Consider the following 229,605-nt stretch of genomic DNA (forward strand, 5'->3'; position numbering starts at 1 on the left):
ATTGGTCTCGCTTTGCTTAGTTTAAGCATCACTTGGGGCGCTCACGCCGATGAAAAGCGCTACATTTCCGACGATCTGATCACTTATATCCACAGTGGTCCGGGTAACCAATATCGTATCGTTGGCACGCTAAATGCCGGTGACGAAGTCACCCTGCGTAGCGTCAACGACAGCACAAAATACGGCGAAATCATTGACTCTAAAGGTAAAACCGCCTGGATCCCTCTGGACCAGTTGAGCAATGTGCCAAGCATCCGCACCCGCGTTCCTGATTTAGAGCAGCAGGTGAAAACCCTGACTGACAAGCTGACCAACATTGATTCCAGCTGGAACCAGCGCACGGCTGAAATGCAGCAAAAAGTTTCGTCGAGCGATGGCATCATTAATGGCCTGAAGAAAGAGAATCAGGACCTGAAAAATCAGCTGATTGTGGCGCAGAAGAAAGTGAGCGCGGTAAATGTTCAGCTTGACGACAAACAGCGTACTATCATTTTACAATGGTTCATGTATGGCGGCGGCGTCGCCGGTGTTGGCCTGCTGTTGGGCTTAATCCTGCCGCATCTGGTGCCTCGCCGTAAGAAAAATGATCGCTGGATGAGCTGAGTCACATAATGGAAATCTATCTGGTCGGCGGCGCAGTCCGAGACAGTTTGTTAAACCTGCCGGTTACCGAGCACGACTGGGTAGTCGTTGGCGCCACGCCGGAATATATGCTTGCTGAAGGATATCAGCAGGTTGGCAAGGACTTTCCCGTGTTCTTGCATCCGGTGACTCATGATGAATACGCGCTGGCTCGCACGGAAAGAAAATCTGGCAGCGGCTATAACGGTTTTACCTGTTACGCCGCGCCAGATGTCACATTAGAGCAGGACTTGATGCGTCGCGACCTGACCATCAACGCCATCGCCAAAAGTGCCGAAGGTGAACTCTTCGACCCTTACCACGGCCAGCGCGATATCGAAAATCGCCTGCTGCGCCACGTTTCTGATGCCTTTGGTGAAGACCCGCTGCGCGTTTTGCGCGTGGCGCGGTTTGCCGCGCGCTTTGCCCATCTTGGTTTCAGCGTCGCGCCAGAAACCCAGCAACTGATGCAGCAAATGGCAGATTCCGGCGAGCTTGAAGCCCTGACGGCCGAGCGCGTGTGGAAAGAGACGGAAAAGGCGCTGCAGACGCAGGACCCGCAAGTTTTCTTCCAAGTGCTGCGTGACTGTGGCGCGCTGAAGGTACTGTTCCCAGAGGTTGACGCGCTGTTTGGCGTGCCCGCACCGGAGAAATGGCATCCGGAAATCGATACCGGCATTCATACCCTGATGACCCTGAAAATTGCCGCAGAGCTGACACCGGATGTTGATATTCGCTTCTCCGCACTCTGCCATGACTTGGGCAAAGGGCTGACCAATCCGGAATACTGGCCGCATCACCACGGCCACGGCCCGGCGGGCGTTAAACTGGTGGAAAATCTTTGCCAGCGGCTCCGAGTGCCAACCCATATTCGCGATCTGGCGAAGCTGGTCGCTGAATTCCATGACCTGATCCACACGGTCAATAAATTGCGTCCAGAAACGATTCTAAAGCTGTTCGACACTATTGATGTTTGGCGCAAGCCACAGCGGCTCGAGCAGATGATTTTCACCAGCGAGGCTGATGCTCGCGGGCGAACCGGTTTCGAGCAGAACCCTTATCCACAGGGCGATTATCTTCGCGGGGCCTACGCAGCGGCGCTCACCGTGTCGATTAAAGACATCGTAGATTCAGGTTTAGAAGGGTTGGCAATCAAAGAAGAGTTGAAGAAACAGCGCATTCGCGCCATCGCCGACTGGAAAGCGCTGCAAGATCCCGCCGAATAATTTCCTCATTTAAAGTAAAAAACCGCAGGACTCATGTTCCTGCGGTTTGCATTTCTACACCAGAAAAACGGATTTTTTAGGCGATAAAAACAGTGTATGCCACGAAAGCCACCACAAAACGGTAGATGGCGAAGGGAATAAACGAGAAGCGTTTGATCACCGACAGGAAGGTTTTGATCGCGATTAACGCCACCAAGAAGGCCACCACAAAGCCCGTAGCGAACATTGGCAAATCTGCCATGCTCAGGAAGGTGTAGCTCTTATAGAGGTCCAGCACGGTAGCGCCCAGCATCATCGGCACGGCCAGCAGGAAAGAGAACTCCGAGGCCGCATAGCGGCTCACCCCACTCAGCATCCCGCCGCCAATGGTCGCGCCAGAACGCGAGAACCCCGGCCATAGCGCTAAGCACTGGCAAACACCAATCATCAGCGCCTGACGGTAAGTCATATCATCCACGCCTTCGGCACGCGGCTTCTTCGGCTTGAGCAGCTCTGCGGCTATAAGCCACACCCCGCCGACCACCAATGCATAGATAACGTTTTTCGGCTCAAACAGGGCTTTAATCTGCGAGTGGAAAATCAACCCAATGGCCGTGGCGGGCAGCATGCCCAGTATAATGTGGCCCAGATTGAGTCGCCCTGTTCCTGTGCCTTCGTGCACAGGCGGCTTGCCAAAATGAATCCCAATCATGCCGAACAGTCGGCGCCAGAACATCACGACCACCGCCATGATCGAGCCAAGCTGGATAATGACTTCAAATGACTTTGCTGTATCGCCGGTAAAACCTAATAGGTTGCCGACGATGATCATATGTCCGGTTGAAGAGACCGGTAAAAATTCTGTTAACCCTTCGACAACACCCAAAATTGCTGCGACCAGCAATGAATGACTTTCAACAACCATTTAGTATCCAACTTATTACAGAGGGAGAAGTAGCGACATCGAAACGGATATCGCTGAAAAAAAGAATGTCTTTAATCGCCTTATTTCTAGCGCTTTTTTATGACAAAAATTCGCGCGATGAGTTGCAGGCAGCAATATTTAAATTAGAAATTTAGCCGCGCACGCCGCGTTCAATAATCACCCCAACGTTAGTCGCTTCCGCCACAGCGCCCGGCTTGCTTAGCTTAATGCGTACCCACGGCGAGTTGAAGCGAGATAATAATAGGCTGGCGACCTCTTCCGCGACGCGCTCGACCAGCGCGAAATTCTGCGTTGAAACGTGCTGAATGACGGCTTCGCTTACATCGGCGTAGCTCAGGCAGTCATTAACATCGTCGCTGGCAGCGGCCTGACGGTTGTCCCATGCCATTTCGATATCGAACACTAGCTTCTGCTTAATGGTCTGTTCCCAGTCATAAGCGCCAATGGTGGTGATTACATTCAGTTGCTCAATAAATACGATATCCATCACGCGTTTCTCTGTTTTTGGGTCAGCCGGATACCACTTCCGGCGGAAAATGCGTATTATCCATGGATGTTGCGATTAAAACGACCCCTATTAGACGGAACTGCGTTATGAGTGCTACCGCGCTTGGCATGATTATTTTCGCCTATCTCTGCGGCTCGATTTCCAGTGCAATTCTGGTCTGTCGGGTAGCGGGATTACCCGATCCACGCACACAGGGTTCCGGCAATCCGGGGGCCACTAACGTCTTGCGAATTGGTGGCCGCGCCGCCGCCGCGTCGGTGCTCATCTTCGACGTGTTAAAAGGCATGCTGCCGGTTTGGCTGGCTTACCGCCTCGACGTCTCCCCGGTTTATCTTGGCATTACCGCCATCGCCGCCTGTCTCGGTCACATCTATCCGGTCTTTTTCCGTTTTCAGGGTGGCAAAGGCGTAGCGACAGCCTTCGGTGCTATCGCGCCCATCGGCTTTGACCTTACAGGTTTGATGGCCGGCACCTGGCTGCTCACCGTCCTGCTGAGCGGCTACTCGTCACTCGGCGCCATCATCAGCGCGCTGATTGCGCCATTCTATGTCTGGTGGTTCAAGCCACAGTTCACCTTCCCAGTCGCCATGCTCTCCTGCCTGATTCTGTTGCGTCACCACGACAACATCCAGCGTCTGTGGCGTGGGCAAGAGGGCAAAATCTGGGATAAGTTGAAGCAGAAACGTGCAGCTAAAAAAGCCGCGCAAGAAGCCGCCAAGCAAGCTGAAAAAGACCAATAAACTCAGATTTTAGACACAAAAAAAAGACCTCAAGAGGTCGTTTTTTTATTGCCGCAGCCATTCAAATCAGAGCCTGACTGAATGGCTGCGAGGCAAGGCGCAAGAAGGGGAGAAAGCGCAGCATACATAAGTATGTGAGCATTTCGAGCCGCCGCAGCAACACAGCCGCAGCCCCATTCAGACTGGCGGCAAATCAGCCAAAGGCCAGCGCGGGCGCACAGACACGCTCAGATCCTGCGTCGCGCCAGTTTGCAAACGCACCATGCCAGCATAAGCAATCATCGCGCCATTATCGGTACAGAATTCAGGACGCGCGTAAAACACTTCACCACCGCGCTTGGTCATCATCTCACCTAATTTGGCGCGCAGCGTGCGGTTAGCACTGACGCCTCCCGCCATAACCAGGCGTTTAAAGCCGGTGTGATCCAGCGCGCGCTTGCATTTGATTGCCAGCGTATCCACCACGGCATCTTCGAAAGCCCGTGCAATATCAGCGTGAGTTTGTGGCGAGTCATCATTAGCGCGCACGGTGTTCGCTGCAAAGGTCTTCAAACCTGAGAAGCTAAAATCCAGCCCCGGACGGTCGGTCATCGGGCGCGGGAAAGTAAAGCGCCCTTCAGTCCCCTGCTGCGCCATCTTCGACAGCATCGGGCCACCGGGGTAGTCCAGACCCAGCAATTTCGCGGTCTTATCGAATGCTTCGCCAGCGGCATCATCAATAGACTCACCCAGCAACTCGTACTTACCAATGCCGGTGACGCTAATTAATTGAGTGTGGCCGCCGGAAACCAGCAAAGCAACAAACGGGAAATCTGGCGGGTTGTCTTCCAGCATAGGTGCCAGCAGATGCCCTTCCATATGGTGAACCGGCACGGCTGGAACATCCCAGGCAAAGGCCAGAGAGCGGCCAATGGTGGCACCCACTAATAGCGCGCCAACCAGACCCGGACCCGCGGTATAAGCCACGCCGTCGATGTCTTTGGCCGTCAGCCCGGCTTCTTTCAAAGCTTCCTGAATGAGAGGAATCGTTTTGCGCACGTGGTCACGCGACGCCAGTTCAGGCACCACGCCGCCGTAGTCAGCATGCAGTTTTACCTGACTATACAATTGGTTGGCTAACAAGCCCGCTTCGCTGTCATAGATAGCGATGCCGGTTTCATCGCAGGACGTTTCTATACCAAGTACTCGCATCACGTTTTCCATCTTATTCTCGGGCTAACTCGCGGCGCGCAGTTTAGCACACAACGCCGCGTCAGCGCTGTTTCTCAGAAGCAAATCCACTGCTTTTGCCAATTAATGTCGAGCAATTTAAGTTGATTGGTATATAATCGCCGGCCGACGCAAAAGCGAGCGCACTTTTGGAAATAGATGGGTTGGGAGGCGCTGCTTCAATTTGCCGTTATGCTTTACAACGCAGCGCAAGTTGGAGTAAAATTCCGCACCATTTTGAAATGTGCTGGTACAAACCAGCAAACAAACCGATTTTATCGAGGTGAGAGGCACATGCCTGTAATTAAAGTACGTGAAAACGAGCCGTTCGACGTAGCTCTGCGTCGCTTCAAACGTTCCTGCGAAAAAGCGGGTGTTCTGGCAGAAGTTCGTCGTCGTGAGTTCTATGAAAAACCGACTACCGAACGTAAACGCGCTAAAGCATCTGCAGTAAAACGCCACGCCAAGAAACTGGCTCGCGAAAACGCACGCCGCACTCGTCTGTATTAATCTTCGGGGGCAACCCCACCGTGTATTTGCTCTCGCAAAAGCACACAGATCGATGAGTAGTTGCATACGCATGCCGTGCTTTCCGAAAGGAATGCGCGGCTTGTTCTCGTTTATAGGCTAGTGAGTAAGGGGCTTATGGCTGGGAGAATTCCACGCGTATTTATCAATGACTTACTGGCTCGTGTCGACATCGTGGACCTTATCGATGCTCGCGTAAAGCTGAAGAAACAGGGTAAGAATTACCACGCGTGCTGCCCTTTCCACCATGAGAAAACACCCTCATTTACCGTAAACGGCGATAAGCAGTTTTATCACTGTTTCGGCTGTGGAGCCCACGGCAACGCCGTCGACTTCCTGATGAACTACGACAGGCTTGAGTTTGTCGAAAGTATCGAGGAATTGGCGACAATGCAGGGTTTGGAAGTGCCGTATGAAGCGGGCACCGGTCCAAGCCAGATGGAGCGCCATCAGCGTCAGAGCCTCTACCAGTTGATGGAGCCGCTTGCCGACTTCTATCAGCAATCACTTAAACAACCCGTTGGCGCACCTGCCAGAGAATACCTTTCTCAGCGCGGATTAAGTGAAGATGTTATCGCTCATTTTGCCATAGGTTTCGCGCCTCCTGGCTGGGACAACGCCTTCAAGCGTTTTGGCAAAAATGCCGATGACAAAGCCTCATTAATTGATGCGGGTATGTTGGTCACCAATGACAACGGACGCAGTTATGACCGTTTTCGCGAACGCGTCATGTTCCCCATCCGCGATAAGCGCGGCCGGGTTATTGCGTTTGGTGGCAGGGTATTAGGCGAGGGTACGCCAAAATATCTGAACTCCCCCGAAACCGAGATTTTCCATAAAGGCCGCCAGTTGTATGGCCTTTATGAAGCACAGCTGAAACATCCGACACCTTTACGCTTATTGGTTGTCGAAGGTTATATGGACGTCGTGGCGCTGGCGCAGTTTGGCATCGATTATGCCGTTGCATCCTTAGGCACCTCGACCACCGCCGACCACATTCAGCTGATGTTCCGCGCCACGGATAACGTGGTGTGTTGCTATGACGGCGACAGAGCCGGTCGCGAAGCAGCATGGCGTGCGTTAGAAACAGCGCTGCCCTACTTGAGCGACGGCCGCCAGTTACGCTTTATGTTTTTACCCGACGGCGAAGATCCAGACACGCTGGTGCGTAAAGAAGGTAAAGAAGCCTTCGAACAACGGATGGAGCAGGCGCTGCCGCTCTCAACCTTCTTGTTTGAATCGCTGATGCCGCAGGTCGATTTGAGCAGCCCCGACGGGCGCACCAAGTTGAGCATGCTGGCGCTACCTTTGATTCGCCAGGTACCCGGCGAGACGCTGCGCATGTATTTGCGCCAGCAGCTAGGCAATAAGCTTGGTATTTTGGACGACAGCCAGCTCGAAAAACTGGTTCCTAAGCAGGTCGATAGTGGCAATACCTATCAGGCGCCCCAGCTAAAACGCACAACCATGCGTATACTTATTGGGTTACTGGTACAAAATCCACAACTGGCTACACTTATACCCTCGCTGCAAGGATTGGAGCGAGCGAAGCAACCGGGACTGGATCTGTTTAGCGAGTTAGTAACCACTTGCTTAGCCCAGCCGGGCCTGACTACCGGCCAGTTGCTTGAGTTGTACCGAGACAATAAGTTCTACCAGCAGCTTGAAACTCTGGCTACATGGAACCATATGATCGTTGAGGATATGGTCGAAGAAGAGTTTCGCGCCACGCTGGCCAGCCTCTATGACTCGATCTTAGAGCAGCGGCTTGAAGAATTAATCGCTAAAGCCAGAACCCACGGGCTCAGCCCGGAAGAACGTGCCGAAGTTAGCTCGTTAAATCAGGTTTTAGCGAGGAAAAATTGAACGGCTTAAGTGCCGATATATAGTGGGACAGAGTCCCGCACGATGCCGCCATCGCGGGCCGCGGCAACAAGTAAACGCCCCGATACCCTAACGGGTAAACGTTATTGTTGGCGGTTTCGCTGACCAACACCAACCCAAATACTCTGAAGTGTGGATACCGTCTTATGGAGCAAAACCCGCAGTCACAGCTTAAGCTACTTGTCACCCGTGGTAAGGAGCAAGGCTATCTGACCTATGCTGAGGTCAATGACCATCTGCCGGAAGATATCGTCGACTCCGACCAGATCGAAGACATCATCCAGATGATTAACGACATGGGCATCCAGGTTCTTGAAGAAGCTCCTGACGCCGATGACTTAATGCTGGCCGAAAACCGTCCTGATACTGACGAAGATGCAGCCGAAGCTGCTGCTCAGGTGCTTTCCAGCGTTGAATCTGAAATTGGACGTACCACTGACCCCGTGCGCATGTACATGCGTGAAATGGGTACCGTTGAACTGTTGACCCGTGAAGGCGAAATCGACATCGCTAAGCGTATCGAAGACGGTATCAACCAGGTCCAGTGCTCCGTTGCCGAATACCCAGAAGCCATCACTTACCTGCTCGAACAGTACGATCGCGTTGAAGCGGGCGAAGCGCGTCTGTCTGATCTGATCACTGGTTTCGTTGATCCGAACGCAGAAGAAGAGATCGCGCCGACTGCCACTCACGTTGGTTCTGAACTGACGACTGAAGAGCAAAACGACGACGACGAAGACGAAGATGAAGACGACGACGCTGAAGACGACAACAGCATCGACCCAGAACTGGCGCGCCAGAAGTTCACCGAGCTGCGTGAGCAGCACGAAGCCACGCGTGCTGTCATCAAGAAAAACGGCCGTAATCACAAAAGCGCCGCAGAAGAAATTCTGAAACTGTCCGACGTCTTCAAACAGTTCCGTTTAGTACCAAAACAGTTCGACTTCCTGGTTAACAGCATGCGTTCCATGATGGATCGCGTCCGTGCTCAGGAACGTTTCATCATGAAAGTCTGTGTTGAACAGTGCAAAATGCCGAAGAAAAACTTCGTCAACCTGTTCGCCGGCAACGAAACCAGCCAAACCTGGTTTGATGCCGCTCTGGCTATGGGCAAACCATGGTCTGAGAAGCTGAAAGAAGTGACCGAAGAAGTGCAACGCGGCCTGATGAAACTGCGTCAAATCGAAGAAGAAACCGGCCTGACCATCGAGCAGGTTAAAGATATCAACCGTCGTATGTCCATCGGCGAAGCGAAAGCGCGTCGTGCGAAGAAAGAGATGGTTGAAGCAAACTTACGTCTGGTTATTTCTATCGCCAAGAAATACACCAACCGTGGTCTGCAGTTCCTTGATCTGATTCAGGAAGGTAACATCGGCCTGATGAAAGCCGTTGATAAGTTTGAATATCGCCGTGGTTATAAGTTCTCAACTTATGCGACCTGGTGGATCCGTCAGGCTATCACCCGCTCCATCGCCGACCAGGCGCGTACCATCCGTATTCCGGTGCATATGATTGAGACTATCAACAAACTCAACCGTATTTCACGCCAGATGCTGCAAGAGATGGGCCGCGAGCCGACGCCGGAAGAGTTGGCTGAACGTATGCTGATGCCGGAAGACAAAATCCGTAAAGTGCTGAAAATCGCTAAAGAGCCTATCTCCATGGAAACGCCAATCGGCGACGATGAAGATTCGCATCTGGGTGATTTCATCGAGGATACCACCCTCGAGCTGCCACTGGATTCGGCAACCTCAGAAAGCCTGCGTTCTGCAACGCACGACGTTCTGGCCGGTCTGACCGCGCGTGAAGCTAAAGTGCTACGCATGCGTTTCGGTATCGATATGAACACCGACCACACGCTGGAAGAAGTGGGTAAACAGTTCGACGTTACCCGCGAACGTATCCGTCAGATCGAAGCTAAGGCTCTGCGCAAACTGCGTCACCCAAGCCGTTCTGAAGTGCTGCGCAGCTTCCTCGACGACTAATCGTTAGATTAAACGTCATTAAAAAGCCCCGCGATGGTGATGCCGTCGCGGGGCTTTTGCTTTTCAGCCAGCTCAATCTGTTACGCGTTTAGCGCGTCATACAGCTCGCGGTAAGACGCCGTCAGCTCATCCAGCGTCGCGCGATTCAACCCGCTTGGGTTCGGCAACACCCAGACTTCCGTCTTACCGATTTTTATCTCCTGACGTCCCCAGCTTACTTTGCTGATACCAAACGCCTTACTGAACGCCTGCTTGCCCAACACGGCCAGGGCACGCGGCTGATAGCGTTCAATCTTAGCCGTCAGCGCCGCCCCGCCCTCGCGCAGCTCATCGCGCACCAGCTCGGTAGCCTCCACTGTCGGGCGCTCAACCAGCATGGTGATGCCACACCGCGTGTCCAGCAGGTGCTGCTCCTCTTCCGGCTTCAGCAAACGCTCGGTGAACCCCGCCTGATGGATAACTTTCCAAAAGCGATTATTAGAGTTAGCGAAATGGAAACCGTGATGCGCAGTCGAAAGGCCGGGGTTGATCCCACAGAAAACCACGCGCAAATCCTCGGCAATAATATCGGTAATCATAATGCATCCCTAAGACGTATTTACCTGAGTTATCGCAAAAAAACGCTTGAATGACAACAGTCTACAATTGCACATAAAACGCGCATACAAACAGAACACCAGTAGACCTGTAACAGCAACTTACCGTATAATCCCGCCCCAAGGCCCCTTAGCTCAGTTGGTTAGAGCACGCGACTCATAATCGCTTGGTCGCTGGTTCAAGTCCAGCAGGGGCCACCAAATAAAACAAGGAGTTAGATGAGGAATCGTCTGACTCCTTTTTCGTTTTATACGAATTGGGTCAGGTAATGGGTCAGGTAAGGAATTACCTCCCCTCCTTCTTCATCCCGCTGCCAGCATCTCCGGATAGTGCGTCGCCACGATATCATTCATTTTTTCTGTCAGGTCGCACCGCTTAAACGTGATGTGCCCGGTTCCTTTCTGGAAATAACGTATACTGAATAAATTATCTTCGTAAACATCCTTCGAAGGGTTATCCCGGATATGATCCATCAGTCGGGTAGTAATATCACCACGATTATCAGGGATCGGTTTACCATCCAGCAGAAACAGCATTCGTTCCAGGTCTGCGAGTTGATCACGTCGCCATCCCCAGTTAAGACTAAATCCCCAGCGGTTATGCGTCACCAGATTGTTAATAATGATCTTCTTCCCAAAACTACAGGGACTATTGGTTTTATAATCCCATGACAGCCCTTTGAAGACATTGATGATACCGCGTTCAAAGACATCCCTTTTATTAAGATGTAACTGCTTAAAGGTACTGAGGATATTGGCTTCGCTGATGGCAGGAAGGTCACCCTCCTCCAGGGTTTTATGCAACTGGTCACGAGCCTGGGCATCCATCAACGCCATCATGCCAGACTTCAGCATCAAGTCGCGCCAGATACTGCGGTCTATATTACGCGTAATGGCGGGCATTGCTTTCTCAGATGGCTCGGTTAGCCAGCTGTCATAGCGGTGCCCGGATTTCATGGCCCAGTCCTGTGCCGTTCCCCCGCCCACTTCTGAAGTAAGGCGGGATACCGCATCAAGCTGCTGTATCAGTTGCTCAATCTGAACCAGTGCCGCATCACGCCCTGACACAGTCCGTTCAATATTAGTTAAGAGGATAAGTTCACTGTGATCCGTTAATACATCGGGTTCTGTTTGCATCGTTAATCATCCATAAAAGCAAACGCGCCTGCCAATAGTGGCTGGCGCATTATGCGATCAATATAAAAAGGGGAAGGTTTGGAGATAAAAATCAGGAATAAGACTCGAAGAATTCAGGTGTTGATTAGGCTGGTTGCGCGTCTGGCTCTGAGGATGTCGATAGCGGTGAGAAATGGAGTCTGATCCTGCCAGGTAAATCCTTTTCGGTCAGTGCGAATCAGCTCATATCTCTCTACCAGAAAGTTAATGGCATCCATCAGTGTGATACCAGCATCAATATGTTCCTGAATCACGGATTCATTAATAAAGGGAGTGTCGTCCAGTCGCAGACCATAGTGCTGGTCTAACAGGCGAGTCAGCAACATTTGCCAGACAGCCACGGGTGGCGGACATGGCTTCGCCACCCGCGGGTTTATTGCAGGATGAGTTTTCATTTTTTCTCTCGTTTGAATTAAAGGGGTTTAGTTTTGGGCGGGATAAATAACGATATAAACATAGCCATATGAACCGAGCCAGCCAGCCTTACAGAAGTCCATTTTCAGCAAAGGACGCTATGTGCCTGCCACCCACGATGAAGTGGTCAAGGACACGGACATCAACTAATCCGAGGGCCTGAATCAGGCGCTGGGTAATGACCTTATCTGACTGGCTGGGCGCGATATCACCAGAAGGATGGTTATGGGCAAGGATCACCGCTGCGGCATTAAAATAGAGTGCGCGTTTTACCACCTCACGAGGGTGAACTTCTGTACTGCTGATGGAGCCGGTAAATAAGGTTTCCCAGGCAAGCAGTTGATTCTGATGGTTGAGATACAACACCATAAACTCTTCCCGCTCACATCCGGCCATTCTCAGACACAGCCAGTCACGGACTGCACTTGTTGAAGTGAAAGCGACTCCCGGTTGATGTAAATAGTGACTGAGTAATTCAAAGGCTTTATCAACAGTACGCTGCACATGTAGGGGCAGTGATGGGGAAGAAAAATCGACTGTGTTTTCCATAAATAGGTCCTCAATCGAGGAGTGGTCAATAGAGAGTGATTGTCAGGGGGTCGGGATGTGAATCTGCCTGACTCAGTCATCGGTATTCATTGGCCTAGTTCAGGAAATGTATTGAGTTGCCCGTGTAGCCTTTAAGACTGGCTGAGTGTGATGATGAGGCTGAGATATATCCAGGCCCTGAAAAAGAAAACCCCTGCCACATCAGTGACAGGGTAAATCAGTGTTCGAAGATTATTGTGCTTCCTGATAGCGGATGTCCTTGCACTCATTTATACCATCAAGCTCTTTACGGATATTCTCCGCTGATGGACTGAAGCTCCCGACCTTGTCATCATTGATGTAGATATCAAACTTCGATGCCTGACTCAGGGCTTCAATAAAAGAAAACCAGGCATTATCGGCACCTCGCCAGCCAAGAGAGGAAGGGACTGGATACTGACTGTCTCCTGTCACCAAGGTAATGGTCTTATCCTCTTCATGTGAGTTAGCCCCCTTGCCTCCAGGAAGCGTGATATACACGCTATGCTGAAGGTTATCCTCCTCATCCGGATTCGTAGTACAGCTTACATTCAGAACCGTCTTTTCCGGGCTGGTGATAATGTACTCCGTCACGCCCATGGCAAAATTATTAGTCCACATGTTAGGTATCGCACTGGCAGGCGCTGCACAGAGCATCATGCTGGTTGCCAGTATTACTGGTATCAGTCTCATTGGTATCTCCATATTGGTGAGTCAGAAATTATCTATATCTAAATTGCGTCAATTAGCCCCTCGTTATTTGAGGTATGAATAAGCATAAGTGACGCGGTATTTTTGCCGAAACGATATTCAGTCTGTACAGACTGAATAAATATGATATCGCTGAACAGGTATTCTCACGCCGTCTGATGATAAATGTCGAAATATTTATCCGGTCAGACGGACCTTCTAGTTTGTCTTATCTTTTGTCCATTTTGGACGATTGCCATTAGAAAACGATTTAGACAGCGACCAGTACTCGATCGGGAAACGCTTGACGAGCTCGCCGTTAAGGCGAACATCAATGGTGCGATACTGGCCGTTATTCATGGTTCCTTTGCTGAAATAGGCGTTGCTACTGCAGGTTCCCGTATCGTACTGATTCCAGCCTTTTTCTGGTTTAGCCACAACATAAAAATCCCCTAATGCACAACCGTTGGTGGATTTACGGTTCACAATCGCAACCCGGTTAGTGGCTGCAAGAACAATAGAACAGGTACTGTTTTTTCCGCCACAGACATCCCATAGCACGCGTCCCTTAGGATCTTTGAATGACCAGATAGTATCAGGCGGTATATCACTACGGGCGAGGGAAGGAAGGCTAAACCCCAGTCCTGAACTCAGAGCAAGAACAGCAATCATTTTTTTCATGGTTATATTCTCAGATAAGTAAAAGTTGTATTTCTTCCTGTCAGCGACTTTACCTGACAGAAAAAACTGTTTAAGAGCAAACACCTGAGTCAGCAGATACTGTAGATAGCCTGCTGACGGTAGTGTTTCGTAAAAACAACAATCTCTCCTTATGGTCGCAGTCTACTCAGCACAATGATGGCTGCTGGTATCGGCATGACATGTGAGGGATAGCGCATCACGGACGGAATCGAAATGCGGCAGTGCCTGGATAAAGTCAGGCCGGGTTGAAAGCAGGCTGAAATCCTTGTGTGGAATAAAGGTGGCTCTCAGGACTGTCACGGTATGGATATTTTCTAGCGGGTAAACCGCAATACGGCCCTGTAACTCACCCACCAGATACCAGTGACCATACAGTGAAATAAGCCGGTATGGAGCCAGCCCTTCGCAACGCATCCCCTCTGCCAGCAATATGACTCGCTGACGGGTTGAGATAGCACTGACCAGACGATAAAAAGTGAGTGAGCCTGAGGGAGGAATTGCATTTGCTGGCTGCCATACCAGGCAGGGCATGTCATCGGCATTCAGCAGAGCACCGGCCAGCCTTCTGTCGAAACCGGGGAAAGCATCAGCCAGCCCCGTACGGTGAGCAAAGGTCAGTACATCAAATTCCCCCTGGGCCCCGCTATTTCCTGAGCGCAAACGACAATGTCCCTGGTGATACTCCAGGTCGAGGTACATCAGACGTTCATGAAAATCCCGCCTTAAGGTACGAACGGACACGCCAAACTCAGCAGCAAGTTTGGTGACGCTCAGAGTTTCACCGGTGACAAGACGACAGATGATAAGTGACAGCCTGACAGCCAGCCGGTCATGGCGACGTTCTGCCTGTGTCATGGGAGGGACTCCATTCAGATTAACTGACTGAAAATTTAAGTGATTACTTTAAAGAAGGTGCCGGACAGGGTATGGACATCATGAAAACTATTTTTTCTTTTTGCGGAAGTGAGAGATGGTGTGCCTTAAGGAGGTATTAGCTGGATTTAGCATCAGCGAAGATAAGCGTATGTGGACAGGTTATGTCCCCCGTAAACAATCCATTAACAAGTTTCGAGAAAAGATATTTTCGGCTTTTATGCAATCTGCTCCATCAGCGTTTCCGCTATCACCCAGAGCGCCCGGTTAAGTTTCACATCGCCATCAATACCACGCACAGCCCGAGTATGAGTACGTTTCCCCGTGATATTACGCCCGGACAGCCCGCCTTTAATCAGGTTCTCCTGAATACGCTGATACGTGGTCCACAAATCATTGCTCTCGTCCTGCCAGCGCCGGGGCGCAAGTACCTGAGATGCCGTCACAGGCTGGTGGTCCTCACCGAAACGATAGGTCAGTGCAGCCTGAGCCAGCGCCTGCTGTGCCGGTGGGGGCAACATCAGGGATTGCATGGCATCCCGTTTCTCCTCAACGCGGTCAAAAATCCCCAGCACCTCATAGGCCCCTTCAATCACCTGACTCACCACATCTCCCTTATGCGGTACCCGTACCTCACCAAAGGTTTCACCACAGACAAGCCCGTTCTGGCACACCGCCCGGAATAATCCCGGCAGCATCTGATAGGAGCTGGAGCCGTCATGGGAGTTGAGCAGAATGATTTCAGGGACCTGTTTCCCGGTAATTTGCCCCGCCCGACGCAGGCGTAACATATGCTTGGTATGCTCACGACGCCCGGGGTCTCGTACCCGGGTCTGACAGGCAAAGAACGGCTGAAAACCTTCCTTCTGCAGACTGTCGAGCAGCGATATGGTTGGAATGTAGGTATAACGTTCACTCCGGGACTGATGTTTATCCTCACAGAAGACACTGGGCACCACGCGAAATAACTCCTCATGGGTTAAGGGGCGGTCACGACGGATAAGGTTTGCTGCGCCAAAGCGCGAAGCCAGACGGGTCATATTCAGTTCCTTTATTTTGAAAATAAATAAAATCAGGCCCCGTCGCATTCAGCGACGGGGCCTGAAGAGAGGAGCGTTACATCTTCAGAAGAAAAAATCCCACAGAGAGCGGGCAACACGGACGACAATATCCCGTATCGCCTGGATGACATTTCGGGTGGGAGCGGATACCGCAGATGAGCGGGCAACGGTATCAAGCATATCGCCCACAGTTCGTCCAAATCGCTCCCGGGCCTGCCCTCTGATATTTTCCGTACGTAACGACTTATGCAGCCGGGAGGTCACAGGGCTGGTGGCTTTATCCGGCAGGCACGCCATCATCACCGAGACCATCGCGGCAATTCCCCAGCGGGTTCGCGCTGAGACGGCACAAAGCGGATGGATGGGCGCAAAGCGCTGGCGGATATCCTCCAGCTTCAGGCTCAGATTATGCCTCTGCGGTACCGAAGGACTATCGAATGCAGATGCTCCCTGCGGGAGCGGTTCAAACCGGTCTACCTGACTGACCACAAACAAGACTTTGTCCCGGTACGGGCCAATCACCTCCCGATAGAATTTCTCATCAACCGACAATGCCCGGTCGTCAGCCTTGATAACCCACAGAACCAAATCCATCTCCGGCAGCAGAGACTGATAGAGTTCCGCATACTGACGGTCTCTGACCTCGCTTTCCCCCGCACCGGGTAAATCGATTATCATCAGACTGTGCTTATCTGCTTTAAGCCGAAAGCGTAAAGCATCACGTGTACAGGCCAGAACATCACTGACCGGTGAGACCTCGCCACTGAACAAGGCATTACACAGGGACGACTTCCCGGCCCCGGATTTTCCGGCGATACCGATTACGGGTTCGTAATCAGTGAGACTCTGCAGGCGTTCAAGAATACGGTTACGAATAGCAGGAGGCAGACCGGATAGCGCACGCTCTATCGCTGCCGGAATAGGTAATTCATGCATGATTCTATTTCCTCTGAACATGAAAAAGACTAACTAGAAAGTCAGTCTTTGAAGAACATCATGCAAATGAAATATATCTGAATTTTTTTAAAATAAAGGAAAAAATCTTACACTCTACGGTTCATTCTTGTCATATTCATGTTCAGTTATGGTGACTCCTATTTTTAGTACTACCGCCAGTGAAAGTCAGTTTTTATCTTGCATAGATAACAGGGGGATATCCTGAAGGATCCTCATAAAATTCAGTAAACCAATATCATATCGGTATATCGTTGCCGTAATTTCTTCAAACCTGAGCCTAGCAATAGGGTTTTCAATATTAGCGGAGCATACCTAAATATATTCTCGCCAACTTTAATAGCGAAATAACTCGCCTGTATTTCACTATATTTGTCTGATATTTATGATGTATCCTTCCTTTTTCAAGGCTGAAACCACTTAACCACATAATAATACTGACTAAAGCCGCGATCAGGCTAAACACCGCGACCCGCTCAACTGAATGGTTAGCTCTAAGCCTTAACCCGAATCCTCAGTGAGGATTTTTTCATCCTGAAAATTTTGCTCGATTTGCATTCTGCGGCTGTATAACTTCATCACCTGTTTAGGGGAAAATTCTGTGCTATTTGTAAAAATAAACCAGGGTGATTTTCCCACTGTATGGGCTTTAGTTGTCACCGATGGCCTGGGCGCTCTTTCCTTTGAACGTTTGAATTTACGGCCTTTAGGCTTACTTTTATAAAGATAAAAATGGCCTTCATGTTGTGCTTTTTTACTTCGCCCCAGCAGACCTTCACCCAGATAAGTTGCTGTTGTTGATGTCTTTATGCCTGAATTAATTACCTTTTCCCATCCATCACCAACATTGTAATAGTGATTACCCAGCACCCGACAAATATAAGTCCAGCCACGAGAACTGACCTGTTGAAACCACCACCCCTGAAAACCGGCATCGGTAATAACAATGACATGAGTTTCGGGTGTAAAGCACTCAGCAAGCGACTCAAGAAAATATTCATGCACCTCAGGATTCGCCGTCTGCGATGACGGAACGACATAACTCATCAATGGTAAAGAGCGACCATCACATGCCAGGCTCGCCTGCAGGAGTTGGAAACGCGAGGCATGATAAGCGCTCCAGTCAATGAGTATCACAGCACGGGACATTCCCTGCGTGATTTTCTGCGTAACACGCTGAAAAATTATGGAAATCTCATTTTATAAATGAGTATTCCCCAGCAGTCTATCTACACGCTTTATTTTGTTTTTAACCGATGCCGTTCCGGTTAAATGACGTCCAATACTGGTAAGCGTAAGAGATGCACCATTTATTACAGCACTGGTTGCCTCAATCAGTGCTTTTTGACGATAAAGATGCAGAGGCTCCAGTATATTTTTAAAAAAATTTCGGCATAATGAACGCGCAGACATAGTGGTGATTTCCTTGAAATTGTTATTACAATCAATTAGATCGCAACATACTATGCATGTCTCCTTTTCTGTGGATTTGTCAGGGGATATCCCCCCTGTTATCTATACAAGACAAAAAATTACTGGAGATCCTCAATGGGGGGCACTAAAAATAGGGAAGTCTACAAAATCACAGTCATCATGATTTTACAAACATAATAAAATAAATAATTAAATAATATTAATAGGTAATTCCTATCTTAATGAGATAGTAAACCATTGCATATGATGTAAAAATGTTAATGGATGTCACAACCTATTTTCGGAAAAATAAATGAACAAAATATACAAATTAGTCTGGAATGTGGCCCATGGAGAATGGGTTGTTTGCTCAGAACTGGGTCGCAAGACAAAATTAGGCTCATTGCGTAGTTCATTGATTATTGGTGCTTTACTCTTATCTCAAAATGCAATTTCAGCCGAGTGTAGCACGAATGCTAACGGCACGATCACTGTAAATAATTCGATCAATACTGCGGGATGTAGCGTTGAATCTATAGGCAGTGAAATAGGCAATACTAGTATTTGGAATACCGGTATCCTGCAATATAGTCAGGGAGTCAACCGAAACATCACTATTTTAAATGACTTAAGTTTTACGATAAAAGGCAGTGCGGGGATTGCAGTTGGTGGTACTAGCCCAGCCTATGTTTCTACTTTTGATGCTTCAAATAAGACAATAGATCTTACTATAGCTAATCTTGATACTAATGCCGCTAAACCGGAAGGTGATAATATAGCGAAGGTAGGGGTTGGTTCATCACATGGGGCTACTGTAAAAATAGGAACAATGAACCTAACGATGCTGTCTTTACCAAACGGGACATCATATAGCGAGAGATTTGAACATTACGGAGTGGTAGCCGGATCAAGCGTAAATGCGGGTGAACAAGAGAACTTCAATGGAATGTATTCACGTGCGCTATTTGATAACTTAGATATCAATATGGCCTCTACGAACAATACGGGGTTTTTAGCTAGTTCGTATCCATTGGTCGTTGGTATCAGGGCTATTCAAGGCGCATCTCGTAACTCGGGGAACGGTGCCGCAGGATATGTGAGTGTATCCGATACACTTAATCTCAATATTAAGAATGGCAAGAATGATGCTATTGGGATTTACATATCAGGTTCGGAAATTAATAACGTCACCCCTCAGGTACACCTCCATGACAGTAATATAAAGATAGTTAGTAGCTCATCTCGCGCTAATGCCATACGGTTAGGTAAAAGTGCTGCGATAGGTACCGGAGAGGGGCAGTTATACTCCAGCGGTAAAATGTTCCTGGATACAACCGAAGCACCTAATGATGCCAGTATTGATATCATCTGGCAGGGTGCTTTATTAGATGCTAATGAAAATACATCCCGTACTGAAATAAAATCAGGCAAAGAGGCTATAACTATTAGCGGTAATGCCAGTCAGGCTACAGCTAAAACAATCACTAATTTTAACAATCTCATCGTGAATAAGACAGGTAACAATGGTTCCGATCTTATTAATGTTGCCGGTGGGCAGAATTTATACCAGTTGAGTGTGAGAGGGGAAGATAGCAATCTCATTTCTAATAACGGAAAGGATGCCTATATTCTGGATGTGGCTGGTTCAGCCTCCAGCGCAAGTAACGTTCTTTTCAATTTTTCTCAAGGGAGAATGCAAGGTCTGATCAATACATCTAATGCATCAAAATTGGATGTTAATATTGCAGACGATGCGACTTGGCAATTAGAAAAAAATGCCAGTAGTACTACCGCTAGTTTCACTACCTTGAATCTTAACAATTCGTCCCTGATCGCACATGACGTTAACAATGGGAATTCGACGGGAAATAATAGTATTTCCTCATTTACTCTCAAGGGTAATGTGCTGGCGAAGAACTCTGAAATAGATATGGCCAATGGGGTAGCTGGGGACCATCTAACCATCGACGGGAATTTCACTACTGGTGGTAATACATGGCTGATGGACTCGTACCTTACTGGAGAAGGAGTAAGTACCAATAATGGAGGGGATGGTAAATCTTATACGGATACTGTCACAATCACTGGTGATACTATTGACCGTGGTTATGATTATGTATGGATTAACAACCTTAACATGAACAAGCCAACAGGCCAGGAATCACTTGAACTTATAAAGGTCAATGGTCAATCAGATGGCGAGTTTCTGCTGCAGCGCAGGGTTGTAAAAGGGAATTATGAGTACCTGCTGAATAAACATAGCGATGATGGGGCTTGGTACCTGGAAAGCTTCGCAATGAAAGGTGAAACCGGGGCAACAGGTGAAACCGGGGCAACAGGTGAAACCGGGGCTACGGGTGAAACCGGGGCTACGGGTGAAACCGGGGCAACAGGTGAAACCGGGGCTACGGGTGAAACCGGGGCAACAGGTGAAACCGGGGCTACGGGTGAAACCGGGGCAACAGGTGAAACCGGGGCAACAGGTGAAACCGGGGCTACGGGTGAAACCGGGGCAACAGGTGAAACCGGGGCTACGGGTGAAACCGGGGCTACGGGTGAAACCGGGGCTACGGGTGAAACCGGGGCTACGGGTGAAACCGGGGCAACAGGTGAAACCGGTGCTACGGGCGGAACTGGCGGCCATACCCCTGTATTACGGCCAGAGAGTGCAAGCTATGCCGCGAATGCCTGGAGTGCTAATCATATGTTTAATATGACGTTGCATGATCGTATTGGTGAAAGTGGATTAGTGAAAACCACTGCTGAAGATGAATTAGCCTCGTCGCTATGGATTCGCTCAACTGGGAAACGGACAGAAAGTAATAGTTCTGGTCAATTAGATACTCGAATTTATGACACTACTATTGAATTAGGTGGCGATATTGCGCGTTGGGATACTAATCAACAACGATATCATTTGGGTCTGATGGCTGGGTACGGTAATAGTAATAATAAGACAACCTCTTCAGTGACGGATTATCAATCGAAAGGGAAACTTTCAGGCTATAGCGTTGGTATGTATCTCACTTGGTTCGAGAATGCCCTTGATAATTCAGGATGGTATACCGACAGTTGGTTACGCTGGAATGACTTTAATGCCAGTGTCTCGGGAGATCAGTTATCTAAAGAGGACTATAAGCTTCGTGGCATTACTGGTTCTCTTGAATCTGGTTATGCATGGCGTGTAGCTGGCAATGATAAAACCAGTTTCTGGCTGACTCCACAGGCCCAGGTTACCTATTTAGGTGTTACCTCAAATGATTTCACTGAAAAAACAGGTACTAATATTAAAGGAAACAAAGATGCGGTTGAATCTCGTCTGGGTGTACGGGCCAGTACTACGACCCATACAAGCGGGACCTTCATTCAGCCGTATGTTGAGCTTAACTACAGGAACTTAAACCGTTTACAAAGTCCAAATCTTGATGGACAACGTGCAGCGGCTATAGGTGGTAAAAATTCGTTCGAAACGAAAGCAGGGGTTGAAACAACAATTAGCGATAATACCAGACTTTGGGCTAATGTTTCCTATGTAACAGGAAATAAGGATTTCAATTCATATCAAGGGATGATTGGTATTAACGTTAAGTTTTAATTAACTATGGTAAGGGAAAGGAATCCCTTGCCACATTCTGAAAAAATTTGAATATAATTTTGTCATCTGAATAATTAAATTCTTTCTGATGGAGGAGCGGATTCAGCAATATTTGATTGTTCATAGAAAAGCAAATTTTCACAATCGTAAACCGGAAAAACTATAATAAACTACACGTTATACATAGTGTGTACAATTTTTCGACGTAGATTGATGTCTATCACATTATTGAGAATTTCGCTGAGAGTTATTTTTAACATTGGTTGTCATTGAGACCGCATATTTTTGAGGTAAAAATGTCTCCATTACAGATTTTAATTTTGACGCAGGATTCATATCTGAAGATTGGCTTATCTTTCTTGATAAAAGAACTAATTGGGCAAGTTCCAGTTCGTATTAGTGACGGTGTCGATCTCTTCGACGAGCAACTGTTTGGAATGTGTGATTGCTTTATAATTAATGATAGAGTGACATGGGATATACTTAACCATCCTTTAATAAAGAAATACGAAAATTGTAGAGAAAGAAATAGAATAATTATTCTTTCTGCTGAGATAAATGAATTCAAAAAATCTTTGGAACATATTCTTTTAAATTCAATGAGGCAAAAAATTTTTTTTAATAATATGAAGGGATCACATAATATAAAAAAATTAACTGCAAAAGAATGTGGTATTCTTTCATCTTTAATTTCAGGCAAAAAAATAATAACGATAGCCAAAGACTTTAATTGCTCGACTAAAACCGTTTATGCACATAAATATCATATATTGGAAAAGCTCGGATTTAGCTCAATAAACCATCTTATCCTTTTTTTAAATAATACTGAAAAATTACAAAAATATAGGAAAGCCCCTACAATGAAGGACATAAATAATGTTTAATAATCGGTTTCAGTCAACTGATTTTATTATTATATGGATTTCTAATCTTGGTGATATCGCTGCAGCATTTGGACCAGAGACCCATCTGCAATGTATATCAGTGGTACGGCAAAGGTTAATAGACGGCGGATTGCCAGCTGTTGCTATAGAGTTGCAGGATGAGGTTGTTACTATAGATCTATCTATGCTGCCAACAAATGTGTTATCCGAAGTTACCCATGTAGAAAACTACTCTACCGATCGACAGGAGGATAAACTTGCACAATTTCTTTTCGCTATTGTCGGTGCAGAGTGCATTGATACAATTCAAGGCCAAGTTTATCTACGCGTTGAAGTTAAATTTCTACGGATCAATGGTACACAATACGGATTTACGGATCGTAGTTCATTCCTTGCTGAGCAATCCACGCGACGACCAGCACTAGTACCAGGAATATTGACTGCTTGGTGTCAACGTTTTCGTTCCGATATGAAACACGCCGCTAATCTATTGAATGGGCTACGTAACGGATCGTTAATACTTGTATTCCAGCCGATTGTTCATTTTATTAATGGGGAAACTGTATGTATATATAGCGAAGCTCTATTACGTCATATTGCAGAACCTACATATGCTCCAGAAGATGCTATAAATGCACTAGAAAGACTGAAACTCATTTCTCACCTTGACTATAGTGTAGTCAGTACCATTCTTCAACTCTTGCGCTATCAGCCTAATCAACATATTGCGGCTAATATCTCTGCGGTATCACTAAATAATAACGCGTTTTGGCATCATCTGATAGAACAGCTAGAAGAAATGCCAGATATAGCGAGCCGCCTGATCCTCGAGATTACGGAAACTGCAGAGATTAGTAAAATTAGCGACGCAATAAGACTATTGGGACTCCTTAAAAAGACAGGAGTTCGCATTGCTTTAGACGATGTTGGCACAGGGATGACTACGCTGGAGTTTATAGCGATAGCCCATGCTGATATCATTAAAATTGATCGTTCCGTATTGCAACGTTCTTCAATATCTTGCTCCGGTGTAGAGAGCTCTGAACTAGCAAACCTCGTATGTCTGTGCAAGAACTATGCAGGTTTGGTTGTAGTTGAGGGGATAGAAACATCTGAACAATTAAATCAAGCAATTGGTCCTGCGCGTGCTAATGGTGTTCAGGGATATTTAATCAGTCGGCCAGAAGTTCAGGCTGGATGGATGAAAACGGCTCCATGCCATGTCGTGGATGTTTATAATCAGTTTTTATCATCCCAACTTGAGGTGATTTTAAGAAATTAAAGACGCTGTACACGATTTTTCAGTGCGACATGAGGCTGTTCCTGTGATTGTTTCAGCCAGTATGCAGTAAGACGTGCGAAGAAACCTGCTGTCTTATCAGCAGTTCCCTACCCGACTGTGTGTTGAGAACAATTTCAGGGTACAAACTGTCGGGGACAACGTAGCCACGGATTATCCGTAAGAGTGAATCGTGAGGTTCAATCTGAAACTGTCCCCCGCAGGTTGTGAAGGGTAATTCCTCTATTTTTAGCGGAGGCGATAAGTAGAATCAGTTCATGTAATGAATATTCTGCATCGGTGTAAAACCATTCAGTGCCATGTTCGGTCGTTCGTGATTATAGAACCATTGCCATTTTGTCGCATAGTCCTGCAATTCATTCAATGATGAAAACAGGCTCTGTCCCAGCCAGTCATAGCGTATTGTCCGGTTATAACGCTCAATATAGGCATTCTGCTAAGGTTTGCCCGGCTGAATAAAATTGAGTCGAATATCTTGCTTTTCAGCCCATGTTATCAGTGTATTACCTATATACTCTAGACTATTATCACAACGAATTGAAGCCGGTTTTCCTTTCCATTTAATGAGCTGCTCCAGCGTTCTTATGACAAGGATAGCTGGCAGGGAAAAATCAACCTCAATAGCAAGGCTTCACGATTGAAGTCATCAATCACATTGGGTAAACGGACAGCCTGGAACAAGAGTTCCGACTTCAGCTTGTTTAAGAATGGCGATGATCTGACTGTCAGTAAAACGTGATCGTTGAGCTTAGCTGCCCTTCGGGTCATAGAAATCCTTTTTAAATCAAGTTAGTAGAAAATTATACTTATGAACATACCGATTTTTCGAGGGGATTTCCGGGAGGGGGTCAAAAAGCTCTTCATACGGATATTGGATAGGGAACAAATAAGACTCAGCATATGCTCTGATGCAAGGGAAAAATAGATACTTAGTTGTCATTAATAATGTATAAAAAAATGATAAATGATCTTGACCCTCCATCTCCGAACAGCTTTTGTATCTTAAGTTAACGATGTCCGCTGCCGCCGGTATTCCCTCGGGGAGTGATATCCCAGCGCGCTGTGCGGGTGGTTTTCATTGTAATGCGTGAACGCTACTGCAAGGTTTCGCAGTGCTGTTCTCACATCCGGTTTTGGCATGAACGCGATATAGTCTTCTTTCATCGTTTTCACGAACCGTTCGGCCATGCCATTACTCTGCGGGCTGCTCACCGCTGTTGTGCAGGGCTCCAGATTCAGCTCTCTCGCGAACCTCCGCGTTTCATACGCGGTATACGCTGAACCGTTATCCGTCAGCCACTGCACCGCTGTGTCGGGCAACCTGTCGCCGAAGCGCTTTTCCACCGACCTCAGCATCACATCCTGCACGGTCGAACTGTCATAGCCTCCCGTGCTTGCTGCCCAGTCTATGGCCTCACGGTCGCAGCAGTCCAGCGCGAACGTTACCCGCAGTTTTTCGCCGTTGTCGCAGCCGAACTCGAAGCCATCTGAACACCAGCGCATATCGCTTTCTGCCACCGCTATCTTGCCCTTATGTTCACGCTTCGGTCGCTCTGGTTTGTGATGCAACAACAACAGGTTATGCTCGCTCATTATCCTGTAAAGCCGTTTGGCATTCACAGGTGGCTGTCCCTCTGTGCGACGTTGCTTGCGCAGGATGCCCCACACGCGTCGATAACCATAACTCGGCATATCGCTGATAATGTTGAGGATAGCCGACAGTATTTCTGCGTCTGCTTCTTCATTACGCCGGTTACAGCGCCTGTCCTGCCAGTCGGCAGAACGGTTAATCCGCAGTGACAGTTGCGCACGCGACACGCCCATGGTCCGGCTGACCATGGCTATTCCCCGTCCTTTGGCAACAAGGGCGCGTGCGCTATCCATTTTCGCGACTGACCGTACTCCACGGCTTCTTTCAGGATCTCAACTTCCATCGTTTTCTTGCCCAGAAGGCGCTGAAGCTCCCGGACCTGCTTCAGAGCAGCAGTAAGCTCAGAAGCAGGAACGACTTCCTCTCCAGCCGCAACGGCGGTGAGGCTGCCTTCCTGATATTGCTTCTTCCACTTAAACAGCAGGCTGGGCTGGATACCATGCAGGCGGGCGACATGGGAGACATTCATACCCGGCTCCATCGTCTGCTGGATAATGGCGATCTTCTCCTGAGGAGTTTTACGTTTACGGACTTCTTGCCCTAACAGGATCCCGGTCATCTCAAAATTGGCGTTAGTGTTAGACATATATTCAAGCCTATCTCTTATCTGGAGATACAGCTACTGTCCGGTGTTTCAGGGGGCTACATCATAAAAAAATGATAAATATCAATCTATTATTAGATATTTATATGTTTTTTAGATCATAAATAATACAAAAAAACAGTACGCAGTGTATGATTCTTAGACTATATTTTGATCTAATTAAAAATAATTCTAATATTGTTGTGGGTAAGGAAACTAACTATGCACCAATTAGACATAAATGATAAATATGAAAAGATTGCTATTCTGCGTGATGAGATGAAGAAAAAAACTTCAGGGGTAATGGTAGTTGAGGGTGGGGAGGTTGGTGTCGCAAGGATATCAAACGTTGGTGTTGGAGTCGACTCTTTCTCATTTTATTGCGAAGATAGTTTTATAATAAATGAAGTCATTGAACTTAAACTGTATAGTGATATAGGTCAAATAAACATTTTATCCAAGAGCATAGGAAGATATGGTGCCCAAGGGGAATATATGGAAGCCAGCATACCTATCAAAATGATTATTACTCAACGCCGTAAAGAACGGCGATTTACCCTGAGAAAAATTGACAATTTCTATTGCTATGGTAAGTTCAGAAACGGTGAGAGCTATAGATATGATATCTCTGATATATCATTGGGGGGATGCGCTCTAATAAGTTTTCAACCAAATATGCGATTTTTAGTTGATGGAGGTATCCTGAAAAATTCAGTAATTTCCCTCCCAAAGAAGGTAAGCTTGAATATCTCATTAAGGATAGCATCTATTTCATATAACACTATCATACATGACGATAAAATAATTAATTTCGTAACTAAAATATCTTGCGAGTTTCTTTTTCAAAATGACTATCAACGTAATACCATAAATCAGGTAATATTAGACTTAACCAATAATATCCGGAAGGGACATAATAGATACTATTAGTTGAGCCTATCCGTAATTTTGTGTAACTGTCACTGTATTAAAGGTGACGGCTCAGACGGTCACTAAACTCGATTATAAAACGACTCATTGCCAGTCGCCAGTTCTGGATCGGCATATTCCATGATCCTACCCAGCAATAGTGGATACGCAATTAAGTGAGTAAACTCTCAACCAGAGGTGACTCATGACAAAACTAGCATCAACAAATAAAAAGCCCCGCAAACAGCACACGTCTGAATACCGCAACGAAGCCCTAAAGCTTGCGGAACGCATTGGCGTCGCTGCTGTCCGCCAAGCTCAGTCTTTATGAATTGCAGCTCTATACCTAGCGTAGTAAGCAACAGCAACAAATGACCTCTTCAGAACGTGAAAGTGAGGTGGCCGCAAAAAATGTCCGGTTAAAGCGACAGCTGGCGGAACAAGCTGAGGAACTGGCTATCCTCCAAAAGGCAGCGACATACTTCGCGAAGCCTGAAATGGTAATTCCTCTATTTTTAGCGGAGGCGATAAGTAGAATCAGTTCATGTAATGAATATGCTGCATCGGTGTAAAACCATTCAGTGCCATGTTCGGTCGTTCGTGATTATAGAACCATTGCCATTTTGTCGCATAGTCCTGCAATTCATTCAATGATGAAAACAGGCTCTGTCCCAGCCAGTCATAGCGTATTGTCCGGTTATAACGCTCAATATAGGCATTCTGCTAAGGTTTGCCCGGCTGAATAAAATTGAGTCGAATATCTTGCTTTTCAGCCCATGTTATCAGTGTATTACCTATATACTCTAGACTATTATCACAACGAATTGAAGCCGGTTTTCCTTTCCATTTAATGAGCTGCTCCAGCGTTCTTATGACAAGGATAGCTGGCAGGGAAAAATCAACCTCAATAGCAAGGCTTCACGATTGAAGTCATCAATCACATTGGGTAAACGGACAGCCTGGAACAAGAGTTCCGACTTCAGCTTATTTAAGAATGGCGATGATCTGACTGTCAGTAAAACGTGATCGTTGAGCTTAGCTGCCCTTCGGGTCATAGAAATCCTTTTTAAATCAAGTTAGTAGAAAATTATACTTATGAACACACCGATTTTTCGAGGGGATTACCGATATCGATTTGAATCCCAAAATCGGCGCAAACTGGCAGAAAAAGGGAGAGCAAAAAGTTATTCCTACACCAGGAAAAAATGAAAAGCATTACCTTGCCGGGATCCTTTATGCCGGAACTGGACGAGTGGATTATGTCAGTGGGGCAAGTAAAAACTCAGATTTATTTATAAGGATGTTAAGTCATTTAAAAAGCACATATCGAAGTGCAAAAACGATCACGCTGATCGTGGACAACTACATCATTCTCAAGAATAAAAAGACGCTGAAGTGGCTGAAGGAAAATGCTAAATTTATTATTATTTATCAGCCAGTTTACTCCCCGTGAGTGAACAAAATAGAGTTGCTTTGGCTGCCGTTACACGAAACGGTAACGCGTAACCACCGTTGCCGGACAATGTGGCAATTACTGAAAAACGTCCGGCAATTTATGAAAGCCACATCACCTTTTCCCGGCAATAATCATAGGGTAAAAAAAGTGGAGCGTTAATAGGCGCAGTTATTTAGTATGCTAATTTTTTATTCAGGGAAAGCTCGTTTCACTTACCATTCGATACCCTCAAATTAAAAATTTAGAGCGATAGGAGACAATTTTGACACTGAGAAATTACCTCAACCCCTTAGACACTATTTTTAGTTGATTTTTTTATGATATCCTGATCAACAACTGTTATAAGTGAACGGGATATCAAAAAATTAATAATCTCCGTAGCCTTCGATGTGGCAGATGGATTTGTGCCAAATGTCAGTAGTTCACGTGCTGAATGGTAAGCGATCGGATATAAACCTATTTCAATTGCGTTGACCATTATCTCATAATCAATCCAGTTATCGTATATCACATTATCAAGGAAGAGAAAGTTACCTATTGGTTTTTTTATTTCCTTAGCCATTTTAGCGAACCTAAATGCCAAGTTATTTTTCCCAAGTGAACGATATATTCTTGCCAAATGGTATAAACTTTCTGCCCTGAGGGGATTTTCTTCAAAGGCCTCTAGTAAAAAAGGGATAGCATCTGAAATTCTCCCTGAACGCTCATGAATAAGGCCAATTCTAAGCAGACTAAAATACCGTTCTTCTGTGAAGCCGGACAACTTCAGGCGCAGTAGATACCATTCAATAGATCTACTATACAACTCAGACCTGTTTTTCTCATCCTGCACTGCAGCATCATGGTATGACTGTGCGCAATAAAAAGCATATCTGGGCATTAAATCTTGTTCTTTACACTGATGATATGCTGTTGCTAATATCTCTGCATCGCGATGATACTTTCTACATGTATTGTTACGCGATCCAGTACGCCCTGAAATGATGAAATGGTCGCTATTAATAGTTCCGGTATCATGGTATTTATCTTCAAGATACTCATGTAACACACCACGCCATTTGAATGATAATCCGTTGCGGACGAGTAGTTTCCTGTAATAAGTGACAGAATGTGTTTCATTACTCATTTTCAGGAAATAACTATGATGGGTTAGATTAGATGTATCAACTGTTCCCTCAATTCTGTCGTCTGCGTCGAAAAAGAGTATATAGTCAGACATGCCATCGCATCGGTTTAGTGCCAAGTTTCGGTTATGTGAAAAATCAATCCATTGATCGTGATATAATTTACCAGGTACCTTCCTTTGCGCAAAAAACTCCCTAATCAGTTTGGGAGTATTATCTGATGAACCAGTGTCACAAATGACCCACGATGAAATCGGTATTTTATCTAAAATATTAGAAAGGGTCTTTTTTATAATGTGCGATTCATCTCGCACAATCATGTTAAGGCAGATTGTGACCACAACTGTTCCTTTTTTGGAATCCGGGAGTGTGATTATATACCAATTATCTCTAATGAGGTTGAGATATATATGTTATCGACAGGGTTTATCTATTTATTTTATCAAGTTACACATTGTTTCTTTAAAAATTACCTGAATAGAATCTAAATAGATTATATGGACATCGACCCAATGCAAGTAGAGCTGCCCTTTCCCTTACAATGTAATTACATGATCTTACCCGCCAATAGTGGACACGCGACTAAGTGAGTAAACTCTCTACCAGAGGTCGATCACATGACAAAATCCGTATCAACCAGTAAGAAGCCACGTAAGCAACATACGCCTGAATTTAGCAACGAAGCCCTAAAGCTTGCGGAACGCATTGGCGTCGCTGCTGTCCGCCAAGCTCAGTCTTTATGAATTGCAGCTCTATACCTAGCGTAGTAAGCAACAGCAACAAATGACCTCTTCAGAACGTGAAAGTGAGGTGGCCGCAAAAAATGTCCGGTTAAAGCGACAGCTGGCGGAACAAGCTTAGGAACTGGCTATCCTCCAAAAGGCAGCGACATACTTCGCGAAGCGCCTTAAATGAAGTATGTCTTTATTGAAAAACATCAGGCTGAGTTCAGCATCAAAACTATGTGTCGCGTCCTCCGGGTGGCCCGCAGCGGCTGGTATGTCTGGTGTAGTGGATCACAAAATCAGGACACTGGAATAACCTGTTTCCATTTTTCCTCATGCAAACATGGGGGTAAACCGCCGTTGTTGGTGTGAGGTCGATATGCATTGTAGTAACCATTTATCCATTGGTTTATATCGCTCACTGCATGACTAAAATAACCATACCCCCCTTTCGGGATCCATTCGCTTTTAAGGCTGCGAAAGACCCTTTCCATAGGGGAATTATCCAGGCAGTTCCCTCTGCGGCTCATGCTTTGTATTACGCCATAGTGCCAGAGCAACTTTCTGTATTTGTTGCTTTTATATTGAACGCCTTGATCTGAATGGAACAGTAGACACCCATTATGTGATCGTGTTTCCAGCGCATTACGCAAGGCTCTACATACCAGAGCTGCATCAGCGGTTAATGAAAGTGCTGAACCGATAATTCGGCGTGAATATAAATCAACGACAAGCGCCAGATAGCACCATTTTCCCTGCAGGCGAATAAAACTGATATTGTAAGTATCCCTGTTTTAGTTCCAGACACTTTTTGAGGTTTCCGGTTTTTGACCTCCTCCCAATATCCGTACCAGGCTAAACTAGAGATCCGGACCTTTTGACCTCCTCCCAATATCCGTACCAGGCTAAACTAGAGATCCGGACCTTTTGACCTCCTCCCAATATCCGTACCAGGCTAAACTAGAGATCCGGACCTTTTTGATGACTTCGGGCAAATTCTGCCGGAGTCAGATTATTTAACGAAGAATGTGGGCGAAAGTGATTATATTCCTGCCGCCAGCATTCAATTTTCTCTTGAGCATCTTCCAAAGAAAGGAACCAGTGTACGTTCAGACATTCATCCCTCAGGCTGCCATTAAATGACTCTATAAAGGCATTATCCGTAGGCTTTCCGGGCCGTGAGAAGTCCATCGTCACCTGATTTTCATAGGCCCAACGGTCCATCGATTTAGAGATAAACTCGCTGCCGTTGTCTGTCTGCAGCCTTTGCGGAACACGCCCCCACGACAGCTTCAACCGCTCCAGAACAGCCACAACATTCTCGCCCCGTAACCCCTGACCGACTTCGATCGCCAGACATTCCCGACTAAAATTATCGACTATAGTTAGCGCCCTGATCCGACGCCCGTTGAACAGGTTATCAGCAACGAAATCCATGCTCCAGCACTGATCTGCAACAAGCACCTGAGGCCGTCCTTTCCGGTGTCTGGCGGTCACATGCCGGCGTGGGCGTTTCGAACGCAGGTTGAGCCCCTCAAGGCAGTAAATACGGTGTGTTTTCTTATGGTTAACCAGCCAGCCCTCACGGCGCAAAAGAATATGAATGCGCTGGCAGCCATAACGGATACGCGTTTCTGCAATTTCCCGTATCCGTTGGGTAATAGCCCTGTCGTCACGATGACTACAGTAATGATAAACCGTGCGACTCTGCATTATCAGACGGCATCCTCTGCGTACACCGATACGGTAGGCCGCCAGCAGATATTCAACTGCTTCCCGCTTCTGCGGCGGCCTCAGAACTTTTTTCGAATGACATCCTGCAGCATCTCCTTGTCCAGACTCAGATCGGCGACGAGACGTTTGAGGCGCTGATTCTCTTCCTCAAGCTGGCGAAGACGGCGTAATTCCGTGACGCCCATGCCGCCAAATTTCTTCTTCCAATTGTAAAATGTCGCCTCAGAAATCCCCATCTTTCTGCAGACTTCCTCGACACGAGTGCCGGTTTCAGCCTGTTTGAGTGCAAAAGCAATTTGTTCCTCGGTATAACGCGTCTTTTTCATAACGAATGACCTCTTTTTGGACGGAAAAGAAGGGCCAAAACTCTACTTTACAACGGTACTGAAAGAAGGGAAGAGATCATTTTCAGCCATTAACCGGTATTCTTCCGGCGTCAGGTTATTCAGGGACTCATGGGGTCGTTCACTGTTATATTCCATCAGCCAGTGCTCTGTAATTTCCCGCGCTTCATCCAGCGTTCTGAACAGATAAAAGTCCAGAACTTCTGTACGGTATGTCCGGTTAAAGCGCTCAATAAACGCATTCTGCGTCGGTTTTCCGGGTTTGATAAATTCCAGCATGACGCCATGTTCCTCTGCCCATTGCGCCAGAGCAACTGAGACAAGTTCGGGTCCATTATCCATCCTCATTTTCAGTGTATAGCCCCGGTTCGCCACTATCCTGTCCAGCACCCGGACAACCCGCTGTGCCGGGATATTCAGGTCAATTTCAATTTTCAGCGCTTCGCGGTTAAAATCATCCACGACATTGAAGGTTCTGAATCGTCTGCCACAGACTAATGCATCATGCATAAAATCAATCGACCAGCACTGGTTGAGTGCCTCAGGTATTGCCAGTGGTGCCGGATTCCGTACCGGCAGACGTTGTTTCCCTTTACGGCGAAAATTCAGTTTTAACAGACAGTAAATTCGGTGAATGCGTTTATGATCCCAGGCGTGACCTTGTCGGCGAATGACCTGGAAAAGTTTCTTAAAACCGTATCGCGGATAACGTTCGGCCGCTTCAGTCAGGGCCTGAACCACGGGCTCATCACGCCGGGTATCGGGCTGATAGAAAAACACCGTCCTGCTCAGTGATAACATCCTGCATGCCTGACGTATGCTCATTGCAAACTGAGAAATCAGATAGCTGGCGAGCTCACGTTTTATCACTGGTTTTAAAGCTTTTTTTCAATAACATCTTTCAGTGCACGGCATTCCAGGCTTAGATCAGCAAACATCTGTTTAAGACGTCGATTTTCATCTTCCAGATCTTTGATTTTCTTGATATCGGCAGCCTCCATTCCGCCATATTTTGCCTTCCAGTTATAATAGCTGACCTCTGAAATAGCGGCCTCACGGCAGACATCCCTGACCGTCCGTCCGGCTTCGACGGACTTCAAAACAGCGATTATCTGATGTTCAGTGAATCGGGCTTTACGCATGGTGATCTCCTCCAAGGATATATTCAGTATGTCGGAAGATCTCTAAAAGTGAATGGCTCTTTTTGCAAGGATACTTACACTGAGACCTCTCTACTCTCATGTAAGCCAGTCCTTGCTGTGAGTTCAACGGGTCGATGCAACGCTATCATTAATCAAGGGGGACATTGCCAACTTAAATGCTGCAATCATCAATAAGGAACTTAGCTCTCAGATAATGACATACCCGTAGCTACTAGCCCCAAAATGTATGCCCTGCTCTCTAAGAGCTGCTACAACCTGCTACATGTAGCAGGTTGTAGCAGGGTACCGAGATACATTATTGAATTTTTATCGGGAAGCATGTCAATTAACAGGCCAATCCACCTAAGCGTACACACTGGCTTGTGCCAAAGTTACGGTAACCGCCATAGTTATCCTTGGTTCTCGTTTTGGCCAAATAAGCTAATCGAACGAGAAAGTCCCAGTAGACAGGGCTACGCTCTAAGGCATCGTTCCTGCTAAACCTATAAACGGGATTGGGTGGGAATTCAGCTAATGTTGCATAATCATCGTGATGAAGCCCTATAGCACTGCACCAGGCTTTCTGTATGCGGGTAGCCATGTTATCAGCATCCCGCTCTTGGTAATTCCCCAAATACGTATAGACATCTCTGTTGAACAATAGCACCAAATGGTAATGGGGATGTTCACCAGTATCCCGTTCTCTGCACCACCCATAAGATGGTAATGTCGGGTTACCCGGTCTCATGGACCTATGGTGATCTGCCCGCAACTGGCTTTTCAGTGACTCAGAGAAACGAGTAATGGCCTGTACATTATCTCGTTGGAAGCATAATGGTAAATCAGGTTCTCCCGGCACATGAGACTGAGCGAATCTTAGGTCAGTGCGAATAGCGAATATCCGATTATGCTGCTCAAGCATATCGTAGACCATCTTAAGTAATGCGTTGAGAATATCTGGATTAATAGGTGAACTATACATACTGAATGCTATCGCTACTAATTCATCTATCTCTTCACTACTAAGTGAATATTGTGATTTCATAATAATCCTTAACTTTGTAAATATTGATTATTAGATAACGGGTAGCCCTCACGCTACCCATGTGATGTTGGATATAATCCCTGTATGGGAGTTACTATTTATGAATACTGCGATATAACTGGAACATTGACGGAGGTATATTACATATACCAATAAAACTACATATTCGATCCCCCTCTATTAATTTAGCAAAGCCACAGCCTTACTGATTTTAATAACTAACATCTGCAAAAAAAATAATAAATTCACTCTGAAGTTATTCAACCCGAGGTAGTTTATTCATCGTAATTGATCCCGAGTCAGCGATGGGAACACCTAGAGCTTCAGCCAACTTTAAAGGACTTATTGTTGAACCAATGACTTTAATGTAATTAACACCTCCACTTTGGAATAATTGTACCATTCCATCATTCTCAAGTTTATCTAACGCTGGATTCAGTTTTTCCGAACATCTGACTGAATAAGGGCCTTTTTTAATAATATGATTCCTTCTAAAATCATAAGATCCGTTATTAATAATGTTTTCATCAAAGTATCGCATCAATTTTTCAGCATCTGTAGGTTCTCGGGTTGCTTCAATTTTAGTGATAGAATGGTTCAATAACCATTGGCTTATTTGTGATGCAGACTTAAATGTCTCCTCAGTAATTATTGGTGAATCAGGCGTAATAAACATTTGTATTACACCTGCTATTCTCGAGGTCTGTTCCATTATCCTTGCACCAAAATCATCATAATTCTGAAGACTTCCTCCTCTTTTCATGAGTTGCCGGATTATTTTACTTTGTCTCTTCCATGCTTCATCTGCATCTTCAGAAAAAGTAATACAAATTCGGTTATTATTTTTTTCTCTGCGATTTATACCGTCTTGCAAATGCTTGGTAATAATAGAAAAAAAATTATCAAGTACTGATATATCAGGCCATGATTCATAATCAGGAATACTAATTAGCTCAGGGCATTGCTCTAGATCAATTAATGATAAACGAGCTGAATAGCCTGAGTTCCGAGCATTTTTCCCCAATTTATGCTGAGACTCATTAAATAAATCAGGCTGCAGTAACAACAAGATACTGAAGCGAACATCATCAACATCGTAGCTATCACGAGATGCTCTACTATCTGCAATTCTACCTTCACCCCAAAGAGAGTTGAGAGAGGAGCTATTGCGAAACAAGTTACTGTCAAAAAATAAACCTCCAGCTTCATCGGAGCTAAGCATTAATGATGGTGACCTAAGCGTTAATTCCTTTTTAAGTCCCTCAATGGTTGTGTCGTTAATAATCAGGCGTTTGTGTACTGGTTTAATTGGTTTTCTTCTTAGGCATTCCTCAAGTGTATTATACGCTTCAGTTATATTAATCTGTTGGCGAATAGCTTTGCTAAATTGCTTTTTTAGCTCTTTAGATTCAGTCTCCCAAGAAGCTAGTTTTAATAGATAAAGTTTTTCTTGTACTAAAAAATCATTCTTCAGTTTTTTTTCTAGTTGATATATCGGTTCCATCAACATTTTAAATACGGTTGATTTTCTACTGCCGGACTTTGCAAGAGTCAGAAGATAAAGTGATGTAAAGGTTTTCCCATTTTTCAGTTGAACATCAAATTTATCCTGACAGGAGAATGCCATTACCCCGAGCAATACTGTTAAAATAATCTCTGCAGCAGCTCCAGTTTTATAATGTATATAACTTATTAATTGTTGCGCGAAAGTGGGTAGTGTCTGAAATCTCAAACAGAGATCTTCATTCTGCTTAGATTTTTTATTTTTAAACATACATATCATCACCTTTCTATTTTCAGAACAAAATAAATGCTAATGTAGGGAAATCAATTATTTTTTATTTATCCAGTACAAAAGATCGCTGAGCAACCAACCACATGATTTAGCCCCCAGTGATTTACGACGAGGAAACTTACCAGCTTTTTCAAGTTTCCATGCCGTGGACCGAGAAATAGTAGTGATATACTTACGCTCTTTTTCCCGTACTAAACGGTCGCCTTTTTCACCGTAAACATGCAGGATTTTCAGCCGTTGTTCAGGGGTTGGAATGATAGATGTTGTACTCATACTGCCTCCTTTGTTTCAGTGGATGTATCATGTCGCAGATGAGTAACTCAATGGAAGAAGCAGACACCTTATTAAGGTGCCAACGCTTATCACGGGGCTTAATGCGGTTGTAGTAAGACTCAGATTAACTAGTTCTGTTGATTATTTTTCATCCGAAATATGGATGTTTCATCATTTTGATTGTTCATTAACAACAAGAGACTGGCTATCAATCTTCATTCTCAATACGTTTTATCCAGTTAGCAATAGTATCATCATTGAATGAAACGTTAACTCCCTGTTTTTTAGCCGTTATACTAAGCATTCCAGCTATTTTTGAAAAATTAACCTCACCATTACCATCAAGATAATGTTCTTTCAACATGACATATAAAGCCACTCTTTCTGCCCTTGAAATACGAGTTTTTTTTTCTTTTTTCTCATCAGGTATACTTTCTTTACTTTGTAGCGACAATTCATTTGAATCAAAAAAAATTTCTGATTTGTCCCGATAAATTTTATCGGGGAATATCAAATAATCCCAATCGTTTCTACCATATACAGCAATCGCACCTGCAACATTATTATTCTGTTTGAAAGTATCCATATCCACCAGAACATAATGGTCGTCAGCAAAACGGGTTACTGACGTAGCTTTTATACGCCAATAACCATGAGCATAGCCATTATAGGTATAACGGCACATCCCAAGCCCTCCTTCAATAATTCGGGTATCTATTTCTGCATCCTTTACTGGGTAAAATTGCCTAATTTTAAACTCTGGCATTTTTTCATGTTGATAGTAATCCATGCCAAATTTTATTTTCTTTTGCCAGTATTTCAGAAGAGATTGACCTCCACCAAGATATCTAACGATTCGGCACGGCAAGGCATCCAACCGGATGTAGAGTGAAACCTTATGATCAAACCAGTCATGAAGAATATTGTCTGGTGTTACATGACACTTTTCATATGCCATAGATAAAGGATAAAAATTTAATTGCTTTTGTGTCATAAGAATAGATTTCCTGCATGATGTTTATCTACATTTACTATACGGATTTTATTCATTGATTTATATAAATTAAATAGTGATTAACCTATATCTTGCAAGTATTCTCGTTACCATCTAAAATCTGCGGGATAGCTCAAAGGAATGCTACACCATGAAAAAAAAACAGATTACAAAAACTCAAATCTATCGTGCCGTTGCCAGCTCAACAGCTATCGAAACTGGCGTTTCTGTGCAAAAAATTGAGCAGCAACTCAAAAAGAATCAGGAACGAGCGAAAGCCGTTGGCCTCGCCCGTTAATCTGGCAATATATCGCTCACCAGCTGCATCATAGGGCTGTAGTTCCCTGAGACACCCGCTTGTATTGCCTTAAAGTAAAACGCCTTGTGTTCATCCCACAAGCTGTAATCCAGTAAACCCTTTCCCGCCAGAACCGACAATACATCGCAAAGTAGTCTCGACAGACGCCCGTTACCTTCTCTGAATGGGTGGTTCAAAATAAACTCCACATGGCATTCAGCCAGATAACGAACCAACTCCGGACGAGTTAGGAATTTGAGTTCACCAGACCTGGAGAGAAACTGCTTCTCGAAACCATCAAGAAGAAGCGGGATCCTGTCGGCAGCGGCAAACTGAAAACCATCTTTAGTCAGATTGGCATTGCGTAACCTCCCAGCCCAGTCATACACATTCCCCAGCCACTGGCGATGCCAGCAACTGATATGCTCAAATGCCAATGCAGCAGGCGGCTGGCCTTCGATAAATAGCTGTTCATACAGCATCAGCAGCAAGCCCGATTCCAGCGCCTCCATTTCCTCTTCATCAGTGATCTCTAACTTATTAGCCAGCACCAAATCTCCAGAGCCTGGCTGATATAGCTCTTCTGCCGAATTAAGCTCATACTTTGCCAATCCCTTACCTCCTCCCAAACAGGCTGACGACGTTACTCTCCGTCTGTTGCTGATAGTGGTTAATCCTATCTTCCCAAGTCTCAAGCGCCCTGCGCTTTTCAGTCAGATAATCATAACGGTCATAGTGTTTCGAGCTGACGTCATTCAAAGCGTGATTCTGGATACGGTCGCGGATCTCTTTGCTAATCCCAGCCTCCCCCATTAGCGTTTTACAAGTGCGACGTAAATCTCGCGCCGTGAAAACTTTAAACTCGAGATTAAAGGCCCGAAAATACATGATGGAACGCGCCAGACTATCGGTACGCACCGGGCGCTCATTGTTGGTCGATAGAGGAAAAATATAGGGACTGCTGCTTTCCTTCGTCAGCTCTTTCACTGAGTCTAATTCTAGTAGTGCCGATTCAGTCAACGGGATCAGGTGTTCACGCTTGTTTTTCGACACATCAGCTATGACCAGTAACGTCTTTTGCTGCCAGTCAATTGCACTCCACTGGCTGGCAATCATTTCAAATGGTCGCTGCCCGCCAGCATAAACACAGAAGCGGATTAGGTGCTGCATCAGCGGCCCAACGTTAGTTGCCTGAGCGAACTGCTCCATGACAAAACGTAGCTCTTCCAGCGTTAACCATGTATCACCCACTTTCTCCGCCGAGGACTGCTTCGGTATGGCCGATACCGGATTAACTTCAAGCCCGAATGTAATACCCACGCTGGTATTCATCGGATCGTTATCGGCTTTAAGCCCGTAGTTAAATGCCGCCATCAAGTAGGAACGAATGCGGTTTGCATGGACAACGGCATCACGTTGGATAATGCCTGAGAGGATGGTTTTGATCTGCAAAGGTGTTACATCCTTCGCTTTGGTCTCACGAGGAATAACCGTATAGCACTCTTTTTCAAGACGTTTCAGGACGTCAGCCCAAGTCCGCTTATTGTCGAGCTTCATCTTATTAACGTAGCCATGCACCAGTTCTTCAAACGATCCCTGAGAACGATGGATCTGCATAATGTGCTGCGCGGCCAGACGCTGTTGCTCAAGCTCTTGCTGGGGCTCTTTTCCTTCAACAAGCCAAGCTCCGTATTTTTTCGCCAGCTCATTGGCCGTCACCAGTTTCATCTCAGGCCAGATGCCCAATTGAATGAACTTTTCTTTCTTGCCTTTCTCAACGTAGTAACGGAAATAAAAAATCTTGCTACCTGAAGGCTGAACTTTGACACCAAGCCTGCCGGTACCACGTTGAGCGCTATTGCTCCATTCGTAGTACGACATACTTTTTGTCTTTAATCCACGGATAGCTGTCTCGGTAAGATTAGCGGCCATGAGGTTACCTTTCTGAAAATAATCGTTACCTGACCCAGTGCCCATTTTGGGTCAGGTAATGGGTCAGGTAACGATAGTACAATGGGGAGATGAGAGAACCAATCAGAAACGAAAATAATTTCATAACCAATTGATTATAGACAATTAAAAACACAAACAGAGTCAATGGCGAACAATTAAAAACAAGCTAATTTTATGACTCATAATCGCTTGGTCACTGGTTCAAGTCCAGTAGGGGCCACCAAATTTTAGCTTTAAATTCAGCAAGTTAAGCCACTTCCAACGGAGTGGCTTTTTTATTGGCTAAATATTACTTGCGATGAAATGGCGATAGAAAATTCACACCTCCCGCTCAGACATCATCTACATTTTAGTTCCGATTAAAACGGGATGGGTTTTCTGAGAAAAAGCCATAACGGACAACTACGAAAGTATGTAACAGAGAAGATAATGCGAGTCGTATTAGCACTGCTAAATTATGTCTATCAATCGGAGCACGTTTGTTAGAATCAGAAGAACAGAGCAAAAGTCAGGTTAGGAAACACAACGTCACTTGCACGAAGATCAAAGGCCGTAAAAAATAGAATCATCCTATCGGTGAAGAATTTGATGACTCTTTGCCAGAAGTTAAAAAAAGAGAGATTGTTCAAAGATTACTAAGCCGTTTCCATACCACTCTTAAGCGTACCGATATTGAGTTACCCACAGGCCAGTTGACACACGTGGTGCGCCACACTTTCGCCTCTCACTTTTTATTAATGGCGATAACGTACTAATTTTGCAAAGATTGCTTGGACCTACAGATATCAAAATGACAATGCGATATTCTCACTTTGCGGCGGGACATCTTGAAGAAGCATTGAGGCACAATCCTCTAACAAGTACTAACTGATATGACAATACTCTATGGATAAAATTACAAATTTTGAATCGTTCTTAAGAAAAATGTTTGATTTACTTCTATTTGGAGAAGGCGACAAAACAATGAAAATTGAAAATACTTTGAAATTAAATATGTAAGTTCGCACAATGGGATGTTTATACGTGTTAAAAACGTTAACTGGATACAAACTTCTGGACACAAAAAATGAGGTAATTAAATGGCAATGAATCCAATTATTAAAGCACAGCTTAAGACTTTTAAAGAAATGAACCCTAATGAAAATATGAACGAATCTGACCTCTTTGAGGTCATGTCAATATTTGCATTGGAAAATGGCATTCTTGGAGAGAATATAGATCCTTTCAAAGCCCATCTTAAGGGTTCAGAGTTTGGTATTGACGGTGTCGCCATTTCCATTCAAGGAGCACTTTGTACTGATGTGGACGAATCAGCAGAAATCCTATCAACAGGTAGGAATCACACATCAGAGTTTCATTTCTTTCAGTCGAAGACATCAGATAGCCTAGACTATGGCGATATCTCAAAATTTCTCGATGCCGTACATGACTTTTTTACTACTCAAACCTTAGTAAAAGGTCCGCAATTAGAGAGTCTTGTTGAAGTAAAAGATCAAATTTATGCTACGGCGACTAAAGTGAGTCCATCTCTGAGGTGTTACTATTGCACAACAGGTACCGGTGAGGTTTCGGGTGTTATTCAACAATTAATTGATATGAATAAAACCAGATTAAGTGAATTAAATATCTTTAACGATATTCACATTGAATGTATCGGTGCGAAAGTTATTCAAAATGGATTCCGCTCTGCTACCAATTCATCATCGGCAAAACTAACCTTCCAAAAAGCTATAACCTTGCCAAGCCACGATAAAGTTGATGAGGCTTATATAGGATATGTTCCTGCATCAGAGATATTAGCAATAGCACTTGGAGAACCAGACCAAGAGGGGATTAGACATATAAATAGAGCACTATTTTACGACAATGTCAGAGACTTTAACCCAGATTCAGAAATAAACAAGTCGATTATTTCTGAGTTAGAGCTAGGGGATGATTCCTCATTTATTTTCAAAAACAATGGAATTACAGTCGTTTCTAAAAGCATAGACCGTAAAGGTGATATTTTTACTCTTGAAGATTATCAAATCGTAAATGGATGCCAAACAACTAATATACTGGCATATATTAAAAGCAAAGCTGAAGGTATTTCAGTCCCACTAAGATTAATTGGTTGTAGCGATACTGACTTTATTTCAAGCGTAATCATTGGCACAAACCGCCAAAACGAAGTTAGGGAAGATCAGTTCTGGGCAATGCGTCCCTTCATGAAGGATTTAGAAGAATATTGCGCTTCACAAAGCAGTGACGCCAAAATTTATATTGAAAGGCGAGATAACCAGTATCGAGAAATTTTAATTGAACGAACACGTATTCTTCGTCCTTCCGATTTGATGAAAGTTTCCGCTGCTATGTTCTTTTATCAGCCAAATCGCGCCGCACGAGACCATAGGGGTATACGAAAAGAATTCTCAAGCCGAATTTTTTCAGAAGGTCACAATGTTGAACTTTATCATATGGCTGCGCTTGCATTATATAAGTTTGACTATCTGGTGCGCACGGCAAAAGTTGACAGGTCGCGAGTTATTTATCGTTTCTATGCCTTATATGCTCTAGTAAGAAAACATTGGGAAACGCCAAATATTCTAGATGCGCCTCCAAAAAGCCAGAAAAAAGTTAAAGATGCTATTCTGGTTATTTTGAATGATAATGATATATTTGCAACTCACATTGAGGAAGTAGCGAATCATCTCGAAAAAATAATATCTGAGTCAGAAATAAGTACTCGTGAAAAAATTCGAGACTACATTAGAACGGAAAGTGTAGTAGATGCGTTTACTCGTAGACTATTTCCTAAGAAGAGTTAATATCTGAAGTGAGAAGTTTTTATTGTGGAACACAAATCTTGTAGAGAATAGTTTGTTTATTAAATAATGTGTAGAACCTGGAAATGCTTGTCATTTCCGGGTTATTTTGTTCATTGCTCAGTTTCTCTGACATTGTTACTCAAGTAGAGTACTAATTTTTTCACCCATACCAAGATGAGTAAAGATCCGCTCAGGCACAGAGTTGGCAGTCGTACCATAGCGCATGCCCCCAATAAATGGCGATAAAGTGGCGACTTAATCGGTGTATAACGGCAAACCAAGGCAATCTCTGACAGGTTATTCCATTAATTATATGATTTCATTAGAGATGCGTTGATACTCATAATCGCTTGGTCACTGGTTCAAGTCCAGTAGGGGCCACCAAATTCGATTTAAATTCAAATATTTAAGCCACCTTGTCGGGTGGCTTTTTATTTCTAAATTAAAAAGCCCCAGCGGTTGCTGAGGCTTTTAATGAATCAGGAAGAGTTACTTAGTTTCACTTAATGCTTTGAGCGCCGCTTTCGCCAAAAAGTTACTGCGACTCGCATACGCTGGATGTTGACTGACGAAAGTGTCGATTCTGTTGATGAGCAAGTGAGGCAGCGTCACGTTTATACGCTCACTTTTCCCCATGAACTTAGTCACATCGACTTCAACAAAGATCCAAGCGCCGCCCTGATAGTTTTCGTTGAACTCCGGATCGGCGCTCATTGCCTTATTGGTTAAGCCAGTGCTTTCTGGTATGCCCTTGCCATCATCAGCCAAAAATTCAAAATGGGCCTCAAGCGCTGACTTTGCATCCTGCGCCGCTTCTTCCAGCGTATCTCCAGCGAAGTAGCAACCGGGCACATCAGGAAATGACCCGCTAGCTGAACCGTCTGGATCTGCATGTATATAAGCTGCATAGAACATCGTGTTTCTCCTGTGCGAAAAGGAGCGCCCTTGCGAGCGCCTCCCCGATTACTTAAGTTTCGCATCCTTCATAATTTGCCTAAGTGTCCCGAGCTTTATGTCTTTACGAGGATGCGGAACTGTTATCAGTACTGCAAAATCAGGGTGCTTGAACTGGTGGTGACTTCCATTGATGCGTTCAAGCGTCCAACCATTTGCTTCTAACTTTTTTATCAGTTCCGAACTTTTCACCCTTCCTCCCTTTCGTGACCTGATGAAAAAATCATACACATAACACACACTAAAGGCAATTTATTGGTGTGTATTGTGTGTATGGATCATTTATCACTCAGTGGCGCTAACACTTCTCGGTTACCGTTATGCCCAGATGTGCTAACAATTCCCTGCATCTCCATTTGCTCTATTATTCGAGCAGCTCGGTTATAACCTATACGAAATTGCCGCTGCACACCTGAAATAGACGCCCTTCTTTGTTCGATAACAAATGCAACAGCCCGATCGAATAAGGGATCAAGCTCCTCATCGCCATCTATTTCAAACACAGTTCCTGAGTTATCCCTTCCTAAAGCATTTATATATGCTGGCCTGCCCCAAGCTTTCCAATATTGAACAACAGCATGTATATCTTGTTCTCTCACATATGCACCGTGTATTCGCATAGGTGTTGAGGTATTAAAGGGGATATAGAGTAAATCACCCGCACCTAATAAAAGCTCTGCGCCGCCTTGATCTAATATACTGTTCGAATCGCCCCGGCTTCTTACAGTCAGCGCAATGCGTGAAGGTATATTCGCTTTAATCGAACTCGCCATTACCGCTGCCGAAGGCAATGTATTCACTAAAATGAGATGAATACCGGCGATAGAGGCTTTGCGAACCAACGAGTCGAGAAGACCGTTCGCAGATTCATCATTCGCTGCTGTTAGCTCAGAAAAATTATCCACGACAACGACAATATAAGTTTCTTTAGCTAGGTATGGCTGAGGTTTATCACTATGTGGTAGCCAGTAGGGATCGGGAATGGGCCGAGCTAAAGCATCAGCATGCTCGATACGCAGGTTATAATCCGCGAGGTTGCGAACACCAAGCGCAGCCATAAGTTTGTAGCGACGATCCATCTCACTATGACACCAACGCAATGCATCAGTGGCGTAACGCATATCGCTGATAACGCTGGTGAGCAAATGGGGAATTCCTTCATAGAAGGATAAATCCAGCATCTTCGGGTCGATCAAAATAAAGCGCAGCGTCTCCAGCGTATGCTTATATAACAGGCTCATTATCAGACTATCTAGAAATACCGATTTCCCCGCCCCCGTCATCCCTCCAATCAATAAATGCGGCATAGTTGTAAGGTCGGTAATCACGGGTTGGCCGAGACTATTTTGGCCCAAGGCGACAGCCAAAGGTGCAGCATTTTCAATAAACTCGGAACTATCTAAAACCTCCCGCAAATACACGGCCTGCCGGTATTTATTGCGAAGTTCTATTCCAATATATGGCTTACCGGGAATAGAACGCAGGACTCGCAGGCTCTCTGCTGAAAGCCTACGCGTTAAATCATCCTGCAAAACCGTAACCCGATTGACCGAAATGCCAGCAGCCAAATGTAATTCGAAAAGGGTGAAAACCGGGCCTTGAGAAAAACCACAAACTTGGGCTTCGACATTATGCTCCGCCAAGAAAGATTCAATCATTCTGGCTATTACTACTTGCTCCGAATCATCAACTTGAGTGTGACCGGGTGGAGGAGGCGTCAGAAGATCCAATGGCGGCAGTAGTGTCGTCGTCTGTTTTTGCATAGATCCCTCTAAATACCGTACATCAGATGGTGATTCTTAAACCTTATCCTATAGAAGTAACATAAATGATCCACCCATTAGAAAATGTTACCATTCGCGCGCTAAATGATTCGTATAACGTAAAGGGACATTCTGATGAAAAAAATTCTGGGCTTTGCTCTGATGACATGCACATTCATGGCTAGCGCCGCTTTCGTGAACCCGATGAAATTCGATGGTTCAGAAGCGCAGAAGAAAGAGGTCATTGAGTACATTCAGGCGAGAGTGAAGAAGGAATATTGCGACGGGCAGTTGGATATGTGCCAGGACTCTATGCTGCGCATGATGGAGAAGAAAAACCTGTCTGATTTCAAAGCGCTGACTGAAGCGAAAGACAAAAAGATCATGGATAAAGTAATCAAAGATTACTGCAAAGGTCCTGTGGATATGTGTAACTACACCACCATCAAAATGATGTATGACCAAAACGAGAAAGCCAGCAAAGAGAAACTCGCCTGGTAAGCTTGGTCATTGTTTAAGTCAAAGCCAGCCCCAAAACTGGCTTTGACTCCTGCCTCACACCAATCCTAACGCCCGATCCATCGACCACTTCCCTGCTCCGCGCGAGACAACCATCAGCAGCAATCCGCCCCAAATCAGGTGGGTTGGCCATGCGTCGGGATAGACAAAGATCTCAATAATCAGTGTCATAAACAGCAGGCCGCTGGCGGCGAAGCGGGAGAGTAGGCCAAGGACCAGCAGCACCGGGAAGGTGTGCTCGGCGAAGGTCGCCAGATGCGCGGCAATGTCATAGGGGATCAGCGGCAAGGCGTATTCGGTTTTAAACAGCTCATAGGTCGAAGGCTTAAGGGTCATAAAACCCGTCACTTTGGTGCGCCCAGAAAGGAAGAACACCGCTGCGATACCCACTCGGGCGACCAGCAGCAGCAGGTTGTCGCTAACCAGACGCTGCACGCCGCGCCACGTGGCATTCCACAATCCGCGCAAGCCCTGCTCAGCAGAAGCCTGAGTATTCAAAAATATGTCTGTCGTTTTCATTATTACCTCTACGAATTAATGCGCGATCGCGGCAAAAACGCCGAGATGCAGTAAGCGCGTGAAAAAAGGGCCAATGTCTAATGCCGGCTCTGTAAGTAATGCCCGTTCGCTCGCCGCGTTCAGGCTCGCGCCATCGCGGCAGGCGGTGAGGAATGCCGCGCCGCCACGGCTTATCGGTTCGGCCTCGATGCTCTGTTGGCGCATCACCAAGAGCGCGCCCTCGCCGCGCCACTGGATGTTCTCCGGCGGCGCAGTTTGGAAACGGTTGAAATGCCACAGGGTGAAGACCGGCAGGCTCGGGTGCCAATGCCAGCGCACCGCGCTGCGAAGAGTTAAAACCCTTTCGCCAACCCACTCTGGCGACAACCCGGCCAATGCCTGCACCTCCAAGGCCGCTGTCTTTTTGTCGCAAAACACCTCCAGCCACAGCCAGTCGAGCCGCGCCACGTCAGCCAGATAGCCCAGTTCGGCGGCGGGCCGGTAGGTGGCAATAAATGCCGGGAAAAACTCGCCGTAGCGAATCAGCATCCCTTCCCGTGGCGGCTCCACCAGCGCGTACTGCCGCGCCATCTCGCGGAAGAAATGCTCCCCGGTCAGGCTGGCGACGCTGGGAAAATTGGCCTGAAGCGCGTCGATGCAGCCTTTCAGCACGCTGTTGCGATAGACCGAGAAACCCGGCTGCTGCTGTAAATGCGCCAGCTCGGCGCTGTTCTCGTCATACAGGGCGCGGATAAAAGCCTGATGGTATCGGGCCAGTTCGTCGTTCATCGCCAGCCTCCGTAGGTGTGAAGAATGTCTCGTGCTCGCTGCTGCTCCTGCAATAACACGGCGAACTCGGGCAGTTTGTCGTCACGTTCAATCAGCGTGGGGCGCGCGCCGATGCGCTGAATAAGTCGTTGATAAAGCCCCCAAACGTCGTCGGACACCGGGCTGTCGTGGCTGTCGATCAGCAAGCTGCTGCCGCCTTCGTCGCTGCTGAATCCGGCCAGATGAATCTCGGTAACACTGTCTGCCGGAAAACCATCGAGCCACGCGCCGGCGTCAAACCCCAGGTTGTGGGCGCTGAGCCACACATTGTTGATGTCCAGCAGCAGCCCGCACCCCGTGGTACAGCTCACTTCATGCAGAAACGCGATGTCATCCCACTCGTGCTCCGGCATATGCAGGTAGTGCGTTGGGTTCTCTAGCGAAATCTGCCTGCCCAGCGCGTCCTGCACCCGGTCGATATTGTCGATTAACCGGCGCATCACCTGCGTGGTGCGCGGCACCGGCAGCAGGTCCGGGTAGTAAGCGCCGTCCCACTGTGACCAGGCCAAATGCTCGGAAACCAAGGCCGGTTTAACCTCGTCCACCAGCACTTTTAGGCGAGAGAGCAGCGCGGCGTCCGGCGGGGCGTCGGCGGCCAGAGAGAGCGAAACGCCATGCAGGGAAATCGCGTGCTGCTGGCGAATCGCCTCCAGCCACTCCCTGCGCGGGCCACCGGCCATGAGATAATTTTCACTGTGGACTTCAAACCAAACGTCCGCCGGACTGTTAAGCGCCTGCTGGTAATGCTCCGGCTTCAGCCCAAGCCCGGCACCCAGTTGAGTTATTGTCGTCATGGTGGTGGCCCTCTTGGCTTAGCCTTCGGTCAGTGAACCGTGGCCTTTTGGCGTCTGGATGGAGGTGCAGGTGCCTTGCGGAACCATCTTGTAGGCGTCTTTCTGGTAATCGATTTTGGAAGTCCCGGCGCAGGTGGTGCCCGCCCCGGCCTTGCAGTCGTTATCTGCCGCTTTTGCGACACCAAAACAGCGCTCTAAATTAGGGCCCGTGGCTTCAGCAGCTAAAGAGGCAGCGCTAAAAGAGATCAGAGATAAGGCAATAGCGGACATAGCAATACGTTTCATATAAAGCTCCAGAAAGTTGAGAGTTAAATTAAATAAATGATTACAGACACAGCATTAACACAGTGAGAATATTTAATGTGGCATTACCTCCTTATTAAATTAAGCCTTAGCTTCGGCCAATAACGCATTAATGACTTTTTCTTGCTGTTGATAATTACCCTCCCCGAAGTTCTCGTAACGTAATTGCCCTTTGGCATCGAAATAATAATGCGCAGGCCAATATTGATTACCGAAGGCATTCCAGATGGCGTAATTATTATCAACGGCGACCGGGTACTTAATATTCCATTTATTCAGCGCTTGTTTTACGGCATCGATATTCTTTTCCCACGGATATTCCGGGGTGTGAATGCCAATCACCACCAGCCCCTGCGATTGATATTTCTCCGCCCATTCGCGGACGTGAGGAATACTGTGCTGGCAGTTAATGCAGTCGAAGGTCCAGAAGTCGATCAGCACCACTTTGCCTTTTAACTGCTCTGGCGTCAGTGCCGGGGAGTTCAGCCAGGTTATAGCGCCATTGAGAGACGGCATCTGGCTGGACGGCGCCTGAATATCAACGGGTTGCAGAACGACTCTCTTGGCCGGCGAAGGCTTAAGTGTCAGCAGATGCTGCTCTAACTGCTGGCCGACGGCGCTATTGGTATCCAGCAAGCTGGTAGCCCCCGAGGCGATAAACACTACCGACGCCAACATCATCACCCCGGCCATCTGGCGAAAACGTACGGTGATCGCCATTTTAGCTCGCAGCTTGGCTAAGAGTTTGTCGCCGCAAAACCACAGCACGGCCAGCATCGTCGCGCAGCCGCTGCCGTAGGCCAGCAGCAGTAATCCACTCTGCCCGGAGGCTCCGTTGAGCATGGTGGTACTGAGAATGGCCCCCAGAATCGGCCCCGCGCAGGGTGCCCACAACAACCCGACTGCCCCACCGGCTAGCAGAGCGCTGGTCACCCCCCGCTGCTGGCGGCTGCGGCTATCAAGCAGGGAGCCAAGGCGCACCGCGGGCTGCGCAATCTTCTGGGCAAAACGCTCAGAGATAAGCGAAAGTGCCGTGATAGCCAATAACCCCAGCGCCAGCCAGCGGCCATATTTGCTGGCATGCACTACCCACTCGCTGCTTGCCGTTGCCAGCAAAGCCACCAGCGTGAAGGTCAGCACCATGCCGATTAGCAGGGCGGCGAAATGGCGTTTATTGCTGCCCGCTCCGGCAAATAACAGCGGGATCACCGGCAGCGTGCACGGGCTTAATAAAGTGAGCATTCCGCCCAGATAAGCAATCAGAATTGACATGAGAACTCCCTGACGACGGGCTAGTTACCCGAAGTGATATTCACCGCTTTGAAAATGGTGCGGGCGACGTTTTTTGGGTCATACAGCATCGGGACGTGGCTTACCGGCAGCTCGGTCACGCGGGCGTGGATTTTCTTCGCCATCGCGCGCTCCAAGTCGGGGTTGATCATCCGATCTTTGCTGCCGACCAAGAACCAGCTGGGCTTGGTTTCCCACGCGGCTTTAGTGACTTTTTCATCAAAGCTTGAGGCGCGGATTGGCACCTGAGTTATGCCCACGATGTTCTGCGCCTCGGGCGTGGCGTCCTGTGCAAAGTCACTGGCGATGGCGCTGGCTGGCAGGCTGAGGAAGCCGTCAGCCCCTTTCACTATTTTTGCGCTGCCCGGAGGTGCCGGGAAGCTTTTCACCAGATCGGCGGTGGACTGCCCGGCGGACGGCGCGAAGGCATTGATGTACACTAAGGCTTTGACGCGTGGGTTATTACCGGCCTGGGTGATGACCGTGCCGCCCCACGAGTGGCCGACCAGAATCACGTCGCCCTTGGCGCGGGCAATAGCGCGTTCGGTCACTTCGACATCCTCTTTCAGCGAGGTCAGCGGGATTTGCGCGGTGATAATTTCGTAATGGCGCGACTGTAGAACAGGGATCACCTGCTCCCAGCTGGCGGTGCCGTCGGCGAAAGCGCCGTGGACCAGAACAATGGTGTGAACCTGCTCCGCGTGGGCGGAAAAGCCGGTCATCAGACCGGCGACGGTCATGGCCAAAAACGTTTTGTGTAGCGGCTTCATCATTTTCTCCTGAAATATCAGACCAAGGGACATAGGCGGGATGATTTTCCCGACGTAACAAGAGTAAAGTTGTTATGTATCTGGCATGTTTCGGTCTGGTAGCGGATTCTTATGTCTATGTATCTGGATGACGTAATAAATAATGAGATACACAATTAACGGTATATTTCGGCCACGCCGTAATAACTGTTATTCCCCCCGGCGGCGATAATGCGATACGCGCTGGCTCCGGCTTTATCGGCTTTCATGGAGAGGTTTTCATTTAATTCAGATAATGAAAGCGCATTACTGCTGCTGTCAGAAACGGTGCCAATTTTCACCAAGCCCTGTGTATTATTGACTTCTTTTGCGGCATAGGCAGGCGTGGCGGCAGCGGCGGTAATAAGCAAAGAGAGTGGCAGAATAACGGTGCGGAAGAGTTTCATAATAAGCCTCATAATATATCGATTAAGTTAAGTTTATTTCCGCCGGACCTTGTCTCGGCGGATGACTTATTTAAACGGATAAATGTATGTGGGCTGTTTCAATTAACGCGAGATTTGTTTTTCTGTATAGCGCCGGGCGGCGCTGATACATAAGAAAACAATTATTCAGTTAGGGAGAGATGAATTATGACCTGCAAACCCTGTGGCTGGCGATTGGCCAATTGTAGCTTGCCCTTCAACTGATTGACCAACTGCTGGGCGATAGCCAAACCCAACCCGGTGCCGCCGGTATCGCGATTGCGCGAGCTTTCGACCCGATAGAAAGGTTGCAACACGGACTCCAGCTCCTCCGGCGGGATCCCCGGCCCATTGTCGGCAATGACGATCTCCGCCGTCCCACTCTCACTCAGACTGAGCCGCAGCTCGGCGCTGCCGGCAAACTTCAGCGCGTTATCAATTAGGTTGGTCAGAATACGCCGCAGCGCCTGCGGGTGAGTCACCAGCGCCACGGGCTGCCAGGCGGGGATGAAAGCGACGTTTTTCCCCACGTCGAGATAGTCGCACACCAGACTATCGATAAAGGCATTGAGGTCGATTCGGCTGAACTTCTCTTCAAGATTTTCTGACGCGCGGGCATAGGCAATCCCTTCGCGCACCAGATGGGTCATCTCCTCGAGATCTAACAGCAGCTTGTCGCGCAGCTCGGGCTGGTCGGCCATTTCGGCACGCAATTTCATGCGGGTTATCGGCGTCTGCAAATCGTGAGAAATGGCCGCCAGAATTTGCGCCCGCTCCTTCAGATAGCCTTTGATTCTGGCCTGCATGGCGTTAAAAGCCCGCGCGGCGTAGCGCACTTCGGCAGGCCCGCTCTCCGCCATGGTGCTGGCTGACAGCGAAGTTGGGTCGAGGGACTCTATCGCCTTGGTGAACACGGTCAGTGGCCGCACCGCCTGACGCACGGCGAACCACGAACAAATCAGCAACAAGGCCAGCTGCACGCAGAGTACAAAGGGCAGCCAGTTGGCGATGGGCGTCGGGCGCGGCGTGATGTCGATGGTCAGCGGCTGGCCGTCTTTCAGGGTGAGGTGCGCCTGTAGCTGCTCATGCTTGCCCGGAATAGCATTGATCGACAGGTGATAATTGGCTCCCAGCGCCTGCTCCAGCGACTCGGCGGTATCCTGCGAACGCCACGTCGTCGGGTATTCGCCGGGCTGACCGGCGCTGAGCAAATAGTGGTAGTTTCCGCGCCCGAGCATGCTCAGCCAGGCCGGGCGCTCGGCGGCGGGCAGCCGGTCGAGAATAGCGACGCTGGTCGCCACGTCATATTCGAGATTACCCAGCATCACCGAGCGGGCGCTGCTAATGCGCTCATACATCAATAAGCTCAGCGTCAGGGCGTTCGCCAGCAGCAGGCCGAGCAGCACGATAATCAGCAGACGGGAAAGCAGAGAACGCGGCCACCAGGTCATTCGCGGGCCTCTTTGATCACCACTGGCATGGAGAAAACGTAGCCTTCGCTGCGCATGGTTTTGATGTAGGCCGGCTCGCGGGCGTCATCGTTGAGCCGCAGACGCAGGCGGCTGACCAGCAAATCGATTGAGCGCTCGAACAACTCGGCGTCGCGGCCTTGAGTCAGATTCAACAGTTGGTCGCGGTTTAGCACCCGCTGGGGATGGTCGAGAAAGACCCGCAGCAGCCGATATTCCGCGCCGCTGAGCGCCACAATAGTGCCGTCGGCATCCACCAAATGGCGCGCCGACGTGTCTAAATCCCACACGCCAAAGGAGAGCAACCGCCCTGCTTCGGTCACTTGCAGATTCGGCGGCAACATGCGCGCCCGGCGCAAAATCGCCTTGATGCGCGCCAGCAGCTCGCGGGCGACAAAAGGCTTCACCAAATAGTCGTCCGCGCCCATCTCCAACCCCAAAATCCGATCAGTTTCTTCATGGCGGGCCGTCAGCATCAGGACCGGAATGGTGCGATGCTTGCCGCTGCTCAGCTCGCGGCACAGCACCAAACCGTCGTCACCGGGCATCATGATATCCAGCACAATCAGGTCCACCGGCTGGGTTTCCAGCAAGGCGCGCATCTGCTTGCCGTTGGCCGCCACGCTGGTGCGCAACCCGGCTTTTTGCAGGTAATCGGCGATAAGGTCACGAATATCGCGGTCATCATCCACGATCAGAATATGGTCAATATGATCCACGGAAAGGTCCATTAGCATCAGGAGGGGATGAACAGATTGTATCCTATTATTTCGGTCTAAAAAGTCGGCTTTGTACCACAGTGTATCTGTATGGCCGGGGGATACATGGCGAGAGGTGAAAGAGGGAAAGTGAAATAATAAAAAAGCCGCTCGGACGTTTTCGAGGCGGCGGAGCGGCTTTTTATGGACGAATCGGGGAAGTTACTTCAGCCCCATGCTCGCGCGAAGTTCGGTTTTGGCGGCGTCGAATTCAGTCTGGAACTCTGGCTGCTCGGCCATTTTCTGGGCGATCAGCGCAGCACCGGTGCGGCTCATGACGGTATCAGAACGGTAATGGAAACCTGCAACCAGGCGGTTCTCGGCATAGCCTGCAGCGCGGGTGAACAGCTCGTTGCGCTTTTCCGGCACCATATCGGCCAGCACGGTCGCCATCAGATAGCCGACGGTGGAGTGGCCGGACGGCCATGATCCAGACTTAGATTTTTTCAGCAGCGGGTGGATCTGCTCATCCACCATGTACGGGCGCGAACGGTTGAAGAACTTCTTGGCGGAGTCATCCACCACGTCTTCCGTCGCGACGACACGGTCAAACAGCGCGGCCACTTTTGGCAATTTTTCAGCGGTGAATTCAGGGCCCATCACATCGGCGAAGCGCCAGACGTTTTCCTGCGCGTCGGCAATCGCCGCCTTCTCCTGCTCCGGCGTACGGCTGGCCTGAATCGCCAACAGCTCTTTGATTTCAGCCTTGGTTTGCGCCGAGTCATCCGCCGGAGGAGCTGGCAGATATTTACTCAGATCAACCTCTTTGCTGGTGACAAACGGCTTAGCTTCTTCAGCGGCCTGAGAAGTAAATGCAGCGCCGGAAAGGGTTAAAAACAGTAATGCGACGAGGGACTTACGCAAGGGAGAGCTCCTGAGTTTTTTTTCGAATAGCAGGAGAGTAAAGAGCGGATATGACAGCAATATGACAGCCATGCCCGCGCGCGTTGCGAGGCATGGCTGGGGAATTACGCCAGCAGGGTTCTGACGAAATCTTCGATCTCTTTGTTCTGGCCGTTTTCAAACAGGCATTTCTGGAAGCGCGGGCCGCTTACCGCCGTTTTCACCAGATCTTTATCAATGGCGCGCAGGGTGTCGAGATAGTTCTCTTTCACCACGGCAGCTTTGACCTGATTGAGAATCCCGGCGTTACGCACCTGAGGCTCTTTGCGATCAGCCGGGTAGCCCTGACCTCTTTCACCCGAGAAGGCTTTCTCGAAAATAAAGCGCACGTTCAGCTCGGCGCCCCAGCCATAGCCTTTGGCGAAAGGCAGAGACAGCGCGTTACCGTTATTGATTTGGGCAAACAGGTAGGCATCCGCTGGGTCGATACAGTAACCGCAGGCCACGCCAGGGTGGATATTCAGCGACATCAGCGCGCCCTGCCCGGTGCCGCAGCCGGTGACCACAAAGTCCACCGCCTTGGCATTCAGCAAGATGCTGGCCATGATACCGAGATGAATATAGGTCAGGTGATGATCCTGCTCGTCGCTCATGCCGACGTTGTAAACCGAGTAAGACTTCTCGTCCGCCACGGTTTTCAGCTCTTTCAGGACCGACGCATTTTTCGCGGCCTGACTGTTTTCCATCATCAGTGCAATTTTCATTTCTTCATCCCTTTCAATTATTGAACCGTCATTTCATTTTAATGAAAAAATAGTTTTATGCTTGAAAGAATGACCACTGGCGTGACTGAATTCACAGAATCAGCCCAATAAGCCGAGCTTGCCGGTGAGTTTTCTTACCACTTTCTTGTTACCTGCCAGCGCGATGCCCAGCAGTTGCAGCGAATCCGTCGGCACCTGAGTGACCGCCTGACGAAATGCCGCGTAGTCGGTGGTTTGCTGGCCTTCGACCGGGAAAATCACTCCGTCCATCTCATCATCGTTGAGCAGCGTTTGGTGCAGCTGCGACAGGGTTTGGCTATCCGCCACCAGCACGCTAATCCCAATCGGAATGAGCCCCGGATGCACTCGCGCATCGGCATCAATCAGCGGCTCCCCCACCAGCCCCGGATGGCGCTGGCCGAGAGTCAACGCCAGCACCGCCGCGGCATTGGCGGCATGTCCGGCACTCAGTTCACTATTGATTACCACCACGCAGCGTTCCGGTAGTGAAGAAGATGGGGATAAAGGAGATACAGGGGCATTCATAGAAACAAACTCCGATTTTGCACAGTGAAAACCGGAGCATAGCCCGCCAGAAAAACTCAATCTGGAAGATTTGTGCACAGCCGCCTATAACGCGCTGGCGTCAGCTGATATGCGCGGCGGAACCAGCGGCCGAGGTGGCTTTGGTCGGCGAAACCGAGGTCGGTGGCGACTCTTACCGGCGAGTGCCCGGCGGCGAGCCAGTGGCGGGCGCGGGTCAGTTTTAGCTGAATCAGGTAGGCGTGAGGCGGCAAGCCGAAAGCGGCCTTGAAGGCGCGAGTGACGATGAAACGGCTTTCGCCGAGGGCGGCGGCCAGTTGATCCAGCCCAATATCTTCCTGCATATGGGCGTGAAGGAAGTCCCGTGCGCGATGGGCCAGAGAGACATCGGTTCCCTCGCCGTCGGCCTTCAGCCGCCAGGTCAGATGCCCACCCAGCGCATTGAGCATGCTATCCAGCGTCGACTCGCGAACAATGCGCAGATCGTTGCTGTGCAAGGCGTCGAAGGCGCTGGAAACCGCCTGGGCCAGTTGCACATCCTGCGCCAGAGTGCGCTCAAAACTGGGGTCGCCGCCGGGGATGAAATCCTCCCGACGCGAGGCCAGTTCGCGACTGAGCCACTGCGGGTCGAGGTAGAGCATGTGATAGGTGAAACCGTCGGGTGCCACCGCGTCGCCGTCGTGGATCTCGCCGGGTTCGAGCATAAAGACCTTGCCGGGCAGGCTTTGGTGTTTTTGCCGACGGCAGCTGAACTGCTGCACGCCCTGCCGCGTTACGCCAATTAAATAGCTGTCGTGCCAATGCGGATCGTAGGCGTGGCCTTCAAAATGCGCCTGAATGGTTTCGATGCCGCTCTCTTTATCTTTCGATAAATCGACCCAGTTTTTTGGCGCCATGGCCCTGCTCCGCTGTCTAAATTAACAACAGAGTAACAAAATGGCAGGAGGAAGAGAAAGGATGTTCAGCTCCCCCAAAACGGAGGAGCTGAAGCGTCAGCGGGGATTAATGCTTAACGCTGTCGATAAAGGTTTTACGGGCGGTTTTCGAACCCAAACGCTCGGCTTCGTCCAGCAGTTTCAGTGCTTTATCCACATCACCGGCTTTCACCGCTTTCTTAATCGCATTGTTAAAGTAGGCTTCTGAATCAGACAGCATTGGCTCGGCCGGTTTGGCTGGTGCAGTAGGTTCGGTGCGAACCGGTGCTGGCGCAGCTTGCTGACCAACGATAATCGGCGTTGGAGCCGGAGTCGCAGAGCTGGTGCTGGTATTCACGTTATCGAGAATCTGACCAATCATGATGTTGCCCGACTTCTGCTCGGCGCGAACTTTAATGCTCAGCGTGCCAGTTGGCGTGTGGCGAGCAATCGGGTCTGGAATATCCGGGATGGCGTTACCCACGCCAGCGGCATAGGCCTTGGCCGGGTTGGTCATCTGGGTAGTGGTCGCCAGGTCCTGCTTGGTGGTGTAAACCAACAGGTAAATCTGTTTCTGACCCAGCGCTGGCGTCAGTTTCAAAGTGCCTTCCAGACGATCGCTGGAGACAATGCCCGGTTTCTCATACGGGAAGTAGCTTGATGGGTAATAGGCCGCCGGGCGCATTTGTTCGTCCAGCACTAAGACGTTCGGCACATATACCGTTTTGCCGGTTGCGATGCTGGTGACGGTAATTTCCAGAGAACCACGGTCCGCAGGAACAGCAAATGCCCCTACCGCGCCCTGAATATTACCCTGATTGATTTGTGCGCTAGAAGCCGACAGCGTCACATCCTGCGTCACCGGAGGAACCAGTGGCGTCCACGACAATTTCTGTAAGGTCTGAGCGGAGATCACCGGCGCAACCGCTGTGTCAGTTTGCGCAGCATAAACACCTGCGGGGGTCATCGACAACAGGCTCAATGACAGACACAGTGACAGCAGATTCTTTTTCATCGTTATTTCCTTTTGAATCACCATGAAGGCTGGCGAAAGGATCGCCAGCCAGCACATCTTGTTTTTTGTGGCCCAACCCTGCCACCGAACCTTCTAAATCATTCGTGTTGTGGCAAGGCGGCAACCAAGCTCATCCCCAGGAGCGTAGACAACTACGTGACTGGGGTGAGCGCGGGCAGCCAACGCGGCCACAGCGCGAAGGATGACGAAGGTTTTACCACCAGATTTCCATTTGTGCGCCGAACGTAACTTCACTGTCCTTACCACGGCTGAAAGTATTGGTGCTGGTGTCGCTCATGGCCAGACCGTTGTTCAGACCGCGGTCGGTGTCGTAGCCCCATTTTTCGTTCCAGTCGGCGTAGGTGGCGAAGACACGAATTGCCGGACGTGACCAGATGCTGTCGCCAGCCTGCCATTGTTGCGCCAGGGTGACTTTGTATTGGCCGTTGTTCTGGCTGGTACGTTGGGATTTGACGTTGTCGTAGCCCACTTCCAGCAAGGTACTCATGATTGGCGTCCATTTATACATCGGGCGCACACCCACGGTGTACCAGGTTGTACCGTTATTGTTATCGCGATCAACATCTTGGTACATCGCGACATACATCAGACCCCAAGTATCGTTGAAGTCGATGGCACCGTGGTCGAGCACGCGCCACATGTTGCCGTTGTTGTTTACGCTGCCGCCGCTGGAGTGGCCGCTCGCCCCGTTAGTACCCGGATCGGTCATGGAGTCGGTGGCGTATTGCAGGACGAATTTGTTGTAGCCGTTGTAGATGCTCTGCGTGTGTTCAGCAGTCAGCATTACGCCGTCTTTCGTGGCGTCGTCAGCCAGAGAGAAACCGTCACGTGGGTTAGCACGGCCGTAGTCAACACCCAGCTCTAACACGCCGCCTGGGTTAGTGTTCAGGCCCGCTACGCGCACGTCGAACACGTCGTTAGAGGTTGGAACTTCGTTGCGCTGGTCAGCGATGTAGCCGTAAGAACCGCCGCTTTCGGTGTTACGGGTGGCTGCCAGAGACAACTTACCAAAGCCCAAGTCGATGTCTTCGATACCTGCACCAGGACCAGAAATATCCCAGTAGTAGAAGTCAATCATGTGTACGTCATGACGTTGGTAGAAACGCTTACCGGCCCAGATAGTAGAACCCGGCAGCCAGTCAATCAGGTTTTTACCCAGCACGTTAGCTTCACGCACGGCAGGGCTGGTCGATTCGGAGTCATTTCTCTGGTCTACGGCGTAACCGATGTTGCTGTTGAAGTAGAAGCTCTTATCCCCTTCCTTCCACACTTCCTGTCCAAGACGTAACTCGGCATAGGTTTCACATTCGTTACCCAGACGATATTTGCTGTCAGCACCGGTCGCTTTAAAACATTGTTGTTCGCCGCCGCTGCCAGTCCAGCCAATGCCCGAACGCGCATAACCGGTGAAGTCTACTGCCATCGCTTGTGTAGAAAAAATACCCGCCGCGACTGCCAGCGGCAGAGAGTATTTACGCAAAGTCATCATCATTGTTCTCCTGTAGGGGGATCGCGTGCTTTAAACGCCGGGCTCTGGGTGTAGCCGTCGGCACGCAGTCCCGTCCTCGCGGAACAAGTGACAGCGATGAGGCGGCAAGCCTATTGCGAATGTTGCACCTTCTTCTACCAACACCACGTCGTTCTGGCGGTACACCAGGTTTTGACGGATAGCCGGGATCTGGATGTGAATCTGGGTTTCGTTGCCGAGCTGCTCGACCACCTGCACCACGCCGGACAGCGTCACTTCTGCGATATCGCTCGGTAAGAGGTGTTCAGGACGGATCCCCAGAGACAGATTGCTGCCGACCGTGACCTCTTTGCCCTCAACCGGCAGCCATACGCGCTGGCGGTCTGGCAGTTCAATCTGCACACGTTCGGCTTCAACGCCGGTGACTTTCACCGGCAGGAAATTCATTTTTGGCGAGCCAATAAACCCGGCCACAAAGCGATTTGCCGGATAGTGGTACAGGGCCAGAGGCTTGCCGATTTGCGCCACGCGACCGGCGTCGAGCACCACGATTTTGTCGGCCAATGTCATGGCTTCGACCTGATCGTGGGTGACGTAAATCATGGTGCGTTTCAAACGCTTATGCAGACGGGAGATCTCAATACGCATCTGGACGCGCAGCGCGGCGTCGAGGTTCGACAGCGGCTCATCGAGCAGGAAAACCGTCGGCTCGGCCACCAGCGTGCGGCCAATGGCGACGCGTTGACGCTGGCCGCCGGAGAGCGCCTTCGGGCGGCGATCCAGCAGGTGAGCCAGTTGCAGCACTTCTGAAACCTGATTCACCCGCTGGGTAATTTCGGCTTTTTTGGTGCCCGCCAGCTTCAGGCCGAAGGACATGTTTTCGGCCACGGAGAGGTGCGGGTAGAGCGCGTAGGACTGAAACACCATGCCGATGCCACGCTCGGCGGGCGGCACGTCGTTCATGCGTTTCTCGCCAATCAGCAAGTCGCCGGAGGTAATATCTTCCAGGCCCGCAATCATGCGTAACAGCGTAGATTTGCCACAGCCAGACGGCCCGACAAAAACCACGAACTCACCTTCGGCAATCTCAATATTCACGTCTTTTGAGATGACCGTGTCGCCAAAGGCTTTGTAGAGGTTACGAAGTGATACGCCCGCCATAGCCGACTCCTGAACAGACTTGCTGGAGTCTCCTGCTCACCGCGCGGTCAATCATTTATTCGCCGCGTAAGCAAGGAAACTGAATGTCAGGCAGAGTGCGGGAACGATACCTTTTCGTAATCATCCGTAACAAAGATTTTCGTGGGGGAGGAGGAAGGAGGATGAGGCTATTGCGCAAACGGCTGAAAGTTCACACTAAAGATCAAATTCGTGATCTTGATGGCAAATTGCCACCCATAATTTTGAGTTATACCCCACAGAATGCGCGGCAGTGTTAAGTGGATCACACAACCAGAGAGGGGGGCGTAGAGAGGGGGATGATGAAGCTATGTTGAGTTATCGCCGACACTGGTCCGGCAAGCTTATCTGGCTACCTCAAACCGACTTTTACGACATTAACGTCACCTTCAGACGGAATAAAAATCGCCTCTCTACGCTCGTTAAAGGATTAGATGATGAATAAGACAGTCACACGAACTCTCGCAGTATCTGCCCTGGCAACGCTTTTCATGTCGTCCTCCGCGTTTGCCAAAATCGAAGAAGGCAAGTTGGTCATCTGGATCAACGGAGACAAGGGCTATAACGGCCTGGCCGAAGTAGGTAAGAAGTTTGAGAAGGACACCGGCATCAAAGTGCTGGTTGAGCACCCAGACAAACTGGAAGAGAAGTATCCGCAGGTGGCTGCCACCGGCGACGGCCCGGACATTATCTTCTGGGCCCATGACCGATTTGGCGGCTACGCCCAGTCCGGCTTGCTGGCGGAAATCAGCCCGGATCAGGCGTTCAAAGATAAACTCTTCCCGTTTACCTGGGACGCGGTCACCTTCAACGGCAAGCTGATCGGCTACCCGGTTTCAGTGGAAGCGCTGTCGCTTATTTATAATAAAGACATCATCAAGCAGGCGCCGAAGACTTGGGAAGAGATCCCCGCGCTGGACAAAGAGCTGCGCGCCAAAGGCAAAAGCGCCATCATGTGGAACCTGCAAGAGCCCTACTTCACATGGCCAATTATCGCCGCCGACGGCGGTTACGCGTACAAATACGAAAACGGCAAATACAACATCAAAGACACCGGCGTGAATAACGCGGGTTCGCAGGCTGGCCTGCAATTCATCATCGACATGGTGAAGAACAAAAATATTAATGCCGACACTGATTACTCCATCGCCGAAGCCGCGTTTAACAAGGGCCAGACCGCGATGACCATTGATGGCCCTTGGGCATGGTCAAACATCGATAAAAGTAAAATCAACTACGGCGTGACGCTGCTGCCAACCTTCCAGGGCAAACCGTCGAAGCCGTTCGTCGGGGTATTAACCGCGGGTATTAATGCCGCTAGCCCGAATAAAGAGCTGGCCAAAGAGTTTCTGGAAAACTACCTGCTGACCGATGACGGCTTGGCGGCAGTGAATAAAGACAAGCCGCTGGGCGCCGTGGCGCTGAAGTCCTATCAGGAAAAACTGGAGCAAGATCCGCGCATTGCCGCCACCATGGCGAACTCGAAAACCGGCGAAATCATGCCGAATATCCCGCAGATGAGTAACTTCTGGTATGCCGAACGCAGCGCGATCATCAATGCTATCAATGGTCGTCAAACCGTCGAGCAGGCGCTGAAAGAAGCTGAAACCCGCGTCACCAAGTAATCTGACGCCTGAGCTAAAGTGAGTCGTAACCCGCCGGGGTGAAGCTTCGCCCCGGCGTAACAAGGGATGTGCTATGCAAGAAAGCGGAATGTCAGCCAGAAAAAAAGGGCGCATCGGCAGTGGCGTGAAATGGCTGGTGGTCAGTTTGCTCGCCCTGTTTACCGGCTACCTGATTGTCCTGATGTACGCGCAGGGCGAGATGCTGTTTGCCATGCTAACGCTGCTGCTTTCCAGCGTCGGCTTATATATTTATGCCAACCGCCGCGCCTACTCGTGGCGCTATATTTATCCCGGCCTCGCCGGTATGTCGCTGTTCGTGCTGTTCCCGCTAGTTTGTACCATTTTCATCGCCTTCACCAACTACAGCAGCACCAACCAACTGACCTTTGAACGGGCGCAGTCGGTATTAATGGACCGCCAGTTTCAGGCTGATAAAGCCTACCCGTTCGCCTTATTCCCCGCCGACGCCGACCAGTGGCGCTTGGCCCTGACCTCGCCTGACAGTGGCGAAATATTAGTGTCCGCCCCCTTTGCTTTTAATCCGGCGACGCAGCAAACCTTAACGCTCTCTCCGCAGGCCATGCCCGAGGGGGAAAAAGCCGGGCTGCGCGTCGTCACCCAAAACCGTCAGGCGCTGGGGCAATTGACCGCCAAACTGCCTAGTGGCGAAAGCCTGAAGATGAGCTCGCTGCGCCAGTTTTCCGGCAGCCAGCCTCTGTACCAGCGCGCTGAAGATGGCAAACAGCTGACCAACGTGCAGAGCGGCGTGGTGTATCGCCCGAATATGCAAACTGGCTTCTATCAGGCGGTGAATGCCCAAGGCGAGTGGCAGGCGGAGAAGCTCAGTCCCGGCTTTACGGTGAATATCGGCTGGGCCAACTTCCTGCGCGTACTGCACGACGACGGCATCCAGAAGCCGTTCCTGTCTATCTTCGTCTGGACCATTATCTTCTCGCTGCTGACGGTGATTTTCACCACCGCCGTGGGCATGGTGCTGGCCTGCGTGGTGCAGTGGGAGGAGCTGAAAGGCAAGGCCATTTATCGGCTGCTGTTTATTCTGCCGTATGCCGTGCCGGCTTTTATTTCCATCTTGATTTTCAAAGGGTTGTTTAACCAAAGCTTCGGTGAAATCAACCTGATGCTCAGTAGCCTGTTTGGCATCAAGCCAGCGTGGTTTAGTGACCCGCTGACCGCCAAGACCATGATTATTATCGTCAATACGTGGCTGGGTTATCCCTACATTATGATTTTGTGCATGGGGCTGCTGAAGGCCATTCCTGATGACCTGTATGAAGCCTCGGCGATGGACGGCGCGACGCCGATGCAGAACTTCTTCCGTATCACTTTCCCTTTGCTTATCAAGCCGCTGGCACCGCTGATGCTAGCGAGCTTTGCCTTTAACTTTAACAACTTCGTGCTGATCCAGCTGTTGACCAACGGCGGCCCGAATATGATTGGCACCACTACCCCGGCCGGGCATACCGACCTGCTGGTCAGTTACACCTATCGCATCGCCTTTGAGGGCGGCGGAGGCCAAGATTTCGGGCTGGCGGCGGCGATTGCCACGCTGATTTTCCTGTTGGTGGGTGCGCTGGCGTTGATAAACCTGAAAGCTTCCCGCATGAAATTCGACTAGTCGACAAGGAGAGAGACAAATGCCCATGGTTAAACCTAAGTCGCAAAAACTCCGGCTGCTGGTCACTCACGTGTTGCTGCTGTGCTTTGTGGCGCTGATCTTGTTCCCGCTGCTGATGGTATTTGCGATTTCGCTACGGCCCGGCAACTTCGCCACCGGCAGCATCATTCCTGAGCAAATATCCTGGGATCACTGGAAGCTGGCGCTGGGTATGGCGGTAACCAACAGCGACGGCAGCGTCACGCCGCCGCCCTTCCCGGTGATGCTGTGGTTGTGGAACTCCATCAAGATTGCGGTGATCACCGCGATCGGCATTGTGGCGCTCTCCACCACCTGCGCCTATGCCTTCGCGCGCATGCGCTTTCGCGGTAAAAGCACGCTGCTGAAAGGCATGCTGATTTTCCAAATGTTCCCGGCGGTGCTCTCTCTGGTGGCGCTCTACGCCCTGTTCGACCGCCTCGGCCAGTATGTGCCTTTCCTCGGGTTGAATACCCACGGCGGGGTGATTTTCGCCTATATGGGCGGCATCGCGCTGCACGTCTGGACCATTAAGGGTTACTTCGAAACCATTGATAATTCACTGGAAGAAGCCGCCTCGCTCGACGGCGCGACGCCTTGGCAGGCTTTCCGGCTGGTGCTGTTGCCGCTGTCGGTGCCGATTCTGGCGGTGGTGTTTATTCTGTCGTTTATCGCCGCGATCACCGAAGTGCCGGTGGCGTCTCTGCTGCTGCGCGACGTCAATAGCTACACGCTGGCGGTCGGCATGCAGCAATATCTCAACCCGCAAAACTACCTGTGGGGCGACTTTGCCGCGGCGGCAATTCTGTCTGCGATACCTATCACGGCGGTGTTCCTGATTGCACAACGCTGGCTGGTGGGAGGATTAACGGCGGGCGGGGTGAAGGGCTAGTTTACTGCAATGCGCTTGGTGTTATTTGGCTGTACTTCTCAACAACCTCTGTGTCTGAACTATTGGCGACTTGCGAAAGTCGCCTTTTTTCATCTGGTTTAGAAGCCGTTACGCGAAGTAGAACCACGCGGTTTCAATCAGGCCATTTTCAATTTCAAACACCGCGACGCTTTCGATGGGCTGCTCATTAATGCCGTGAATGCGTTCGTGGTCAAACACCTTATTGCCCAGCACCGAACGGGATATTAATTCAGCCCGCAGCTTCGGGTTATTAAAGCGGTGATTAGCATAAAACTCACGTAACTGCTGCTTGCCGACGGTCGAAGGCTCGGTGGCAGGCATACGGAACCCTTTGAAAGTTTCACTGAAACAGGCGACGAACTTTTCTAAGTCGTGCTCGTTATAGGCATAAAACTGCTGTTCAACAGGCAATAAAGGTGAAGACATATCAACTCCGGAATTGAATAAAAATTCTTATTATTTGAATGGAAATTCAATATCAATTGATGCAGTCAATATGTCAATCACGAGGTTTTAAATCCCACAGGCCTCTGACCGTGTTCATCAAGCTGGCCGTGCCGCTGGCGACCGACAACCCGCGAATACCTTCATCGCCGAAGTTGACCACGGTTTCCAGCCCGGCCTCTTGGCACAGCACCGCGCCTCCGGCGATATCCCACAGGGTGGTGCGGCGCTGTAGATGGCCGTCAATCACCCCTTTGGCGGCAAACACCATGCCCACGGTGGTGCAGCGATAACACTGCACCGACCAATCGGCGGCGCGCAGCCCTTGGTAGAAGTTGGCGGCGTCATCGAGGCGGTCGTCGGAACTGTCGCCGAGGGAGAGGATCTGCACGTCGCCAAAACGGTTGTCGCGGGTAAAAGGCTCGCCGTTGAGGAAGATGCCTTTGCCGCTTTGTGCCGCAAACTGTTCATTGAGCACCGGCAGCGCCACCACGCCAATCACCGGCTTCTTGCCTTCCACCAGCCCCAGCGACACGCCCCACAGCGGCGAACCGCGCAGGAAATTCGAGGTGCCGTCGATTGGATCGATAACCCAGCAGGCCGCGTCGGTCAGCGTGCCGCCAAGCTCTTCGCCAATAATGGCATCTTGCGGGAAATGCTCGGCCAGCTGCGCGCGGATAAATTGCTCCACGGCGACATCGGCCTGTGAGACAAAATCCTGCACTTTTTTGCTACTGACCTGAATCTCATCCCGGCGGTTGAAGTAGTTTAGCGCCAGCTCGGCGGCCTGCGCGGCAATCTGGCTGGCCTTGGCCAGACGTGGTGACATGTCTTGGTTAATCATCGTTGTCCCTGAATTTCATCCCGTTTTGCTTGAGCAAAAATAAAATTGGCCACAGCATGCCCTCTGATTGATGAACAAAATATGACAATCTGCCGTTAGAGCGTCAAACGATGGGTCACATTGGGGTCATCCGTCACCGGCACAAACCCCAAACTGCGGTAGAAGGCGTGGGCGCTCTCCGGGGCGTGAGTATTGAGCAGGTCGAAGTAGTCTGGCGCATCGGCCAGCAGGTGAGTCATCAGCAACTGGCCGACGCCCTGCCGCCTTAGCTCGCGGGTCACAAACAGATGGCGCACCCGGCCAATGCGCGGCGAGTTGGCAAAGGGGTCGATATTGCGCCCGCAGATGCCCACCAGTTGGCGCTCATCGCTGCCCTGCTGCAATAAAAATGCCCCGTTGAGCATCTCCCCCTTTAGGGCAAAACGGTTGGCGCCAGAGCGCCAGTTGTCGCGCAGGCGCACCAGCATGCGTTGCCCCTCGCGCTGACTTTCGGCGCAGAGAGCATCAAATCCCGTCGTAGAAGGGTCAACCGACGCAATGATTAACATAGGTTCTCCGATGAGTGTCGAAAGACTTACCAATATAGCGCCTCTGGCCCTCTGCGCGTTGCTAGATTTTTTTTGCTTTCCGTTGCTCTGCTCTTTCTGTTTCATCTCCCCACTTTTGGTCATATTTTGTTAAGCCGCTCCGTTATATAATCCATTTCACAACGAACCAGAGGATCATAACGTGCGCGCTTTCCGTTCAATTTTGCTGCTTGGCCTTGCGCTGAGCTTTGCACCACTTTCATCATGGGCTTCCCGCCAGATTACCGACCAGTTAGGCCGTCAGGTGACGATTCCCGATAAAGTCGATCGCGTCGTCGTGTTGCAACACCAGACGCTCAACCTGCTGGTGCAGCTTGATGCCACGGACGAGATCGTCGGCGTGCTCAATAACTGGAAAAAACAGCTGGGCGATGGCTATGAGCGTCTGGCCCCGTCACTTGATAGCAAGGCGCAGGTCGGCGACCTGACCAGTGTGAATCTGGAAAGCCTAGTGGCGCTGCACCCGCAGGTGGTGTTCGTCACCAACTACGCGCCGCAGGAGATGATTGACCAGATTAGCCATACCGGCATCGCAGTGGTGGCGATTTCCCTGCGCGAAGATGCCAAGGATCAGGCGGGAAAACTCAATCCGACCCTCGACAATGAGGATCAGGCTTACGATAACGGGCTTAAGCAAGGCATCCGACTGATTGGCGAAGTTGTGAACCGCCAAAAACAGGCCGCGGCATTGATCGACTATACTTTTTCTCAGCGTCAGATTGTTAGCCAGCGTTTGAAAGACATTCCTGCCGATAGGCGTATACGCACTTACATGGCCAATCCTGAATTAACCACCTACGGCTCGGGCAAATATACCGGGCTGATGATGGCCCATGCCGGTGCGATGAATGTCGCCGCCGCGACGGTGAAAGGCTTCAAGCAGGTGGCGCTGGAACAGGTGATCGCGTGGGATCCGCAGGTGATCTTCGTGCAAGATCGCTATCCGGAAGTGGTGGATCAAATTAATAACGATCCGCAATGGCAGGCCATCGACGCCGTGAAGAACCATCGAGTGTATTTGATGCCTGAGTACGCCAAAGCCTGGGGTTACCCAATGCCCGAAGCGCTGGCGATTGGCGAACTGTGGATGGCGAAAAAGCTTTATCCACAAAAGTTTACCGACATCAATATGCAGAAACAGGCAGATGACTATTATCAGCGTTTCTACCGTACGAGCTATGTCAGTCAAGCCGAGCAGAAAGGGAGCCAGCCTCGCCCCTGATGCCATCACGGTGAGGCGATAAAATAATAAAGGAGAATAAGAGATGGCAAATTCAATCAACGTGTTGGCGGCGGGCAGTCTGCGTCTGGTGTGGGAGCAGCTGACGCAAGCTTTTACCGAAGCCACCGGCACGAAAGTAAAAACCGAATTTGGACCCGCCGGGCTATTGCGCCAGCGCATTGAGCAGGGGGAGAAAGCCGATCTCTTCGCCTCCGCCAACACTGCTCATCCGCTGGCCATCCAGCAGCAGGGCCGCGCGCTGGAAGTGAATACCTTCTGCGGCAACAGCCTCTGTCTGGTGGCGCGTGATACGCCAGAGCTGGACGGCCTGAATTGGCTGACCGTGCTTCTCGACTCTCGTTTTCGCCTCGCCACCTCGACGCCGCAGAGCGACCCGTCGGGGGATTACACCTTGCAGATGTTCGAAGAGATTGAGCGCCGCCATCCGGGTTCTGGCGAGGGGTTGCGTAATAAAGCGCTAAGACTGGTTGGCGGCCCCAACAGCGCCGTGGTACCCAAAGGCAAATTGGCGTCAGAATGGCTGATTTGCAGCGGGCAGACCGACCTGTTCATTGGCTACACCAGCTATGCCAGATTGCTGCGTGAAAACGATAAACTGCGGGTGTTTAACATTCCGGCGGATTACAACGTGCGGGCCAACTACGCGCTGGCGATCTGTACGGAGAAGGCCAAGCCGCTGGCGGAATTTATTCTGTCTGACCAAGGCCAGCACCTGCTACAGAATGCCGGTTTTTGCGGGCGGGACTCGGTGATGCGGGAATAACCGGGGAACTGTTTTAAGCTTGGTCGAAGCGATGTCGTCGGGCGCGAAGTGGGTTCTCTGCTTGCGCCCTTCTTATTGCAATCTTGCTAGATCAATCGTTGAAATCACGTTCCTTCAGCGCACGCTGGCGATCGTAATATTCATCTTCTGCGGCGATAATTTCATCCAGCAGCGAATCCACATCGGCTTTCGAAGTGTCTTCCACAAAGTGACCCGTCAGCACGCTTTCCGGCGTCAGTTTGCCGTCTTCATACAGCGCCCAAATCTCTTTGGCGAAGCGCGTCTCCAGCAACTGCGGCGCGAACTGCCCGTAGTAGCTGCGCATGTTATTCACGTCGCGCTCGAACATAGATTCGGCGTGGTTGTTGGCCGAGGCGTCGACGGCCTGCGGTAAGTCGATAATCACCGGCCCGTTGGCGTCCATCAGCACGTTGAACTCTGACAAGTCGCCGTGAACGATACCGGCACAGAGCATGCGCACGATATTGCGGATCATGGTGTCGTGGTCAGCCACCGCCTCTTCTGGCGTAAGCATCACGTCACTCAGGCGCGGCGCCACCAGCCCTTCGGCATCGGTGATCAGCTCCATCAGCAGCACGCCGTCGAGACAGATGTAAGGCTGTGGCACGCGCACCCCGGCGTTAGCGAGGCGGAAAAGCGCGTCAACTTCGGCGGTCTGCCAGGTTTCTTCCTGCTGCTTGCGACCGAACTTCGAGCCTTTTTGCATCGCACGCGCACTGCGGCTGTTGCGAACCTTACGCCCTTCCTGATACTGCACCGCCTGCTTAAAACTACGCTGGGTGGCTTCCTTGTAAACCTTGGCGCAACGGATCTCTTCACCGCAAAGTACAGTGTAAACGTCGGCTTCTTTGCCGCTTTTCAGTCGACGGACCACATCGTCTATCAGGCCGTCATCCACCAGAGGTTGGATTCTATTTGGGATTTTCATGCAGCCTTGTACCTTATTTACTCGCGCGAGGGAATCACCAGCGCAATATTCCCTTCGTGAACTTTGATGAGAGAGCGGCCTGCGGCTCACTTCCCCCATTTCGTAATGCATACTGTAACACTCCGCCGCAAACAACACCTGACTACGACGGGGGATTTCCGTCAGTTTATCTTAGTGATCACTTCCTGCACAAACTGATGCTTATGCCAGCTAAGGGCAATGCGCTCATCAAAGAACCTGACAGAAAAGATAAGCTGGAAGGGTTTGTTTATTTACCCCACCCTGCTATTTATTAAGCATTAATAAACATTCATTATTTCCATCTGTAAAAATGCGTGTAAATTAATATCAAAAATATATTGGGAATGATAAACCCCATTATTTACCCCCGCACTTCGTTTAACTATCGTTTATTTATCACCCGCGTTGGTATACATATCGTTTATTATGAGAGTGGTACTGTGCCGGAACTTTCTCGTTATAGGTAACAGTCATGCCAAATATTTTAATTACCGGCGCATCAGGTTTCGTGGGTGGCGCAGTGGTTGAACATATTATTCGTCACGTCGCTATGGATAACCTTCAATTACTTTTATTAGTCAGGGCTGACGATAATCTGGCTGGCCGTAAACGTATTATTAGTAATCTGCAAAAATTCGATTTAACCGAACAACAGCTTTCCGTTATCACCGAAGACTCTATTTTGATTGGCGACCTCGGCGAACCTGAAGGTTTTATTAACGATCCGCGCCTTGATGACATTACTCACGTGATCAACTGCGCCGCCATTGCATCCTTTGGTAATAATCCGGTGCTGTGGAAAGTGAACGTTGATGGCTCACTGGCTTTTGCTAAACGTATGGCACAGGTAAAAAGCCTGCAACGCTTTGTCCACGTCGGCACCGCCATGGCGTCCATGCCAGACAAAGACAGCATCTTCTATGAAGATATGCCTGACAACGCCCATAACGAAGATCTGGTGCAGTACACGGCGTCCAAGCGTGCGATTGAAAATCTGATCCGCCAAGAGTGTCCGGATATGCCCTTCGTCGTGGCGCGCCCGTCAATTATCGTCGGCCACACTCAGTTTGGTTGTCGCCCATCCAGCAGTATTTTCTGGGTGTTCCTGATGGCGCTAAAACTGAAGAAATTCCCCTGTACGTTGGACGATAGAATTGACGTTATTCCGGTGGATTATTGCGCCATGGTATTGGTCAATCTCTGCCTGAATAGCGATATTCAGCACGATTTCTATCATATTTCATCCGGCGATATGTCCACGCCTTTCCATGAAATAGATATTTGTGTCGCCAAAGCCAGCAATACGCCAGCGGCCGTTAATGAATACAAACAAACGACTTATCAAGACTTCATTGGTATTCGCAAGCAGTTCAAAGATATTCTTGGCCCGTGCAATGATAAGATTATTTTACGCGCCATTAAATTATATGGCAGCTTCGCGGAATTAAACGTCAAATTCGATAACCGTCGTGTAATGGACATGGGCCTGCCAAAACCTATGCCATTTAAAAACTATATCGATAAGTGCGTTAGCTCCACGCACGGTCAAACCATCTCCGAACTGATGATGGTTGATTTTAAATAAGCCTTCAGAGAAACCGCTGAAAATAAAAATCCCGCGTTATATTTTTGCGCGGGATTTTTTTATTGCGGGCTTTTAGCGACAAATTTTTCGCTTACGGCATTCCGTTGCGACCAAACAGCCGGAAACCTTCGCGCTGGTTCAATCTTTCGTAGTAAGCCTCCACCGCAGGCAGCGCCGGGCGAGCCATCGGGGTCATCGCCCAGCGGTTTACCGACAGGCCCAGCGGGATATCCGCCAGCGTGAAGCTGTCTCCCAGCACGTAGTCACCGCTTTTTTGTAGCTGCGCTTCCAAAATCTGCATATGCCGATTCCAGTTACTCACTCCGGCTTCAATTAACGCCGGGTCCTGATGCTGCGCGCTATTACGCGCCAGCGCCGGGAAGGCGTAGCGCCAAGAGTTATTCAACTCGCCCGCCTGCCAGTCCATCCACTGCTCGGCCAGGGCGCGGGTTTTTATATCTGCCGAAAGCAGATCCTCACGCCCTTCGCGCGCCGCCAGATAGCGGCAAATCACGTTGGATTCCCACAGCACAAAATCGCCGTCGATCAGCACCGGCACCATGGCATTGGGATTTAATGCTTTGAACTCAGGGGTTTCGGTGGACTGAAATCCGCTGCCGTAGTCCTCGCGTAAATAATCCAGCCCTAGCTCATGACAGGTCCACAGCACTTTGCGGACATTGATAGATGACGCCTTACCCAATAATTTCAACACGATACCTCCTGATAGACAGCAGACAATGTGAACATCAATGTGGATCTGGTGACCCATAAAAAGAGTTAAAAACGCGGCCCCGCACGTTTAAAAATGCGGGTTGGGCTGCCGTAATACTCGGTGTCGGTTTCCGCCACAAAGCCACACTTCTCGGCGAGGCGAATCGAAGCAATATGTTCAGGATCGATGATGCAGCAGAGCTGGCGGTCGAGGTGGGTGTCGGCCCACTCCAGCACTTTCTGCGCGGCTTCCAGCGCATAGCCTTTGCCGTGGAAAGCCGGGGAGATCACCCAGCCCATCTCGGCCAAACCTTCCAGCGAGGGGGTGATATCGCGCTGATAATCCGCAATACCCACTTCACCAACAAAGGTGCCGTCACGCAGACAAACGGCCCAATAGCCAAAGCCCAGCATCTGCCAGTGACCCGGATAACGCAATAAGCGGCTCCAACTGGCCTCTCGGCTGGACGGCGTGCCGCCGATATACTTCACCACGTCGGGGTTGGCCCACTGCTCGGCAATGGCATCAAAATCTTCCACGCGATGGCCGCGCAGGACAAGGCGCACAGTTTCTAAAACGGGGGCAGAAGTCAGCATGGGGTTGGCTCATTAAATTTCACTAAATCATAAGCTAACACTGAAATACGTGGGGAGGGAATGGACTTTTTAGCGCAAGATTTGCTGGCGAAGTTCGGTCGGCGTGATACCACGCATGGCTTTGAAACGGTTACTAAAATGGCTGGTCGAGCTGAAGCCGCACTCCAGCGCAATGGCCGTGACGTCCAGCGCGCTGCCGCGCAGTAAGTTCTCGCCCTGAATGAGCCGGGCATTCATCACATACTGATGGGGCGCCATGCCCATGCTCTGTTTGAACATGCGGGCAAAGTGGAATTCGCTCAGCTCCGCCAAGGCCGCCAGCTCGGCCAAGAGTAGCGACTGGGAAAGATTGGCGTGAATATACTCTTTTACCCGGTTAAGTACCGCAGGCGACAGCCCGCCGCGCACCGTCGGCAAGGCCCACTGTAGCTGGGTGTAGTTTTTCACCAGATGGGCCATCAGCAGCGTGGAGGCACTGCTGAGCATCAGGTGGTTGCTACGCTCCTGCCACTGGCTACTGAGCAAAAACTGGCGATAGAGCAGCGTGATTTGCGGGTCTTCGGCAAAAGTTCGCTCTTCCAATTGAATGCTCGCCGGTGTGCGTTCCCACGTCTGCTCGACCAAATGCAGCAGATGCTCATCACTGCAATACAGATGCACGAAGGAGAGATCGTCGCGCACGTCCCAACTCGACACATTATTTTTGGGCATGATGCAGAAGCGATCCGGGCCACCGCCGTTCCGCCAGCCGGAGCGCGTTTTATGATAGGTTTCATAGCCATCCGCCACGTAGAGGCTCAGAGTATGGTGGTCAGGATTCTCCTGCGTGACGCAGTCATTCTTGTTCGACCAGGCGGCGAGCTTAATACCAGAGCCTAACTCCACGCTGTCGTGCAGGACAGCATGATGCTTCCTGAGCGTTTCGAACGCCTGATAAACCTTGCCCATGGTGCGCACCGTTGGAATAAATGAGAGCGCTAAGTGTAACGGTTTGGCGGGTGCGGAGGCCAGTTTTTGAGCTTTCACCCTGAAAAAAAGCGCAAGAATATGCAAACCCCAGCAGCCCGGTGCAAGCGCGGTCGCGGCAAATGCCGCAGAATTCCGCCTTTCTATACCGGGGATTGAACATGAACGCGCTGTTATATATTTCGATTATTTTGGTCTGGGGCACGACGTGGTTTGCTATTTATCTTCAGCAAGGTGATGTTCCTGCGTCAGTTTCTATTTTTTATCGTTTCCTGCTGGCCGCCATCCTGATGCTGATTGTCATGCTGGCAACCCGCCGCCTGCGCCGCCTGCCGCTGCGCGACCACCTGTTTTGCATGGTGCAGGGCTGCTGCGTGTTCAGCTTCAACTTCTACTGCTTCTACCATGCTGCGGCCTATATCAGCACCGGGCTGGAATCGGTGATTTTCTCCATGTCAGTGCTGTTCAATGCCTTTAACGGCATGCTGTTCTTCCGCCAAAAGCTCGCGCCAACGCTGATCCCCGCTTCTATCCTCGGTCTGGCGGGCATTGTGACCCTGTTCTGGCACGACCTTTCCGCGTCCCATATCGCGCCAGAATTACTCAAAGGCATTGGCCTGAGCCTGCTCGGCACCTACGGTTTCTCGCTGGGCAATATGATCAGCACCCGCCACAAAAATCGCGGGCTGGACGTGTTCTCCACCAACACTTACGCGATGTTTTATGGCACCGCAGTGATTGGCGCGCTGGCCCTGTCGCAGGGTGAATCCTTCGCCATCGACCTGACGCCGCAGTATATCGGCTCACTGATTTACCTCGCCGTGTTCGGCTCGGTAGTGGCGTTCGGCATCTATTTCAGCCTGGTCGGGCGTATCGGGGCCAGCCAAGCGGCTTACAGCACCCTGCTGTTCCCATTGGTGGCGCTAACTGTCTCTACTTTCGGCGAAGGCTATCAGTGGCACGTTAACGCAGTGATTGGGCTCGGCATGATCCTGCTGGGGAATTTCGTGATGTTCGCCAAACCTAACTGGTTCAGCGGATGGCGTAAAACGGATAAAGCATTGAGTTAAATCGGGTTGGCCTGAGGGATCAGGCCAATAGACTTTCTCCACCAATCAGCGGAATGATTCTGGCAAGTACATCATCAAAAAGCTGAGGTTCAGCTCGGACAATAAACTTGGCCTTACGCTGCCGCCAATCAAGTGTGTGAATTAACGTGGTGGCGACAACACTAGGAGTTTCAAGGTTATTGACCAATACTTCCGTCGGCGCTCCCCGAATACTGCTGCTGATCGGTGTACATATCACCAAGCCAGTGACGGTGCTGTAAGTTTCATGAGAGAGGATAAGGGCTGGACGGTATTTCCCTATTTCTTTGCCTTTCGTCGGCTCAAAATCCAGCCAGCAAATATCTCCGCGTTTGGGTATATAAATCAAAAATCTAACTCCCTGTCCTTAGGTTCTACCAATTCATCCGCATGGGCGGTGTAGGCACTCAATCCCATCAGTAAATCTGCTTCCGTCACGTTTTTCTTCTCGGCTTTACGAATATGCAAACCCTCTTCCGTAATTTCGACGTCTACGACATCCCCTTCTTCAAACTGTGGAATCGACTTCAAATTTCCTGACAGCCTGAGCGCAATGCTGTTACCCCATTTCTGTAATGTAGCTTGTGTTCGCATCGTATATTCCTTCATCAATGTATCTACAAAGAGTATACGCAATAAAGCCCGCCGCTGACTATGCAGTGACGGGCTTTATCATTTAAATATCAGATCTGCCTTCAGATAAAATTCTGCAATAAACGCTCTTACATCGCAGGCTTCAACAAATCTTCCAACCCAATACGGCGGAACAGCTCGGTGCGGCCATCCATGTGACCGGGGTGAGCGAGCGCAGCCAACACCCCACAACTCGAAGTATGACGGGGATGAAGGGGATTTAGATGATGCCGCCATTAGCGCGCAGCGTCTGGCCATTGATCCATGCACCATCAGGACCAGCCAAGAAAGCAACCACGGCGGCAATATCTTCTGGCTGGCCGAGACGTTCCAGAGGAGCCACTTTTGAAATGGTTTCAATCAGTTGCTCTGACTTACCGTTGAAGAACAGGTCAGTGGCCGTTGGGCCTGGAGCTACCGAGTTGACGGTGATTTGGCGCCCTCGCAGCTCTTTGGTTAACACCCGGCTCATGGCTTCCACCGCCGCCTTGGTGGCAGCATAGACGCCGTACGTTGGCTGGTAGAGGCCCACCACGCTTGAAGAGAAGTTAATGATTCGGCCGCCGTTACGCATGCCTTTCGCCGCTTCGCGCAGGGTGTTGAAGGTGCCTTTCAGGTTGATATCAATCAGGCTGTCGAAGGTGGCATCGTCAGTATCAGCAATGCTCGACAGCGGCATTACGCCCGCGTTATTGACCAACACGTCGATGCCGCCGAAAGCCTGCTCGGCGCTGGCAAACATTTTTGCCACAGCCGCAGAGTCACTCACGTCTGCCTGTGCGCTCACTGCGCGGCCACCCGCCTGTTCGATTCTCTGCACCAACGCGTCAGCGGTTTCAGCACCACGGGAGTAGTTCACAATCACGGTGAAACCCTCTTTCGCCAAACGTTCTGCAATCGCCGCGCCGATACCCCGTGACGCGCCCGTTACTAAAGCCACTTTGTTTTGAGTTGTAGTTGTCATGTTCTCTTCCTCGTCATTGATTAATTAGTCAGCAGCGTTGCTCACCGTTGAACAGAGAGTAGTCCATTGAACTTTTCGAATAATTACCTAATATTCGTTAACACTATCCGAATAATTCGAACAATAAAGAGAGCCAAAGGTGGATAAACTCGACAGCATGCGGCTGTTCACCCGCGTGGTAGAACTGCGCAGTTTTACCCAGGCCGCGCAGGATCTGGATTTAAAACGTTCAACCGTCACCGACGCCATCAAACAGCTGGAGCAGCGGCTGAATGTCCGGCTGTTGCAGCGCACCACTCGCCACGTCAGCGCGACGCTGGATGGTGAAGCTTATTATCAGCGCTGTTTGCGGATTTTAGCTGACGTCGAGGAGGCCGAGATGGCTTTTGCCGGAGCACGGCCCAAGGGGATTTTGCGGGTAGACGTGCACGGCACCATGGCGCGCTACTTCGTCCTGCCGGGCCTGCCGGAGTTTCTGGCGCGCTATCCCGACATAGAAATGGTGCTGAGCGAAGGGGATCGCTTGGTGGATTTGGTACGCGAAGGCATCGACTGCGTGATCCGCGCCGGGGAGCTAAAAGACAGCGATATGGTGGCGCGATCGCTGGGGCAGCTTGAAGAGATAACCTGCGCCAGCCCTGATTATTTGCAGCGCGTCGGCACGCCAAAAACGCTGGAAGATCTTCAGGGACATCAGATGATTGGCTATCGCTCGACCGCCACCGGCGGCTTATTGCCACTGGTGTTCAACGTCGAGGGGAAAGTGCATTCTGTGACCCTACCCACCACGCTTTCGGTGACCGGCGCAGAGAGCATGAAAGAAGCGGCCAGACGCGGGCTGGGGATTATTCAGGTGCCAAAATATGGTTTAACCGAGGATTTGCAAAGCGGCGCGTTGGTGCAGATTTTGCCGCAGTTCCCCCCTGGTTCGATGCAAGTTTCCCTGCTTTACCCGCGCAACCGCCAGCTGTCGCCAAGAGTGCGGGTGTTTATTGACTGGATGGTGAAGGAGTTTGCGGCCAGGAATCAGTAAGTGTTACAGCACCATGCTGACCAGCCTGAGCTGTTCAATGTCCTGCAACGGCGGCGCGCCAAAAGAGCGGCGATACTCACGGTTAAATTGCGAAGGGCTTTCATAACCGACCTGAAAAGCCGCCGTGGCGGCGTCGAGGTCCCCCGCCAACAGTAAACGTCGCGCTTCCAGCAGGCGAATTTGCTTTTGATATTGCAGCGGACTCATGGCCGTTAGCGCCTTGAAGCGATGATGCAGGTTGGAGACGCTCATGCCCACCAGCTTGGCTAACTCCTCCATGCGCAGCGGTTTGCTGAAGTTCTGTTTAATCCATATCACCGCGTCGCTCACCCCTTTGCCCTGATAATAGGAAAGCAGGTGGTGGTAAAACGCATCGCATTTTGGGTTAGTGATCAGCCGGTAGAAGATCTCCTTTTTCACCAGTCCGCCCAATGCCTGCAGCTCCTGCGGGTTGTCGAGCATGCTAATCAGCCGTAAAAAAGCGTCCTGTAACTGCTCGTCAGAATGCGCCACGTAGGCCGCCACGCTGCTGCCTTGCCCTGTGGGCGGCGCGACTTTCATGTCGATCAGCAGGTCGGCCATTTCCGGGATATTCAGGTCAATGCGTACGCCAAGGTAAGGCTCATCCTGCGTCGCCCGCGTCACTTGCCCGGCAATCAGCATATCGATGGCGGCCAGCACGTAGCTGCCCGCACCGTAATCCGTCACTTCCTGGCCGATCAGCACGCGCTTTCCACCCTGTAACACCATGCACACCGCGGGTTCCAGCATGCCCTTCTTCATGTCGGTCGGCTCGGCGTAGCGAATGAAAGACAGCCAGGGCAGCGCGGTTTGCAGCGTCACTTCACTGGCGTCGAGACCGGCATAGCAGGCCGTTACCCGCTGGCGCAGCTTGTGCAGCGTCGGCGAATCCTCGAGATGTGAACGGCTTCTTGGCGGACTCTCTGGCTGTCGATTCATTATGCGTTGCTCGTTATTACCGGTTGGTCATCAACAATGCTCTTTGGCTCAAGATACGCCTCTAGCCCATAGGTGCCAAATTCTCGGCCCATGCCCGACTGCTTGAAGCCGCCAAACGGCGCATCGGGCACGTCGTACATGCCGTTGATGAACACCCTCCCGGCGACGATTTTCGACGCCACGTAGCGCGCTTGCTCAAGGTTCTGGCCACTCACGTAGCCGTGCAGGCCATAGACCGTGTCATTAGCCATGGCGATGGCCTCTTCAACGTTATTGTAGGTCAGCACTGAGATAACCGGACCAAAGATCTCTTCGCGGGCGATAGTCATTTCAGGCGTCACGTTGACGAACACCGTCGGTTTGACGAAATAGCCGCTCTCCAGCCCTTCCGGGCGCCCTTCGCCCCCGCACAGCAGCACTGCGCCTTCGGCCACGCCCTGACGAATGTAGTTTTGCACGCGCTGATACTGCTTGGCGGTAACTAATGGGCCGATGAAAACATCGCTCTTGGCTGGGTCGCCGACGGTAAGCTGACCAATCGTGCGTTTAATCTGCGCTTTCACCTCTTCTAAACGGCTCTGCGGCACCAGCAGGCGAGTCCCGGCCAGACAGGCCTGCCCGTTATTGATAGTGCCAATGGTCAGCGCCAGAGGAATCGCCTTTTCCAAATCGGCATCTTGCAGAATCACGTTGGCCGACTTACCGCCCAGCTCGAGCGTGACGCGCTTCATGGTGTCCACCGCGCCGCGCGCGATGGTTTTACCCACCAGCGTCGAACCGGTAAAGGAGATTTTGGCAATGTCCGGGTGGCGAGTGATTTCTGCGCCGACCACGTCGCCACGCCCGGTGACGATATTGAAGACGCCCGGCGGCAGTCCGGCGTCGTGCAGGCATTCGGTGATGATTTGCGTCTGCGCCGCGCTCAGCTCGCTCGGCTTGATCACCACCGTGCTTCCCGCCGCCAGAGCCGTCGCCATTTTGTTGGTGATAAAGCCATAGTTGGCGTTCCACGGCGTGATCAGGCCGACGACGCCCATGGGTTCCATTACCACTTTCGCCTGCCCGACATAACGAACAAAATCATACTCCTGCAACAACTTGATGGTTTGCAGGAAAGCGCCGGAGGAGCGCGCCACCGTGCCTTTTGCCATCCAACCTGCGCCGCCGTATTCGGCGATCATCACGGCTTCTAGCTCATCGGCCCGCGCCAGCACGGCGTCATGTAATTGTTGCAAATATTGGATACGCTGGGCTTTGCTGGTCTGGGAGTAGCTGACATAAGCCGCTTTGGCGGCGGCAATCGCCCGCTGGGTATCAACTTCATCCGCCAGACGCACCTGCGTGACCACCTGCTCGGTCACCGGGTTTATCAGGTCCATCACTTCGCTGCCGTGCGGGGTGACAAACTGGCCGTTGATATAAATCTGATTGATCTGCTTTATCGTTGGGGATGACATGAATGACTCCGCTGCGGCCAAGCCGCTCAGTGAATGAACAATCATGTTAGGTGGCGAAGAGAAATCAGCGATAGACCGATACTGTGGAAGGATTGCCTAATCCTGCTGTTCGGGAGTAAGTTGAATCATCAACGATTGGAGTATGAAGAGCGATGACCACATCTAGCGTATTTCTGCATATTGGCCCTGAACAGACTGACATCACGGTTCGCACCGCCGGGCGCGAAGACCTACATTTGCCGCTAACGCTGGGTTCCGAGCTGACATCGCTGGCCTATTTTCGCCATACGCCGCCGACGCCCGCCGAGCTGGAAAATGCCATTATGGTGGTGGAAGACGAGCTGATGCGCGTACGCCACGACATCCCGTCAGGGGCGCGAGTGAGCAGCAGTGATAACGACATTCGTGCGATCGCGCGGCTGGCCGGAGTGGCGGAAAATGAACAGATGCCGCTGTCGGTGGAGGCCGTGGAGCGCACTTTTGATCGTCTGGCCTTAGTGATTAATGGCCGACCGGCCAGCTTTGAAGGCATCCCCGAGGGCAATGACTTCGCCGCCACGCTGCTGATCCTGCGCGAATTCATGCACCATTTGCAGTTCGAAGAGATTGTGGTGCAAGGCGCGAAGTTCGAGCTGTAAGTCTACAACCTGAATTTACGACAAGTCGTGCAGCTCTTTTTTCAACGCTTTGGTGAGGCTGATGTCGCTGAATTCCACTGCCAGTCCGGCACGCTGCGGCGTACAACACATCAGGCCAACGTGAATGCTTTTCGCGCCGGGGAATGGGCATAAACGCAGCAGCGGCCAGACCCGGCCATCCGTGGAGTATTGCACCCGCAAGCAGCCTTCGGTCAGGGTGACGCGCATCCAAAAATCTCGCGGATCGCCAGAAAAAATCCCCGTCGCCCAATCAGAATTCTCATTGGTCAGCACGCTACCAATCATCGGTTGGCCGTCGTTGAACTCGATGCCCGCCTTCAGCCAGTGGCTCTCGTCGGCAGTCACCATGATGCCCGCCTGATCGTACAGCGTGGTGAAATCACTGCGCACACGCACCTGTAGGGTGAAGTCCTCTGCCACGTCCCAGCCATAAACATGCCCGCTAAAACGGTTGAAGCCGTACCAGGTATTGCTCCAAAAATCGGTGGTGTCATCAGTCACGGCGCGCAGCACGCCATCTTGCTCCGACCACTGTTGCGGCGGGTTAATCCAGCGAGGAGTAGAATTCATGGGCTGTTCCTGGGCTAAAGAGTGAAAAGGTAAGGATAGAGGGAAAACGGCAAAGCGTCTGTTTAAGGATTGTATTTTTAGCATTTCGGTGACCAGAACAATCGGGTCTCGAGGGCATGGCAGGCAGGTTCGTAGATATATGAAAAGCAGAAAGGCCGATATCAAATATCGGCCCTTCACAATTTACTTTTGTATCAGCTGCATCCACGTAACACTAAACAGTAGAACGCTTTTGCGTGACGCTATGGTCGGGTGATACGCCCCCCCAAGCCTGAAACTGAATTGATCTTAAGCCAATCTGACGATAGGGTCAAGCCGAAGTGCCAGGCTTTATTCATTAATCTATGGGTAATACTTTAATATCTCATCTAAGTTTTTTTCGTCACCCATCATTTCTCTGCCGAATTTAAGAATAAATGCCTGTAATTTATCAACTTCGGCACTCAAAATCTTCTTCTCATCAAGGATCTGATTTTTTGTAGTTAATAACTTAGCTTTTTCTTTTTTGTTTTTTTCTAACTCAGTTTTTAAGACTGCAATTCTCGATGTAATATCCTGATTATATTGTTCTGCCAGCGCAGTCTTTATCAACTCTCGATCGCTTTGCGTGATCTTATATTGGTGATATTTATGCTCGTACTTAGATCGCGCATTGCGGGGAGGAAACACTCGATGGGTTGAAACGGTTTGAATCATATTTAACAGCGCAAAAGACGGTTTCTCACGATATCTAGCAGCAAGTGAAGAGAACGATTCTGGACTGACTTCTATATTCAAAGGGTCGTGAGCAAGCTTGATTTTGGTTGAAAGAGGAATGACCTGCACGCAGCCTCGGTGCTCTCGCAAAACGATACACGGCCGCCTCTTGTGCATCTCTCCTTTAATCAGCCCGTTTCCCACTCTGTTGTTAATCTGCGGCGCGTTATGCCCATCGAACAATTCAGAATAGAAGCCAAATTCAACATCCACTATTTGATAGGGCTTGAGATAATAACCCGCGTCTTTGTTTTGAGATGCGGAGAACTCTGCAACGGAGGCTGAAAAATCTGACTGATCTAGTGAAATATAAACAGCATCACTATCTATGATGACATTTTTAACTTGCCAGTTAAGTACTCCTTTATATTTAATAAAGTTATGCTTTACAAAAACATCATGTGAGTCTTGTTTAAATTCAGGTAAGACTATTTCTGAAAAAATAGAGTGAGTAACTTCTCCAAGTAACGTTCCATCGTTATGTTTAAATATAATCTTCATTTTTTAATATAGGGATCCTTTAAATAAAATATGAGGAATTAAGGGGAATCGTTACTAACATCGATAAGAAGAGATTCAATAATAAGGTAGAATACCGCGCATTCTAAAAAAGCGCTTCCTAATTCAGGAAACGCTTTTTAAAGAGGCTATATTATTGAAGTATCAATAATCAGAACGGGATATCGTCATCGAAATCCATTGGTGGTTCATTGTTCTGGGCTGGCGCGTTGTTTTGCGCAGCTGGGCGAGCTTGCTGACCGCCGCTGAACTGGTTGCCGCCTTGTGGCTGCTGAGGCTGGCCCCAACCGCTCTGGCCGCCAGAAGCCTGACCGCCGCCTGCAGGTGCGCCGCCGCCGGCACGACCGCCAAGCATCTGCATGGTGCCGCCCACGTTAACAACCACTTCGGTGGTGTATTTTTCAACGCCAGCCTGATCGGTCCATTTACGGGTTTGCAGTGCACCCTCGATGTAAACCTGAGAGCCTTTTTTCAGGTATTCGCCTGCCACTTCAGCCAGCTTGCCGAACAACACCACGCGGTGCCATTCAGTTTTTTCTTTCTGCTCGCCGGTCGCTTTGTCGCGCCAGCTTTCAGATGTCGCCAGAGTGATATTGGCTACGGCGCCGCCGTTAGGCATGTAGCGGACTTCTGGGTCTTGACCCAAATTCCCTACAAGAATGACTTTGTTTACGCCTCTGCTGGCCATGTCGACTCTCCTGATGAGTTAAATTCTATACAGTATAAACGAGGAATTTTAGCACGCGATGATTGCATATAATACCTGGAATACAGAATCAGAAAATGTTTAGCGACTCGACACCTGTTACATAAGATACTGGATATACATTCAGGTTTTCTTGTGCGAGGAGATTTATTTTGTGTCATAATTGCCCGTTATGTTCTTTCTCTGTGCCCGATTCGTTGACCGCCGCGATACAGATTGAGCGACGGCCATCGGCACGGTGAGCTATCACGTTAATCCGGGAATGATGAATGGATAAGATCGAAGTTCGGGGCGCACGCACCCATAATCTCAAGAATATCAACCTGATTATCCCGCGCGACAAACTGATTGTTGTCACCGGCTTATCGGGTTCAGGCAAATCCTCACTGGCGTTTGATACTCTCTATGCGGAAGGCCAGCGTCGTTACGTTGAGTCGCTGTCAGCCTATGCTCGCCAATTTTTATCCTTAATGGAAAAACCGGACGTTGACCATATCGAAGGTCTTTCTCCGGCGATTTCGATTGAGCAGAAATCCACGTCGCACAACCCGCGTTCGACGGTCGGTACCATCACTGAAATCCACGACTACCTGCGCCTGCTGTTTGCCCGCGTGGGTGAGCCGCGCTGCCCGGACCACAATGTGCCGCTGTCAGCGCAGACCGTCAGCCAGATGGTCGACAACGTGCTGGCGCAGCCGGAAGGCCAGCGCCTGATGCTACTGGCGACCATCATCAAAGATCGTAAAGGCGAGCACACCAAGACGCTGGAAAATCTGGCGGCGCAGGGTTACATCCGCGCCCGTATTGATGGCGAAGTCTGTGATCTGTCCGATCCGCCGAAGCTGGAGTTGCAGAAAAAGCACACCATTGAAGTGGTGGTGGATCGCTTTAAAGTGCGCGAAGACATCGCCCAGCGTCTGGCGGAATCTTTCGAAACTGCGCTGGAGCTGTCCGGCGGTACCGCCGTGGTCGCCGACATGGATGACCCGAAAGCCGACGAGATGCTGTTCTCCGCTAACTTTGCTTGCCCGATTTGTGGCTACAGCATGAGCGAGCTGGAACCGCGCATGTTCTCGTTCAACAACCCGGCCGGTGCCTGCCAGACCTGTGACGGCTTAGGCGTACAGCAGTTCTTCGACCCTGAACGCGTGGTGCAAAACCCAGAGCTTTCGCTGGCGGGTGGCGCAATCCGTGGTTGGGATCGCCGCAACTTCTACTACTTCCAGATGCTGCGCTCCTTGGGCGAGCACTATAAATTCGACGTGGAAGCGCCTTATAGCGAGCTGAGCAGCGACGTAAAACACGCCATCCTGCACGGCTCCGGCAAGGACACTATCGAGTTTAAATACATTAACGATCGCGGTGACACCTCGATTCGTCGCCATCCGTTTGAAGGCGTGCTGCACAACATGGAGCGCCGTTATAAAGAGACGGAGTCCAGCGCGGTGCGCGAAGAGTTATCCAAATACATCAGCAACCGCCCATGTGCGTCCTGTAAAGGCACCCGCCTGCGCGAAGAAGCGCGCCACGTGTTTGTGCAGGAGACCACGCTGCCGCAGATTTCTGATTTCAGCATTGGTCATGCGATGGAATTCTTCCAAAACATGAAACTCAGCGGCCAGCGCGCCAAGATTGCTGAGAAAGTGTTGAAGGAGATTGGCGACCGCCTGAAATTCTTGGTCAACGTCGGGCTGAACTACCTCTCTCTCTCGCGCTCGGCAGAAACCCTGTCCGGCGGCGAGGCGCAGCGTATCCGCCTGGCTAGCCAGATTGGTGCTGGCCTGGTGGGCGTGATGTACGTGCTGGATGAGCCGTCAATCGGCCTGCATCAGCGCGATAACGAACGCCTGCTGGAAACCCTGATCCACTTGCGCGACCTCGGAAACACGGTGATTGTGGTCGAGCACGACGAAGACGCGATCCGCGCCGCAGATTATGTCATCGATATCGGTCCGGGCGCTGGCGTCCACGGCGGTGAAGTGGTGGCAGAAGGCTCGGTGGATCAAATCATGGCGGTGGAAGCCTCGCTGACCGGCCAGTTCCTCAGCGGCAAACGTGAAATCGCGCTGCCAGAGAAACGCGTCCCGGCCGACCCCACCAAAGTGCTGAAGCTGTCTGGTGCCAAGGGCAACAACCTGAAAGACGTCACCCTGACGCTGCCGGTGGGCCTGTTTACCTGTATCACCGGCGTGTCCGGCTCGGGTAAATCGACGCTGATTAACGACACCCTGTTCCCGCTGGCCCAGCGCGAGCTGAACGGCGCGACCATCGCCGAAGCGGCACCTTATCGTGAAATCGACGGTCTGGCGCACTTCGACAAAGTGATCGACATCGACCAAAGCCCAATCGGCCGAACTCCGCGCTCTAACCCGGCCACTTATACCGGCATTTTCACTCCGGTTCGCGAGCTGTTTGCCGGCGTGCCTGAGTCACGCGCGCGCGGCTACAATCCGGGGCGTTTCAGCTTTAACGTCAAGGGCGGGCGCTGCGAAGCCTGTCAGGGCGATGGCGTGATTAAGGTCGAAATGCACTTCTTGCCGGACATTTATGTGCCGTGCGACCAGTGCAAAGGCAAACGCTATAACCGCGAAACGCTGGAAATTAAGTACAAGGGCAAGAGCATTCACGAAGTGCTGGAAATGACTATCGAAGAAGCGCGTGATTTCTTCGACGCCGTTCCTGCGCTGGCGCGTAAGCTGCAAACCCTGATGGACGTTGGCTTGACTTACATCTGCCTCGGCCAGTCAGCCACCACGCTGTCCGGCGGTGAAGCCCAGCGTGTGAAGCTGGCGCGCGAGCTGTCAAAACGCGGTACCGGCCAGACGCTGTATATTCTGGATGAGCCGACCACAGGTCTGCACTTCGCGGATATCCAGCAGCTGCTGGCGGTATTGCACCAGCTGCGCGATCAGGGCAACACCATCGTGGTTATCGAGCATAATCTGGACGTGATTAAAACGGCGGACTGGATTGTCGATTTAGGCCCGGAAGGCGGCAGCGGCGGCGGTGAGATTCTGGTCTCCGGCACCCCAGAAACCGTGGCGGAGTGCAAAGAGTCGCACACCGCGCGCTTCCTCAAGCCTATCCTTGAGCATCACAAGCAGAAAGCCAAGAAATCGGCCTAATGCTTCTCACCCCTTCTCCTGCTTTGGGAGAAGGGGTGATCCTCCTGCCTTCAAATCAAGTATGAATCTGCGGTAACTGCCCCAGCCTGTCACAGGCAAAATCCCAAAACGTCCTCACCTTGCGCGGCATCCTTTCCACCTTTTGCGCCACCAATTGCACCGGCATCGGCAGCGGCTCGTCGTTGGGCAACAATCTCATCATGGTCCCAGCAGCCAAATCATCAGCCACCTGATAACTCAGCAGGCGTGCAATCCCGTGCCCGGCGCGCACCGCCAGCAGCTGGGACTCCACTTCGTTAAACATCAAACGGGGCGAAAGCTTAACGCGCAGGCCATCCTCCCTCGGGCCAAAACGCCACTCCCGGCGCGGGGATTTTAAAGTGCTGAGGATGATTTGGTGCTCGGCTAACTCGGCGGGTTCACGCGGCTGGCCGTGCTTCGCCACATATTCGCGGCTCGCCACTAGCATGCGAGTCACCTCCCCCACCTTGCGTGCCACCTTGCCCGAATCCTCCAGATGCCCAATGCGAATCGCCAAATCCAGACCTTCGTCAATCAGGTCCACATTGCGGTCATTGAGCAGCATTTCGATTTGCATATCGGGATGCAGCGTGAGGAATTCCATCACCAGCGGGGCAATGTGTTTACGGCCAAACTGCACCGGCGCGGTGATACGCAGCAGGCCGCTGAGCTGGGTTTCGGCGGTGTCGAGCAGGGCATCCTGGTAGTGCCCAATCAGCAACTGGGCCTTTTCCGCCAACCGCGCCCCGGCCTCGGTCGGCGCGAGGCGTCGCGTGGTGCGTTCAACCAATCGCGCACCAAATCGCTGCTCAAGTGAGGCGATGGCGCGGGTGATGGCGGGAGCAGAGCGCCGCGTTTTACGCGCCGCCTCGGCCAGACTGCCGTGTTGCAGCACCGCCACGAAAATTTCCAGCTCGTCCAAACGGTCCATAGATTATTCCATTTACTGCAAGGGTATATTTCAATATTGGCGGATTCACTTTGTTTGTTGCAAGAGTAATCTGGAGTTAACCCGAACAAGGAGAATCACCATGCCCCACATTAAACTTTACGGAACCCCGCTGTCTGGTCACTGCCACCGCGTGGTGTTACTGCTCAACATGCTCAGCCTGCCGTTCGAATCCATCGATGCGCCGGCGGCGTTGCGCCAAACCGACGAATTCAAAAAGCTCAGCCCGATGGCGCAAGTTCCCGTGCTGGTCGATGGCGAGGTGGTGCTGACGGACAGCAACGCCATTCTGGTCTATCTGGTGAAACGCTATGCGCCGAACAGCCACTGGCTGCCGGAAGACGCGGTCGAAGCCGCCCAGGTGCAACAGTGGCTGTCGAAAGCGGCCGGTGAGATCCGCTACGGCGTGGCGTCTGCCCGCATGGTGACGCAGTTCAAAGCGCCGGAGCACTACGACGCGGCGATTGCCGTTGCACGCAAGTTTTTGCCCCAGTTGGAAGAGCACCTGCGCCAGCATGAATTCCTGGCGACCGATAAAGCGACTATCGCGGATCTGGCCTGCTCCTGCTATGTCAAAACCGCGCCAGAGGGCGGCATTTCGCTCGTCAACTATCCGTCGATTCGTCGCTGGCTAGCCCGCATTGAAAAGCTGCCCGGCTACCAGCCACAGCCAGAGCTGGCGCTGCCTGCTGAAGTGATGTAACGGCCACATTAAGAAGAAAAGTCGGGGTGGAAAATGAGCGAATCCTTAGCCGTGAATGATGTTTTTCACCCTGATGAACGCCGGGCGCAGGCCTTGGCGCAGTTTGATATCACCAGCGCGCCAATCCGCGCCGCCATGCCAGAGCAGCACCGGACGTTTTTCGCCGGTTTGCCCTATCTGCTGGCTTCCACCATTGATGATGAAGGCTGGCCGCTGGCGACGCTCTTCACCGGCCCACCGGGCTTTGTCAGCTCGCCGGACGACACGCATCTGCGCATTAACGCCCCGCGTCGGCAGGATGACCCGGCGCTGAATGCCATGTTTTCTGGTAAAGAGATCGGTATTTTGGGCATCGACTTCTCCAACCGCCGCCGTAACCGAGCCAACGGGCGGATCGGCCGGATGGATAAAAACCGTATTGAGATCGCCGTCGATCAAAGCTTCGGCAACTGCCCGAAATACATTCAGATCCGCGAGATCTACCCCGTGGACAGCGCAACGCCGCCTGCCGCCAGAGAGGATTTAGCCCAGTTAGATGATGAAGCGCGAGCGCTGATCCACCGCGCCGACACTCTGTTTGTGGCTTCTCACGCCTACAGTGAAAAGGCTCAGGGCGGCGCGGATGTCTCCCATCGCGGCGGGCAGCCGGGCTTTGTGAAGATAGACGGCAATCGCCTGTGGATCCCCGACTTCGTTGGCAATAAGTTTATGAATACGCTGGGTAATCTTCTGGCGAAACCGCGCGCCGCCCTGCTGTTTCCCGACTTCGACAATGGCGATATTCTGCACTTGCAGGGCACCACGGAGATTGTCTGGCAGCCAGAAACGATTAAAGGCCCCGAAGGAGCCCAGCGTTATTGGTGTGTCGATGTCCAGCGGGCGTGGCGTTTCCGTCAGGCACTGCCTTGGCGCGGGCGTAACGTGGAGTATTCACCCGCCTCGCTCGGCACCGGGCAGTGGTAATGCGCTACGCGCTTAAACCGTGGCGCGCTGATTCAGGCAGAGAAGCTACCACCAGCTGATAGGAGCCGTCGATCAGGTAGTAAAACTGCGAGTCCGGCAAGTCGCCATCGATATAAATGGTGTTCCAGTGCGCCTTATTCAGCTTATCGCCGGGGATCACGCAGTCGTGCTTGGCCCGCAAGTCGTCGGCCAATTCGGCACTGGTTTTGAGCGAAATAGCCTGCCGCCCGTTGCATTCGCAGAACATGGCAAACATCACGTCCGCCACTTTAATTTGGTTAGCACCGCGCTGGGTATTCTGCGTGGCCTCCGCGCCCGGCTTCCCCAAACAATAATCGAGTAATTCCTCATTGGTCATTTTTCTCATTCCCCTTGCAAGGTAGCGACGATCCGGCGCTGTCCGCCGTCGATCCGGTGTTCGCCCAGCCAAATGCCTTGCCAGGTGCCCAACACCAGTTTGCCCTTCGAAACGGGCAGCATTAATGATGCACCCAATAGTGACGATTTAATGTGACCCGGCATGTCGTCTCGCCCTTCGTAATCGTGCTCATAGGGCGCGTTTTCCGGCACGCTGCGCATGAAATGCTGCTCCATGTCCACTCGCACGGTGGGATCGCAGTTTTCATTGAGGGTCAGCGAGGCTGAGGTGTGCTGGATAAACAGATGCAACAGGCCGATTTGCACTTCGTGCAGACGCTGAATATGACTGAGCACTTCGTCGGTCACTAAATGAAAACCTCGCGATTTCGCGCTAAGGGTGAAGGTCTGCTGATGCCACATAGTGTCTCCTATCAAAACGGTTGCTCGTTAAGGATAGCAGCCAATAAAAAGGGCCGACATTGCTGTCGGCCCTTAAAAACGCTTCCTGCAAAATAATTCGGATTGCAGGAGGGATGGCGAGAGTTACTGAACGGCGGCGAATGCCTCGGCAACCTGCTTCACGTTGTGGTGGTTCAGGCCCGCCATGCAAACGCGGCCGCTGGCAATCAGGTAGACGCCGAACTCTTCGCGCAGACGATCAACCTGCGACACGCTGAAGCCGGTGTAGCTGAACATGCCGCGCTGTTGCAGCAGGTAATCAAAGTTGCGATTAGGCAGCGAGACTTTCAGACTGTTAACCAGCGTTTGGCGCATTTCCAGAATACGCGCGCGCATGTTTTCCACTTCGCTCAGCCATTGGGCCTTGAGCTGGCTGTCGTTCAGGACTTTGGCTACCACCTGCGCACCAAAGTTTGGCGGGCTGGAGTAGTTACGGCGCACGGTGGCTTTCAACTGGCCCAGGACGCGACCAGCTGATTCGGCATTTTCACACACCACGGACAGGCCGCCGACGCGCTCGCCGTACAGCGAGAAAATCTTGGAGAAGGAGTTGCTGACGAAGCAGGTCACGCCCGCCGCCGCCATTTCGCGAATGGCATAAACGTCCTCGTCGATACCCGCGCCGTAGCCCTGATAAGCGATGTCGAGGAAGGGGATCAGGTCGCGCTGTTTAGCAATTTCAATCACTTGGTCCCACTGCGCTGGCGTTAGATCAGAACCCGTTGGGTTGTGGCAGCACGGGTGCAGCAGAACGATGCTCTGCGCAGGCAGGGTTTTCAGCGTCTCGAGCATACCGGCGAAGTCGACGCCGAGGCTTTTTGGATCAAAGTACGGGTAAGTGTGAACCTTGAAACCCGCGCCGCTAAAGATAGCCACGTGGTTATCCCAGGTTGGGTCGCTCACCCAGACTTCTGAATTCGGGAAGTAGGTTTTCAGAAAATCTGCGCCGACTTTCAGCGCGCCCGAGCCGCCAACGGTCTGAATGGTCGCAATGCGCCCCTCTTTCAGCGCCGGGTGTTCAGCACCAAATAACAGCGTCTGAATCGCGCTGCGGTAGGCCGGCAAGCCGTCCATCGGCAGGTAAACTGACGCCGCCTGAGGCTGGGCGTTCAGCCATTCTTCCGCCGCCGCGACGGAAGGCAGTTGAGGAATAATACCTTGCTCGTCGTAATACAAACCGATGCTCAGGTTAACCTTCTTCTCTCTTGGATCATTTTTGAAACTGTCCATCAACGACAGGATCGGATCACCCGCATAGGCATCGACATGTTGGAACACGGTATACATCTCCTCGGTGGTTTATTTTCAAATGATCGCGTCGCTCGGATCTCTTGCCCACGCCGCTCAGTCGCGTCGGCGGGGGGATCCGGGGTCAATCATTGGACTCGCTTGCTTCACAGACTAACAAAGTTCGTTAAAAAAAATGACTACTATATGGTGTCAATTTACGAACATTATTCGTGCGTCAAATCTGCGTGAAAGCTGCTGTTCGCGGAACTTTTCCATCACGAAATCCACAAAAACTCGGGTCTTTGCGGGCAGCATTTTATGCGTGGGAAAATAGAGCGAAAGCGTACCGTTTTCGGCATACCAATTCGGCAATACGCGAACCAGCCGACCACTCTCCAGATAGGGCAATAAATTGGGAAGGCTCGCCACCGCGATGCCCAGTCCCATCACCGCCGCCTCGCAGCAAGCTTCTGGCTCGTTGAAGGTCATACGCTCGGGCAACGAAATGGCCGCCTGCCGGTCCTGGCTGTCGCGCAGGATAAAATTACGCACACGCCCGGTCTGTGGAGAGCGAATGCGGATCCCCTCGCCAAAGGCTAAATCTTCGGGTTCGACAAAAGGCGGCTTGCTGGCGAGATAGGCGGGCGACGCCGCCAAAACGGTGTGCGCTGGCGCAAGTTCGCGGGCCACAATCCCTTGCGGCAGCTCAAATCCGCCGCCGATAGCTGCGTCGAATCGCTCGCCAATCAGGTCGATTTTGCGATTATCAAATTCCCAATCGGGGCGAATAAGAGGATAGCGGCCCAAAAACTCGTCCAGCAAAGGCAGCAAATAGTGAATACCAAAGTGGGTGCCGACGCTCACCTTGAGCGGCCCTGACGGATGCTGCGCGCTGCTGTCCAGACTGTTCATCGCCATCTGAATCGACGCCAAACCACCGCGAACCTCGAGTAAAAAGCGCTCGCCCGCTTCGGTTAGCGTAAGTTTTCGCGTGCTGCGTTGGAAAAGCCGCACTCCAAGCTGGGCTTCCAGCGTAGTGACGTTTTTGCCTACCGCCGCCGAGGTCAATGCCAGACGCCGCCCGGCAGCCGAAAAACTGCCCGTATCGGCACTCTCTACAAAGCATTCTAGATGATTAATCATACTCTTAGGCCCATTTCAAACTTTTGGTTTGAAATGATTATAGCGATTACTGGCTATTCCTATCCTAATTTCGGGTCAATACTTGTCTCCATCAACACCTCTTCCTAATGATTTGGAGACATACCATGACTACCACAACACCTTCTTCTTCACTGGCTGGCAAAGTCGCTTTCGTCCAAGGCGGCGCGCGGGGTATCGGCGCAGCTATCGTTCGTCGCTTAGCTCAGGAAGGCGCAAGCGTGGCCTTTACCTACGTTTCTTCGGCGGAGAAAGCCAACGCGCTGGCGGCAGAGATTGAAAAAATCGGCGTTAAAGCCTTAGCCATTCAGGCCGACAGCGCAAATGAGCAGGCCGTTCGTCTGGCCATCACGCAGGCCGCCAAGCATTTCGGCCATGTCGATATTCTGGTCAATAATGCCGGGGTTTTGGCCGTCGCACCGCTCGACGAATTCAGCATGGAAGATTTTGACCGCACGCTGGCAATTAATGTACGCAGCGTGTTTGTTGCCAGTCAGGAAGCGGCGCGCCACATGCCGGAAGGCGGGCGCATTATCAATATCGGCAGCACCAATGCTGATCGCATGCCCTTCGCCGGTGGCGCGGTGTACGCCATGAGTAAATCAGCCATAGTTGGCCTTACCAAAGGATTGGCGCGAGATTTAGGGCCACGGGGGATCACGGTGAATAACGTTCAGCCCGGCCCGGTTGATACCGATATGAACCCGGCAGCAGGCGAAATGGCCGATGAGTTAACAAAGCTGATTGCGGTAAACCGTTATGGCAAAGACAGCGAAATCGCTGCCTTTGTGGCTTTCATCTCTGGCCCCGAGGCGGGTTATATCAGCGGCGCCAGCCTGACTATCGACGGTGGTTTTGGCGCCTAATAGCACTCAGGCGTCATTACCGACATAAACGCGGGCAGTGCGGGCGGTCAACTGAGTGACCAGCTCGTACTGGCTGATGCCGGTCGCGGCGGCGATCTGTTCGACCGGCAGCCCTTCTCCCCAGAAAATCACTTCATCCCCCACCCGGTCGGTGGCATCCGGGCCGAGATCGACGGAAATCATATCCATCGAAACGCGTCCAACGATTGGCACAATGCGGCCATTGACCAGCACCGGCGTGCCGCTCGGCGCGCTTCTTGGATAGCCGTCGCCATAGCCCATCGCCACCACGCCAAGGCGCGTATCTCGCGTGCTGCGCCAAACGCCGCCATAGCCCACAGGTTCACCCGCCGCGTGATCGCGCACGGCGATCAGGCTGGAGGTTAGGGTCATCGCGGGTTTTAAGCCAAAATGGGCGGCATCGGCGAAGCTCATCGGCGAAACGCCGTAGAGGATCAGGCCAGCGCGCACTAAGTCGTGATGGGCTTCGGGCCAGTGGAGAATTCCGCTCGAAGCGGCGAGAGATTTCAGCCCCGGCTTGTCCTGAGTGAACTGCTGGAAGCTGCGAATCTGGTCAGGTGTGGCTTCAACATCGGGTTCGTCTGCACGGGCGAAGTGGCTCATAATATTGACCGGCTGGCGAACATTCGGACAGGCGCTGAGGCGCTGATAAAACGCCTCGGCTTCGGCGGGGTGAACCCCCAAACGATGCATACCGGTGTCGAGTTTCATCCACACCGTGAGCGGCTTGTCGAGCGTAGCCTGCTCCAGAGCCTGTAACTGTTCACGGCTGTGAACCGCGGTTTCCAACCCCCGCGCCGCCACCAAAGGCAGCTCTTCGGCGCTAAAAAACCCTTCCAGCAGCAAAATAGGCTTAATAATACCGCCAGCCCGCAGAGTTAATGCTTCGCTCAGGCGAGCCACGCCGTAGCAATCTGCATCCTGCAAAGCCTGCGCGGCTTCCAGCAAACCGTGTCCGTAGGCGTTAGCCTTCACCACCGCCACCACACGACTTTGCGGCGCCATATGCCGCACCCGTTGCAGATTATGTCGCAGAGCGCGGCAATCAATGACAGCCGTAGCCGCTTTCATCTTGATTCCTTTATAAATTCTTAATTTAAAAATGACACCCCTAGCTTCATAGGGAATTAACACGAAAGCTAAGGGGCGTTATTGGCGCAGTCAGTTTGCGTTCGGCCAGCGCGGAAAAACCGGAGTGTACACGTAGTACACGAGGATTTTGAGCACTGCCCGGACGCAAAATGGCAAGCAAAATAGCCCCGCACACTAGTCCTCGTCGTATTGAGGACCACCATAATTATCAAACCGCGAAAACTGCCCATTAAAGGTCAGTCGCACTGTACCGATTGGACCGTTACGCTGCTTACCGAGGATGATCTGGGCGATGCCTTTCTCTTCACTGTTGTCGTGATAAACCTCGTCACGATAGATGAACATGATCAAGTCGGCGTCCTGCTCGATGGAGCCGGATTCACGCAAGTCGGAGTTGACCGGGCGTTTGTCGGCACGTTGCTCCAGGCTTCGGTTCAGCTGCGACAGCGCCACTACTGGCACTTGCAGCTCTTTAGCTAAGGCTTTGAGCGAGCGGGAGATTTCGGCGATTTCCAAGGTACGGTTGTCGGACAGCGAAGGAACGCGCATCAGCTGTAAGTAGTCGATCATGATCAGGCTCAGGCCGCCGTGTTCGCGGAAAATACGCCGCGCGCGCGAGCGCACTTCGGTTGGCGTCAGGCCAGAGGAGTCATCGATGTACATATTGCGTTTTTCCAGCAGGATACCCATGGTGCTGGAGATGCGTGCCCAATCCTCGTCGTCAAGCTGGCCGGTACGAATTTTGGTTTGGTCGACGCGAGAAAGCGACGCCAGCATACGCATCATAATCTGGTCGCCGGGCATCTCCAGACTGAAGATAAGCACCGGTTTTTCCTGCATCATCGCGGCGTTTTCGGCGAGGTTCATCGCAAAGGTGGTTTTACCCATCGAAGGACGCGCCGCCACGATAATCAAATCTGATTTCTGCAAACCGGCGGTTTTCTTATCCAAATCGGCATAGCCGGTGGACACCCCAGTGACACCGTCGTGCGGGCGCTGGAAGAGTTCTTCGATGCGCGACACCGTGCTTTCCAAAATGCGGTCGATACTTTTCGGGCCTTCATCTTTGTTGGCGCGGCTTTCGGCAATTTGGAATACGCGAGATTCCGCCAGATCCAGCAGGTCTTCACTACTGCGGCCCTGCGGGTCATAACCGGCGTCGGCAATTTCATTGGCGACGGAAATCATTTCGCGAACAACTGCACGTTCGCGGACAATATCGGCATACGCGCCGATGTTGGCCGCACTTGGGGTGTTTTTCGACAACTCGGCTAAATAGGCAAAGCCGCCCACTGAGTCCAAATCGCCTTTTTGCTCCAGCGATTCAGACAGGGTTATTAAGTCGATAGGCTTGCTCATTTCCAGCAAGCGCTGCATTTCGGTAAAAATCAGGCGATGCGGGCGGCTGAAGAAGTCATTGCTGACCACGCGTTCCGCCACGTTGTCCCAGCGCTCGTTATCCAGCATTAGCCCGCCCAGAACGGATTGTTCAGCTTCCAGCGAGTGCGGAGGAAGCTTCAATCCTTCCATCTGACGATCGCGGTTTTCGTTCTGTTGATTGGTCGGTTTTTTTGCTGCCATGTGTGGGAAATTCCTGCGGTAAGCGCCTGTTTTGTGAGCATCGACTTCCCAGTAATTTAGGAAGTTTTTTCGCTGCTTAGTATAGGTTGTGCTGTCTCATTTCAAAAGGGTATTAACCCGCTGTGCCTAAAATCTGGATTGTCGCAAACATTTAGCCTAGGGTTGAAAACAGACCCTAACACGAGATTAAAACATGGCTAAGCGCATTCAATTTGCCGCAACAGGCGGCCCCGATGTTCTGCAATATGTCGATTTCCAACCACAAGACCCGGCCGCGGGCGAAGTACAGGTCGAGAATAAAGCGATAGGCATCAACTACATTGATACCTATATTCGCGGTGGCTTGTACCCTGCCCCCTTGCCTTCCGGGCTGGGCACGGAAGCCGCTGGCGTGGTGAGCAAAGTTGGCAGCAATGTGACGGGCATTAAGGTCGGTGACCGTGTGGTGTACGCGCAGGCTCCTTTGGGTGCCTACAGCGAAGTGCATAACGTTTCGCAAGAAAAAATCGCCCTGCTGCCCGATGCTATTAGTTTTGAAGTGGCCGCCGCGTCGTTCCTCAAAGGTTTGACCGTCCACTATTTGCTGCGCCAAACCCATAAAATTCAGGCCGGTGAAACCTTCCTGTTCCACGCTGCCGCCGGTGGTGTGGGCCTGATCGCCTGCCAGTGGGCGAAAGCGCTGGGTGCGAACCTGATTGGTACCGTCGGCTCAGAAGAGAAAGCCCAACGGGCGAAAGAAGCCGGGGCATGGGCGACGATTAACTACCAGACGGAAGACATTGTTGCCCGTGTTAAAGCGCTGACCAATAACGAAAAAGTCGGCGTGGTTTATGACTCGGTGGGTAAAGATACCTTTGAGCGCTCCCTCGATAGCCTGAAGCCGCGCGGCCTGCTGGTCAGCTTCGGTAATGCTTCCGGCCCGGTGTCAGGGGTCAATTTAGGGATTCTGTCGCAGAAAGGCTCGCTGTTCGTCACTCGCCCGACACTTGGGAGCTACATCACTACCCGCGAAGAGCTGAAAACCGCCAGCGACGAGCTGTTCTCGCTGATTGCCAGCGGCGCTATCAAAGTGGATGTCAGCGAGGCGCAAAAATTCCCGCTGTCCGAAGCGAAGCGTGCCCATGAAACGCTGGAAAGCCGCGCGACGCAAGGCTCTAGCCTGCTGATCCCCGGCAAATGATCTGCTATTACTGAAATGCAAAAGGGCTTCCGTGTGGAAGCCCTTTTACTGTCTTGCTCAGACGACTGCTGATAAAGACGGGTACTGCTTGTAGGGGTACTGCAAGGTAAATCCGCGGACGATGAAGCTTAAGCCTCTATTTTATATCTCACGGATTTGATGAATTTCGTTCGAGCTGACATTCGCAGCGCGAGAAATGCATCCTAGCAGCCCTTAATGTTAAAAAGTATGGTTAATAAAAAATCTGCCGACTTAAAAGTGCAAGCTGTGATCGATGCCACATAAGTAAAAGTTATCTCGACAAATGTTGCAGTCAATCCGAGCAGGTTAAAGCTCAGATAGCTGATAATTCTAATAATTCATCATCTTCTACAGGTTATGGCAGGCGGCGCGAACGGTAGCGCGGCGTGTCGGGCTTCTTAAAGGCGCGATAGACCCACACCACGGCAACGGCCAGCAGCAGCCACGGCAACATTTTTATAACAATAGCCACAAAGCCTCCCAGCATCATCACCGCAAAGGCCACCACCAGCGCAGCAATCATGCCCAGCAGCGAAATACCGGTCAGCATCAACATAAAGAAAAAGCCAAGCACAAAGAGAATTTCCAACATCGCATGCTCCTTAATAAACAGCGAAAACACGGAACAGCCTGACGAATGTCATCTGACTCTCCTAGCTAATACAAGAAACATGCCAGAACGGCGGATAATTTATTGATTTGATTTTTAAGAAGAATTTACGCCATCAGTTATTAGAGCTGATGGCGTGATAGTAAGAAAGGCTAATTTTTAGCGGATTTAACTAACAGATTTAAGCTTGGCTGAGCGCCGCGTGCGGCTGAGTGACCAGCTGCAGCGCCTGCTCAACCACTTCAATACCTGAACCCGGCTTATGGGCGTTTTCGCTCAGGTGACGACGCCATTGGCGCGCGCCGGGCACGCTCTGGAAAATTCCCAGAATGTGCCGCGTCATGTGCCCCAGATAAGTGCCCTTCGCCAACTCCGCCTCAATGTACGGATACATGCTACGAATAACCTCCGGCGCCGTGCGCAGCGGGGCATCTGAGCCAAACAGCTCGCGGTCCACGTTCAGCAACATGCCAGGGTTTTGATAGGCTTCGCGCCCCACCATCACGCCATCCATATGTTGCAAATGCGCCTTGGCTTCTTCCAGCGTTTTGATGCCGCCGTTAATCGCCATCGTCAGGTGCGGGAAGTCTTTTTTCAGCTGATATACGCGCGGGTAATCCAGCGGTGGGATCTCACGGTTCTCTTTCGGGCTGAGGCCAGACAACCAGGCTTTGCGGGCATGGATGATAAAGGTGTCGCAGCCGCCCTTCTCAGAGACTTGCTGAACGAAGTCGCAAAGGAACTCGTAGCTGTCTTGTTCGTCGATGCCAATACGCGTTTTTACCGTCACGGGAATGGACACCACGTCGCGCATGGCTTTGATGCAATCCGCCACCAGCGAGGCTTGCGCCATCAGGCAGGCACCGAACATGCCGTTTTGCACGCGGTCAGACGGGCAGCCAACGTTCAGGTTGATCTCGTCATAGCCGCGCTGTTCGGCAAGCTTGGCGCAGGTCGCCAAATCCGCAGGATTGCTGCCACCCAGTTGCAGCGCCACAGGGTGCTCCGCGTCACCAAATCCAAGGTAGTCGCCTTTGCCGTGAATGATCGCGCCGGTGGTAACCATTTCGGTGTATAGCAGCGTTTGGCCGGTCATTAAACGATGGAAATGGCGGCAATGACGATCGGTCCAGTCGAGCATCGGCGCGACGGAAAAACGTTGAGCGGAGTAAGGCTTGGCGCTGGTTTGAGATGTGGCGTTTTGAGTTTCTGACATCGACCTGAGATTCGCTGAAGGTGTTCGGGCGCTCCCTCGAGCATCATTGGCCGAAGGAATGGAATCGCAGATTATATCACAGAACGGCGATTCGGCATCTCACGGGGTGCTCTGCCGCTAAAGGCAAAACCCCCGTGAGCCATTTCAATAATCACTCTTACAGCAACGCGGTTTAGACGATCGCCTTGGTTGAAGCCCGCTCGGCCTTGCTCTGCCCCAGCTGTTGCTCCAACACTTCCAGTGAAACACCTTTGGTTTCAGGCACCTTGAGTTGCACGAAGGCCCATCCCGCCAGGCAAATCGCGCCATACATGAAGAAACTCCCCGCCGCGCCCAGCGCCACGTTGAGCAGCGGGAAGGTGTAAGTCAGGACAAAACAGGCGACCCACAGCGCCAGCGTACAGGTCGCCATTGCCGTGCCTCGCACCCGATTGGGGAAGATTTCTGACAGCAAAACCCACGTCACCGGAGCCAGCGTTACCGCGTAAATCGCAATGGCGACCAGCACCAGGAGCAGAACCGGCAGCCCCATAATGCCAAAGGAATAGGCCATACCAATCAGCACGTAGATGATGGTCAGGCCCGCCGCGCCGTACTGCATCAGGCGGCGACGCCCAATGCGGTCCACCAGCGGCAGCGCCAGAAGTGTAAAGATCAGGTTGATCAGGCCGGTGGCCACAATGGATTTCAGCGTGTCGTTGATGTCGAAGCCCGCCGAGGCGAAAATCTCCTGCGCGTAGTTGAAGATGACGTTAATCCCGCACCACTGCTGAAATACCGCCAGCACCACGCCCATCACCACGATAGGTCTAACTTTCGGCTGCCATAGGGCGGAGAGCGGCACTTGCTGGTTTTCCGACCCCAGCGAGTGGCGGATATCAGAGAGCGTCTGCTGCGCGTACTCCACCGAGCCAATGCGGCGCAGCACTTTTTCAGCCTGCGGATAGCGGTTTGCTTTCGCCAGCCAGCGCGGTGATTCCGGCACCACGAACATCAGTAGCAGGAACAACACTGCAGGAATGCCTTCCGCGCCGAACATGTAGCGCCAGCCAACCTGCGCATTCCAGGTTTGCAGGATTTCAGCCTGTGTCGCCGCCGAAGCCACGGGTTCAGCAATCATCAGGTTGACCAGCTGCGCGGCAAGCACGCCGATAACAATGGTCAACTGATTGACGGCCACAAAGCGCCCGCGCTTCTCGGCTGGGCTGATCTCGGCGATATAAACCGGCGCGAGGGCCGAAGCCAGACCAATACCGACCCCGCCGACAATGCGCCAAAATACAAACCAGTCGAAGTCGTTAGCCAGTGCAGTTCCCACGGCCGAGAGCGTAAAGGCAATCGCCGCGATAATCAGCGGCAGGCGGCGGCCAAAACGGTCTGACAGCCAGCCCGATACCATGGCCCCAAGGATACAGCCCACCAGCGCCGAGCTCATGGCCCAGCCGGAGGTGGCGGGGTCGGTAATATGGAAATAGGCCTCGTAGAACGGCTTCGCACCGCCAATCACCACCCAGTCGTAGCCAAACAGCAGCCCGCCACAGGCGGCAACCAGACAGATCATCCAGACATAGGGCATGTTCAGTGTTGTAGGATTTTTCATCATTGCTGCTCCTAGCCCGTCGTCGTAGGAGTTAGGGTGCTTTCCGAAGTAAGCGTCATGGTTTGAGTAAGCGTTTCATGGGGTTCCAGCACCTTGAGGCCCCCTAAATCAGCCATGTTGTGGCCATTGGCGGCGTGACTCATCGGCTCGAAACAGAAGAAATCAAAGTCATAGCCGCGATCGAACTTAGGGTCTGAGACGAAAACGAAATAGACCGGACAGGCTGGCTCCGTAGACAGACTTAGCTGCTGTTGATGACTCGGCCAGATAATGTTCGCCTGCCCATCCCACCCCGAAAACCCGTTGTTCACCCAGCGGCGCGGCAAGGTTTTTGCCGTCGAGAACTGCACATCCTCGGGTAAGTCGGCCTGATGTTCACCCGCCAGCCACTGAGCCTCTTCCAGCCAATATCCTGCAGCATTGGCCTGAAGCAGGGTGTCCTCATCAAGAGGGAAATAGGGGTGCCAGCCAAGGCCAAAGGGCATCGCCACTTTGCCCAGATTCGTGACACTGAGCGTCACCTCAAGCTGATTATCCACCAGCTCAAATCGCTGCAAAGCGCGATACTGATAAGCTCCGTGATGATGGCTAAACTCCAACAGCAGGTGCCAATCATCATGTTCGGCGCAGCGCCACTCCTGTAACCAACCATCACCGTGCAAATAGTGGGCGTCCCAGTCGGTGTTGGGTTTTAACGGATAGCGCGTGCCGTCAAAGTCAAATTGGTTGCCGTTAACCCGATTACCAAAAGGCACCAGCGGGAAACAGCCGGATTGCAGCGGCGGCGTATCGGGGGAGACTTTTGCTGGTCGCAACAATGGCAGGTCGGCTCCGTTGCAATGTGCCACCAGCTGGATGATGCTGCCGCCATGAGTAGACACCTTAAGGGAAAGCTGTGGATTGGTTAGCGTAAACAGAGACATAGCGCGCTCCTCGAAGGGTTAATCGGCGAAGTTGATGACAACTTTGCCGCATTTGCCACTGGCCATTAGCGCATAGGCCTCGCCCGCCTGTTCCAGCGTGAAACGGTGGGTAATGGCGCTTTGCGGCCGCATCTTCCAGTCGTGTAAATCGCCACAGCATTTCTCCATGTTGTAGAGGCTGGTGACCCACGAGCCGATGATCTGCCGCTGGTGGTGCATTAGGTCGGCGCTGACTTCAAATTCGACTTTGCCGGTTTCGCCGATATAGACCACGCGCCCCCAGTCGGCGGTCGCTTGCAAGGCCAGCAAGCGGCCTTGGGCATTGCCGGAGCAGTCCAGCGCGACATCAGCCCCGCCCCTCGTCAGCTCGACAATAGAAGGGATCAGGCTGTCCCCGCTGGCTAAAAAGCCGTGATCCATCAAGCCGAGCTTTTTGGCGGTCGCCAGACGCTCAGGCTGAACGTCAACGCCAATGACGCGCTTGGCACCCCGGCCTTTGGCTAGCATCATCGCCATCATGCCCACCGGGCCAAGTCCGACGACGAGCACGTTATCGCTACCCGAGACATTGCCGCGCAGGATGCCTTCATAGGCCGTCCCGACGCCGCAGGAGATGAATGCGCCATCTTCGTAGCTCAGGGAGTCCGGCAGGTGAATCAGGTCTTTCTCTTCCGCCAGCAGATATTCAGCATGCCCGCCATCGCGCTGCCAGCCGTAAGCCGCCTTGCCCTCGCCGGTGCAGGAGATAGGGAAACCTTTGCGGCAGTTGGGGCAGAAGCCACAGCCAGAAATGTGGTAAACCAGCACGCGGTCAGCCTCTTTGAAGTGGCGGCACCCGGCCCCCAGACTGACAATTTGGCCGCAAGGTTCGTGGCCATTAATAAAGCCCTGATAAAGAGGTTTATCCGGCGCGGCGGCGGTCGCCCGATGCTGGTGATAAATATAATGAACGTCGCTGCCGCAAATTCCCGACGATTTCATTTTTATTAACACCTGTCCGATCCCCGGCGTTGGGATCGCCACTTCTCTTAATTCGGCAGTAGAGTTTCCCGGTAAATAAGCCGCCAACATGGTTTTCATATTATTCCTCTCCATAAATTTGAAAATTGTTCATTTTCTTTTTGCCATCACGCCTCGCGAAGATTGTTTGCAAGGCGCAAAGGTGCAGATTATTTTTTCGAGCGAACTCGACTATTTCGCTGAGTCAGAAGAATGTTTGCCAGCACGGCGACGACGATAATTACGCCGCGCACCACTTGCTGGAAGAAGGAGTTAATCCCCAGCAGCACCAATCCATTGCCAATCAGCGTGATAACCAGAACCCCGAGCAAGGTGCCAAGCAGCGAGCCTCGGCCGCCGGACAGCGCCGTGCCGCCCACCACCACCGCCGCGATAACGTCAAATTCCAAGCCATTGGCCGCCCCGGCGTTGCCTGAACCCAGACGCGCCGCGAGTAAGATCCCGGTGACGGCGGCCAACAGGCCGGAGAGCGTGAAGATGAGCACCCGCACGCGTTTGACATTGATGCCGCACAGCTGCGCCGCCGAGGCGTTACCGCCCACGGCATATACCGAGCGTCCAAAGGCCGTTTTGCGGCTGACAAACAGGAATACGGCGAATAAAATCAGCATGATAAGCGCCGAGACAGGAATACCTGCCACCTGCCCGCCCAGCCAGTCGAGCACGTCATTTTCGTCTATCGGCACTGGCAGGGCGTCGGTCATAAACAGGCCAAGCCCGCGCAGCGCGCTCCACAGGCCCAGCGTCGCCACAAAACTCGGCACGTTAAACCATCCGCGCAAGAAGCCCGCCAGAGTGCCAAAAGCCGCGCCAAGGATCAGCACCAGAACCAGCGACGCCGCCAGCGGCACCTGCGCCTGCATCAGATAGGCCAGACAGACTGAGACAAAAGCCACCGTCGGCCCGACGCTGACATCGATTTCACCGGCGATGATCACCAGCGTCATGGCCCACGCCGCAATGCCGATAGTCGCGGCATCGCGCAGCACATTCATCTGGTTACTGAGCGAAATAAAACCCGGCGCGTAAATTGAAAACACCAGATAGAGCAGAGCAATAACCACTAATAAGCCAATGGCATTAATATTCGCCGAAATAAAGGCGCGGCGGGATTCACCTTTTTCTTGTTGATAAGATAATGTCGTCATGGTCATTTCATTACTCCACACTATTTCCCGGCATCGAAATAAAAGCCCGGAAACGAAAGCCATCATTTACCGGTAACGGAGAGGCTCTTGCTCGCCAGCGTTTATTTGAGCCCCTCGCTATCGCCCTGATTTATATTTTTAGCCGCAGGTTTTATTCACTCCGCGGCTATTTAATGTGACGCTAGTATTTCCGCCATTAACTCTTCGGTACTCACAGGTGAGGTTAGAGTTCGGGTCAGCGTGCCCTGCTGCAACAGCAAAATTCGGTCGCAAACCAGTGGCAGTTCCTCAACTTCACTTGAGACAAAGATGATGCTTTTGCCTTCGGCGGCCAGTTGGCGAACTATCTGATAAATCTGGTTTTTAGCTTCTACATCCACCCCGCGCGTTGGCTCATCAAGCAAAAGCACGCGGCTTTCGGCATAGACCCAGCGGCCAATCACCACTTTCTGCTGGTTGCCGCCGGAGAGCGTGCCGATTGGCGTCGTGGTGCTGGCGGCCTTCACCCGCATTCTGGCGATAATGTCCTGGGTGTATTGGCGAATGTCGGCCCACTGCAAAACGCCCAGTCGGCTGACGCGATGGCGGTTGGTCATCACGGTATTTTCATCCACTCCGAGCAGCGGCATGATGCCCGCCTCTTTGCGGTTTTCCGGCGTGTACCCCAATCCGTGGGCCAGCATGCGGGCATAGGTCGGTTTGTGTATCCGCGCGCCGTCGATTTCCACTTCGCCTTCGCTGTAACTGTCCAGACCCGCCAAGGCTTTGAGCAGTTCTGTTCTGCCCGACCCCAGCAGCCCGGCAATGCCCAGCACCTCGCCTTGCAGCAGGTCGAAATTGATGTCGTGAAGTTTGGGTGGCAGATTCATGCCGCGAACCGACAACACGGGTTTTCCGCCTTGCGGTTGAGTGACTTGGTTGTCGCGATGCCCGCTGTGACCCAGCATCAGCGCGACAATCTCTTCGGTGGAGGCGTCGGCCAAACGGACATTTCCCGCCACTTTACCGTCACGCATGATGGTGGCGCTGGAAGCCAGACGGCGGATTTCATTCATTCGGTGGCTAACATAAATAACCGCGATGCCGACTTCAGCCATTGCCTGAACGGCGGCAATCACCAGTTCGACTTCGTTGGAAGCCAGAGAACTGGTGGGTTCGTCGAGGATAACCACCTGCGGATGGCCCTTCATAACGCGGGCGATTTCAACCAGTTGCTTCTGCGCCGGGCTAAGGTTTTCAACCCGCAGCAGCGGGTCGATATCCACACCGAGATGCCCAAGGCAGTGCCGCGCCTGTTCCAACATCTTCTTGGCGTCGAGCATGCCGCCGCTGCGCGGCCACTCGCCGAGATAGAGGTTTTCCGCCACGCTGAGGCCGTCCACCAGACTCAGCTCCTGATACACCGCGCGCACGCCTAATTCCGCCGCGCGGCGAGTAAGCTGGGCATCGCTGCCGGAAAGGGTCTGCCCGCCTAACATCACGGTTCCTCGATCCGGCTTTTCACTGCCGGTGAGCAGGCGAATTAATGTCGATTTCCCGGCACCGTTTTTACCCAACAGGGCGCGGATCTCGCCGCGCTTTAGTGTGAAATCCACATTCTCCAGCGCAATCACGCCCGGATACTCTTTGTAGCCGCCACGGACCGCTGCGACACAATCCTTATCATCGCCAGACGTGGTCATGGTGTCTGTTGCCATTGCAAGTGCTGACATAGTCGAACCCCAGATTAAGGTAAGCCATCCTGATGGGTGTCCAGCCAGCCCTGTCCCTGAGCTGAGGTGGTGTAGAGGTCAATCGGTACTTGAATGACTTTGTCCGCTGGCAGGGTTTTGTTGATGGCTTGCAGCGTTTTGGCAAACACCTGCTCGCCCATTTTCTTACCTGAGATATCCACGACTGCCTTAAGCACCTGATTTTTATTCAGCTCTTGGGCGATTTCGGTGGTCATGTCGGAGCCAAACACCACGGTTTTCCCCACGCGATTCTGATTGCGCACGGCCTTCACAGCGCCAAGGCTCGCCCCGCCGGATTCACCAAAAATGGCGTCTAGGTCAGGCTGGGAAATCAGCAGTTTTTCACCCACTGAAATGGCTTTGTCGATGGCGGTTCCTTCCTGATTCGCCACGATACTCATGCCCGGCACTCGCTGCTTCAGCGCGGCTTCGAAGCCTTTACGGCGCTGGACGCACACTTCGAAGGCTTCGCAGTTAATCACCGCGATTTTCGGCGCAGTAATGTTGTTAGCGATAAAGTAGTCGGCGGCAGCATCACCCGCTTTGCGGCCAAACTCCACCGGGTCGCCCACCAGATAGGCCGCGACATACTTCTGCACACCTTTGTCGCTAATGCAGGTGTTGTAGCAAACCACGGGGATCCCAGCCTCGCTGGCCCGCTGGATCGCCCGGCGACTGCCCTGTTCCGACACAGCGGAGAGCACGATGGCATCGACCTTGCGGGCAATCAGCGTGTCGATGAACGTGCTCTCTTTCGAGATATCGCCCTGCGCGTTGGTTTCAATCAAATTCACTTTGTCGCCAGAGGCGTTGGCACTTTGCTGCACCCCGGCTTTTACTCCGGCGTAATAGCCTTGGGTATCGAGATAGATGGCTCCGACGGTCAGCGCTTTCGCCGATTCGGCCTGCGCATGAGTGAGGGTGAATAAACCGGTCAGTAGGGCGGTAGTCAGAGCAATTCTTTTACAGTTGAACGGCATGATTCCTCCGGTATTCCTGGGTTGGCGTGATGTTCTGGTAAGGTTGGTGGCTAATTTATTGTTTTAGTTGTGAAGTAAATGTTTTCGATGAGTTAACACAGTGGGGATAAAGTAAATCATCCCCGCTGTGCAGTTATTCATCACGATCACGGATTAAACTAAACAGCGTTTAGTAAACCCTCCTGTTGCTCAGCAAGGCGTAGGAAAAGCTGTGCTTTGTTGTTGGCCGGATTGAGTACCAGCGCCTGTTGCAAGCTGCTGGCCGCTGCACTGTTATCTCCTGCCCCCAACTCGGCTAAGCCTTTGACGAATAACAGATGTTCCTTGTGTTGAAGCTGGCGATCGCCGTTGAGTACCAGCAGGTCAGGCAAGGAGACGGCGAAGAAGTCGGCGGTGACGACATCACCGCTGGCCTGCTCGGCCCAATCGCGCATTTGGCTAAATAGCTGATTAGCCTCGGCTTGCTGGTCTAGCTGGCGCAATGCCATGCCCTGATAGAACAGATAATCCACCGGCTGGTCGTTGTAATAACGGCGCTCGCTGATGCCTTTATCACCCTGCGCGGCGCGCTCGAACCACTGTTTTGCCTGCCCGTGCTGCCCCAGCTGTTTGGCAGTGACGCCGAGCCAGTAGTAAAGGTCGTTGTCGGTTTGCCCAACCAGCCGCCCTTCGGCAAGGTTCAGCGGATAGGTCTGCGCCGCCAGTAAAATCTCCTGCGCCTCTGCCGGTTTGCCGCTGTTGAGCAATTCAAACGCCCGCAGTTGCGCATTCAACAAGAACTGCCCGGTGACACGCCCTTCGCCCCCTTCCCACGGATGGAACTGGCGCTCTGACAGCAGCGTTGCCGCCTGCTGCAACTTGCCGGTTTGGTGATAAAGCCCCAGCAGCTCGGCCGTTAGATCATCGCGCTGGGTCGCCACATCGAGGTGCTTTTCGAGCAGCGCGAGGCGGGTTTGCGGCGTCGCCGAGGTGAGTTTTTTCAGTAAATCCTGCTCAAACAGCAGACGGGCATCGTGCGGAGCCAGCGCGTAAGCTTTATCGAAGTAGCGGGCCGCCGCGTCGGCATCATGGTCGATATTCCACGCGTGGATCCCCAATCCGCGCCATGCGTCGGTGAAGTCCGGTTCAAGCTCAAGGCTGCGCTGCCAGTGAGCAACCGCAGGTTGTAGATTGCCCTTGCTGTAGTGGAAACAGGCCAGCAAGTGGTGGGCAAAGGCGTCATCAGTGAAGCTGTTAAGTATCTGCACTTCGGCAACGCTGTTCGGGAAGCGAACATTGTCGGGGAAAGCCTGACGGGCCTGACTTACCAGCGACTGGCGGTTGTGCGGGTCAAGACTTGCCTGCACATAGAGCGGCAGAGTTTCGCGGCTGTCGACGGACTCCAGCGCCTCCAGCGCCAGGGTGTTAAAGCCGAAAGAGAGCAGCTGGGTGGCGATATTCAGCGCGCTTTCCCCACGCTGCCCGGTGACTTTACGCAGCGCGTGCAGAGATTCGCTGTTCGGCTGCTGCTGGTAGTTCAGGAAATGCAGCAGATAGTGCAACGGATAGCGCTGCAACTGCTGCTGGCGATAGCGCCCGGCAGAGGTCGCGTCGCCCACCCGTTGTAGCAGCAATGCTTTCAGACCAATCAGGCCGTAATGGCTGGCGTGGCTTTCCAGACCCTGCTCGCAAAATTGCAGCGCATCGGCAAATTTCTCACGGCGGGTGGCGATTCGAGCCAAACCAAAGTAGCCGCCAGACTTGGCGTTGCCGCTCCAGATGGCGCGGAAGAAGTCTTCATAGGCGGCATCAAGATTGTCGGTTTGCTCATAAGCACAGGCGCGGATCAGACTGGCAAGGCCGCACTGCGGGTTCTTATTCCAGCGATGGGCGCGGCTCAGGGCATTATCGGCAAAGGCAATGCTGCTGGCGAAGTTGCTGCGGTTATAGTCGCGAGTCGCCAGCGCCAGGTTACAGCGGTAGTCCAATGGATCGAGTTCCAGCCCGCGCTGATAGTAGGTTGGCGCGCCATGGCTGGCGTGGTTGTACTGTTCAAGGTGCTGGCCGATAAACCAGGCTTCCTCGGCAGTTTGGATTTGGTCAGCGGGAAGTGGCGCTTTGGCGGCTTCGGGCAGCGGCGTTTCCTTCGGCTGATGCTCGAGATAATGCAGAATTTCGCGACCGTTTTCCGCCAGCAGGCTGATTTTAAGCCGCCCGCCGAACTCCCCTTGCAGGCTGGCATGCAGCACTTCGCCCGGTTGCAGACTAATGACTTTATCCACCAAGACTTGTTCACCATCGGCCTCGGCGATCAGCACCCGCGCTTGGTGCAGCGGCGCCACGGCGTAGATGCCCCACTCCACCTTTTGCCCGTCGCGCTGCAATTTGAGCACGGCGTCGGTATTGGCGTTTTGCACCATGCCCAGCTCGCTGTAGGGCATGAAATTCTGCACGAAGCACTTCTCTTCATAGGCGTCGAGCCACGTAAAGTCCGGCTGGTTGTCGGTGAAGACGCCGGTCATTAGCTCGATGTACGGGCCGTTGTGGTCGGTAAGATTGCGGTCCCAGGCCAGGCCGAAGGCGCAGTTGCCCCAGGTCCACTGCTTTTTGCCCGGCGAGACATGGTGATCCGCCACGTGCAGCAAGCCGCCGCGATCGTCGTGGCTGTAAGCACCGACAAAATCATAGGCCGATTTATCCGCCATGTAGGAAGTCGGTACCGGAATATTCTTGTAGCGCGAGATATCCACGCCGCGTGAGTAATCGACTTTGTAATAGGTGCCGGTGGCGATGGGAAAAGAGGACACATCCCGTTTGCCGTGGTCGAACACGGCGGTGACATCCGGCGGGAAAACGCTCTGATGATCATCCCCGCCCTTCACCGCCGGGTTAGCCCACCACAGGAAGTGGCGCGGGGTCGGGTTGGCGTTATAGATTTTGGCGCTAATTTCCAGCAGCGCCTTGTCTGGATAGAGCGTAAAGCCGGTCATCACCTGCAAGCCGCGCATCGGCTCCACTTCCCCCATCCAAACGGTTTGCGCGCCGTTTTCATGCTGCTGCAAGGTGAAATCCACCGGCATAAAAGTGGTTGGGCGATGGTGCTGCGGCCAGTTGAATTCAATTCCGCCGGAGATCCACGGCCCAAGCAGGCCCACCAAGGCCGGTTTAATCACTTCGTTGTGATAGACAAAATCACGCTGTTTGATCTTGTCCCAGGCGCGGTGAACGCGCCCGCCAAGCTCGGGTAACAGCATGATTTTTAGATAATCATTTTCCAGATAGAGCGCCTGATAGGGCTGCATCTGCTTCTCGCCCGTCAGTTGATCAGTCACGCCGTACGGATAGACATTGCCCGAAGAACCTTGGTAGACCCGATGGGCTAAAAACATCGGATGGGTATCCTGTTTTCCCGTGAGATACGTCGGTAATTCGACCTGTTCCTGCCAGACTTTTACATTTCCGCTCATGCGTTCCTCTCACCAATGAATACTGAAAAGTTCAATTTCGTGAGTCTACGCAGCGAAAGCGGCTAATTAATGCGCTACCGTCACGCAATTCAGTAAGCGGAGTTTAGTGAATGCAACTTAAGGGTTTGAACAATCTTCGGGTCAGGGAATTCAATAAAAAGGTGCTGATGACCCTGCTCTATCGCGAGAAAACGGCGAGCAAATCGACGCTGGCGCGGTTGTCTAACCTGTCGATTCCGGCCGTCGGCAAGATCCTTAATGAGTTGCAGGAAGAGGGGCGAGTGGTTCATAGCGACGTGAATCTGCATTCGCGAGGATTAGGCGGTGGCAGCTATCAAGTGGCGGTGGAAGACAGCGATATTCTGTGCATGAATGTCTCACCCTATCGCATTGAAAGTATTCTGGTTGATCGGCTTATCACGGCAAAAAGCGAATTTCGCCTGAGTGAAATCGCAGTGAAAACACCCAGTGAGCTGCTTAATGAGATAGAACGCCTGTTTCATGACTATCGCAAACAATATCGGGGAAGAAACCTCAGCCTTGCGCTGTCGATTCACGGGCAGGTTAATCCCACCACCGGCGTCTCGCAGAACATGCCGCAGGCCCCGTGGGACAGTGCAATAGAGATTAAATATTTACTGGAGGAGAAGCTCCATACTGAAATTTTGATGGATAACGACTGCATTATGCTGGCTTTAGCAGAAAAATGGCAACACACTGAAATTCAGCGTGATTTTTGCTTTATCAATGTAGATTACGGCATTGGCTCCTCATTTGTTATCAACCAGCAGATTTATCGTGGCAATCTATTTGGCAGCGGCCAAATCGGGCACACCATTATCGACCCCGACGGCAGCCTCTGCTCTTGCGGGCGATATGGCTGTCTGGAGACTATCGCCTCGCTCTCCGCCATGAAGAAAAAAGCGCGGATGCTGCTGAAAAATGGCGCGGCGGCGGCTGATAAATCCGCCCTGCGCACCCCGACCACTCAGGAAATTATCGAAAGCTACCATCAGGGGGATGAAAACCTGCGCGTCATGGTGTTTGCGGCGGCGCGCGCCTTGGGGCTGAGCTTGTATAACTTCCTGAATATTCTCAATATCAACCAAATCCATCTCTATGGCCGCAGCTGCGGTTTTGGCGAGGCCTGGCTGAGCACGGTATTGGAACAGAGTGGCTTAAACCCCTTCGATAAAACCGACAGCGTGAAGACTCAGGCCACGCATATTGGCCTTGGGACGCTCAGCCGCGAGCAGCAAATCATGGGAATTGGTTATTTGTATGTGGAACAAGCGCTAGAAAATCGCGTCTGAATAACTGCAGGATGTTTACTGCAATGGCGCATAATTCGGCGATTTACGCGAAGCATGGTAAAATCATCGTTCGCTTGCTCGTAAGCGTTCAACCCAGCATCGTACTCAGAGAAACTTCTTATGACCCTGAACAATCCGGATCAACTTCTTTCACAGGCCGAAAAACTTTGCCAGAAGCGTAATGTGCGTTTAACGCCACAGCGTCTGGAAGTGTTGCGCCTGATGACGCAGCAACCCGGTGCCATTAGTGCTTACGATCTGCTGGATTTACTGAGAATTAGCGAGCCACAGGCCAAGCCACCCACCGTTTACCGTGCGCTGGATTTCCTGCTGGAACAAGGCTTTATTCACCGCGTTGAATCGGCCAACAGCTACGTGCTGTGCCATCATTTCGAAGAGCCGAGCCACACCTCTGCGCTGTTTATCTGCGATCGCTGCGGATTGGTCACAGAGAAGACCACGGACGGCATCGAAGAGAGATTGGCAAAATTGGCAGTAGAATCAGGGTTTGAATTGCGGCATTCCGTGGTGGAAGCGCATGGTTTGTGCGGGGATTGTAAAGTGGTAGAGCTTTGCGACAGCCATGAACATTGCGAGCATGACCACAGTATTGTGACTAAAAAGCGCTAATACCGCTTTAGATAAATGAGTTTAGATAAGTAAATTTAGATCAGTAAATAAATAATAAAGGCGGTACGTCCTTGTACCCTGCATCCTGAAAGCTATCCGGGTAGGAGCAGCATTTTTTCAGGATGCATTATCACCGTTACGCACGGGGAAGTTGCGATTTACCAGTGATACTTGTTATCCGTTTCCCACGCTTTCAGCTCTTTCTCAGCTTCTTCTTTCTTGTAACCGTAGCGCTCTTGGATCTTACCGACCAGCTGATCGCGCTTACCTTCTACAACAGTAAGATCATCGTCCGTCAGCTTGCCCCATTTCTCTTTCACTTTGCCTTTGAACTGCTTCCAGTTACCTTCGGTTTGGTCCTTATTCATAATCAATTCTCCTACTACCGTGGTTTAGGTTTCTGTGTTTTGTTCAACACACTAAGTGCTTATCACATAACTAAGAGTAGTAGAGAATTTGGCATTTGGGTCAAGCGACAGCGTTAAATCACAATATTAGGAATAATCCAAAGTGTTAAATAGCGATAAACACTAATAAATTTATCGGCGATTTATTTTACTCCGCCTTAGTAAACCAGCGATCGCCTTGCCAATATCTACGCCACACCCAGCCTAACGACAAACCTCTTAACGCGAGAAACACGGCCAACGCCAACCACAAAGCATGGTTGCCGAGCCATGGCAGAGTGAACAGCGTCAGGCCATAACCCAGAGCTGCCACGGCCATGCTATTGCGCATCTCGCGGCCCCGCGTTGCGCCGACGAACATGCCATCTAGCAGATAACACCAGACGCCGATGAGCGGCAGAACCACCTGCCAGCCCAGGTATTGATCAGCCAGCTGGCGGATGTCAGGTAAAGAGGTCAGCATGCTGACAATCTGCTGCCCGGCCAGGCCATAGAACAGCGCAAAGCCAAGCGCCACAGCCCCTGCCTGACGACACGCCGCGTGCCAAACGCGTAACAACTTCTCACGGTTGCGCTCGCCAAAGGCTTCCCCCGAGTGGGCTTCCACAGCATAGGCAAAGCCATCGAGGGCGAAGGCGGTGAAGGTCAGCAAATTCATCAACACGGCGTTCACCGCCACGATATGCCCGCCCAGTCGCGCACCAATTACCGTCAGGGAGGCAAAGCAGACTTGCAGCAGCAGCGAGCGCAGCATGATGTCACGATTGAGGCTGAGTAAGCGCCGCAGGTTGCCCCGCCACGCCTGCTGTAGCAGGGCAAAATCAATGCCTTTTTGCGCCATCATCCGCCATACCAGCCACAACCCTAGCGCCAATGTGACGTACTCCGAGCAGGCCGTGGCAATGGCCGCACCGCGCACGTTCAAGCCCAGCCCCATCACCAGCCAGATATCCAGAACAATATTCAGCACGTTGCCGACAATCAGCAGCAGAACAGGGCCACGCACATACTGGATGCCCAGCAGCCAGCCGAGGATCACCAAATTTGCCAGAGAAGCCGGGGCGCTTAACCAGCGTATTTCAATAAACAGCCGCGCCTGCTCCAGCACGGCCTGACTGCCGCCGACCACCTGAAAGGCCAGATCCATCAGCGGCGTGCGCAGCAACATGATTAAAATGCCCGCCAGCAGCGCTAACAGGAAAGGTTGTACAAAAGCACGGGCTAGCAGCAGGTTATCTTTGGCACCCAAGGCCTGAGCAGTCAGGCCGGTGGTGCTCATGCGCAAGAACAGCAGCATCATGAAGAGGAAGGTCGTCACCATCGCGCCGACCGCTACGCCGCCGAGATAATCCGCGCTGTCGAGATGGCCGATAACGGCGGTATCCACCAAACCTAATAGCGGGACGGTAATGTTGGAGAAAATCATTGGTAAAGCCAGTTTCCATAAGGCTTTGTCCTCACGGCTGAGGAAGGTGCGGCTTAATGCTTGTCGAAAGGGATGCTGAGGCATAGAGGTCCCATGCTGAGGATGTAGAACAAGAGGTCAACCTGGCGTAATTCGGCGTTTCGGCATCAACGCTTTTTATAAAAAACAGCGATCTGCTTAAACAACAACGCCCCAATCAAGGGGCGCAGTGTCACGGCGTGAGACCACCGTAAGGCGACAGCTAGCTTTGTGGCAAATGTCTATAGCAAAAGCCCGGCAGTACTTTCAGGAAGGGCGAGTACCGAGCCTTGCCAGCAGAAAGGATTAGATCCAGTCGCCGTTACGGATAACGCCAACAGCCAAGCCTTCAATGCTGAAACTCTGCTCGCGCAGGTCAACCACGATCGGCTCGAAGTCGCTGTTCTCTGGCAGCAGTTGCACGACGCTACCCTGCTTTTTCAAGCGTTTAACCGTCACTTCATCATCAATGCGCGCAACGACAACTTGCCCATTACGTACATCCTGAGTTTTGTGAACCGCCAACAGATCGCCGTCGAGAATACCGATATCCCGCATAGACATCCCGCTAACGCGCAGCAAGAAGTCGGCGCTAGGCTTGAACATGGCAGGATCAACCTGATAGTGGCCTTCGATATGTTGCTGAGCTAAAAGAGGCTCACCGGCGGCGACGCGGCCAATCAGTGGTAAACCTTCCTCTTCTTCCATTAGCAAGCGAATGCCGCGTGATGCGCCAGAGACGATTTCAATCACGCCTTTGCGCTGCAGGGCTTTGAGGTGTTCTTCCGCGGCATTTGGCGAGCGGAACCCCAGACGAGTGGCAATTTCTGCACGAGTCGGCGGCATACCCGTGGTGGATATATGTTCGCGAATGAGGTCGTAAACCTCTTGTTGTCTGGCTGTTAAAGCTTTCATTCCGCCCCCTGATTGTTTATACAGTATTGCTGTGAGTATATACAGGTAACTAGGGAATGAAAACCTAAGAGTGCATAAAAACCAGTGCTAAAGTGAAATCTGGAATCTGTATTCCGCTTTAGAACCAACGCGGCCAAAAGACGCTGACCCAGGTGAAAATCGCCAGTATGATGCTCAAAAGTACCGCGGCCGATCCAAAATCTTTGGCGCGCCCGGACAGGACATGGAATTCAGGGCCGATGCGGTCAATCGCGCTTTCGACGGCGCTATTTAATAATTCGACAATCACCACCAGTACCAAGACGCCCACTAATAAAATACGCTCGACGCTAGTCACATCGAGGAAAAATGACAGTATGATGAAGGGCAGAACGGCTATCACTTCCTGACGGAAGGCCGCCTCGTTTTTCCAGGCAGCACTCAATCCCTTGAGGGAATAGCCGGCGGCCTTAACGATACGAATTAGGCCCGTTGATTCATTTTTCATGTGTTATGCGTCTTAACAGAGTTTTGGCGGACAGAGTATTGGCAGCATTTTATACTCAAAACCATTCAGGGTGACAAATATCGCCGTTAACGCAACAAACAGAACTCGATTCTGGTTTCTGGTATCCTTGCGGCGATTTGCTAACAAGAGGCTTCACGTTTTTTATGTCAGGTTGGCGTAGACTTTATTATACCTTATTGAATTTACCACTAAAATTGCTGGTAAAGAGCAAGGTTATCCCTACAGATCCGGTTACCGAGTTGCGCTTAGATCCGACGCGCCCGATCTTGTATGTTTTACCTTACCATTCGAAAGCGGATTTACTGACGTTACGCACCCAGTGCCTGGCGCAGAATCTGCCTGATCCCCTTATTCCTTTGGAAATCGACGGCGTTCAACTGCCGAGCCACGTTTTTATCGCTGAAGGCCCTCGCGTTTTCACTTATTACACGCCGAAAATTGAGTCGATAAAACTGTTCCACGACTATCTCGATTTGCATCGCAACAATCCCGATCTCGACATCCAAATGTTGCCAGTATCGGTGATGTTTGGCCGTGCGCCGGGGCGTGAAGGACAGCAGACTCCGCACCTGCGCGTGTTGAACGGCATACAGAAGTTCTTTGCCGTGCTGTGGCTGGGCCGCGATAGCTTTGTGCGTTTCTCCAATACCGTTTCTCTGCGCTACATGGCCACTGAACACGGCACGGACAAAACCATCGCACAGAAGCTGGCTCGCGTGGCGCGTATGCACTTCTCACGCCAACGTCTGGCCGCCGTCGGTCCGCGTCTGCCAGTGCGTCAGGAGTTGTTCAACAAGCTGTTAGCTTCGAAAGCCATCGAAAAAGCGGTGGAAGACGAAGCGCGTAGCAAGAAGATTTCTCACGAGAAAGCCCAGCAGAACGCCATCGAACTGATGGAAGAGATTGCGGCGAACTTCTCTTATGAAGCCGTGCGTCTGTCCGACCGCGTGCTGAGCTGGACGTGGAACCGCCTCTATAAAGGCATCAACGTGCATAACGCCGAGCGCGTTCGCCAGCTGGCGCAAGATGGTCAGGAGATTGTTTATGTTCCCTGCCACCGCAGTCACATGGACTACCTGCTGCTCTCTTACGTGCTTTACCATCAAGGTCTGGTGCCGCCGCACATCGCTGCCGGGATCAACCTGAATTTCTGGCCCGCTGGCCCGATTTTCCGCCGTTTGGGTGCCTTCTTTATTCGCCGTACCTTCAAAGGTAACAAGCTCTACTCCACGGTATTCCGCGAATATCTCGGCGAGCTGTTTACCCGTGGCTATTCGGTTGAATACTTCGTCGAAGGTGGCCGTTCGCGCACCGGGCGCCTGCTTGAGCCAAAGACCGGCACGCTGGCGATGACCATTCAGGCCATGCTGCGCGGCGGATCTCGCCCTATCACGCTGGTGCCGATTTACATCGGTTATGAGCACGTGATGGAAGTGGGGACTTACGCCAAAGAGCTGCGCGGCGCGACCAAAGAGAAAGAAAGTTTTATGCAGATGATCAACGGGTTACGCAAACTGCGTAACTTGGGTCAGGGCTACGTTAACTTCGGCGAGCCGCTGCATCTCACCACTTACCTGAACCAGAATGTCCCAACCTGGCGTGATGCTATCGACCCAATCGAAGCGCAGCGCCCAAGCTGGCTGACCCCGACGGTGCAGGATCTGGCTGACAAAATCATGGTACGCATCAACAATTCCGCGGCAGCTAACGCGATGAACTTGTGCTGTACCGCGCTGCTGGCGTCGCGTCAACGTTCACTCACCCGTGAGCAGTTAACCGAGCAACTCGATTGCTACCTGCAATTGCTGCGCAACGTGCCTTACGCTGAAGATTCTACCGTGCCAGATTTGACGGCTGCCCAGCTGCTCGATCACGCCTTGAACATGAACAAGTTCGAAGTCGAGAAAGACAACATTGGTGACATCATTGTACTGCCGCGCGAGCAGGCCGTGCTGATGACTTACTACCGCAACAACATTCACCACATGCTGGTGTTGCCGTCGCTGATTGCCAGCATTGTCATGCATCACCGTTCGGTGAGCAGCCAAGAACTGCTGCGTCAGGTTGAATTGATTTTCCCAATGATGAAAGCCGAACTGTTCATGCACTACAGCAAAGAACAGTTGCCAGCACTGCTGGAAGTGCTCAGCGCCGAACTGGCCCGTCAGGGCTTGATTAAGCTCGATGGCGAAACGCTATCGCTGAACCCGGCGCGCATTCGCCCGCTGCAACTGCTGGCCGCCGGTGTGCGTGAAACGCTGCAACGCTACGCCATCACCCTCTCTCTGTTGACCAATAACCCGAGCATCAGCCGTGGAGCCTTGGAAAAAGAGAGTCGGATTATGGCTCAGCGCCTGTCGGTTCTGCACGGTATCAATGCGCCGGAGTTCTTCGATAAAGCCGTCTTTACCACGCTGGTTGGCACTCTGCGTGCCGAGGGTTTCATCAATGATATCGGCGATGCGATCCCGGAACATACGCGTGAGATTTACACCATTCTGAGTGATTTAATGACGCCGGAAATCAAGCTGACTATCGAAAGTGCGGGCATGCCGTCCGAGCTGCCGCAGCCTTCCGAGCCGCTGGCGGAACCTAAAGTCGACGTGCGTGACACCGACCACTAAGGCTCGCTAAGTTCAGCGAATCACAAACAAAACGCCCGGTTCTCTTAACAAGAACCGGGCGTTTTTTATGGCGCTTAGCCAGCGAGACGGCTTAGAAGCTAAACTGGGATAAGCTCATTAGAATGCCGAGGAACAGCACCAGCCCGACATAGTTATTTTGGCGGAAAGCCAGGAAGCAGGCATCGCGGTCGCGTTTCGCGGTCAGTTTGTGCTGATGGGCGAACAGCGCGGCGGCCAGCAACAAAGACCAATAGAAAGGCGCGCCCAGCTGGGTTAAATGCCCGACTACCGCCAGCAGTGCCAGCATGACGAGCTGCAAAATGCCGTTGATCAGGTTGTCGAAACGGCCAAAAAGTATCGCCGTGGACTTCACGCCAATCTTCAAATCATCGTCTCTATCGACCATCGCGTATTGGGTGTCGTAAGCCACCGTCCAACAAATATTGGCGGCGAACAGCAGCCAGCAGCTCAGCGGAACGGCTTCACTCACTGCGGCATAGGCCATCGGGATGGACCAGCCGAACGCTGCGCCCAATACCACCTGCGGCAAATTGCTGACGCGCTTAACAAAGGGGTAGATCCACGCCAGCGCCAGCCCGGCCAAGGACAGCAAAATCGTCATGCGATTAAGGGTAAGCACCAGCAGGAAGGACGCCAGCACCAGCCCAACAAACAGCATCTTGGCCTGTTTGCCGCTAATGACGCCACTTGGCAGCGGGCGGTTAGCCGTGCGTTTCACGTGGCCGTCGAACTTACGGTCGGCGTAGTCATTTACCACGCAACCCGCAGCGCGCATGAAGAATACGCCCAGCACGAAGACCAGCAAGATCTTCATCGACGGCATGCCGCCGCCGGCCAGCCATAACGCCCACAGCGTTGGCCAGAGCAGCAGCAGCGAGCCAATAGGTTTATCAATTCGCATCAGGCGGCAATAATCGCGCCAAGTGCCCTGTGGCAGGCTAGCAGACACCTTGGTTCCCTCTTGTTGATTTAACTGAGCCATTAGCCCTGCACCTTGTTTTCAGGACGGTGAACAGGAGAGTTCGGCAGGAAAACTTCGGTCAGCAACAGCGGCTTATCCGAGAGGCGCAGGCGAGAACGCCGAGCCCACAGGTCACCCTCTTCCAGCGGCAATTGGCCGAGATGAATATAATCGCGCGTCATATTGTTGCCGCCGAAAAGATAGCGGCCCAGCGGCACGGTGCCTAAGTCCACCAGCGCTAAATCAGGGCCGGTCAGGGTTTCTTCAGGGATCACGGTGCGCCCGAGCAGCCACGCCTCGTCATCACCAAACAGTACGACCTCGCGGATCCAATATCGTGCGCTCACCGGCAGTTGGTCGGCTTCGCTTTCCCCCAGCTCTTCACGCGTGACAAAGCATTCGCGCTTTGGCTGTACCGTCACGGTAACGCCCTGCTGCTCAAAGCGACGGGTCATCGAGCCCATTTCCATCAGCCAGTCGGCAACGTCGGCGGGGACATCTTGCGTGTCGTCAAACCAGTGAATTGGGGGTTGTGCAGGGGAATGGGACTCAGACATGAATGGACTCCGTAGCAGGGACGCATTACGCGCCCCTATTAATCATCAGCCTCGCATTCTAACGCAGAATGTTCCGGCAGTAATCGACTTGCGGGCGAATCCTTACTCTGTACTACTCTCGGCGCAGCCTTTCGCTGTTTGCCAGGAACAGCGTGACCACCAGCACCAGGATGGCACAGGCGTAGACCAGCGTATCGTACGGACTTTTGTGATCCACAATAATCAGACGAATAATGGCCGTGATGCCGATGTAGATAAAATAGCGCAGCGGGAAGTGATATCCCGAGGAGAAGTACTTCACAATCAAAGCGATAAACTCGAAGTACAGGAAGTAAATGACGATACCTTCAATCAGCAAATAGGAGGAGGATTCGTCATTATTGACGAACAACACCAGCGCCAAATGATAGGTTTCACGGCCAAGGAACAGCGTCAAAATCGCTGCCAGCCCCAATAAAAAGACGTTCATAATTCGTTGCATAATGACGGATATCATCATCGCGCGTTTTGAGCCAGCCATGTGATCTATGTCCCACTTTTGTTAATTGTCCGAGCAGAATACCACAGCGCCAGCCATAGCAAAGCGCGATAAAAAAAGGGCCAGCCACTCATGGCCGACCCTTTTAATTTAATGCAACTTCCGCCAAGAAAATGCGAAAGATGGCTAAATATTAACGCCAGTTTTTGAAGCGATTAATCAGACCATTGGTGGAGCTATCGTGGCCCTTAACTTCTTCATTGCCGCTCAGTTCTGGCAGGATACGGTTTGCCAGCTGTTTGCCCAATTCCACGCCCCATTGGTCGAAGGTGTAGATATTGAGGATTGCGCCCTGAGTGAAGATTTTGTGCTCGTACATCGCGATCAACGCACCCAGGCTGTATGGCGTGATTTCACGTAACAGGATGGAGTTAGTTGGGCGGTTACCTTCAAACACTTTGAATGGCGCAACGTGTTTCACGTCTTCCGGCTTTTTGCCTTGTTCTGCGAACTCTTGCTCTACCACGTCCAGTGATTTACCAAACGCCAGCGCTTCTGTTTGTGCGAAGAAGTTAGACAGCAGCTTGGCATGGTGGTCGCTCAGCGGGTTATGGCTGATAGCGGGCGCGATGAAGTCACAAGGAACAATTTTGGTCCCCTGATGAATCAGCTGGTAGAAGGCGTGCTGGCCGTTGGTGCCCGGCTCACCCCAGATGATTGGGCCAGTCTGGTAATCCACTGGGTTGCCATTACGGTCAACGTACTTACCGTTGGACTCCATGTTGCCCTGCTGGAAGTAAGCCGCAAAGCGATGCATGTACTGGTCGTATGGCAGGATTGCTTCGGTTTCGGTGCCATAGAAATCGTTGTACCAAATACCAATCAGCGCCAGCAAAATCGGCAGGTTTTTCTCTGCTGGGGTTTCTGCAAAGTGTTTGTCCATAGCGTGTGCGCCGCTGAGCAGTTGTTCGAAGTTTTCGAAACCAACGGACAGGGCAATCGACAGGCCGATAGCAGACCACAGTGAGTAACGACCGCCAACCCAGTCCCAGAACTCGAACATGTTGTCAGTGTCGATACCAAACTCGCTCACCGCTTTGCCATTGGTAGACAGGGCGGCGAAGTGTTTCGCTACGTGCTTGTCATCACCGGCAGTTTTCAGGAACCAATCGCGCGCGCTATGGGCGTTGGTCATGGTTTCTTGCGTGGTGAAGGTTTTTGAAGCGACCAGGAACAGGGTGGTTTCTGGGGAGAGGTCTTTCAGCGCTTCGGCGATGTGGGTGCCGTCAACGTTGGAGACGAAATGCATATTCAGATGGTTTTTGTACGGGCGCAGCGCTTCGGTCACCATGAACGGGCCGAGGTCAGAACCACCGATACCGATGTTGACCACGTCAGTAATGGCTTTACCGGTGTAACCCTTCCACTCGCCGCCAATCACGCGCTCGGTGAAGCCTTTGATTTTCGCCAGCACCGCGTTGACTTCAGGCATGACGTCTTTGCCATCCACCACGATTGGGGTATTGCTGCGGTTACGCAGAGCGACGTGCAGCACGGCGCGGTCTTCAGTACGGTTGATCTTCTCACCGGAGAACATCGATTTGATTGCATCTTGCAGCTGGGTCTCTTTGGCCAGGGCTTGCAGCTTGTCCAACGTCTCGGCGGTAATGCGGTTTTTAGAGAAGTCGACCAGCATTTGGTCTTCGAAGGTCGCAGAGAACTTGGTGAAACGGTCGCCATCTTCAGCAAACAGATGACTAATCTGCACATCTTTCATCGTATCGAAATGCTGCTGCAGCGCTTGCCAGGCAGCGGTTTGAGTTGGATTGATATTTTTCATAGCAATGCTCTTAGGCTGAGAATAAATGTGACGTAACTAACATGATTGTATCCCGTTATACCTGAGATGAGATGCCTTTTCTTGCGATAGGTCATAACTGTCGTTTAACCATGACAGAAAACAATATTAGATGGCAATTGCTCAAAATGTACCGATGTAAGGCTGCTTACCGTTGACAGGGAGGCAATAACCCGTTATTCCTAAGCGCCTAACTCCTATGTGCGCGTTAAATGCGCCATTTGAGCCAGAAGAGGCGCGTCGCCCAGGAAGTGTATCGGAGGAGCCGAAATCCAACGAGGGTACATCAGGGGGTGCGACGCCGAGGTCTAAAGCTTACGGCAAGCTGCGGATCGACCACAGGGGCTGAATCCTCTGGGTTGTCACCGAGATATACCCGTAACAAGGGTATTGGCAAGGTGGGGCGCTTCTGGGTGTATCGTAGCATTTCTACGTCTGCCCCCTCTCCCGCTCTCCCTCTTGTGCCAATTCTTATGGAATTAAGTGGATGTTGAAGGTCCAACGTCCGTGACACGAGGTTTACCATGAATTACGCAGTATCCCGCAACGCGAATCCCCAGCCCTTGGGCAACACCGTTGTCGCCAAATTCGGCGGCACCAGCGTAGCGGATTACGACGCCATGAATCGCAGCGCCGATGTGGTTCTCTCCAACCCAAATGTCCGTCTGGTCGTACTATCAGCCTCGGCGGGGATCACTAACCTGTTGGTTGAACTCGCGCAGGGTAAAGACGCCGAACGCCGGGTATTTCTGCTGGATGAAATTCGCCGGATTCAGTCCGCCATCATCGATCGCCTGAATAAACCTGACGTGATCCGCGAAGAGATTGGCCGCATGCTGGAAAACATTAGCATGCTGTCAGAAGCGACAAGCCTTGCGACCTCGACGGCACTGACCGATGAACTGGTTAGCCACGGCGAACTGATGTCCACCCTGCTGTTTGTGGAAATTCTGCGTGAGCGCAATGTCGCCGCAGAATGGTTCGACGTGCGTAAAGTCATGCGTACCAATGAGCATTTCGGCAAAGCCGAGCCGGATACCGACGCCCTGTCTGAGCTGGCGTTGCAACAACTGCAACCGCGCATTCAGGAAGCCTTAGTGGTAACTCAGGGCTTTATCGGTGCGGAAGCCAAAGGCCGCACCACCACGCTGGGCCGCGGCGGCAGCGACTACACGGCAGCCCTGTTGGGTGAGGCTCTGAGCGTCGCTCGCGTGGATATCTGGACAGACGTGCCGGGCATCTACACCACTGACCCCCGCGTGGTTCCGGCGGCTAAACGCATTGATCGCATTACTTTCGAAGAAGCCGCTGAAATGGCGACCTTCGGCGCGAAAGTCTTACACCCGGCAACGCTGCTTCCAGCGGTGCGTCGCGGTATTCCGGTATTTGTTGGTTCGAGCAAAGACCCGGCTGCGGGCGGCACATTGGTGTGTAACACCACGGTGAATCCGCCGCTGTTCCGCGCGCTGGCCCTGCGCCGCAAACAGACGCTGGTCACTCTGCACAGCCTGAGCATGCTGCATTCACACGGTTTCCTCGCCGAAGTGTTTGGCATTCTGGCGCGCCACAATGTGTCGGTCGACCTGATCACCACCTCCGAAGTCAGCGTGGCCTTAACGCTGGACACCACGGGTTCAACCTCTTCCGGTGCCAGCCTGCTGACCACCTCGCTACTGACCGAGTTGTCTTCACTGTGCCGCGTGGAAGTGGAAGAAAACCTGGCGCTGATTGCCCTGATTGGCAATAAATTGTCTCAGGCAAGCGGCGTTGGCAAAGAGGTGTTTGGGGTGCTCGATCCGTTCAACATCCGCATGATTTGCTACGGCGCAAGCAGCTACAACCTGTGCTTCCTGGTGCCGGGCAACGACGCCGACCAAGTCATTACTACTCTACACCGCAACCTATTCGAATAATCTTCGGCGCGGTGTGCTGATCAGCCGGGCCCTGCGCCCGGCTTTTTTATGCACATCGTTCTGTGCTACAACCAAAACGCTATGGCAAATTTTGACCCACAACATCACATAACTAGAAAACAAGGATCCTCCACATGTTAGCCAAAATAACTCGCCTGTTCCCGCTGTGGGCAGTGCTGCTGTCCGTCGCTGCCTACTACTCTCCCAGCACTTTTACGCCCATCGGGCCGCACGTCACCACCCTCCTGATGCTGATTATGTTTGCTATGGGCGTAACGCTGGAATTCGGCGACTTTAAGCGCGTGCTGTCTCGCCCGGCGCCGGTGGCCGCCGCGACTTTCCTGCACTATCTGATCATGCCTCTGGCGGCGTGGGTTCTGGCGAAGCTGTTCCATATGCCCGCAGACCTGTCGGCAGGAATGATTTTGGTGGGAAGCGTGGCCTCGGGCACCGCGTCCAACGTGATGATTTATCTGGCGAAAGGTGATGTCGCGCTGTCAGTGACCATTTCCGCCGTCTCGACGCTGATTGGCGTGTTTGCCACCCCGCTGCTCACCCGCCTGTATGTCGATACCCATATCAAAGTGGACGTGGTCGGCATGTTGTTGAGCATCTTGCAGATTGTGGTTATCCCTATTTTCGCCGGTTTAGTTATTCATCACCTGTTTACCAAAACCGTCAAACGCATCGAGCCGCTGCTGCCGGTCTTCTCGATGGTGTGCATCGTCGCCATCATCAGCGCCGTGGTGGCAGGCAGTCAGGGCTTTATCGGCTCGGTCGGTCTGGTGGTTATCGTGGCGGTTATCCTGCATAACGCCATCGGCCTGTTGAGCGGCTACTGGGGCGGCAAGCTGTTTGGCTTTGACGAAACCACCTGCCGCACGCTGGCGATGGAAGTCGGCATGCAGAACTCAGGTCTGGCCGCCACGCTGGGTAAAATCTACTTCACCCCGCTGGCCGCCTTGCCGGGCGCACTGTTCTCGGTTTGGCACAATCTGTCGGGTTCCCTGCTGGCGGGCTACTGGTCCGGAAAACCGGTGGATGACGCGAAGCGCACTCACAAAGTGAGCAAGTAAGAGCGAGCAGCCCGCCGCTAATAGTCAGGCGGGCTGCTGGTCAGTATGAAAAGCTATTCAAAAACTAACGTACAAAGCTCCGGTAACTCCTCCACTAAACAATTGTCCGTACCGCCGCGATCTATGGTCAGGAAGTCAGTCACGGTTTGATAAGCAAACAGCGGGTGATGCCAAACCCCCCGGCGATAGTTCACCCCCTCCGAGCCATTGGTAATAAAGGCTTTCAGCGTTTCGAGCCGCACATGTTCCCCCGCCTCCGCAACAATCACCACAAAAGGTTCCCCCTTCAGCGGCATAAAGGCCTGACTGCCCAGCGGGTGCTTCTCCAGCACGGAAATCTGGATCGGCAGCGGCGCGGGCTGAGAGCGATTAATACTCATCAGTACCGGCTTGCCGTCAATAATTTCAATATCAATCAGGTCGTGATATCGCTCGGTCTGGCCATCATTGATGTGGAAGAAATCATTTCCCTCCACTTTGATAACCTCACCGTAGGGCGAAAACGCTTCGCTTGTGAGCCTGCTGACTTTCAGTTCCATACATTTCCTTTTGCGAGAGGGGGTCCATCCATCGGGACTTTCCACGGGCCAAAACCTGCGCTACACCGCGCGTGAGTGTGCTTAAACATATTATTGGAAATATTTTCCATAACAGCGATCATTCGCACATTTATTGCGCAATAGGATAAAAAGCAGCTTAAGGTTTGAGAGGAAATGCAGGGGGAAGCGGGAAGAAAGCCACGCGAAAGCTAAGCTTCGCGCGGCTTGAAGAGGCTTATTTCATTAGGGTTACGGCGTCATCGGAGTCGCGCTCATCGTCTTCCTGCGCGTCTTTGTCCAGCACGTTATAGGCCACGGCGCAGAACAGCGAGTTAAGACGCTTCATGTCGCCTAGCAGGCCCAAGTGGAGCGAGCTGGTTTCGATGCTCTGCACATTATGCTGATGCAGACGGTCAACGTGCGCGTGGGCGTAGCGGCGGTCCAGCAGGCGGAAGCGATGCTTGGAACGGCGCAGGCGGCGGGCGCTGGTCAAATCATTCGACAGGAACACCGACAGGCTCAGACGGAGGTTATCCACTAGCTTTTCGTGCAGGGAATCCAGCTCGGTCAGCCCTTCCGGCGAGAAGGCCCGGCGCGCCGCATGGGATTTCGCCGCAATGTCCGCCGTCATGCGCTCAATGATGTCGCCAGCCTGTTCGAGGTTCATCGCCATTTCGATGATTTCCGCCCAGCGGCGCGAGTCATCTTCGCCCAAATCCTCTTTGTGGATCTGCGCCAGATAGAGCTTGATGGCGGTGTAAAGCACATCCACGTCATCATCCAAACGGCGCACTTCGCGGTCTTGCGCCAGTTTGCCGTGCATCACTTCATGGTTGAGGATCAGCATATGCTCCACCACGTCGCCCATGCGCAGCGTCTCGCGGGCGGCATTGGCCAGCGCCAGTGCCGGAGTATCCAGCGCGCTGACATCCAAGTGACGCGGGCGCAGGCGCGGATCTTCTTCCGGCGCGTCGGCTATCATCAGTTCGCACACCCGAGCCATTGGGCCAGAAAGCGGCACCATCGCCAGGCAGCGGATCAGGTTGTAGAACATGTGGAAATAGATAACCAACTCTTCGTCCGGAATGCCTAAACGCGCCAGTTGCCCCGAGAGCGGGCCGATAAAAGGCAGCACAATGACGCAGCCAATCAGCTTGAACAGCACGCTGCCGAGCGCCACGCGGCGGCCAGCGGCATTCTGTTTGCTGGCGTTGATCATCGCCAGCAAGCCACTGCCGAGGTTGGCACCAATCACCAGACAGAGCGCGACTTTCAGCGAAATCACCCCGGTCGCCGCCAGCGTGGCTGTCAGCAGCACCGCCGCCAAACTGGAGTAACTGACAATGGCAAAAACTGCGCCGGTCAGGGCATCAAGGATCACATCGCCGGTCAACGACGAGAACAGCACTTTGACGCCCGACGCCTGCGTGATAGGCGTCGCGGCAGAGACAATCAGCTCCAGCGCCAGCAGGATCAGCCCAAGGCCAATCCCCACGCGGCCCATCTGCCCGGCGCGGGTCTGTTTACGGCTGAGGAAGAAGGAGACGCCGACAAAAATCAGCAGCGGCGAGAGCCACGACAGGTCAAAGGTCAGTACGCGCGCCATCAGCGCAGTGCCGACGTCCGCGCCGAGGATAATCACCAGCGCAGGGGAAAGGGCCACCAGCCCCTGTGAAACGAAGGAGGTCACCAGCAATGCCGTGGCATTACTGCTCTGTACCAGCGCGGTAACACCAATCCCCGCCACAAAGGCCAGAGGTTTTTTCTCCACGCTATTGCTGAGAACTCGCCGCAGATTGGCACCAAAAACGCGCATGATGCCAGTACGCACAATGTGCGTACCCCAAACTAAAAGTGAAACAGCAGACAACAAATGCAGAAGAGTTAACACTAAAGAACAGCTCCGTTAACGCCAGGCAAAAACAGGCCATCCTGCCTGCCGGGCGTGTTGGTGCAGGATAGCGTCCGGATTCACCACATTCGGATGACCCACCCTGGTAAGCAGCGGCAAGTCATTATGTGAGTCCGAGTAAAAACTGGCATGTTGCAGCTGGGCAGCGTCCTGATTAATCAGCGCCATCAGCCGCGTCACCTTACCTTCGCGGTAGGTCATCACGCCTTGCGTCGTGCCGGTGAAAATCCCATTTTCGATGCCGACACCAATCGCCAATGTTTCGTCAACGCCAAGGAAGCGGGCTATTGGCGCAACTAAATGTTCGCCCGAGGCGGAAATCACCACCGTGCGATCACCGTTCGCACGGTGACGGGCCAAACATTCGCGAGCATCATTGTATACGCGTGGAGCAATCACTTCATGAATATAACGTTGTACCATCTGCGCAACATCTTGCTGGGTGCGACCTTGCAGTGGCTCAAGGGTACAATTCATGTACTCCTGCATATCCATCTGACCCACGGCGTATTGCTGCATCAGGTAGGCGTCGCGTTGCAGGAATGCCTGCTCATTTTCCACCCATCCCTGCTGCACCATAAAGGCTGACCACAGGCTGGAACAGTCGCCGCTAATCAGGGTTTCATCGAGATCAAACAGCGCCAGACTCATGCAACTTCCCGTAACGTAACAAGATCTAACTGTAGACCAATTTCAATGCCATCGGCGAGGAGAGAGGCCACAGAACGGTTCAACACATCCACGGAAAGCTCGACATTGTTCGCCAAAACGCGATAACGCACCACGCTTCCCAACAGGCTATGATTCAAAATTCGGGCTGAAATGCCCTGTTCAGGTGCACATAATACAATCGATTCAGGGCGAATTGCCACCTGACCGCCATACTGCTGGCCGGTCAGCGCCTGCGCCTGTTGCGCAGTCAGTAAGTTATAACTGCCGATAAACCCGGCGGCAAAGGCATTCACCGGCTCGGTATATAGGGTTTCAGCATCGGCGTTTTGCACAATCTGACCTTTGTTCATCAGCACGATTCGGTCGGACATGGTCAGGGCTTCTTCCTGATCGTGGGTGACGAAAATGGCCGTCAGGTTCAATTCGCGCTGAATGCGGCGGATCTGCTCACGCAGGTGTTTGCGAATACGGGCATCCAGCGCGGAGAGAGGTTCGTCGAGCAGCAGCAGGCGCGGCTGCGTCACCAAAGAGCGCGCCAACGCCACGCGCTGGCACTGGCCGCCCGACAGCTGGTGCGGGTAACGCTTGGCGTAATCGTTCATTTCCACCAGTGCCAGCACGTCACCCACCCGGCGATGAATTTCATTGGCAGACAATTTCTGCATCTTGAGGCCAAAAGCCACGTTGCCTTCGACAGTCATATTTGGGAACAGCGCGTAGCTCTGGAAAACCATGCCGATGCCGCGCTCTTGCGGGCTGAGGGGCACAATGTCCTGTCCCTGCAAAATAATCTGCCCGCTGTCTACCGAGGTCAGCCCCGCGAGGCAGCGCAGCAGCGTGGATTTCCCGCAGCCGCTCGGCCCCAGTAAGGTGACGAATTCGCCCTCTTTCGCACTGAAATCAATGTCGTTGAAAATCTGCGTCTGGCCGTAATGCTTATTGAGTTTAGTGACCTGTAAATATGACATTTTCAGCTCTTTTCCTTGTTCAGCACGTTAGCAATCCAGGTGAAAATCAGGACTACCACGAAATAGGAGATAACCAATGCGCTGGTGAAGTGGCCGCTGCCATTGCGCATGTTGAAAAGATAAACCTGTAGCGTTTCGTAGCGGCTTCCGGCCAACAGGTTGGCGAAGACGAACTCGCCGATTAAGAAGGAGAACGACAGCAGCACGGCGATCATGCCGCCTTTACGCAGGTTGGGCAGAATAACCAGCAGCGCGGCTTTCCAGGTGCTGGCGCCCAGCAGGTGCGCGGCGTCCATCAGGTCACGCAGGTTTATCGCCTGCATATTGTTAGATATCGCCCGATAGATGAACGGCAAGGCGATGGTGAAGTAGCAGCCAATCAGGATCCACGGCGTGCCGGTCATGGCAAAAGGCCCGGACGAATAGAGCGACATTAGCCCAACCGAGGAGACTACCGGCGGCACCGCAAACGGCAGCAGAATCAAGATGTTCATTAGCGTGTCGAGCTTAGGGAAATAGTAAGCAATTACAAACATCAGCGGCAAGATGAGCACCAGCGACAGCAGCAGCGTGCCAAAACAGATCAGCAGCGAATGCCCTAGCGCTATCAGGAAACGCGGATCGCTCCACAGCGCCACCATCCATTTCAAGGTGAAACCGCTCGGTAAGATGGTCGCGCCCCACTCGCTGACTAAGGCATAAATCAGCGTCGCGGCCAGCGGCAACAGCAGGAGCACCATCAAAATCCAAACAATCAGGCGGTGGTAAGCCCCTTCAATGCGAGACATGGCACCCCTCCCGGCAATCAACCCTATTTTTAGCGCACATTCAGATAGCTCCTGCGCAATAACCATTGATGAATCAGCGTGATAAACACCATCAGCACCACCAGCAACATCGCCAGAGCACTGCCCATATTCGGGTCGAGAGAGATATCACCTGACACCAGCGCGGCAATTCGCACCGGCACCACGTTAAAGTTACCGTTGGTCAGCGCGTACACCGTCGCATAGGCTCCCAGCGCGTTGGCCAGCAGAATGACGAAAGTGCCCATCAGCGCCGGGAACATCACCGGCAAGCCGATATGACGCCAGTAGCGCCAGCGGCCCGCGCCGAGCAGCGCGGCGGACTCGCGCCAATCTTCACGCAGCGCGTCAAAGGCCGGGTAGAGCAGCAGAACGCCGAGCGGGATTTGGAAATAGGTATAAAGAACAATCAGGCCGTCGCGCGAATAGAGATTGAAGCTCTCCATCAGACCGTATTTCTTCAGCAGCAAAGTCAGGCAGCCGTTCAGACCCAGCAAAATGACAAAGGCAAAGGCTAGCGGCACGCCGGCAAAGTTGCTGGTCATATTGGTAAACGACATGACAAAGTCATGCAGCTTGGTGCGGCCTAGCTGGCGAAGTGAGTAACTGCTCACCAACGCAATCAACAAACCGAACACGCTGGACCAGATTGAGATATCCAGCGAGAAGCGCATGGCCTGCAAGTAGAAAGGCGAGGTCAGGATATCGGAGTAGTTGCCAAACCCCCACGCCTCGTAGGTGTCGCTGTAAAAACTGCTGACCGCCACCCAAACCAGCGGGGCCAGCTGAAACGCGATAAAAAACACGGCAAACGGCAACATGAATAACGCAGCTATCCACTTGGCTTTCATCGGCACTCCTCAAGCAGTGACGGGTTTAAGCCAACAAGTCCGCGCAATGCGGTTTGTCGTGGGCAATATTCAATAGCTGGCACACCGTTCCACAGAGTTCAGTTTGCAGCGGCGCGGCATCCTGCAAACTAAAGGCTGAGCCGAAGACAAACAGCGGCACCTGACGCTCTTCCGGCAAGATACCGCCGTGGCTGCGGTCGTCATTCATGCCGTGGTCGGCGGTGACAATCACCTGATACCCGGCGGCCAACCAGTCCCCCAAGAAGCGGGAGAGAATGCCGTCAGCGTTGCGCGCCTTGTTGCGATACTGCGGCGTGGAGAGGCCAAACTTGTGGCCCGCGTCGTCGATATTCATCGGGTGAATTAGCAGGAAATCAGGATCATAGCGGCGGCGCAGGCTTTCTGCATCGTCGAAAAGATGGGAGTCTGGATAAGCATCGTCATAATAAAAATGCCCGTGCTGGATAGTCAGTTTTTCGTCACTGGTGTGGCGGTCACGCGGTGGGTCAAACGGCGTCTGGTTATACAGCTCGCTCACCCAGTGGTAGGCCGCCGCCGCGGTGGTTAAACCGGCGTCACGGGCATAATGGAAAATACTGCGCTGTGTCGAAAGTCTATCAACATGATTGTGCACGATGCCGCTCTCAACCGGCGTCATGCCGGTGAGAATGCACTCGTACAAAGGCCGTGACAATGAAGGTAATTCGCATTCCAGTTGATACAAGCGGCCGCGTCCAGCAGCGCACTGTGCCTGTAAATATCCCATTGCATCGCGAGCGACCTGATAATTCAGACCGTCAAGTACCACCAGAATGCTTTTCATTGAATCGTTGCCTTGTTGCTGATGTTTTAAAAAGTTAACCGTTTGAAGTGATGAGTTTTTATTATTGCTGCATGTTGATCATCACGTTCTCTTGCCACAGGCGCGGCAGAGTTTTCGCGCTCTTATCCCAAGCTTCTGGATCAGCAATTGGGTGAGCATTTTTGTATTCGCTGGCAGGTAACAGTTTGGCCTTCACGTCGTCTGGCAGAGTAATTTTGTCTGCACGGATTGGACGCGCATAACCGCGAGCCAGGTTGATTTGGCCAGCATCAGAGAAGATGTATTCGCGCGCCAATTTTGCGGCGTTCGGGTGTTTAGCGAATTTGTTGATGATGGTGGTGTAGCCGGAAGTGATGGTGCCGTCAGAGGGGATCAGCACGTCGAAGCGCGTTTTGTCGATCTGGTCGCGGTAGTTCAGGCCGTTGAAGTCCCACACAATGCCAACCTGCACTTCGCCTTTTTCCAATGACGCGATGCTCGGGTCGCTCAGGCCCAGACGGCCCGCTTTGGCCAATTTGCCGAAGAATTCCAGACCCGGTTTGAGGTTCTTCTCATTACCGCCCATGGCGTAAGTCGCTGCCAGCACGCCGTTGGCGGCCTGAGCGGCGGTACCGACGTCACCGATAGTCACTTTGTAGTTGCCTTTCAGCAGGTCAGCCCAGCTGTGCGGCTCATCTTTCACCTGCGACTTATCGATAATAAAAGCGATGGTGCCAGTGTAAGCGAGTGCCCACATACCATCTTTGTCTTTCGCCCACGCCGGAACATCATTCCAGGTGGTCGGTTTATATGGCTGAGTCACGCCCTTTTGCACTGCAACCGGGCCAAATGCTGCACCCACGTCGCCGATGTCCGCGCTGGCGTTATCTTTTTCAGCAGCGAATTTCGCGATTTCTTGTGCCGAGCTCATATCGGTATCGCTATGCTTCAACCCATATTGGCTGCTCAACGCGGCCCACGTGTCTTTCCAGTTTGCCCAAGAGTCAGGCATCCCGACGCTGTTGACAGTCCCTTCGGCCTGCGCGGCTTTGACCAGTTCTGCTGGAGGTTCAGCGGCAAACGCCGATGAAGTAGAAAGAACCAAGGCGCTGGTTAACACTGAAGCGAACAACTGTTTCATAACGGATGCTCCGGATGGTAGTGTGTGTGAGTGCTGGTCTAGTCCAGCAAGAACCAAGCCAATCTAACGATCAATTGTGATAATTATATTACAGTGCGAAAAACCAGCATTTTTAAGGCGCAAGCTGTTAACAAGCGCACAATAATTCAGCACTGATTCGCCGTGCTGGTGCAAAAACGCACTTAAATGAGGCCTGTTGCAATGAGTGAACCGCTTACCACCGTGGCTGCGATCTGTCTGAGATTGAGTGAAAACATCGCGTCCGGCCTATTTGCGGCGGAGGGCCGCCTGCCCTCAGAACGCCAGCTAAGTGAACAATTTGCAACGACCCGCATCACCCTGCGCGAGGCGCTGAGCCAGCTTGAAGGTCAGGGTTTGATCTACCGTCAGGTACGGCGGGGTTGGTTTGTTTCTCCGCCGCGGATTGTTTATAACCCGCTACAGCGCAGCCACTTCCACGCCATGGCAAGAGAACAAGGGCGCAGTGCAAAAACAGAAGTGATTGATGCTAAAGAGTTAATTGCCAGTGACGCGGTATGTTCAAAGCTGTCGTTACCGGCGAAAAGCGCGGTATATTGCATTCGTCGCCTGCGCTACATTGATGGCCGCCCGGTGCTGTATGTCGAGCACTACCTCAATCCTAAGTATTTCCCGCAGATTTTAAATGTCGACTTAACCCAGTCGCTGACTGACCTTTATGCATCAAAGTATGGGATGAGCTATGGGCGAGTGCGTTTCGATATGCTCCCCACTCGGCTGCCAGAAGATGCTTCTTCGGCCTTAAAAGTCGCCCCCGGCAGCCCAGCGCTGTTTATCACCCGAACCAACCGCGATCAGCACGACCGGGTGATTGACTGTGACTTGGAGTATTGGCGGTATGACGCGTTACTTATTGATGTGGAAGTGAATTGATGTGGAAGTGAATTGATACGGCAACGAAATCCGCCCCAGGAGCTTACACCAGTAAGTGACCAGGTCGGATTTCGGCAGCTAACGCAGAGTCAGTTCGAAGGATAACGGGTAAAGGTTAACTAGTCGGCGTCGTAGCCAAGGTTTGGTGCCAGCCAACGCTCGACTTCGGCAATCGGCATATTTTTGCGTGCCGCGTAGTCTTCCACCTGATCGCGCTGTATCTGGGCCACGGCGAAATACTTACTTTCAGGGTGGCTGAAGTACCAGCCTGATACCGCCGCTCCAGGCCACATGGCGAAGGATTCGGTCAGCCGCATGCCGGTGTTAGTTTCCACGTCCAGCAGTTTCCAGATCTCACCTTTCTCGGTGTGCTCAGGGCAAGCCGGATAGCCCGGCGCAGGGCGAATACCTTGGTAGTTTTCACGGATCAGCTCTTCGTTGCTCAGGCTCTCGCTCGGCGCGAACCCCCAATAGACTTTACGTACGCGCTCATGCAGATATTCGGCAAAGGCCTCCGCCAGACGGTCTGCCAGAGCTTTGACCATAATTTTGTTGTAGTCGTCGTGCTGGTTGTCATAGGCCTCGGCCAAGGCATCTTCTTCCAGCCCGCCGGTCACCGCAAAGGCGCCCATATAGTCTTTTTTGCCACTGGATTTCGGTGCCACAAAGTCGGCTAAACAGTAGTTAGCAAAATCGGTTTTCTCCGTTTGCTGACGCAGATGGTGGCTGACCACCAGCACCTCTTGGCGGCGCTCATCGCTATAAATTTCAATATCATCGCCTACGCGGTTAGCCGGGAACAGCCCCACCACGCCACGCGGATTCAGTAACTTCTCGTTCGAGAGCTTATCGAGCAGGTCATTGGCGTCTTTGAATAAGCGTTTGGCTTCTTCGCCCACCACTTCATCTTCCAGAATGCGCGGATATTTACCCGCCAGCGCCCAGGTCATAAAGAAAGGCGTCCAGTCGATGTAGTTTCTCAATGTCTCTATGCTGGCTTCCACCTTCTGCACGCCAAGGCGATGGGCCACCGGTGGGGTATAACTTTCCCAATCGATCACAGTGGCGTTGTCGCGCGCGGTTTCAAGACTGACTGGCGGCGTACGCGGCTTTTTGCGGCCGTGCTGAATACGCACGGTTTCGTATTCTTTACGAGTACGGGCAACAAAATCATCGCGCTGGGTGCTCGAAAGCAGCGCTGAGACTACCCCCACCGAGCGCGAGGCATTCTGTACATAAGTCGTCGGGCCGCTGTAGTTCTGCTCAATTTTCACGGCGGTATGGGCTTTCGAGGTCGTTGCACCGCCAATCAGCAGAGGAATGGTGAAGCCACGGCGCTCCATCTCTTTGGCAACGTTAACCATTTCATCCAGCGATGGGGTGATTAGCCCTGACAGCCCGATGATATCGACATTCTCTTCAATCGCCGTTTTGAGGATTTTATCGGTCGGCACCATCACACCCAAGTCGATGATTTCATAGTTATTACACTGTAAAACCACGCCGACGATATTTTTACCAATGTCATGGACATCGCCCTTCACCGTCGCCAGCAGGATTTTTCCGTTGGTCTGGCCCTTCTCTTTGCTGGCCTCAATATAAGGCTCGAGATAGGCCACCGCCTGTTTCATGACACGGGCAGATTTCACCACTTGTGGCAGGAACATTTTGCCTTCGCCAAACAGGTCCCCGACCACGTTCATGCCGTCCATCAGCGGCCCTTCAATCACCTCTATTGGGCGAGCCGACAGCTGTCGCGCCTCTTCGGTATCGACTTCGATAAATTCTGTAATTCCTTTAACCAGCGAATATTCCAGACGTTTACGCACTTCCCAGCTGCGCCACTCAGCCTGCTGTTTATTGGCTTCGCCATCGTCTTTATTGCCACGATATTTTTCCGCCAGATCCAACAGGCGCTCTGTGCCGTCATCACGACGGTTAAGGATCACATCTTCAACGGCATCGCGTAATTCGGTGGAGAGATCATCGTAGATCGCCAGCTGGCCGGCGTTGACGATCCCCATGTCCATGCCGTTGCGGATGGCGTGATACAGGAATACGGCGTGGATCGCTTCACGCACAGGCTCATTGCCACGAAATGAGAAGGAGACGTTAGACACGCCGCCGGAGATCATCGCGTGAGGCAGCTGTTCTTTGATGTCCGCGCAGGCCTCAATGAAGTCCACAGCGTAATTGTTATGCTCTTCAATACCCGTCGCCACAGCGAAGATATTCGGGTCGAAAATAATGTCTTCCGGCGGGAAACGCACCTCTTCGGTCAACAGTTTATAGGCGCGGCGACAGATCTCGATTTTGCGCGCGCGAGTATCAGCCTGCCCCACTTCGTCAAATGCCATCACCACCATCGCGGCACCATAGCGACGCACTTTACGCGCATGATTCAGGAAGGCTTCTTCGCCCTCTTTCATCGAAATGGAGTTCACGATGCCTTTGCCCTGAATACACTTCAGCCCCTTTTCGATGACGTCCCACTTGGATGAGTCAATCATGATAGGCACGCGGGCAATGTCAGGCTCACCGGCAATCAGATTCAGAAAACGCACCATGGCGGCTTCGGCATCCAACATGCCTTCGTCCATATTGATATCAATGATCTGCGCGCCGCTTTCCACCTGCTGGAGAGCCACTTCCAGAGCTTCATTATATTTTTCTTCTTTAATAAGACGTTTAAAACGCGCCGAGCCGGTAACGTTAGTCCTCTCCCCGACGTTCACAAACAGGGTTTGAGCATCAATGGTTAACGGCTCCAGCCCGGCCAGACGGCAAGCCACCGGGATCTCCGGCAGTTGGCGTGGCGGCACGCCTTCAACCACTTTAGCTATCGCCGCAATGTGCTCAGGGGTGGTGCCACAGCAACCGCCGACGATATTCAAGAAGCCAGAGCGCGCCCATTCGCCAATATGCTCCGCCATCTCTTTTGCGCCAAGATCGTATTCACCAAAAGCATTTGGCAAACCGGCGTTGGGGTGAGCTGTGACATAACATTCTGAAATCCGGGACAGCTCGGCCACGTATTGGCGCAACTCGTCAGGGCCAAGGGCGCAGTTCAGGCCAAAGGTTAGCGGTTTAACGTGGCGCAGAGAGTTATAGAAAGCTTCGGTGGTTTGCCCGGAGAGCGTGCGCCCCGAGGCATCGGTGATGGTGCCTGAGATCATAACTGGAAGAATGACGCCCATCGCTTCGAACTCCGTTTCCACGGCGAAGGTAGCAGCTTTGGCATTCAAGGTATCGAACACGGTTTCAATCATGATCAGATCCGCACCGCCTTCGATCAGGGCGCGAGTCGACTCTCGGTAGGCAGCCACCAGCTGATCAAAGGTGACATTACGGAATGCCGGATCGTTAACATCAGGTGAAATTGACGCAGTGCGGTTAGTCGGGCCAAGCACGCCCGCGACGTAACGCGGCTTTTCAGGAGTGCGCGCCGTCCATTCATCGGCACAAATCCTCGCCAGGCGGGCGGCCTCGTAGTTAATTTCGGCTGAAAGTGACTCCATATGGTAGTCAGCCATGGCGATGGTGGTTGAGTTGAAGGTGTTGGTTTCGAGAATGTCAGCGCCAGCCTCAAGATAGGCATAATGAATAGCGGTGATCACCTCTGGTTTGGTCAGCACCAGAAGATCGTTATTCCCTTTGAGATCGCTTTCCCAATTGGCAAAACGCTCGCCGCGATAATCCGCTTCTTCCAGACGATAACTTTGGATCATCGTCCCCATGCCGCCGTCCAATACCATAATGCGCTGCGCTAACTGGTTGCGTAGTGCCTCAACTTGATTTGTCACTTTCACCTCAATCACCTGTCGTTCACCACCGGCCAAACCCTTAGCAATCGCCGGAAACCATGAAAAGCATCCTAGCATACCTTCCAAGGGCCAAAGCTCAGGACTTGGTGAGACTTTTTCAATTTAGGAATGCATCTCGCAGGGCGAATGCAACACATCGGATGAGCGGAAATGCAGGTTGCGATCCATACTGTAAAAACGAAAATGAATTCCAAAATAACTTTTATTCCTCGCTAATTAGCGCATCTTACAAGGAAAAGGCCCATGGCAACGCCAGTGACCACCTCGGCCAAACGAGTGAAAAAAGCCAAAGCCGCTGCCGCCTCGGGCAGCGCCGCCACCGGACAAGTGCAGTCATTAACCCGTGGCCTAAAATTATTAGAATATATCGCGGAAGCTCAGGGCAGCGTGGCGCTCACAGATTTAGCCCAGCAGGCCGGTCTGCCGAACTCAACCACCCACCGGTTGCTAACCACCATGCAACAGCAGGGTTTTGTTCGTCAGGTGGGTGATTTAGGGCTGTGGACTATCGGCTCCCACGCGTTTGTGGTCGGCAGCAGCTTCCTGCAAAGCCGTAATTTGCTGGCAATGGTGCATCCAATGCTGCGTCGATTAATGGAGGAATCAGGCGAGACGGTCAATCTGGCCGTGCTGGATCACAGCGACTATCAGGCGATTATTATCGATCAGGTGCAGTGCAACGCGCTGATGAGAATGTCGGCGCCTATCGGTGGCAAACTGCCGATGCACGCCTCGGGAGCGGGGAAAGCTTTCCTCTCCACCTTGCCTGAAGACAGGCTGGTGAAGCTGCTGCATAAAATCGGACTGCACAGCTATACGCCGCTGACTCGCACCTCTCCTGCCAACTTAAAACAGGAGTTGGCGGATACCCGTAAACGAGGCTATGCCTTTGATGATGAAGAACATGCGCTGGGGCTGCGTTGTGTGGCGACCTGCATTTACGACGAGCATAACGACGCCTATGCGGCTATTTCGATTTCAGGGCCGATATCGCGTATTACTGACGACCGCGTGACGGAGCTGGGCGCGCTGGTGATTCACGCGGCCAAAGAGATCACTCAGGCTTACGGCGGCGGGAAGCATTAATTCTTATCGGGCTATGACAGGGAAGTGATAGCCGGTATCTCAGCCCAGGCTTTTTCATCTCGGCGTTGACTAAAGCGTTGTTGGCGACGATAGGCGTAGACGTCGTCAACTTCGCCAGCAAGGATGCGTTGCTGCACTTTCTGCCAATACTCCACGTCAAAAAGATCGCCATGTAACATCTCAAACAGCGGCTTTATTCTTTTGTCGCTGCACAGGAAATGGCGGAATTCTTCGGGAAACACGTCTTGCGGCGAGGTGCTGTACCAAGGTTCACTGGCTAGCTCATCTTCGGGGTAGCGCGCGGCGGGAATGGCGCGGAAATTAACGTCCGTCATGTAACAGATTTCATCGTAATCATAAAACACCACCCGACCGTGCCGGGTGACGCCGAAGTTTTTAAACAGCATATCGCCAGGGAAGATATTCGCCGCGGCCAGCTGCTTAATGGCGTTGCCATACTCTTCAATTATATCGTGCAATTGCGGGTCAGTGGCAGTTTCGAGGTAGATATTCAGCGGCGTCATGCGCCGTTCAATATACAAATGGCGTATCAGAATGCTGTCGCCAAGATCTTCGATTTTGCTCGGCACCTCGCGCAATAGCTCATCCATTAGTTCAGGACTGATATCTTTCTTGGCTAAGGCGAAATGCTCAAACTCCTGTGTATCCGCCATACGCCCCACGCGATCATGCTCTTTGACCAATTGATAACAGGCTTTCACCTGCGCCTCGGTCACCTCTTTTTGCGGAGCAAAATTATCTTTAATCACTTTGAAAACGCGGTCACTTTCCGCCAAAGTAAAGACCAGCATCACCATGCCTTTGACGCCCGGCGCGATAATAAACGGCTGCTGAGTATTTGCCATAAAGCGCAAATGTTCGCGATAGCATTCGGTTTTGGCATGCTTCTGACAGCCGATGGCGCTATACAGCTCGGCGGTGGTTTTGCCGGGTAAAATTTCACGCAGCCATTCCACCAGCGCGGCGGGCTGAGGGGCATACACCATGAAATAGGAGCGGGCGAACCCAAAGACAATACTGGCATCGTCATTTTTGGTCAGGCAGGTATCAACAAAGAGTTGGCCATTCAGACTTCGGTGAATCGGCAGTAGAAAAGGTAGAGTCTGGCCGGCTATGTGCATTTTGCCAATCAGCCATGCGGCTTTATTGCGATAGAACAGCTCAGTGGCGACATCGATAACAACCGTAGACAATGTCTGTTGAGAATAGGTTTTCTGCAAACTTGCCAAGATATAATCGACATCCCGCTCTCTCTCTTCCCATTCCAAACGCAAGGGTAAGTCAGCCAGTATCGACAGCAGCATCTGGCGAACATGGCTTTGCGACTCATAGCGGCGAAACAGCGGGCGAGTACCATTACGCAGGTGAGCATCAGGCTGCTCAGTGAACACAAACAGCCTTTCTTCGGTTAAATCGCGGTGTTTGAAAATCCGGCAATAAACTGAATTAAAGAAGCTCTCCGCGATCTCAGCGCGGGGGTATTCCGGTAAGAGCTGGCTGTAAAACTGCTTTACGGTTTTCAGGAAAGAGGCATCGTAGAAATGAGCGCCGGTGATGCATTTAAGCTGAGCCACCACCAGCCCAACGTGATGGTCATAGAGATGAATACGCTGCTTCATTGCCGCCTGTACGGCTTTCCAATCAGCCTGTTCAAATCGCTGCTGGGCGCCAGCAGTCACCTCAAGAAATCGGCCATATTGAGCATCAAAACCCTGCAATATCGTCTGTGCTATCAGCAACTCTATCCGCATAATCTGCTCCCCTGCCGCCATACGTCAGCAGGCCCGGACAAGCCGGGCCGATAAAATCAGGTACCGAACTGTTGTTCTTCGGTCGAGCCGGTGAGCGCCGTGACTGACGAGCGGCCACCCTGAATGATGGTGGTCACCTTGTCGAAATAGCCGGTGCCAACCTCTTGCTGGTGCGAGGCAAAGGTGTAACCGCGATTCACAGCAGCAAATTCTGGCTCCTGAACTTTTTCCACATAGTGTTTCATGCCCTCTCCCTGCGCGTAGGCATGGGCTAAATCGAACATGTTGAACCACATGCTGTGGATGCCCGCCAGCGTGATGAACTGGTACTGGTAGCCCATGTCGGCAAGCCGCTGCTGGAAGCTGGCGATGGTTTTGTCATCCAGATTCTTCTTCCAGTTGAAAGAAGGCGAGCAGTTGTAGGCCAATAACTTGCCGGGGAAACGAGCGTGGATAGCATCGGCAAAACGCTGGGCCAGCTCCAAATCTGGGGTGGAAGTCTCACACCAAACAATGTCGGCATAAGGCGCATAGGCCAAGCCACGGCTGATGGCCTGCTCAATCCCCGCGTGGGTGCGGTAGAAGCCTTCAGGCGTGCGTTCACCGGTGATAAATTCGCTGTCGTAAGGGTCGCAATCTGAGGTTAATAAGTCAGCCGCGTCCGCGTCGGTTCGCGCAACCAGCAGCGTAGGTACGCCGAGAACATCGGCCGCTAAACGGGCGGAAACCAGCTTCTGCACGGCTTCTTGAGTCGGCACCAAGACTTTTCCGCCCATGTGGCCGCATTTCTTCACCGCAGCAAGTTGGTCTTCAAAGTGAACGGCCGCCGCACCCGCCTCAATCATCGCTTTCATCAGCTCAAACGCGTTGAGCACGCCGCCAAAACCGGCCTCAGCATCGGCAACAATAGGTAAGAAGTAATCGGTGTAGCCCGCCTGCCCTGGCTCAATATTATTCGCCCACTGGATTTGATCAGCCCGGCGGAAAGTATTGTTAATGCGATTCACCACTTCAGGGACAGAGTTCACCGGATAGAGCGACTGGTCCGGGTACATGCTCGACGCGGTATTGGCGTCAGCCGCGACCTGCCAACCGGAAAGATAAATCGCTTCCAGACCGGCTTTCGCTTGTTGCAATGCCTGCCCGCCGGTCAATGCCCCAAGGCAATTGACATAGCCTTTACGAGACTCGCCGTGCAATAAACCCCACAGGCGTTTCGCGCCATTTTGCGCCAGCGTGCACTCTGGATTCACCGAACCACGCAGGCTTATCACTTCAGCAGTACTGTACGGGCGGGTGATCCCCTCCCAACGCGGTTGTGACCAATTTTCTTCAAGCTGCTGAATTTGCTGAGTACGTGAGTTTTTCATGGCAAGTTTCCTGTTCTTTGTTTTATGGGTTTGTAGGGGATAAGTGCGTTAAGCCAGCAGGGCATAGCCCGGCAAGGTGAGGAAGTCGACCAGCTCTTCTTGAGTGGTGATGCGCTCCATCAGCGCCGCCGCCTCGCTAAATCGCCCGGCGCTGAAACGCTGCTCACCTAACTCTTGCTGGATGACCTGCATTTCTTCGCAAAGCATTTTGCGGAACAGCGCCTTGGTCACAGGCTGTCCGTCACTCAGGGTTTTACCATGATGTATCCACTGCCAAATGGAGGTGCGGGAGATCTCAGCAGTCGCGGCATCTTCCATCAGCCCGTAAATCGGCACGCAGCCGTTGCCCGAGATCCAAGCTTCAATGTATTGCACGGCGACGCGAATATTGGCGCGCATCCCCTCTTCGGTTCGCTCCCCCGCGCAAGGCTCTAACAGCTCGCTGGCGGAGATCGGGGCATCTTGGTCACGGGAAACATCCAGCTGGTTTTTACGTTCGCCCAGTGCCCGGTCGAAAATAGCCATTACCGTGTCGGCGAGGCCCGGATGAGCAATCCAGGTACCGTCATGACCATTTTTGGCTTCTAACTCTTTGTCACTCTTCACTTTATTCAGCACCCACTCGTTGCGCTGGGTATCTTTGCTTGGAATGAAGGCGGCCATGCCCCCCATAGCAAAGGCACCGCGACGATGACAAGTTTTGATCAACAGCCGTGAATAGGCGCTGAGGAATGGCTGAGTCATGGTGACAGCCTGACGATCGGGCAAAACGCGATCCGGATAATTTTTCAATGTTTTGATATAGCTAAAGATATAGTCCCAGCGCCCGCAGTTAAGCCCCACAATATGACTGCGCAAGTGGTAGAGGATTTCATCCATTTGGAAGACCGCGGGCAGTGTCTCAATCAGCACGGTCGCCTTAATGGTTCCGCGCGGCAAGTCGACGTAATCTTCCGCAAAACTAAAGATGTCGTTCCACCAAGCAGCTTCCTGATAAGACTGGGTTTTAGGCAGGTAAAAGTACGGGCCGCTGCCTTTAGCCAGCAATGCGCGATAGTTATGGAAAAAGTACATGGCGAAATCAAACAAGCCACCGGGGATTGGCTCTCCTTCCCAATGAATGTGTTTTTCTGGCAGATGCAACCCGCGTACGCGGCATACTAATACCGCCGGATCGGGTTTTAACTGATAAATCTTTCCTGCTTCATTGGTGTAGCTGATGGTCCCGTTGACGGCATCGCGCAAATTGATCTGACCTTCGATCACTTTATTCCAGTCAGGAGCTAACGAATCCTCAAAGTCTGCCATGAAGACTTTTACATTAGCATTCAGGGCGTTAATGACCATTTTTCGTTCAACTGGCCCGGTGATCTCCACTCTTCTATCCTGCAAATCAACGGGAATACCTTTAATCTGCCAAATACCTTCACGAATGGAATTTGTTTCCGAAATGAAATCCGGAAGCTGGCCCTGATCGATTTTGCGCTGCTGCTCAATCCGACTCTGCAAAAGATGGTGACGGGAGGCGCTAAAGCGCGTCACCAGCTCTGTCAGAAAATCGATCGCTTCGTCTGTCAGGATTAATGCGTCGTTACTGCTTAAATTACGGGTAAATTGCAAAGGGGCATGGGTTATCTGCTGATTCATTGGCATTCTCCTGACTTATCTCTTCTCTTTCAGCCAGGAATAGTAAGGTCCGGCCGGTTAATTTCAGAGGATCTAGGGCTCGGACATCAGGATCATTTGACCTCAACAATCTCAACCGAAACGCAGCCTCAGTAAGATCTAAGCGTAATCACTAAACCCATAAAATCAAAAACGATTTCCATTTTATTTTTGTTTTTATTTTTTATTTCTTTTAATCATTAGGTTACGAGAGAAAATATTTTCTCTAAAAAGGAATTAACTTTCACAAAAAAGGAGGATTGGAATTTAATAGGGAGATAGCTGGAAGAGGAGTGAAGACTAATAATTGAGGCGAGCAAGACGCTCGCCTATGAAAGCCTATGACTATTCGAGGGTAGGATTCATCTGGCGAAGATCAAACGGAGTGATCTGGTAAACGTAATAATTTAGCCAGTTGGTGAATAACAGATGTCCATGGCTGCGCCAGGTCGCCTTTGGCGATAAAGCAGGATTATCCTGCGGGAAGTAGTTAAATGGCATATCAGGAGACAAACCTGCATCTCTGTCTCGCAGGTATTCACCGGCTAACGTGCCCGCATCGTATTCAGGGTGGCCAGTCACAAAAGCCATACGCTTATCTTTGGTCGCAAAGAGATAAGCACCGGCCTCTTCGGATTCGGCTAGGATATCGAGATCGGTGTATTGGCGCAGCTCGTGCGTTGGGAAGTCCGCATAGCGAGAATGCGGCGCTAAAAAGCTCTCATCAAACCCGCGCGTGAGTAAAGCCAGCGGCTGTAAGGTTTGATGATGATAAACGCCAGATAATTTGGTTTCACGCGTCATTTTCGGCGTGCCATAGAGCACATTCAAAGCGGCCTGCACCGCCCAGCACACGAACAGCGTGGAGGTCACATGTTCTTTCGCCCAGTGAACCACTCGTTCAATCTGTGGCCAATAGGCAACATCGCAAAAATCCACCAATCCAAGTGGTGCTCCAGTGACAATCAAACCATCGTAATTCTCGTGCTGAATATCCTCAAAATCGCAGTAGAAATTATTCAGATGCTCAGCAGGCGTGTTTTTTGACTCGCGGCTATCAATGCGCAGAAGCTGAACGTCAATTTGTAGGGGTGAGTTAGAAAGGAGGCGCAAAAATTGATTTTCAGTCTCAATTTTCTTCGGCATTAGGTTCAAGATCAAAACCTTAAGCGGTCGAATCTCCTGAGTTTTTGCACGAGATGAGGTCATAACAAAGACGTTCTCATTTCGTAAAAAATTCACTGCTGGTAATTCATCAGGAACCCGAATTGGCATAGCAACTTCCTCACTGCATCCGTATATACGTTTAGACTTCTAGATGCCCGACAATAGCGGTTTTCACTATTAAAGTCGAGTGAGGTATGTTCAAGGTGAGAAATCTTCAGCTTTAAGTAATATGTTTAGCTAATTTTGTTCTATTAGGATGAGAGGACAGGGAGACTTGCCGTTATTGGGGGGAACTCAAAAGAAAAAGCCTCTTGTCCTACTTTATTATCCAGCAGAGAACCGCCGGAAGGCAAAAAAGCAAAAGCCCCGTACTTGCGTACGGGGCCTTGGCTTTTATTTGATGCCTGGCAGTTCCCTACTCTCGCATGGGGAGACCCCACACTACCATCGGCGCTACGGCGTTTCACTTCTGAGTTCGGCATGGGGTCAGGTGGGACCACCGCGCTAGTGCCGCCAGGCAAATTCTGTTAATTTACCGAACTCTACGCTTATTACTGGTGCTGATACCCAGAGTCGAACTGGGGACCTCACCCTTACCAAGGGTGCGCTCTACCAACTGAGCCATATCAGCACGCTAATCTTGCTAATCATCCGCTTATTCAGCAGATTTACTAATTTGATGCCTGGCAGTTCCCTACTCTCGCATGGGGAGACCCCACACTACCATCGGCGCTACGGCGTTTCACTTCTGAGTTCGGCATGGGGTCAGGTGGGACCACCGCGCTAGTGCCGCCAGGCAAATTCTGTTATCCGCACCGCGTTATCAGGCTTTCACCCTCCTTCGCCATGCGAACCAATCTCGGAACTTCGCTGAAAATCTCGTCTCGTCTCTCAGACCAAAACACCTTCGGTGTTGTAAGGTTAAGCCTCTCGGGTCATTAGTACTGGTTAGCTCAATGCATCGCTGCACTTACACACCCAGCCTATCAACGTCTTAGTCTTAAACGTCCCTTCAGGTGGCTTAAAGCCACAGGGAAGACTCATCTCGAGGCAAGTTTCGCGCTTAGATGCTTTCAGCGCTTATCTTTTCCGCATTTAGCTACCGGGCAATGCCATTGGCATGACAACCCGAACACCAGTGATGCGTCCACTCCGGTCCTCTCGTACTAGGAGCAGCCCCTCTCAATCTTCCAACGCCCACGGCAGATAGGGACCGAACTGTCTCACGACGTTCTAAACCCAGCTCGCGTACCACTTTAAATGGCGAACAGCCATACCCTTGGGACCTACTTCAGCCCCAGGATGTGATGAGCCGACATCGAGGTGCCAAACACCGCCGTCGATATGAACTCTTGGGCGGTATCAGCCTGTTATCCCCGGAGTACCTTTTATCCGTTGAGCGATGGCCCTTCCATTCAGAACCACCGGATCACTATGACCTACTTTCGTACCTGCTCGAGCCGTCACTCTCGCAGTCAAGCTAGCTTATGCCATTGCACTAACCTCACGATGTCCGACCGTGATTAGCTAACCTTCGTGCTCCTCCGTTACTCTTTAGGAGGAGACCGCCCCAGTCAAACTACCCACCAGACACTGTCCTCACCCCCGATCAGGGGGCCGAGTTAGAACATCAAACATTAAAGGGTGGTATTTCAAGGTTGGCTCCACGCAGACTGGCGTCCACGCTTCAAAGCCTCCCACCTATCCTACACATCAAGGCTCAATGTTCAGTGTCAAGCTATAGTAAAGGTTCACGGGGTCTTTCCGTCTTGCCGCGGGTACACTGCATCTTCACAGCGAGTTCAATTTCACTGAGTCTCGGGTGGAGACAGCCTGGCCATCATTACGCCATTCGTGCAGGTCGGAACTTACCCGACAAGGAATTTCGCTACCTTAGGACCGTTATAGTTACGGCCGCCGTTTACCGGGGCTTCGATCAAGAGCTTCTCCTTGCGGATAACCCCATCAATTAACCTTCCGGCACCGGGCAGGCGTCACACCGTATACGTCCACTTTCGTGTTTGCACAGTGCTGTGTTTTTATTAAACAGTTGCAGCCAGCTGGTATCTGCGACTGGCTTCGGCTCCGAGAGCAAGTCTCTTCACCTACGCGCCAGCGTGCCTTCTCCCGAAGTTACGGCACCATTTTGCCTAGTTCCTTCACCCGAGTTCTCTCAAGCGCCTGAGTATTCTCTACCTGACCACCTGTGTCGGTTTGGGGTACGATTTCGTGTTACCTGGAGCTTAGAGGCTTTTCCTGGAAGCAGGGCATCAGCTACTTCACCACCGTAGTGGCTCGTTATCACGCCTCAGGGTTAAAGCAGTCCGGATTTACCAGGACCACACCCCTACACGCTTGAACCGGGACAACCGTCGCCCGGCCAGCCTAGCCTTCTCCGTCCCCCCTTCGCAGTAACACCAAGTACAGGAATATTAACCTGTTTCCCATCGACTACGCTTTTCAGCCTCGCCTTAGGGGTCGACTCACCCTGCCCCGATTAACGTTGGACAGGAACCCTTGGTCTTCCGGCGTGCGGGTTTTTCACCCGCATTATCGTTACTTATGTCAGCATTCGCACTTCTGATACCTCCAGCAGCCCTCACAGGCCACCTTCAACGGCTTACAGAACGCTCCCCTACCCAACAACGCCTAAGCGTCGCTGCCGCAGCTTCGGTGCATGGTTTAGCCCCGTTACATCTTCCGCGCAGGCCGACTCGACCAGTGAGCTATTACGCTTTCTTTAAATGATGGCTGCTTCTAAGCCAACATCCTGGCTGTCTATGCCTTCCCACATCGTTTCCCACTTAACCATGACTTTGGGACCTTAGCTGGCGGTCTGGGTTGTTTCCCTCTTCACGACGGACGTTAGCACCCGCCGTGTGTCTCCCGTGATAACATTCTTCGGTATTCGTAGTTTGCATCGAGTTGGTAAGCCGGGATGGCCCCCTAGTCGAAACAGTGCTCTACCCCCGAAGATGAGTTCACGAGGCGCTACCTAAATAGCTTTCGGGGAGAACCAGCTATCTCCCGGTTTGATTGGCCTTTCACCCCCAGCCACAAGTCATCCGCTAATTTTTCAACATTAGTCGGTTCGGTCCTCCAGTTAGTGTTACCCAACCTTCAACCTGCCCATGGCTAGATCACCGGGTTTCGGGTCTATACCTTGCAACTTGACGCCCAGTTAAGACTCGGTTTCCCTACGGCTCCCCTATTCGGTTAACCTTGCTACAAAATATAAGTCGCTGACCCATTATACAAAAGGTACGCAGTCACCCAACAAGTAGGCTCCCACTGCTTGTACGTACACGGTTTCAGGTTCTATTTCACTCCCCTCGCCGGGGTTCTTTTCGCCTTTCCCTCACGGTACTGGTTCACTATCGGTCAGTCAGGAGTATTTAGCCTTGGAGGATGGTCCCCCCATATTCAGACAGGATGTCACGTGTCCCGCCCTACTCATCGAACTCACAATAAGTGCATTTTTGTGTACGGGACTATCACCCTATACTGTGCGACCTTCCAGACGCTTCCACTAATGCACAAACTGATTCAGGTTCTGGGCTCTTCCCCGTTCGCTCGCCGCTACTGGGGGAATCTCGGTTGATTTCTTTTCCTCGGGGTACTTAGATGTTTCAGTTCCCCCGGTTCGCCTTGCATGGCTATGTATTCACCATGCAATAGTGTGACGTATCACACTGGGTTTCCCCATTCGGGTATCGTCGGGTATAACGGTTCATATCACCTTACCGACGCTTTTCGCAGATTAGCACGCCCTTCATCGCCTCTGACTGCCTAGGCATCCACCGTGTACGCTTAGTCGCTTAACCTCACAACCCGAAGGTGTTTCACCTCGGTTTGCAAGTCTTGAGAGACTCAACACAGGGTACTCCTTATCTCAGTACATCTACGGAGAGATAAGTTTCAGCTGTGTCGTTTCAATTTTCAGCTTGTTCCAGATTGTTAAAGAGCAAAATACTTCGCAGCATACTGTTTCCAATATACTCTGAAGTATTATTTAAAGGCTGTATGGATATGGTGGAGCTAAGCGGGATCGAACCGCTGACCTCCTGCGTGCAAGGCAGGCGCTCTCCCAGCTGAGCTATAGCCCCATACAGTCACTTACAGATACCTTTGATTTACCACTCGTAAAAGAGTTAATTCTTTCTCAGACAAGGCGGAGCCATGCGAAGTTTGCTTACGCAAACGAGTTCGTGGCGACAACGCGGTATGAGGAAGAATTTGGTAGGCCTGAGTGGACTTGAACCACCGACCTCACCCTTATCAGGGGTGCGCTCTAACCACCTGAGCTACAAGCCTATAAAGGTATTTCTGCTCGTTACTTTCTATCAGACAATCTGTGTGGACACTGCACAATGCGTATCTTTAGGTAAGGAGGTGATCCAACCGCAGGTTCCCCTACGGTTACCTTGTTACGACTTCACCCCAGTCATGAATCACAAAGTGGTAAGCGCCCTCCCGAAGGTTAAGCTACCTACTTCTTTTGCAACCCACTCCCATGGTGTGACGGGCGGTGTGTACAAGGCCCGGGAACGTATTCACCGTAGCATTCTGATCTACGATTACTAGCGATTCCGACTTCATGGAGTCGAGTTGCAGACTCCAATCCGGACTACGACATACTTTATGAGGTCCGCTTGCTCTCGCGAGTTTGCTTCTCTTTGTATATGCCATTGTAGCACGTGTGTAGCCCTACTCGTAAGGGCCATGATGACTTGACGTCATCCCCACCTTCCTCCGGTTTATCACCGGCAGTCTCCTTTGAGTTCCCACCATTACGTGCTGGCAACAAAGGATAAGGGTTGCGCTCGTTGCGGGACTTAACCCAACATTTCACAACACGAGCTGACGACAGCCATGCAGCACCTGTCTCAGAGTTCCCGAAGGCACTAAGCTATCTCTAGCGAATTCTCTGGATGTCAAGAGTAGGTAAGGTTCTTCGCGTTGCATCGAATTAAACCACATGCTCCACCGCTTGTGCGGGCCCCCGTCAATTCATTTGAGTTTTAACCTTGCGGCCGTACTCCCCAGGCGGTCGATTTAACGCGTTAGCTCCGGAAGCCACGGGTCAAGCCCACAACCTCCAAATCGACATCGTTTACAGCGTGGACTACCAGGGTATCTAATCCTGTTTGCTCCCCACGCTTTCGCACCTGAGCGTCAGTCTTTGTCCAGGGGGCCGCCTTCGCCACCGGTATTCCTCCAGATCTCTACGCATTTCACCGCTACACCTGGAATTCTACCCCCCTCTACAAGACTCTAGCTTGCCAGTTTCAAATGCAGTTCCCAAGTTAAGCTCGGGGATTTCACATCTGACTTAACAAACCGCCTGCGTGCGCTTTACGCCCAGTAATTCCGATTAACGCTTGCACCCTCCGTATTACCGCGGCTGCTGGCACGGAGTTAGCCGGTGCTTCTTCTGCGAGTAACGTCAATGCACAGTGCTATTAACACTGAACCCTTCCTCCTCGCTGAAAGTGCTTTACAACCCGAAGGCCTTCTTCACACACGCGGCATGGCTGCATCAGGCTTGCGCCCATTGTGCAATATTCCCCACTGCTGCCTCCCGTAGGAGTCTGGACCGTGTCTCAGTTCCAGTGTGGCTGGTCATCCTCTCAGACCAGCTAGGGATCGTCGCCTAGGTGAGCCATTACCTCACCTACTAGCTAATCCCATCTGGGCACATCCGATGGCGTGAGGCCCGAAGGTCCCCCACTTTGCTCTTGCGAGGTCATGCGGTATTAGCTACCGTTTCCAGTAGTTATCCCCCTCCATCAGGCAGTTTCCCAGACATTACTCACCCGTCCGCCGCTCGCCGGCAAAGTAGCAAGCTACTTCCCGCTGCCGCTCGACTTGCATGTGTTAGGCCTGCCGCCAGCGTTCAATCTGAGCCATGATCAAACTCTTCAATTAAAAGTTCGATTTGCTTCAACTCGTGAAGCGGTGCTCAAAAATTAACTTTCGTAATAATTCAACTAAATGAATTACTGCTTGGTCACTCTTTAAGACTTGATATTTTTTGCCACCGGAGTGGCTGATATCGTCTTGTGAGTGCCCACACAGATTGTCTGATAAATTGTTAAAGAGCAGTGAGTTACGCGCTTTCGCTTGGCAACTCGAGGTGGCGTATATTACGCTTTCCTCTTTCAGTGTCAACCGTTTATTTCACCCGGTTGCCGCTGTTTTTAATCTTTTCGACTCGTTCACTTCGTGATGTTGTTCACGTTGTTCCCTGTCGATGGAGCGGCATTATAGGGATCCCTGTTTTTTCCACAAGCGTTTTTTCGAATAAAATGATCAACTGCGTACTTTTCCACCCTTTCGTTGCGATCTTGCACGAAAAGCTGATTTTCTCTTCGATCCCAGACGCTGTAAGTTTGTAATCCCTTCTTCACGGGCTATATTCCCAAAGGATAAATGTCTTTCTAACGGGGTAATTCATGTCTCACTATCCATTGCGCACTTATCAAGGTGTGGCGCCCACCACGGGGGATCGCGTGATGATTGATCCTTCGAGCGTTGTCATTGGTGAAGTTGATCTGGCTGACGACGTCAGCATCTGGCCATTAGTGGCTATTCGGGGTGACGTAAATAAAGTGGTGATTGGCCGTAGAACCAATGTTCAGGACGGAAGTGTTCTGCACGTCACCCACCGATCCCAACATAATCCGGAGGGCTTCCCCCTTATTATTGGTGAGGATGTCACCGTGGGTCATAAAGCTATGCTGCATGGCTGCAAGATTGGCGATCGGGTTTTGGTCGGCATGGGATCGATTTTGCTCGATGGTGCGATAGTTGAAGATGACGTGATGATTGGCGCGGGGAGTTTGGTTCCCCCAGGCAAAAGACTGGAGAGTGGTTATCTCTATCTAGGCAGCCCGGTGAAGAAGATCAGGGAGCTGAGCGCCGAGGAGCTCGAAGGGTTACTTTACTCATCGAATAACTATGTGAAGTGGAAAGATCTTTATCTGGACGATGCTGATCAAAAATAGCTCTTCCCGAAATAAACTCTATATAAGAAGAAACGCCTGAACGTGTTAACGCGAATCAGGCGTTTTGGCATCTAATCAGCCCAGTAAATCCTGCTTGAGTTGCTTGAGGACAGGTTCAATCTCCGGCATAACGCCATGCCAAAGATGGAATGCATGAGCGGCCTGCCCCACCAGCATGCCTAAGCCGTCCGAACAGGTTTGAACGCCATGTTCTTGCGCCCAGGTTATAAAAGGCGTTGGGCCAAGTTGATAGTACATGTCATAGATTCGGGTGTTGGCCGTTAATAAAGAAGAAGGTAAATCTGGGATCTCGCCGTGTATGCCGGAAGCCGTGGCATTGATGATGAGATCAAACTTCTCATTATCCAGACCCTCCATCGGCACAGCGCGGATCTCCCCTTTTCCTTTAAACAGCTCGCTCAAATGTTCTGCACGGCTAAAGGTGCGATTGACCAACGTCACCTTGCAGTTATGGGAAAGCAGCGGAAGGATCACGCCGCGCGCCGCACCACCCGCGCCCACCAGCAGGACGCGATCGTTTTCATGCAACATGTTCAATCGGATAAGATCGCTGAGCATGCCGATGCCGTCGGTGTTGTCGCCCAGCAGCCGCCCATCCTCAAGCTTCTTGAGGGTGTTTACCGCTCCCGCCATTGAAGCCCTTTCGGTCAGTTCATCTGCTTTCGCAAAAGCCTGCTCTTTGAAAGGCGTGGTCACATTCGCTCCTTTCGCCCCCTCGGCAAAGAAAGCGTCAAGATACTCGGCGAACTCGTCACGCGGCGCCAGCACGGTGCCATAAGTATGCTCAATGCCAGTTTGCTCGGCGAAAAGAGCATGAATTCTTGGGGATTTGCTGTGCGCTATTGGATTGCCAAAAACGGCGAAAGAGGGCATCGAAAGATTCCTTAACCTTGACGGAAAAGATGGCCAGTCAGCGCATCTTTGATTTCTGAAGGATTTTGGCGTCCGCCGACATTGCCTTCCAACACTGGGAATTCGTCGCCAAACTGTTGTTTAACTTCTTCGGCAAAGCGACAAGGCTCAAGACCGCTGAGATTCGCGCTGGTCGACACCAGAGGCTTACCAAACCGGCTGCACAGCTCTTTGACCAAAGGATGGTCGGTGACGCGCACGGCGAGTGAAGAGAACTGGCCGGTTAGCCAAGATGGCGTCGTCGCCTTCGCGGGCATCACCCAAGTCACGGGGCCGGGCCACTGGGAAAAAATGGTCTGGCGCTGCTCATCAGTCAGAGCGCTGTCATCTATATAGGGGAGAAGCTGCTGATAGTTATCGGCGATGAGGATCAGCCCTTTCTCACGCGGACGGCGTTTGAGGCGGAGTAACTCTTCTACTGCGAGCTCGCTATCAGGGTCGCATCCCAGGCCAAAAACGGCCTCTGTCGGGTAAGCAATCACTTGCTGCTGGTTCAGCGCGTTAAGGACTTCTGTGAAATTGATTTCTTTATCGTTATTCATCTTGATCTTTGTTTATGTCGTTTACAGCCTTGCCACATGACTTGCTGGCACAAAAGAGCTTCACTCCCTGAGCCGTTTTCTTTTCCATTAACAGCGGATACTGGCAGTGACTGCATTGCCCGGCGACAGGTTTATTGTTTATCGCAAACTGGCAATCCGGGTAACGGTTGCAGGCGTGAAAGGCTTTGCCAAAGCGGGATTTACGCTGAAGAAGGTGGCCCTGTTTGCATTGCGGACACGACAGACTGGTTTCTTCAGGTTTATCGATAGTCTCGATATGGTCACATTCAGGGTAATTACTGCACCCGATGAACATGCCATAACGCCCCTGACGCAACACCATCGTGGAGTGGCATTTAGGGCATGACTGACCTTCAAGGACTTTAACAACATGCCCGTCTGCCTGACTTTTTAAAGGACGGATATACTGGCAGGAGGGGTATGTCGAACAACTAAGAAAGGGGCCGTGACGACCACTGCGGATCACCAATACAGCCCCACATTCCGGACATGTTTCATTTTGCTTTTCAGCAAAAAGTGCTGCTTTTGTCATACGTTACGCTTTATCCGTTATCTCTAATGCAGATAACCATCATTAACTTCAAATAGTAACTCTTCCATTTGCTCATAGGCATTTTCATATCCGGGGATATTGAAAAGCACCATTAAGACCACCCATTTGAGATCTTCAAGATCAAACTCTTCGGTGTCGAGAGCCATGACACGATCGATAACCATTTCTCTGGTATCGAAATTCAATACTTTTATCTGTTCGAGGAATAACAAGAAACCACGGCAATCGACATCAAGACGCCCCGCCTCTTCATTGGTATAAACACGCAATGCAAAGGGGTCTGCATCCAGTAAGTGCGATGGGGTTTCACCTTCTTGCAGCTCGGCGAGCTTTTCAAGCCAATTTAAAGCATTGTGGATATCGGTCCGATGGAAGCCTGCTTCAGCCAAATCGGCGGTTAACCTATCCTGGTCGACACTCATCTCCGCTTCGTTATGAATGTAAGTTTCAAATAAGTACATTAGTACGTCGAACATGGCCTGCCCTCCTAATTCGGACATAGCCGCCGGGTACAGCTGCGATCCATCCTGCTAACTCCAGTTCGAGTAGTTTACCTACCACGTCTGGCACAGGTTGGCCGGCACGTTCGGCGACGACGTCAACAGGTGTCACCTCATATTCTACGTTAGCCAACACATCAGCAAATGGCAATTCAACTTCGTTGTCTTGAGCATAAATAATCTCTTTTGTTGCAGATTGAACTGCTCCATGAGCAGTTTGTGACGATAAGCCACTTGCCGCCACCGGCAACCAGGTCAGCCCACTGCCAATTTGCTCTGCGATGTCATTGGGTTCAGTGACCAGATAAGCCCCCTGCTTGATAAGCCAGTGAGTCCCCACACTGGTGGCATTCTCTAACGGGCCGGGCAAGGCAAAGACGTCTCGGTCTTGTTCCAACGCATAACGCGCCGTGATGAGAGAGCCGCTACGTAAAGAGGCTTCGACCACCAGCACGCCGGCGCTCATGCCGCTGATAATTCGATTTCGTCGGGGGAAGTTAGCCGGCATCGCTGCAGTGTCAGGCCAGAGTTCTGATATCAGTGCGCCGCCGCTCTCTAGAATGCGATCGGCAAGCCCAAGGTGACTGCGTGGGTGGATCTTCGCCAAGCCGCTTCCCAATACCGCGATGGTGTTTCCTCCCGCCTCTAGCGCGGCGGCATGGCTAATTCCATCAATCCCAAGAGCTAACCCGCTAGTAATAGTAAAACCGCTACTCACTAATCCCGCGGCAAAATACTGCGCCCACTGCTCGCCGTAATCACTGTAGTTACGACTGCCGACCATGGCCAATTGGGGCGTCGCCAATACGGGGAGTTGGCCTTTGACAAACAGCACCGGCGGAGCCGAGGAGATGTGCTTCAGCATCGACGGGTAGTGTGCATCTTGCAGCGTGATGAAGTGGTGTGACTCAGCGTCTAGCCAGTTTAAAGCTGTAAAAATACGTTGAGATTCAATATTGAAGAAACGCTGGATTTGCTCTTCACTCAGGCCGTAAGAACTGAGCGATTTGGCGTCACACCTGCCATCATCAATAAATGCGTCAACGATCTGACATATTGAGGCAGCATCCAGCCGCTTTATCGCTGACAAACGTAACCACATTTCCCTAAGTGTCACTCGCATCCTCCTTAATAAAGCCAGCTGGCTACTGCTCCAATTGGTAGAGGATGCTGTCAATCAGGACGGGAAATGTCTAGAATAGAGTCTATATATCGTCAATCATTTGAATGAAGATCCAAAAAATTTATGTCCGTATTAAACATCTTACATTTCCCAGACGAGCGTCTTCGCATTACTGCAAAGCCGGTCAAAGAAGTTAACGCCGAAATCCAGCAAATCGTGGATGATATGTTCGAAACCATGTATGCCGAGGAAGGCATCGGTTTGGCCGCAACTCAGGTAGACATCCACCAGCGTATTATCGTTATTGATGTCTCTGAGAACCGCGATGAGCGTTTGGTGCTGATTAACCCTGAGTTGCTGGAACAGAGCGGCGAAACGGGTATCGAGGAAGGCTGCCTGTCGATTCCTGACCAGCGTGCTTTGATTCCTCGCGCTGAGAAGGTAAAAATCCGCGCACTCGATCGCGATGGCAAGAGTTTTGAGCTTGAGGCCGATGACCTGCTGGCCATCTGTATCCAGCATGAAATGGATCACTTAGTCGGTAAGCTTTTCGTGGATTACTTGTCTCCACTGAAACGCCAGCGTATTCGCCAGAAGATGGAAAAAATGGCCAAGCTGAACGCTCGTGCTGACTGATTTTCGTCAATAACAGGAATGAGCTTTGCGCATTATATTTGCAGGAACACCTGACTTTGCAGCGCGTCATCTTGACGCGCTTTTAACATCTGAACATGAGGTGGTTGGGGTCTTTACTCAACCAGACCGCCCTGCTGGCCGTGGTAATAAGCTGACGCCTAGCCCGGTGAAAACGCTGGCTCTCGAGCACGGCATTCCGGTATTCCAACCTAAGTCTTTACGCCCGGCAGAGAGCCAACAGCTGGTCGCTGAACTTAATGCGGATGTGATGGTGGTGGTGGCTTATGGGTTAATCCTCCCACAGGCTGTTTTGGATATGCCAAAACTGGGCTGCATCAATGTCCATGGTTCACTGCTGCCGCGCTGGCGCGGTGCCGCGCCGATTCAGCGTTCTCTGTGGGCGGGCGATAGCCAAACTGGCATCACCATCATGCAAATGGACGTTGGTCTGGATACCGGCAACATGCTGCACAAAATCGAATGCGATATTGAGCCGCAGGATACTAGCGCCACGCTGTATAACAAACTTGCAGAACTTGGCCCGACCGGCATGCTGGCGACATTGCAGCAGTTAGCAGAAGGCACGGCGCGTCCGGAAGTTCAGGATGAAGCTCTGGTGACCTATGCCGAAAAGCTGAGTAAGGAAGAGGCGCGCTTAGACTGGTCGCTCTCCGCCAAACAGCTTGAGCGCTGCATTCGCGCTTTCAATCCGTGGCCAATGAGCTATTTCGTTATTGACGAGCAGCCGGTAAAAGTCTGGCAGGCCGAGGCACTCGAGCAGCCAACCACGGCTCAACCGGGCTCGGTCATTGCCGCCGGGAAAGCCGGAATACAGATCGCGACCTCTGACGGTATTTTGAATATCTTGCAATTGCAGCCGGCAGGTAAGAAAGCGATGTCAGTCCAAGATATCCTTAATTCACGCCGTGAATGGTTCATTGAAGGCAATATTCTAGCCTAATCATTGCCAAGCGTACCCGGCTACGCGCCGGGTCATTTCCTTCTAATAAGCTGACCTTTGCAGCCTTTCTGACTATGAAAACAACCTATAATCTCCGCAGCATTGCTGCAAAAGCCATCAGCCAGGTTCTTGATCAAGGCCAGTCTCTTTCTACCGTTTTGCCAGGGTTACAAAAGAATATTTCCGAGAAGGATCGCGGTTTACTGCAAGAGCTGTGCTTCGGGACGCTACGCGTTCTGCCACAGCTTGAATGGTGTTTGCAGCAGCTGATGGCAAAACCGCTCACCGGCAAACAGCGTACTTTGCATTATCTGCTGATGGTCGGGATTTACCAACTGGTCCACACGCGTATTCCTCCACACGCGGCCTTGGCTGAAACAGTCGAAGGCGCCGTGGCACTGAAACGCCCACAGTTAAAAGGTCTGATTAATGGCGTGCTGCGCCAATTCCAGCGCCAGCAGGACGAGTTGATCCAGCGAATGGGAAATACGGACAGCCGCTACCTGCACCCTAGCTGGCTGCTGAATCGTATTAAGAAGGCTTACCCAGAGCAGTGGGAATCCATCATTGAGGCAAATAACCAGCGTCCGCCAATGTGGTTACGCGTCAATCGCATCCATCATTCACGCGATGAATATCTGGCTCTGCTTCAAACCGCCGGCATCGATGCTGCTCCCCATCCGGAATATGCCGATGCCCTGCGACTGTTAACGCCTTCCGCCGTAACCGAATTACCGGGTTTTGCCGAGGGTTGGGTAACAGTGCAAGATGCCTCAGCCCAAGGCAGTGTTGATCTTCTTGATCCACAAGATGGCGAGATGATCCTCGATCTGTGCTGCGCGCCGGGCGGGAAAACTACCCATATTCTTGAAGCTGCCCCTAAAGCCCACGTGCTTGCGGTGGATGTTGATAAGCAGCGGCTGGTTCGCGTAAATGAAAACCTGCAACGGCTAAAATTACATGCCGAGGTCAAACAGGGCGATGGCCGCGAGCCTCAGTCTTGGGCCGGCGATCGTCAGTTCGACAAGATTTTGCTCGACGCGCCATGTTCTGCGACCGGCGTGATTCGCCGCCACCCAGACATCAAGTGGCTGCGCCGTGACAGCGATATTGCCGAGCTGGCAGGTTTGCAGCGCGAAATTCTCGACGCTATTTGGCCACGCTTGAAGCCGAATGGCGTGATGGTCTATGCGACATGCTCGATTTTGCCAGAAGAGAATAGCCAGCAGATTAAAGCATTCCTGCATGACCACCCGGAAGCGCAACTGGTTGAGACTGGTACTTTGGAAAATCCGGGCAGACAGAACTTGCCTCACGCTGAAGATGGCGACGGCTTCTATTACGCTAAACTGATTAAGTCAGCGAAGTAATTCCTAAGCGAGAATGAGCCTCTTATGAAAATTATTATTCTTGGTGCCGGGCAGGTTGGTGGGACACTGGCTGAGAACCTTGTGGGTGAAAACAACGACATCACCGTCGTTGACACCAACATGTCACGCTTGCGCCAGCTTCAGGATAAGTTCGACCTGCGGGTGGTTCAGGGATATGGCTCGCACCCAAGAGTGCTGCGCGAAGCCGGTGCAGAAGATGCCGATATGCTGGTTGCGGTGACTAACTCCGACGAGACCAACATGGTAGCTTGTCAAATCGCCTATTCACTTTTCAACACGCCAAACCGAATCGCGCGCATTCGTTCTTCTGAATATATTCGTGAATCAGAAAAGCTCTTCAAGCCCGAAGCCGTGCCAATTGACCACCTTATCTCTCCTGAGCAGCTGGTTATCGATTACATCTATAAGCTGATTGAGTATCCGGGCGCACTGCAAGTGGTTAACTTTGCCGAAGGTAAAGTCAGCATCGCGGCGGTTAAAGCCTATTACGGCGGCCCATTAGTCGGCAGTGCCCTGTCATCCATGCGCGAGCATATGCCGCACATCGAGACGCGCGTTGCCGCTATCTTCCGCCAAGACCGGCCTATTCGGCCACAAGGCTCAACCATTATTGAAGCAGGTGATGAGGTCTTCTTCGTTGCGGCGTCGCAGCATATTCGCGCCGTAATGAGCGAGCTTCAACGTCTCGAGAAGCCTTATAAACGCATCATGATCGTTGGCGGCGGTAATGTCGGCGCAGGCCTAGCCCAGCGTTTAGAGAAGAATTACAGCGTAAAGCTTATTGAGCGCAATCAGCAAAGGGCCGCTGAGTTAGCCGAAATCTTGCAAGATACCATCGTGTTTTACGGCGACGCCTCGGACCAAGAGCTGCTCGCAGAAGAGCATATCGAGCAGGTCGACGTATTTATCGCCATCACCAATGATGATGAGGCGAACATCATGTCGGCCATGCTGGCCAAACGTATGGGTGCCAAAAAGGCCATGGTGCTTATCCAGCGCGGAGCTTATGTCGATTTAGTGCAGGGCAGCGTGATTGATATCGCCATTTCCCCGCAGCAAGCGACCATTTCAGCGCTGCTGGGTCACGTGCGCAAAGCGGATATCGTCAGCGTCTCCTCTCTTCGCCGCGGCGTGGCGGAAGCCATCGAAGCTATTGCTCACGGTGATGAAAGCACTTCACGCGTTGTTGGCAGAACTGTTGAACAGATCAAGCTGCCGCCTGGTACCACCATCGGCGCTATCGTCAGGGGTAATGAAGTTATTATCGCCAACGGTGCGAGCCGGATTCAGCAGGGCGACCACGTGATCATGTTCATCACTGATAAGAAATTCGTGCGAGACGTCGAGAGATTGTTCCAGCCAAGTCCATTTTTCTTATAAAATGCCACGGGTGTTTGAATATTTATCAATGAATTGGAATCAATTCTTCAACTTTTGTAGCGCGGACGCAACAAATGGTCTTTACTTTGTTTGACACAAAGTATCGATTTGCCAAGGGGATGTTTTATGAGTTTTATGAAAGAGTTTCGTGAGTTTGCCATGCGTGGCAATGTTGTCGATCTTGCCGTCGGTGTGATCATCGGTGCAGCATTCGGCAAAATTGTGTCTTCGCTGGTCGCAGATATTATTATGCCACCACTGGGCCTGTTAATCGGCGGGGTGGATTTCAAGCAGTTCGAATGGGTTATACGCGAAGCTCAGGGCACAGTGCCTGCGGTTGTCATGAAGTATGGCGTGTTTATTCAAAACATTTTTGACTTCGTGATTGTTGCTCTGGCTATCTTCTGTGCAGTCAAGTTGATGAACAAAATGCGTCGCAAAGAAGAAGCCGCGCCAGCTGAACCACCAAAACCAACGGCAGAAGAAACCCTGCTGACAGAAATCCGCGATTTGTTGAAACAACAACAAACGCCAAGATTGTAAAATCAGACTTCTCATAATTAAAAAAGCCATCATCAGATGGCTTTTTTAATGCTAGAAGGACAGTGCTAAGAACCCGAATAAATGCTTAGCACTGCCCTCCTGATAACCCTTCTTGCCGTTTTTCTCTTTTCTACGATAACTGCCTTTACCTTTGAGACTCTTTTCAACTCGTTGCCTGAACAGCGGATCATGCAGCAGTGCTTGAATCGCGTTGTCCTGAATGACGCCTTTCTGATGCTTATAATTACTCATGTTACCCTCATAATTAACTTTATTGACTCGATATAATATTGGAGCAGCAAACTTATTTCTCTTTAATCGCCCCTGCCTCTAGCGCCTCAAGAATAGAGCAACTCGCGCTGGAATGCGAAGAGCCACAGCACGCTTTGCTTAGGCGCGTCAGTGAATCCTTCATTCGCTCTAATTCACTCAGCTTTGCTTCCACTTCTGCCAGTCGACTATCAACAATAGACTTGGACTCCTGACAAGTATGATGCGCCGGATCGATTCGCAAAGAAAGTAGCTCCTTGATAGCCTCCAGCGTAAAACCTGTGGTTTTGGCATAACGAATGAAGCGCAGGCGCTGCAAATCGCGATGATTATATTGGCGATAGCCGGAATCGCTTCTTTCGCCACATTCCATCATGCCCTGCTTTTCATAGTAGCGAACCGTGTCTGTGGACACGTCTGCTAACTTAGCAAGCTCACCTATCTTATACATGCTACTTACCTCGCAATCTTTCAAGCAGCGGATTTTGATAATCACCGCGTAAGAAGTCGGTATTCTGACCAGCCTGATGCAACCTTAGTTCAAGCAATTTTACTCTCTTCTCTAACTCAGTAAACCTGGCGTCGTCTGCGGTCAGAGTTTGCAGTAATGTATTTAGCTCCAGAGCTTCCTTTCTGTCCTGCAGTTCGGGCGGCAAGAAACCAGAGTTCTTCAGAATTCGATATGCCATTCTCAGTTCAAGCGGCACGTCACTGTCATCATCAAGAAGCAGGGGGCTCCCGGCGCCGGGCAGATTATCCAATTCACCTTTATTTATAGCTTCCGCAATTTTTTGCTCAGCCATAGCATCACCAAGAAACATAATCTCTCCCGTTAGCGAAGTAATGTGTATGAGAAAAGGATAACGGCTGGATAGGAAAAAGTTAGAGAAAAGATGCTTTCAAAAGAAGGTGAGAAACTGCAGGCGTAAAAAAACCGGGCAAGTGCCCGGTTTTTTCATGCATCTACAGATTATTCAGCAGTTGCTACTTCTGCTTGTGACTCTGCACGATCAACGAGCTCGATGTATGCCATCGGCGCATTGTCGCCTGCACGGAAACCACACTTAAGAATACGAGTGTAACCACCGGCACGGCTCGCGAAACGCGGGCCCAGTTCATTAAACAGTTTTGCCACGATCTCGTTATCACGAGTACGGGCGAATGCCAGACGACGATTTGCAACGTTGTCGGTCTTGGCAAGAGTAATCAGCGGCTCAACAACGCGACGCAGCTCTTTCGCTTTCGGCAGGGTCGTCTTGATGATTTCATGACGAACCAAAGAGCCGGCCATGTTACGGAACATAGCCTGTCTGTGGCTGCTGTTACGGTTCAGTTGACGACCACTCTTACGATGGCGCATGACCTTATCCTTCTCAGTAAAACCTTAACCTGTGATCCGGTTACTCGTCAGCGATGCTTGCTGGTGGCCAGTTTTCTAGGCGCATGCCCAGAGACAAACCACGGGAAGCAAGCACATCTTTAATCTCAGTAAGAGATTTTTTACCAAGGTTAGGCGTTTTAAGTAGCTCAACCTCAGTGCGCTGTACCAGATCACCGATGTAGTGGATTGCTTCTGCTTTGAGGCAGTTAGCAGAGCGGACAGTCAATTCCAGATCGTCAACAGGGCGCAACAAGATTGGATCGAACTCTGGCTTCTCTTCTTTAACTTCCGGCTGACGTACATCACGTAAATCAACGAAAGCTTCAAGTTGTTCAGCAAGAATGGTTGCCGCACGACGGATCGCCTCTTCAGGATCGATCGTACCGTTGGTTTCCATTTCGATAACCAGCTTGTCCAAATCGGTGCGCTGTTCTACACGCGCTGCTTCAACATTGTAGGCAATACGCTCTACAGGGCTGTAGCATGCATCTACTAACAGACGGCCAATTGGGCGCTCATCTTCTTCCGAATGAATTCGGGCAGACGCCGGCACATAACCACGACCGCGCTGAACTTTGATACGCATGCTGATAGCAGCGTTCTCATCGGTCAGGTGGCAGATAACGTGTTGCGGCTTGACGATTTCGACATCACCATCATGGGTAATGTCGGCTGCAGTCACAGGGCCAATGCCAGACTTATTCAGGGTAAGAATAACTTCATCTTTCCCTTGAACTCTCACCGCCAGCCCTTTCAGGTTGAGCAGGATCTCCAGGATATCTTCCTGTACGCCTTCTTTGGTGCTGTACTCATGCAGTACACCATCAATCTCAACCTCGGTCACCGCGCAACCCGGCATGGATGAAAGCAGAATACGGCGCAGTGCGTTGCCTAAAGTATGGCCAAAGCCACGTTCTAAAGGCTCAAGGGTCACCTTGGCGTGCGTCGAACTGACTTGCTCGATATCTACCAGGCGCGGTTTTAGAAACTCTGTCACAGAACCCTGCATTGTGTCCTCTCTTTGGTACTAAGCTTTACTTAGAGTAAAGCTCGACGATCAGGTGTTCGTTAATGTCAGCAGACAGATCAGTACGCTCAGGCTTACGCTTGAACACACCTTCCATCTTCGCAGCATCAACTTCAAGCCAAGTCGGCTTTTCACGCTGTTCAGCCAACTCCAAAGCGGCCTTAACGCGAGATTGCTTTTTAGCTTTCTCACGGATGCTGACAACGTCATTCGGAGATACCTGATAAGAAGCGATGTTAACAACGCGACCGTTTACCATAATAGCTTTGTGGCTAACTAACTGGCGAGATTCCGCACGAGTAGCGCCGAAGCCCATACGATAAACAACGTTGTCTAAACGCCCTTCAAGTAGTTGCAACAGGTTTTCACCGGTGTTGCCTTTCAGGCGAGCAGCTTCTTTATAATAGTTACGGAATTGACGCTCTAAGATGCCATAGATACGGCGAACTTTTTGCTTTTCACGCAACTGCACACCATAGTCAGACAGACGCGGTTTACGCGCACCATGCTGACCAGGAGCTTGTTCAATTTTACACTTGGTATCGATCGCTCGAACGCCAGATTTAAGGAATAAATCTGTGCCCTCACGACGGCTAAGCTTGAGCTTAGGACCCAAATATCTTGCCATTTTCTCTCTCCAACAATCCTAAAAGCAGCGTTATACGCGACGCTTTTTCGGCGGACGACAACCGTTATGAGGGATAGGAGTCACATCAGTAATATTAGTGATGCGGAAACCAGCCGCGTTTAACGCGCGGATAGTAGACTCACGACCAGGACCAGGTCCTTTAACCATAACTTCCAGATTCTTGATACCGTATTCTTTCACTGCGTCAGCGCAGCGCTCTGCTGCAACCTGAGCTGCGAACGGAGTGGATTTACGAGAACCACGGAAACCGGAACCACCAGCTGTTGCCCAACCCAAAGCATTACCCTGACGATCGGTAATGGTTACAATGGTGTTGTTGAAAGAAGCATGGATATGAGCCACGCCGTCAGAGACTTGTTTTCTTACACGTTTACGTGTACGAACAGGTGCCTTTGCCATTTATTCAATCACCCCGATTATTTCTTGATCGGTTTACGCGGACCCTTACGGGTACGTGCGTTAGTCTTAGTACGCTGACCGCGCACTGGAAGACCACGACGATGACGCAAACCACGATAAGTCCCAAGGTCCATAAGACGCTTGATGCTCAGGGTGACTTCACGACGCAGATCACCTTCAACAATGAACTTGGCAACTTCGTCACGCAGCTTTTCGATTTGCTCTTCAGACAGCTCACTGATCTTAACATTTTCAGCAATACCAGACGCTGCACAGATAGCCTGTGAACGGGTTTTACCGATGCCGTAGATCGAAGTTAATGCGATCACGGTATGTTTTTGATCAGGAATGTTAATGCCTGCTATACGGGCCACTATGCACTCCTACTATTTATATACGGCAACACCATTCTGAAAAGCCCGTTTTCAGGATACTCAAATAATGTTGCAGCTTACATACAAAAGATTGGCTGGCTAATCTAGCCAGCTCAACCCAACTTTGCAAGAAAAATATGCGAGATAATCAGCCTTGACGCTGTTTATGCTTCGGCTCGGCGCTGCAGATTACGCGAACGATACCGTTACGCTTAACGATTTTGCAGTTACGACATAATTTCTTGACGGAAGCACGAACTTTCATTTTTACTCTCCGTAACTTCGCAAACGCACCAGATTAGCGGTTATAGCCTTTCAGGTTTGCTTTCTTCAATGCAGACTCGTACTGACTTGACATCATCAGAGTTTGCACTTGAGCCATAAAGTCCATAATGACAACAACTACGATTAGTAGTGAGGTACCACCAAAGTAGAATGGCACTTTCATTGCGTCACGCATGAACTCCGGGATAAGGCAGATGAAAGTAATATACATCGCACCAATTAAGGTTAAACGAGTCATTACTTTATCGATGTACTTCGCCGTTTGCTCTCCCGGACGAATTCCTGGTACAAATGCACCGGACTTCTTCAGGTTATCTGCTGTCTCGCGAGGGTTGAAAACCAACGCAGTGTAAAAGAAACAGAAGAAGATGATTGCAGTCGCATAGAGTAACACATAAAGCGGTTGCCCAGGCTGCAAATACAGCGAAATCGTAGTCAGCCAGTTCCAACCAGTCCCGCCCCCAAACCATGATGCAATCGTGGCAGGGAACAGAATAATGCTGGAAGCGAAGATCGCTGGGATAACCCCGGCCATATTCACTTTCAACGGTAAGTGCGTGCTCTGTGCTGCATAAACACGACGACCCTGTTGGCGTTTAGCATAGTTAACAACGATACGACGTTGACCACGCTCTACGAACACAACAAAGAAAGTCACTGCAAACACTAAAACTGCAACCAACAGCAACAGGAGGAAGTGCAGGTCGCCTTGCCGAGCTTGTTCGATAGTATGAGCTACTGCCGGTGGCAGACCTGCTACGATACCCGCGAAGATTATGATTGAGATACCGTTACCGATACCGCGTTCAGTAATCTGTTCACCTAACCACATCAGGAACATTGTCCCGGTAACTAAGCTAACAACAGCAGTAAAGTAGAAGGCAAAGCCTGGGTTTAATACCAGGCCTTGCATACCAGGCATGTTCGGTAAACCGGTAGCAATACCGATTGACTGAAACACAGCTAATACCAGCGTACCGTAGCGGGTGTACTGGCTAATCTTACGACGGCCAGCCTCCCCTTCTTTCTTTATCTCTGCTAACGCTGGATGAACCACCGTCAGCAGCTGGATAATAATCGATGCCGAAATGTACGGCATGATACCCAATGCAAAGATAGAAGCACGGCTGAGAGCACCACCAGAGAACATGTTAAACATTTCAATGATGGTGCCTCTTTGCTGCTCGAGCAATTTGGCAAGTACAGTGGCATCAATACCAGGGATCGGAATAAAAGAGCCGATACGGAAAACGATCAACGCACCGATAACAAACAAAAGTCTGCGCTTCAGTTCGCCTAGTCCACCCTTGGCACTTTGGAAATCTAACCCCGGTTGCTTAGCCATCTGCTACTTATTCCTCAATTTTACCGCCAGCAGCTTCGATAGCAGCACGAGCGCCTTTGGTGACACGCAAACCACGCAGAGTTACCGCACGACCAACTTCGCCAGAAAGAATAACTTTCGCGAACTCGATCTGGATACCAACTACGTTAGCGGCTTTCAGCGTGCTCAGGTCGATTACGTCGCCTTCTACAAGAGCAAGTTCAGACAGACGAACTTCTGCCGTGATCATTGCTTTGCGAGAGGTGAAGCCGAATTTCGGCAAACGACGGTATAAAGGCATCTGACCACCTTCAAAACCACGACGTACGCCACCACCAGAACGTGAGTTCTGACCTTTGTGACCACGACCGCCGGTTTTACCCAGGCCAGAACCAATACCACGACCTACACGCTTCGGCGCTTGTTTGGCACCTTCAGCCGGAGACAGAGTATTTAAACGCATCTCTTACTCCTCAACCTTAACCATGTAGGAAACCAGGTTGATCATACCGCGTACAGCAGGAGTATCCTCACGCTCTACAGTATGACCAATACGACGCAGACCTAAGCCTAACAGCGTTGCCTTGTGTTTCGGCAAGCGGCCAATAGAGCTGCGAGTTTGTGTTACTTTAATAGTCTTTGCCATGGTTAATTACCCCAGAATTTCTTCAACGGATTTACCACGCTTGGCAGCGACCATTTGTGGGGATTTCATATTTGCCAGAGCGTCGATAGTTGCACGAACCACGTTGATCGGGTTTGTAGAACCATAAGCTTTAGCCAATACGTTATGCACCCCAGCGACTTCCAGGACGGCACGCATTGCACCACCGGCGATAATACCGGTACCTTCGGAAGCCGGCTGCATGAACACACGGGAACCCGTATGAGCACCTTTAACTGGGTGCTGCAGGGTGCCGCTGTTCAGCGCGACATTCATCATGTTGCGACGGGCTTTTTCCATCGCTTTCTGGATCGCTGCCGGAACTTCGCGTGCTTTGCCGTAGCCAAAACCAACGCGACCGTTACCATCACCAACTACTGTCAGTGCGGTAAAGCTGAAGATACGGCCACCTTTTACGGTTTTAGATACGCGGTTTACCGCGATCAGCTTTTCCTGCAGTTCGCCAGCTTGTTTTTCGATGTGAGCCATCTTAAACCTCTTCCTTAGAACTGAAGGCCAGCTTCACGGGCAGCATCTGCCAGTGCCTGGACTCGACCATGATATTGGAAACCGGAACGGTCAAAGGATACTTTCGTGATCCCTTTTTCCAATGCGCGTTCTGCGATAGCTTTACCTACAGCAGTGGCAGCATCTTTGTTGCCGGTATACTTCAGTTGCTCAGTAATAGTTTTTTCTACAGTTGATGCAGCAACTAATACTTCAGAACCGTTTGGTGCGATAACCTGTGCGTAAATATGACGCGGGGTACGATGTACCACCAGACGTGTCGCACCCAATTCTTTGAGCTTGCGGCGTGCGCGGGTCGCACGACGGATACGAGCAGATTTCTTATCCATAGTGTTACCTTACTTCTTCTTAGCCTCTTTGGTACGCACGACTTCGTCGGCGTAACGGACACCCTTGCCTTTATAAGGCTCAGGACGACGGTAGGCACGTAAATCTGCTGCAACCTGACCGATAACTTGTTTATCAGCGCCTTTCAGCACGATTTCAGTTTGGGTCGGACATTCAGCAGTGATGCCTTCCGGCAGCTGGTGATCTACTGGGTGAGAGAAGCCTAAAGCTAAATTCACCACATTGCCTTTAACGGCAGCACGATAACCAACGCCAACCAATTGAAGCTTTTTAGTGAAGCCGTCGGTAACACCAACAACCATTGCATTCAACAGTGCACGAGTTGTACCCGCTTGGGCCCAACCGTCAACAAAACCTTCACGTGGAGCGAAAGTGATGGTGTTTTCTTCCTGTTTAACTACAACGGCGTCATGGATAGTACGTGACAGCTCGCCGTTTTTACCCTTAATCGTAATAACCTGACCGTTGAGTTTTACCTCTACGCCGGCAGGAATGACGACGGGTGCTTTTGCAACACGAGACATTCTTTCCTCCCGATTAAGCTACGTAGCAGATAATCTCGCCACCAAGACCAGCCTGGCGAGCTGCACGATCAGTCATAACACCTTTAGAGGTAGAAATAACAGCGATACCCATACCGGCCATAACTTTTGGCAGCTCATCTTTTTTCTTATAGATGCGCAGACCTGGACGGCTGATACGTTGAATGCTTTCTACCACTGCCTTGCCCTGGAAGTACTTCAGTACTAATTCCAGTTCAGGTTTGGCGTCGCCTTCGATTTTAAATTCTTCAATATAACCTTCTTCCTTCAGCACGTTGGCAATTGCCACTTTCAGCTTGGAGGAAGGCATGGTGACCGCAACTTTGTTCGCGGCTTGACCGTTACGGATACGGGTCAGCATATCCGCGATCGGATCTTGCATGCTCATCTGTCTTTACTCCCGTGATTCAATTGGTGAAAATTACCAGCTAGCCTTTTTAAGACCCGGAATTTCACCGCGCATAGCGGCTTCACGGACCTTAATACGGCTCAACCCGAACTTCCGCAGGAAAGCATGCGGACGACCAGTTTGACGGCAGCGGTTACGCTGACGAGACGGGCTGGAATCACGCGGCAGAGACTGCAGCTTAAGAACCGCATCCCAACGATCTTCGTCGGAAGAGTTCACACCAGAGATAATAGCTTTCAATTCCTCGCGTTTAGCGCGGTATTTGTCAGCCAGTTTCACGCGAACGACTTCGCGTGCTTTCATGGATTGCTTAGCCATTAGTAACCCTGCCTTACTTGCGGAACGGGAAGTTAAAGGCAGCCAGCAGAGCGCGGCCTTCATCATCGGATTTCGCAGTAGTGGTGATAGTAATATCTAAACCACGAACGCGATCGACTTTATCATAATCGATTTCCGGGAAGATGATCTGTTCACGCACGCCCATGCTGTAGTTACCACGACCATCGAAAGACTTAGCAGACAAGCCGCGGAAGTCACGAATACGTGGAACAGCAATAGAGACCAGACGCTCAAAGAACTCCCACATGCGTTCGCCACGCAGAGTTACTTTACAGCCGATCGGATAGCCCTGACGGATTTTGAAGCCTGCAACTGATTTGCGTGCTTTGGTGATCAACGGTTTTTGACCGGAGATTGCTGCCAGGTCAGCTGCTGCATTATCCAGCAGTTTCTTGTCAGCGATCGCTTCACCTACACCCATGTTCAGGGTGATCTTCTCGACCCGAGGGACTTGCATGACAGAATTGTAACCAAACTCAGTCATGAGTTTTTTTACGACATCGTCTTTGTAGTAATCATGCAGTTTCGCCATCGTACTACTCCAAATTACTTGATAGTTTCGCTATTAGACTTGAAGAAACGGACTTTTTTGCCGTCTTCGAATCTAAAGCCTACACGGTCAGCCTTACCGGTTGCCGCGTTGAAGATAGCAACGTTAGAAACCTGAATTGCAGCTTCTTTTTCAACGATGCCGCCTGGTTGGTTCAGAGCCGGTACAGGCTTCTGATGTTTTTTAACCAGGTTGATACCTTCAACAATGACCTTACCAGAAGACAGGACATTTTTTACTTTACCGCGCTTACCTTTATCTTTGCCGGTAAGCAGGATAACTTCGTCATCACGACGGATTTTCGCTGCCATGGTTCGCTCCTTAGAGTACTTCTGGTGCCAGAGAGATAATTTTCATGAACTTCTCATTACGCAGTTCACGAGTTACCGGCCCAAAAATACGCGTGCCGATTGGCTGCTCGCTGTTATTGTTTAAAATAACGCATGCATTACCATCGAAGCGAATGACAGAACCGTCCGGGCGACGAACACCCTTCTTGGTGCGCACCACTACCGCCTTCAGCACATCGCCTTTCTTCACCTTACCGCGAGGAATTGCTTCCTTGATGGTAATTTTGATGATGTCGCCGACGCCTGCGTAGCGACGGTGCGAGCCACCTAGAACCTTGATACACATTACGCGACGTGCACCGGAGTTGTCGGCCACGGTCAGCATAGTCTGTTCTTGGATCATGTTAGTGCTCCGCTAATGTCAACTACAACTTTAGGACCCAGGAATAGGTCGTTAAGAAATCCCCATAAATGAGGGCGCGGCATTATAACACCGGTTCCAGATTATGGGTAGAAAAAATAAACGGCCCACAGTTATGAGCCGTTTATCTATTTTTGAGACGACGAGTCTATTACAGAATCGCTTTCTCTACAACGCGAACCAGTGTCCAAGACTTAGTCTTAGACAGCGGACGGCATTCGCTAATTTCAACGACGTCGCCGATACCGCATTCGTTGTTCTCGTCATGTACGTGCAGCTTAGTCGTACGCTTGATGAATTTACCGTAGATTGGGTGTTTCACAAAACGTTCAATCGCAACAACGATGGATTTCTCCATTTTGTCACTGATAACACGACCTTGCAGAGTACGGATCTTGTCACTCATTACGCACCCGCCTTTTCAGTCAGTAAAGTCTTCACACGTGCAACATCACGACGCACTTGTTTCAACAGGTGTGTTTGCTGCAACTGGCCACTTGCCGTTTGCATGCGCAGGTTAAACTGCTCACGCAAAAGGTTAAGAAGCTCAGTGTTCAGCTCTTCCACGCTTTTTTCGCGCAGCTCTTGTGCTTTCATTACATCACCGTCTTAGTTACAAAGGTGGTTTTGATAGGCAGTTTGGCTGCTGCCAGCTGGAAGGCTTCACGAGCCAGCTCTTCAGGCACACCGTCCATTTCGTACAGGACTTTACCAGGCTGGATCAAGGCAACCCAATACTCCACGTTACCTTTACCTTTACCCATACGAACTTCCAGTGGCTTCTCGGTGATCGGTTTGTCCGGGAATACACGGATCCAGATCTTACCTTGACGCTTAACTGCACGGGTCATCGCACGACGTGCTGCTTCAATTTGACGAGCAGTCAGACGACCACGGCCAACAGCTTTCAGACCGTAAGTGCCGAAGCTCACATCCGTACCTTGCGCAAGACCACGGTTGCGGCCTTTGTGCACCTTACGGAATTTTGTACGCTTTGGTTGTAACATCAGCGACTCTCCTTACTTGCGGCCTTTACGCTGCTGCTTTTTAGGTTGAGCAGCCGGTTCCGGTTGTTCAACTGCAGCCATACCACCCAGGATCTCACCTTTGAAGATCCATACCTTAACGCCGATTACACCATAAGTGGTGTGCGCTTCAGATGTGTTGTAATCGATATCCGCACGCAGAGTGTGCAACGGAACACGACCTTCACGGTACCATTCAGTACGCGCGATTTCAGCACCGCCAAGACGGCCGCTTACTTCAACTTTGATACCTTTAGCGCCAAGACGCATTGCGTTCTGTACAGCACGCTTCATAGCACGACGGAACATAACGCGACGTTCCAGCTGTGAAGTGATGCTGTCAGCAACCAATTTAGCGTCAAGTTCCGGCTTGCGGACTTCGGCGATGTTAATTTGCGCAGGAACGCCAGCGATATCCGCTACGACCTTACGCAGTTTTTCGACATCTTCACCTTTCTTGCCGATAACGATGCCAGGACGAGCGGTGTGAATAGTCACACGGATGCTCTTCGCTGGACGCTCGATAACGATGCGAGAAACGGAAGCTTTCGACAATTCTTTAGTCAAGAACTGGCGAACTTTAAAGTCGCTGTCCAGGTTGTCAGCGAATTCTTTGGTATTTGCATACCAAGTAGAGTTCCAAGGTTTGACAATACCTAGTCGAATACCATTAGGATGTACTTTCTGACCCATTGCTAGTCTCCAGAGTCTCAGCGATCGGACACAACCACAGTAATGTGGCTGGTGCGCTTCAGAATGCGATCTGCACGACCTTTAGCACGCGGCATAATGCGCTTCATGCTTGGGCCTTCGTCTACGAAAATCTTCGTGACTTTCAGATCATCGATGTCAGCGCCATCGTTGTGTTCTGCGTTAGCAATGGCAGACTCTAGTACCTTCTTAACCAAACCAGCAGCTTTCTTGTTGGTGTAGGCCAAAGTTTCCAGAGCTTGCGACACTTTCTTACCGCGGATCAGGTCAGCAACAAGGCGAACCTTCTGAGCAGAAGAACGAGCGTGGCGATGTTTAGCGATAGTTTCCATCTCTTCCTCCTACCTTAGCGCTTTTTAGCTTTTTTATCAGCCGCATGGCCGCGATAAGTACGAGTCGGCGCGAATTCACCCAGTTTGTGACCGACCATTTCGTCGGAAACAAATACTGGTACGTGCTGACGACCATTATGGACAGCGATGGTCAAACCGATCATGTTAGGAAAGATCGTTGAACGACGGGACCAAGTGCGCAAAGGCTTCTTGTCACCGCTTTCCACCGCTTTCTCTACCTTCTTCAGCAAGTGCAGGTCAATAAAAGGACCTTTCTTGAGAGAACGTGGCATGGCTTATCCTCTAATTATTTTTTGCTACGGCGACGTACAATGAATTTATCAGTACGCTTGTTGCTACGGGTCTTCTTACCTTTGGTCTGAACGCCCCACGGGGTTACCGGGTGCTTACCAAAGTTACGACCTTCACCACCACCGTGTGGGTGATCGACTGGGTTCATCGCAGTACCGCGAACGGTAGGACGAATACCACGCCAACGTGCAGCACCTGCTTTACCCAGAACGCGAAGCATATGTTCAGCGTTACCGACTTCACCTAAGGTGGCGCGGCAATCAACTTGAACTTTACGCATTTCGCCAGAGCGCAGACGCAGAGTTACGTAGGAACCGTCACGTGCAACGATCTGAACGTAGGCACCAGCAGAACGAGCCATCTGGCCACCCTTACCTGGTTTCATTTCTACGTTATGAACCGTTGAACCTACTGGGATGTTGCGCATAGGCAGGGCGTTACCTGTCTTAATTGCTGCATCAACGCCAGATTGGATCTGGTCACCCACTTTCAGGCCTTTCGGCGCCAGGATATAACGGCGTTCGCCGTCTTTGTACAGAACCAGAGCGATATTCGCTGAACGGTTCGGATCGTACTCCAGACGCTCAACCACTGCTGCGATACCGTCTTTGTTGCGTTTGAAGTCAACCAGACGATAATGCTGCTTGTGGCCACCACCGATATGACGGGTGGTGATACGGCCATTGTTGTTACGACCACCGCTTTTGCTCAGTTTTTCAAGCAGCGGGGCATAAGGTTTACCCTTGTGCAACTCCTGGTTAACCACTTTAACAACATGGCGGCGGCCCGGAGATGTAGGTTTACATTTAACAATTGCCATTGTTCAAACTCCTCCGACTTACTCTGCGCCGCTGATGAAGTCCAGATTCTGGCCTTCTTTCAGGGTAACGTAAGCTTTTTTCCAGTCGCTACGACGACCAACACGCTGACCGTGACGCTTCACTTTGCCTTTAACAAGCAGGGTGTTAACGTCTTCGACTTCGACTTCAAACAGTTTCTTAACCGCAGCTTTGATTTCTGCTTTAGTCGCGTCTTTGGCAACTTTGAGAACGATGGTGTTGTTCTTTTCCATCGCAGTAGAAGCTTTTTCAGAAACGTGCGGCGCGCGCAGCACTTTCAGCAGACGTTCTTCACGAATCATGCCAGCATCTCCTCAACTTGCTTCACCGCGTCAGAAGTCATAACGACTTTGTCGAAGGCGATCAGGCTTACTGGATCGATACCTGCTACATCACGAACATCAACCTTGTACAGGTTGCGTGCGGCCAGGAACAGGTTCTCGTCGACTTCGCCAGTTACAATCAGCACGTCTTCCAGAGCCATGTCTTTCAGTTTCTGTGCCAGCAGCTTAGTTTTAGGCGCTTCTACAGAGAACTGCTCGACTACGATCAAGCGATCTTGACGTACCAGTTCGGACAGAATGCTTTTCAGCGCGCCGCGGTACATCTTTTTATTTACTTTTTGACTGTGGTCCTGTGGCTTTGCAGCGAAGGTAACACCACCGGAACGCCAGATTGGGCTCTTTACAGAACCTGCTCGCGCACGGCCAGTACCTTTCTGACGCCATGGTTTTTTACCGGAACCAGTTACTTCAGCACGGGTCTTCTGAGCGCGAGTACCTTGACGGGCACCTGCTGCATACGCAACAACGACCTGGTGTACCAGCGCTTCATTGAAATCACGCCCGAAGGTAGTTTCGGAAACAGTCAGCGCGCTTTGCGCGTCTTTCACTACTAATTCCATTCCTATCTCCTCGACGTTAAGCCTTAACAGCAGGTTTAACGATCAGGTTGCCACCGGTAGCACCCGGAACAGCACCCTTGACCAGCAGCAGGTTGCGCTCAGCGTCAACACGTACTACGTCCAGGCTTTGAACGGTTACACGCTCGTTACCCAGTTGGCCTGCCATTTTCTTGCCTTTGAACACTTTGCCCGGAGTCTGGTTCTGACCGATAGAACCCGGAACACGGTGAGACAAGGAGTTACCGTGGGTAGCGTCTTGGGTACGGAAATTCCAGCGCTTAACTGTGCCAGCAAAACCTTTACCTTTAGAAGTACCGGTAACATCTACTTTCTTAACGTCTGCGAAAATTTCAACGCTAATGTCCTGACCTGCAGTAAATTCTTCACCTTCTGCAAGGCGGAATTCCCACAGACCGCGGCCAGCTTCTACGCCAGCTTTAGCGAAGTGACCCGCTTCTGGTTTAGTTACACGGTTAGCTTTTTTGCTACCAGTAGTAACTTGCACAGCACGGTAACCGTCGTTGTCCAGGTCTTTGACCTGAGTAACGCGGTTTGCTTCAATTTCGATAACGGTTACTGGGATAGAAACACCATCTTCTGTGAAGATACGTGTCATACCCACTTTCTTACCGACTAAACCAATCATTGTTTCAACCTCTCAATCGCTCAATGACCCTGATTAACCCAGGCTGATCTGCACGTCTACACCAGCAGCCAGATCCAGACGCATCAGAGCATCAACGGTTTTCTCGGTTGGCTCAACGATGTCAACCAGACGCTTGTGAGTGCGAATCTCATACTGATCGCGCGCATCTTTATTGACGTGCGGAGAAATCAGAATGGTAAAGCGCTCTTTGCGGGTCGGCAGCGGGATTGGACCACGAACTTGCGCACCAGTGCGCTTCGCAGTCTCAACGATTTCCGCAGTTGATTGATCGATCAAACGATGATCAAACGCTTTCAGGCGGATACGGATTCTTTGGTTCTGCATGAGACCAGAGCTCCAATTATTTTAAACGTAAATAATTACTCCTCAAACCCATTTCGATTGATGGGAGAGTGTAATCGTTCTTCATATAACCCCCATATCGGGAGTATTGTTTGATTAGCGGTACAGCATTGCTAATCAACTAATCCTTATCGAATTAGGCTTACCAAGATTAGGTAAGCCCGCGCATTATACGTAAATAGAGGTAGGAAGCAACCAATACGGCAAACAAAATGCTTTTATTTTGCACTCATCACTTTCCAGCACTGATCGCAGAACGGCTTTTTAAGCCCTTCAAAAGACAAAAACCTCTCGTCCCCTCCCCCTCTCTGCTGATAACTTGCGCTGAAGGATTAGCCAGCAATCGGCTTAGATACCCTTCATGGAGGAAGGCAAAATGGATGAATGGCAGTTACTTGGTGGTGCTGTAATATCGCAGGGTTGGTTTTACCACAGCGGCATCACTCTCTTCGGGCTGCTTGCCGGCAGCTTTCTCAATGTGGTGGTTTACCGTATCCCTTTGATTATTGCTCGAGCGGAAAGAATTACCACACACAGATTTAATCTTTCTTTCCCTTCTTCCCATTGCCCTGCCTGCCAACACACTTTGCGGTGTTGGCATAACGTTCCGCTGCTCAGTTGGTTGGTTTTGAAAGGGAGATGCCACTACTGTCAGAGTAAGATCCCTGGCTTTTACCCTTTTAATGAAGGTCTGTGCGCCCTAGGCTTTTTAGCACTTTCTTTCATGCTCTCAACCCCAGCGGCTTTATGCGCCGCACTTATCTTGTTTTGGTTTCTGTTGGCGCTGAGCCTGATTGACCTTGCCACATCCTTGCTGCCGGATAGCCTGACATTGCAACTACTGTGGGCAGGTTTGCTGGTCAATTCATTCTTAGGCAACGTGGCGCTGCAAGATGCAGTTTATGGCGCGGTGGCCGGATACTTGTCTTTATGGTTTTTATACTGGGGAGTCAAAATAGTCACAGGTAAGGAAGGGATGGGATATGGTGACTTCAAGCTGCTTGCGGCACTGGGCGTCTGGGTTGGCTGGCAAATGTTGCCGCACCTATGCATTTTGGCTGCGTTGACGGGAATGGTGTTCGCACTGGTAAGCAAAAGGAGAAATCATATGACTAAGCAAATTCCGTTCGGCCCGAGCTTAGCCTCTGCGGGGCTTATTGTGTATATCAGCCAGCAGAGTGACTCTGTCTGGCTGACGTTCTAATAAAGCACATCGCTATTTCTGTGATTCTTCTTTGAGTTGAGACTGAAGGTAGTTTTGGATCCCCACGCGCCCAATGAGTTCGAGCTCGGTTTCAATCCAATCAATGTGATGTTCTTCGTCAGCGAGGATGTTAATCATCAAATCACGGCTAACGTAGTCGTGGACTGTATCGGCGTAGGCGATTGCCTCACGCAGGTCTTTGGCCCCGTCGAGCTCAAGCAATAAATCTGACTTCAGCATCTCCTCAACATCTTCCCCGATATTGAGTTTGCCGAGATCTTGCAAATTAGGAATGCCTTCCAAGAAGAGAATGCGCTCGATATAGAGGTCCGCATGCTTCATCTCATCAATTGACTCATGGTATTCGATGCCATTGAGTCTCATCAGACCCCAGTTTTTAAACATTCGGGCGTGCAAAAAATACTGATTGATTGCAACCAGTTCATTTCCAAGAAGTTTATTGAGGTGTGCAATGACTTTTTTATCGCCTTTCATAGGTAACTCCTCCGTTCCGGTATCTAAAGCGTAGATCCGGTTCAGAGTAAGTCAAAGAAAAGGCTTACATTTGGCGAGGTATTTTTAAGCGATATTGTCGAATTGTGGAATCTGCTGCAATTCGTCTTCCATTATCTGGCGCGCGACGCGGATACATTTACCGCACTGCGTACCTACCGGAACAAAACTTCTAAGCTGCTGGAACGTTTGGGGCTGATAGCGACGAACTGCCTGACGGATTGTTTTATCACTAACGCTATTACATAAACACACGTACATAGAAACCACACATCGAACAAAACCTGAGCTAACTGTAAATGAGAATCGTTATTACTGCAACACTCAGGCATAAAAAAAGGGTGCCGAAGCACCCTCTTTTCTATTGCAGAAATTATCAGCGATTAAGCGATAACTTTAGCAACAACACCTGCACCAACAGTACGGCCACCTTCACGGATTGCGAAACGCAGACCGTCATCCATCGCGATTGGGTGGATCAGGGTTACTACCATGTTGATGTTGTCACCTGGCATTACCATCTCTACGCCTTCTGGCAGTTCGATGGTACCGGTCACGTCAGTTGTACGGAAGTAGAACTGTGGACGGTAACCTTTGAAGAACGGAGTATGACGGCCGCCTTCATCTTTGCTCAGGATATACACTTCTGAGTCAAATTTGGTGTGTGGTTTGATTGAACCTGGTTTAGCCAGTACCTGACCACGTTCGATGTCTTCACGCTTGATACCACGCAGCAGAACACCAACGTTCTCACCAGCACGGCCTTCGTCCAGCAGTTTGCGGAACATTTCAACGCCGGTACAGGTAGACTTAACGGTGTCTTTGATACCAACGATTTCAACTTCTTCGCCAACTTTGATGATACCGCGCTCTACACGACCGGTAACAACGGTACCACGACCGGAGATGGAGAATACGTCTTCGATTGGCAGCAGGAATGGCTTGTCAATCGCACGCTCTGGTTCTGGGATGTAGCTATCCAGGAAGCCAGCCAGTTCGATGATCTTAGCTTCCCACTCTGCTTCGCCTTCCAGTGCTTTCAGCGCTGAACCACGAACAACTGGGATGTCGTCGCCTGGGAAATCGTAAGCAGACAGAAGTTCACGAACTTCCATTTCTACCAGTTCCAGCAGCTCTTCGTCATCAACCATGTCGCATTTGTTCATGAATACGATCATGAATGGAACGCCAACCTGGCGACCCAGCAGGATGTGCTCACGAGTCTGTGGCATAGGGCCATCAGTTGCAGCAACAACCAGGATCGCGCCGTCCATCTGAGCAGCACCGGTGATCATGTTTTTCACATAGTCGGCGTGTCCTGGGCAGTCTACGTGCGCGTAGTGACGGCTTGGGGTGTCATATTCAACGTGAGAAGTGTTGATGGTGATACCACGAGCTTTTTCTTCTGGTGCGTTATCGATCTGGTCGAAGGCACGAGCAGCACCGCCGTAGGTTTTAGCCAGAACGGTAGTGATTGCAGCAGTCAGGGTAGTTTTACCGTGGTCAACGTGGCCGATAGTACCAACGTTAACGTGCGGTTTTGTACGTTCAAATTTTTCTTTAGACACGGCTATATTCCTTACTCTTGTGCTCCCCCTTCATAGAGAGAGCACTGGATCATTGTGTTTAAACCAGTGGCTTATTTGCCACGAGCTTCAATAACGGCCTGAGCGACGTTGTTCGGCGCATCATCGTACTTCAGGAACTCCATGGAGTAAGAAGCACGGCCTTTGGTCAGAGAACGCAGTTGAGTTGCGTATCCGAACATCTCGGACAACGGAACTTCAGCGTGAATCTGAACGCCAGTAGCGTTGGATTCCTGACCTTTCAGTTGACCACGACGACGGCTAAGGTCACCGATGACATCACCAGTGTTCTCTTCCGGAGTTTCTACTTCAACCTTCATGATCGGCTCAAGCAGAACTGGTTTCGCTTTCTTAAAGCCATCTTTGAAGGCGATAGAAGCGGCCAGTTTAAACGCCAGCTCAGAGGAGTCAACGTCATGGTAAGAACCGAAGTGCAGACGCACGCCCAGATCTACTACCGGGTAACCCGCCAGTGGACCAGACTTCAGCTGTTCCTGGATGCCTTTGTCAATCGCGCCGATGAATTCAGTTGGAATCACACCGCCTTTGATTTCGTTGACAAACTCATATCCTTTCGGATTTGTGCCAGGTTCTAGTGGGTACATGTCGATCACAACGTGACCATACTGACCGCGACCACCAGACTGCTTAGCGTGTTTACCTTCAACGTCGGTAACTTTACCGCGAATTGCTTCACGGTAAGCAACTTGTGGCTTACCGACGTTCGCTTCAACGTTAAATTCGCGACGCATACGGTCAACCAAGATGTCCAGGTGAAGCTCACCCATACCTGCGATGATAGTCTGACCAGATTCTTCGTCAGTCCATACGCGGAATGATGGGTCTTCTTTCGCCAGACGGCCCAGAGCCAGACCCATTTTTTCTTGGTCAGCTTTGGTTTTTGGTTCTACCGCAACGGAGATAACCGGCTCAGGGAACTCCATACGCTCCAGAATGATCACATTGTCTGGATCACACAGAGTGTCACCGGTAGTTACGTCTTTCAAACCGATTGCCGCAGCGATGTCGCCCGCACGAACTTCTTTAATTTCTTCACGCTTGTTAGCGTGCATCTGAACGATACGGCCCAGACGTTCGCGCTGAGATTTCACTGGGTTAAATACAGTGTCACCTGAGTTGACGAGACCGGAATAAACACGGAAGAACGTCAAGTTACCCACGAATGGGTCAGTTGCGATTTTGAACGCCAGAGCAGAGAACGGCTCGGCATCATCAGAGTGACGAACTGCTGGAGTGTCTTTACCGTCATCCAACATACCGTTGATAGCTTCAACGTCGGTTGGTGCTGGCAGATACTCAACAACAGCATCCAGCATTGCCTGTACGCCTTTGTTTTTAAACGCAGAACCACAGGTAACCAGGATGATTTCGTTGTTCAGAACGCGCTTACGCAGAGAAGTTTTGATCTCTTCTTCAGTCAACTCTTCGCCACCAAAGAATTTCTCCATCAGCTCATCAGAGCCTTCAGCAGCGGACTCAACCAGTTTCTGATGCCATTCTTCAGCCAGTTCTTGCATGTCAGCTGGGATCTCTTCGTATTCGAAGGTCACGCCCTGATCAGCTTCGTTCCAGTTGATAGCTTTCATCTTCACCAGGTCAACAACACCGGTGAATTTCTCTTCCGCGCCGATTGCCAGTTGCAGAGGCACCGGAGTTGCGCCCAGACGTTTTTCAATCTGATCAACAACTTTCAGGAAGTTAGCACCCATACGGTCCATTTTGTTAACGAACGCGATACGAGGAACTTTATATTTGTTTGCCTGACGCCATACGGTCTCAGACTGTGGCTGAACACCACCAACAGCACAGTAAACCATTACCGCGCCATCAAGAACACGCATGGAACGTTCTACTTCGATGGTGAAGTCAACGTGCCCTGGGGTGTCGATGATGTTGATGTGGTGTGGTTCGAACTGCTTAGCCATACCAGCCCAGTAACAGGTGGTAGCAGCGGACGTGATGGTAATACCACGTTCCTGTTCTTGCTCCATCCAGTCCATGGTAGCTGCGCCATCATGAACTTCACCGATTTTGTGGTTTACACCGGTGTAGAACAAAACACGTTCGGTAGTGGTCGTTTTACCGGCGTCGATGTGAGCACTGATACCAATGTTACGGTAGCGCTCAATGGGTGTTTTACGAGCCATTTGATTCCTCTATAACTAGGACGTTCAAGTTCAGTTAACCCAAGCGGGTTGGCTTCTTGAAGCGCCCGCTTGGTTAGCATAACTACTGCGAAGTGATTACCAGCGGTAGTGGGCGAACGCCTTGTTGGCTTCAGCCATACGGTGAACGTCTTCACGTTTCTTAACAGCAGTACCTTTGTTCTCTGCTGCGTCAGAAAGTTCGTTCGCCAGGCGAAGAGCCATGGATTTATCACCGCGTTTACGAGCAGCTTCAACGATCCAACGCATTGCCAGGGCATTACGACGAACCGGACGTACTTCAACTGGAACCTGATAAGTAGAACCACCTACGCGGCGGGACTTAACTTCGACAGTCGGACGAACGTTGTCCAGAGCGACTTCGAAAGCTTCCAGGTGGCCTTTACCGCTACGTTGAGCCAGGGTCTCAAGAGCAGTGTAGACGATTGCTTCTGCAGTAGATTTTTTACCATCTACCATCAGAATGTTTACGAATTTAGCCAGCAGTTCGGACCCGAACTTAGGATCTGGCAGAATTTTACGTTGACCAATGACGCGACGACGTGGCATGGAAATACTCCGTTGTTAATTCAGGATTGTCCAAAACTCAAAGAGTTTATTTTGACATTAATGTAAAAATGTTTGGCCTTACTTAACGGAGAACCATTAAGACTTCGGCTTCTTGACGCCGTATTTAGAACGAGATTGCTTACGATCCTTAACGCCTGAACAGTCCAGCGCGCCACGGACGGTGTGATAACGCACACCTGGCAAGTCTTTTACACGACCGCCACGGATCAGGATCACGGAGTGTTCCTGCAGGTTATGACCTTCACCGCCGATGTAGGAGGTAACTTCAAAACCGTTAGTCAAACGCACACGGCATACTTTACGCAGTGCGGAGTTTGGTTTTTTAGGAGTGGTGGTATATACACGAGTACATACGCCACGTTTCTGCGGGCAAGCTTCCAGCGCTGGAACGTTGCTTTTAGCAACCTTCGTAGAGCGTGGTTTGCGTACCAGCTGATTAATTGTTGCCATTAAAAAGCTCCTGGATTTTGGTTCATAAACTACTTTGTAAACGCGTGTTAAATCACCCCATATACAGCATTAGCTAATATGGGGACGCAGAATTTTAGGGCTGACCTACAAAGGTGTCAAGAAATATACAGCGTTGGAGGTGATCACCATGCGATTTGCTGAGGGTGTTTTTCGGTCAGCGCGACGAAACCAGTATAGTCGATCAGCGTAATATTGTGTGAAATTTGACCAACCAATCCTCGGGCGGCTAAATCTTCACTTAGGGCATAGACGGAATGTTCTGCCGTAGCTAGATATGGGTGCGCCGCGCTGTCTTTCAAGGCCGCCAGTACGCCGTCTTGCATCAGCAGTAAAGCGTCCTGTGAGCCAATCAGACTAACAAGTGTGGGGAAATCACACGCTTGGGGAGAATTCGCTAAGGTAAAAAGCATGGTTTTTCCTGCATTAAAATGTCATCACGACATCGTATTCCGCTAACTTAGCGCGCAATTCAGCCGCCGCCAGCCTCTCAACATCCAGCACCCAGCTGTCCACACTCGACAATCCGCGCGCCGCCAAGGACTCCTCGCAGATGAAACACTGGTCGATATCGTATAAGGATAAAACGCCGTAAGTGACGATATAATTACGCGAAAGAATTTTTTCTGGCTGTTGGTTCGGTAACAGCTGAAATACGCCATCGGCGATAAAGAACACGCCAATGTCTTCAGTTAACGCCGAGGTGGCGAGCAAAGCATCAAGTCCTTCCCTGCCTGCAGAACTGCCGTGTGGCCCATGCGTAAAAATAAAGGCGACTTTTTTCATATTGGATTACACCTTGTATTTAAAACTGCACTAGCCGATCGCAGGTCAGCGACGCTTCCGCCAAACTTCCCAGCCCGGTCAAGGCAAAACCTGATTGCAGGTTAGCAAACTCACCGCCCTGATTGCGGGCTTCATCGCCATCAATCACGCCACGGCGCAGCGCGGCTGCCACGCAGACATTCAGCGCCACGTGGTTGTCGACGGCCAATCGCTGCCAGGCGCGCACCAAGTCGAACTCGTCTGAAGCTGGCGCAGAAAGCTGATTGCCGTTCAGAACGCCTTCGCGATAGAAAAAGATGCTGTCTAACTGATGCCCGGCGGCTAACAGCGCCAGAGCAAATTGATAGGCCGCGCTGGCTTGTTGTGTGCCGTAGGCAGGGCCGGTCACCAGCAAGCAATAACGCAGTTTCAACGTTCGTTCCCCACCAGGTCGCCGCTCTTAAATTGGCGGATATAGAGATAAACCGTGTGTTTGGAGATGTTCAGACGATCGGCCACCTGGTTAATGGCATCTTTGATATCAAAAATGCCTTTCTCGTAAAGATTCAGAACCACCTGACGATTCTTGGCGTTATTCGACACGTTGCGGTCGGCATTCACCTCTTCAATGGTGAACTCCAGCGTTTGTGCCACCAAATCGTCAACCGACGAGGCGAAGTTCACCGAAGGCGCCACTTCCTGCGTTTCTGGCGGCATAAAGGTCTGCATGATTTGCGAGAAAGGCACGTCGAGGTTCATGTTGATACAGAGCAAGCCAATCACTCGCTGCTCGCGATTGCGAATAGCGATGGTGACTGACTTCATCAACACGCCACTTTTGGCGCGAGTGAAATAGGCTTTCGACACATTGCTGTCGGCACCTGTCATATCGTGCAGCATGCGCAGCGCCAGGTCGGTAATAGGCGAACCGATTTTACGCCCGGTGTGTTCACCATTGGCAATTCGAATCGCCGAGCATTTCAAGTCTTCAAGAGAATGCAGAACAATTTCACAGTGCTCGCCGATAAGCATCGCCAGACCATCAACTACCGCCTTATAGGAGGTGAGAATTTCGTGGTCGGTCTGAGTGAAAGGACGTTGGTCCAGCAAATCCAGTTCGCCGGTTTCGCCAGATATAAGCGAATTAGACATCGAAGCTACCACCCTCTACATTGCGCTCGCTTGAACCAGCAATACGCATCAATCAATATTCGGGGCCTTGACTGCTGTAAACAGGCAGACACCCTTGAGATCACATGGAATAGTGACGTTATGCTCGACAGGCAAACGCGTCAAGTGATCATCATAGAGTAACCGCAGTAAAATGAGGGTCACAGCCGGAATTAATCTTTCAGGCAAAAAAAACCGCCGCGTTTAGCGACGGTTTTTCAGAGCAACCAAAACAGATTAGTTTGTTTTAGGTGCTGCAGCGTCAGCTGGCTGGTCTGCCGCTTTTGGGTCAGCTTTAGGCGCGGCTTTAACGTCCAGCAGTTCTACGTCGAATACCAGAGTAGAGTTTGCAGGGATGCCCGGGACGCCCGTTTTGCCGTAAGCCAAGTCTGGTGGAATGACCAGCTTGATTTTACCGCCTTTCTTAACGTGCTTCAGCCCTTCGGTCCAGCCTGGGATCACGCCGTCAAGACGGAAGGAAAGTGGCTCGCCGCGAGTATAAGAGTTATCGAACTCAGTCCCGTCGGTCAGAGTACCTTTGTAGTTAACAACTACGGTGTCGCTGTCTTTCGGCACTTCGCCAGTACCTGGTTTTTCTACCTGATACAGCAGGCCAGATTCAGTTTTCTTCACGCCTTTAGTCTTGGCGAAGTCAGCACGGAATTTGTCGCCTTTCTCTGCGTTAGCTTTAGCGTCTTGTTCAACTTTAGCCTGAGCGGAAGCCTTCACGCGGCCTTCGAAAGTTTGCAGCGTTTTTTCGATGTCGGCGTCAGACAGTTTGCTCTTGTTCGCAAACGCGTCCTGCACACCAGCGATCAACTGGTCTTTGTCCAGTTTGATGCCCAATTTCTCTTGTTCTTTCAGAGAATTGTCCATGTAGCGGCCAAGTGAAGCACCCAGCGCGTAAGCAGCCTGCTCATCATCACTATTAAACTTAGTTGTAGCAGTCGCTGCCGGTGCGGCGGCGGCTGGTGCAGCGGCAGGAGCTGGAGCAGCTTTTGCTGCATCATCTGCCATGGCCTGCGTCGCATTCAGTGCCAGTGCCATGGTGGTCGCTAACAGTGTTACTTTAAACAGTGATTTCATCCATTTCTCCAAGACCTGAAGCACGTAGCCTCAGGTAACAATAACGAAAGTACGGCGGTTACTATAACTGTCCATGTTCGAACAAGACAATCTCTATACTAACCAATAGCGTATTATTCAGAACCTTTTTGCGACAATAAGTTTCTTAATTTCCTTAAAATACGAAAACTCTCAGACAGCCCGTCAGGTAATTCCCCGCATTTGCAGGTAGAATCCGTCCATTGCAGCATAAGAGGTGAAACCCATGGACCAGAGCGCCATCGAGAAACGTTTAGAGATGCTAGAAAGCCGTCTGGCATTTCAGGAAGTGACTATTGATGAACTCAATCACATCGTCACATCGCACCAGTTAGAAATGAGTCGGCTGCATGATCACCTGCGCTTATTGACCGATAAGCTGCGCGCGTCGCAGCCGTCGCAAATCGCCGATCAGTCGGAAGAGACGCCGCCGCCCCATTACTAATGCCACAGGCTTACGCCGCACGACGCAGCAACAAAAAAGGCACCCATTGGGTGCCTTTTTCACTTTAACGACTCAGTGGGCCTTAGTGGCAACCACATCCGCCGTTACCGCAACCGCCTTTGCTGCCGTGGTCATGGCCGTGATCGTGATCATGGCTGTGACCGTGGCCGCCGCAGCAACCGCCGTGGTCGTGGTCGTGACCATGGTCATGACCGTGCTCGCCGTGAACGTGGCCGTGAGCCAGTTCTTCAGCCGTGGCTTCGCGGATCGCGACCACTTCTACGTGGAAGTTCAGGTTCTGGCCAGCCAGCATGTGGTTGCCATCAACAACAACGTGGTCGCCATCAACTTCAGTGATTTCTACTGGAACTGGACCCTGATCGGTGTCAGCCAGAAAACGCATACCCACTTCCAGCTCTTCAACACCCATGAACACGTCTTTAGGAACGCGCTGCACCAGGTTTTCGTCGTAGTTGCCGTAAGCGTCGTTGGCGCCAACGTGCACGTCGAATTTGTCACCGACTGCATGACCATCCAGCGCGGTTTCCAGACCGGAGATCAGGGAACCATGACCGTGCAGATAATCCAACGGTGCGCTCACCGGTGATTCATCAACCAACACACCGTCTTCTGTACGTACCTGATATGCCACGCTGACGACCAGGTCTTTTGCTACTTTCATGATAACTCCTACCGTTGGAAACTGAATGACAACAACAGTGCCGAATAAATTTGGCGAAGAGTGTAACGGAAATCCGCGCCTCTGTACCTGATAGCATACAAAAAACGCGACTATTAGCGCTACTTCGGATCAAAAATACCGATAACTTGTTCGTCGCGGCGCAAGGTTTTATCCACCTGCTCATCGGTCTGGCGTTTATGCAAACCGCACTTGATGCACTCGACCACCTCAACCTGATCTTCAATCCATAAAGCGAGGGTATCCAGCGCCTTACATTGCGGGCAAACGGCGCCAGCGATGAAACGTTTACGGGTTGTAGCCATGACTTACTCTCCAAAAATGTTGCGTCTTGCGCCTGCTTTATACATGGGGGCAGGTGAAACGTTTTGCAAAAAAAAATTTATCCGCCGGGCTGCTCAAATGCCATAAACCCGGCTTATTCGTCGTCGTCCCAGCCATCCAGCTGGCGGCGCTCGTTGTGCATTTCACTTTGGAAGATGTCTTCCAGCTCGCGCCGCGCCTCTTTCACACGGGAAATCTGCGCCACGTCGCCACGGTTTTGCGGCACCAGTTCGCGCAACATGCGCATATCCAGACGGCGGAAGTGCTGCTGCGCGCGGTAGGCGCTGTGCGGATGCATCCCCAGCGTCACCAGCGTCTTCTTGCCTAACTCCAGCGCGCTGGAGAAGGTTTCACGCGAGAAGTGAGTCACGCCCGCCTGCAATAGCTCGTGGGCTTCAACACGCCCGCGAGCACGCGCCAGAATATTCAGATGTGGGAAATGCTGCTGGCACAGATGCACGATTTCCATCGTATCTTCCGGCTCATTACAGGTGATCACGATAGATTTGGCTTTCTCCGCGCCAGAGGCTCGCAGCAGTTCCAGCTCGGTGGCATCGCCGTAATAGACTTTATACCCATAGGTGCGCATCAGGCCGACGGCGCTGATATCGCGCTCCAGCACGGTAATGCGTTTCTTGTTGGCCATCAGCAGGCGGCCAATCACCTGACCAAAACGCCCAAAGCCGACGATAATCACCTGCGGCTGGTCATCCTGCACGAAGTGCTTCTCATCGCTCTCTTCGTTATCGTTGTAGCGGCGTACCAGAATCTTATCCACCGCCTGCATCAGCAGCGGCGTGGTCATCATCGACAGCGTCACCACCACCAACAGCAGGGAGAGCTGCGAGGAGGAGATGACCTTCTGCGCACCGGCGGCCGAGAACAGCACGAAGGCGAACTCCCCGCCCTGACTGAGCACCGCCGAGAATTGCAGCCGGACCGAGGTACGAATGCCAAACACCCGCGCCAGCGTGTACAGCACCGCGCCTTTAATCGACACCAGCACCACCACGCCAATCAGCACTTCGAGCACGTGGGTGTAAAGCACGCCAAGGTTGAGCGCCATGCCGACCGAGATAAAGAACAGCCCGAGCAGTAAACCCTTAAACGGCTCGATAGCGATTTCCAGTTCGTGCTGATACTCACTTTCCGCCAACAGCACCCCGGCGATAAAGGTCCCGAGCCATGGAGAAGCCGAGTGAATCCATAAACAGCGCTGAGCCGAGCACCAACAGCAGCGCGGCGGCGGTGAACACTTCGCGCACGCCGGAGGCCACGATCAGCCGGAAAATCGGTCGAAGCAGGAAACGCCCGCCAATCAGCATGCCAGCAAACGCCAGCACCTTCAGGCCAATCATGCCCCAGTTATTGGTGCCTTCAGGGCCACCGGCCAGCAGAGGTATTAGCGCCAGTGCGGGGATAACCGCGATATCTTGGAATAGCAATACCGCGAAGCCGAGCTGCCCACCTTCATTGCGGGTCATGCTCTTGTCGCGCATTAATTGCAGGGCCATGGCGGTGGAAGACATCGCCAGACCAATACCGCCAATCAGCGCCGCTTGCCATGCGAAGTCGGTCAGATAGAGCAGCCCGCCCAGCACGGCGGCGGTCAAGATCACCTGCCCCGCCCCCACGCCGAAGATCTGCCTGCGCAGCTCCCACAGCTTGCCGGGGTTCAGCTCCAGCCCGATGATAAACATCAGGAACACCACCCCAAGCTCGGAGAAGTGCAGAATTTCATCCACGTCGCGAATAAAACCTAGCCCCCACGGGCCGATGGCAATCCCGGCCAGCAGGTAGCCGAGCACCGCGCCAATACCCAACTTCTGGGCAATGGGTACTGCAACCACGGCAGCGAACAGAAACAGCAAAATCGCCGCCGGAAGATTCGAACCGTCCATTATTGATTGCCCCCGTGTGGCAGTGGAGACCTTAACCAATCGCCGTAAGCCTGCGCATGACTATGTAATACATCAGGTTTCTGGCGGCGGGCCCAATAGATGATAATCGGCGTCATCCAGTGCATATGGCACATGGCCGATGTCAGCTCGAAGGGGCGCATAATGTCCGACATCGGGTAGCGATTATAACCGCCTGCTTTATAGGCACCCTCCGGCTCGCCGGTAGTGACCACCGAGCGCCAATACTTTCCCCGCAACGCGTTGCCGCCTGCGCCGCTGGCAAAGCCGCGAGCCAAGACGCGATCCATCCACTCTTTTAGCAGCGCCGGGCAGCTATAGGTATAAAGAGGATGTTGAAAAACAATCACTTTATGGTCGCGCAACAGCTGTTGTTCGCGGTGAATATCGATGAAAAAATCGGGGTAGTGGGCGTACAAATCGTGAACAGTGACATGCTCTAATTGCTGCGCTTGTTGCAACAAAACGCGGTTGGCGACCGAATCGGGCGATTCCGGGTGGGCATACAGCAGCAAAACCTTTGGTGGCTGCGACATCAATACCTCCAAAGCGTCGTCAGGGTGCGGTTTTTCCGTTACCATGCTTCGCAAAGACTAAAAATAGGACGCAATACGTCTTGTTTAACTTATGATCGTGACAATTTAACATACTCTCAACACGGCGCTTTATGATTGTTTTCTCCTCATTACAAATCCGACGCGGCACTAACGTCCTGCTAGATAACGCATCAGCGACCATTAATCCCGGCCAAAAAGTCGGTCTGGTCGGCAAAAACGGCTGTGGTAAATCGACACTTATCTCGCTGTTGAAAAACGAAATGAGCGCCGATGCTGGCAACATGACTTTCCCGAATAACTGGGCTTTGGCCTGGGTTAATCAGGAAACGCCCGCGCTTGACGTGCCGGCCATAGAGTATGTTATCGACGGCGACCGCGAGTTTCGTCAGTTAGAATCTGAATTGCACGCCGCCAACGAGCGCGACGACGGCAACGCCATCGCTCACGCCCACGGCAAGCTCGACGCCATTCAGGCGTGGACCATTCCGGCGCGCGCCGCCAGCCTGCTCAGCGGGCTGGGCTTTAGCCAAAGCCAATTGCAGCAGCCGGTGAAATCCTTCTCGGGCGGCTGGCGTATGCGCCTCAACTTGGCGCAGGCGCTGATTTGTCGCTCAGACTTACTGCTGCTCGACGAACCGACCAACCACCTTGATTTAGACGCGGTGATCTGGCTTGAAAAGTGGCTGAAAAGCTACACCGGCACGCTGGTGCTGATTTCCCATGACCGCGATTTCCTCGACCCGATTGTCGATAAAATCCTGCATATCGAGCAGCAAACGCTGAACGAATACACTGGCAACTACTCCTCCTTCGAGCGCCAACGGGCGACGAAACTGGCGCAGCAGCAGTCGCTGTTTGAGAGCCAGCAAGAGAAAGTCGCCCATTTGCAGAGCTATATTGACCGTTTCCGCGCACAGGCCACCAAGGCCAAGCAGGCGCAGAGCCGTATCAAGATGCTGGAACGCATGGAGCTGATTGCCCCGGCGCACGTGGATAATCCTTTTCATTTTAGCTTCCGTTCGCCAGAAAGTTTGCCCGACCCGCTGCTGCGCATGGAAAAAGTCAGCGCGGGCTATGGCGACACCACTATTCTGGAATCCATCAAGCTGAATCTGGTGCCAGGTTCGCGCATCGGGCTGCTGGGCAGAAACGGCGCCGGTAAATCCACGTTGATTAAGCTGTTAGCGGGCACCATGGCGCCCTTGCAGGGGGATATTGGCCTGTCGAAAGGGGTCAAACTGGGCTACTTCGCCCAGCATCAGCTGGAGTTCCTGCGCGCCGAAGACTCGCCGTTGCAGCACTTAGTGCGTCTGGCGAGCAAAGAGACTGAGCAGCAACTGCGCGACTATCTCGGCGGTTTCGGCTTCCACGGCGATAAAGTGACAGACCCGACCGGCCGTTTCTCCGGTGGCGAAAAAGCGCGTCTGGTGCTGGCCCTGATCGTCTGGCAGCGCCCTAACCTGCTGCTGCTCGACGAACCAACCAACCACTTGGATCTCGATATGCGTCAGGCGCTGACCGAAGCATTGATCGATTTCGAAGGCGCGATGGTGGTGGTGTCGCACGACCGCCACTTACTGCGTTCCACCACCGACGACCTCTATCTGGTTCACGGCGGCAAAGTCGAACAGTTCGACGGCGATTTGGAAGATTACCAGCAGTGGCTGGTGGAGATTCAGCGTCAGGAGAGCCAGCAAGAAGCTCCGGCCAAAGACGGCGGCGTAAACAGCGCGCAATCGCGCAAAGACCAGAAGCGCCGCGAAGCCGATTTTCGCAACCAGACCCAGCCGCTACGCAAGCAGATAACCAAGCTGGAAACGCAGATGGAAAAGCTGAGCAGTGAACTGGCGGCTATTGAAGAGAAGCTCGCCGATTCCGCCATTTACGACATCAGCCGCAAAGCCGAGCTCACCGAGTGTCTGCAACAGCAAACCAAAACCAAAGGCGCGCTGGAAGAGACCGAAATGACCTGGCTCGACGCCCAAGAACAGCTCGAAGAGATGTCGAAGGCGTTTGATGTAGAGAGTTGATTTGGCTAGCCCCCTCCCCTGGAAAGGGGAGGAGCAAAACCTTAAACGCCGTCGCAGTCCCGCACAACCACGCGTCACCCTTTATAAAAAGGCTTATCACCCAGCACCGTCGCCCGATGCATAATCCGCCGCTGCGGCAGATAATCCGCATTCGCGTAATGCTGCGTCACGCGGTTATCCCAGATAGCGATATCATCCTGCTGCCAGCGCCAGCGCACCTGAAACTCGGGTTTGGTCACGTGGTTAAACAGGAAAGTCAGGATCGCCGCACTCTCCTTCTCGCTCAGGCCAACAATTCGCGTGGTAAAACCTTCGTTCACAAACAGCGCCTGCTTGCCGCTCACGGGGTGAGTTCGAATCACCGGGTGCAGCAACGGCGGGTTCTTCTCTTTGGCTTTCTGCCACTGCTGATGCTCTTCCGGCGTCTTGCGATATTTGAATTCCTGGAATGACTTGGTGAAGTCGTGCTCGGCCTGCAGACCCGTCAGCAACTGGCGGAAAGGCTCGGACAGCGCCTCGTAGGCCGCAATGCCGCTGGCCCACAGCGTGTCGCCGCCGGTGGTCGGCAGGTGCTTTGACGCCAACACCGCAATCGCCGGAGGCGTTTCGATAAAGGTGACGTCGGTGTGCCAGTTGTCATTGTCCGGCGGGTTGTCGTCGTGGGTGTCGAGGACGATGATCTCTTCGACATCCGGCGCGTGCGGGTAAACCGGGTGAATGTGCAAATCGCCGAACCGCGCGGCCAGCGCTCGCTGCTGCGCCGGAGTGATCGGCTGATTGCGGGCAAACAGCACCTGATGCTTGAGCAAAGCGTGGTAGAACTGCTCAAACTGCGCGTCAGACAGGGGACGAGTCAGGTCGATATTCTCAACCTGCGCGCCGATATACGGGCCTAACGGCGTGATAATCAAACGTTCGTTCATTGTTGTTCTCCGTGCCACGGGGTGAGTTTGCGCTGTAAGGCGCGCAGGCCGATTTCAAGACTAAAGGCGATCAGCGCGATCACGCTGATGCCCGCAATAACCACATCAGTCGCCAAAAACTCACCGGCGGACTGCACCATAAAACCTAGACCGCGCGTGGCGGCAATCAGCTCGGCGGCCACCAGCGTGGACCAGCCGACGCCGAGGCCAATCCGAATGCCGGTCAGAATTTCCGGCAGCGCGCTCGGCAGCACCACATAGCGCAACACCTGTAACTTACTGGCGCCGAGGGCCTGCGCGGCGCGGACTCGCACCTGAGAAACGCTGCGCACGCCCGCCACGGCGGAGAGTGCCACCGGGGCGAAAATCGCCAGATAGATCAGCAGAATTTTCGAGGTTTCGCCGATACCAAACCAGATCACCATCAGCGGCAGGTACGCCAACGGCGGCACCGGGCGATACAACTCAATCAGCGGGTCCAAAATGCCGCGCACCGTATCATTCAGCCCCATAGCAATGCCCACCGGCACGCCAATCACCACCGCCGCCAGCAGCGCGATCAAAATGCGCGTCAGGCTGGCCGCCAAATGCTGCCACAGCGTGGCGTCCATAAAGCCTTGCGGGCTGGCGATGACATACAGCTGATGCAGCACCTGCTGCGGCGCGGGGAGAAACAGCGGGCTGATGAGTTTCAGCGCGGTCACCGCCCACCACACCACCACTAGCACCAGCAGCGTGGCAATGCTCAGCCGCACGTTGCGCGGAATGCGCGCCAGCCATGAGCGCCGAGTGGCTGCCACGGTGGTTTGATTGTTGAGCGCAGAATCCAGACTCATATCAACACCTCGCGCTGCTGGAAGACTTTACTCAGCACGTATTCACGCTGAGCAATAAACTGCGGGTCTGACTTGATGGCGCGGCACGGCTCGCCGTTGGCGTAACGCTGGCCGAAGTCGAGCTTCAGGCGTTCTACCACCTGCCCCGGCCCCGGCGAGAGCAGCAACAGCTCGCTGGCGAGGAACACCGCCTCTTCAATATCATGAGTAATAAGCAAAATTTGTTTGCCGGTGTCGCGCCAAATAGTCAGCAGCAACTCCTGCATCTGTTCGCGAGTAAAGGCGTCGAGCGCGCCGAAAGGCTCATCCAACAGCAGCAGGCGCGGGTCGGCCGCCAGCGCGCGAGCAATGCCCACTCGCTGACGCATCCCGCCGGAAAGCTGCCAGATGAAGTGCTGCTCGTAGTCTTTCAGCCCGACTTTATTGAGCATGCGCAGCGCGGTTTCCCGGCGCTGGCTCTTGTTGATGCCCGCCAATTGCAGGCCGAACTCCACGTTGCTCACCACGTCGCGCCACGGCAGTAATCCCTCATGCTGGAACACCACGCCGCGATCGGCACCCGGCCCGCTGACCGGCACGCCGTCGAGAGTGATAGAGCCGCTCGACGCAGGCAAAAATCCGGCAATCAGGTTAAGTAAGGTGGTTTTGCCGCAGCCCGACGGGCCGAGCACCACCACCAGTTCGCCGCTGGCAATCTGCAAAGAGATATCTTTTAGGGCCGGGCGGCCCTGATATTCTGCCGAAAGGTGCGAGACGTTAAGCATGGCGTTCTCCTCAGGATTTCGGGCTGGCCTGAACGGCTTTGACGAACTGGTTAGTCACGTAATCGCTGTAGTCGTCGTCCACCTGCTGCACTTTGCCCTGCTCTTTGAGGAACGCCGCGGTGTCTTTAATGGCTTTATCCACCGGCTTACCCAGCTGGGTGACCTGCTCGTCCACTGGCAAATAACGATTTCCCTTCACTAAATCAGGCACTTGCTCGGCCGGAACGCCACTCAGGCGCGACAAAGCATCAAGATTGCCTTTGTCCTGTAGCCACTTCTCTGGCTGTTGCAGGTAATCTCCCTGCGCTTTCAACGCACTGCGGGCAAACGCGGTGACAATCTCAGGATGCGCTTTAGCGAAGTCCTTGCGCACTACCCACACGTCGAGAGTTGGCGAACCCCATTTGCCGACCTGCGAGGAGTCTGTCAGCACCTTGCCGGTTTTCTCCAGCTCATTGACCGCCGGAGCCCAAACATAAGCGCCGTCAATATCACCTCGCGCCCAGGCGGCGGCGATGGCCGGTGGCTGAAGGTTCACGATGGTGACCTGTTTCGGGTCGATATCCCAATGTTTGAGTGCCGACAGCAGGCTGTAATGGGTGGTGGAGATGAAAGGCACCGCGATGCGCTTTCCAACCAAGTCTTTCGGGTCTTTAATCTCTTTCTTCACCACCAGCGCTTCCGAGCTACCCAGCTCAGAGGCAATCAAAAACACTTCAATAGGCAGCTTCTGGCTGGCGGCCACCGCCAACGGGCTGGAGCCGATATTGCCAATCTGCACATCGCCGGACGCCAACGCACGCAGCACGCTTGAGCCGCTGTCGAACTTGCGCCAGTCAACCTGCGCGCCGGACTCTTTGCCAAAACTGTTTTCCGCCTGCGCGACTTTCGCCGGCTCCGCCGACGTTTGGTAGGCCACGGTGACATCCGCCGCCTGTGCGCCAAAAGCCGTAAGACTCAAAGCCAGCGCCACGCCGTGTAACTTGAAAGAACCAAAGGTTTTGCTCGCCATAAGAAATTGCTCCGCACAGGATTTAAAGGGGGTTATCAGACCGTTTTGGCGGTTTGTCAGACAGTTTTAGCGGAGCCACAAAAGGATAGAAAGTAATTAGAAATTATCTTTAATTACTTTATGGAATATGAAAGGAATTTAAAAAGGCCTCCCGAGGGAAGCCTTTGACCAACAAGGAGGATCTTAATGCCAAATCAACAACACGCAGGCGGCGGTGAGCAGGCCCATGGCGACGTTGAAGGTGTACCAGGCGCGGCGGGTGCTGAGCAGGCGGCCAATTACGGTGCCGAATCCCAGCCAGATAACGCCTGACACCAGATTCACGATGAAAATCCCGACGCTGATGGCCGCGATTGAGTGGTTATATTGCGCGCCAGCCAGGCTAAAACTGGCGACCGCGCCCAGCCCCATCAGCCAGGCTTTTGGGTTGAGAAATTGCAGCAGCCAGCCCTGATACCAGTACAGCGGCTTCGGCGGTGCGGCGCCCACTTCTAATCTCTCATAAGCTGAAGTGGCAATTTTCCACGCTAGCCAGAGCAAATAGAGGCTACCGGCGATTTTGAGAAACAGGTGCAACGCGGGGTAAACCATAATCAGGCTGCCGACGCCAAATGCCACCAGCAGCACCACGCTTTGCATGCCAAGCATGATGCCGATTAACAGCCAAACTGAGCGGAAGAACCCGAAATTAGCGCCAGAGGTGGTCAATAACATATTGTTCGGACCGGGTGTAATAGCAGCGACCCACAAAAAGCCAAGCATTGAAAAGAATAAACTAGGTTCCATTAAGTTTGGGTACTCCACCCTGAAGAATATGCGTTAGGATTAAAACCTATCAGTGTGATTTAGCTCGCACAATCATTACTTATCAAAAAACATTATATCTTATGTATGAATCGTTCCAGCCTATTCGTGGGGCCGCAAACCCGCACCTGCAAACCATCCTGCCCCGGTTGGTTCGACGCCGCGTGCAGCTTGAACCACAGTGGCAGCGGCTGGACACGCCGGATGGCGATTTCATTGATTTAGCCTGGAGTGAAGACCCGGCGCTGGCGCAAGATAAGCCGCGCATGGTGCTGTTCCACGGGTTGGAAGGTAATTTCTACAGCCCTTATGCCCACGGGCTACTGCACGCGTGGCGCGAGCAGGGCTGGCTGGGGGTAGTGATGCATTTTCGCGGCTGTAGCGGCGAGCCGAATAAGCAGCAGCGCATCTACCATTCTGGCGAAACCGAGGACGCGCGCTTCTTCCTCAACTGGCTGCGCGAAACTCATGGCGACGTGCCAACCGGCGCGGTGGGCGTCTCGCTCGGCGGCAATATGCTGGCCTGTTATCTCGGGCAAGAAGGGGTTCGCTGCCACCTGAAAGCCGCGGTGGTGGTGTCAGCGCCGCTGATGCTGGAACCCTGCGCGTTAAGGCTTGAGCGCGGCGCTTCGCGCTTTTACCAGCGCTATCTGCTGGAGCAGCTCAAACTGAACGCCTCGCGCAAACTGGCGAAGTACCCCGGCACCCTGCCGGTTACGCTGCAACAGCTGAAATCCATTAAGCGCCTGCGCGAATTCGATGACGCCATTACCTCCAAGGCCCACGGCTTCGCCGACGCGCTGGACTATTATCGCCGCTGCAGCGGCATGCCGTTGCTGTCGCAGGTGCGCATTCCGCTGCTGATCATTCATGCCAAAGACGACCCCTTTATGACGCCGGAGGTGATCCCGCCGCTGGCCGATTTGCCGCCAAGCATTGAATATCAGCTGACCGAGCACGGCGGCCACGTCGGCTTTGTGTCCGGCAGCCTGCGCAACCCGCAAATGTGGCTGGAGCAGCGTATTCCGGCGTGGATCGCTCCCTATTTAACTGACTTTGATGCAAAGTCCTCCCTGTTTATTGGCAAGTAGCTTTAGGAAAGTAACTCGTGATTATTCCGTGGAAAGAACTGGACGCAGAGATCCTCACCAACGTGATTGAAGCCTTTGTACTGCGTGAAGGCACCGACTACGGCGAGCAAGAGCGCACGCTGGAGCAGAAAGTGGAAGATGTGCGCCGCCAGCTAAAAAGTGGCGAGATTGTGCTGGTGTGGTCAGAACTGCACGAAACGCTGAACATCATGCCGCGCGGCCAATTCCGCGCGGGGGATGAAGAGCGTCAAGATGAATGGAACTAGCGAAGTCAGAAACTGCTTGAGCGCCACGGACGGCGTTTAAATTTGTCACTCCCCGCCCTCGCCGCAAGACTGTTCGCCGCCTGCTGCGAGCGCACCATCACTTCCCGCTCATTGACCCGCGTCAGCTGGCCATTACGCAAAACCGGCTGGCCGTCGACAAACACGTCGGTGACTTCGTGGCCCAGCGCCGAGTAAACCAGCGCCGAAACCGGATGATGCACCGGCGTCATCGCCGGGTGGTTGGTGCCAATCACTACCACATCCGCCTTTTTGCCGACTTCCAGCGAGCCGATTTCATGCTCAAGGCCTATTGCCCGCGCGCCGTCTATGGTCGCCATCTCCAGCACCTTTTCGGCAGTCATGATGGTCGGATCGCGATGCACGCCTTTTTGCACCAGCGCCGCCATTTTCATCGCCTGAAACAGACTGTGGTTGTTGCTGCTGGCCGGGCCGTCGGAGCCTAAGCCAACCGTCAAACCTGCCGCCAGCATCTCGGGAATAGGCGCGACGCCGGAAGCTAAGTACATGTTGCTGCAAGGATTGTGTGAAATCCGCACGTCATAATGCTTCAACGAGCGGATGTCACGGCTGCTGCACTGGGCGCAGTGGACCGCCAGCACGTCGGGGCCGAGGAAGCCGATGTCGCTGAGAAACTCGGTATCCGTGCTTTGAAAACGCAGCTGCGACTGGGCAATCTCAAAATCGGTTTCCGCCACGTGGGTGGTGATCAGCGCGCCAGTTTCATTCGCCAGCTCACGGGTGCCGCGCAGCACTTTTTCGTCCAGCGCCCAAATCATGCTTGGCGCAATGCCGACCTTCACCCTGCCGCCTTCGCGGTTGTAGTGATAAATCAGCTGGCGGGCGTCGGCCAGCGCCGCCTCGGGCGTTTCGATTAGCTCGGTGGGAATGCCGTGTTCGGCCCCCGCCGTGATAAACCCGCGACAAACGCGACCACGAATGCCCGTCAGTTCAAAGGCTTCCACCACTTTGGCGGTCAAGCCGGGGCGCGGATGGGCATACATGAAATCCACCAGCGAGGTGACGCCGGAACGCAGCGACTCCACGCAGCCGTGCATGGCGGCGGCGAACACGTCCTCTTCCGTCAGCTCCACCGCGCTCGGCCCGGTCATGCAGGTGAACCACTTTTTCAGCACCATGTCATCGCCCAGCCCTTTCAACAGGGTCTGGAACAGATGGGTGTGGGTGTTGACCATGCCGGGAATGATGATGGCGTCGCGGCAGTCCAGCACTTCAGACTCAGGATGGCTGGCGACCAGCTGCTGGCGCGTGCCGATCGCCCGAATTCTGTCACCTTCAATCAACAGGCTGGCCTGCTCCAACACATCGCGCTGCGGGTTCATGGTGACCAGCCAGCCATCGGCCAAAATATAAGACATTTACTCTCCTGCCGATTAAGCCGAAAGCTGGGTAAGCAGCTGGTCAGAATCGGTAACAAAACCAAAGCATTGGCGAACGTTGTACAAGGTGGCGTCCAGGCAGTATTGCGGCGAGGTAGTGGCGCAGCAGTCCTCCAACAGCAGGCAGTCGTAGCCCTGGAAGTTGGCGTCCTGCAAGGTGCAAAGCACGCACTGGTCGGCATTCACTCCGGCGAACAGCAGCGTGGTGACGTTGAGATTGCGCAGAATGCTGTCCAGCTCGGTGTCTTTGAAGCCGGACATGCGATATTTATCCACGCTGATATCCCCGGCCTGCTTGGGCAGCTCGTCCACCACGGCGGCGGCCCAGCTGGCGTGTTGCAGCACCGGCGCACCGGAAACCGGCAGCGGATCGCCCAGCCCCACGCCTTCTCCCGTCGGCTTGTAGACGTGCAGCACGGCCGGGCTGAGGTTCAGCTTGTCGGCGCGGTTGCCCCAGTTGAGCCAAATCACAGGAATATCCGACTGGCGCGCCACCGGCAGCAGGCGCTGCAAAGGCGCAATCGGGCCACGCGCGGGGGTGACGTCGACGCCAATATGCCCCAGCCAGCCGTCGGGATGGCAAAAGTCATTTTGCATATCGATGACAATCAGCGCGGTACGCTGCACGTCGAGCCGAATCTGCCGGTCGCCGTCAGCCACCGTGATGGTCTGCGGCGGCACGGCGTCGCGCACTAAATCCACCTGCTGCGCCGAGACGTGCCACTGGTTGCGCGGGCTGGCCCCTAAAGGAATTAAATCAGACTGCCGTGAACTCATGCCGCCTCGCTCCCCGCCGCCCCGCTCAGAATGCGCAGATCTTCTTCGTCCAGTTCGACCGGCTCGCCGCCGCGGATCAGTTCGGCAAAGCCTTCATTCGGGGTCATCACCGTCAGGGTATAGAGCTTCGAGGTGCCGGTATTTTGAATCAGATGCTCATTGCCCGGCGCGAGCAGCAGCGCGTCGCCCTGCTTCAGCGCCATCTCTTTGCCGTCGCAGCGCGCAATACCTTCGCCGTGCAGCACGTAGAAAAACTCGTGGGCGGTGGCGTGCTCGTTCGGCGGCGTCGCGCCACCGACGTTGAAAATCTCAATCACGAAGATGTTTTCAATCTGATCCTGCTCATGGTCGAACAGGATGGCGAAGTAGTTGGTATCTTTCGGGCTGATACGAAAAGCCTGTGCAGACTTGACGTTGGTACCACGGAAACTGTGCAACATAGTGACTACTCCTTGCGATAGGGCTGGGTCAGTGCGCCCGGCTGAACGGTTTTGCCGACGATGCCGGACATCGCCAGAATGGTGAGTAAGTAAGGCAGGGCCAGCAGCACCTGCGCCGGAAGCGCGTTGTCGAACAGCTGCAAAGAGAGCTGCAGCGCGTCGGCAGCGCCGAAAATAAAGGCCGCCAGCAGGGCTTTAACCGGGCTCCAGCGGCCGAAAATCACAATCGCCAGCGCGATAAACCCCTGCCCGCTGACAATGTTGTCGCGAAACAGGCCAATCTGCGCGGTGACCAGATAGCCTCCCGCCAGCCCTGCGCCAAGGCAGGAGAGCATCACGCCGTAGGTTCTGACTCGCTGGACATTCAGCCCGGCGGCGTGGGCAGCACGCGGGTTCTCGCCAACGGCGCGCAGCGTTAGACCAAAGCGCGTGTGGAACAGGCCAATCTGCGCCACGGCCACCAGGATCAGCGTCAGGTAGAGCGGCCAGGGCTGATTAAAGAAGATTTTCCCCACCACCGGCAGCTGCGACAGGCCGGGGATCGGCAAGGCGTTGAACATGTCGATGGTCGGCGAGGTGGCGTTGCCCATCACCAGACTGTAGACATAGGTGGCAATGCCCGCCGCCAGAATATTAAACACAATGCCGACCACCACCTGACTGGCGAGCGCCCGCAGGTAGAGGAACGCCAGAAACAGCCCGACGATTAAGCCACCCACGCCACCGGCGAAGAAGCCGAGCACGGTGGAGCCAGACCACACCGCCACCAGATAGCTCGACAGCGCGCCCATCAGCACCGTGCCTTCAATGCCGATATTCAGCACCCCGGAGCGTTCGGCGTAGATTTCCCCCAGCGAAGCCAGCAGGACCGGCCCGGCGAGGCGAACCGCCGCGGCTAACCACGTGATGAAAAATGCAGTGTCCAGATGCGCCCACAGACTCATGATTTGTTCTCCGTGGCGGCGGCCAGCGGGGTTTCTGCCCGCCCCGGCCAATTAATTCGGTAATAGCGCAGAATGTCTCCGGCGAGGATCAACAGCACCACTAGGCTTTCCAGAATGAAAATCACCGAGGTCGGCAGGCCGGTCTGGCGCTGCATCGCGCTGCCGCCGACTTCCAACCCGCCGTATAAAATGGCCGTCGGGATCACCACCAGCGGGTTCAGGCGCGCCAACAGGGCCACGACCACGCCGACAAAGCCGACGCCGCCGGCTAATCCGTCCATCAGGCGATGTTGCACGCCGAGCACCGCGCACAGCCCGGCCAGCGCGGCCATGCCGCCACCGAGGAACACGGCCAGCATCTGGCGGCGCACCACATTAATGCCGCCATAGCGCGCGGCTTTCGGGTTCAGGCCGCTGACAATCATTTCGTAGCCGACCGGCGTGGCGCGGATCAGCACCCACACCAACACCGAGCAGACCAGCGCAATCAGCAAGCCCATATGCGCGCGCATGCCGGGTAAAATCATCGGCAGCCAGCTTTCCACCGGCAGACGCGGCGTCTGAGGCAGATCCCCCGGCGCACGCATCGGGCCAGAGACTAAGTATTGGATCAGGAAGGCGGCCACGTAGTTGGCCATCAGCGAGATAAGCACGTCATTGCCGCCGAAGCGCACGCGCATAATGCCGACGATGCCCGCCCAAATCGCCCCGGCCGCAAAGGCCGCGACAATCACCACCGGCCAGAAGGCCCACGCGGGCAGCATGAAGGACATGCCCTGCGGCGTGCCCCCTAGCGCGACATAAGAGGCCGCGGCCGCGCCCACCAAGAAGCAGCCTTCAAAGCCGATATAACCCAGCCCGCCGCGCCAAATCACGATGGTGGCCTGAGCAATTAAAATCAGCGGCGTGGCCTGTACCAGCGTCTGGCTAAAGCCGCGCAGCGAGCCAAAAGCCTCGGCGAACAGCGAGCCAAATGCCGATAACGGGCTGGCGCCAAAGGGAATAAACAGTAAACCGGCCAGCACGAAGGCGGCGACTAGCGCCAGCGCCGTGGTGAGCACCAGCGAGAGGGTGGAATCCACCGGCGCGTGGCGGCGCGCTAAGAATGCTTTCATGACGCCTCCTTCAGACTGCTGCCCGGCTTGAGATTTGCCAGCTTGCCACCGGCCATCAGCTCGCCAATTTGTTCAGTAGTCGCCTCGGCGGCGTCCAGCACCCCGGCGATTTGCCCGGCGTACATCACCGCGATGCGGTCGGATAAATTCATAATTTCTTCCAGTTCGGCGGAGATCATCACAATCGCACAGCCCTGCTGACGTGCTTCCAGCAAGCCTTGCCACACCGCTTCCACTGCGCCAACGTCCAGCCCGCGCGTCGGCTGCTCAACCACCAGCAGCCGTGGGCGACGCAGCACTTCGCGGCCTAAAATCAGTTTTTGCAGGTTGCCGCCGGAGAGCTTTCCAGCTTCAAAATCGAGATCCGGCGTCACTACGCGGAAGTGGTTCACAATCTCCTGCGCCTTGGCGGCGATGGATTTTTTGCTGAACAGCCAGCCGCGCGCCCGCGCATGTTGCCGGGGCGCGCCGAGAATGGCGTTATCACTGATCGACATGGAAGTGACAGAGCCGACGCCACGGCGGTCTGCGGGAATAAAACCGATGCCCGCGCCGCGCCGCTGGGCGGGCGTGAAATCGGAGATATCGACGCCGCCCAGCACAATGCGCCCGGCCTCAATGGGCCGCAGGTTGAGCAAGGCGTCGGCCAGTTCTGACTGCCCGTTGCCGTCAACCCCGGCGATACCGAGGATCTCCCCAGCGCGGACTTTCAGCGCCACGCGCCAAATTTTCTGATTTCCGGCTTCGTCGCGCATGGCGATGTTGTCGATATGCAGCACCTCTTCGCCCGGTGTCTGCTGGGGCTTTTCCACCCGCAGCAGCACGTCGCGCCCTACCATGCGGCGGGCTAAATCGGTTTCTGAGGTCTGTGTGACAGCGACGCTTTCGACCATTTTCCCGCTGCGCATTACGCAGACGCGGTCGGCCACCGCCATGATTTCATACAGTTTATGGGTGACGATCACCACCGAGCGGCCTTCGGCACGCAGCGAGTCCAGCGTGGCAAACAGCCCCTCTTTTTCGCGCGGCGTCAGTACCGCCGTCGGCTCGTCGAGAATGAGCACTTTGGCATCGCGGTAAAGCAACTTGAGGATCTCCACCCGCTGCTGAACGCCAATCGGCAGATGTTGGATCTTGGCCCAGGGGTCAACCGCCAGCCCGTGTTTGTCCGAAATCTGTTGCAGACGCCTGGCGGCGGCATGCAAGTCCAGATAGCCGCTGCGCGTCTCTTTCAGCCCTAAAATCACGTTTTCCACCACGCTCATCGGCTGAACCAGCATGAATTCTTGGTGAACCATGCCGATGCCAAGCCGAATCGCGTCGCCGGGGTCCTTAATACTGACCCGACGGCCTTCTACCAAAATATCCCCGGTGTCGGCCTGATATAAGCCGTACAAAATTTGCATCAACGTACTTTTGCCTGCGCCGTTTTCCCCGAGCAGGGCGACAATTTCACCGGCCGCAATGGTCATATCGACCTTATCGTTGGCCCGAACCTTGCCGAACTGTTTACAGATACCGCGCAGTTCGACGACCGCGTCGGTAACGGAGGTGGATAACGTCATGCAACTTCCTCAGGCTTTTATTTCGCTTTAATCAAACTGGCAACGTCGATACTGCCGCTGGCCAGCTGCGCCCAGATGTCCTGAAACGTCGCCCAGGCCGCCGCGCTAACTAACTTGCTGTTGTATTTGTCACTGCCGTACAGCGGCAGCCAGGCGTCAGAGACTTTTGGCTTCCACTCCTGCCCGCCGAGAAATTTCTTGTCACGCACGCTGTGCGCCACTTGTTCAACCACCCACGGCAGGTTGGTTTCGAAGCTGGTGGCGACGAAATCTGGCGCGATGCTTTTCTGGTCGGAATAGCAGCCGATGGCTTTCACCTTGGCCGCCGCCGCGCCCTGAATCGCGCCTAAGCCGGTGACATCCGCGCTGTGCCAAATGACGTCCGCGCCGTTGCCAATCATGGTGCTAGCAGCCTCGCGGCCCTTGGCGGCGTTGTCGTAATCGCCGGTGACGATGCCCAATCCTTTGATTCCCGAGCGAGTTTTCTCTGCTCCGGCAATAAAGGCGCGCATCATGCCCTGCTGGGTCGGGTTATCCCCGCCGCCGACATAGCCCACGGCTTTGCCTTTTTCGGAAATCAGCGCCGCCAGCGCCCCTGCGCCATAGGCCGCGTTCAAGTAGGCCAGATCAACGAATTCCACGTTGTTCGGCGCTTTTTCCGACGGCTTAAAGGTAGTGGCGAAGAAGTAGGTGTCCGGATATTCCGGCGCAATTTCATTGAATGCCGAGCCATATTCGAAGCTGTGGCCGATGATCAGGGTGTAGCCGTCATCGGCATAACCCCGGATCACCTGCTCCATCTGCGCCTGCGGCACGCTTTCGCTGCTGGCGACGTTGAATCCCTGCGCTTTCAGGTTCTGCAAACCCTGATAAGCCAGCTGGCTCCAGCCGCCATCGGCCACGGAACCCGGTAATAACAGAGCAACTTTTATGGTTTCACCCGCAGCAAACGCCTTGCGGGACATCAGTGGTGCAGCCAACGGAATCAACATCATGCTTGCCAGCGCTTTGGCAAAATTACGGCGCGATAAACCAGACATAGCCTTTACTCCCCCCGATAACAGTCCTTCATTTATGCCGCTTAATTCGTTACCTTAAAAGCACAGTTTTTCGCACTCTGCGATGCCTTTAAAGCAACGCTCTTCGACGGAGAAGTTCTTATGTTGCAGCACCGGCTGTTGATGTATCTCGATCAGGTGGCGCGCGCCGGTTCTATTCGCAAAGCGGCGGCCCGTTTGCATATTTCGGCTTCGGCAATTAACCGCCAGATACTGGCCTTGGAAGATGAGCTGGGCACCCCGCTGTTCCAGCGTCTGCCGCGCAAAATGGTGCTGACCGCCGCCGGAGAGGTGCTGATCCACCACGTTCGCCAGACCTTTAAAGAGCTGGAGTGGGCGCAGGTGAAAATCGAGGAGCTGAAGGGGTTACGCCGTGGCGAGGTGACGGTGGCGATGATGAGCGGGTTGGCGGCCAACCTGATCCCGCGCATGGCCAGCGAGTTTCGCCGCGCCAACCCACGGGTGAAACTGATCCTGCGCCAGCTGACCAGCGGCGATGACATTATGTCAGCCGTGGAATCGGGCGAGGCTGACCTCGGCCTGGGCTTTGATTTCGTGCTGCCGCCGACGCTGCGAGTGCTCTCCAGCGCCGTCGGCCGACTGGGCGCGGTGGTCGCGCCGGGCCATCCGCTGGCGGATAAAACCAGTTTGCGCATCAGCGACTGCATTGCCTATCCGATTGTTATCGCAGATAAAACCACCGTGATCCGTCCTTACCTGAATGACGTATTCGCCAAGGCGCTGGTGACGGCGCACCCGGTGATTGAAACCAATTCGATAGAAGTGATGCGCCACGCCGCCATGGAAGACCAAGGGCTGACCTTCCTAACGCCTTTTGATATTGAGTTCGACCTGCGCGCCGGGCGGCTGATGTACATTCCGGTGCGTGAGCTAGGCCAGCAGACGCAGAAATTGATGCTGATAGGACACGATCGTGGCACCAGCGCCATTGGCAGTGTGCTGGCGGAAACGGTGAAGGGCATGATGACGCAAACCGCCTGACGGGGCTGCGTCATCAAAAAGAGAGCGGTTATGGCTTGAAGCGCGTCGCCTGCGTCACGGCGCTAAGTGGATAGTCATGCACCTCCTGCGCCAGTCGCACCAAGGCCTGCGCGGCGCGTTCTACTTCAACTTCGCCGCGCTGGGCGTCGGCGGCGGCGGCATTGCCGGTGACGCCTGCCGGGTGTAAATCCTGCGCCTGCCAGCCAAAGCTGACGCCGCCCTCTGGGGTCAGAATGCCGCCCCGCGCCGCCAGCGCTTCCGCCGCCGAGGTAAAGTTTTCGGCCTTGTCCATCGCCACTAAGTCGGGGTGCAGATGCAGCATCACGCTAGTTTCTGATTCGCCGCCGTGAATGCCGAAGGCGCGCTCGCTGGGGCTGTATAAGTCGGAACTGTCGAAGGTGGCGAACCAACTGGCACCCACGGCGAACATTCCTAACTCAATGCGCAACTGGCGGCAGACGATTTCCATCAGCTGCGGCTGGCCGCCGTGGGAATTCCAAAAAATCAGCTTTCGCACCCCGGCGCGCCATGCGCTTTTTGCCACTTCAAACCATACTTTCCCCAGCACCTCGTAAGGCAGGCTTAAGGTGCCGGGGTATTCAAGATGCTCGTCGGATTTGCCAATCGGCAGCGCGGGCAGCACCAGCACCGGCAGGTCAGCGGGCAGCAGCTCTACCGCGCGGGAGACAATTCCGGCATTGATCGCGGCATCCACGCGCACCGGCAGATGCGGCCCGTGCTGCTCCACCGCGCCAATCGGCAGGATCGCCACCAAATTTTGCATATCAAGCTGGCTGAATTCCAGCGTGGAGAGGTCCCACCACCAGCGGGATGACGGCATGTTCATAGGAAATGCACTCCGAAAAAAGTGGCAAATTATTCGTTCAGTCTAGAGTAAAGCGGTGGAGATTAAAGCATCAAAAAAGTGCCATTGCGTTGCGTTTAGGGCATCACTCTGTGCAAAACCGCCATCTTTTGGTCAGCCGCCGTTTGATCAAAGATTGTCGGCGGGAAACTTGTCGCTAAACGCATAAACATGGTAACAATGGGATTAATTATGCGCAGCGTTGACGCAAGGTTTGCATCTGAGAATAGACCGACGCACGTCTGCCAGCATCATCTTTACGGAGAAAAGCGCACATGTCAGCTAAACACCCAGTTATTGCCGTGACCGGCTCCAGCGGCGCAGGAACTACCACCACCAGTTTGGCGTTTCGCAAGATTTTCCAACAGCTTGGGCTGCGTTCCGCCGAGCTGGAAGGGGACAGTTTTCACCGTTTCACCCGCCCGGAGATGGACGCCGCCATTCGTAAGGCGCGCGATCAGGGCCGCCATATCAGCTACTTCGGGCCAGAGGCCAATGACTTCGCCCTGCTCGAGCAAAGCTTTATTGAATATGGCCGCTCGGGCAGCGGGCGCTCGCGCAAGTATTTGCATACTTATGACGAAGCCGTTCCCTACAATCAGGTGCCCGGCACCTTCACGCCGTGGCAGGCGCTGGCCGAACCCACCGACGTGCTGTTCTACGAGGGGCTACACGGTGGCGTCGTCGCCGACAAAATCGACGTGGCGGCGCAGGTTGATTTGCTGGTTGGCGTAGTGCCGATTGTTAACCTTGAGTGGATCCAGAAACTGGTACGCGACACCGGCGAACGCGGCCATTCGCGCGAAGCCGTGATGGACTCTGTAGTGCGTTCGATGGATGACTACATTAACTACATCACGCCGCAGTTCTCCCGCACCCATATTAACTTCCAGCGCGTGCCGACAGTGGACACCTCCAACCCGTTCGCGGCGAAAGCGATTCCGTCGCTGGATGAGAGCTTCGTGGTGATCCACTTCCGTGGGCTGGACGACATTGATTTCCCTTACCTGCTGGCGATGCTGCAAGGCTCATTCATTTCGCACATCAATACGTTGGTGGTGCCGGGCGGCAAGATGGGGCTGGCGATGGAGTTAATCATGGCGCCGCTGGTGCAGCGCCTGATGGAAGGGAAGAAAATCGAGTAGCCGGGCTTAGTCCTGATTGATCAGCAGATGGCGGATAAAGCCCACGTGCAGTTTAACGCCAATCTGTAGCACCTCTTCATCCAGCTTAAATCGCGGGTGATGTACATTGTACGTCGCCCCAATAGCCTCATTGCCGCTGCCGATAAACAGGAAGCAGCCCGGCACAACCTGCTGATAAGAAGAGAAATCTTCGCCACCAAACAGCGGATGTTCAAGCTCTCTTAACGCTCCCTGCCCCAGCGTGTTGGCAATCACCTGCCGCGCTACCGCGCAGGCGTCCGGGTGGTTATCGCCATTGACATAGCCGGGCGTCCAGCGAATTTCATGTTTCGCGCCATAGGCCGAGACGATGCCCGCGATGGTCTGCTCCATTAACCCCGGCACCACCTGACGCACGCTGCTGTCGTGGGTACGCAAGGTTCCGGCAAGCCGCGCTCGCTCGGGGATCACGTTGTAGCTTTCGCCACCTTGAAAAGTAGCAACCGTCAGCACCGGCACGCGCAGCGGATCCAGCCTGCGCGATACCAGCGTTTGCAGCGCCATCACCACTTCCGCGCCAATCACTACCGGATCAATGCACAGCTGCGGCATCGAGCCGTGGCCGCCCTTGCCGTGGATAACAATGTCGAAGTTGTCGCTGGAGGCGCAGAACACGCCCTCTTTCAGGCCGACCTCCCCCGTCGGGTAGTTGGGCATGACGTGCAGGCCGAAGATCTGGCTCACGCCGTCCAACACGCCCAGATTTACCAGCTCCTGCGCGCCGCCCGGCGGTAGCTCTTCGGCATGCTGGAAGATGAAACGCACCGAGCCGCGCAGCTCAGACTGGCACTGGCTCAGCACCCACGCCGCGCCCAGCAACATCGCCGAGTGGGCGTCGTGGCCGCAGGCGTGCATTACGCCCGGCACGGTGGAGCAGAACGGCTCGTCGGTTTCCTCCTGAATCGGCAAAGCGTCGATGTCGGCACGCAGGGCATAAGTCGGGCCGGGATACGCCCCGCGCAGCTCCGCCACCACGCTGTTTGGCGTCAGCCTTCTCAGCTCGAGATGCCCGAAGGTCGCCAGCTCATTGGCGATGTAATCCGCCGTGGCCTGCTCCTGAAACGATAGCTCAGGGTGGGCATGGATATGCCGACGCCAGGCGATAACTTTCGGTTTTACTTCTTCCAGCAGGCTTTCAAAATGGATCGTCATCATCTCTTTCCTTAAATGTTGTCGTTAAGCCGCATCGCTAACCAACGGGCGCGTGGCCTTGGCTAGCGGCAGGATCACCACGCCCGCAACGACCATCGCCACGGAGAGAAAAATAAAGGGTGAAAGGTAACTTTGGGTCACGGTTATCAGATATCCCATGACTATCGGGGCGACGAAGCCACCCAGCGTGCCGCCGGTGTTGATGATGCCCATGGCGGCGCCCATGACGTCCGTCGGCAGGCGTTTCATCGGCAGGGTAAACACGGTGACGAACGATGCCATCAGGAAGATGTAGCCGAGGAATAAAAACAGCCCGGCGGTCATCGCCGACGAGGTGGTATACACCAGCCAGATGCACAGCGCGCTGAGCATGGAGCAGCTAAACACCACCTTCGGCTCTTTGCCCTGCATATAACGCCCCACCAGCCAGCCGGTGGCCAGCGAGGAGATCCAGATGCCCAGCCCGCCGGTGGCGACCACTAAGCCGGAGGTTTCCAGCGACATGCCGCGATGCTGCACCAGATATTTCGGCAGCCACGCCATCAGGCCGTAGGAGGGAATGTTGATGCAGAAGATGGAAATAAACAGCAGCACGACGATGGGATTTTTGAGCAAGGCGCGATAACTGCCCTGCGCCTTATTTCGCGCCGAGCTGACCGCCTGTTCGGCCTTCGGCACAAAAATCACGATGCAGATCGCCACCGCAAACGCCAGCAGGCCCAATACGGAAAAAGAGCCACGCCAGCCCAGTGAGTCCAGACTATAGACCGCGATCAGCGGCCCGGCGGTCATCGCCAGCCCGGCGGAGGAGAGCAGGATGGATTGCGCAAAGGTGCGCTGCTCGAGGGCGAAATTCGCCACCACGGCTTTGGCACATGACGTTGGGTAACCCGAATGACCCACGCCCGCCAGAAAGCGGAAGCAAATCAGCAGCCCGAGGCCAAACCCGAGCAGGCCAAAGCACAGCGCGAAGCCGCCGAGCATAAACAGGGAGAGGATCAGTACCTTTTTAAAGCCGATACGGTCGTTGAGCCAGCCCGCAGGAATTTGGAACAGAGAATAAGCCAGAAAGAAGATGCCGGTGATATACCCCAGTTGTTCGGGCTGAAGATTGAATTCCTTTTCGATTGGCAATAGCGCAAAACCAATAACGGTTTTGTCGATATAAACCAACACATAACCTATAAACAGCAAGAAAATCATTAAAGAACGATTTTTCACAGCTGATATCCTTTTTGTTATACCCATGAGGCACTTATCACGAGGCGTGAAAGCTCAGAAATGCGACCTGCGTCACTTTATGAATAAATAACAACTAGTTAGACGCTTCGCTCTGAACCTATCAGCTTTATTCTTGCGCCATAAGATGCAATTTTCAGCAGTGTGATGCTTTTTTGGCATAGGGGACCAGGGATGAAATATCTTCCAAAATTACAGCAGTTGAGAACTTTCCAGCAGGTGATCCGCAGCGGCAGTATTCGCGGCGCGGCGCGGGCGATGAATCAATCCCAGCCTGCGGTAAGCCGCGCTTTGCGCGAGCTGGAGCAAGTGCTGGACACCCAGCTTATCGTGCGCGGCAATCAGGGGATGGCGCTGACCGAAACGGGCCGCGCTTTTGCCCAGCGTATGCAGTTTATTCTTGAGGAGCTGGAGCGAGCCGCCGCCGAGATTCAGCAGATGAATCACTTTTCGCAAGGTTCGGTAGCCATGGGCTGCTCGTCGCTGCTGGCCCTGACGGTCTTTCCGCCTCTGGCCGACAGCTTTACCGAGCAGTTCCCACAGACCAAGCTGCTGGTGAAAGAGGGGCAGCTTTCTATGCTGCTTCCCGCCCTGCGCGAGGGGCGTCTCGACTTTGCCGTCGGCAGCGCCGGGCCGGGATTGCCGCTGGAGGATTTGATTCGTGAGCCGTTGTTTCGCGCCCCCTTTGGCGTGCTGGCGCGGCGCGGGCACCCTCTGGCACAGGCGAAAACCTTAGATGAGCTACAGGGCGCGCGCTGGGTCTTTCCTGAAACGGATATGGGCTATTACCGACAGCTACAGTTGACCATGGCGGCGTTTTATCAGGCTGGCCCGGCACCGTTGCGCACGGATTCCGTGGTTTGCGGGCTGAATATGGTGTTGCAGTCGGATTATCTTACCATTGTGGCGCGCGCGATGTACGCCCCTTTCCATCTGGAGGACAAACTCTGCTTGCTGGACATTGATACTCTGCCGGAGGCGGAATACTGCGTATTTTATTCGCAAAAATCGCCGCTAACCTTTGCGGCGCGGCGATTCTTAGAGTTATTGCGGCTGAAGTGTCAGCAGTACCCTTGGTAGAGGTTACTCTGCTTCGACGATTTCAAAGCTGTGGGTGATGGTGGCGGCTTTGCCCAGCATCAATGAAACAGAACAGTATTTTTCAGCGGACAGCGCCACGGCGCGCTCGACCACTTTGTCGGTCAAATCTTTGCCGCTGACAATAAAATGCAGGTTGATGCGCGTGAACAGGCGCGGTGCTTCTTCGCGGCGTTCTGAGGTCAGTTTCACTTCGCAATTGTGCACCTCGTTGCGACCTTTTTGCAGAATCGACACCACGTCGATGGCGCTGCAACCTCCCGCAGACATCAGCAACATTTCCATCGGGCTTGGGGCCTTGTCGCCCGCATTGCCGTCCATCAGAACCTGATGTCCAGAGGCGGATTCACCCAAAAATGTCAGCCCTTCAACCCATTTTACCCGTGCCTGCATGTGCCTTACTCCTGATGCGTTTATGAAGCAGAATTTTCCCTCAGACTACTCTTTTAGAAAAAAACCGGCAACGTAACCCGATCGCCATCATGCTGAAGCGAGACAACAGAAGACACCCGCGCAAACCTGTGCTACAAACAAAGCCGTTACACACTGTTTCAGTAAATTGCGGTGATGGGTTTGTGGTTTTCACTCTGAAGCCACGGTGTTAACAGAAATATTCAGATTCTTGTTTCACTCCGACTCCCGCTTGCAGCATTGCTGGACAGTTCATATGCTAAAAGGGCGCGTATTTAAAGACGCCGTACAGGGAACTCTGAGCCCTGTGATTTTGGGCAGCGATAACAACAGAGGATAATAGCAAATGGTTCTCGGCAAGCCACAAACAGACCCTACTCTCGAATGGTTCCTGTCTCACTGTCATATACATAAGTATCCTTCTAAAAGTACGCTGATTCACCAAGGTGAAAAGGCCGAAACGCTTTACTACATCGTGAAAGGGTCGGTTGCCGTCCTGATTAAAGATGAAGAAGGCAAAGAGATGATACTGTCCTACCTGAATCAAGGTGACTTCATCGGCGAGCTGGGACTCTTCGAAGAAGGTCAGGAACGTAGTGCTTGGGTTCGTGCAAAAACTGCCTGCGAAGTGGCTGAAATTTCCTATAAAAAATTCCGCCAGTTGATTCAGGTTAATCCGGACATTCTGATGCGCTTATCCGCTCAGATGGCGACACGCCTGCAAGTAACCTCTGAGAAAGTCGGTAACCTGGCCTTCCTCGACGTTACCGGCCGTATCGCGCAGACCTTGCTGAATCTGGCAAAACAACCGGATGCGATGACTCACCCAGACGGGATGCAGATCAAAATCACTCGTCAGGAAATTGGCCAGATCGTGGGTTGCTCCCGCGAAACCGTTGGTCGAATTCTAAAAATGCTGGAAGATCAGAGCCTGATCTCCGCTCACGGTAAAACGATTGTCGTTTACGGCACACGTTAATTCCCTGAGAAACGGCGCGGCAGGCAACTGTCGCGCCGTTTTTATTGGAGCCTAGGGAGACTGATTGATAGTGCGTGTTAAGCAGCAACGCATGAGATTGTGGCGTCGGTTTTTCTATCATCCCGAGGTCAACTACGCGCTACGCCAGACGCTGGTACTGGCAATTCCGGTCGCTATCGGCTGGATGTTCGGCCAGTTGCAAATGGGCCTGCTGTTCTCGCTGGTGCCCGCCTGCTGCAACATTTCTGGTCTGGATACTCCCCACAAACGCTTTTTCAAACGCCTGATTGTCGGCGGCTCTCTGTTTGCATTCGGCAGCGTCATGCTGCAACTGATGCTGGTCGACTGGCATATTCCCCTGCCCCTTATCATGTTATCGCTGGCGCTGATTATTGGCGTGACCGGCGAGATTGGCCCCCTGCACGCGCGTTTACTGCCGGGTGCGCTGGTGGCCACCATTTTCACCCTGAGCATGGCCGGGCTGGTGCCCATCTGGCACGCGCCTCTGCTGTATATCGTCGGCACCGCGTGGTACGGACTGTTTAACTGGGTCTGGTTTCGCCTCTCTGAAGAGCAACCAATGCGCGAAACCCTCAGCCAGCTTTATATCCAGCTGGCCGACTATTTCGAAGCCAAATACAGCCTGCTCACCCAACACACCGATCCGGAAACCGCGCTGCCGCCGCTGCTGAAACGCCAGCAGCAGGTGATCGACCTGATCGCCCTGCTCTACCAGCAATTGCACATGCTGCCGCAGCAGGGGCATCACCAGCACAAGAGGCTGTTTCAGCGTTTTCAGGTGGCGCTCGACTTACAGGAGCACATCGCCGTCAGCCTGCATTTGCCAGAAGAAGTGCAGAAGCTGGTGGAAGAGAGCCACGCCGAGGCGGTGATTCGCCGCAATGCGCAGGTGATCGCCACCCGTCTGCGAGTGATCGCCGATGACATTCTCTATCACCGCCGCTCAGACCGTTTCAACATGACCAATGAACTCGCGGCGCTGGAGAAAATTGCCTCGCGCTATCGCGATAACCCGGTCGGCCAGTTCTGCTATTACCACTTTAGCCGGATTGCTCGCTTGCTGCGCACTCAGCGCCCACTCTACCGCCGCGACCTAATGCAGACGCAAAACCGCCTGCCGTTCTGGCCTGCGCTGAAAAGCTATCTCTCTTTTAAATCCGCCGCGCTGCGCAATGCCGCCCGGCTGGGCGTGATGCTGGCTATTGGCAGCAGTCTCGGGCTGTTTTTCAATTTGCCGAAGCCCTATTGGATTTTGATGACGGTGATGTTGGTCAGCCAAAACGGCTACAACGCCACGCGGGTGCGGATCCAGCACCGTGCGCTCGGCACGCTGGTTGGTTTGCTCGTCGCATCAGGGCTATTGCAGTTGGAGCTTCCCGAAAGCGTTACCCTACTGAGCATGCTGGTGATCACCGTGGTGTCTTACACGGTGCTGCGCAAGAACTACGGGCTGGCGACCATTGGTATTACGGTCACGGCAGTGTATACCCTGCAACTGCTGGCGATGAACGGCGCGCACTTCCTCGTGCCAAGGCTCATCGACACCCTGATTGGCTGCGCGCTGGCCTTCGGCGGTACCCTATGGCTATGGCCGCAGTGGCAGAGCGGGCTGTTGCGGCAAAATGCCTATCAGGCGCTGGAGAGCGACCAAACCGCCATCCGCCTACTACTTGAAGAAGATCCCGAGCCGGAGAAACTGGCCTACGCACGCATGAAGGTCAATCAGGCGCACAACGCGCTGTTTACCTCATTAAATCAGGCCATGCAGGAGCCGGGCTTTAACTCGCGCTATCTGGCCGATATGCGTCTGTGGGTGACCCACAGCCAGTTTATCGTCGAGCATATCAACGCCATGACCATTCTGGCCCGCGAACACTATATGCTGACCCCGCAGTTGGCGATGGATTATCTACAGCGTTGCGAAATCGCGCTGCAAAGCTGTCAACAGCGCCTGACCTACGATGGCCCAAGCAGTGAAAACAGCCTGTTCGCCGCGCCCGAGTTGCACCCTGACATGCCGATAACCGAGATGGAACGCCACCTGCGCCGCGTGCTGTCGCACCTCAGCGTGATGCACACGATTTCTTCACTCGCGTGGAAGCAGCGCCCTCATCATGGGGTTTGGTTGACGAGGCGCGTCAAAGCACGCCTTTAAAGTCGAAACATTGCGTTGCCGCCAAAACCTTGCGTTGCCACGCAAACTGGCCCAGAAGGCGCGTAAGCGCGCGCCCTCTGGACTCCCGCGCTTTTTATCGCTGTGTGATCGAGGCTGCGCAGGGTTGGAATGGACGTGTTTTAGCAGCCGCAGTGATCGTCGCGAAGTGCCGCCGCTTAGGCGGCTCCCTCAGTTCGGGTTTCGAGCCTAAGGTCTCGAACCACTCCCTCGGCGTCACTTCTTAACGCGACCTACTGGCATTTACACCGTGCCGTTTCATATAGTTTTTGGTTCGTTTGAACTTGCTCCTCCCCTAGTTAGGGGAGGAGCAGAATAGCACCCCACTGAAACGGCACGGTGTTGAAACCAGTAGGCCGCGTTCAGAAGTGACGCCGAGCAAGAGGTGGAAAACCGCGTGGTTTTTTACGCGGGTTGTAATCCCGCAGCGAGGGAACCGCCTAAGCGGCGGCTCTTCGCGGCTGTCACAAAGGTGCCTGAAACATGTCCATTCCAACCCTGCGCAGCCTCGGTCTTCCAACAGCGAAAACGCAGGATTCCAAAGGGTTTCGTTTAAAACCCTTTGGGCCAGTGTGGGCGGCGAGCCCACGGTCTTGACCTTAAAAGCGTCCGGCTCGCCTACGCCAGCACCTTCCTAATGGCCTGCTTAAAGCGCTCCATTCCTTCGCTGATATCAGCAAACTCAATCACCAGCGATGGCGCGAAACGGATCACGTTCGGGCCTGCGATTAGCATCATGAGTCCGAACTCGGCGGCGGCTTTGTGGAAATCACCGGCGCGGTTTTTATAGGTGTCGGCAAGCTCGGCGCCAATCAGCAGCCCCTGCCCGCGCAGAGATTTGAACAGGCCGAACTCTTCATTAATCGCTTCCAGCGCCTGAATGAATTTCTCGCGGCGCTCCGCCACGCCCGACAACACCTCTGGCGTGTTGATAATGTCTAGCGCCGCACCGGCCACGGCGCAGGCCAGTGGGTTGCCGCCGTAGGTGGTGCCGTGCTTGCCCGGTTCCATGACTGACGCCACTTCTTCCGTTGCCAGCATCGCGCTGACTGGGAAACCGCCGCCCAGCGCTTTTGCGGTGGTGATAATGTCCGGCTTCACGCCGTAATGCATATAGCTGAACAGCTTGCCGGAACGGCCCATGCCGGTTTGAACTTCGTCGAGCACCAACAAGGCTTGATGCTTATCGCACAGTTCGCGCAGACCTTGCATGAACTCTTGCGTGGCAGGCGTAACACCGCCTTCGCCCTGTACCGGCTCGACTACGATGGCGCAGGTGTGGTCATCAATCACGGCTTTAACGGCGTCGAGATCGTTGAAAGGCACATGGACTATGTCGGCAGGTTTTGGACCAAAGCCGTCGGAGTATTTCGGCTGCCCGCCCACGGTAACGGTAAAGAAAGTGCGGCCGTGGAAGGCGTTGTGGAAGGCAATGATTTTGCTTTTATAAGGGCTGTGGCGATGCGCGGCGTAGTAGCGTGCCAGCTTAAAGGCGGCCTCGTTGGCCTCGGCGCCAGAGTTAGCAAAAAATACGCGATCGGCAAAGGTCGCGTCGATCAGCTTCTGCGCCAGTCGTAATGCCGGTTCATTGGTGAAGACGTTACTCACATGCCACAGGGTTTCACCCTGCTCATGCAACGCTTTCACTAACGCCGGATGGCAATGCCCCAGCGCGGTGACCGCAATACCGCCCGCAAAATCAACATACTCGGTACCCTGCTGATCCCAAACTCGGCTGCCTTTCCCCTTCACCGGGATGAACTGCGCTGGTGCATAAACCGGCAAAATAGTCCGATCGTGATCTTGACGCGTTACCGCTGATTTTTCCGCCATTATTTACATCCCCTTCAAGACGTTGCCCGATATCACTTGTTGCGTATCAGCATGATGCAAAGAGATTCACAGCCGCACAGCATGTGAAAATATAATCATAAAATATGCATAATAAATCACCCACAAGCAAACGGAAATCTGCTCTGGCGGATAAGAAATTGTCTCGGGGAAGTTAAGCTATTAAATCTTAAGAAAATTATCCAACAGCTGGTGGCCCTGTTCGCTGAGGATGCTTTCGGGATGGAACTGCACACCGTGCAACGGAAGCTGCTTATGGGCGATGCCCATGATCTCATCGGGATGACCATCGCGCTCGGTCCACGCCGTCAGGGTAAAACAGTCCGGCAGGCTTTCAGGGGTAACAATAAGTGAGTGATAGCGGGTGACGGTCAGCGGGTTGTTCAAACCCCGAAAAACGCTTTCGCCGCTGTGGCGAATAGGCGAAGTTTTGCCGTGTACCGCCTTTCGGGCACGCACCACGCGGCCACCAAAGGCCTGCGCCATAGCCTGATGCCCAAGGCAGACGCCCAGAATCGGCAGCTTTTGGGCAAAATGGGTGATGGCGGCGAGGGAGATGCCCGCGTCGTCCGGGGTACAAGGGCCTGGCGAGATAACCAAGTGGGAAGGAGCCAACTGCTCAATGTCTGTCAGGCTGAGTTGATCGTTACGCTTAACTAAAACGTCGGCACCCAGCTCGCAAAAATATTGATACAGGTTGTAGGTAAAGGAGTCGTAGTTGTCGATGAGCAGCAGCATGTCAGAGGTATCCCACTGATAAGTAGAAACATTCAGCTTTATCTACACTCAGATATCTACAGCAATCCACGCAATTCATTTTCGACCTGGCTTTTACCTAAATAAGTGCGGGCATTCTTGCACAAGCAGAAGGTATTGTGAAACCAGCCAGGCCGCTTCGCGTCAGATTATTCGACTAGGGCGCAGGAATGGCTCCCCCCAAGGTGATCACTCGATTGGCGGAAGCAATCGTCGATGGCCGGTGCGCCACGATAATGCGAGTGATCTGCAACTGGGAAATCGACTTATTAATGATCTCTTCGTTGTCCAAATCAAGATGGCTGGTCGCTTCATCCATAAAGATGATATTCGGCTTGCGATACAGTGCGCGGGCAATTAACAGCCTCTGCTTCTGCCCGCCCGACAGCCCGCTGCCCAGCTCGCCAATCAACGTCTCATAGCCCATCGACATCTGCATAATTTCATTATGAATGTTGCAATATACCGCGCAAGCCAGCATCAGTTCACGGTCCGGCTCCACATCAAAACTGACGATATTGTCGGCAATGGAGCCGGAAAACAGCTTATCTTCCTGTAACACGCAGGAAATGCTTTCCCGGTAGTTGTTCACGCCAATCTTATTAATGTCGAGGCCATCGGCCAGCACCGTCCCCTGACTTGGAGGCAATAAGCCGGTCATCACCTTCAGCAAGGTGGTTTTACCTACCCCCGATGGCCCGACAATCGCCACGCTATCGCCGGGTTCAATGTTGAAACTCAACTCATTGAATACCGGGCGAGATAAATCGTCATACTGAAAACCGAGCCCTTTAACTTCAAAAGAGATGGGCTTGTTTGGCGGGAAGACCTGACGCGCCGGCGCCTCTTGCTCAGCCTCAGTAAAGACAATGTCGGAGATCCTGTCGTTATGTAGCGATAACATGCGCAGCTGTAGGAACAGGTCAATAAGGTTGGAAGCGCGGCCGGAGAACTGCCCACGGTAGGCATTGAACGCCATAAACATCCCCAACGTCATGGCATTATCCACCACCATCGCGGCACCGAGCCAGAGAATAGCCACCTGATCAATGGCGGTAATAAAGGTATTAATACCGCCAAACAGCATGGTGAATCGGTTGAGGCGGATGCCGGTATTGGTAGCATCAATATTCAGATTCAGCCAAAAACGCGAACGTTTGTGGTTCAGCCCCAGCGCCTTAATGGTGGCCACCCCGTAGAGGGTTTCCATAAAGTGGGAACCCGCCTTGGCATCTTTAACAATTTTCTCTTCCGACAGTCGACGGTAAAAATCATACGTTGCCAGACGCATGATGGCGTAAAGGGCGGTGAAGCCAACCACCACCCAACATAGCCAGCCGCCGTAGGCCACCATCATCCCAATCAGGCCAATAGTCATGATGCCATCAATCACCCCACCGATAATGCTGTTGGTGAAAGTGCTGCGGATGGTATCTAGCGAGCTAAAGCGTGACTGAATATCGCCAAGATGGCGCTTCTCAAAGAAAGAGAGTGGCAGGCGAATCAGGTGATCGAAGAAGGAGTTTTTCCATTGCACATCAATCAGCGAGCCGATAACCAGCGACACCCAGCCGCGCAGCATGCTAACAAAGGAGCTAAAAATAATGGCCGTGAGCAAGCCGATACAGATAACCGAAAGCAGGCCGAGGTCCTTGGCCTGAATCACATGGTCCATTACTAGCTGCGTGCCCACTGGCGTCAGCAGGTTGATGGCTTCAATCACAATTGAGAGGAAGAATATCTTGGTTAACGCGCCCTTCAAACCGACGACGCTTCTTGCTAAATCCAGCAGCTTGACGCGGGTTTTCAGCGTCTCTTTTTGAAACTTACTGTCGGGCCACAATTCCAGGGCTACGCCGGTAAAATGCTTAGACATATCCTGATGGGAGATAACCCGCTTACCAAAAGCCGGGTCGTGAACCACATAGCCAGAGCGTTTCACTGCCACCAATACCACGAAGTGATTCATATCCCAGTGCAATATGCATGGCAGTTTAAGCTGTTTAATTTCATCCATATCAAGCGCCAGCGAGCGGCTTTTTAAATTCACCGCCGTGGCTGACTGGACAATCGCATTTAAGGTCGCACCCTGGCTGGAAACTGAAAATTTCTGGCGGAAATTAAACATGTCGATATTCAGGCCATAATAGCCGCAAACCATCGCCAGACAGGCCAAACCGCATTCCGACATTTCTGTTTGCAGAATATGCGGAACCTTTCTTTTCATCCCAAAGTTCAGCTTTTGGATGATGTAGTTAAATGTATTATTTTTCATCAACTGGGCCAGTTACGCTGTCTTTAATATTATAGAAAGGGGTGAACATCCACTGATATAAAGGCCGTTTTTCGAGGAAGACAATCGCTCTGGCTTTTAAACCATGGGATAAATACATCATCTTGCCTTTATCGCTAAAATCGGTTCTATTGATGGAAACCAAAACTTTATAATAATTATCCGTCAGCTCCCCTTTGGGGTCCGTCAATGCAGTACTGTATTGACCCAACTCCTGTTTGGATGCGGGCAATTTAGAAATAAGATCAATGATGCCGGGGAACTGCCCAAATTTTTCTGATGGAAATGCGTCATAGCGGATATTAATTCCGTCACCAGTTTTAATATAAGGCAGACTGCTGCTTGGCAACCAAAGGAGAAGATAATATTTAATATCTTTAACCGGCATTATTTGCGCCAGACTGTTACCTGAACTGACCATTTGCCCGGTCGTCACGCTTAGCGATTCCACGATGCCCGCTGATTTTGCACTGACAATCACGCTTTCGCCGGCATCAGATTCAATCATCTTTCGGCGCAGATCGTTTAATTGAAATTCGTTTTGCGAAATTTGGTTATCAATGTCAGCTATCTGCGTTAACAGGTCGCTCTCTATTTTAGCCACTTGCAGCTCTTCCTGAATTGCCTGACTGTTTAAATTTTGATAAGTGCTTTGCTGCTGGTAAAACTGACTGCGGTGGTTATTAAGTTGATCTTTATTGATTAAACCGCGAGTCAAATATTCTTCATAACTTTTCAGACCTTGACGCATGTTTTCTACGCCCCGGCGCGAGCTTTCGACTAATCTGCGGGTTTCTTTATTAGATTCGGTATATTTTTTCAGCTGGCTCTTTAAGTTCTCAGCGGTAACATGCCGGTTTTGCTTCAAATGCGCAGTAATTGCTTCAAGATTAACGACCTGTTTTTCAAGAGCAATTTTAGTTTCAGCGCTAACATTGCCTGATGAGGTGGTATGAGAGAGATCAATGGCGTAGATAGGGTCGCCTTTTTTGATTTCATCTCCCACTTTGACATAAGTCTTGGTGATGTATCCCTGTTGTGGCGCATAAATATTGACGGAATGGGGCAGCGTGATCACTTCACCACTGACATCGATTCTTCGTGAATACTCACAAAAATAGAGAAATCCGCAAATAAAAATGATAAATGCTAATGCAATAAGACTGATTAACCATGGAGAGGCCCCTGCGAGCAACAAGGCTTTACCTTCCCATTGCTGCTTCTTATTTTCTAAGGCTTCTTGTCGGAAGATTCCTTTCCTGTTCATTACATCCCTTAATGTCAGCGCAAAAATGCATCCATGTATTCTTCTGTAATAGCCATACTGCCGCGATGATAGTCATCCCAGCACTAAGTCAATAATTTTTACTACTAATCTTCATATAATATCCTTATTAAATTTTGATTTTGTTAGGTCAAAATCCTTGACCCACACAGTAGACTGCGTGAGTAATAATAGACATTATTCATCCCGAGTAAATTGGCTGTTCTGACATAAGTATTTTCTTAGATCTTAACAACACAACATATCCAGAACAGGCCACTTTAGTGACATTTCGTTAACATTTAATCGTTTCTAATCATTAACTCTCTGCATCTACAGCCTAAATCAGCGCCTTCGCACGGCAAGTGAATGGGGGTATGAAAAACTTAACTCTGCCATCACTTTCATTTAAGAAACTTCGGATAATACCGTGGTGAAGTCACCACGGTATTAATTCAATCATTCTCACGGTGAACAGCCATTATTCTAATATGCATTGTGAAAATAATTGACTTTACTGCCTAGATTATGAACGCGCTTCGGCGATTGCGCCAGAAAGTGCACCTAGAACTGTCGATGCTGAAACAATCAATCGGTTTAATTCTGCCTGCTCTTCGTTTTTAGGAATATGCGATTCACCCCGCATCTTGCTAATTAAAATTCCAGACAAAAAACCTGACATTAAACCAACGCCAGCACCAGCCCAAAGACCCCAACCAGCACCAGATACTGCATTCATTTCTACGACAGATAACTCTTTCATATAATTTCCTTATTAATTTTATTGAGTCAGTGATTGCTATTAACGCGCTTCGGCGATTGCGCCAGAAAGTGCGCCCAATAGAGTAGAAGCAGCAATAAGATGCTGATTGAGTTCATTTTTTTCTGGAGTTACATCATGAAACGTTTCTTTATTCAAGATCATAAGGCTATAGGTCGCAACAATCCCAGCCAAAGCCCCAACCCCTGCCCCCGCCCAAAAACCCCAGCCAGCACCCGATACTGCATTCATTTCTATAACAGATAACTCTTTCATATAATATCCTTATTATTTTTCGATCATAAATATTCATCGAAGTTTTATATAAATTATCATCTATAGTACATAATAGTGATAATCCCTGATGGCATTCATCATTTATAAGCAATGCAAATGCTCTGCTAAATTAGCAATAATAACGAAGCGTTTGCCACCGACATGAGACTAACAGAACAACTTTTCAGGAGTAAACTCATTTAAAAAAAAGCTCATTCTGTCTTATATATATCTAAGAAACCCACTAGACATTAATGAAAATAATTTCGATCAATACAGCGCAACTTATTTATAATTAAAAATTTAATATAAACAGCCGTTTAGTTTTCTGGTCAGTAAATAAAGTGGAAGAAGCTATCAGCGAGGGGGGCTTTCCCGGCCCTGACTTCAGAACCGGGTGAGAAGAAGGCAGATTTTACTTAGTGTCTTCTATTTCAAGGACAGCCTGTTTAAAGAGGGCAGTGAGCGGCTTTTCATCACCAAATACCGCCTTTTTATTGGCGTCTAACCAGCTTTCACGGTCGATATTTTTCCAATCAACGTCGTAACCAGCGTGAATAATCAGTTGCTCGAAGAAGATGCGTTGCGCCCGTCCATTGCCGTCGCGGAACGGATGCAGCAGATTGATACCCGTATAGTAATGAGCCAATTTCTTGCAGAAATCTTTGTGAGGAAGATCAACCAGATAACCCTCATCTTCCAGCTCCTGCATCAGCGCATTGCCCTCTTTCTCGATATAGGCGAAGTGGCAGAAAGGCGTGTCTTCTTTGTAGATATCCATTTCACGAAATTTACCAGCCCAAGGATAAATGTCCTGAAACAGCGTTTGGTGAATGGCGCAAAGGTGCGGCAAGCCCATCTCGGGTTGCCCAAGGGAGATAGTGGCAGCCCGCAGCGCGGTAAAGGCCATTTCCGCCTGCGCTAATCGATTCGCCTCGTGAATACCTAGTTTATTTTCTAGCACCTGGATACCGGGATAGAGATAGGGATCGACGCCTGCATTCAGCTTATCGTTCATAGTGCCCCCTTAAGTCATCCAGTCGCTGGGCAACTTGCTCTGGGGTGAGGTTCACAAGCTCGATGTGCAAACCATCCAACAGTGAACTGGCTTGGAAATTGCGATTTTGGCGCTCTTTGAACAACTTCTCTTTCTGTTTCGCGGTCAGCTTGGTACTCATCTCGGACTCCTTAGCGTGGGTACGCTCGCTAGCGTATTTCTGAGGTAAGTATAGTCAGGGAAAGTGAGGGCAAAAAAAATGCCCGGCATTTGCAGGGCATTCTTAGAAAACGGCGGGATAGGGCTTACTTTGCGCTACTTCTTGCGACCACCCATAATAGAGCCAAGCACGCCGCGCAGGATCTGCCGACCTAAGTCGCGCGCCATGCTTTTGGCTGCGACCTGCACCACCCCGTCTTTTTTCCCGCCACGCGGGCCGGTAGAGCCGAAGAGGATCTCATTCAAGCTGCCCATCAAGCCGCCACCCTCAGCCTGCGTTGCAGCCGGCTTTTGCGCCGCCGTGCCAGCAGGCTGTGCCACGGTGCCAAAGCCCTGAGCCTGAATCTTTTCATACGCCGACTCGCGGTCAATGGCATCTTCATACCGGCCATAGAGTGGCGATTTGTTCAGCGCGCTATTCATCCCCTCATCGCCGAGCATGCCCATTTTGGATTCTGGCGCGATAACCATCGCCCGCTCGACCACGTTCGGGCGCCCCTTCTCATCAAGGAAGGAGACCAGCGCTTCGCCGACGCCCAGCTCGGAAATTGCCGTTTCAGCATCAAATTTCGGGTTTGCGCGCAGGGTCTGCGCCGCCGCTTTCACCGCCTTCTGGTCACGCGGCGTGAAAGCTCGCAGGGCGTGCTGCACGCGATTTCCCAGTTGGCCGAGCACGCTGTCAGGAATATCCAGCGGGTTCTGGGTGACGAAATAGATACCCACCCCTTTCGAGCGGATCAGGCGAACGACCTGTTCAATCTTGGTCAGCAGCGCGGCGGGGGCGTCGGTGAACAGCAGGTGCGCTTCGTCGAAGAAGAACACCAACTTTGGCTGCTCGGGGTCGCCCACTTCTGGCAGATGCTCAAAAAGCTCCGCCAACAGCCAAAGCAGGAACACGGCGTACAGCTTCGGCTGGTTAATCAGTTTATCCGCCGCCAGCAGGTTAATGATGCCCTGCCCATTGGCGTCAGTTTTCATCAAGTCCTTGATATCCAACATAGGTTCGCCGAAGAACTGGTTGGCGCCCTGTCCTTCCAGCGTCAGCAGCCCGCGCTGAATTGCGCCAATGGAAGCCGACGAAATGTTGCCGTACTGGGTCTGGAACTGTTTGGCGTTGTCGCCGACCACTTGCACCATTGCGCGCAGGTCTTTCATGTCGAGCAGCAGCATGCCGCTGTCATCGGCAATCTTAAACACCAGATTGAGCACGCCGGTTTGCACTTCGTTCAGGTCGAGCAAGCGGGCGAGCAGCAGTGGACCAAGATCCGACACCGTGGCGCGGATCGGATGGCCTTTCTCGGCAAAAATATCCCATGGAATAATAGTGCAAGCCCGCGGCTGCCAGTCAGTCACACCAATGCCCTGAAGCCGCGCATTCAGCTTGTCCGACGCCACGCCCGGTGCGCCAATCCCTGACAAATCACCTTTCACATCGGCCAAAAATACCGGCACGCCGATACGCGAAAATTGCTCGGCCATGCGTTGAAGGGTCACGGTTTTACCCGTGCCGGTCGCGCCGGTGATTAAACCGTGGCGGTTAGCCAGCGCAGGCAGTAGCGTCAAGTTTTGCACGGGTTTGCCATCCTGCATGGCAATCGCGATCAGGCGGGGTTCACTCATTTCATTATCCTTTGAACAGGGGTGGGTTCTGGCACTGATTAAAACCTATAAGGCAGATGAATAGGCGTCAAGAAATCCGAATTTTCGACATAAAAAAGCCTCCGGATAGGAGGCTTTCGCATTCTTGCTGCTGGCTTAAATTATGGCAGGACTTTGGCAGAAAGGATAACCACTGGCGTGGTTGGCACATTCTGGTATGGGCCTACGTTATCGGTTTTCACCTGAGCGATTTTATCAACCACGTCCATCCCCTTGATAACCTTGCCGAATACCGCATAACCGAAGTCACGCTGGCCGTGGTCGAGGAAGGCGTTGTCAGCCACGTTGAAGAAGAACTGGCTGGTCGCGCTGTCTTTCTCAGAAGTACGCGCCATAGCGATGGTGCCGCGCAGGTTACGCAAGCCATTGTCAGCTTCGTTTTTTATTGGCGCTTTGGTCTGCTTCTGCTGCATGTCAGTGGTGAAACCGCCACCCTGAATCATGAAGCCTGGAATAACGCGGTGGAAAATGGTGTTGTTGTAGTAACCACTTTGCGCGTAATCGACAAAATTCTTCACAGAAACCGGTGCTTTAGCACTGTCGAGTTCGACTTCGATATTACCTGCGGAGGTCGTCAGCAGTACGTGTTGCTGTGCGGCAGCGAGTGCGGCAGGTGACAGCGCGGTGAGGGAGAGCAGCGCAGTGACGGTCACTAAAGTACGTTTAAACATGACGATTCCTTTATCCAAAATACAAACAACTGTACCCGATAGATTTCAAGATGCAGCTAGGCGGCAGCCCGCGCGGCTTCAGCTCGAAATCTAACGGGATAAACCCATTGATTCTAAAGAGCCTATACCTACAGTGCCAGAGCTTTACTTTTATTTACGTATAGCTATGACCTGCCAAGTAAAAAAAAGTTTTGTCGGCTATCTCTCGCTTTGTGACATGGGGGGTTTTTTGACAACGCTATCCGGCTAAGATATAAAAATGAGAGCGCTCTCATTCTTCAATTTTAATCACCTATCACTGAATCACACTTTCAAAAAGGCAGGAGTCGAACATGAAAAAAATTGTCCTTTGCTGTGCCGCAGGAATGTCGACCAGTATGTTGGTTCAGCGAATGCTGAGTGAGGCGAAAACCCGCGAGCTGGACGTCGACGTGCGCGCCGTGCCGGTGGCCGAGTTTGAACACATTATTGGCGAAGCCGACGTGGTGCTGCTCGGCCCGCAGGTACGCTATGAACTGGCCCGTCTCTCTGACCTCGCCGCCCCGCTCGGCAAGAAAGTCGCGGTAATAGACATGATGGATTACGGCACCATGCGCGGCGACAAAGTGCTGGCGACGGCGCTGGAGCTTATCGGAGGTGCCCATGAGTCAGTTTAAAATCACCATTATCGGCGGTGGCAGCAGCTACACGCCGGAGCTGGTCGAAGGCTTGATCCTACGCTTTAACGAGCTGCCGGTCACCGAACTGGCCTTAGTGGATGTCGAAGCGGGCCGCGAAAAAGTCACCATTATCTCCGAGCTGACCCGCCGCATGCTGGCGAAAGCCGGGCTGGAGCACGTCAAAGTTAGCGTGCATTTCCAGCTGGATGACGCCATTCGCGACGCCAAATTCGTGCTCACCCAGCTGCGCGTCGGCCAGCTCCCTGCCCGCGCCGCCGACGAGCGCCTCGGCTTGAAGTATGGCCTGATTGGCCAAGAAACCACCGGCGTGGGCGGCTTTGCCAAGGCGCTGCGTACCATCCCAGTGCTGCTAGAAATTGCTCGAAAAGTTGAAGAGTTAGCGCCAGATGCCTTCATCATCAACTTCACCAACCCGGCTGGGATCGTCACCGAAGCCGTGGCCCGCCACAGCAAAGCCAAAATCATTGGCCTGTGCAACGTACCCATCACCATGCACCACATGATTTCGAAAATGCTTGGCGCGAAGGATGAGGATATTCATCTGCAGTTCGCCGGGCTGAACCACATGGTGTGGGTACATCGCGTGCTGGAAAACGGCCAAGACGTGACGCAAAAAACGCTGGATCTGCTGTGCGACGGCGCGACGTTGACCATGAACAACATCAAGGATCAGCCGTGGAAGCCTGAGCTGCTGCGGGCGCTGGGGGTGATCCCTTGTCCATATCACCGCTATTTCTATCTGCCGCGCGCCATGCTGGAAGATGAGATTAAACAGGCGGCGGACGGCGGAACCCGTGCCGAAAAAGTGATGCAGGTGGAGAAAGAGCTGTTCGCGCTGTACGCCGATCCGAATCTGAATACCAAGCCGGAGCAGCTGAGTTTCCGCGGCGGCTCCTTCTATTCGGAAGTGGCACTGGAACTGATTCGCTCAATCCATAATAATCTCGGCACGCAAATGGTGGTAAATACATCAAATCACGGCGCTATTCATGGCTTACCGGATGACGCCGTGGTAGAAACCAACTGTATTATCGACGCCCACGGCGCGACGCCGCTGGTGTTCGGGCGCTTAGCGCCGGTACTGCATACGCTGGCGGATCAGGTGAAAACCTTTGAGCGCCTGACCATCGACTGCGCGGTGCACGGCGACCGACAAAGCGGCCTGCTGGCGCTGATGACCAACCCGTTGGTCGGCGACGCCGCGCTGGCACAACAACTCTTCGATGAGGTTTTACAGCTCAACGCGCCGTATTTACCTCAATTTAGATAATTTCCCTGCCCCTGACTGGCGGGGCTACAGGAGCCAGTATGGTGACATTGGAAGACGTCGCAGCCTATGCCGGAGTGTCCCGGGCCACCGTTTCTCGGGTGGTGAATGGCGACCAAAAGGTCAAAGCAGCCACGCGTGAAATCGTGGTTCGGGCCATCGCGATGTTGGGCTACAGCCCGCATCCGGCGGCCCGTGCGCTGGCGTCGAGCCAAAGCCATACGCTGGGGTTAGTCACCACCTCCTATCGCGGTGCTTTTTTTGGCGCGCTGATGGACGTGGTGCAAACCGAAGCCGAGTCGCAGGGGAAGCAGTTAGTCGTCACTCAAGGGCGTGATAGCGAGGAGAACGAACAGCAGGCCATTGCGCGGCTGTTCGGCTTACGCTGTGACGGCCTGATCCTGCACGTGCGCCACATCAGCGATGAACGCCTGAAACAGCTGGCCCACGACAACAATCCTTTCGTGCTGCTCGACCGTCTGGTGCCCGGACTGGAATCTCGCTGCATCAGCTTCGACCACGCCCTCGCCAGCCGCATCGCCACCCAGATGCTGCTCGACGCCGGTCATCGGCAAATAGCCTGCATCAGCGGGCCGCTGCAACGCCACTCCGCCAAACTGCGCTGGCAAGGCTTCGCCGATGCCATGCAGCAGGCGGGAATTGCACCCTTGGCGACGCTGGAAGGGGATTACAAGCTGGATAGCGGCTTTCGCCACACCGATACCTTGTTACGCCAGCCGGTGAAGCCGACGGCGATTTACTGCTGCAACGAGGATATGGCAATTGGCGCCCTGCTGGCGATCAGCGAACACCGCCTGCGGGTGCCAGAAGACATTTCGCTGATTTGCTACGACAGCGGCGAACGCGCCGAGTTTGTGCGCCCGGCGCTGACCAGCGTGCACTTCCCGATAACCGACATGGCGCAGTTCGCCACGCGGCTACTGCTGGATGAACTGTCGCTCGAGGGCGATATCCTCCACCAGCAGTTCCCACCGAAAATCGTCAGCCGCGACTCTATCGCGCCACCGCGCACTGACGCGCAGGCCGTCTAACTGTTGAAGTTGACCGACTCGGTTTTCTGCAAATGGATCACCGTCTGCGCGGGCTGCGTCTCGGCAATCACCACCCCGCGACGGATGGAGTAGCGCACTGGCGTCTGGCGGCGCACGGCGTCGAATCCGCTCTCAGCCGGGAGAATCACCAGATTGGCTTCATTGCCACTTTTCAAGTTATAGCCTTGAAGATTCAGGGTTTTGGCGCTGTAAGTGGTGATTAACTTCAGGCCATCGTCAATCTGCTGGTAGCCCATCAGTTGGCAGACATGCAGCCCCATGTGCAGCACTTGCAGCATGTTGGCGGTGCCCAGCGGATACCACGGGTCGAACACGTCATCGTGGCCGAAACAGACGTTAATCCCGGCGTCGAGCATCTCTTTCACCCGCGTCACGCCGCGACGTTTCGGGTAAGTGTCAAAGCGACCTTGCAGATGAATATTCACCAGCGGGTTGGCGACGAAGTTAATGCCGGACATCTTCAGCAAGCGGAACAGCCGCGAGGTATATGCCCCGTTGTAAGAGTGCATCGCGGTGGTATGGCTGGCGGTGACGCGCGCGCCCATATTTTCGCGCAGGGCAAGAGCCGCGACGGTTTCCACAAAGCGCGACTGCTCGTCATCGATTTCATCGCAGTGCACATCGACCAGCTTGTGGTACTTTTGCGCCAGCGCGAAGGTCTTGTGCAGCGACTCCACGCCATACTCGCGGGTGAATTCAAAGTGCGGAATTGCCCCCACCACGTCGGCCCCCAGCCTCAGCGCCTCTTCCAGCAAGGCTTCGCCATTGGGATAGGACATGATGCCTTCCTGTGGGAAAGCGACAATCTGTACGTCGACCCAGGGCGCGACTTCGGCCTTCACTTCCAGCATGGCTTTCAGCGCGGTCAGCGTTGGGTCAGAGACATCCACGTGGGTTCGCACATGCTGGATACCGTTGGCAATCTGCCACTTGAGGGTCTGCCACGCACGCGCTTTAACGTCTTCGTGAGTCAGCTGCGCCTTGCGCTCGGCCCATCGTTCAATGCCTTCGAACAGGGTGCCGGACTGGTTCCAAGCAGGTTGCCCGGCAGTCTGGGTGGTATCGAGATGAATATGCGGTTCGACAAACGGCGGGATCGCCAGCCCGCCCTGAGCATCCAGCACGCCCTCGGTCTGCCCATTCCCCTGTGGCTGACTGGTGATTTGGCGAATGCGCCCGCCTTCGATTTGAATCTGCCACAACCCGTCGGCGTAAGGCAGTCGAACGTTTTTGATAGTCTGCAAACTGGTCTGAGTCACCTGTTACCTCGCTGAGATTTTGATGTTCTTTGCCCACAATAGCGGAAACCGCCCACAAGTCGACACCTCACACAGTCCTGATGCCATTCATTCGGTATTCTTGAAGAAACATCATCACAGACTAAAGGATTTGTATGCGCCAAAGGATAATTGTTTGCCCATTAATTGAGTATCAAGGCACCTATTTACTCTGCAAGATGGCTGCCCACAAAGGCGTTTTCCCGGGTCAGTGGGCGTTATCTGGCGGTGGGGTAGAACCAGGTGAGACAATACTAGAGGCATTATTGCGAGAAATACGCGAAGAACTTGGCGATGCTCTTGAGCTGGAAAAAATTGAACCTTGGATATTTAGGGATGATGTGAGAGTGAAAACCTACCAAGATGGTTCGCAAGAAGAGATTTATATGATTTACCTACTCTTCAACTGTTTGGCAAAAAATAATAACGTCACAATTAACGACGAGTTTGAGAGTTTTGCGTGGGTTCATCCGGCAGACCTATCCCAATACGATTTGAATGAGGCAACCCAGATCACCCTTAAACAGCGGGGATTGCTCTAGCATAGATAAACCTATTTAAAATCGCCCACTTACATAAAAACCAATATAAATCAGTCAAATACCACCTAGGGAGTATATTAGAGGCGGCTTGATTTGCGTCAAGGTGCCCGACTTCACGCGCGTTATGTTGAGCCTATAGAAATCAATTCCGAGGCAAACATGAGCAAAGTCAGACTGGCGATTATTGGTAACGGCATGGTCGGCCATCGCTTTATTGAAGATTTACTGGATAAAGCCGAGCCGGGCCAGTTCGATATCACGGTATTTTGTGAAGAGCCGCGCGTCGCCTACGACCGCGTTCATCTTTCCTCCTATTTTTCCCACCACACCGCCGAAGAGTTATCTCTGGTGCGCGAAGGCTTCTACGAGAAGCACGGCGTTAAGGTGCTGATCGGCGAGCGAGCTATCACGCTGAACCGTGCCGAAAAGGTGATTCACTCCAGCAGCGGCCGCACCCTCTATTACGACAAACTGGTGATCGCCACCGGCTCCTACCCGTGGGTGCCGCCGATTGCCGGGTCTGACGGCCAGGACTGCTTCGTCTATCGCACCATTGAAGACCTGCACGCCATTGAAGCCTGCGCCCGTCGCAGCAAGCGCGGCGCGGTGGTCGGCGGCGGCCTGTTGGGGCTGGAAGCCGCAGGCGCGCTGAAAAATCTGGGCGTCGAAACCCATGTAATTGAATTCGCCCCCGGCCTGATGGCCGAACAGCTCGACGTGATGGGCGGCAACCAGCTGCGGCAGAAAATCGAAAGCATGGGCGTGCAAGTTCATACCGCGAAGAACACCAAAGAGATCTCCCAAGGCGGCCAGTTCGCCCGCAAAACCATGGCTTTCGCCGACGGCAGCTCGCTGGAAGTGGATTTCATCGTCTTCTCCACCGGTATCCGCCCGCAGGACAAGCTGGCGCGCCAGTGTGATTTAGAGATTGCGCCGCGCGGCGGCATTGTGATCAACGACCAGTGCCAGACCAGCGACGCGGATGTCTACGCCATCGGCGAATGCGCCTCGTGGAACCAGCGCACCTTCGGCTTGGTTGCGCCGGGCTATAAAATGGCTCAGGTCACCGCCGACCATCTGTTAGGTCGCGAAAACCAGTTCACCGGCGCAGACATGAGCGCCAAGCTCAAGCTGCTGGGCGTTGACGTGGCGGGTATCGGCGACGCCCATGCCCGCACCGAGGGCGCACGCAGTTACGTCTACCTCGATGAAAGCAAAGCCTTATACAAGCGTCTGGTGGTCAGCGAAGACAACAAAACCCTGCTCGGCGCGGTGTTGGTCGGCGACACCAGCGATTACGGCAATCTGCTGCAATTGGTGCTCAACAGCATTCCACTGCCGGAAAATCCGGACGCGCTGATCCTGCCAGCCCACGCGGGCAGCGGCGGCGCGGTGATTGGTACCGACGCCCTGCCGGAAAGCGCGCAAATCTGCTCCTGCTTCGACGTGACCAAGGGCGACATTATCAAAGCGGTTCAGGGCGGTTGCCACACGGTGGCGGAGCTGAAATCCACCACCAAAGCCGGCACCGGCTGCGGCGGCTGCATTCCGCTGGTGACCCAAGTGCTGAACGCCGAGCTGAGCAAGCAAGGCATAGAGGTGAATCATCACCTGTGCGAGCACTTCGCCTATTCGCGTCAGGAGCTTTACCACCTGATCCGCGTCGAAGGCATTAAGTCCTTCGAGCAGCTGCTGGCGAAATATGGTCAGGGCTACGGCTGCGAAGTTTGTAAACCGACCGTCGGCTCGCTGCTGGCCTCCTGCTGGAATGATTACGTGCTCAAACCGCAGCACGCGCCTCTTCAGGACACCAACGACGTGTTCCTCGCCAACATGCAGAAAGACGGCACTTACTCCGTTATTCCGCGCTCGCCGGGCGGCGAAATTACCCCGCAGGGCCTGCAAGCCATTGGCGAGATTGCCGCGGAATATAACCTCTATACCAAAATCACCGGCTCACAGCGCATCGGCATGTTCGGCGCGCAGAAAGATGATTTACCGGCAATTTGGCAGAAGCTAATTAATGCCGGATTCGAAACAGGCCAGGCTTACGCTAAGGCACTGCGCATGGCGAAAACCTGCGTAGGCAGCACCTGGTGCCGCTTTGGTGTCGGCGACAGCTTGGGCTTCGGCATCAGTCTGGAAAACCG

225 protein-coding genes, 5 tRNA genes, 4 rRNA genes, 8 pseudogenes and 1 riboswitch (2 of these 243 only partly in view) are annotated in these 229,605 nt (G+C 52.3%); of the genes and pseudogenes, 60 read left to right on the top strand and 182 right to left on the bottom strand.

Annotated elements, in window-relative coordinates; all coding sequences use genetic code 11:
- On the top strand, positions 1-603 hold the 3' portion of the coding sequence (locus V2154_RS18985) for a TIGR04211 family SH3 domain-containing protein (RefSeq protein WP_185689177.1). It extends 18 nt beyond the left edge of the window; 603 of the gene's 621 nt are visible here — the last part of the coding sequence; its start codon lies off the left edge, out of view; the stop codon is at positions 601-603.
- An 8-nt stretch (positions 604-611) separates the two neighbouring features.
- Positions 612-1,847, top strand: a complete 1,236-nt coding sequence (locus V2154_RS18990; protein ID WP_353503454.1) for a multifunctional CCA addition/repair protein — start codon at positions 612-614, stop codon at positions 1,845-1,847.
- A gap of 76 nt (positions 1,848-1,923) precedes the next feature.
- On the opposite strand, the gene bacA is transcribed toward V2154_RS18990, so the two are convergent.
- The gene (gene bacA / locus V2154_RS18995; RefSeq protein ID WP_353503455.1) at positions 1,924-2,751 is read right to left on the bottom strand and encodes an undecaprenyl-diphosphate phosphatase; all 828 of its coding nucleotides are present in this window, start codon (positions 2,749-2,751) and stop codon (positions 1,924-1,926) included.
- Between the two features lie 151 nt (positions 2,752-2,902).
- On the bottom strand, positions 2,903-3,259 hold the full coding sequence (gene folB, locus V2154_RS19000; RefSeq protein ID WP_353503456.1) for a bifunctional dihydroneopterin aldolase/7,8-dihydroneopterin epimerase: 357 nt from the start codon (positions 3,257-3,259) through the stop codon (positions 2,903-2,905).
- Between the two features lie 107 nt (positions 3,260-3,366).
- Here folB and plsY point away from each other — a divergent pair, with 107 nt between their 5' ends.
- Positions 3,367-4,020: a glycerol-3-phosphate 1-O-acyltransferase PlsY gene (gene plsY / locus V2154_RS19005; RefSeq protein WP_353503457.1), complete on the top strand. Its 654-nt coding sequence runs from the start codon at positions 3,367-3,369 to the stop codon at positions 4,018-4,020.
- Between the two features lie 177 nt (positions 4,021-4,197).
- Here plsY and tsaD read toward each other — a convergent pair whose 3' ends face one another.
- Positions 4,198-5,211, bottom strand: a complete 1,014-nt coding sequence (gene tsaD, locus V2154_RS19010; protein ID WP_353503458.1) for a tRNA (adenosine(37)-N6)-threonylcarbamoyltransferase complex transferase subunit TsaD — start codon at positions 5,209-5,211, stop codon at positions 4,198-4,200.
- 312 nt (positions 5,212-5,523) lie between these two features.
- Between tsaD and rpsU the strand changes: the two genes are divergently transcribed.
- The 3 genes from rpsU (at position 5,524) to rpoD (ending at position 9,626) form a co-directional block, all read left to right on the top strand.
- Positions 5,524-5,739, top strand: a complete 216-nt coding sequence (rpsU, locus tag V2154_RS19015) for a 30S ribosomal protein S21 (protein WP_001144069.1) — start codon at positions 5,524-5,526, stop codon at positions 5,737-5,739.
- Between the two features lie 135 nt (positions 5,740-5,874).
- A complete protein-coding gene (gene dnaG / locus V2154_RS19020) occupies positions 5,875-7,623 on the top strand; it encodes a DNA primase (RefSeq protein WP_353503459.1) in 1,749 nt (582 codons plus the stop codon).
- A 164-nt stretch (positions 7,624-7,787) separates the two neighbouring features.
- Entirely contained in the window at positions 7,788-9,626 is a 1,839-nt protein-coding gene (gene rpoD / locus V2154_RS19025; protein WP_353503460.1) for an RNA polymerase sigma factor RpoD, read from the top strand.
- Positions 9,627-9,706: 80 nt separating this feature from the next.
- Here rpoD and mug read toward each other — a convergent pair whose 3' ends face one another.
- Entirely contained in the window at positions 9,707-10,204 is a 498-nt protein-coding gene (mug, locus tag V2154_RS19030) for a G/U mismatch-specific DNA glycosylase (RefSeq protein ID WP_353503461.1), read from the bottom strand.
- Between the two features lie 142 nt (positions 10,205-10,346).
- Between mug and V2154_RS19035 the strand changes: the two genes are divergently transcribed.
- Positions 10,347-10,423 (top strand) — tRNA-Ile (locus V2154_RS19035).
- A 102-nt stretch (positions 10,424-10,525) separates the two neighbouring features.
- Here V2154_RS19035 and V2154_RS19040 read toward each other — a convergent pair.
- The 9 genes and pseudogenes from V2154_RS19040 to V2154_RS19080 all read right to left on the bottom strand — a co-directional run bounded on the left by V2154_RS19040 (position 10,526) and on the right by V2154_RS19080 (position 18,072).
- Positions 10,526-11,359 (bottom strand): DUF4942 domain-containing protein, encoded by an 834-nt coding sequence (locus V2154_RS19040; protein ID WP_353503462.1) that lies wholly within the window; start codon positions 11,357-11,359, stop codon positions 10,526-10,528.
- A gap of 113 nt (positions 11,360-11,472) precedes the next feature.
- Positions 11,473-11,793 (bottom strand): TA system toxin CbtA family protein, encoded by a 321-nt coding sequence (locus V2154_RS19045; RefSeq protein WP_020303469.1) that lies wholly within the window; start codon positions 11,791-11,793, stop codon positions 11,473-11,475.
- Positions 11,794-11,881: 88 nt separating this feature from the next.
- Positions 11,882-12,361 (bottom strand): JAB domain-containing protein, encoded by a 480-nt coding sequence (locus tag V2154_RS19050; RefSeq protein ID WP_008814954.1) that lies wholly within the window; start codon positions 12,359-12,361, stop codon positions 11,882-11,884.
- 231 nt (positions 12,362-12,592) lie between these two features.
- Positions 12,593-13,072, bottom strand: a complete 480-nt coding sequence (locus V2154_RS19055; protein WP_020303468.1) for a YfjT/YkfB family phage-associated protein — start codon at positions 13,070-13,072, stop codon at positions 12,593-12,595.
- A 216-nt stretch (positions 13,073-13,288) separates the two neighbouring features.
- The gene (locus tag V2154_RS19060; protein ID WP_008814951.1) at positions 13,289-13,750 is read right to left on the bottom strand and encodes a hypothetical protein; all 462 of its coding nucleotides are present in this window, start codon (positions 13,748-13,750) and stop codon (positions 13,289-13,291) included.
- Between the two features lie 162 nt (positions 13,751-13,912).
- Complete coding sequence (locus tag V2154_RS19065; RefSeq protein ID WP_008814950.1) at positions 13,913-14,626, bottom strand: helix-turn-helix transcriptional regulator; 714 nt, start codon at positions 14,624-14,626, stop codon at positions 13,913-13,915.
- A gap of 236 nt (positions 14,627-14,862) precedes the next feature.
- Positions 14,863-15,684, bottom strand: a complete 822-nt coding sequence (locus tag V2154_RS19070) for a DUF932 domain-containing protein (protein ID WP_008814949.1) — start codon at positions 15,682-15,684, stop codon at positions 14,863-14,865.
- An 84-nt stretch (positions 15,685-15,768) separates the two neighbouring features.
- Complete coding sequence (locus V2154_RS19075) at positions 15,769-16,641, bottom strand: GTPase family protein (RefSeq protein WP_008814948.1); 873 nt, start codon at positions 16,639-16,641, stop codon at positions 15,769-15,771.
- Between the two features lie 242 nt (positions 16,642-16,883).
- A pseudogene (locus V2154_RS19080) lies at positions 16,884-18,072 on the bottom strand (IS4 family transposase).
- A gap of 313 nt (positions 18,073-18,385) precedes the next feature.
- On the opposite strand from V2154_RS19080, the gene V2154_RS19085 reads away from it, so the two are divergent.
- From V2154_RS19085 to V2154_RS19095, 3 genes are all read left to right on the top strand, one after another.
- Positions 18,386-21,667 (top strand): autotransporter outer membrane beta-barrel domain-containing protein, encoded by a 3,282-nt coding sequence (locus V2154_RS19085; protein WP_108168499.1) that lies wholly within the window; start codon positions 18,386-18,388, stop codon positions 21,665-21,667.
- Between the two features lie 296 nt (positions 21,668-21,963).
- Positions 21,964-22,551 (top strand): helix-turn-helix domain-containing protein, encoded by a 588-nt coding sequence (locus V2154_RS19090; protein WP_008814943.1) that lies wholly within the window; start codon positions 21,964-21,966, stop codon positions 22,549-22,551.
- Positions 22,544-23,833, top strand: a complete 1,290-nt coding sequence (locus tag V2154_RS19095; RefSeq protein WP_020303466.1) for an EAL domain-containing protein — start codon at positions 22,544-22,546, stop codon at positions 23,831-23,833. Before V2154_RS19090 ends, V2154_RS19095 begins: the two co-directional genes overlap by 8 nt.
- A 268-nt stretch (positions 23,834-24,101) precedes the next feature.
- Here the strand turns inward: V2154_RS19095 and V2154_RS19100 are convergent.
- Both V2154_RS19100 and V2154_RS19105 read right to left on the bottom strand, forming a co-directional pair.
- A pseudogene (locus V2154_RS19100) lies at positions 24,102-24,526 on the bottom strand (integrase core domain-containing protein); the annotation flags it as partial.
- A gap of 327 nt (positions 24,527-24,853) precedes the next feature.
- Positions 24,854-26,061, bottom strand: a protein-coding gene (locus tag V2154_RS19105; RefSeq protein ID WP_089617520.1) for an IS3 family transposase whose coding sequence is annotated in 2 segments (ribosomal slippage) — positions 24,854-25,740 and positions 25,740-26,061 — 1,209 coding nt in all. Because the reading frame shifts where the segments join, the coding sequence is not laid out codon by codon here.
- A 246-nt stretch (positions 26,062-26,307) separates the two neighbouring features.
- Between V2154_RS19105 and V2154_RS19110 the strand changes: the two genes are divergently transcribed.
- Both V2154_RS19110 and V2154_RS19115 read left to right on the top strand, forming a co-directional pair.
- A complete protein-coding gene (locus V2154_RS19110) occupies positions 26,308-27,015 on the top strand; it encodes a PilZ domain-containing protein (RefSeq protein ID WP_008814940.1) in 708 nt (235 codons plus the stop codon).
- Between the two features lie 184 nt (positions 27,016-27,199).
- Positions 27,200-27,487, top strand: a pseudogene (locus V2154_RS19115) (IS3 family transposase); the annotation flags it as partial.
- 44 nt (positions 27,488-27,531) lie between these two features.
- Here the strand turns inward: V2154_RS19115 and V2154_RS19120 are convergent.
- Positions 27,532-27,956, bottom strand: a pseudogene (locus tag V2154_RS19120) (integrase core domain-containing protein); the annotation flags it as partial.
- Positions 27,957-28,102: 146 nt separating this feature from the next.
- Between V2154_RS19120 and V2154_RS19125 the strand changes: the two are divergent.
- A pseudogene (locus tag V2154_RS19125) lies at positions 28,103-28,609 on the top strand (IS630 family transposase); the annotation flags it as partial.
- 130 nt (positions 28,610-28,739) lie between these two features.
- Here the strand turns inward: V2154_RS19125 and V2154_RS19130 are convergent.
- On the bottom strand, positions 28,740-29,915 hold the full coding sequence (locus V2154_RS19130; protein WP_008814938.1) for a tetratricopeptide repeat-containing glycosyltransferase: 1,176 nt from the start codon (positions 29,913-29,915) through the stop codon (positions 28,740-28,742).
- 276 nt (positions 29,916-30,191) lie between these two features.
- On the opposite strand from V2154_RS19130, the pseudogene V2154_RS19135 reads away from it, so the two are divergent.
- Positions 30,192-30,584: pseudogene (locus V2154_RS19135) on the top strand (IS3 family transposase); the annotation flags it as partial.
- A gap of 14 nt (positions 30,585-30,598) precedes the next feature.
- On the opposite strand, the pseudogene V2154_RS19140 reads toward V2154_RS19135, so the two are convergent.
- The 7 genes and pseudogenes from V2154_RS19140 to V2154_RS19170 all read right to left on the bottom strand — a co-directional run.
- Positions 30,599-31,078, bottom strand: a pseudogene (locus tag V2154_RS19140) (IS3 family transposase); the annotation flags it as partial.
- A gap of 181 nt (positions 31,079-31,259) precedes the next feature.
- Positions 31,260-32,359, bottom strand: a protein-coding gene (locus tag V2154_RS19145) for an IS3 family transposase (RefSeq protein ID WP_088732386.1) whose coding sequence is annotated in 2 segments (ribosomal slippage) — positions 31,260-32,098 and positions 32,098-32,359 — 1,101 coding nt in all. Because the reading frame shifts where the segments join, the coding sequence is not laid out codon by codon here.
- Positions 32,360-32,401: 42 nt separating this feature from the next.
- Positions 32,402-33,519, bottom strand: a protein-coding gene (locus tag V2154_RS19150) for an IS3 family transposase (protein WP_227741692.1) whose coding sequence is annotated in 2 segments (ribosomal slippage) — positions 32,402-33,258 and positions 33,258-33,519 — 1,119 coding nt in all. Because the reading frame shifts where the segments join, the coding sequence is not laid out codon by codon here.
- A 346-nt stretch (positions 33,520-33,865) separates the two neighbouring features.
- Positions 33,866-34,564: an inovirus Gp2 family protein gene (locus V2154_RS19155; protein WP_008814933.1), complete on the bottom strand. Its 699-nt coding sequence runs from the start codon at positions 34,562-34,564 to the stop codon at positions 33,866-33,868.
- A gap of 256 nt (positions 34,565-34,820) precedes the next feature.
- Positions 34,821-36,338, bottom strand: coding sequence for a YfjI family protein (locus V2154_RS19160; protein WP_008814932.1), 1,518 nt, complete (start codon positions 36,336-36,338; stop codon positions 34,821-34,823).
- A gap of 57 nt (positions 36,339-36,395) precedes the next feature.
- Positions 36,396-36,632, bottom strand: a complete 237-nt coding sequence (locus V2154_RS19165; RefSeq protein WP_008814931.1) for a helix-turn-helix transcriptional regulator — start codon at positions 36,630-36,632, stop codon at positions 36,396-36,398.
- Between the two features lie 208 nt (positions 36,633-36,840).
- A complete protein-coding gene (locus tag V2154_RS19170; RefSeq protein ID WP_008814929.1) occupies positions 36,841-37,626 on the bottom strand; it encodes a hypothetical protein in 786 nt (261 codons plus the stop codon).
- Between the two features lie 151 nt (positions 37,627-37,777).
- Between V2154_RS19170 and V2154_RS19175 the strand changes: the two genes are divergently transcribed.
- Entirely contained in the window at positions 37,778-37,924 is a 147-nt protein-coding gene (locus V2154_RS19175; RefSeq protein ID WP_130999324.1) for a hypothetical protein, read from the top strand.
- Here the strand turns inward: V2154_RS19175 and V2154_RS19180 are convergent.
- Both V2154_RS19180 and V2154_RS19185 read right to left on the bottom strand, forming a co-directional pair.
- Complete coding sequence (locus V2154_RS19180; RefSeq protein WP_020303461.1) at positions 37,921-38,535, bottom strand: Fic/DOC family protein; 615 nt, start codon at positions 38,533-38,535, stop codon at positions 37,921-37,923. The genes V2154_RS19175 and V2154_RS19180 overlap by 4 nt on opposite strands.
- Before the next feature lie 4 nt (positions 38,536-38,539).
- A complete protein-coding gene (locus V2154_RS19185) occupies positions 38,540-39,856 on the bottom strand; it encodes a tyrosine-type recombinase/integrase (RefSeq protein ID WP_008814927.1) in 1,317 nt (438 codons plus the stop codon).
- A gap of 160 nt (positions 39,857-40,016) precedes the next feature.
- Between V2154_RS19185 and V2154_RS19190 the strand changes: the two genes are divergently transcribed.
- Both V2154_RS19190 and V2154_RS19195 read left to right on the top strand, forming a co-directional pair.
- Positions 40,017-40,100, top strand: a tRNA-Met gene (locus V2154_RS19190).
- Between the two features lie 856 nt (positions 40,101-40,956).
- Positions 40,957-42,684: an AIPR family protein gene (locus tag V2154_RS19195; RefSeq protein ID WP_353503463.1), complete on the top strand. Its 1,728-nt coding sequence runs from the start codon at positions 40,957-40,959 to the stop codon at positions 42,682-42,684.
- 489 nt (positions 42,685-43,173) lie between these two features.
- Here V2154_RS19195 and V2154_RS19200 read toward each other — a convergent pair whose 3' ends face one another.
- From V2154_RS19200 to V2154_RS19210, 3 genes are all read right to left on the bottom strand, one after another.
- On the bottom strand, positions 43,174-43,599 hold the full coding sequence (locus tag V2154_RS19200) for a type II toxin-antitoxin system HicB family antitoxin (RefSeq protein ID WP_353503464.1): 426 nt from the start codon (positions 43,597-43,599) through the stop codon (positions 43,174-43,176).
- A gap of 48 nt (positions 43,600-43,647) precedes the next feature.
- Positions 43,648-43,830 (bottom strand): type II toxin-antitoxin system HicA family toxin, encoded by a 183-nt coding sequence (locus V2154_RS19205; RefSeq protein ID WP_353503465.1) that lies wholly within the window; start codon positions 43,828-43,830, stop codon positions 43,648-43,650.
- Between the two features lie 86 nt (positions 43,831-43,916).
- A complete protein-coding gene (locus V2154_RS19210; RefSeq protein ID WP_353503466.1) occupies positions 43,917-45,401 on the bottom strand; it encodes a DNA translocase FtsK in 1,485 nt (494 codons plus the stop codon).
- A gap of 135 nt (positions 45,402-45,536) precedes the next feature.
- Here V2154_RS19210 and V2154_RS19215 point away from each other — a divergent pair, with 135 nt between their 5' ends.
- Positions 45,537-45,902, top strand: a complete 366-nt coding sequence (locus V2154_RS19215) for a hypothetical protein (protein ID WP_353503467.1) — start codon at positions 45,537-45,539, stop codon at positions 45,900-45,902.
- Positions 45,903-45,956: 54 nt separating this feature from the next.
- On the opposite strand, the gene V2154_RS19220 is transcribed toward V2154_RS19215, so the two are convergent.
- From V2154_RS19220 to malK, 16 genes are all read right to left on the bottom strand, one after another.
- The gene (locus V2154_RS19220; protein WP_353503468.1) at positions 45,957-46,439 is read right to left on the bottom strand and encodes a DoxX family protein; all 483 of its coding nucleotides are present in this window, start codon (positions 46,437-46,439) and stop codon (positions 45,957-45,959) included.
- 15 nt (positions 46,440-46,454) lie between these two features.
- Positions 46,455-47,207: an HvfC/BufC family peptide modification chaperone gene (locus V2154_RS19225; RefSeq protein WP_353503469.1), complete on the bottom strand. Its 753-nt coding sequence runs from the start codon at positions 47,205-47,207 to the stop codon at positions 46,455-46,457.
- Positions 47,204-48,040 (bottom strand): MNIO family bufferin maturase, encoded by an 837-nt coding sequence (bufB, locus tag V2154_RS19230; RefSeq protein ID WP_353503470.1) that lies wholly within the window; start codon positions 48,038-48,040, stop codon positions 47,204-47,206. Before bufB ends, V2154_RS19225 begins: the two co-directional genes overlap by 4 nt.
- Before the next feature lie 18 nt (positions 48,041-48,058).
- Positions 48,059-48,325, bottom strand: coding sequence for a BufA1 family periplasmic bufferin-type metallophore (locus tag V2154_RS19235; protein ID WP_034793372.1), 267 nt, complete (start codon positions 48,323-48,325; stop codon positions 48,059-48,061).
- Between the two features lie 99 nt (positions 48,326-48,424).
- Entirely contained in the window at positions 48,425-49,615 is a 1,191-nt protein-coding gene (locus tag V2154_RS19240) for a cytochrome c biogenesis protein DipZ (protein ID WP_353503471.1), read from the bottom strand.
- Positions 49,616-49,635: 20 nt separating this feature from the next.
- Positions 49,636-50,403, bottom strand: coding sequence for an alpha/beta fold hydrolase (locus tag V2154_RS19245; RefSeq protein ID WP_353504032.1), 768 nt, complete (start codon positions 50,401-50,403; stop codon positions 49,636-49,638).
- Between the two features lie 155 nt (positions 50,404-50,558).
- The gene (locus tag V2154_RS19250) at positions 50,559-50,828 is read right to left on the bottom strand and encodes a YdgH/BhsA/McbA family protein (protein WP_353503472.1); all 270 of its coding nucleotides are present in this window, start codon (positions 50,826-50,828) and stop codon (positions 50,559-50,561) included.
- Between the two features lie 161 nt (positions 50,829-50,989).
- Positions 50,990-52,297 carry an ATP-binding protein gene (locus V2154_RS19255; RefSeq protein WP_353503473.1) on the bottom strand — a complete coding sequence of 436 codons (1,308 nt, stop codon included), beginning with the start codon at positions 52,295-52,297 and terminating at the stop codon, positions 50,990-50,992.
- Entirely contained in the window at positions 52,294-53,034 is a 741-nt protein-coding gene (locus V2154_RS19260) for a response regulator (protein WP_353503474.1), read from the bottom strand. Before V2154_RS19260 ends, V2154_RS19255 begins: the two co-directional genes overlap by 4 nt.
- A 201-nt stretch (positions 53,035-53,235) precedes the next feature.
- Positions 53,236-53,937 (bottom strand): acid phosphatase, encoded by a 702-nt coding sequence (locus V2154_RS19265; protein ID WP_353503475.1) that lies wholly within the window; start codon positions 53,935-53,937, stop codon positions 53,236-53,238.
- A 104-nt stretch (positions 53,938-54,041) separates the two neighbouring features.
- Positions 54,042-54,680: an RpiB/LacA/LacB family sugar-phosphate isomerase gene (locus tag V2154_RS19270; RefSeq protein ID WP_034793380.1), complete on the bottom strand. Its 639-nt coding sequence runs from the start codon at positions 54,678-54,680 to the stop codon at positions 54,042-54,044.
- Positions 54,681-54,779: 99 nt separating this feature from the next.
- Entirely contained in the window at positions 54,780-55,226 is a 447-nt protein-coding gene (locus tag V2154_RS19275; RefSeq protein WP_353503476.1) for a DUF2000 domain-containing protein, read from the bottom strand.
- A gap of 56 nt (positions 55,227-55,282) precedes the next feature.
- A complete protein-coding gene (locus tag V2154_RS19280) occupies positions 55,283-56,119 on the bottom strand; it encodes an AraC family transcriptional regulator (protein ID WP_353503477.1) in 837 nt (278 codons plus the stop codon).
- Between the two features lie 106 nt (positions 56,120-56,225).
- Positions 56,226-57,152, bottom strand: coding sequence for a maltose operon protein MalM (malM, locus tag V2154_RS19285; RefSeq protein ID WP_353503478.1), 927 nt, complete (start codon positions 57,150-57,152; stop codon positions 56,226-56,228).
- A gap of 214 nt (positions 57,153-57,366) precedes the next feature.
- Entirely contained in the window at positions 57,367-58,662 is a 1,296-nt protein-coding gene (locus V2154_RS19290; RefSeq protein ID WP_353504033.1) for a maltoporin, read from the bottom strand.
- 30 nt (positions 58,663-58,692) lie between these two features.
- A complete protein-coding gene (malK, locus tag V2154_RS19295) occupies positions 58,693-59,802 on the bottom strand; it encodes a maltose/maltodextrin ABC transporter ATP-binding protein MalK (protein ID WP_034793386.1) in 1,110 nt (369 codons plus the stop codon).
- A 452-nt stretch (positions 59,803-60,254) separates the two neighbouring features.
- Here malK and malE point away from each other — a divergent pair, with 452 nt between their 5' ends.
- The 3 genes from malE (at position 60,255) to malG (ending at position 63,991) form a co-directional block, all read left to right on the top strand.
- Entirely contained in the window at positions 60,255-61,445 is a 1,191-nt protein-coding gene (malE, locus tag V2154_RS19300) for a maltose/maltodextrin ABC transporter substrate-binding protein MalE (protein WP_437342011.1), read from the top strand.
- 88 nt (positions 61,446-61,533) lie between these two features.
- Positions 61,534-63,081, top strand: coding sequence for a maltose ABC transporter permease MalF (gene malF / locus V2154_RS19305; RefSeq protein WP_437342012.1), 1,548 nt, complete (start codon positions 61,534-61,536; stop codon positions 63,079-63,081).
- A gap of 19 nt (positions 63,082-63,100) precedes the next feature.
- On the top strand, positions 63,101-63,991 hold the full coding sequence (gene malG / locus V2154_RS19310) for a maltose ABC transporter permease MalG (RefSeq protein WP_034793391.1): 891 nt from the start codon (positions 63,101-63,103) through the stop codon (positions 63,989-63,991).
- Between the two features lie 108 nt (positions 63,992-64,099).
- Here the strand turns inward: malG and V2154_RS19315 are convergent, their stop codons facing one another.
- From V2154_RS19315 to V2154_RS19325, 3 genes are all read right to left on the bottom strand, one after another.
- Positions 64,100-64,438 carry a nuclear transport factor 2 family protein gene (locus tag V2154_RS19315; protein ID WP_185689159.1) on the bottom strand — a complete coding sequence of 113 codons (339 nt, stop codon included), beginning with the start codon at positions 64,436-64,438 and terminating at the stop codon, positions 64,100-64,102.
- Positions 64,439-64,511: 73 nt separating this feature from the next.
- Entirely contained in the window at positions 64,512-65,300 is a 789-nt protein-coding gene (locus V2154_RS19320) for an inositol monophosphatase family protein (RefSeq protein WP_353503480.1), read from the bottom strand.
- Between the two features lie 95 nt (positions 65,301-65,395).
- Entirely contained in the window at positions 65,396-65,848 is a 453-nt protein-coding gene (locus V2154_RS19325; protein ID WP_353503481.1) for a GNAT family N-acetyltransferase, read from the bottom strand.
- Between the two features lie 181 nt (positions 65,849-66,029).
- Between V2154_RS19325 and V2154_RS19330 the strand changes: the two genes are divergently transcribed.
- Together V2154_RS19330 and V2154_RS19335 are read left to right on the top strand one after the other, a co-directional pair.
- Positions 66,030-67,109, top strand: a complete 1,080-nt coding sequence (locus V2154_RS19330; protein ID WP_353503482.1) for an ABC transporter substrate-binding protein — start codon at positions 66,030-66,032, stop codon at positions 67,107-67,109.
- A 43-nt stretch (positions 67,110-67,152) separates the two neighbouring features.
- Positions 67,153-67,893: a molybdate ABC transporter substrate-binding protein gene (locus tag V2154_RS19335; RefSeq protein WP_353503483.1), complete on the top strand. Its 741-nt coding sequence runs from the start codon at positions 67,153-67,155 to the stop codon at positions 67,891-67,893.
- A gap of 91 nt (positions 67,894-67,984) precedes the next feature.
- Here V2154_RS19335 and V2154_RS19340 read toward each other — a convergent pair whose 3' ends face one another.
- Positions 67,985-68,842 (bottom strand): PA4780 family RIO1-like protein kinase, encoded by an 858-nt coding sequence (locus V2154_RS19340; RefSeq protein WP_353503484.1) that lies wholly within the window; start codon positions 68,840-68,842, stop codon positions 67,985-67,987.
- 493 nt (positions 68,843-69,335) lie between these two features.
- Between V2154_RS19340 and V2154_RS19345 the strand changes: the two genes are divergently transcribed.
- Positions 69,336-70,448, top strand: a complete 1,113-nt coding sequence (locus tag V2154_RS19345; protein WP_353503485.1) for an SDR family oxidoreductase — start codon at positions 69,336-69,338, stop codon at positions 70,446-70,448.
- Positions 70,449-70,539: 91 nt separating this feature from the next.
- Here the strand turns inward: V2154_RS19345 and V2154_RS19350 are convergent, their stop codons facing one another.
- From V2154_RS19350 to V2154_RS19360, 3 genes are all read right to left on the bottom strand, one after another.
- Complete coding sequence (locus tag V2154_RS19350) at positions 70,540-71,163, bottom strand: glutathione S-transferase family protein (RefSeq protein WP_353503486.1); 624 nt, start codon at positions 71,161-71,163, stop codon at positions 70,540-70,542.
- A gap of 65 nt (positions 71,164-71,228) precedes the next feature.
- Positions 71,229-71,759, bottom strand: coding sequence for a GNAT family N-acetyltransferase (locus V2154_RS19355; protein ID WP_353503487.1), 531 nt, complete (start codon positions 71,757-71,759; stop codon positions 71,229-71,231).
- A gap of 69 nt (positions 71,760-71,828) precedes the next feature.
- Positions 71,829-72,707 (bottom strand): helix-turn-helix domain-containing protein, encoded by an 879-nt coding sequence (locus V2154_RS19360; protein WP_353503488.1) that lies wholly within the window; start codon positions 72,705-72,707, stop codon positions 71,829-71,831.
- 179 nt (positions 72,708-72,886) lie between these two features.
- On the opposite strand from V2154_RS19360, the gene V2154_RS19365 reads away from it, so the two are divergent.
- Positions 72,887-73,795 carry a DMT family transporter gene (locus V2154_RS19365; RefSeq protein WP_353503489.1) on the top strand — a complete coding sequence of 303 codons (909 nt, stop codon included), beginning with the start codon at positions 72,887-72,889 and terminating at the stop codon, positions 73,793-73,795.
- A 19-nt stretch (positions 73,796-73,814) separates the two neighbouring features.
- On the opposite strand, the gene V2154_RS19370 is transcribed toward V2154_RS19365, so the two are convergent.
- The 3 genes from V2154_RS19370 to V2154_RS19380 form a co-directional block, all read right to left on the bottom strand.
- Positions 73,815-74,159: a type II toxin-antitoxin system PemK/MazF family toxin gene (locus tag V2154_RS19370; protein WP_324254481.1), complete on the bottom strand. Its 345-nt coding sequence runs from the start codon at positions 74,157-74,159 to the stop codon at positions 73,815-73,817.
- Positions 74,159-74,407, bottom strand: coding sequence for an AbrB/MazE/SpoVT family DNA-binding domain-containing protein (locus V2154_RS19375; protein ID WP_353503490.1), 249 nt, complete (start codon positions 74,405-74,407; stop codon positions 74,159-74,161). Before V2154_RS19375 ends, V2154_RS19370 begins: the two co-directional genes overlap by 1 nt.
- A gap of 259 nt (positions 74,408-74,666) precedes the next feature.
- Entirely contained in the window at positions 74,667-75,410 is a 744-nt protein-coding gene (locus V2154_RS19380; RefSeq protein WP_353503491.1) for an SDR family oxidoreductase, read from the bottom strand.
- A 139-nt stretch (positions 75,411-75,549) separates the two neighbouring features.
- Here V2154_RS19380 and V2154_RS19385 point away from each other — a divergent pair, with 139 nt between their 5' ends.
- Positions 75,550-76,443 (top strand): LysR family transcriptional regulator, encoded by an 894-nt coding sequence (locus V2154_RS19385; RefSeq protein WP_353503492.1) that lies wholly within the window; start codon positions 75,550-75,552, stop codon positions 76,441-76,443.
- Positions 76,444-76,446: 3 nt separating this feature from the next.
- Here V2154_RS19385 and V2154_RS19390 read toward each other — a convergent pair whose 3' ends face one another.
- A complete protein-coding gene (locus V2154_RS19390) occupies positions 76,447-77,403 on the bottom strand; it encodes an AraC family transcriptional regulator (protein WP_353503493.1) in 957 nt (318 codons plus the stop codon).
- The gene (locus tag V2154_RS19395) at positions 77,403-78,860 is read right to left on the bottom strand and encodes an aldehyde dehydrogenase family protein (RefSeq protein ID WP_353503494.1); all 1,458 of its coding nucleotides are present in this window, start codon (positions 78,858-78,860) and stop codon (positions 77,403-77,405) included. Before V2154_RS19395 ends, V2154_RS19390 begins: the two co-directional genes overlap by 1 nt.
- 152 nt (positions 78,861-79,012) lie before the next feature.
- On the opposite strand from V2154_RS19395, the gene V2154_RS19400 reads away from it, so the two are divergent.
- Entirely contained in the window at positions 79,013-79,498 is a 486-nt protein-coding gene (locus V2154_RS19400) for a hypothetical protein (RefSeq protein WP_353503495.1), read from the top strand.
- A gap of 15 nt (positions 79,499-79,513) precedes the next feature.
- Here the strand turns inward: V2154_RS19400 and V2154_RS19405 are convergent, their stop codons facing one another.
- The 3 genes from V2154_RS19405 to ssb1 form a co-directional block, all read right to left on the bottom strand.
- Positions 79,514-80,089 carry a DUF1349 domain-containing protein gene (locus V2154_RS19405; protein ID WP_353503496.1) on the bottom strand — a complete coding sequence of 192 codons (576 nt, stop codon included), beginning with the start codon at positions 80,087-80,089 and terminating at the stop codon, positions 79,514-79,516.
- A 342-nt stretch (positions 80,090-80,431) separates the two neighbouring features.
- Positions 80,432-81,346, bottom strand: coding sequence for a type II toxin-antitoxin system PemK/MazF family toxin (locus V2154_RS19410; protein WP_353503497.1), 915 nt, complete (start codon positions 81,344-81,346; stop codon positions 80,432-80,434).
- Between the two features lie 169 nt (positions 81,347-81,515).
- Positions 81,516-82,052: a single-stranded DNA-binding protein SSB1 gene (gene ssb1 / locus V2154_RS19415; protein ID WP_353503498.1), complete on the bottom strand. Its 537-nt coding sequence runs from the start codon at positions 82,050-82,052 to the stop codon at positions 81,516-81,518.
- A 287-nt stretch (positions 82,053-82,339) separates the two neighbouring features.
- Between ssb1 and uvrA the strand changes: the two genes are divergently transcribed.
- Complete coding sequence (gene uvrA, locus V2154_RS19420) at positions 82,340-85,195, top strand: excinuclease ABC subunit UvrA (RefSeq protein ID WP_353503499.1); 2,856 nt, start codon at positions 82,340-82,342, stop codon at positions 85,193-85,195.
- Between the two features lie 55 nt (positions 85,196-85,250).
- On the opposite strand, the gene V2154_RS19425 is transcribed toward uvrA, so the two are convergent.
- Complete coding sequence (locus tag V2154_RS19425; RefSeq protein ID WP_353503500.1) at positions 85,251-86,147, bottom strand: LysR family transcriptional regulator; 897 nt, start codon at positions 86,145-86,147, stop codon at positions 85,251-85,253.
- A gap of 100 nt (positions 86,148-86,247) precedes the next feature.
- Between V2154_RS19425 and V2154_RS19430 the strand changes: the two genes are divergently transcribed.
- Both V2154_RS19430 and V2154_RS19435 read left to right on the top strand, forming a co-directional pair.
- Complete coding sequence (locus V2154_RS19430; protein ID WP_353503501.1) at positions 86,248-86,868, top strand: glutathione S-transferase family protein; 621 nt, start codon at positions 86,248-86,250, stop codon at positions 86,866-86,868.
- A gap of 33 nt (positions 86,869-86,901) precedes the next feature.
- Entirely contained in the window at positions 86,902-87,831 is a 930-nt protein-coding gene (locus tag V2154_RS19435) for a pyridoxamine 5'-phosphate oxidase family protein (protein WP_353503502.1), read from the top strand.
- A 4-nt stretch (positions 87,832-87,835) separates the two neighbouring features.
- Here V2154_RS19435 and V2154_RS19440 read toward each other — a convergent pair whose 3' ends face one another.
- The 4 genes from V2154_RS19440 to V2154_RS19455 form a co-directional block, all read right to left on the bottom strand.
- The gene (locus V2154_RS19440) at positions 87,836-88,189 is read right to left on the bottom strand and encodes an MmcQ/YjbR family DNA-binding protein (RefSeq protein ID WP_353503503.1); all 354 of its coding nucleotides are present in this window, start codon (positions 88,187-88,189) and stop codon (positions 87,836-87,838) included.
- Positions 88,190-88,194: 5 nt separating this feature from the next.
- Positions 88,195-88,611, bottom strand: a complete 417-nt coding sequence (locus V2154_RS19445) for a secondary thiamine-phosphate synthase enzyme YjbQ (RefSeq protein ID WP_353503504.1) — start codon at positions 88,609-88,611, stop codon at positions 88,195-88,197.
- A 123-nt stretch (positions 88,612-88,734) separates the two neighbouring features.
- On the bottom strand, positions 88,735-89,928 hold the full coding sequence (locus V2154_RS19450) for an amino acid aminotransferase (RefSeq protein WP_353503505.1): 1,194 nt from the start codon (positions 89,926-89,928) through the stop codon (positions 88,735-88,737).
- Positions 89,929-90,090: 162 nt separating this feature from the next.
- On the bottom strand, positions 90,091-91,023 hold the full coding sequence (locus tag V2154_RS19455; protein ID WP_353503506.1) for a LysR family transcriptional regulator: 933 nt from the start codon (positions 91,021-91,023) through the stop codon (positions 90,091-90,093).
- Positions 91,024-91,148: 125 nt separating this feature from the next.
- Here V2154_RS19455 and V2154_RS19460 point away from each other — a divergent pair, with 125 nt between their 5' ends.
- Positions 91,149-91,907, top strand: a complete 759-nt coding sequence (locus V2154_RS19460; protein WP_353503507.1) for a 3-oxoacyl-ACP reductase family protein — start codon at positions 91,149-91,151, stop codon at positions 91,905-91,907.
- A gap of 6 nt (positions 91,908-91,913) precedes the next feature.
- Here V2154_RS19460 and alr read toward each other — a convergent pair whose 3' ends face one another.
- Positions 91,914-92,999: an alanine racemase gene (gene alr, locus V2154_RS19465; protein WP_353503508.1), complete on the bottom strand. Its 1,086-nt coding sequence runs from the start codon at positions 92,997-92,999 to the stop codon at positions 91,914-91,916.
- Positions 93,000-93,194: 195 nt separating this feature from the next.
- Positions 93,195-94,601 carry a replicative DNA helicase gene (gene dnaB / locus V2154_RS19470; protein WP_353503509.1) on the bottom strand — a complete coding sequence of 469 codons (1,407 nt, stop codon included), beginning with the start codon at positions 94,599-94,601 and terminating at the stop codon, positions 93,195-93,197.
- A 193-nt stretch (positions 94,602-94,794) separates the two neighbouring features.
- On the opposite strand from dnaB, the gene V2154_RS19475 reads away from it, so the two are divergent.
- A complete protein-coding gene (locus tag V2154_RS19475) occupies positions 94,795-95,781 on the top strand; it encodes a quinone oxidoreductase (RefSeq protein ID WP_353503510.1) in 987 nt (328 codons plus the stop codon).
- A 376-nt stretch (positions 95,782-96,157) separates the two neighbouring features.
- On the opposite strand, the gene pspG is transcribed toward V2154_RS19475, so the two are convergent.
- The 9 genes from pspG to V2154_RS19520 form a co-directional block, all read right to left on the bottom strand.
- Entirely contained in the window at positions 96,158-96,394 is a 237-nt protein-coding gene (pspG, locus tag V2154_RS19480) for an envelope stress response protein PspG (protein WP_034793444.1), read from the bottom strand.
- Positions 96,395-96,593: 199 nt separating this feature from the next.
- A complete protein-coding gene (gene dusA / locus V2154_RS19485; protein WP_353503511.1) occupies positions 96,594-97,628 on the bottom strand; it encodes a tRNA dihydrouridine(20/20a) synthase DusA in 1,035 nt (344 codons plus the stop codon).
- Between the two features lie 172 nt (positions 97,629-97,800).
- The gene (locus V2154_RS19490; RefSeq protein ID WP_437342041.1) at positions 97,801-99,228 is read right to left on the bottom strand and encodes a sugar porter family MFS transporter; all 1,428 of its coding nucleotides are present in this window, start codon (positions 99,226-99,228) and stop codon (positions 97,801-97,803) included.
- Positions 99,229-99,239: 11 nt separating this feature from the next.
- Positions 99,240-100,151: an aldose 1-epimerase gene (locus V2154_RS19495; protein WP_353503513.1), complete on the bottom strand. Its 912-nt coding sequence runs from the start codon at positions 100,149-100,151 to the stop codon at positions 99,240-99,242.
- 18 nt (positions 100,152-100,169) lie between these two features.
- Positions 100,170-101,231 (bottom strand): zinc-dependent alcohol dehydrogenase family protein, encoded by a 1,062-nt coding sequence (locus V2154_RS19500; RefSeq protein ID WP_353503514.1) that lies wholly within the window; start codon positions 101,229-101,231, stop codon positions 100,170-100,172.
- A gap of 89 nt (positions 101,232-101,320) precedes the next feature.
- Positions 101,321-102,319 carry an ABC transporter permease gene (locus V2154_RS19505; RefSeq protein ID WP_411267866.1) on the bottom strand — a complete coding sequence of 333 codons (999 nt, stop codon included), beginning with the start codon at positions 102,317-102,319 and terminating at the stop codon, positions 101,321-101,323.
- A gap of 170 nt (positions 102,320-102,489) precedes the next feature.
- A complete protein-coding gene (locus V2154_RS19510; RefSeq protein ID WP_353504035.1) occupies positions 102,490-104,001 on the bottom strand; it encodes a sugar ABC transporter ATP-binding protein in 1,512 nt (503 codons plus the stop codon).
- Between the two features lie 44 nt (positions 104,002-104,045).
- On the bottom strand, positions 104,046-105,032 hold the full coding sequence (locus V2154_RS19515) for a substrate-binding domain-containing protein (protein WP_185689137.1): 987 nt from the start codon (positions 105,030-105,032) through the stop codon (positions 104,046-104,048).
- Between the two features lie 158 nt (positions 105,033-105,190).
- Entirely contained in the window at positions 105,191-108,478 is a 3,288-nt protein-coding gene (locus tag V2154_RS19520) for a DUF5107 domain-containing protein (protein WP_353503515.1), read from the bottom strand.
- A 110-nt stretch (positions 108,479-108,588) separates the two neighbouring features.
- Here V2154_RS19520 and V2154_RS19525 point away from each other — a divergent pair, with 110 nt between their 5' ends.
- Together V2154_RS19525 and zur are read left to right on the top strand one after the other, a co-directional pair.
- Entirely contained in the window at positions 108,589-109,791 is a 1,203-nt protein-coding gene (locus V2154_RS19525) for an ROK family protein (protein WP_353503516.1), read from the top strand.
- 120 nt (positions 109,792-109,911) lie between these two features.
- Positions 109,912-110,421: a zinc uptake transcriptional repressor Zur gene (gene zur / locus V2154_RS19530; protein WP_353503517.1), complete on the top strand. Its 510-nt coding sequence runs from the start codon at positions 109,912-109,914 to the stop codon at positions 110,419-110,421.
- A gap of 158 nt (positions 110,422-110,579) precedes the next feature.
- Here zur and V2154_RS19535 read toward each other — a convergent pair whose 3' ends face one another.
- The 4 genes from V2154_RS19535 to V2154_RS19550 all read right to left on the bottom strand — a co-directional run bounded on the left by V2154_RS19535 (position 110,580) and on the right by V2154_RS19550 (position 113,674).
- Positions 110,580-110,789 (bottom strand): CsbD family protein, encoded by a 210-nt coding sequence (locus tag V2154_RS19535; protein WP_034793474.1) that lies wholly within the window; start codon positions 110,787-110,789, stop codon positions 110,580-110,582.
- Between the two features lie 187 nt (positions 110,790-110,976).
- Complete coding sequence (dinF, locus tag V2154_RS19540; protein WP_353503518.1) at positions 110,977-112,338, bottom strand: MATE family efflux transporter DinF; 1,362 nt, start codon at positions 112,336-112,338, stop codon at positions 110,977-110,979.
- Between the two features lie 240 nt (positions 112,339-112,578).
- Positions 112,579-113,187 (bottom strand): transcriptional repressor LexA, encoded by a 609-nt coding sequence (gene lexA, locus V2154_RS19545; RefSeq protein ID WP_034793478.1) that lies wholly within the window; start codon positions 113,185-113,187, stop codon positions 112,579-112,581.
- Positions 113,188-113,305: 118 nt separating this feature from the next.
- On the bottom strand, positions 113,306-113,674 hold the full coding sequence (locus tag V2154_RS19550) for a diacylglycerol kinase (RefSeq protein WP_353503519.1): 369 nt from the start codon (positions 113,672-113,674) through the stop codon (positions 113,306-113,308).
- 164 nt (positions 113,675-113,838) lie between these two features.
- Between V2154_RS19550 and plsB the strand changes: the two genes are divergently transcribed.
- Entirely contained in the window at positions 113,839-116,319 is a 2,481-nt protein-coding gene (gene plsB, locus V2154_RS19555; RefSeq protein WP_353503520.1) for a glycerol-3-phosphate 1-O-acyltransferase PlsB, read from the top strand.
- A gap of 91 nt (positions 116,320-116,410) precedes the next feature.
- On the opposite strand, the gene ubiA is transcribed toward plsB, so the two are convergent.
- From ubiA to pgi, 4 genes are all read right to left on the bottom strand, one after another.
- The gene (gene ubiA, locus V2154_RS19560) at positions 116,411-117,322 is read right to left on the bottom strand and encodes a 4-hydroxybenzoate octaprenyltransferase (RefSeq protein ID WP_353503521.1); all 912 of its coding nucleotides are present in this window, start codon (positions 117,320-117,322) and stop codon (positions 116,411-116,413) included.
- Positions 117,322-117,858, bottom strand: coding sequence for a chorismate lyase (ubiC, locus tag V2154_RS19565; RefSeq protein WP_353503522.1), 537 nt, complete (start codon positions 117,856-117,858; stop codon positions 117,322-117,324). The genes ubiA and ubiC overlap by 1 nt, the downstream gene beginning before the upstream one ends.
- 112 nt (positions 117,859-117,970) lie before the next feature.
- Positions 117,971-118,378 (bottom strand): phosphate-starvation-inducible protein PsiE, encoded by a 408-nt coding sequence (psiE, locus tag V2154_RS19570; protein ID WP_034793488.1) that lies wholly within the window; start codon positions 118,376-118,378, stop codon positions 117,971-117,973.
- A 151-nt stretch (positions 118,379-118,529) separates the two neighbouring features.
- A complete protein-coding gene (pgi, locus tag V2154_RS19575) occupies positions 118,530-120,176 on the bottom strand; it encodes a glucose-6-phosphate isomerase (RefSeq protein WP_353503523.1) in 1,647 nt (548 codons plus the stop codon).
- 240 nt (positions 120,177-120,416) lie between these two features.
- A riboswitch (Lysine riboswitch) is annotated at positions 120,417-120,611 on the top strand.
- A 107-nt stretch (positions 120,612-120,718) separates the two neighbouring features.
- On the opposite strand from pgi, the gene lysC reads away from it, so the two are divergent.
- A complete protein-coding gene (gene lysC / locus V2154_RS19580; protein ID WP_353503524.1) occupies positions 120,719-122,107 on the top strand; it encodes a lysine-sensitive aspartokinase 3 in 1,389 nt (462 codons plus the stop codon).
- Positions 122,108-122,241: 134 nt separating this feature from the next.
- Positions 122,242-123,183: a ketopantoate/pantoate/pantothenate transporter PanS gene (panS, locus tag V2154_RS19585; protein ID WP_353503525.1), complete on the top strand. Its 942-nt coding sequence runs from the start codon at positions 122,242-122,244 to the stop codon at positions 123,181-123,183.
- A 53-nt stretch (positions 123,184-123,236) separates the two neighbouring features.
- Here panS and V2154_RS19590 read toward each other — a convergent pair whose 3' ends face one another.
- The 8 genes from V2154_RS19590 to V2154_RS19625 form a co-directional block, all read right to left on the bottom strand.
- A complete protein-coding gene (locus V2154_RS19590) occupies positions 123,237-123,722 on the bottom strand; it encodes an ureidoglycolate lyase (RefSeq protein ID WP_353503526.1) in 486 nt (161 codons plus the stop codon).
- 235 nt (positions 123,723-123,957) lie between these two features.
- Complete coding sequence (locus V2154_RS19595; RefSeq protein WP_353503527.1) at positions 123,958-125,613, bottom strand: Na/Pi cotransporter family protein; 1,656 nt, start codon at positions 125,611-125,613, stop codon at positions 123,958-123,960.
- Between the two features lie 15 nt (positions 125,614-125,628).
- Positions 125,629-126,285, bottom strand: a complete 657-nt coding sequence (locus tag V2154_RS19600; RefSeq protein WP_353503528.1) for an HAD family hydrolase — start codon at positions 126,283-126,285, stop codon at positions 125,629-125,631.
- Positions 126,282-127,274 carry an ABC transporter ATP-binding protein gene (locus V2154_RS19605; protein ID WP_353503529.1) on the bottom strand — a complete coding sequence of 331 codons (993 nt, stop codon included), beginning with the start codon at positions 127,272-127,274 and terminating at the stop codon, positions 126,282-126,284. Before V2154_RS19605 ends, V2154_RS19600 begins: the two co-directional genes overlap by 4 nt.
- 2 nt (positions 127,275-127,276) lie before the next feature.
- Positions 127,277-128,062: an ABC transporter permease gene (locus V2154_RS19610; RefSeq protein WP_353503530.1), complete on the bottom strand. Its 786-nt coding sequence runs from the start codon at positions 128,060-128,062 to the stop codon at positions 127,277-127,279.
- A gap of 29 nt (positions 128,063-128,091) precedes the next feature.
- Complete coding sequence (locus V2154_RS19615) at positions 128,092-128,931, bottom strand: ABC transporter permease (RefSeq protein ID WP_034793495.1); 840 nt, start codon at positions 128,929-128,931, stop codon at positions 128,092-128,094.
- Between the two features lie 25 nt (positions 128,932-128,956).
- On the bottom strand, positions 128,957-129,754 hold the full coding sequence (locus V2154_RS19620; RefSeq protein WP_353503531.1) for an alkaline phosphatase family protein: 798 nt from the start codon (positions 129,752-129,754) through the stop codon (positions 128,957-128,959).
- Between the two features lie 61 nt (positions 129,755-129,815).
- Complete coding sequence (locus V2154_RS19625) at positions 129,816-130,874, bottom strand: ABC transporter substrate-binding protein (protein WP_353503532.1); 1,059 nt, start codon at positions 130,872-130,874, stop codon at positions 129,816-129,818.
- A 201-nt stretch (positions 130,875-131,075) separates the two neighbouring features.
- On the opposite strand from V2154_RS19625, the gene V2154_RS19630 reads away from it, so the two are divergent.
- A complete protein-coding gene (locus V2154_RS19630; RefSeq protein WP_353503533.1) occupies positions 131,076-131,786 on the top strand; it encodes a UTRA domain-containing protein in 711 nt (236 codons plus the stop codon).
- Positions 131,787-131,905: 119 nt separating this feature from the next.
- Here V2154_RS19630 and metH read toward each other — a convergent pair whose 3' ends face one another.
- Positions 131,906-135,589, bottom strand: coding sequence for a methionine synthase (metH, locus tag V2154_RS19635; protein ID WP_437342042.1), 3,684 nt, complete (start codon positions 135,587-135,589; stop codon positions 131,906-131,908).
- A gap of 264 nt (positions 135,590-135,853) precedes the next feature.
- Here metH and iclR point away from each other — a divergent pair, with 264 nt between their 5' ends.
- Entirely contained in the window at positions 135,854-136,696 is an 843-nt protein-coding gene (gene iclR, locus V2154_RS19640; protein WP_353503534.1) for a glyoxylate bypass operon transcriptional repressor IclR, read from the top strand.
- An 11-nt stretch (positions 136,697-136,707) separates the two neighbouring features.
- Here iclR and aceK read toward each other — a convergent pair whose 3' ends face one another.
- The 11 genes from aceK to V2154_RS19695 form a co-directional block, all read right to left on the bottom strand.
- The gene (gene aceK, locus V2154_RS19645; RefSeq protein ID WP_353503535.1) at positions 136,708-138,468 is read right to left on the bottom strand and encodes a bifunctional isocitrate dehydrogenase kinase/phosphatase; all 1,761 of its coding nucleotides are present in this window, start codon (positions 138,466-138,468) and stop codon (positions 136,708-136,710) included.
- Positions 138,469-138,524: 56 nt separating this feature from the next.
- Positions 138,525-139,838, bottom strand: coding sequence for an isocitrate lyase (gene aceA / locus V2154_RS19650; RefSeq protein ID WP_353503536.1), 1,314 nt, complete (start codon positions 139,836-139,838; stop codon positions 138,525-138,527).
- Between the two features lie 48 nt (positions 139,839-139,886).
- Complete coding sequence (gene aceB / locus V2154_RS19655) at positions 139,887-141,485, bottom strand: malate synthase A (RefSeq protein WP_353503537.1); 1,599 nt, start codon at positions 141,483-141,485, stop codon at positions 139,887-139,889.
- A 363-nt stretch (positions 141,486-141,848) separates the two neighbouring features.
- Entirely contained in the window at positions 141,849-142,778 is a 930-nt protein-coding gene (gene metA, locus V2154_RS19660) for a homoserine O-acetyltransferase MetA (protein ID WP_353503538.1), read from the bottom strand.
- Between the two features lie 294 nt (positions 142,779-143,072).
- A 5S ribosomal RNA gene (rrf, locus tag V2154_RS19665) occupies positions 143,073-143,188 on the bottom strand.
- 37 nt (positions 143,189-143,225) lie between these two features.
- A tRNA-Thr gene (locus tag V2154_RS19670) sits at positions 143,226-143,301 on the bottom strand.
- Between the two features lie 50 nt (positions 143,302-143,351).
- A 5S ribosomal RNA gene (rrf, locus tag V2154_RS19675) occupies positions 143,352-143,467 on the bottom strand.
- 120 nt (positions 143,468-143,587) lie between these two features.
- A 23S ribosomal RNA gene (locus V2154_RS19680) occupies positions 143,588-146,494 on the bottom strand.
- A gap of 206 nt (positions 146,495-146,700) precedes the next feature.
- Positions 146,701-146,776 (bottom strand) — tRNA-Ala (locus V2154_RS19685).
- A gap of 131 nt (positions 146,777-146,907) precedes the next feature.
- Positions 146,908-146,984: transfer RNA gene (locus V2154_RS19690), tRNA-Ile, on the bottom strand.
- Between the two features lie 71 nt (positions 146,985-147,055).
- Positions 147,056-148,598, bottom strand: a 16S ribosomal RNA gene (locus tag V2154_RS19695).
- The 16S, 23S and 5S rRNA genes sit together here with 3 tRNA genes alongside, the layout of an rRNA operon.
- Before the next feature lie 527 nt (positions 148,599-149,125).
- On the opposite strand from V2154_RS19695, the gene V2154_RS19700 reads away from it, so the two are divergent.
- Positions 149,126-149,677, top strand: coding sequence for a gamma carbonic anhydrase family protein (locus V2154_RS19700; RefSeq protein ID WP_353503539.1), 552 nt, complete (start codon positions 149,126-149,128; stop codon positions 149,675-149,677).
- 75 nt (positions 149,678-149,752) lie between these two features.
- On the opposite strand, the gene aroE is transcribed toward V2154_RS19700, so the two are convergent.
- The 5 genes from aroE to dprA are packed head-to-tail and all read right to left on the bottom strand — an operon-like array spanning position 149,753 to position 153,343.
- Entirely contained in the window at positions 149,753-150,571 is an 819-nt protein-coding gene (gene aroE / locus V2154_RS19705) for a shikimate dehydrogenase (protein WP_353503540.1), read from the bottom strand.
- A gap of 11 nt (positions 150,572-150,582) precedes the next feature.
- The gene (gene tsaC / locus V2154_RS19710) at positions 150,583-151,152 is read right to left on the bottom strand and encodes an L-threonylcarbamoyladenylate synthase type 1 TsaC (RefSeq protein ID WP_353503541.1); all 570 of its coding nucleotides are present in this window, start codon (positions 151,150-151,152) and stop codon (positions 150,583-150,585) included.
- Positions 151,145-151,705: a DNA topoisomerase family protein gene (locus tag V2154_RS19715; protein WP_353503542.1), complete on the bottom strand. Its 561-nt coding sequence runs from the start codon at positions 151,703-151,705 to the stop codon at positions 151,145-151,147. Before V2154_RS19715 ends, tsaC begins: the two co-directional genes overlap by 8 nt.
- Positions 151,706-151,728: 23 nt before the next feature.
- Entirely contained in the window at positions 151,729-152,202 is a 474-nt protein-coding gene (locus V2154_RS19720; RefSeq protein WP_034793645.1) for a DUF494 family protein, read from the bottom strand.
- Entirely contained in the window at positions 152,174-153,343 is a 1,170-nt protein-coding gene (gene dprA / locus V2154_RS19725) for a DNA-protecting protein DprA (protein WP_353503543.1), read from the bottom strand. Before dprA ends, V2154_RS19720 begins: the two co-directional genes overlap by 29 nt.
- Before the next feature lie 129 nt (positions 153,344-153,472).
- Here dprA and def point away from each other — a divergent pair, with 129 nt between their 5' ends.
- The 5 genes from def (at position 153,473) to mscL (ending at position 158,260) form a co-directional block, all read left to right on the top strand.
- Positions 153,473-153,985: a peptide deformylase gene (gene def, locus V2154_RS19730; protein WP_034793647.1), complete on the top strand. Its 513-nt coding sequence runs from the start codon at positions 153,473-153,475 to the stop codon at positions 153,983-153,985.
- Between the two features lie 25 nt (positions 153,986-154,010).
- Positions 154,011-154,946 (top strand): methionyl-tRNA formyltransferase, encoded by a 936-nt coding sequence (gene fmt / locus V2154_RS19735; RefSeq protein WP_353503544.1) that lies wholly within the window; start codon positions 154,011-154,013, stop codon positions 154,944-154,946.
- 74 nt (positions 154,947-155,020) lie between these two features.
- Positions 155,021-156,316: a 16S rRNA (cytosine(967)-C(5))-methyltransferase RsmB gene (rsmB, locus tag V2154_RS19740; protein ID WP_353503545.1), complete on the top strand. Its 1,296-nt coding sequence runs from the start codon at positions 155,021-155,023 to the stop codon at positions 156,314-156,316.
- A gap of 24 nt (positions 156,317-156,340) precedes the next feature.
- Positions 156,341-157,717, top strand: coding sequence for a Trk system potassium transporter TrkA (gene trkA / locus V2154_RS19745; RefSeq protein ID WP_034793653.1), 1,377 nt, complete (start codon positions 156,341-156,343; stop codon positions 157,715-157,717).
- Positions 157,718-157,843: 126 nt separating this feature from the next.
- Complete coding sequence (mscL, locus tag V2154_RS19750; protein WP_034793655.1) at positions 157,844-158,260, top strand: large-conductance mechanosensitive channel protein MscL; 417 nt, start codon at positions 157,844-157,846, stop codon at positions 158,258-158,260.
- Positions 158,261-158,311: 51 nt separating this feature from the next.
- On the opposite strand, the gene V2154_RS19755 is transcribed toward mscL, so the two are convergent.
- From V2154_RS19755 to rpsJ, 31 genes are all read right to left on the bottom strand, one after another.
- A complete protein-coding gene (locus V2154_RS19755; RefSeq protein WP_353503546.1) occupies positions 158,312-158,512 on the bottom strand; it encodes an alternative ribosome-rescue factor A in 201 nt (66 codons plus the stop codon).
- A gap of 52 nt (positions 158,513-158,564) precedes the next feature.
- Positions 158,565-158,981, bottom strand: coding sequence for a Zn(2+)-responsive transcriptional regulator (gene zntR, locus V2154_RS19760; RefSeq protein WP_353503547.1), 417 nt, complete (start codon positions 158,979-158,981; stop codon positions 158,565-158,567).
- Between the two features lies 1 nt (position 158,982).
- Positions 158,983-159,351: a DnaJ family domain-containing protein gene (locus V2154_RS19765; protein WP_353503548.1), complete on the bottom strand. Its 369-nt coding sequence runs from the start codon at positions 159,349-159,351 to the stop codon at positions 158,983-158,985.
- A 149-nt stretch (positions 159,352-159,500) separates the two neighbouring features.
- Positions 159,501-159,890: a 50S ribosomal protein L17 gene (gene rplQ / locus V2154_RS19770; protein ID WP_034793661.1), complete on the bottom strand. Its 390-nt coding sequence runs from the start codon at positions 159,888-159,890 to the stop codon at positions 159,501-159,503.
- Between the two features lie 40 nt (positions 159,891-159,930).
- The gene (locus V2154_RS19775) at positions 159,931-160,920 is read right to left on the bottom strand and encodes a DNA-directed RNA polymerase subunit alpha (protein ID WP_002919219.1); all 990 of its coding nucleotides are present in this window, start codon (positions 160,918-160,920) and stop codon (positions 159,931-159,933) included.
- A gap of 25 nt (positions 160,921-160,945) precedes the next feature.
- Positions 160,946-161,566, bottom strand: coding sequence for a 30S ribosomal protein S4 (gene rpsD, locus V2154_RS19780; RefSeq protein WP_034793662.1), 621 nt, complete (start codon positions 161,564-161,566; stop codon positions 160,946-160,948).
- A gap of 30 nt (positions 161,567-161,596) precedes the next feature.
- Entirely contained in the window at positions 161,597-161,986 is a 390-nt protein-coding gene (gene rpsK, locus V2154_RS19785; protein WP_004929731.1) for a 30S ribosomal protein S11, read from the bottom strand.
- A gap of 17 nt (positions 161,987-162,003) precedes the next feature.
- Entirely contained in the window at positions 162,004-162,360 is a 357-nt protein-coding gene (gene rpsM, locus V2154_RS19790; protein ID WP_034793665.1) for a 30S ribosomal protein S13, read from the bottom strand.
- Positions 162,361-162,508: 148 nt separating this feature from the next.
- On the bottom strand, positions 162,509-162,625 hold the full coding sequence (gene rpmJ, locus V2154_RS19795) for a 50S ribosomal protein L36 (protein ID WP_012768118.1): 117 nt from the start codon (positions 162,623-162,625) through the stop codon (positions 162,509-162,511).
- Positions 162,626-162,658: 33 nt separating this feature from the next.
- Positions 162,659-163,990: a preprotein translocase subunit SecY gene (secY, locus tag V2154_RS19800; protein ID WP_034793668.1), complete on the bottom strand. Its 1,332-nt coding sequence runs from the start codon at positions 163,988-163,990 to the stop codon at positions 162,659-162,661.
- Between the two features lie 7 nt (positions 163,991-163,997).
- Entirely contained in the window at positions 163,998-164,432 is a 435-nt protein-coding gene (gene rplO / locus V2154_RS19805) for a 50S ribosomal protein L15 (protein WP_034793669.1), read from the bottom strand.
- A 3-nt stretch (positions 164,433-164,435) separates the two neighbouring features.
- Positions 164,436-164,615, bottom strand: coding sequence for a 50S ribosomal protein L30 (gene rpmD, locus V2154_RS19810; RefSeq protein WP_013573701.1), 180 nt, complete (start codon positions 164,613-164,615; stop codon positions 164,436-164,438).
- Positions 164,616-164,621: 6 nt separating this feature from the next.
- The gene (gene rpsE, locus V2154_RS19815) at positions 164,622-165,122 is read right to left on the bottom strand and encodes a 30S ribosomal protein S5 (protein WP_013573700.1); all 501 of its coding nucleotides are present in this window, start codon (positions 165,120-165,122) and stop codon (positions 164,622-164,624) included.
- Positions 165,123-165,136: 14 nt separating this feature from the next.
- On the bottom strand, positions 165,137-165,490 hold the full coding sequence (gene rplR, locus V2154_RS19820) for a 50S ribosomal protein L18 (protein WP_034793671.1): 354 nt from the start codon (positions 165,488-165,490) through the stop codon (positions 165,137-165,139).
- A 9-nt stretch (positions 165,491-165,499) separates the two neighbouring features.
- Positions 165,500-166,033, bottom strand: coding sequence for a 50S ribosomal protein L6 (gene rplF / locus V2154_RS19825; protein WP_353503549.1), 534 nt, complete (start codon positions 166,031-166,033; stop codon positions 165,500-165,502).
- 13 nt (positions 166,034-166,046) lie between these two features.
- Entirely contained in the window at positions 166,047-166,439 is a 393-nt protein-coding gene (rpsH, locus tag V2154_RS19830; RefSeq protein WP_013573697.1) for a 30S ribosomal protein S8, read from the bottom strand.
- 33 nt (positions 166,440-166,472) lie between these two features.
- On the bottom strand, positions 166,473-166,778 hold the full coding sequence (rpsN, locus tag V2154_RS19835) for a 30S ribosomal protein S14 (protein WP_013573696.1): 306 nt from the start codon (positions 166,776-166,778) through the stop codon (positions 166,473-166,475).
- A 13-nt stretch (positions 166,779-166,791) separates the two neighbouring features.
- Positions 166,792-167,331, bottom strand: coding sequence for a 50S ribosomal protein L5 (gene rplE, locus V2154_RS19840; RefSeq protein ID WP_034793676.1), 540 nt, complete (start codon positions 167,329-167,331; stop codon positions 166,792-166,794).
- Between the two features lie 14 nt (positions 167,332-167,345).
- Complete coding sequence (gene rplX, locus V2154_RS19845) at positions 167,346-167,660, bottom strand: 50S ribosomal protein L24 (protein ID WP_034793679.1); 315 nt, start codon at positions 167,658-167,660, stop codon at positions 167,346-167,348.
- A 10-nt stretch (positions 167,661-167,670) separates the two neighbouring features.
- Positions 167,671-168,042 (bottom strand): 50S ribosomal protein L14, encoded by a 372-nt coding sequence (gene rplN / locus V2154_RS19850; protein WP_008457164.1) that lies wholly within the window; start codon positions 168,040-168,042, stop codon positions 167,671-167,673.
- A gap of 169 nt (positions 168,043-168,211) precedes the next feature.
- The gene (gene rpsQ, locus V2154_RS19855; protein ID WP_009639185.1) at positions 168,212-168,466 is read right to left on the bottom strand and encodes a 30S ribosomal protein S17; all 255 of its coding nucleotides are present in this window, start codon (positions 168,464-168,466) and stop codon (positions 168,212-168,214) included.
- Positions 168,466-168,657, bottom strand: a complete 192-nt coding sequence (gene rpmC, locus V2154_RS19860; RefSeq protein ID WP_013573692.1) for a 50S ribosomal protein L29 — start codon at positions 168,655-168,657, stop codon at positions 168,466-168,468. Before rpmC ends, rpsQ begins: the two co-directional genes overlap by 1 nt.
- Positions 168,657-169,067 (bottom strand): 50S ribosomal protein L16, encoded by a 411-nt coding sequence (rplP, locus tag V2154_RS19865; RefSeq protein WP_009639183.1) that lies wholly within the window; start codon positions 169,065-169,067, stop codon positions 168,657-168,659. Before rplP ends, rpmC begins: the two co-directional genes overlap by 1 nt.
- A 12-nt stretch (positions 169,068-169,079) precedes the next feature.
- Positions 169,080-169,778 carry a 30S ribosomal protein S3 gene (gene rpsC, locus V2154_RS19870; RefSeq protein WP_004929766.1) on the bottom strand — a complete coding sequence of 233 codons (699 nt, stop codon included), beginning with the start codon at positions 169,776-169,778 and terminating at the stop codon, positions 169,080-169,082.
- 17 nt (positions 169,779-169,795) lie between these two features.
- Entirely contained in the window at positions 169,796-170,128 is a 333-nt protein-coding gene (gene rplV / locus V2154_RS19875) for a 50S ribosomal protein L22 (RefSeq protein WP_004391423.1), read from the bottom strand.
- A gap of 14 nt (positions 170,129-170,142) precedes the next feature.
- Positions 170,143-170,421: a 30S ribosomal protein S19 gene (rpsS, locus tag V2154_RS19880; RefSeq protein ID WP_004929772.1), complete on the bottom strand. Its 279-nt coding sequence runs from the start codon at positions 170,419-170,421 to the stop codon at positions 170,143-170,145.
- A gap of 14 nt (positions 170,422-170,435) precedes the next feature.
- On the bottom strand, positions 170,436-171,260 hold the full coding sequence (gene rplB / locus V2154_RS19885; protein ID WP_034793690.1) for a 50S ribosomal protein L2: 825 nt from the start codon (positions 171,258-171,260) through the stop codon (positions 170,436-170,438).
- Positions 171,261-171,278: 18 nt separating this feature from the next.
- Entirely contained in the window at positions 171,279-171,581 is a 303-nt protein-coding gene (gene rplW / locus V2154_RS19890) for a 50S ribosomal protein L23 (RefSeq protein WP_034793691.1), read from the bottom strand.
- The gene (gene rplD, locus V2154_RS19895; RefSeq protein ID WP_353503550.1) at positions 171,578-172,183 is read right to left on the bottom strand and encodes a 50S ribosomal protein L4; all 606 of its coding nucleotides are present in this window, start codon (positions 172,181-172,183) and stop codon (positions 171,578-171,580) included. Before rplD ends, rplW begins: the two co-directional genes overlap by 4 nt.
- 16 nt (positions 172,184-172,199) lie before the next feature.
- A complete protein-coding gene (gene rplC, locus V2154_RS19900; RefSeq protein ID WP_353503551.1) occupies positions 172,200-172,829 on the bottom strand; it encodes a 50S ribosomal protein L3 in 630 nt (209 codons plus the stop codon).
- 33 nt (positions 172,830-172,862) lie between these two features.
- Entirely contained in the window at positions 172,863-173,174 is a 312-nt protein-coding gene (rpsJ, locus tag V2154_RS19905) for a 30S ribosomal protein S10 (protein ID WP_009639175.1), read from the bottom strand.
- 394 nt (positions 173,175-173,568) lie between these two features.
- On the opposite strand from rpsJ, the gene V2154_RS19910 reads away from it, so the two are divergent.
- A complete protein-coding gene (locus V2154_RS19910; RefSeq protein ID WP_353503552.1) occupies positions 173,569-174,396 on the top strand; it encodes a prepilin peptidase in 828 nt (275 codons plus the stop codon).
- Between the two features lie 12 nt (positions 174,397-174,408).
- On the opposite strand, the gene bfr is transcribed toward V2154_RS19910, so the two are convergent.
- From bfr to fkpA, 11 genes are all read right to left on the bottom strand, one after another.
- On the bottom strand, positions 174,409-174,891 hold the full coding sequence (gene bfr / locus V2154_RS19915; protein WP_353503553.1) for a bacterioferritin: 483 nt from the start codon (positions 174,889-174,891) through the stop codon (positions 174,409-174,411).
- A gap of 84 nt (positions 174,892-174,975) precedes the next feature.
- Positions 174,976-175,170: a bacterioferritin-associated ferredoxin gene (gene bfd / locus V2154_RS19920; protein WP_353503554.1), complete on the bottom strand. Its 195-nt coding sequence runs from the start codon at positions 175,168-175,170 to the stop codon at positions 174,976-174,978.
- A gap of 122 nt (positions 175,171-175,292) precedes the next feature.
- Positions 175,293-176,477, bottom strand: a complete 1,185-nt coding sequence (gene tuf / locus V2154_RS19925) for an elongation factor Tu (RefSeq protein WP_353500571.1) — start codon at positions 176,475-176,477, stop codon at positions 175,293-175,295.
- Positions 176,478-176,548: 71 nt separating this feature from the next.
- A complete protein-coding gene (fusA, locus tag V2154_RS19930) occupies positions 176,549-178,663 on the bottom strand; it encodes an elongation factor G (protein ID WP_353503555.1) in 2,115 nt (704 codons plus the stop codon).
- Between the two features lie 96 nt (positions 178,664-178,759).
- Positions 178,760-179,230, bottom strand: coding sequence for a 30S ribosomal protein S7 (gene rpsG, locus V2154_RS19935; protein ID WP_005969574.1), 471 nt, complete (start codon positions 179,228-179,230; stop codon positions 178,760-178,762).
- Positions 179,231-179,326: 96 nt separating this feature from the next.
- Positions 179,327-179,701 (bottom strand): 30S ribosomal protein S12, encoded by a 375-nt coding sequence (rpsL, locus tag V2154_RS19940; RefSeq protein WP_013573668.1) that lies wholly within the window; start codon positions 179,699-179,701, stop codon positions 179,327-179,329.
- A gap of 143 nt (positions 179,702-179,844) precedes the next feature.
- Complete coding sequence (gene tusB, locus V2154_RS19945; RefSeq protein ID WP_353503556.1) at positions 179,845-180,132, bottom strand: sulfurtransferase complex subunit TusB; 288 nt, start codon at positions 180,130-180,132, stop codon at positions 179,845-179,847.
- A gap of 13 nt (positions 180,133-180,145) precedes the next feature.
- Positions 180,146-180,505 carry a sulfurtransferase complex subunit TusC gene (tusC, locus tag V2154_RS19950; RefSeq protein WP_353503557.1) on the bottom strand — a complete coding sequence of 120 codons (360 nt, stop codon included), beginning with the start codon at positions 180,503-180,505 and terminating at the stop codon, positions 180,146-180,148.
- A gap of 19 nt (positions 180,506-180,524) precedes the next feature.
- Positions 180,525-180,917, bottom strand: a complete 393-nt coding sequence (tusD, locus tag V2154_RS19955) for a sulfurtransferase complex subunit TusD (RefSeq protein ID WP_185689107.1) — start codon at positions 180,915-180,917, stop codon at positions 180,525-180,527.
- Positions 180,914-181,636, bottom strand: coding sequence for a helix-turn-helix transcriptional regulator (locus V2154_RS19960; RefSeq protein ID WP_353503558.1), 723 nt, complete (start codon positions 181,634-181,636; stop codon positions 180,914-180,916). Before V2154_RS19960 ends, tusD begins: the two co-directional genes overlap by 4 nt.
- Before the next feature lie 255 nt (positions 181,637-181,891).
- Positions 181,892-182,740 (bottom strand): FKBP-type peptidyl-prolyl cis-trans isomerase, encoded by an 849-nt coding sequence (gene fkpA / locus V2154_RS19965; RefSeq protein ID WP_353503559.1) that lies wholly within the window; start codon positions 182,738-182,740, stop codon positions 181,892-181,894.
- A 244-nt stretch (positions 182,741-182,984) separates the two neighbouring features.
- Here fkpA and V2154_RS19970 point away from each other — a divergent pair, with 244 nt between their 5' ends.
- On the top strand, positions 182,985-183,203 hold the full coding sequence (locus V2154_RS19970; RefSeq protein WP_034793707.1) for a protein SlyX: 219 nt from the start codon (positions 182,985-182,987) through the stop codon (positions 183,201-183,203).
- A gap of 82 nt (positions 183,204-183,285) precedes the next feature.
- On the opposite strand, the gene slyD is transcribed toward V2154_RS19970, so the two are convergent.
- The 4 genes and pseudogenes from slyD to kefG form a co-directional block, all read right to left on the bottom strand.
- A complete protein-coding gene (gene slyD / locus V2154_RS19975; protein WP_353503560.1) occupies positions 183,286-183,885 on the bottom strand; it encodes a peptidylprolyl isomerase in 600 nt (199 codons plus the stop codon).
- 119 nt (positions 183,886-184,004) lie between these two features.
- Positions 184,005-184,208, bottom strand: coding sequence for a YheV family putative zinc ribbon protein (locus V2154_RS19980; RefSeq protein ID WP_034793711.1), 204 nt, complete (start codon positions 184,206-184,208; stop codon positions 184,005-184,007).
- A 113-nt stretch (positions 184,209-184,321) separates the two neighbouring features.
- A pseudogene (gene kefB, locus V2154_RS19985) lies at positions 184,322-186,128 on the bottom strand (glutathione-regulated potassium-efflux system protein KefB).
- Positions 186,128-186,682: a glutathione-regulated potassium-efflux system ancillary protein KefG gene (gene kefG / locus V2154_RS19990; RefSeq protein WP_100936566.1), complete on the bottom strand. Its 555-nt coding sequence runs from the start codon at positions 186,680-186,682 to the stop codon at positions 186,128-186,130. The pseudogene kefB and the gene kefG overlap by 1 nt, the downstream one beginning before the upstream one ends.
- A 131-nt stretch (positions 186,683-186,813) precedes the next feature.
- On the opposite strand from kefG, the gene V2154_RS19995 reads away from it, so the two are divergent.
- Positions 186,814-188,733 (top strand): ABC transporter ATP-binding protein, encoded by a 1,920-nt coding sequence (locus V2154_RS19995; protein ID WP_353503561.1) that lies wholly within the window; start codon positions 186,814-186,816, stop codon positions 188,731-188,733.
- A 74-nt stretch (positions 188,734-188,807) separates the two neighbouring features.
- Here the strand turns inward: V2154_RS19995 and tauD are convergent, their stop codons facing one another.
- The 5 genes from tauD to V2154_RS20020 all read right to left on the bottom strand — a co-directional run bounded on the left by tauD (position 188,808) and on the right by V2154_RS20020 (position 193,054).
- Positions 188,808-189,656 carry a taurine dioxygenase gene (tauD, locus tag V2154_RS20000; protein WP_353503562.1) on the bottom strand — a complete coding sequence of 283 codons (849 nt, stop codon included), beginning with the start codon at positions 189,654-189,656 and terminating at the stop codon, positions 188,808-188,810.
- Entirely contained in the window at positions 189,653-190,492 is an 840-nt protein-coding gene (gene tauC, locus V2154_RS20005) for a taurine ABC transporter permease TauC (protein WP_353503563.1), read from the bottom strand. Before tauC ends, tauD begins: the two co-directional genes overlap by 4 nt.
- Complete coding sequence (gene tauB, locus V2154_RS20010; RefSeq protein WP_353503564.1) at positions 190,489-191,256, bottom strand: taurine ABC transporter ATP-binding subunit; 768 nt, start codon at positions 191,254-191,256, stop codon at positions 190,489-190,491. The genes tauC and tauB overlap by 4 nt, the downstream gene beginning before the upstream one ends.
- A 10-nt stretch (positions 191,257-191,266) precedes the next feature.
- On the bottom strand, positions 191,267-192,268 hold the full coding sequence (tauA, locus tag V2154_RS20015; RefSeq protein WP_353503565.1) for a taurine ABC transporter substrate-binding protein: 1,002 nt from the start codon (positions 192,266-192,268) through the stop codon (positions 191,267-191,269).
- 183 nt (positions 192,269-192,451) lie between these two features.
- Positions 192,452-193,054, bottom strand: a complete 603-nt coding sequence (locus V2154_RS20020) for a LysE family translocator (protein WP_353503566.1) — start codon at positions 193,052-193,054, stop codon at positions 192,452-192,454.
- 101 nt (positions 193,055-193,155) lie between these two features.
- Between V2154_RS20020 and V2154_RS20025 the strand changes: the two genes are divergently transcribed.
- On the top strand, positions 193,156-194,163 hold the full coding sequence (locus V2154_RS20025) for a hydrolase (RefSeq protein WP_353503567.1): 1,008 nt from the start codon (positions 193,156-193,158) through the stop codon (positions 194,161-194,163).
- A 17-nt stretch (positions 194,164-194,180) separates the two neighbouring features.
- Positions 194,181-194,429: a YheU family protein gene (locus V2154_RS20030; protein WP_034793736.1), complete on the top strand. Its 249-nt coding sequence runs from the start codon at positions 194,181-194,183 to the stop codon at positions 194,427-194,429.
- A gap of 5 nt (positions 194,430-194,434) precedes the next feature.
- Here V2154_RS20030 and V2154_RS20035 read toward each other — a convergent pair whose 3' ends face one another.
- The 7 genes from V2154_RS20035 to V2154_RS20065 are packed head-to-tail and all read right to left on the bottom strand — an operon-like array spanning position 194,435 to position 201,728.
- Positions 194,435-195,826, bottom strand: coding sequence for an amidohydrolase family protein (locus V2154_RS20035; RefSeq protein WP_353503568.1), 1,392 nt, complete (start codon positions 195,824-195,826; stop codon positions 194,435-194,437).
- Between the two features lie 15 nt (positions 195,827-195,841).
- Positions 195,842-196,624 (bottom strand): cysteine hydrolase family protein, encoded by a 783-nt coding sequence (locus tag V2154_RS20040; protein ID WP_353503569.1) that lies wholly within the window; start codon positions 196,622-196,624, stop codon positions 195,842-195,844.
- Complete coding sequence (locus tag V2154_RS20045) at positions 196,621-197,064, bottom strand: cupin domain-containing protein (protein ID WP_353503570.1); 444 nt, start codon at positions 197,062-197,064, stop codon at positions 196,621-196,623. Before V2154_RS20045 ends, V2154_RS20040 begins: the two co-directional genes overlap by 4 nt.
- 5 nt (positions 197,065-197,069) lie before the next feature.
- Positions 197,070-198,008 carry an ABC transporter permease gene (locus tag V2154_RS20050; RefSeq protein ID WP_353503571.1) on the bottom strand — a complete coding sequence of 313 codons (939 nt, stop codon included), beginning with the start codon at positions 198,006-198,008 and terminating at the stop codon, positions 197,070-197,072.
- On the bottom strand, positions 198,005-199,123 hold the full coding sequence (locus V2154_RS20055; RefSeq protein WP_353503572.1) for an ABC transporter permease: 1,119 nt from the start codon (positions 199,121-199,123) through the stop codon (positions 198,005-198,007). The genes V2154_RS20050 and V2154_RS20055 overlap by 4 nt, the downstream gene beginning before the upstream one ends.
- Complete coding sequence (locus V2154_RS20060; RefSeq protein ID WP_353503573.1) at positions 199,120-200,688, bottom strand: ABC transporter ATP-binding protein; 1,569 nt, start codon at positions 200,686-200,688, stop codon at positions 199,120-199,122. Before V2154_RS20060 ends, V2154_RS20055 begins: the two co-directional genes overlap by 4 nt.
- A 17-nt stretch (positions 200,689-200,705) precedes the next feature.
- Positions 200,706-201,728 carry a BMP family protein gene (locus V2154_RS20065; RefSeq protein WP_353503574.1) on the bottom strand — a complete coding sequence of 341 codons (1,023 nt, stop codon included), beginning with the start codon at positions 201,726-201,728 and terminating at the stop codon, positions 200,706-200,708.
- Positions 201,729-201,848: 120 nt separating this feature from the next.
- On the opposite strand from V2154_RS20065, the gene V2154_RS20070 reads away from it, so the two are divergent.
- Complete coding sequence (locus V2154_RS20070) at positions 201,849-202,748, top strand: LysR family transcriptional regulator (protein WP_353503575.1); 900 nt, start codon at positions 201,849-201,851, stop codon at positions 202,746-202,748.
- Positions 202,749-202,776: 28 nt separating this feature from the next.
- Here the strand turns inward: V2154_RS20070 and V2154_RS20075 are convergent, their stop codons facing one another.
- Positions 202,777-203,595 (bottom strand): creatininase family protein, encoded by an 819-nt coding sequence (locus V2154_RS20075; protein ID WP_353503576.1) that lies wholly within the window; start codon positions 203,593-203,595, stop codon positions 202,777-202,779.
- Between the two features lie 293 nt (positions 203,596-203,888).
- On the opposite strand from V2154_RS20075, the gene V2154_RS20080 reads away from it, so the two are divergent.
- Entirely contained in the window at positions 203,889-204,758 is an 870-nt protein-coding gene (locus V2154_RS20080; protein WP_034793756.1) for a phosphoribulokinase, read from the top strand.
- A 6-nt stretch (positions 204,759-204,764) separates the two neighbouring features.
- On the opposite strand, the gene V2154_RS20085 is transcribed toward V2154_RS20080, so the two are convergent.
- Entirely contained in the window at positions 204,765-205,952 is a 1,188-nt protein-coding gene (locus tag V2154_RS20085) for an amidohydrolase (protein ID WP_437342013.1), read from the bottom strand.
- Between the two features lie 21 nt (positions 205,953-205,973).
- Positions 205,974-207,170, bottom strand: a complete 1,197-nt coding sequence (locus V2154_RS20090; protein WP_353503577.1) for an MFS transporter — start codon at positions 207,168-207,170, stop codon at positions 205,974-205,976.
- A 192-nt stretch (positions 207,171-207,362) separates the two neighbouring features.
- On the opposite strand from V2154_RS20090, the gene V2154_RS20095 reads away from it, so the two are divergent.
- The gene (locus tag V2154_RS20095; protein ID WP_353503578.1) at positions 207,363-208,268 is read left to right on the top strand and encodes a LysR substrate-binding domain-containing protein; all 906 of its coding nucleotides are present in this window, start codon (positions 207,363-207,365) and stop codon (positions 208,266-208,268) included.
- Positions 208,269-208,271: 3 nt separating this feature from the next.
- Here the strand turns inward: V2154_RS20095 and V2154_RS20100 are convergent, their stop codons facing one another.
- Complete coding sequence (locus V2154_RS20100) at positions 208,272-208,679, bottom strand: OsmC family protein (protein WP_185689089.1); 408 nt, start codon at positions 208,677-208,679, stop codon at positions 208,272-208,274.
- Between the two features lie 364 nt (positions 208,680-209,043).
- On the opposite strand from V2154_RS20100, the gene crp reads away from it, so the two are divergent.
- Both crp and V2154_RS20110 read left to right on the top strand, forming a co-directional pair.
- A complete protein-coding gene (crp, locus tag V2154_RS20105; protein ID WP_034793770.1) occupies positions 209,044-209,676 on the top strand; it encodes a cAMP-activated global transcriptional regulator CRP in 633 nt (210 codons plus the stop codon).
- 97 nt (positions 209,677-209,773) lie between these two features.
- Positions 209,774-211,852, top strand: coding sequence for a YccS/YhfK family putative transporter (locus V2154_RS20110; protein WP_353504038.1), 2,079 nt, complete (start codon positions 209,774-209,776; stop codon positions 211,850-211,852).
- A gap of 636 nt (positions 211,853-212,488) precedes the next feature.
- Here the strand turns inward: V2154_RS20110 and argD are convergent.
- The 10 genes from argD to ppiA form a co-directional block, all read right to left on the bottom strand.
- The gene (gene argD / locus V2154_RS20115; RefSeq protein WP_437342043.1) at positions 212,489-213,706 is read right to left on the bottom strand and encodes a bifunctional acetylornithine/succinyldiaminopimelate transaminase; all 1,218 of its coding nucleotides are present in this window, start codon (positions 213,704-213,706) and stop codon (positions 212,489-212,491) included.
- Between the two features lie 177 nt (positions 213,707-213,883).
- Entirely contained in the window at positions 213,884-214,459 is a 576-nt protein-coding gene (locus V2154_RS20120; protein ID WP_353503580.1) for an aminodeoxychorismate synthase component II, read from the bottom strand.
- Between the two features lie 175 nt (positions 214,460-214,634).
- Positions 214,635-216,752 carry a peptidase domain-containing ABC transporter gene (locus V2154_RS20125; RefSeq protein WP_353503581.1) on the bottom strand — a complete coding sequence of 706 codons (2,118 nt, stop codon included), beginning with the start codon at positions 216,750-216,752 and terminating at the stop codon, positions 214,635-214,637.
- Positions 216,742-218,037, bottom strand: a complete 1,296-nt coding sequence (locus tag V2154_RS20130; protein ID WP_353503582.1) for an HlyD family secretion protein — start codon at positions 218,035-218,037, stop codon at positions 216,742-216,744. Before V2154_RS20130 ends, V2154_RS20125 begins: the two co-directional genes overlap by 11 nt.
- 523 nt (positions 218,038-218,560) lie before the next feature.
- A complete protein-coding gene (locus V2154_RS20135) occupies positions 218,561-218,797 on the bottom strand; it encodes a hypothetical protein (RefSeq protein WP_353503583.1) in 237 nt (78 codons plus the stop codon).
- Between the two features lie 39 nt (positions 218,798-218,836).
- Positions 218,837-219,070: a hypothetical protein gene (locus tag V2154_RS20140; RefSeq protein ID WP_353503584.1), complete on the bottom strand. Its 234-nt coding sequence runs from the start codon at positions 219,068-219,070 to the stop codon at positions 218,837-218,839.
- A 415-nt stretch (positions 219,071-219,485) separates the two neighbouring features.
- Positions 219,486-220,088, bottom strand: coding sequence for a putative adenosine monophosphate-protein transferase Fic (locus V2154_RS20145; RefSeq protein ID WP_353503585.1), 603 nt, complete (start codon positions 220,086-220,088; stop codon positions 219,486-219,488).
- Positions 220,078-220,248, bottom strand: a complete 171-nt coding sequence (locus V2154_RS20150) for a YhfG family protein (RefSeq protein ID WP_353503586.1) — start codon at positions 220,246-220,248, stop codon at positions 220,078-220,080. The genes V2154_RS20145 and V2154_RS20150 overlap by 11 nt, the downstream gene beginning before the upstream one ends.
- A gap of 134 nt (positions 220,249-220,382) precedes the next feature.
- Positions 220,383-221,906: a helicase HerA-like domain-containing protein gene (locus V2154_RS20155; RefSeq protein WP_353503587.1), complete on the bottom strand. Its 1,524-nt coding sequence runs from the start codon at positions 221,904-221,906 to the stop codon at positions 220,383-220,385.
- A gap of 140 nt (positions 221,907-222,046) precedes the next feature.
- Complete coding sequence (ppiA, locus tag V2154_RS20160; RefSeq protein ID WP_034793783.1) at positions 222,047-222,616, bottom strand: peptidylprolyl isomerase A; 570 nt, start codon at positions 222,614-222,616, stop codon at positions 222,047-222,049.
- A 332-nt stretch (positions 222,617-222,948) separates the two neighbouring features.
- Here ppiA and V2154_RS20165 point away from each other — a divergent pair, with 332 nt between their 5' ends.
- Genes V2154_RS20165 through V2154_RS20175 form a run of 3 tightly spaced genes read left to right on the top strand, consistent with a single transcriptional unit; the run spans position 222,949 to position 225,615 of the window.
- Positions 222,949-223,272, top strand: coding sequence for a PTS sugar transporter subunit IIB (locus V2154_RS20165; RefSeq protein ID WP_353503588.1), 324 nt, complete (start codon positions 222,949-222,951; stop codon positions 223,270-223,272).
- Entirely contained in the window at positions 223,259-224,566 is a 1,308-nt protein-coding gene (locus V2154_RS20170; protein WP_353503589.1) for a 6-phospho-beta-glucosidase, read from the top strand. Before V2154_RS20165 ends, V2154_RS20170 begins: the two co-directional genes overlap by 14 nt.
- Before the next feature lie 38 nt (positions 224,567-224,604).
- Positions 224,605-225,615, top strand: a complete 1,011-nt coding sequence (locus tag V2154_RS20175) for a LacI family DNA-binding transcriptional regulator (protein WP_034793793.1) — start codon at positions 224,605-224,607, stop codon at positions 225,613-225,615.
- On the opposite strand, the gene V2154_RS20180 is transcribed toward V2154_RS20175, so the two are convergent.
- The gene (locus V2154_RS20180; RefSeq protein WP_353503590.1) at positions 225,612-226,895 is read right to left on the bottom strand and encodes a cytosine deaminase; all 1,284 of its coding nucleotides are present in this window, start codon (positions 226,893-226,895) and stop codon (positions 225,612-225,614) included. The genes V2154_RS20175 and V2154_RS20180 overlap by 4 nt on opposite strands.
- A 134-nt stretch (positions 226,896-227,029) precedes the next feature.
- On the opposite strand from V2154_RS20180, the gene nudI reads away from it, so the two are divergent.
- Together nudI and nirB are read left to right on the top strand one after the other, a co-directional pair.
- Positions 227,030-227,455 (top strand): nucleoside triphosphatase NudI, encoded by a 426-nt coding sequence (nudI, locus tag V2154_RS20185; RefSeq protein ID WP_353503591.1) that lies wholly within the window; start codon positions 227,030-227,032, stop codon positions 227,453-227,455.
- A gap of 159 nt (positions 227,456-227,614) precedes the next feature.
- Positions 227,615-229,605, top strand: the 5' portion of a protein-coding gene (nirB, locus tag V2154_RS20190) for a nitrite reductase large subunit NirB (protein ID WP_353503592.1). Its footprint extends 562 nt past the window's final position; the window shows 1,991 of its 2,553 coding nt (coding positions 1-1,991); the start codon lies at positions 227,615-227,617; the stop codon falls past the right edge of the window.

The sequence above is a fragment of the Ewingella sp. CoE-038-23 genome, assembly GCF_040419245.1.
Lineage (GTDB): Bacteria > Pseudomonadota > Gammaproteobacteria > Enterobacterales > Enterobacteriaceae > Ewingella > Ewingella allii.

Bases quoted from the DNA above. Each gene is read 5' to 3' on its own strand.
- zntR (WP_353503547.1), bottom strand. From the start codon at position 158,981: ATGTATAAGATAGGTGAGCTTGCTAAGTTAGCAGACGTGTCCACAGAC.
- mscL (WP_034793655.1), top strand. From the start codon at position 157,844: ATGAGTTTTATGAAAGAGTTTCGTGAGTTTGCCATGCGTGGCAATGTT.
- V2154_RS19070 (WP_008814949.1), bottom strand. From the start codon at position 15,684: ATGACCCGTCTGGCTTCGCGCTTTGGCGCAGCAAACCTTATCCGTCGT.
- V2154_RS19185 (WP_008814927.1), bottom strand. From the start codon at position 39,856: ATGGCCGCTAATCTTACCGAGACAGCTATCCGTGGATTAAAGACAAAA.
- crp (WP_034793770.1), top strand. From the start codon at position 209,044: ATGGTTCTCGGCAAGCCACAAACAGACCCTACTCTCGAATGGTTCCTG.
- nudI (WP_353503591.1), top strand. From the start codon at position 227,030: ATGCGCCAAAGGATAATTGTTTGCCCATTAATTGAGTATCAAGGCACC.
- V2154_RS19960 (WP_353503558.1), bottom strand. From the start codon at position 181,636: ATGTCTAATTCGCTTATATCTGGCGAAACCGGCGAACTGGATTTGCTG.
- rplE (WP_034793676.1), bottom strand. From the start codon at position 167,331: ATGGCGAAACTGCATGATTACTACAAAGACGATGTCGTAAAAAAACTC.
- V2154_RS19380 (WP_353503491.1), bottom strand. From the start codon at position 75,410: ATGACAACTACAACTCAAAACAAAGTGGCTTTAGTAACGGGCGCGTCA.
- rpsQ (WP_009639185.1), bottom strand. From the start codon at position 168,466: ATGAGTGACAAGATCCGTACTCTGCAAGGTCGTGTTATCAGTGACAAA.
- V2154_RS19410 (WP_353503497.1), bottom strand. From the start codon at position 81,346: ATGAAGATTATATTTAAACATAACGATGGAACGTTACTTGGAGAAGTT.
- V2154_RS19335 (WP_353503483.1), top strand. From the start codon at position 67,153: ATGGCAAATTCAATCAACGTGTTGGCGGCGGGCAGTCTGCGTCTGGTG.
- tsaD (WP_353503458.1), bottom strand. From the start codon at position 5,211: ATGCGAGTACTTGGTATAGAAACGTCCTGCGATGAAACCGGCATCGCT.
- V2154_RS19995 (WP_353503561.1), top strand. From the start codon at position 186,814: ATGATTGTTTTCTCCTCATTACAAATCCGACGCGGCACTAACGTCCTG.
- V2154_RS19475 (WP_353503510.1), top strand. From the start codon at position 94,795: ATGGCTAAGCGCATTCAATTTGCCGCAACAGGCGGCCCCGATGTTCTG.
- bacA (WP_353503455.1), bottom strand. From the start codon at position 2,751: ATGGTTGTTGAAAGTCATTCATTGCTGGTCGCAGCAATTTTGGGTGTT.
- tauC (WP_353503563.1), bottom strand. From the start codon at position 190,492: ATGAGTCTGGATTCTGCGCTCAACAATCAAACCACCGTGGCAGCCACT.
- V2154_RS19045 (WP_020303469.1), bottom strand. From the start codon at position 11,793: ATGAAAACTCATCCTGCAATAAACCCGCGGGTGGCGAAGCCATGTCCG.
- V2154_RS19500 (WP_353503514.1), bottom strand. From the start codon at position 101,231: ATGAAAACCATGTTGGCGGCTTATTTACCGGGAAACTCTACTGCCGAA.
- rpsC (WP_004929766.1), bottom strand. From the start codon at position 169,778: ATGGGTCAGAAAGTACATCCTAATGGTATTCGACTAGGTATTGTCAAA.
- lexA (WP_034793478.1), bottom strand. From the start codon at position 113,187: ATGAAAGCTTTAACAGCCAGACAACAAGAGGTTTACGACCTCATTCGC.
- dinF (WP_353503518.1), bottom strand. From the start codon at position 112,338: ATGCCTCAGCATCCCTTTCGACAAGCATTAAGCCGCACCTTCCTCAGC.
- V2154_RS19620 (WP_353503531.1), bottom strand. From the start codon at position 129,754: ATGAAAAGCATTCTGGTGGTACTTGACGGTCTGAATTATCAGGTCGCT.
- rpmJ (WP_012768118.1), bottom strand. From the start codon at position 162,625: ATGAAAGTTCGTGCTTCCGTCAAGAAATTATGTCGTAACTGCAAAATC.
- V2154_RS20050 (WP_353503571.1), bottom strand. From the start codon at position 198,008: ATGAGTCTGTGGGCGCATCTGGACACTGCATTTTTCATCACGTGGTTA.
- panS (WP_353503525.1), top strand. From the start codon at position 122,242: ATGTTAGCCAAAATAACTCGCCTGTTCCCGCTGTGGGCAGTGCTGCTG.
- rplO (WP_034793669.1), bottom strand. From the start codon at position 164,432: ATGCGTTTAAATACTCTGTCTCCGGCTGAAGGTGCCAAACAAGCGCCG.
- tauD (WP_353503562.1), bottom strand. From the start codon at position 189,656: ATGAACGAACGTTTGATTATCACGCCGTTAGGCCCGTATATCGGCGCG.
- rplQ (WP_034793661.1), bottom strand. From the start codon at position 159,890: ATGCGCCATCGTAAGAGTGGTCGTCAACTGAACCGTAACAGCAGCCAC.
- V2154_RS19715 (WP_353503542.1), bottom strand. From the start codon at position 151,705: ATGACAAAAGCAGCACTTTTTGCTGAAAAGCAAAATGAAACATGTCCG.
- mug (WP_353503461.1), bottom strand. From the start codon at position 10,204: ATGATTACCGATATTATTGCCGAGGATTTGCGCGTGGTTTTCTGTGGG.
- ppiA (WP_034793783.1), bottom strand. From the start codon at position 222,616: ATGTTTAAACGTACTTTAGTGACCGTCACTGCGCTGCTCTCCCTCACC.
- V2154_RS19195 (WP_353503463.1), top strand. From the start codon at position 40,957: ATGGCAATGAATCCAATTATTAAAGCACAGCTTAAGACTTTTAAAGAA.
- zur (WP_353503517.1), top strand. From the start codon at position 109,912: ATGACCCTGAACAATCCGGATCAACTTCTTTCACAGGCCGAAAAACTT.
- V2154_RS19225 (WP_353503469.1), bottom strand. From the start codon at position 47,207: ATGAACGACGAACTGGCCCGATACCATCAGGCTTTTATCCGCGCCCTG.
- fusA (WP_353503555.1), bottom strand. From the start codon at position 178,663: ATGGCTCGTAAAACACCCATTGAGCGCTACCGTAACATTGGTATCAGT.
- V2154_RS19460 (WP_353503507.1), top strand. From the start codon at position 91,149: ATGACTACCACAACACCTTCTTCTTCACTGGCTGGCAAAGTCGCTTTC.
- iclR (WP_353503534.1), top strand. From the start codon at position 135,854: ATGGCAACGCCAGTGACCACCTCGGCCAAACGAGTGAAAAAAGCCAAA.
- V2154_RS19160 (WP_008814932.1), bottom strand. From the start codon at position 36,338: ATGTTTAAAAATAAAAAATCTAAGCAGAATGAAGATCTCTGTTTGAGA.
- V2154_RS19050 (WP_008814954.1), bottom strand. From the start codon at position 12,361: ATGGAAAACACAGTCGATTTTTCTTCCCCATCACTGCCCCTACATGTG.
- V2154_RS20135 (WP_353503583.1), bottom strand. From the start codon at position 218,797: ATGAAAGAGTTATCTGTCGTAGAAATGAATGCAGTATCTGGTGCTGGT.
- V2154_RS19325 (WP_353503481.1), bottom strand. From the start codon at position 65,848: ATGTTAATCATTGCGTCGGTTGACCCTTCTACGACGGGATTTGATGCT.
- V2154_RS19755 (WP_353503546.1), bottom strand. From the start codon at position 158,512: ATGAGTAATTATAAGCATCAGAAAGGCGTCATTCAGGACAACGCGATT.
- folB (WP_353503456.1), bottom strand. From the start codon at position 3,259: ATGGATATCGTATTTATTGAGCAACTGAATGTAATCACCACCATTGGC.
- V2154_RS19980 (WP_034793711.1), bottom strand. From the start codon at position 184,208: ATGGCTACAACCCGTAAACGTTTCATCGCTGGCGCCGTTTGCCCGCAA.
- rpsJ (WP_009639175.1), bottom strand. From the start codon at position 173,174: ATGCAGAACCAAAGAATCCGTATCCGCCTGAAAGCGTTTGATCATCGT.
- V2154_RS19275 (WP_353503476.1), bottom strand. From the start codon at position 55,226: ATGAATGCCCCTGTATCTCCTTTATCCCCATCTTCTTCACTACCGGAA.
- V2154_RS20095 (WP_353503578.1), top strand. From the start codon at position 207,363: ATGAAATATCTTCCAAAATTACAGCAGTTGAGAACTTTCCAGCAGGTG.
- V2154_RS19535 (WP_034793474.1), bottom strand. From the start codon at position 110,789: ATGAATAAGGACCAAACCGAAGGTAACTGGAAGCAGTTCAAAGGCAAA.
- V2154_RS20150 (WP_353503586.1), bottom strand. From the start codon at position 220,248: ATGAGTACCAAGCTGACCGCGAAACAGAAAGAGAAGTTGTTCAAAGAG.
- V2154_RS20100 (WP_185689089.1), bottom strand. From the start codon at position 208,679: ATGCAGGCACGGGTAAAATGGGTTGAAGGGCTGACATTTTTGGGTGAA.
- malG (WP_034793391.1), top strand. From the start codon at position 63,101: ATGCCCATGGTTAAACCTAAGTCGCAAAAACTCCGGCTGCTGGTCACT.
- V2154_RS19360 (WP_353503488.1), bottom strand. From the start codon at position 72,707: ATGGGCAAGGTTTATCAGGCGTTCGAAACGCTCAGGAAGCATCATGCT.
- V2154_RS19365 (WP_353503489.1), top strand. From the start codon at position 72,887: ATGAACGCGCTGTTATATATTTCGATTATTTTGGTCTGGGGCACGACG.
- V2154_RS19040 (WP_353503462.1), bottom strand. From the start codon at position 11,359: ATGCAAACAGAACCCGATGTATTAACGGATCACAGTGAACTTATCCTC.
- tusB (WP_353503556.1), bottom strand. From the start codon at position 180,132: ATGCTTTTTACCTTAGCGAATTCTCCCCAAGCGTGTGATTTCCCCACA.
- V2154_RS20040 (WP_353503569.1), bottom strand. From the start codon at position 196,624: ATGAGTTCACGGCAGTCTGATTTAATTCCTTTAGGGGCCAGCCCGCGC.
- V2154_RS19250 (WP_353503472.1), bottom strand. From the start codon at position 50,828: ATGAAACTCTTCCGCACCGTTATTCTGCCACTCTCTTTGCTTATTACC.
- pspG (WP_034793444.1), bottom strand. From the start codon at position 96,394: ATGTTGGAAATTCTCTTTGTGCTTGGCTTTTTCTTTATGTTGATGCTG.
- rplX (WP_034793679.1), bottom strand. From the start codon at position 167,660: ATGGCAGCGAAAATCCGTCGTGATGACGAAGTTATCCTGCTTACCGGC.
- V2154_RS19605 (WP_353503529.1), bottom strand. From the start codon at position 127,274: ATGTCATATTTACAGGTCACTAAACTCAATAAGCATTACGGCCAGACG.
- V2154_RS19435 (WP_353503502.1), top strand. From the start codon at position 86,902: ATGAGCGAATCCTTAGCCGTGAATGATGTTTTTCACCCTGATGAACGC.
- V2154_RS19245 (WP_353504032.1), bottom strand. From the start codon at position 50,403: ATGAAGCCGCTACACAAAACGTTTTTGGCCATGACCGTCGCCGGTCTG.
- V2154_RS19340 (WP_353503484.1), bottom strand. From the start codon at position 68,842: ATGAAAATCCCAAATAGAATCCAACCTCTGGTGGATGACGGCCTGATA.
- rpsN (WP_013573696.1), bottom strand. From the start codon at position 166,778: ATGGCTAAGCAATCCATGAAAGCACGCGAAGTCGTTCGCGTGAAACTG.
- V2154_RS20170 (WP_353503589.1), top strand. From the start codon at position 223,259: ATGAGTCAGTTTAAAATCACCATTATCGGCGGTGGCAGCAGCTACACG.
- plsB (WP_353503520.1), top strand. From the start codon at position 113,839: ATGTCAGGTTGGCGTAGACTTTATTATACCTTATTGAATTTACCACTA.
- V2154_RS19290 (WP_353504033.1), bottom strand. From the start codon at position 58,662: ATGATGACTTTGCGTAAATACTCTCTGCCGCTGGCAGTCGCGGCGGGT.
- V2154_RS19210 (WP_353503466.1), bottom strand. From the start codon at position 45,401: ATGCAAAAACAGACGACGACACTACTGCCGCCATTGGATCTTCTGACG.
- V2154_RS19440 (WP_353503503.1), bottom strand. From the start codon at position 88,189: ATGACCAATGAGGAATTACTCGATTATTGTTTGGGGAAGCCGGGCGCG.
- V2154_RS19910 (WP_353503552.1), top strand. From the start codon at position 173,569: ATGGATGAATGGCAGTTACTTGGTGGTGCTGTAATATCGCAGGGTTGG.
- V2154_RS20145 (WP_353503585.1), bottom strand. From the start codon at position 220,088: ATGAACGATAAGCTGAATGCAGGCGTCGATCCCTATCTCTATCCCGGT.
- plsY (WP_353503457.1), top strand. From the start codon at position 3,367: ATGAGTGCTACCGCGCTTGGCATGATTATTTTCGCCTATCTCTGCGGC.
- V2154_RS20065 (WP_353503574.1), bottom strand. From the start codon at position 201,728: ATGTCTGGTTTATCGCGCCGTAATTTTGCCAAAGCGCTGGCAAGCATG.
- rplC (WP_353503551.1), bottom strand. From the start codon at position 172,829: ATGATTGGTTTAGTCGGTAAGAAAGTGGGTATGACACGTATCTTCACA.
- V2154_RS20035 (WP_353503568.1), bottom strand. From the start codon at position 195,826: ATGTCTTATATTTTGGCCGATGGCTGGCTGGTCACCATGAACCCGCAG.
- V2154_RS19520 (WP_353503515.1), bottom strand. From the start codon at position 108,478: ATGAGCGGAAATGTAAAAGTCTGGCAGGAACAGGTCGAATTACCGACG.
- dnaB (WP_353503509.1), bottom strand. From the start codon at position 94,601: ATGGCAGCAAAAAAACCGACCAATCAACAGAACGAAAACCGCGATCGT.
- V2154_RS19375 (WP_353503490.1), bottom strand. From the start codon at position 74,407: ATGCGAACACAAGCTACATTACAGAAATGGGGTAACAGCATTGCGCTC.
- malM (WP_353503478.1), bottom strand. From the start codon at position 57,152: ATGAAAAAGAATCTGCTGTCACTGTGTCTGTCATTGAGCCTGTTGTCG.
- V2154_RS19065 (WP_008814950.1), bottom strand. From the start codon at position 14,626: ATGACACAGGCAGAACGTCGCCATGACCGGCTGGCTGTCAGGCTGTCA.
- tauA (WP_353503565.1), bottom strand. From the start codon at position 192,268: ATGGCGAGCAAAACCTTTGGTTCTTTCAAGTTACACGGCGTGGCGCTG.
- secY (WP_034793668.1), bottom strand. From the start codon at position 163,990: ATGGCTAAGCAACCGGGGTTAGATTTCCAAAGTGCCAAGGGTGGACTA.
- V2154_RS19235 (WP_034793372.1), bottom strand. From the start codon at position 48,325: ATGAAACGTATTGCTATGTCCGCTATTGCCTTATCTCTGATCTCTTTT.
- V2154_RS19610 (WP_353503530.1), bottom strand. From the start codon at position 128,062: ATGTCTCGCATTGAAGGGGCTTACCACCGCCTGATTGTTTGGATTTTG.
- kefG (WP_100936566.1), bottom strand. From the start codon at position 186,682: ATGTCGCAGCCACCAAAGGTTTTGCTGCTGTATGCCCACCCGGAATCG.
- rpmC (WP_013573692.1), bottom strand. From the start codon at position 168,657: ATGAAAGCACAAGAGCTGCGCGAAAAAAGCGTGGAAGAGCTGAACACT.
- V2154_RS20140 (WP_353503584.1), bottom strand. From the start codon at position 219,070: ATGAAAGAGTTATCTGTTATAGAAATGAATGCAGTATCGGGTGCTGGC.
- V2154_RS18990 (WP_353503454.1), top strand. From the start codon at position 612: ATGGAAATCTATCTGGTCGGCGGCGCAGTCCGAGACAGTTTGTTAAAC.
- V2154_RS19060 (WP_008814951.1), bottom strand. From the start codon at position 13,750: ATGAAAAAAATGATTGCTGTTCTTGCTCTGAGTTCAGGACTGGGGTTT.
- rpsE (WP_013573700.1), bottom strand. From the start codon at position 165,122: ATGGCTCACATCGAAAAACAAGCTGGCGAACTGCAGGAAAAGCTGATC.
- V2154_RS19700 (WP_353503539.1), top strand. From the start codon at position 149,126: ATGTCTCACTATCCATTGCGCACTTATCAAGGTGTGGCGCCCACCACG.
- alr (WP_353503508.1), bottom strand. From the start codon at position 92,999: ATGAAAGCGGCTACGGCTGTCATTGATTGCCGCGCTCTGCGACATAAT.
- V2154_RS20120 (WP_353503580.1), bottom strand. From the start codon at position 214,459: ATGCTGCTGCTCATCGACAACTACGACTCCTTTACCTACAACCTGTAT.
- V2154_RS19505 (WP_411267866.1), bottom strand. From the start codon at position 102,319: ATGACGACATTATCTTATCAACAAGAAAAAGGTGAATCCCGCCGCGCC.
- def (WP_034793647.1), top strand. From the start codon at position 153,473: ATGTCCGTATTAAACATCTTACATTTCCCAGACGAGCGTCTTCGCATT.
- rpsL (WP_013573668.1), bottom strand. From the start codon at position 179,701: ATGGCAACAATTAATCAGCTGGTACGCAAACCACGCTCTACGAAGGTT.
- V2154_RS19455 (WP_353503506.1), bottom strand. From the start codon at position 91,023: ATGATTAATCATCTAGAATGCTTTGTAGAGAGTGCCGATACGGGCAGT.
- V2154_RS19255 (WP_353503473.1), bottom strand. From the start codon at position 52,297: ATGACCTGGTGGCCGCGTTCTCTGCTTTCCCGTCTGCTGATTATCGTG.
- rsmB (WP_353503545.1), top strand. From the start codon at position 155,021: ATGAAAACAACCTATAATCTCCGCAGCATTGCTGCAAAAGCCATCAGC.
- V2154_RS19090 (WP_008814943.1), top strand. From the start codon at position 21,964: ATGTCTCCATTACAGATTTTAATTTTGACGCAGGATTCATATCTGAAG.
- rpsU (WP_001144069.1), top strand. From the start codon at position 5,524: ATGCCTGTAATTAAAGTACGTGAAAACGAGCCGTTCGACGTAGCTCTG.
- slyD (WP_353503560.1), bottom strand. From the start codon at position 183,885: ATGAAAGTAGCAAAAGACCTGGTCGTCAGCGTGGCATATCAGGTACGT.
- uvrA (WP_353503499.1), top strand. From the start codon at position 82,340: ATGGATAAGATCGAAGTTCGGGGCGCACGCACCCATAATCTCAAGAAT.
- aceB (WP_353503537.1), bottom strand. From the start codon at position 141,485: ATGAATCAGCAGATAACCCATGCCCCTTTGCAATTTACCCGTAATTTA.
- V2154_RS19270 (WP_034793380.1), bottom strand. From the start codon at position 54,680: ATGAAAATTGCACTGATGATGGAAAACAGTCAGGCCGCGAAAAATGCG.
- V2154_RS20055 (WP_353503572.1), bottom strand. From the start codon at position 199,123: ATGAAAGCATTCTTAGCGCGCCGCCACGCGCCGGTGGATTCCACCCTC.
- V2154_RS19110 (WP_008814940.1), top strand. From the start codon at position 26,308: ATGCACCAATTAGACATAAATGATAAATATGAAAAGATTGCTATTCTG.
- rplB (WP_034793690.1), bottom strand. From the start codon at position 171,260: ATGGCAATTGTTAAATGTAAACCTACATCTCCGGGCCGCCGCCATGTT.
- rpsG (WP_005969574.1), bottom strand. From the start codon at position 179,230: ATGCCACGTCGTCGCGTCATTGGTCAACGTAAAATTCTGCCAGATCCT.
- ubiC (WP_353503522.1), bottom strand. From the start codon at position 117,858: ATGTCTGAGTCCCATTCCCCTGCACAACCCCCAATTCACTGGTTTGAC.
- aroE (WP_353503540.1), bottom strand. From the start codon at position 150,571: ATGCCCTCTTTCGCCGTTTTTGGCAATCCAATAGCGCACAGCAAATCC.
- V2154_RS19525 (WP_353503516.1), top strand. From the start codon at position 108,589: ATGCAACTTAAGGGTTTGAACAATCTTCGGGTCAGGGAATTCAATAAA.
- bfr (WP_353503553.1), bottom strand. From the start codon at position 174,891: ATGAAAGGCGATAAAAAAGTCATTGCACACCTCAATAAACTTCTTGGA.
- V2154_RS19400 (WP_353503495.1), top strand. From the start codon at position 79,013: ATGACCACATCTAGCGTATTTCTGCATATTGGCCCTGAACAGACTGAC.
- ubiA (WP_353503521.1), bottom strand. From the start codon at position 117,322: ATGGCTCAGTTAAATCAACAAGAGGGAACCAAGGTGTCTGCTAGCCTG.
- V2154_RS19495 (WP_353503513.1), bottom strand. From the start codon at position 100,151: ATGTCTCTGTTTACGCTAACCAATCCACAGCTTTCCCTTAAGGTGTCT.
- V2154_RS20070 (WP_353503575.1), top strand. From the start codon at position 201,849: ATGTTGCAGCACCGGCTGTTGATGTATCTCGATCAGGTGGCGCGCGCC.
- malK (WP_034793386.1), bottom strand. From the start codon at position 59,802: ATGGCGGGCGTATCACTTCGTAACCTCTACAAAGCCTTTGGCGACACG.
- V2154_RS19720 (WP_034793645.1), bottom strand. From the start codon at position 152,202: ATGTTCGACGTACTAATGTACTTATTTGAAACTTACATTCATAACGAA.
- V2154_RS19445 (WP_353503504.1), bottom strand. From the start codon at position 88,611: ATGTGGCATCAGCAGACCTTCACCCTTAGCGCGAAATCGCGAGGTTTT.
- V2154_RS20175 (WP_034793793.1), top strand. From the start codon at position 224,605: ATGGTGACATTGGAAGACGTCGCAGCCTATGCCGGAGTGTCCCGGGCC.
- V2154_RS19240 (WP_353503471.1), bottom strand. From the start codon at position 49,615: ATGTCAATTCTGATTGCTTATCTGGGCGGAATGCTCACTTTATTAAGC.
- V2154_RS19175 (WP_130999324.1), top strand. From the start codon at position 37,778: ATGAAAAAAAAACAGATTACAAAAACTCAAATCTATCGTGCCGTTGCC.
- V2154_RS20025 (WP_353503567.1), top strand. From the start codon at position 193,156: ATGTATGAATCGTTCCAGCCTATTCGTGGGGCCGCAAACCCGCACCTG.
- V2154_RS20125 (WP_353503581.1), bottom strand. From the start codon at position 216,752: ATGAAAAATAATACATTTAACTACATCATCCAAAAGCTGAACTTTGGG.
- V2154_RS19405 (WP_353503496.1), bottom strand. From the start codon at position 80,089: ATGAATTCTACTCCTCGCTGGATTAACCCGCCGCAACAGTGGTCGGAG.
- V2154_RS19490 (WP_437342041.1), bottom strand. From the start codon at position 99,228: ATGAAAAATCCTACAACACTGAACATGCCCTATGTCTGGATGATCTGT.
- V2154_RS19395 (WP_353503494.1), bottom strand. From the start codon at position 78,860: ATGTCATCCCCAACGATAAAGCAGATCAATCAGATTTATATCAACGGC.
- V2154_RS19600 (WP_353503528.1), bottom strand. From the start codon at position 126,285: ATGAGTCTGGCGCTGTTTGATCTCGATGAAACCCTGATTAGCGGCGAC.
- rplV (WP_004391423.1), bottom strand. From the start codon at position 170,128: ATGGAAACTATCGCTAAACATCGCCACGCTCGTTCTTCTGCTCAGAAG.
- V2154_RS19615 (WP_034793495.1), bottom strand. From the start codon at position 128,931: ATGAAAGCCAAGTGGATAGCTGCGTTATTCATGTTGCCGTTTGCCGTG.
- tusC (WP_353503557.1), bottom strand. From the start codon at position 180,505: ATGAAAAAAGTCGCCTTTATTTTTACGCATGGGCCACACGGCAGTTCT.
- V2154_RS19775 (WP_002919219.1), bottom strand. From the start codon at position 160,920: ATGCAGGGTTCTGTGACAGAGTTTCTAAAACCGCGCCTGGTAGATATC.
- V2154_RS19215 (WP_353503467.1), top strand. From the start codon at position 45,537: ATGAAAAAAATTCTGGGCTTTGCTCTGATGACATGCACATTCATGGCT.
- V2154_RS19630 (WP_353503533.1), top strand. From the start codon at position 131,076: ATGAGTGAACCGCTTACCACCGTGGCTGCGATCTGTCTGAGATTGAGT.
- rplF (WP_353503549.1), bottom strand. From the start codon at position 166,033: ATGTCTCGTGTTGCAAAAGCACCCGTCGTCATTCCTGCCGGCGTAGAG.
- V2154_RS19085 (WP_108168499.1), top strand. From the start codon at position 18,386: ATGAACAAAATATACAAATTAGTCTGGAATGTGGCCCATGGAGAATGG.
- V2154_RS20080 (WP_034793756.1), top strand. From the start codon at position 203,889: ATGTCAGCTAAACACCCAGTTATTGCCGTGACCGGCTCCAGCGGCGCA.
- bfd (WP_353503554.1), bottom strand. From the start codon at position 175,170: ATGTACGTGTGTTTATGTAATAGCGTTAGTGATAAAACAATCCGTCAG.
- V2154_RS19220 (WP_353503468.1), bottom strand. From the start codon at position 46,439: ATGAAAACGACAGACATATTTTTGAATACTCAGGCTTCTGCTGAGCAG.
- V2154_RS19390 (WP_353503493.1), bottom strand. From the start codon at position 77,403: ATGAATCGACAGCCAGAGAGTCCGCCAAGAAGCCGTTCACATCTCGAG.
- V2154_RS19165 (WP_008814931.1), bottom strand. From the start codon at position 36,632: ATGAGTACAACATCTATCATTCCAACCCCTGAACAACGGCTGAAAATC.
- V2154_RS19510 (WP_353504035.1), bottom strand. From the start codon at position 104,001: ATGACCACGTCTGGCGATGATAAGGATTGTGTCGCAGCGGTCCGTGGC.
- rplR (WP_034793671.1), bottom strand. From the start codon at position 165,490: ATGGATAAGAAATCTGCTCGTATCCGTCGTGCGACCCGCGCACGCCGC.
- rplW (WP_034793691.1), bottom strand. From the start codon at position 171,581: ATGATTCGTGAAGAACGTCTGCTGAAAGTGCTGCGCGCGCCGCACGTT.
- V2154_RS19170 (WP_008814929.1), bottom strand. From the start codon at position 37,626: ATGACACAAAAGCAATTAAATTTTTATCCTTTATCTATGGCATATGAA.
- ssb1 (WP_353503498.1), bottom strand. From the start codon at position 82,052: ATGGCCAGCAGAGGCGTAAACAAAGTCATTCTTGTAGGGAATTTGGGT.
- V2154_RS19315 (WP_185689159.1), bottom strand. From the start codon at position 64,438: ATGTCTTCACCTTTATTGCCTGTTGAACAGCAGTTTTATGCCTATAAC.
- rpoD (WP_353503460.1), top strand. From the start codon at position 7,788: ATGGAGCAAAACCCGCAGTCACAGCTTAAGCTACTTGTCACCCGTGGT.
- V2154_RS19765 (WP_353503548.1), bottom strand. From the start codon at position 159,351: ATGTTTCTTGGTGATGCTATGGCTGAGCAAAAAATTGCGGAAGCTATA.
- V2154_RS19200 (WP_353503464.1), bottom strand. From the start codon at position 43,599: ATGTTCTATGCAGCTTATATACATGCAGATCCAGACGGTTCAGCTAGC.
- V2154_RS19280 (WP_353503477.1), bottom strand. From the start codon at position 56,119: ATGGCGCCAAAAAACTGGGTCGATTTATCGAAAGATAAAGAGAGCGGC.
- V2154_RS20085 (WP_437342013.1), bottom strand. From the start codon at position 205,952: ATGATGACGATCCATTTTGAAAGCCTGCTGGAAGAAGTAAAACCGAAA.
- V2154_RS19095 (WP_020303466.1), top strand. From the start codon at position 22,544: ATGTTTAATAATCGGTTTCAGTCAACTGATTTTATTATTATATGGATT.
- bufB (WP_353503470.1), bottom strand. From the start codon at position 48,040: ATGACGACAATAACTCAACTGGGTGCCGGGCTTGGGCTGAAGCCGGAG.
- V2154_RS20155 (WP_353503587.1), bottom strand. From the start codon at position 221,906: ATGAGTGAACCCCGCCTGATCGCGATTGCCATGCAGGATGGCAAACCC.
- V2154_RS19320 (WP_353503480.1), bottom strand. From the start codon at position 65,300: ATGATTAACCAAGACATGTCACCACGTCTGGCCAAGGCCAGCCAGATT.
- metA (WP_353503538.1), bottom strand. From the start codon at position 142,778: ATGCCAATTCGGGTTCCTGATGAATTACCAGCAGTGAATTTTTTACGA.
- V2154_RS19155 (WP_008814933.1), bottom strand. From the start codon at position 34,564: ATGAAATCACAATATTCACTTAGTAGTGAAGAGATAGATGAATTAGTA.
- V2154_RS20165 (WP_353503588.1), top strand. From the start codon at position 222,949: ATGAAAAAAATTGTCCTTTGCTGTGCCGCAGGAATGTCGACCAGTATG.
- rplN (WP_008457164.1), bottom strand. From the start codon at position 168,042: ATGATCCAAGAACAGACTATGCTGACCGTGGCCGACAACTCCGGTGCA.
- malF (WP_437342012.1), top strand. From the start codon at position 61,534: ATGTCAGCCAGAAAAAAAGGGCGCATCGGCAGTGGCGTGAAATGGCTG.
- V2154_RS20060 (WP_353503573.1), bottom strand. From the start codon at position 200,688: ATGACGTTATCCACCTCCGTTACCGACGCGGTCGTCGAACTGCGCGGT.
- fkpA (WP_353503559.1), bottom strand. From the start codon at position 182,740: ATGAAATCACTGTTTAAAGTAACACTGTTAGCGACCACCATGGCACTG.
- aceA (WP_353503536.1), bottom strand. From the start codon at position 139,838: ATGAAAAACTCACGTACTCAGCAAATTCAGCAGCTTGAAGAAAATTGG.
- tsaC (WP_353503541.1), bottom strand. From the start codon at position 151,152: ATGAATAACGATAAAGAAATCAATTTCACAGAAGTCCTTAACGCGCTG.
- V2154_RS19055 (WP_020303468.1), bottom strand. From the start codon at position 13,072: ATGAGACTGATACCAGTAATACTGGCAACCAGCATGATGCTCTGTGCA.
- rplD (WP_353503550.1), bottom strand. From the start codon at position 172,183: ATGGAATTAGTAGTGAAAGACGCGCAAAGCGCGCTGACTGTTTCCGAA.
- V2154_RS19515 (WP_185689137.1), bottom strand. From the start codon at position 105,032: ATGCCGTTCAACTGTAAAAGAATTGCTCTGACTACCGCCCTACTGACC.
- rpmD (WP_013573701.1), bottom strand. From the start codon at position 164,615: ATGGCAAAGACTATTAAAGTAACACAAACTCGCAGCTCTATTGGCCGC.
- V2154_RS19590 (WP_353503526.1), bottom strand. From the start codon at position 123,722: ATGGAACTGAAAGTCAGCAGGCTCACAAGCGAAGCGTTTTCGCCCTAC.
- V2154_RS20045 (WP_353503570.1), bottom strand. From the start codon at position 197,064: ATGTTGCACAGTTTCCGTGGTACCAACGTCAAGTCTGCACAGGCTTTT.
- V2154_RS20020 (WP_353503566.1), bottom strand. From the start codon at position 193,054: ATGGAACCTAGTTTATTCTTTTCAATGCTTGGCTTTTTGTGGGTCGCT.
- psiE (WP_034793488.1), bottom strand. From the start codon at position 118,378: ATGGCTGGCTCAAAACGCGCGATGATGATATCCGTCATTATGCAACGA.
- tauB (WP_353503564.1), bottom strand. From the start codon at position 191,256: ATGCTTAACGTCTCGCACCTTTCGGCAGAATATCAGGGCCGCCCGGCC.
- malE (WP_437342011.1), top strand. From the start codon at position 60,255: ATGATGAATAAGACAGTCACACGAACTCTCGCAGTATCTGCCCTGGCA.
- V2154_RS19355 (WP_353503487.1), bottom strand. From the start codon at position 71,759: ATGCTGACTTCTGCCCCCGTTTTAGAAACTGTGCGCCTTGTCCTGCGC.
- V2154_RS19625 (WP_353503532.1), bottom strand. From the start codon at position 130,874: ATGAAACAGTTGTTCGCTTCAGTGTTAACCAGCGCCTTGGTTCTTTCT.
- V2154_RS19970 (WP_034793707.1), top strand. From the start codon at position 182,985: ATGGACCAGAGCGCCATCGAGAAACGTTTAGAGATGCTAGAAAGCCGT.
- rpsK (WP_004929731.1), bottom strand. From the start codon at position 161,986: ATGGCAAAGGCACCTGTTCGTACACGTAAACGTGTAAGAAAACAAGTC.
- V2154_RS19345 (WP_353503485.1), top strand. From the start codon at position 69,336: ATGCCAAATATTTTAATTACCGGCGCATCAGGTTTCGTGGGTGGCGCA.
- rpsH (WP_013573697.1), bottom strand. From the start codon at position 166,439: ATGAGCATGCAAGATCCGATCGCGGATATGCTGACCCGTATCCGTAAC.
- rplP (WP_009639183.1), bottom strand. From the start codon at position 169,067: ATGTTACAACCAAAGCGTACAAAATTCCGTAAGGTGCACAAAGGCCGC.
- dusA (WP_353503511.1), bottom strand. From the start codon at position 97,628: ATGTCAGAAACTCAAAACGCCACATCTCAAACCAGCGCCAAGCCTTAC.
- V2154_RS19075 (WP_008814948.1), bottom strand. From the start codon at position 16,641: ATGCATGAATTACCTATTCCGGCAGCGATAGAGCGTGCGCTATCCGGT.
- dnaG (WP_353503459.1), top strand. From the start codon at position 5,875: ATGGCTGGGAGAATTCCACGCGTATTTATCAATGACTTACTGGCTCGT.
- rpsS (WP_004929772.1), bottom strand. From the start codon at position 170,421: ATGCCACGTTCTCTCAAGAAAGGTCCTTTTATTGACCTGCACTTGCTG.
- V2154_RS20075 (WP_353503576.1), bottom strand. From the start codon at position 203,595: ATGAACATGCCGTCATCCCGCTGGTGGTGGGACCTCTCCACGCTGGAA.
- V2154_RS20130 (WP_353503582.1), bottom strand. From the start codon at position 218,037: ATGAACAGGAAAGGAATCTTCCGACAAGAAGCCTTAGAAAATAAGAAG.
- V2154_RS19550 (WP_353503519.1), bottom strand. From the start codon at position 113,674: ATGAAAAATGAATCAACGGGCCTAATTCGTATCGTTAAGGCCGCCGGC.
- aceK (WP_353503535.1), bottom strand. From the start codon at position 138,468: ATGCGGATAGAGTTGCTGATAGCACAGACGATATTGCAGGGTTTTGAT.
- pgi (WP_353503523.1), bottom strand. From the start codon at position 120,176: ATGAAAAATATCAATCCAACTCAAACCGCTGCCTGGCAAGCGCTGCAG.
- trkA (WP_034793653.1), top strand. From the start codon at position 156,341: ATGAAAATTATTATTCTTGGTGCCGGGCAGGTTGGTGGGACACTGGCT.
- V2154_RS19430 (WP_353503501.1), top strand. From the start codon at position 86,248: ATGCCCCACATTAAACTTTACGGAACCCCGCTGTCTGGTCACTGCCAC.
- rpsD (WP_034793662.1), bottom strand. From the start codon at position 161,566: ATGGCAAGATATTTGGGTCCTAAGCTCAAGCTTAGCCGTCGTGAGGGC.
- lysC (WP_353503524.1), top strand. From the start codon at position 120,719: ATGAATTACGCAGTATCCCGCAACGCGAATCCCCAGCCCTTGGGCAAC.
- V2154_RS19425 (WP_353503500.1), bottom strand. From the start codon at position 86,147: ATGGACCGTTTGGACGAGCTGGAAATTTTCGTGGCGGTGCTGCAACAC.